162 protein-coding genes and 4 tRNA genes are annotated in these 230,686 nt (G+C 60.2%); 132 read left to right on the top strand and 34 right to left on the bottom strand.

Annotated elements, in window-relative coordinates; all coding sequences use genetic code 11:
- Positions 1-215: 215 nt before the first annotated feature.
- Entirely contained in the window at positions 216-1,361 is a 1,146-nt protein-coding gene (locus RQ593_RS01760) for a DUF6318 family protein (RefSeq protein ID WP_311449649.1), read from the bottom strand.
- A gap of 268 nt (positions 1,362-1,629) precedes the next feature.
- The gene (locus tag RQ593_RS01765; protein WP_311449650.1) at positions 1,630-2,457 is read right to left on the bottom strand and encodes a DUF6318 family protein; all 828 of its coding nucleotides are present in this window, start codon (positions 2,455-2,457) and stop codon (positions 1,630-1,632) included.
- A gap of 613 nt (positions 2,458-3,070) precedes the next feature.
- On the opposite strand from RQ593_RS01765, the gene RQ593_RS01770 reads away from it, so the two are divergent.
- Together RQ593_RS01770 and RQ593_RS01775 are read left to right on the top strand one after the other, a co-directional pair.
- Positions 3,071-4,954, top strand: coding sequence for a dynamin family protein (locus RQ593_RS01770; protein ID WP_311449651.1), 1,884 nt, complete (start codon positions 3,071-3,073; stop codon positions 4,952-4,954).
- A gap of 47 nt (positions 4,955-5,001) precedes the next feature.
- Positions 5,002-6,864, top strand: a complete 1,863-nt coding sequence (locus tag RQ593_RS01775; protein ID WP_311449652.1) for a GTPase — start codon at positions 5,002-5,004, stop codon at positions 6,862-6,864.
- Between the two features lie 111 nt (positions 6,865-6,975).
- Here RQ593_RS01775 and RQ593_RS01780 read toward each other — a convergent pair whose 3' ends face one another.
- The gene (locus RQ593_RS01780; RefSeq protein WP_397545890.1) at positions 6,976-7,872 is read right to left on the bottom strand and encodes an IclR family transcriptional regulator; all 897 of its coding nucleotides are present in this window, start codon (positions 7,870-7,872) and stop codon (positions 6,976-6,978) included.
- A gap of 410 nt (positions 7,873-8,282) precedes the next feature.
- Here RQ593_RS01780 and leuC point away from each other — a divergent pair, with 410 nt between their 5' ends.
- Positions 8,283-9,725, top strand: a complete 1,443-nt coding sequence (gene leuC / locus RQ593_RS01785) for a 3-isopropylmalate dehydratase large subunit (protein WP_070831218.1) — start codon at positions 8,283-8,285, stop codon at positions 9,723-9,725.
- Between the two features lie 26 nt (positions 9,726-9,751).
- Complete coding sequence (leuD, locus tag RQ593_RS01790) at positions 9,752-10,345, top strand: 3-isopropylmalate dehydratase small subunit (protein WP_005505627.1); 594 nt, start codon at positions 9,752-9,754, stop codon at positions 10,343-10,345.
- Between the two features lie 203 nt (positions 10,346-10,548).
- On the opposite strand, the gene RQ593_RS01795 is transcribed toward leuD, so the two are convergent.
- Positions 10,549-12,000 carry a transcriptional initiation protein Tat gene (locus RQ593_RS01795; RefSeq protein ID WP_297606311.1) on the bottom strand — a complete coding sequence of 484 codons (1,452 nt, stop codon included), beginning with the start codon at positions 11,998-12,000 and terminating at the stop codon, positions 10,549-10,551.
- A 688-nt stretch (positions 12,001-12,688) separates the two neighbouring features.
- Between RQ593_RS01795 and murA the strand changes: the two genes are divergently transcribed.
- The 14 genes from murA (at position 12,689) to mutM (ending at position 30,859) form a co-directional block, all read left to right on the top strand.
- A complete protein-coding gene (murA, locus tag RQ593_RS01800) occupies positions 12,689-14,122 on the top strand; it encodes a UDP-N-acetylglucosamine 1-carboxyvinyltransferase (RefSeq protein WP_296546306.1) in 1,434 nt (477 codons plus the stop codon).
- Positions 14,122-14,979: a 1-acyl-sn-glycerol-3-phosphate acyltransferase gene (locus RQ593_RS01805; RefSeq protein ID WP_297606308.1), complete on the top strand. Its 858-nt coding sequence runs from the start codon at positions 14,122-14,124 to the stop codon at positions 14,977-14,979. The genes murA and RQ593_RS01805 overlap by 1 nt, the downstream gene beginning before the upstream one ends.
- A 111-nt stretch (positions 14,980-15,090) precedes the next feature.
- Complete coding sequence (locus tag RQ593_RS01810) at positions 15,091-16,209, top strand: NAD(P)H-dependent glycerol-3-phosphate dehydrogenase (RefSeq protein ID WP_297606305.1); 1,119 nt, start codon at positions 15,091-15,093, stop codon at positions 16,207-16,209.
- A 227-nt stretch (positions 16,210-16,436) separates the two neighbouring features.
- Positions 16,437-17,555, top strand: coding sequence for a D-alanine--D-alanine ligase family protein (locus RQ593_RS01815; protein ID WP_311449653.1), 1,119 nt, complete (start codon positions 16,437-16,439; stop codon positions 17,553-17,555).
- Positions 17,556-18,043: 488 nt separating this feature from the next.
- Positions 18,044-19,702, top strand: coding sequence for a hypothetical protein (locus tag RQ593_RS01820; RefSeq protein ID WP_311449654.1), 1,659 nt, complete (start codon positions 18,044-18,046; stop codon positions 19,700-19,702).
- Positions 19,703-19,780: 78 nt separating this feature from the next.
- Complete coding sequence (locus RQ593_RS01825) at positions 19,781-21,136, top strand: AIR synthase related protein (protein WP_311449655.1); 1,356 nt, start codon at positions 19,781-19,783, stop codon at positions 21,134-21,136.
- Between the two features lie 285 nt (positions 21,137-21,421).
- The gene (locus RQ593_RS01830; RefSeq protein ID WP_294642037.1) at positions 21,422-22,732 is read left to right on the top strand and encodes a Dak phosphatase; all 1,311 of its coding nucleotides are present in this window, start codon (positions 21,422-21,424) and stop codon (positions 22,730-22,732) included.
- Positions 22,729-26,565, top strand: a complete 3,837-nt coding sequence (locus tag RQ593_RS01835; protein ID WP_294642035.1) for an ATP-dependent DNA helicase RecG — start codon at positions 22,729-22,731, stop codon at positions 26,563-26,565. The genes RQ593_RS01830 and RQ593_RS01835 overlap by 4 nt, the downstream gene beginning before the upstream one ends.
- Positions 26,566-26,674: 109 nt before the next feature.
- A complete protein-coding gene (gene rsmD, locus RQ593_RS01840) occupies positions 26,675-27,316 on the top strand; it encodes a 16S rRNA (guanine(966)-N(2))-methyltransferase RsmD (RefSeq protein ID WP_294642033.1) in 642 nt (213 codons plus the stop codon).
- Between the two features lie 132 nt (positions 27,317-27,448).
- A complete protein-coding gene (coaD, locus tag RQ593_RS01845; protein WP_049337936.1) occupies positions 27,449-27,925 on the top strand; it encodes a pantetheine-phosphate adenylyltransferase in 477 nt (158 codons plus the stop codon).
- Between the two features lie 227 nt (positions 27,926-28,152).
- Positions 28,153-28,761 carry a DUF177 domain-containing protein gene (locus RQ593_RS01850; RefSeq protein ID WP_012903341.1) on the top strand — a complete coding sequence of 203 codons (609 nt, stop codon included), beginning with the start codon at positions 28,153-28,155 and terminating at the stop codon, positions 28,759-28,761.
- 30 nt (positions 28,762-28,791) lie between these two features.
- The gene (gene rpmF, locus RQ593_RS01855) at positions 28,792-28,995 is read left to right on the top strand and encodes a 50S ribosomal protein L32 (RefSeq protein ID WP_005505656.1); all 204 of its coding nucleotides are present in this window, start codon (positions 28,792-28,794) and stop codon (positions 28,993-28,995) included.
- A gap of 16 nt (positions 28,996-29,011) precedes the next feature.
- On the top strand, positions 29,012-29,701 hold the full coding sequence (gene rnc, locus RQ593_RS01860; protein ID WP_311449656.1) for a ribonuclease III: 690 nt from the start codon (positions 29,012-29,014) through the stop codon (positions 29,699-29,701).
- 75 nt (positions 29,702-29,776) lie between these two features.
- Complete coding sequence (mutM, locus tag RQ593_RS01865; protein ID WP_311449657.1) at positions 29,777-30,859, top strand: bifunctional DNA-formamidopyrimidine glycosylase/DNA-(apurinic or apyrimidinic site) lyase; 1,083 nt, start codon at positions 29,777-29,779, stop codon at positions 30,857-30,859.
- A 170-nt stretch (positions 30,860-31,029) separates the two neighbouring features.
- Here mutM and RQ593_RS01870 read toward each other — a convergent pair whose 3' ends face one another.
- From RQ593_RS01870 to RQ593_RS01880, 3 genes are all read right to left on the bottom strand, one after another.
- Positions 31,030-32,286 carry an NAD-dependent epimerase/dehydratase family protein gene (locus RQ593_RS01870; RefSeq protein ID WP_311449768.1) on the bottom strand — a complete coding sequence of 419 codons (1,257 nt, stop codon included), beginning with the start codon at positions 32,284-32,286 and terminating at the stop codon, positions 31,030-31,032.
- A gap of 33 nt (positions 32,287-32,319) precedes the next feature.
- Positions 32,320-35,334, bottom strand: coding sequence for an alpha/beta fold hydrolase (locus RQ593_RS01875; protein WP_311449658.1), 3,015 nt, complete (start codon positions 35,332-35,334; stop codon positions 32,320-32,322).
- An 85-nt stretch (positions 35,335-35,419) separates the two neighbouring features.
- Entirely contained in the window at positions 35,420-36,472 is a 1,053-nt protein-coding gene (locus tag RQ593_RS01880) for a 3-oxoacyl-ACP synthase III (RefSeq protein WP_005505662.1), read from the bottom strand.
- 324 nt (positions 36,473-36,796) lie between these two features.
- Here RQ593_RS01880 and RQ593_RS01885 point away from each other — a divergent pair, with 324 nt between their 5' ends.
- From RQ593_RS01885 to adhP, 6 genes are all read left to right on the top strand, one after another.
- Positions 36,797-40,075: an AAA family ATPase gene (locus RQ593_RS01885; RefSeq protein ID WP_311449769.1), complete on the top strand. Its 3,279-nt coding sequence runs from the start codon at positions 36,797-36,799 to the stop codon at positions 40,073-40,075.
- Positions 40,076-40,379: 304 nt separating this feature from the next.
- Positions 40,380-41,714 carry a tryptophan synthase subunit beta gene (gene trpB / locus RQ593_RS01890; protein WP_311449659.1) on the top strand — a complete coding sequence of 445 codons (1,335 nt, stop codon included), beginning with the start codon at positions 40,380-40,382 and terminating at the stop codon, positions 41,712-41,714.
- Positions 41,714-42,568 carry a tryptophan synthase subunit alpha gene (trpA, locus tag RQ593_RS01895; protein ID WP_311449660.1) on the top strand — a complete coding sequence of 285 codons (855 nt, stop codon included), beginning with the start codon at positions 41,714-41,716 and terminating at the stop codon, positions 42,566-42,568. The genes trpB and trpA overlap by 1 nt, the downstream gene beginning before the upstream one ends.
- Complete coding sequence (gene lgt / locus RQ593_RS01900) at positions 42,568-43,578, top strand: prolipoprotein diacylglyceryl transferase (protein ID WP_311449661.1); 1,011 nt, start codon at positions 42,568-42,570, stop codon at positions 43,576-43,578. The genes trpA and lgt overlap by 1 nt, the downstream gene beginning before the upstream one ends.
- 305 nt (positions 43,579-43,883) lie before the next feature.
- Positions 43,884-45,281: a phosphoenolpyruvate synthase gene (locus tag RQ593_RS01905; protein ID WP_311449662.1), complete on the top strand. Its 1,398-nt coding sequence runs from the start codon at positions 43,884-43,886 to the stop codon at positions 45,279-45,281.
- Between the two features lie 402 nt (positions 45,282-45,683).
- Positions 45,684-46,724, top strand: a complete 1,041-nt coding sequence (gene adhP / locus RQ593_RS01910; RefSeq protein ID WP_012903352.1) for an alcohol dehydrogenase AdhP — start codon at positions 45,684-45,686, stop codon at positions 46,722-46,724.
- A gap of 933 nt (positions 46,725-47,657) precedes the next feature.
- Here the strand turns inward: adhP and RQ593_RS01915 are convergent.
- Both RQ593_RS01915 and RQ593_RS01920 read right to left on the bottom strand, forming a co-directional pair.
- Positions 47,658-49,604: a GH25 family lysozyme gene (locus tag RQ593_RS01915; protein ID WP_311449663.1), complete on the bottom strand. Its 1,947-nt coding sequence runs from the start codon at positions 49,602-49,604 to the stop codon at positions 47,658-47,660.
- Between the two features lie 720 nt (positions 49,605-50,324).
- Positions 50,325-50,897 (bottom strand): flavodoxin domain-containing protein, encoded by a 573-nt coding sequence (locus tag RQ593_RS01920; RefSeq protein ID WP_049354549.1) that lies wholly within the window; start codon positions 50,895-50,897, stop codon positions 50,325-50,327.
- 522 nt (positions 50,898-51,419) lie between these two features.
- Here RQ593_RS01920 and pyk point away from each other — a divergent pair.
- Positions 51,420-52,883 carry a pyruvate kinase gene (gene pyk, locus RQ593_RS01925; RefSeq protein ID WP_311449664.1) on the top strand — a complete coding sequence of 488 codons (1,464 nt, stop codon included), beginning with the start codon at positions 51,420-51,422 and terminating at the stop codon, positions 52,881-52,883.
- A gap of 217 nt (positions 52,884-53,100) precedes the next feature.
- Here pyk and RQ593_RS01930 read toward each other — a convergent pair.
- Positions 53,101-53,183, bottom strand: a tRNA-Leu gene (locus tag RQ593_RS01930).
- A 360-nt stretch (positions 53,184-53,543) separates the two neighbouring features.
- Between RQ593_RS01930 and ffh the strand changes: the two genes are divergently transcribed.
- The 8 genes from ffh to RQ593_RS01970 all read left to right on the top strand — a co-directional run bounded on the left by ffh (position 53,544) and on the right by RQ593_RS01970 (position 61,953).
- Positions 53,544-55,121, top strand: a complete 1,578-nt coding sequence (ffh, locus tag RQ593_RS01935) for a signal recognition particle protein (RefSeq protein WP_005505683.1) — start codon at positions 53,544-53,546, stop codon at positions 55,119-55,121.
- Positions 55,122-55,232: 111 nt separating this feature from the next.
- On the top strand, positions 55,233-58,106 hold the full coding sequence (locus tag RQ593_RS01940; RefSeq protein ID WP_311449665.1) for a hypothetical protein: 2,874 nt from the start codon (positions 55,233-55,235) through the stop codon (positions 58,104-58,106).
- 12 nt (positions 58,107-58,118) lie between these two features.
- Positions 58,119-58,607 (top strand): NUDIX hydrolase, encoded by a 489-nt coding sequence (locus tag RQ593_RS01945; RefSeq protein WP_311449666.1) that lies wholly within the window; start codon positions 58,119-58,121, stop codon positions 58,605-58,607.
- 284 nt (positions 58,608-58,891) lie between these two features.
- Positions 58,892-59,314: a 30S ribosomal protein S16 gene (gene rpsP / locus RQ593_RS01950; protein ID WP_060824656.1), complete on the top strand. Its 423-nt coding sequence runs from the start codon at positions 58,892-58,894 to the stop codon at positions 59,312-59,314.
- 2 nt (positions 59,315-59,316) lie between these two features.
- Complete coding sequence (locus RQ593_RS01955; RefSeq protein WP_005505691.1) at positions 59,317-59,562, top strand: RNA-binding protein; 246 nt, start codon at positions 59,317-59,319, stop codon at positions 59,560-59,562.
- Positions 59,563-59,836: 274 nt separating this feature from the next.
- Positions 59,837-60,499: a ribosome maturation factor RimM gene (gene rimM / locus RQ593_RS01960; RefSeq protein ID WP_005505693.1), complete on the top strand. Its 663-nt coding sequence runs from the start codon at positions 59,837-59,839 to the stop codon at positions 60,497-60,499.
- A 3-nt stretch (positions 60,500-60,502) separates the two neighbouring features.
- Complete coding sequence (trmD, locus tag RQ593_RS01965) at positions 60,503-61,456, top strand: tRNA (guanosine(37)-N1)-methyltransferase TrmD (RefSeq protein WP_311449667.1); 954 nt, start codon at positions 60,503-60,505, stop codon at positions 61,454-61,456.
- Positions 61,457-61,665: 209 nt separating this feature from the next.
- Complete coding sequence (locus tag RQ593_RS01970) at positions 61,666-61,953, top strand: antibiotic biosynthesis monooxygenase (protein WP_049327787.1); 288 nt, start codon at positions 61,666-61,668, stop codon at positions 61,951-61,953.
- Positions 61,954-62,681: 728 nt separating this feature from the next.
- Here RQ593_RS01970 and RQ593_RS01975 read toward each other — a convergent pair.
- Positions 62,682-63,098 (bottom strand): MmcQ/YjbR family DNA-binding protein, encoded by a 417-nt coding sequence (locus RQ593_RS01975; protein WP_311449668.1) that lies wholly within the window; start codon positions 63,096-63,098, stop codon positions 62,682-62,684.
- 93 nt (positions 63,099-63,191) lie between these two features.
- On the opposite strand from RQ593_RS01975, the gene ettA reads away from it, so the two are divergent.
- Positions 63,192-64,871, top strand: coding sequence for an energy-dependent translational throttle protein EttA (gene ettA / locus RQ593_RS01980; protein ID WP_296546140.1), 1,680 nt, complete (start codon positions 63,192-63,194; stop codon positions 64,869-64,871).
- A 283-nt stretch (positions 64,872-65,154) separates the two neighbouring features.
- Positions 65,155-65,730: an HdeD family acid-resistance protein gene (locus RQ593_RS01985; protein WP_135007788.1), complete on the top strand. Its 576-nt coding sequence runs from the start codon at positions 65,155-65,157 to the stop codon at positions 65,728-65,730.
- Between the two features lie 134 nt (positions 65,731-65,864).
- On the opposite strand, the gene RQ593_RS01990 is transcribed toward RQ593_RS01985, so the two are convergent.
- Positions 65,865-66,773, bottom strand: coding sequence for an acyl-CoA thioesterase II (locus RQ593_RS01990; RefSeq protein WP_070687623.1), 909 nt, complete (start codon positions 66,771-66,773; stop codon positions 65,865-65,867).
- Between the two features lie 204 nt (positions 66,774-66,977).
- On the opposite strand from RQ593_RS01990, the gene RQ593_RS01995 reads away from it, so the two are divergent.
- Positions 66,978-67,841: a transcriptional regulator gene (locus tag RQ593_RS01995; protein WP_070687625.1), complete on the top strand. Its 864-nt coding sequence runs from the start codon at positions 66,978-66,980 to the stop codon at positions 67,839-67,841.
- Positions 67,842-68,117: 276 nt separating this feature from the next.
- On the top strand, positions 68,118-68,723 hold the full coding sequence (locus RQ593_RS02000) for a peptidase (RefSeq protein ID WP_311449669.1): 606 nt from the start codon (positions 68,118-68,120) through the stop codon (positions 68,721-68,723).
- A 146-nt stretch (positions 68,724-68,869) separates the two neighbouring features.
- On the opposite strand, the gene RQ593_RS02005 is transcribed toward RQ593_RS02000, so the two are convergent.
- Complete coding sequence (locus RQ593_RS02005) at positions 68,870-70,027, bottom strand: SGNH/GDSL hydrolase family protein (RefSeq protein WP_311449670.1); 1,158 nt, start codon at positions 70,025-70,027, stop codon at positions 68,870-68,872.
- A gap of 298 nt (positions 70,028-70,325) precedes the next feature.
- Complete coding sequence (gene pepN / locus RQ593_RS02010) at positions 70,326-72,875, bottom strand: aminopeptidase N (RefSeq protein WP_311449671.1); 2,550 nt, start codon at positions 72,873-72,875, stop codon at positions 70,326-70,328.
- A 379-nt stretch (positions 72,876-73,254) separates the two neighbouring features.
- Between pepN and RQ593_RS02015 the strand changes: the two genes are divergently transcribed.
- The 9 genes from RQ593_RS02015 to RQ593_RS02055 all read left to right on the top strand — a co-directional run bounded on the left by RQ593_RS02015 (position 73,255) and on the right by RQ593_RS02055 (position 80,976).
- Positions 73,255-73,746: a ribose-5-phosphate isomerase gene (locus tag RQ593_RS02015; RefSeq protein ID WP_005505713.1), complete on the top strand. Its 492-nt coding sequence runs from the start codon at positions 73,255-73,257 to the stop codon at positions 73,744-73,746.
- Positions 73,747-73,849: 103 nt separating this feature from the next.
- Entirely contained in the window at positions 73,850-74,734 is an 885-nt protein-coding gene (locus RQ593_RS02020; RefSeq protein WP_049327798.1) for an Fpg/Nei family DNA glycosylase, read from the top strand.
- A gap of 61 nt (positions 74,735-74,795) precedes the next feature.
- Positions 74,796-74,866 (top strand) — tRNA-Gly (locus RQ593_RS02025).
- Between the two features lie 294 nt (positions 74,867-75,160).
- Positions 75,161-75,235, top strand: a tRNA-Pro gene (locus RQ593_RS02030).
- Between the two features lie 107 nt (positions 75,236-75,342).
- Positions 75,343-76,644 (top strand): trigger factor, encoded by a 1,302-nt coding sequence (gene tig, locus RQ593_RS02035; protein WP_294626653.1) that lies wholly within the window; start codon positions 75,343-75,345, stop codon positions 76,642-76,644.
- 319 nt (positions 76,645-76,963) lie between these two features.
- The gene (locus RQ593_RS02040) at positions 76,964-77,617 is read left to right on the top strand and encodes an ATP-dependent Clp protease proteolytic subunit (RefSeq protein ID WP_005505718.1); all 654 of its coding nucleotides are present in this window, start codon (positions 76,964-76,966) and stop codon (positions 77,615-77,617) included.
- Between the two features lie 5 nt (positions 77,618-77,622).
- Entirely contained in the window at positions 77,623-78,312 is a 690-nt protein-coding gene (locus tag RQ593_RS02045) for an ATP-dependent Clp protease proteolytic subunit (RefSeq protein ID WP_012903382.1), read from the top strand.
- Positions 78,313-78,788: 476 nt separating this feature from the next.
- The gene (clpX, locus tag RQ593_RS02050) at positions 78,789-80,162 is read left to right on the top strand and encodes an ATP-dependent Clp protease ATP-binding subunit ClpX (protein ID WP_311449672.1); all 1,374 of its coding nucleotides are present in this window, start codon (positions 78,789-78,791) and stop codon (positions 80,160-80,162) included.
- 172 nt (positions 80,163-80,334) lie between these two features.
- Entirely contained in the window at positions 80,335-80,976 is a 642-nt protein-coding gene (locus RQ593_RS02055; protein WP_311449673.1) for a DsbA family protein, read from the top strand.
- A gap of 139 nt (positions 80,977-81,115) precedes the next feature.
- On the opposite strand, the gene RQ593_RS02060 is transcribed toward RQ593_RS02055, so the two are convergent.
- The 4 genes from RQ593_RS02060 to RQ593_RS02075 form a co-directional block, all read right to left on the bottom strand.
- Complete coding sequence (locus RQ593_RS02060; RefSeq protein WP_311449674.1) at positions 81,116-82,708, bottom strand: LssY C-terminal domain-containing protein; 1,593 nt, start codon at positions 82,706-82,708, stop codon at positions 81,116-81,118.
- Positions 82,709-82,995: 287 nt separating this feature from the next.
- Positions 82,996-83,394, bottom strand: coding sequence for a hypothetical protein (locus tag RQ593_RS02065; RefSeq protein ID WP_311449675.1), 399 nt, complete (start codon positions 83,392-83,394; stop codon positions 82,996-82,998).
- A gap of 571 nt (positions 83,395-83,965) precedes the next feature.
- Positions 83,966-86,698, bottom strand: a complete 2,733-nt coding sequence (valS, locus tag RQ593_RS02070; protein WP_296548416.1) for a valine--tRNA ligase — start codon at positions 86,696-86,698, stop codon at positions 83,966-83,968.
- A 19-nt stretch (positions 86,699-86,717) separates the two neighbouring features.
- Positions 86,718-87,029 (bottom strand): hypothetical protein, encoded by a 312-nt coding sequence (locus tag RQ593_RS02075; protein WP_294645826.1) that lies wholly within the window; start codon positions 87,027-87,029, stop codon positions 86,718-86,720.
- A 259-nt stretch (positions 87,030-87,288) separates the two neighbouring features.
- Between RQ593_RS02075 and RQ593_RS02080 the strand changes: the two genes are divergently transcribed.
- The 9 genes from RQ593_RS02080 (at position 87,289) to RQ593_RS02120 (ending at position 103,920) form a co-directional block, all read left to right on the top strand.
- Positions 87,289-87,603, top strand: a complete 315-nt coding sequence (locus tag RQ593_RS02080; RefSeq protein ID WP_294645824.1) for a penicillin-binding protein — start codon at positions 87,289-87,291, stop codon at positions 87,601-87,603.
- Between the two features lie 127 nt (positions 87,604-87,730).
- Entirely contained in the window at positions 87,731-88,531 is an 801-nt protein-coding gene (locus tag RQ593_RS02085; RefSeq protein ID WP_294645822.1) for an SDR family oxidoreductase, read from the top strand.
- Between the two features lie 537 nt (positions 88,532-89,068).
- On the top strand, positions 89,069-90,910 hold the full coding sequence (locus RQ593_RS02090) for an LPXTG cell wall anchor domain-containing protein (RefSeq protein ID WP_311449676.1): 1,842 nt from the start codon (positions 89,069-89,071) through the stop codon (positions 90,908-90,910).
- 718 nt (positions 90,911-91,628) lie between these two features.
- Positions 91,629-93,629, top strand: a complete 2,001-nt coding sequence (locus RQ593_RS02095) for an adhesin (protein WP_311449677.1) — start codon at positions 91,629-91,631, stop codon at positions 93,627-93,629.
- A gap of 296 nt (positions 93,630-93,925) precedes the next feature.
- Entirely contained in the window at positions 93,926-95,722 is a 1,797-nt protein-coding gene (locus tag RQ593_RS02100) for a propanediol dehydratase (protein WP_311449678.1), read from the top strand.
- Between the two features lie 479 nt (positions 95,723-96,201).
- A complete protein-coding gene (locus tag RQ593_RS02105) occupies positions 96,202-98,055 on the top strand; it encodes a hypothetical protein (RefSeq protein ID WP_311449679.1) in 1,854 nt (617 codons plus the stop codon).
- 338 nt (positions 98,056-98,393) lie between these two features.
- Positions 98,394-100,034 (top strand): enoyl-CoA hydratase, encoded by a 1,641-nt coding sequence (locus tag RQ593_RS02110; RefSeq protein ID WP_311449680.1) that lies wholly within the window; start codon positions 98,394-98,396, stop codon positions 100,032-100,034.
- Positions 100,035-100,254: 220 nt separating this feature from the next.
- On the top strand, positions 100,255-103,098 hold the full coding sequence (locus tag RQ593_RS02115; RefSeq protein ID WP_311449681.1) for an HtaA domain-containing protein: 2,844 nt from the start codon (positions 100,255-100,257) through the stop codon (positions 103,096-103,098).
- Between the two features lie 81 nt (positions 103,099-103,179).
- Positions 103,180-103,920: a CbiX/SirB N-terminal domain-containing protein gene (locus RQ593_RS02120; protein ID WP_311449682.1), complete on the top strand. Its 741-nt coding sequence runs from the start codon at positions 103,180-103,182 to the stop codon at positions 103,918-103,920.
- Positions 103,921-104,064: 144 nt separating this feature from the next.
- Here RQ593_RS02120 and nirD read toward each other — a convergent pair whose 3' ends face one another.
- Positions 104,065-104,391: a nitrite reductase small subunit NirD gene (gene nirD / locus RQ593_RS02125; RefSeq protein WP_311449156.1), complete on the bottom strand. Its 327-nt coding sequence runs from the start codon at positions 104,389-104,391 to the stop codon at positions 104,065-104,067.
- Between the two features lie 545 nt (positions 104,392-104,936).
- On the opposite strand from nirD, the gene nirB reads away from it, so the two are divergent.
- Both nirB and cobA read left to right on the top strand, forming a co-directional pair.
- Positions 104,937-107,606, top strand: a complete 2,670-nt coding sequence (nirB, locus tag RQ593_RS02130) for a nitrite reductase large subunit NirB (RefSeq protein ID WP_311449683.1) — start codon at positions 104,937-104,939, stop codon at positions 107,604-107,606.
- Between the two features lies 1 nt (position 107,607).
- Positions 107,608-108,519 (top strand): uroporphyrinogen-III C-methyltransferase, encoded by a 912-nt coding sequence (cobA, locus tag RQ593_RS02135; RefSeq protein WP_049352392.1) that lies wholly within the window; start codon positions 107,608-107,610, stop codon positions 108,517-108,519.
- A 297-nt stretch (positions 108,520-108,816) separates the two neighbouring features.
- On the opposite strand, the gene RQ593_RS02140 is transcribed toward cobA, so the two are convergent.
- Positions 108,817-109,779, bottom strand: a complete 963-nt coding sequence (locus tag RQ593_RS02140; RefSeq protein WP_311449684.1) for a DUF6318 family protein — start codon at positions 109,777-109,779, stop codon at positions 108,817-108,819.
- Positions 109,780-110,112: 333 nt separating this feature from the next.
- A complete protein-coding gene (locus RQ593_RS02145; RefSeq protein WP_311449685.1) occupies positions 110,113-111,054 on the bottom strand; it encodes a DUF6318 family protein in 942 nt (313 codons plus the stop codon).
- Positions 111,055-112,513: 1,459 nt separating this feature from the next.
- Between RQ593_RS02145 and ileS the strand changes: the two genes are divergently transcribed.
- From ileS to RQ593_RS02230, 17 genes are all read left to right on the top strand, one after another.
- Positions 112,514-115,855, top strand: a complete 3,342-nt coding sequence (gene ileS, locus RQ593_RS02150; protein ID WP_311449686.1) for an isoleucine--tRNA ligase — start codon at positions 112,514-112,516, stop codon at positions 115,853-115,855.
- Positions 115,856-115,986: 131 nt separating this feature from the next.
- A complete protein-coding gene (locus tag RQ593_RS02155; protein ID WP_311449687.1) occupies positions 115,987-117,648 on the top strand; it encodes a folylpolyglutamate synthase/dihydrofolate synthase family protein in 1,662 nt (553 codons plus the stop codon).
- A 433-nt stretch (positions 117,649-118,081) separates the two neighbouring features.
- Positions 118,082-118,759 carry a TenA family protein gene (locus RQ593_RS02160; protein ID WP_311449688.1) on the top strand — a complete coding sequence of 226 codons (678 nt, stop codon included), beginning with the start codon at positions 118,082-118,084 and terminating at the stop codon, positions 118,757-118,759.
- A gap of 326 nt (positions 118,760-119,085) precedes the next feature.
- The gene (locus RQ593_RS02165; protein ID WP_296547111.1) at positions 119,086-119,748 is read left to right on the top strand and encodes a vitamin K epoxide reductase family protein; all 663 of its coding nucleotides are present in this window, start codon (positions 119,086-119,088) and stop codon (positions 119,746-119,748) included.
- Positions 119,749-120,029: 281 nt separating this feature from the next.
- Positions 120,030-120,269, top strand: a complete 240-nt coding sequence (locus tag RQ593_RS02170) for a hypothetical protein (RefSeq protein ID WP_005505761.1) — start codon at positions 120,030-120,032, stop codon at positions 120,267-120,269.
- 610 nt (positions 120,270-120,879) lie between these two features.
- The gene (locus RQ593_RS02175; protein ID WP_311449689.1) at positions 120,880-124,680 is read left to right on the top strand and encodes an Rne/Rng family ribonuclease; all 3,801 of its coding nucleotides are present in this window, start codon (positions 120,880-120,882) and stop codon (positions 124,678-124,680) included.
- Between the two features lie 528 nt (positions 124,681-125,208).
- Positions 125,209-125,520 carry a 50S ribosomal protein L21 gene (rplU, locus tag RQ593_RS02180; protein ID WP_005505764.1) on the top strand — a complete coding sequence of 104 codons (312 nt, stop codon included), beginning with the start codon at positions 125,209-125,211 and terminating at the stop codon, positions 125,518-125,520.
- A 40-nt stretch (positions 125,521-125,560) separates the two neighbouring features.
- The gene (rpmA, locus tag RQ593_RS02185; protein WP_005505766.1) at positions 125,561-125,818 is read left to right on the top strand and encodes a 50S ribosomal protein L27; all 258 of its coding nucleotides are present in this window, start codon (positions 125,561-125,563) and stop codon (positions 125,816-125,818) included.
- Positions 125,819-126,016: 198 nt separating this feature from the next.
- Positions 126,017-127,624: a GTPase ObgE gene (gene obgE / locus RQ593_RS02190; RefSeq protein WP_296702916.1), complete on the top strand. Its 1,608-nt coding sequence runs from the start codon at positions 126,017-126,019 to the stop codon at positions 127,622-127,624.
- 371 nt (positions 127,625-127,995) lie between these two features.
- Positions 127,996-128,745, top strand: a complete 750-nt coding sequence (gene nadD / locus RQ593_RS02195; RefSeq protein ID WP_294630889.1) for a nicotinate-nucleotide adenylyltransferase — start codon at positions 127,996-127,998, stop codon at positions 128,743-128,745.
- Positions 128,738-129,832 carry a sulfite reductase subunit alpha gene (locus RQ593_RS02200; protein WP_311449690.1) on the top strand — a complete coding sequence of 365 codons (1,095 nt, stop codon included), beginning with the start codon at positions 128,738-128,740 and terminating at the stop codon, positions 129,830-129,832. Before nadD ends, RQ593_RS02200 begins: the two co-directional genes overlap by 8 nt.
- Positions 129,833-129,898: 66 nt before the next feature.
- The gene (gene rsfS / locus RQ593_RS02205; protein ID WP_005505774.1) at positions 129,899-130,336 is read left to right on the top strand and encodes a ribosome silencing factor; all 438 of its coding nucleotides are present in this window, start codon (positions 129,899-129,901) and stop codon (positions 130,334-130,336) included.
- A 184-nt stretch (positions 130,337-130,520) separates the two neighbouring features.
- A tRNA-Ala gene (locus RQ593_RS02210) sits at positions 130,521-130,593 on the top strand.
- 112 nt (positions 130,594-130,705) lie between these two features.
- Positions 130,706-131,677: a cation diffusion facilitator family transporter gene (locus RQ593_RS02215; protein WP_311449691.1), complete on the top strand. Its 972-nt coding sequence runs from the start codon at positions 130,706-130,708 to the stop codon at positions 131,675-131,677.
- Positions 131,678-131,978: 301 nt separating this feature from the next.
- Positions 131,979-133,379, top strand: coding sequence for a glutaminase (locus RQ593_RS02220; protein ID WP_070593382.1), 1,401 nt, complete (start codon positions 131,979-131,981; stop codon positions 133,377-133,379).
- Between the two features lie 495 nt (positions 133,380-133,874).
- The gene (locus RQ593_RS02225; protein WP_311449692.1) at positions 133,875-134,696 is read left to right on the top strand and encodes a polysaccharide deacetylase family protein; all 822 of its coding nucleotides are present in this window, start codon (positions 133,875-133,877) and stop codon (positions 134,694-134,696) included.
- A gap of 45 nt (positions 134,697-134,741) precedes the next feature.
- Positions 134,742-135,014, top strand: coding sequence for a hypothetical protein (locus RQ593_RS02230; RefSeq protein WP_231917957.1), 273 nt, complete (start codon positions 134,742-134,744; stop codon positions 135,012-135,014).
- A 119-nt stretch (positions 135,015-135,133) separates the two neighbouring features.
- On the opposite strand, the gene RQ593_RS02235 is transcribed toward RQ593_RS02230, so the two are convergent.
- Both RQ593_RS02235 and RQ593_RS02240 read right to left on the bottom strand, forming a co-directional pair.
- Entirely contained in the window at positions 135,134-136,312 is a 1,179-nt protein-coding gene (locus tag RQ593_RS02235; protein ID WP_311449693.1) for a restriction endonuclease PLD domain-containing protein, read from the bottom strand.
- A 21-nt stretch (positions 136,313-136,333) separates the two neighbouring features.
- A complete protein-coding gene (locus RQ593_RS02240; protein WP_311449694.1) occupies positions 136,334-137,476 on the bottom strand; it encodes a DNA cytosine methyltransferase in 1,143 nt (380 codons plus the stop codon).
- Between the two features lie 296 nt (positions 137,477-137,772).
- On the opposite strand from RQ593_RS02240, the gene RQ593_RS02245 reads away from it, so the two are divergent.
- The 4 genes from RQ593_RS02245 (at position 137,773) to RQ593_RS02260 (ending at position 144,980) form a co-directional block, all read left to right on the top strand.
- Entirely contained in the window at positions 137,773-140,532 is a 2,760-nt protein-coding gene (locus tag RQ593_RS02245) for a Z1 domain-containing protein (protein ID WP_311449695.1), read from the top strand.
- A 154-nt stretch (positions 140,533-140,686) separates the two neighbouring features.
- Positions 140,687-142,630, top strand: coding sequence for a hypothetical protein (locus RQ593_RS02250; RefSeq protein WP_311449696.1), 1,944 nt, complete (start codon positions 140,687-140,689; stop codon positions 142,628-142,630).
- Between the two features lie 5 nt (positions 142,631-142,635).
- Positions 142,636-143,559 carry a hypothetical protein gene (locus tag RQ593_RS02255; protein WP_311449697.1) on the top strand — a complete coding sequence of 308 codons (924 nt, stop codon included), beginning with the start codon at positions 142,636-142,638 and terminating at the stop codon, positions 143,557-143,559.
- A gap of 2 nt (positions 143,560-143,561) precedes the next feature.
- Positions 143,562-144,980 carry a hypothetical protein gene (locus RQ593_RS02260; protein WP_311449698.1) on the top strand — a complete coding sequence of 473 codons (1,419 nt, stop codon included), beginning with the start codon at positions 143,562-143,564 and terminating at the stop codon, positions 144,978-144,980.
- Between the two features lie 66 nt (positions 144,981-145,046).
- On the opposite strand, the gene RQ593_RS02265 is transcribed toward RQ593_RS02260, so the two are convergent.
- The 3 genes from RQ593_RS02265 to RQ593_RS02275 form a co-directional block, all read right to left on the bottom strand.
- A complete protein-coding gene (locus RQ593_RS02265) occupies positions 145,047-145,526 on the bottom strand; it encodes an excalibur calcium-binding domain-containing protein (RefSeq protein ID WP_311449699.1) in 480 nt (159 codons plus the stop codon).
- 276 nt (positions 145,527-145,802) lie between these two features.
- Positions 145,803-146,516 carry a DsbA family oxidoreductase gene (locus RQ593_RS02270; RefSeq protein WP_311449700.1) on the bottom strand — a complete coding sequence of 238 codons (714 nt, stop codon included), beginning with the start codon at positions 146,514-146,516 and terminating at the stop codon, positions 145,803-145,805.
- Positions 146,517-146,772: 256 nt separating this feature from the next.
- A complete protein-coding gene (locus RQ593_RS02275) occupies positions 146,773-147,903 on the bottom strand; it encodes a polysaccharide deacetylase family protein (protein ID WP_311449701.1) in 1,131 nt (376 codons plus the stop codon).
- Between the two features lie 177 nt (positions 147,904-148,080).
- Here RQ593_RS02275 and RQ593_RS02280 point away from each other — a divergent pair, with 177 nt between their 5' ends.
- The 10 genes from RQ593_RS02280 (at position 148,081) to RQ593_RS02325 (ending at position 163,608) form a co-directional block, all read left to right on the top strand.
- The gene (locus RQ593_RS02280; protein WP_060824702.1) at positions 148,081-149,190 is read left to right on the top strand and encodes an App1 family protein; all 1,110 of its coding nucleotides are present in this window, start codon (positions 148,081-148,083) and stop codon (positions 149,188-149,190) included.
- Positions 149,191-149,965: 775 nt separating this feature from the next.
- Positions 149,966-150,190, top strand: coding sequence for a glutaredoxin-like protein NrdH (gene nrdH, locus RQ593_RS02285; RefSeq protein WP_005505794.1), 225 nt, complete (start codon positions 149,966-149,968; stop codon positions 150,188-150,190).
- A gap of 74 nt (positions 150,191-150,264) precedes the next feature.
- Positions 150,265-150,792, top strand: a complete 528-nt coding sequence (gene nrdI / locus RQ593_RS02290) for a class Ib ribonucleoside-diphosphate reductase assembly flavoprotein NrdI (protein WP_219101289.1) — start codon at positions 150,265-150,267, stop codon at positions 150,790-150,792.
- Positions 150,765-152,945 (top strand): class 1b ribonucleoside-diphosphate reductase subunit alpha, encoded by a 2,181-nt coding sequence (nrdE, locus tag RQ593_RS02295; protein ID WP_060824704.1) that lies wholly within the window; start codon positions 150,765-150,767, stop codon positions 152,943-152,945. Before nrdI ends, nrdE begins: the two co-directional genes overlap by 28 nt.
- Before the next feature lie 147 nt (positions 152,946-153,092).
- Entirely contained in the window at positions 153,093-154,070 is a 978-nt protein-coding gene (gene nrdF, locus RQ593_RS02300) for a class 1b ribonucleoside-diphosphate reductase subunit beta (RefSeq protein WP_311449702.1), read from the top strand.
- A 270-nt stretch (positions 154,071-154,340) separates the two neighbouring features.
- Positions 154,341-155,384 carry a zinc-dependent alcohol dehydrogenase family protein gene (locus tag RQ593_RS02305; protein ID WP_311449703.1) on the top strand — a complete coding sequence of 348 codons (1,044 nt, stop codon included), beginning with the start codon at positions 154,341-154,343 and terminating at the stop codon, positions 155,382-155,384.
- Between the two features lie 233 nt (positions 155,385-155,617).
- Complete coding sequence (locus RQ593_RS02310) at positions 155,618-157,330, top strand: formate--tetrahydrofolate ligase (protein WP_005508799.1); 1,713 nt, start codon at positions 155,618-155,620, stop codon at positions 157,328-157,330.
- Positions 157,331-158,663: 1,333 nt separating this feature from the next.
- The gene (locus RQ593_RS02315; RefSeq protein ID WP_049358352.1) at positions 158,664-159,437 is read left to right on the top strand and encodes an MBL fold metallo-hydrolase; all 774 of its coding nucleotides are present in this window, start codon (positions 158,664-158,666) and stop codon (positions 159,435-159,437) included.
- Between the two features lie 126 nt (positions 159,438-159,563).
- Positions 159,564-162,452 (top strand): excinuclease ABC subunit UvrA, encoded by a 2,889-nt coding sequence (gene uvrA / locus RQ593_RS02320; RefSeq protein ID WP_311449704.1) that lies wholly within the window; start codon positions 159,564-159,566, stop codon positions 162,450-162,452.
- Between the two features lie 28 nt (positions 162,453-162,480).
- A complete protein-coding gene (locus tag RQ593_RS02325; RefSeq protein WP_311449705.1) occupies positions 162,481-163,608 on the top strand; it encodes a histone acetyltransferase in 1,128 nt (375 codons plus the stop codon).
- A gap of 184 nt (positions 163,609-163,792) precedes the next feature.
- Here the strand turns inward: RQ593_RS02325 and RQ593_RS02330 are convergent, their stop codons facing one another.
- Both RQ593_RS02330 and RQ593_RS02335 read right to left on the bottom strand, forming a co-directional pair.
- The gene (locus RQ593_RS02330) at positions 163,793-165,292 is read right to left on the bottom strand and encodes a glycoside hydrolase family 1 protein (RefSeq protein ID WP_311449706.1); all 1,500 of its coding nucleotides are present in this window, start codon (positions 165,290-165,292) and stop codon (positions 163,793-163,795) included.
- 193 nt (positions 165,293-165,485) lie between these two features.
- Positions 165,486-166,964, bottom strand: coding sequence for an anion permease (locus RQ593_RS02335; RefSeq protein WP_311449707.1), 1,479 nt, complete (start codon positions 166,962-166,964; stop codon positions 165,486-165,488).
- Positions 166,965-167,333: 369 nt separating this feature from the next.
- On the opposite strand from RQ593_RS02335, the gene RQ593_RS02340 reads away from it, so the two are divergent.
- The 7 genes from RQ593_RS02340 (at position 167,334) to RQ593_RS02370 (ending at position 177,321) form a co-directional block, all read left to right on the top strand.
- Positions 167,334-168,032 (top strand): lipoyl protein ligase domain-containing protein, encoded by a 699-nt coding sequence (locus tag RQ593_RS02340; protein ID WP_311449708.1) that lies wholly within the window; start codon positions 167,334-167,336, stop codon positions 168,030-168,032.
- Positions 168,033-168,135: 103 nt separating this feature from the next.
- Positions 168,136-169,026 (top strand): fumarylacetoacetate hydrolase family protein, encoded by an 891-nt coding sequence (locus tag RQ593_RS02345; RefSeq protein ID WP_311449709.1) that lies wholly within the window; start codon positions 168,136-168,138, stop codon positions 169,024-169,026.
- Positions 169,027-169,966: 940 nt separating this feature from the next.
- Positions 169,967-172,531 (top strand): Rib/alpha-like domain-containing protein, encoded by a 2,565-nt coding sequence (locus RQ593_RS02350; RefSeq protein ID WP_311449710.1) that lies wholly within the window; start codon positions 169,967-169,969, stop codon positions 172,529-172,531.
- Between the two features lie 129 nt (positions 172,532-172,660).
- Positions 172,661-173,116, top strand: coding sequence for a metalloregulator ArsR/SmtB family transcription factor (locus RQ593_RS02355; protein WP_311449711.1), 456 nt, complete (start codon positions 172,661-172,663; stop codon positions 173,114-173,116).
- A gap of 131 nt (positions 173,117-173,247) precedes the next feature.
- Entirely contained in the window at positions 173,248-175,281 is a 2,034-nt protein-coding gene (gene thrS, locus RQ593_RS02360) for a threonine--tRNA ligase (protein WP_311449712.1), read from the top strand.
- Positions 175,282-176,309: 1,028 nt separating this feature from the next.
- On the top strand, positions 176,310-176,591 hold the full coding sequence (locus RQ593_RS02365; RefSeq protein ID WP_311449713.1) for an aminotransferase: 282 nt from the start codon (positions 176,310-176,312) through the stop codon (positions 176,589-176,591).
- Between the two features lie 55 nt (positions 176,592-176,646).
- A complete protein-coding gene (locus RQ593_RS02370; RefSeq protein ID WP_070593368.1) occupies positions 176,647-177,321 on the top strand; it encodes a hypothetical protein in 675 nt (224 codons plus the stop codon).
- Positions 177,322-177,399: 78 nt separating this feature from the next.
- Here RQ593_RS02370 and RQ593_RS02375 read toward each other — a convergent pair whose 3' ends face one another.
- From RQ593_RS02375 to RQ593_RS02385, 3 genes are all read right to left on the bottom strand, one after another.
- Complete coding sequence (locus tag RQ593_RS02375) at positions 177,400-180,309, bottom strand: FAD-binding and (Fe-S)-binding domain-containing protein (RefSeq protein ID WP_311449714.1); 2,910 nt, start codon at positions 180,307-180,309, stop codon at positions 177,400-177,402.
- Between the two features lie 340 nt (positions 180,310-180,649).
- Positions 180,650-181,642, bottom strand: a complete 993-nt coding sequence (locus RQ593_RS02380) for a restriction endonuclease (RefSeq protein ID WP_303936849.1) — start codon at positions 181,640-181,642, stop codon at positions 180,650-180,652.
- Positions 181,643-181,798: 156 nt separating this feature from the next.
- Positions 181,799-182,707 (bottom strand): hypothetical protein, encoded by a 909-nt coding sequence (locus RQ593_RS02385; protein ID WP_311449715.1) that lies wholly within the window; start codon positions 182,705-182,707, stop codon positions 181,799-181,801.
- A gap of 131 nt (positions 182,708-182,838) precedes the next feature.
- Between RQ593_RS02385 and RQ593_RS02390 the strand changes: the two genes are divergently transcribed.
- The 17 genes from RQ593_RS02390 to RQ593_RS02470 all read left to right on the top strand — a co-directional run bounded on the left by RQ593_RS02390 (position 182,839) and on the right by RQ593_RS02470 (position 203,179).
- On the top strand, positions 182,839-184,554 hold the full coding sequence (locus tag RQ593_RS02390) for an ion channel (RefSeq protein ID WP_311449716.1): 1,716 nt from the start codon (positions 182,839-182,841) through the stop codon (positions 184,552-184,554).
- A 494-nt stretch (positions 184,555-185,048) separates the two neighbouring features.
- On the top strand, positions 185,049-185,696 hold the full coding sequence (locus RQ593_RS02395) for an aspartate ammonia-lyase (RefSeq protein ID WP_070687707.1): 648 nt from the start codon (positions 185,049-185,051) through the stop codon (positions 185,694-185,696).
- A gap of 87 nt (positions 185,697-185,783) precedes the next feature.
- Positions 185,784-186,359 (top strand): HIT domain-containing protein, encoded by a 576-nt coding sequence (locus RQ593_RS02400; RefSeq protein WP_311449717.1) that lies wholly within the window; start codon positions 185,784-185,786, stop codon positions 186,357-186,359.
- A gap of 520 nt (positions 186,360-186,879) precedes the next feature.
- Positions 186,880-188,130 (top strand): hypothetical protein, encoded by a 1,251-nt coding sequence (locus tag RQ593_RS02405; protein WP_311449718.1) that lies wholly within the window; start codon positions 186,880-186,882, stop codon positions 188,128-188,130.
- A gap of 138 nt (positions 188,131-188,268) precedes the next feature.
- Positions 188,269-189,552, top strand: a complete 1,284-nt coding sequence (locus tag RQ593_RS02410) for a MurT ligase domain-containing protein (RefSeq protein WP_311449719.1) — start codon at positions 188,269-188,271, stop codon at positions 189,550-189,552.
- Positions 189,552-190,319, top strand: coding sequence for a glutamine amidotransferase (locus RQ593_RS02415; RefSeq protein ID WP_311449720.1), 768 nt, complete (start codon positions 189,552-189,554; stop codon positions 190,317-190,319). The genes RQ593_RS02410 and RQ593_RS02415 overlap by 1 nt, the downstream gene beginning before the upstream one ends.
- A 133-nt stretch (positions 190,320-190,452) precedes the next feature.
- Positions 190,453-191,211 carry a YebC/PmpR family DNA-binding transcriptional regulator gene (locus RQ593_RS02420; protein WP_049345517.1) on the top strand — a complete coding sequence of 253 codons (759 nt, stop codon included), beginning with the start codon at positions 190,453-190,455 and terminating at the stop codon, positions 191,209-191,211.
- A 303-nt stretch (positions 191,212-191,514) separates the two neighbouring features.
- A complete protein-coding gene (ruvC, locus tag RQ593_RS02425; RefSeq protein ID WP_311449770.1) occupies positions 191,515-192,171 on the top strand; it encodes a crossover junction endodeoxyribonuclease RuvC in 657 nt (218 codons plus the stop codon).
- A gap of 215 nt (positions 192,172-192,386) precedes the next feature.
- On the top strand, positions 192,387-193,007 hold the full coding sequence (gene ruvA / locus RQ593_RS02430; RefSeq protein WP_294641869.1) for a Holliday junction branch migration protein RuvA: 621 nt from the start codon (positions 192,387-192,389) through the stop codon (positions 193,005-193,007).
- A gap of 171 nt (positions 193,008-193,178) precedes the next feature.
- Positions 193,179-194,165 carry a Holliday junction branch migration DNA helicase RuvB gene (ruvB, locus tag RQ593_RS02435; protein ID WP_172855776.1) on the top strand — a complete coding sequence of 329 codons (987 nt, stop codon included), beginning with the start codon at positions 193,179-193,181 and terminating at the stop codon, positions 194,163-194,165.
- Between the two features lie 341 nt (positions 194,166-194,506).
- On the top strand, positions 194,507-194,866 hold the full coding sequence (yajC, locus tag RQ593_RS02440) for a preprotein translocase subunit YajC (RefSeq protein WP_294630923.1): 360 nt from the start codon (positions 194,507-194,509) through the stop codon (positions 194,864-194,866).
- Positions 194,867-194,964: 98 nt separating this feature from the next.
- Entirely contained in the window at positions 194,965-196,656 is a 1,692-nt protein-coding gene (secD, locus tag RQ593_RS02445; RefSeq protein ID WP_311449721.1) for a protein translocase subunit SecD, read from the top strand.
- A 2-nt stretch (positions 196,657-196,658) separates the two neighbouring features.
- A complete protein-coding gene (gene secF, locus RQ593_RS02450) occupies positions 196,659-197,852 on the top strand; it encodes a protein translocase subunit SecF (RefSeq protein WP_311449722.1) in 1,194 nt (397 codons plus the stop codon).
- 285 nt (positions 197,853-198,137) lie between these two features.
- Complete coding sequence (locus RQ593_RS02455; RefSeq protein WP_311449723.1) at positions 198,138-200,615, top strand: bifunctional (p)ppGpp synthetase/guanosine-3',5'-bis(diphosphate) 3'-pyrophosphohydrolase; 2,478 nt, start codon at positions 198,138-198,140, stop codon at positions 200,613-200,615.
- Between the two features lie 592 nt (positions 200,616-201,207).
- Positions 201,208-201,456: a hypothetical protein gene (locus tag RQ593_RS02460; RefSeq protein ID WP_005505891.1), complete on the top strand. Its 249-nt coding sequence runs from the start codon at positions 201,208-201,210 to the stop codon at positions 201,454-201,456.
- Positions 201,457-201,711: 255 nt separating this feature from the next.
- A complete protein-coding gene (locus RQ593_RS02465; protein WP_311449724.1) occupies positions 201,712-202,425 on the top strand; it encodes a DUF6318 family protein in 714 nt (237 codons plus the stop codon).
- 34 nt (positions 202,426-202,459) lie between these two features.
- Positions 202,460-203,179 (top strand): DUF6318 family protein, encoded by a 720-nt coding sequence (locus tag RQ593_RS02470; RefSeq protein WP_311449725.1) that lies wholly within the window; start codon positions 202,460-202,462, stop codon positions 203,177-203,179.
- Between the two features lie 213 nt (positions 203,180-203,392).
- Here RQ593_RS02470 and RQ593_RS02475 read toward each other — a convergent pair whose 3' ends face one another.
- The gene (locus RQ593_RS02475) at positions 203,393-204,661 is read right to left on the bottom strand and encodes a DUF349 domain-containing protein (RefSeq protein WP_311449726.1); all 1,269 of its coding nucleotides are present in this window, start codon (positions 204,659-204,661) and stop codon (positions 203,393-203,395) included.
- Between the two features lie 302 nt (positions 204,662-204,963).
- Here RQ593_RS02475 and hisS point away from each other — a divergent pair, with 302 nt between their 5' ends.
- Complete coding sequence (gene hisS, locus RQ593_RS02480; protein ID WP_049341928.1) at positions 204,964-206,325, top strand: histidine--tRNA ligase; 1,362 nt, start codon at positions 204,964-204,966, stop codon at positions 206,323-206,325.
- Positions 206,326-206,754: 429 nt separating this feature from the next.
- Here hisS and RQ593_RS02485 read toward each other — a convergent pair whose 3' ends face one another.
- On the bottom strand, positions 206,755-207,717 hold the full coding sequence (locus RQ593_RS02485; RefSeq protein ID WP_311449727.1) for a DUF559 domain-containing protein: 963 nt from the start codon (positions 207,715-207,717) through the stop codon (positions 206,755-206,757).
- Between the two features lie 385 nt (positions 207,718-208,102).
- Between RQ593_RS02485 and aspS the strand changes: the two genes are divergently transcribed.
- The 16 genes from aspS to nusB all read left to right on the top strand — a co-directional run bounded on the left by aspS (position 208,103) and on the right by nusB (position 226,264).
- A complete protein-coding gene (gene aspS, locus RQ593_RS02490; RefSeq protein WP_294630937.1) occupies positions 208,103-209,875 on the top strand; it encodes an aspartate--tRNA ligase in 1,773 nt (590 codons plus the stop codon).
- A gap of 194 nt (positions 209,876-210,069) precedes the next feature.
- Entirely contained in the window at positions 210,070-210,597 is a 528-nt protein-coding gene (locus RQ593_RS02495) for an adenylate kinase (RefSeq protein ID WP_311449728.1), read from the top strand.
- 108 nt (positions 210,598-210,705) lie between these two features.
- Positions 210,706-211,140: a D-aminoacyl-tRNA deacylase gene (gene dtd / locus RQ593_RS02500; RefSeq protein ID WP_303977403.1), complete on the top strand. Its 435-nt coding sequence runs from the start codon at positions 210,706-210,708 to the stop codon at positions 211,138-211,140.
- A 131-nt stretch (positions 211,141-211,271) separates the two neighbouring features.
- Positions 211,272-212,729, top strand: coding sequence for a replication-associated recombination protein A (locus tag RQ593_RS02505; RefSeq protein WP_311449729.1), 1,458 nt, complete (start codon positions 211,272-211,274; stop codon positions 212,727-212,729).
- A 732-nt stretch (positions 212,730-213,461) separates the two neighbouring features.
- Entirely contained in the window at positions 213,462-214,094 is a 633-nt protein-coding gene (gene rpsD, locus RQ593_RS02510; RefSeq protein ID WP_005508739.1) for a 30S ribosomal protein S4, read from the top strand.
- Between the two features lie 305 nt (positions 214,095-214,399).
- A complete protein-coding gene (locus tag RQ593_RS02515) occupies positions 214,400-214,840 on the top strand; it encodes a DUF948 domain-containing protein (RefSeq protein WP_311449730.1) in 441 nt (146 codons plus the stop codon).
- Positions 214,840-215,334, top strand: coding sequence for a hypothetical protein (locus RQ593_RS02520; protein WP_005508736.1), 495 nt, complete (start codon positions 214,840-214,842; stop codon positions 215,332-215,334). Before RQ593_RS02515 ends, RQ593_RS02520 begins: the two co-directional genes overlap by 1 nt.
- Positions 215,335-215,476: 142 nt before the next feature.
- The gene (gene alaS, locus RQ593_RS02525; protein WP_311449731.1) at positions 215,477-218,164 is read left to right on the top strand and encodes an alanine--tRNA ligase; all 2,688 of its coding nucleotides are present in this window, start codon (positions 215,477-215,479) and stop codon (positions 218,162-218,164) included.
- A 2-nt stretch (positions 218,165-218,166) separates the two neighbouring features.
- Positions 218,167-218,730 carry a Holliday junction resolvase RuvX gene (gene ruvX / locus RQ593_RS02530; RefSeq protein WP_012903482.1) on the top strand — a complete coding sequence of 188 codons (564 nt, stop codon included), beginning with the start codon at positions 218,167-218,169 and terminating at the stop codon, positions 218,728-218,730.
- Complete coding sequence (mltG, locus tag RQ593_RS02535) at positions 218,727-219,920, top strand: endolytic transglycosylase MltG (protein ID WP_070819592.1); 1,194 nt, start codon at positions 218,727-218,729, stop codon at positions 219,918-219,920. Before ruvX ends, mltG begins: the two co-directional genes overlap by 4 nt.
- Positions 219,921-220,109: 189 nt before the next feature.
- Positions 220,110-221,045, top strand: a complete 936-nt coding sequence (locus tag RQ593_RS02540) for a shikimate dehydrogenase (protein ID WP_070616383.1) — start codon at positions 220,110-220,112, stop codon at positions 221,043-221,045.
- Between the two features lie 119 nt (positions 221,046-221,164).
- On the top strand, positions 221,165-222,382 hold the full coding sequence (gene aroC, locus RQ593_RS02545) for a chorismate synthase (RefSeq protein ID WP_311449732.1): 1,218 nt from the start codon (positions 221,165-221,167) through the stop codon (positions 222,380-222,382).
- Positions 222,382-223,917, top strand: coding sequence for a shikimate kinase (locus RQ593_RS02550; protein ID WP_311449733.1), 1,536 nt, complete (start codon positions 222,382-222,384; stop codon positions 223,915-223,917). The genes aroC and RQ593_RS02550 overlap by 1 nt, the downstream gene beginning before the upstream one ends.
- Before the next feature lie 31 nt (positions 223,918-223,948).
- The gene (aroB, locus tag RQ593_RS02555) at positions 223,949-225,076 is read left to right on the top strand and encodes a 3-dehydroquinate synthase (protein ID WP_005505930.1); all 1,128 of its coding nucleotides are present in this window, start codon (positions 223,949-223,951) and stop codon (positions 225,074-225,076) included.
- Between the two features lie 214 nt (positions 225,077-225,290).
- The gene (efp, locus tag RQ593_RS02560; protein ID WP_219101370.1) at positions 225,291-225,854 is read left to right on the top strand and encodes an elongation factor P; all 564 of its coding nucleotides are present in this window, start codon (positions 225,291-225,293) and stop codon (positions 225,852-225,854) included.
- Positions 225,854-226,264, top strand: a complete 411-nt coding sequence (nusB, locus tag RQ593_RS02565) for a transcription antitermination factor NusB (protein ID WP_311449734.1) — start codon at positions 225,854-225,856, stop codon at positions 226,262-226,264. The genes efp and nusB overlap by 1 nt, the downstream gene beginning before the upstream one ends.
- 340 nt (positions 226,265-226,604) lie before the next feature.
- Here nusB and RQ593_RS02570 read toward each other — a convergent pair whose 3' ends face one another.
- Entirely contained in the window at positions 226,605-227,333 is a 729-nt protein-coding gene (locus RQ593_RS02570; protein ID WP_311449735.1) for a methyl coenzyme M reductase subunit gamma, read from the bottom strand.
- 323 nt (positions 227,334-227,656) lie between these two features.
- On the opposite strand from RQ593_RS02570, the gene pyrR reads away from it, so the two are divergent.
- From pyrR to RQ593_RS02585, 3 genes are read left to right on the top strand one after another with little or no spacing between them, the layout of a single operon-like run.
- The gene (gene pyrR / locus RQ593_RS02575; RefSeq protein WP_311449736.1) at positions 227,657-228,325 is read left to right on the top strand and encodes a bifunctional pyr operon transcriptional regulator/uracil phosphoribosyltransferase PyrR; all 669 of its coding nucleotides are present in this window, start codon (positions 227,657-227,659) and stop codon (positions 228,323-228,325) included.
- A complete protein-coding gene (locus tag RQ593_RS02580) occupies positions 228,322-229,323 on the top strand; it encodes an aspartate carbamoyltransferase catalytic subunit (protein WP_311449737.1) in 1,002 nt (333 codons plus the stop codon). Before pyrR ends, RQ593_RS02580 begins: the two co-directional genes overlap by 4 nt.
- Positions 229,324-229,353: 30 nt before the next feature.
- On the top strand, positions 229,354-230,655 hold the full coding sequence (locus RQ593_RS02585; protein WP_311449738.1) for a dihydroorotase: 1,302 nt from the start codon (positions 229,354-229,356) through the stop codon (positions 230,653-230,655).
- The last annotated feature ends 31 nt before the right edge of the window (positions 230,656-230,686 follow it).

The raw sequence follows: 230,686 nt of genomic DNA on the forward strand, positions 1-230,686 counted from the left end.
TCACACGCGGACATCCCTCTAGAGACAGTCCTAAGTATAACGCGCCCCCGCCTTCACACCCGTGCGTACCAGCGCCCAAACGAGCGTGATATGCCGCCCATCAGCGAACTTACCGCAGGTGGTGAACTTACTGGAGCTAGCGGGAGCATCACGCCGAATGGGGCATAGCGGGTATAGCGAAGGAGAGGACGCGTTCATCGTCTATAGGGGAGGGGCTACTGGGCGCCCCCGGCGGGAGCAACATCTCCACCAGCGGCACCGGGAGCTACGGTCGGCTGAGCCGTCGCAGCTGCAGGCTGAGTCGCCACGGGCTGCGCGGGAGCGGTAGCCGCAGGCGCCTGGGTAGCGGCAGGCTGAGGCGCCTGAGCCGCGCCACCCTGACCTGCAGAACCCTGACCGGCACCATTCTGGGAGCCAGTGTACTGACGGGAACCGCCCTGGCCGGCACCATTCTGTGCGCCACCGTTCTGGGCGGCACCGTTGTTAGCGGTACCCTGCGCGGCACCGTTACCCGAAGTGTTCGCGCCGGCGTTTGCGCCAGCATTAGCCGCCACGGTGCTGTCATCAGTCACCGTCGGGGTGTACGTCGAGGAAGGATGCGCGCGCGGAGTCTGAGTCGGCTTCGGAGTCAACGCGGGATCATACTGCTGAGGCGCAATCACCAGCCAGCGCTTCGCCTCCTCATCGTACTCAGCGTAGAGAGCCTTAATCTCCTGCGCCTCGGTGTCTTCCAGGGGCTTGGTCGTGTTGGTCGCCTTCTCAACCTGCAGACCGTGCGCCTGAGTCACGGTGCACGCCCACGAATACTTGGTGCCGCGGGTCGTCGGCTGCTTATCGGTCAGGCGGAAGGTCCACTCACCATCAACCAGCCAGTTCGTGCCGGGCGCATAGAAAGCGCGCAGCTTCTCCAAAGAAGCACGCTGAACAGAATTATCCTGATGAACCACCTGCAGGGCCGGACCGGGATCACCGGTCATACGGGCGTAGTTCACCGCCGCCGCAAAATACGCGAAGGTGGCGCGCAGGCTACGGGCGTTCTTCTCGTACATGGTCTCATCCTCAACCGGGATGGGCACGGCGCTCGCCTTAGAATCAACGCTCGCGGGGCCGGCGGTCGGCTCAATCGTGTAGACCTGACCGGTCTCCGGGTCGGTGCTGCTCATCGGTGCAGCACCCGTGCCGGCAACGTACTTGGTCCACTTCAGCTCGCCCGACAGGTTATCGTAGGCACCTGCAATCGAAGCGGAAGGAGTAGGGGAGGCGGTCGCCTCCGCAGTCTTTTTGGAACCGCAAGCGGCAAGCATCGCACCCAGGGCGGCAGTGCCCGTGAGCGCAATAAAGTGGCGGCGGCTGTGAATCATAGTGATCCCCTTGAATGTGCTGTGATGCGGAAGTATCGGTGATAGGTGAAGAGCTCACACCCTAATCCTCAGCCTAACATCACGCCCCCATTAGAGGGCGTGAAGCAGTCACCCGCGGGGCGGGTAGAGGCGTATTGAGGCGAAAATGGGCGGACCTCATCTAGCCCTAGCCTATAGATTTCACGCGTGGCACACAAATAAAAGCCCTCATCCGTGCCTCATATCACCCAATATGACGGGATCTTTGAGGCACGGATGCAAAGAAGCTTTAGGCTGAGCCTCGAATGTAACGAGCCGCCTTAGAAGAGGGGCTCTCATTCGGGGTCGGGTGCGCGCTCGGGGCGTTCGCGGACGGTTCAGCGGTAGCCGCCGGGGTTGCGGTAGCGCTCGGGGAAGACTTCGGATCCTCCAGCATCTGCCAGCCGTTTTCGCCAAAGTAGACGTATGCATCCGCCTTCTGATTACTGCCGTAGATACCGGTGAGCTGCTCACGCTGACGGGTCTCATGGTTGAACAGGAATGCGTTCTCGTCCACCTTCAGGGTTGCTTTCCAGCAGTAGACGTCCTGCTCAGTGGCGGGTACCGGCTGCGGGGAGCTCAGGTTAATGCACATGGGGTGGTTGCTCTTAGAGACCAGCCAGCCAATGTTGTAGCGGTAGATGTCGCGGTACATCTGCGCCATGTGGCTAAAGTGCTCCTGGCCGGGCAGGCTCATGAAGGGGGCGGTGTCGCCGGTGAGGAGCATGTAGTTCTGTGCCGCACCCCAGTACTGCAGGAAGGCGTGCAGGCCCTCAACGGTACGTTCCTTAGCCTCCGGGGGCATGATGGGGCGGGGGACATTGACGGCGCGGTGACTGAGAGTGCCGTTCGAGAAATTGCCGACGCGCTCAAAGAACTCATCGGGCAGAATCGCCGGGCCGCGACCGTCCAGGGCGGATGCAGGCAGGGGCTCAGCGTAGGTGATGCTGCGCGTGGTGGTCGCAGATTTAGTCTGGGTGCTCTGAGGCGCCGGTGCGGTATCAGTAGGAGAGGGTTCAGTGAGTGGTTGAGAGCGAGAAACTGCGCTGGGGCTGCAGGCGCTTGCGAGTGCACTCAATGCTGCTCCGGAAGAAAGAGCAAGAAGATGGCGACGTGACAGCGAACCGAACATACGCAACCTTTCGCAAGAGTAAAGACGGGCAGGCAGTAACGGGTAGCTCGAATGCAGTTGAGCGAGGGCTCTGTGAGCGTTCCCGAAGGGTGTGGCATACCGCGGTGAGTACGGATGCGATAGAAAGGGCAGGCCAGAAGCCTCCTGAGGGAATCGGTGTGGGTTATGACCTGCCTGGTTGTCGTGCTCAATGATTCTAAGCGTACTTTCAGGTTCGAAACGACCATATCTGCGCTTGAGCGTAAAAAGTTATCAAATCTTAATATTTGCCCGTTTTATGCGGGTTATAAAACGTACCAATGTGTTCGGGATAACCGCATTAAAATCTGTTGTTTCCCCTAGAAACTTAGGGATTTTTCGGCTTTTTCTTGATATGAGTAAATCGTAAATTGGAGTTGTTGCACCTTGTGTGTAAATAGTAATTCAACCTCTCCACGTTGTCCGAACACCCATCAAAAATGCCTCTGTGCGCGTACCCAAACTCCCCGCCACCCCAACGTGCCCACCGCAACGCCCACACATGGCATGAAGCGGGTTCACCCTATGGGACAATAGCGCTGTGACTACCACCGACTATGCGCAGCTCAAAGCAGCGCGCGAACTGCTCACTCGAATCCCCCTCCCGCTCGACGTAGAACCCGGCGAAACCCCCGGCACCCCCTACACCGTCACCCATGACGGCACCGCAGAGCACGGCACCGCCTCCGCGCGCACCCTACTCGCCGCCATGGCACGCCAACTCGACGACTACATCCTGCCGCGCAGCGCCAGCGTCGACAACCCCCTCACCATCGTGGTCGGCGGCTCCACCGGCGCCGGTAAATCCACCCTCGTCAACACCCTGCTCGGCGAGCCGCTCACCCAGTCCGGCGCGATTCGACCCACCACCCGCCACCCCGTCCTGCTGCACCGCGCAGAAGACGAGGCGGCGCTGTCACCCGAACGCTTCCTGCCCACCCTGCCGCGCACCCGCACCTCCGGCATGAACGCCGGATCGCAGGCGCTACCCGGCCTCGACCCGACCATTGCGCGCGCCCTCATTCCTATTACTACCTCGGCGCTACCGCAGGGCATCGCGCTCATTGATGCGCCCGACATCGACTCCGTCTCTGAAGAAAACCGCACCCTCGCCAAGGAACTGCTCTCCGCAGCCGACCTGTGGCTCTTCGTCACCACCGCCAACCGCTACGCCGACGCCGTGCCCTGGGAACTGCTCCACGAAGCAGCCGCACGCTCCATCGCAATCGCCGTGGTGCTCAACCGCGTGCCCGAAGGCGACGAAGAAGCCATCGAAAACGACCTGCGCCGCATGCTCGACGAGGCGGGAATCCACGCCGTGCTGATTCACACCGTCACCGAACAGCAGCGCGACGAGAAGGGCATGCTCGCCCCCGTCAGCCTCGCACCGCTGACCCTGTGGATCCGCGAACTCGGCGCCGACGCACCCGCCCGCGCCGCCATTGCCCGACAGACCCTCGCCGGTGCCGTCGAAACCCTCGCGGGCAACCTGCAGGTGCTCGCCGCCGAGCAGGCGCGCCAGCAGGCGGCGCACCAGTCGCTTGCCACCATCGCCGCCGAAGAATACGAGGACGCGCTAACCACCATCGACGGGGCGCTCTCCGACGGCTCCCTGCTACGCGGCGAAGTGCTCTCGCGCTGGCACGACTTCGTGGGAACCGGCGACTTCTTCCGCTCCCTCGACAGCACCATCGGCCGCCTGCGCGACCGCGTCGGCTCCGCCCTGCGCGGCCAGCCCGCCGCCGCCCAGAAGGTAGAGGACGCCCTCGAAAGCGGCATCCACGCCGTCGTGCTGGATGCAGCTGCCCGCGCCTCCGAAAACACCCGCACCCGCTGGCGTGCCAGCCGCGCCGGACGCTCCCTGCTGGCACGCCTGGATGCGCCGCAGGCTACCTCTGCTGTGCCCGAACAGAACGCAGAAGCTAAGGGCGAGGTGCAATCCGCCGAGGACATCTTCTCCGCAGCCGTTGCCGAGCAGATTCGCCTCTGGCAGGGCTCCGTGCTCGAAATGATTCGCGAAGAAGGCGCCGATAAGCGCAAGCGTGCCCGCTTCCTCTCCCTGGGCGTGAACGCCGCCGCCGTCATGCTCATGGTCGCCGCGTTCAGCCTCACCGGTGGTATTACCGGTATTGAGGCGGGCATTGCGGGCGGTAGCGGCGTGGTCGGCACCAAGCTGCTCGAGTCCATCTTTGGTGAAGATGCCGTGCGCCGCATGGCAACCCGCGCCCGCACCGACCTGCTTGAACGCATGGCTGATCTGCTCACTGAGCACGCCCAGCCTTTCACCGCCGTGCTCGAAGAAACCGATCCGCAGGCTGACGCCGAAGAGATTTACCGCGCCGCCGAACAGGTACAAGCGATCGCAGCGGAAATGAGCGCGCAGAGCCAAGCCGCGGCCCGCGCTAACGGCTCAACTGCCCGCTAAACCACTCCGGACAGGCACCCCGCACCACAGACAAAGAAAAACGCACTATGACTACCCCCGAGAACAAACTCGAGAACACTGAGCGCGATACCAAGCGAGGCACCGCCCCCGGCGTGGCGACCTCGCCCTTCGCGCGCTCCGTCGCATCCCTCAAGGAAGCCATCGGCTACGGCGAAGGACGAGTCCCCGAGACCGTCCTGCTCGACGCCGCCGAAACCCTCGAACGCCTCAGCCAGCGCCGCGAACTCTCCACCGAGCACACGGTCATCGGCTTCTTCGGTGCGACCGGCAGCGGCAAATCCACCCTCTTCAACGCCATCGCCGGGCAGAACATCGCCCTCTCCGCGCCCACGCGCCCGACCACCTCCACCGTGCAGGCGGCAATCTGGGAGGCAGAAGGCAGCGAAGAACTGCTCGACTGGCTCGGCATCGACAAGCGCGTCTACCCGCAAACTCAGGCGCTCACCGCCGAAGGTAACACTGCCGAGGGTAGCGAGGCTGCCGGGGGAGTAGCGGCACCCAACGCGGTAACCGAACCCGCACCTGGACTCTTCAACCGCATCCGCCGAGCCGTCGGCGGACGCGGCGAAATGCGCACCCGCACCGGCGGTCTGATCCTGCTGGACATGCCCGACTTCGACTCGGTCACCACCACCAACCGCGACCTCGCCGCCCGCATGATGCGCTACGTGGACGTGCTCGTCTGGGTCGTCGACCCCCAAAAATACGCCGACGCCGTCATCCACCGCGACTTCATGGTGCCGCTTGCCGCCTCCGGTGCGCAGGCGCTCTGCGTGCTCAACCAGGCGGACAAGCTCGCACCCGCCGAAGTACCCGCCGTGCTCGCCTCCCTCACCCGCCTGCTCCAGGCTGAGGGTACCGAGGCGCACCTGCTCGCCGCACCCATCGCCGTTTCCGCCCGAACCGGTGAGGGTATCGAGGTGCTCCGAGACCTGCTCGCCCAGGTAGCCGCCGCCAAGAGCCTGTCCTTGCAACGAACCGACGCGCAGTTGCACGCCACCGCCTCCCAGCTGCGCACCTACGCCGGGGGAGAGGACACAGTGCTCGCCGGAGCCTACGCCCTCGAGGCGGAACGGAAGCTCGTGCAGGCATGCTACACCTCCAGCCATGCCGAGCAGGTTCTGGAGGCGGCAACCGCCTCCTACCGCCGCACCGCGGGTCAGCACACCGGCTGGATCCTCACCCGCTGGATGAGCCGCCTGAAAGCCGACCCCCTGCGCCGCCTGCACCTGGGACAGCAGGACGAGAAGAAAAGCACCTCTAAGGCTGAGAAGTCCGCGGGCATGCTCGGCTCCGATAGCGAGAATGCACCCGAGCTGGTAGCGTCCTCGCTACCTCCGCTGAGCGCCGCACAGAAAGCGGGCATGGCAAACGCTGTGCGCCAGTACAGCAAGCAGATGGCGAACCGCATCGACGAACCGTGGAAGCGCAGCATGAAGGAAGCCGCCCTCTCCCGCGAGGCGGAGCTACCCGAACTGCTCGAACGCGACATGGTGCGCATCGACTACGGTCTGGGCCGCACCCGCGCCCCCTGGGTCATCTTCAACGCCCTGCAGTGGATCGCGCTAATGAGCGCCCTGGTAGGCGTCGGCTGGCTGACCCTGATTTCCGGCATGGCGTACCTGCAGATTCAACTGCCGCCCGCCCCGACCCCCGAAGGCTCCCCGGTGCCCCTGCCGACCCTGCTTCTGCTGCTGGGTGTGCTACTTGGCATCGCCTCGGCGGGTGTGGGTAGGCTGCTCACCGCGATGGGCTCACGCTACTACGCACGCAAACTGCGGGGCCGCCTGCAGACCGGCATGGAGAAGGCGGTGCAGTCCTGCGTGGTCGCACCGGTACAGCAGGAGGCAAAGCGCCTGGCCGCCTACCGCAAGGCGCTGGACATTTAGCGGACCAGCTTCCGAGAAGCCGTATCAATCTAGGAACACACAAAAGAATCCCTCCCCACCTCAATTGAGGCGGGGAGGGATTCTTCCGTTATATCTAATCGCTACTGAAGCTTAGTCTTCGTCAGAAGCCTCAGCGCAGGGAGCCTGCTGAGACGCCGCAAGCTCACGCAGACCGTCCGTAATTGCCTGAGCAGCCTTAACAACCAGCTCGGGGTAGTTGCGGTTCGGCTGGCGGGTCATGCGGTCAATCGGGCCAGAAATGGACACAGCCGCAATCACCTTGCCACCGGGGGCACGCACCGGAGCGGAGACCGAGGCGGTACCGCGCTCGCGCTCACCCACGGACTGCGCCCAGCCGATGCGGCGCACAGCCGCGAGCATGGCGGCGCTGAAGTGTGCATCGCGCAGGCCTTCAACAATGCGGTTCTGGTCTTCCCAAGCCAGCAGCACCTGGGCAGCGGAACCAGCCTGCATGGACAGCTGGGTACCGACCGGAATGGATTCGTGCATGCCGGAGGGGCGCGGGGCGGTTGCCGCGCATACGCGCCAGTCGCCCTGGCGGCGGTACAGCTGGGTGGACTCGTCAGCTTCGAGGCTGAGCTTCTGCAGAATCGGGTCGGCCACGGTGATGAGCTCATCAGAAATAGTGGCGGATGCCAGTTCGGTCAGGCGGGGACCGAGCATGAAGCGTCCCTGCACGTCGCGGGCTACAAGGCGGTGGTGAGCCAACGCCACGGCGAGGCGGTGCGCGGTGGGTCGTGCCAGACCGGTTGCCTTGACGAGGTCGCCCAGGGATACAGGGCCTGCCTCGAGGCAGTCAAGGATGAGGGTTGCCTTGTCGAGCACGCCAACGCCGGAGGAGCCGTGGGAGTGTACCTCTACCATCTGCTCGTCGGCGGCCATGTGTTCGGGCGGCTTGACGGGGTCAACAATCGGTGCGTTGTGTTGTGTGGATGCGTTGGGGTGACGCATTCCGTGTGCGTTAAAACGTGATGCGGAAGGAGTCATTCTTATATTCTATCTCAGAATATGAAAGATACCCCGGACTTCATGGACTCTTTGGAGTGCAGAGCTGAAGATGGAATCACCCCCTACGGGATAAATTATGAGTTTTTCATAATAAGTGTTCATGTGGGTTTATGGGTGAAAATATGCGAAAAACCGCGTAAAAATGCGGGTAATCCCGCAAAATCACCCTGGAGTCATAGAATAAACCCACACAAAAACACTTGCTGGTTCGGGGTGCTTCTAGGCCGTCTCACAGGCTAAGAATCCGCGAAAAAATATGCGACACGCCGCAGGAAAATACCGATTTGAGGGTCCCATCGGGTACATAATCCGCCCCTCAACCCCACAAACCAGCGGCACGCACCACACCGAACGCATCCACCGTAGGAACGCATCAAGCAGGAGAAAGCATGACTAGCGAACAGAACGCAACCACCGCGGGCACCCGTCCGCGCACCCTGGCAGAAAAAGTCTGGGACGCACACGTCGTCGTCCCCGGTGAAAACGGCAAGCCCGACCTGCTCTACATCGACCTGCAGCTACTGCACGAAGTGACCTCTCCCCAGGCATTCGAAGGGCTGCGCATCGAGAACCGCCCCCTGCGCCGCCTCGACCTGACCATCGCCACCGAGGATCACAACACCCCCACCGACAACATCTTCGGCACCATCGCCGACCTGACCAGCCGCACTCAGATTGAGACCCTGCGCCGCAACGCCAAGGAATTCGGCGTGCGCATCCACTCCCTCGGCGACGAGGAGCAGGGTATTGTGCACGTGGTTGGCCCTCAGCTCGGCCTGACCATGCCCGGCATGACCATCGTCTGCGGTGACTCCCACACCTCCACCCACGGTGCGTTCGGCGCTCTCGCGTTCGGTATCGGCACCTCCGAGGTGGAGCACGTCATGGCAACCCAGACCCTGCCCCTGGCACGCTTCAAGACCATGGCAATCAACGTTGAGGGCACCCTCAAGCCCGGCGTGACCGCAAAGGACATCATCCTCGCCGTCATCGCGCAGATTGGCACCGGTGGCGGTCAGGGCTACGTGCTCGAATACCGCGGCTCCGCGATCCGCTCCCTCTCCATGGAGGGCCGCATGACCATGTGCAACATGTCCATTGAGGCGGGCGCACGCGCCGGCATGGTCGCCCCCGACGAGACCACCTTCGAGTACATCAAGGGCCGCCAGCACGCACCCAAGGGTGAAGAGTGGGACAAGGCAGTCGAGTACTGGAAGAGCCTGCCCACCGACGAAGGCGCCGTCTTCGACAAGGAAATCTTCATCAACGCTGACGAGCTCGAGCCCTTCGTCACCTGGGGCACTAACCCCGGTCAGGGTATTCCGCTGAGCCACGCCGTTCCCTCCCCGGATGACTTCGAGGACGAGAACGACAAGGTTGCAGCAGAACGCGCCCTCGAATACATGGGCCTGGAGGCGGGCACCCCCATGAAGGACATCCCCGTGGACGTTGTCTTCCTGGGTTCCTGCACCAACTCCCGCATCGAGGACCTGCGCGCCGCAGCCGACATCGTGCGCGGCCGCACCATCGCCGAGAACGTACGCATGATGGTCGTGCCCGGCTCCCAGAAGGTCCGCGCGCAGGCAGAAGCAGAGGGCCTGGACAAGGTCTTCAAGGACTTCGGTGCCGACTGGCGCTTTGCCGGATGCTCCATGTGCCTGGGCATGAACCCCGACCAGCTGGCACCCGGTGAGCGTTGCGCCTCCACCTCGAACCGTAACTTTGAAGGTCGCCAGGGTAAGGGTGGCCGCACCCACCTGGTCTCCCCGGTGGTTGCTGCCGCAACCGCTGTGCGCGGTACCCTGTCCGCCCCGTCCGACGTCGTGGCCTAGCACGCCGCTATAGCTAAGGAGCCATTATGGAACCCATTATTAAGCACACCGGCATTGGCGTGCCGCTGCGTTCTTCGAATGTTGACACCGACCAGATCATTCCCGCCGTCTACCTCAAGCGAGTGACCAAGACCGGCTTTGATGATGCCCTCTTCGCGAACTGGCGTAAGGATCCCGAGTTCATCCTGAACCAGGAGCCTTACAAGCATGGTAGCGTGCTGGTTGCGGGCCCGGACTTCGGTACCGGTTCTTCCCGTGAGCACGCGGTGTGGGCGCTGCGCGACTACGGTTTCAAGGTCGTTATCTCCGCTCGTTTTGCTGATATTTTCCGCGGCAACTCGGGTAAGCAGGGCCTGGTCACCGCGCAGGTTGCACAGGACGATATCGAGCTGATCTGGAAGGCGCTGGAGCACGAGCCCGGCACCGAAATCACCGTTGACCTGGAGTCCAAGACCGTAACCGTGGGTGCGCTGGTTGTTCCCTTCGAGATTGACGACTACGTGCGCTGGCGCCTCATGGAGGGCCTGGACGACATCGGTCTGACCCTGCAGAACCTCGAGGCTATCGAGGCGTACGAGGCGAAGCGCCCCTCGTGGATGCCCCGCACCCAGGAACTCTAAATAGGGGGAGCTCTAAGCCGAGCGCTCTAAGCCCTAGACATCTCTAGATAAAGCTCGAAGGCGGCGACTGAATCAGTCGCCTCCTTCGAGCTTTTCTGTGCCTTGAGCTTTTCTAGGCTCTCAGGCTTTCCGCTAAAACCTTGGTACACATACAAATGTGCCTCCCCGGAGTATTCTTCCGGGGAGGCACATTTGTTGACTATCTAGAGCGCACCCTCGGTAATGGGGGTGTTCAGGGTTGCGTTCTCGGTGCAGCTGTACAGTGCCGCCGAACCGGGGGAGCGCACGCCCGCGGTCGGGTTTGCGTTCTGCGCGGTGGCAAGAGCGAAATCGGAAACCACCTCGTGGTTGATGTAGCTGCCGCCCGCGCCGCCGCCGCTGCTCAGGGCGCTGAGCGAGTAGATGTTGCCTTCGTTCTCAAACTGCACCTGGCGGCCGAAAACGCCCTCGTAGTATAAGCCAACGGTCCAGATGTTCAGTCCTGCGCCACCGCCGCCGTAGCCGGCGCCACCACCGGATGCTACGGAGGTGAGGGAGAGCTTGCCCTGGGTTCGGGAAAGCAGTGCGCCCGAGCCGCCCTTACCGCGGTAAGAGCCGGTTGCGTTCGCACCGCCGGTGCCCTTTTCTCCCTCATGCACGGAGTCGCCCCCGTAGAGGTAGTAGCGCGGGAAATCGTACGACTCAAACCAGGGGGTAGACATGGGCATGAGCTTCAGCTCGTTGTTCTCGTCGAGGATGCCGATCATTGCCTCGCCGAGGGTGCCCGCCACGCCGGAGCGGCCGGCGGTACCGCCGGTGACCATGAAGCGCATGTCGAGGGTCTTGTCGTCCTCGTCGAGGGGCTTGAATTCCTGGTAGGGGCTTGCCATGAGCATGCCGCCCTGGCCGGGGTTGTCGGTGCCCAGGTCGCCGCCTGCGCTACCGCCTGCGGTGCTATTGGCATCGCGGTGTTCCATGGCGATACGCAGTGCCGGGTTCAGCTGATCCTTGGGTTGCGCGTCGAAGATGCTCTGGTGGGTGGTGAGGGTGCCCAGCTGTGCACCGCCGCCGCCAGCGCCTGCAACGGCTACGACGGTGACTGAGCCGTCACGAACGAGCTCGACCGCGGAGGAACCGCCGCCAGACGCGCCGTACACGTAGCCGCTGTCGGTGCCCACTACCTGCGCACTGCCGGTTGCATTGCTGGAGCCGGTGGAGTCGCCGCCTGCAGCGTAGCCTTCGCCGCCGAGTGCGGGCTGCGCGCCGGATGCAGAGCCGACGCCGCCGTTACCCGCCCAGACGCGCAGGATATCGCCGGACTTGACCGCCAGGACGCCGCTGAGCTGTGCACCGGCACCGCCGCCAGCCAGGGAGGCGTTCGTGACCTCGGTCAGGTAGCGGGGGGTGAAGGAGGTTGCCGCACCGCCGGCACCGCCTACAAGGTCGAAGCGGACTCGTCCAACGCCTTCGGGGACGAGCCATTCGGTGTATGCGCCTGCCTTGTCGTCGTAGCCGGTTGCGGTGGGCTTGAGAGTCAGGGCGGGGGAGCAGGTGGGCTCGCCGCTTGCCGCCCATGCGGGGACGGTTGCGCTGGCGAGGATGACGGGGGCACTCCATGCAGCGCCCTGTACGAGGCGACGGCGCGAAATGCGTGATGCAGTGTTGTGATGTGTCATTTTTGGGGTCCTCCGGTAGTTCGCGGATGCAGCCGCGAAGTAACCTGTGGTTGGTTGCGATGCGCCGTGGTTTTCGGTTGACTTTCGAATATTTACGGTAATGTTGAAGTGAATTTTTGAAGTTGAAGTGAATCAGGAAGCCGAACCGTTTTAGTTGGGCGTCATCGCAAGGTTGTATGCAGTGAATGCACGCCCGTTCCCTGCCGTGTGGCCCCGTACTGCGAGGAGCAACGGCAATGCCGGCGCCGATGCCGCAGTTGAGAGCTGGTTGACTTCTCCTTGAGAGTGGAGGCGCCGCTCAGTGGGCACGAGTGTGCACGTTATTGTAGGGGTGAGGTTGCTCTCAAGTTCAAATTCGTGCGTCAAAAAGACGAAACTAGCGTCAAATTTCGGTGAAGAACCTAAAAATGTTTGCATTAGTGTGAATGTTTGTGTATCTTTTTGTTTTTCCGGCTCTGAATCTGAGGGTTCAGACCGGTTTTTCATATACACATCAGAGCAAAATCCTAGTCGCGAGTTCCAAAGGTTCTTCAGTGTTTGGAGCACCTTTACGCAGGGCTTAGAATAATGATGAATATATGCGCCCGTTTCGCCCTGCTACCGGCAGGGGCGCGGCACGACAGAACGCGGCGTATCGGCACACTGTTAAAGTTCGGCGTAAACCAGCCGACTCCACAAAGGATTTTTAATGACTGAGAACATCAGCAAGCTTCGCATTGAAGGTGGCACTCCGCTCGTTGGTGAGGTTCACGTTCGAGGCGCCAAGAACCTGGTGCCCAAGGCTATGGTCGCAGCACTGCACGGTTCGACTCCCTCGACCCTGCGTAACGTTCCCGACCTGAGCGATGTTGAAATCGTTACCACCCTCGTGGAGCTGCACGGTGCGAAGGTTGACTACGACCGTGAAGCCGGTGTTCTCACCCTCAACCCCGCACAGGACGCAACCACCGCTGCAAAGAACGCAGAGGAGATTCAGCTCTTCGGTGGTAACTCTCGCATCCCGATTCTGATGGTGGGCCCGCTGCTACACACTCTCGGTACCGCGCGCATCCCCAACCTGGGAGGCTGCAAGATCGGTGACCGACCCATCGACTACCACATGTCTGCACTGCGCAAGTTCGGTGCGGTCGTTGAGAAGGACGACGAAACCGGCACCACCCTGATTGTTCCCGAAGAGGGTCTGAAGGGTGCAGAGATTGTGCTGAACTACCCCTCCGTGGGTGCTACCGAGCAGGTTCTGCTCACCGGTGTCCGCGCTAAGGGTAAGACCATCCTGCGTAACGCTGCGATTGAGCCCGAAATTATTGACCTGATTGCTGTTCTGCAGAAGATGGGCGCAATCATCTTCATTAACGAGGACCGCACCATCGTCATTGAGGGCGTGGATGAGCTGACCGGCTACGATCACGCGTCCCTGCCCGACCGCAACGAGTCCGCTTCCTGGGCTTCTGCGGCGCTGGCTACCGGCGGCGACATTTTCGTTCGCGGTGCAGCTCAGAAGGACATGACTGCGTTCCTGAACCAGTTCCGCAAGATGGGCGGCCTGTACGAGGTGACCGCCGAGGGTATTCGCTTCACCCACCCGGCTCAGCGCACCCCCGGTGCTCAGCTGAAGCCCATCGTCTTTGAGACCAACGTTCACCCCGGCTTCATGACCGACTGGCAGCAGCCCCTCGTGGTGGCGCTGACCCAGGCTAAGGGTGCGTCCATCGTGCACGAGACCGTGTACGAGGAGCGTTTCGGCTTCACCAACGCCCTGAAGCAGATGGGCGCGGATATTGTCGTTATGCGTGACTGCGTGGGCGGCGCACCCTGCCGTTTCGAGGGCAAGGGCTACGGCCACTCCGCTATTATTTCTGGCCCCACCCCGCTGACCGGTGCCGACATTGAGGTTCCGGACCTGCGCGGCGGCTTCTCCCACATCATTGCGGCTCTGGCTGCTAAGGGCACCTCTCACGTGAGCGGTGTTGAGCTGATTGCACGCGGCTACGAGAACTTCGAGCAGAAGCTCAAGGGCCTGGGTGCCAACTTTGAGGTGCTGGCACGCAAGGCATCGAAGGCCCCCAAGCCCGATGCGGCAATCGTCGTTGTTGAGCCCGAGGAAGTTGAGGTTCAGGACTAGTGAGCGGACAGCAGGGAAAGCAGGCTCTGCCTGAGATTGAGCCCACCGCCTCCGGTGATGCTCTGTACAAGGTGCTCGGTAACGCGGCACGCGTGCTGTACAAGCTCATTGCGCGCGTTGAGATTACCGGCCGCGAGAACCTGCCCTCCAGTGGCGGGTACATTATCGTGGCTAACCACACCACCGAGCTTGACCCGGTGACCGTGGCTTTCCCTGCTTTCGTTGAGGGCGCCCTGCCGCGCTTCTTGGCGAAGGATTCGCTCTTCCGCGCCCCCGTGCTCGGCTACATTATGCGCAAGCTCGCGCATATTCCCGTGGTCCGCGGTTCGGTGGATGCGCGTAAGTCCCTGATTACTGCCCGCAAGATTGTTGAGGCTGGCGGTGCCGTCGTGATTTTCCCGGAGGGCACCACCACCCACGATCCGCAGCTGTGGCCCATGCAGGCGCGTACCGGTGCGGCTCGTCTGGCTCTTGCGACCGGCGCGCCCGTCTTCCCGGTGGCGCACTGGGGTGACGAGCAGATTCTCGGTTACGTGGACGAGCCCGGCGAGGACGGCCGCATCAAGGAGAAGCGTAAGATTTCGCTGTTCCCCCGCAAGACCGTTCGCGTGAAGGTCGGTAAGGCGCTGGATATCGCCTCCCTCGTTGAGGACTCCAGCCCCGAGGCTAAGCACACCCGCACCGAGCTGGGCGTGGTCACCGACGCAATGCTGGACGCTATCACCGCCGAGCTGGAGAAGATCCGCGGCGAGAAGGCTCCGGAGGGTCGTTGGAACCCGCGCACTAAGCGTCGTGAAGCCCCCGGTACCCCCTCGGGTCCGGTCGGTGGCGCGCTCGGCGAGCCGGACGAAAAGTAGCATCCCCGCTGGGAAATTCGTAGAGGCCCTGACAGGAGCCGCGGCTATTCGCTGAGGCGCCTGTCAGGGACTCGCACAATAACCTCGCAAGGAAGATAGGCAGGTGTTTTCGTGACCTTCTTTGGACGCACCCCCGCAGCAAGCCCTGAATTTACCCCTCCGGCAACCGTACAGTCTATTGCGGTGCTCGGCGCCGGTAGCTGGGGCACCGCTTTCGCTAAGATTGCGGCGGACGCGGCCCGTGAGCGCGGCGATGACACTCGCGTGACCCTCATCGGTCGTGATGAGCAGGTGATGGCTGAGTGCGAGCGCACCCGCGAGAACGCCCGCTATTTTCCGGGAATGAAGCTGCCGGATAACATGCACTTCACGGCGGATGCCCCCGCGGCGCTTGCCGGTGCAGATATTGTGGTTCTTGCCCTGCCCGCGCAGGTTCTGCGTTCGCAGCTGCAGAGTTTCGCCCGCTATATTGAGCCGAACGCCATGCTGGTGTCTTTGGCGAAGGGCCTGGAGACCGGTACGGGTCTGCGCATGTCGCAGGTCATTACCGAGGAGCTGGAAGAGGCTATGGCTCTGCGCGGTGCCGATGTGCGCGCGATTGGCCATATTCCGCACCGCGTGTGCGTGCTGTCGGGCCCGAACCTCGCGAAGGAAATCATGGGGGAGGAGCCTACCGCCTCCGTGGTTGCGGCTCGCACTCTGCCGGTGGCTGAGGCTGTGGCTCACGCGATTGCGTGCGGTTACTTCCGCCCGTACACCAACACGGATGTGGTTGGTACCGAAATTGGCGGCCTGGTCAAGAACGTGATTGCGCTCTGCGTGGGTATCTGCGAGGGCCGTAATTACGGCGATAACTCGAAGGCATCCATTATGACGCGCGGCCTGGCGGAGATTACCCGCCTGGCGGTGGCGTTGGGTGGCGAGGCTGCGACCATGAGCGGTCTTGCTGGCATGGGCGACTTGATTGCGACCTGCTCTTCGCCGTTGTCCCGTAACCACACGGCGGGTCGTCTGCTGGCTCAGGGTATTTCCCCTGACCGCCTGCACGAGCACATGAGCCAGACTGCCGAGTCGATTAAGTCGGCTCCCGTGGTGGCTGAGTTGGCTCGCCGTCACGGCGTGGAGATGCCCATCGTGGAGGCTGTGGTGGCGGTGCTTTCGGGTCGCATTGGCATTGAGGACTTGGCGCCTCAGCTGCTGGGGCGCCGCCTCAAGCACGAGAGCCACTAGGTTTTAAAGCTTTTCTGGTGTGCTGGCACCCCTTGATTCGGGTTGTGTGCCAGGACATACTAGAAGAAGATTGAATGTAGACATCCAAGGACGGATACCGTTGCGGAAAACCGGCGCGTGAGAAACGCATCAGTGACCGCGACGGTATTCGTACGTTAGGATTATTGACGCATTGCCGTTCCACCTTCCGGACCTGAGGGTAGGGGAACCTTGACTAGGAGAAACATATGACCGAGAAGAAGACCGTCGCCCTGCTGTGCGGTGGCCGCTCCTCCGAGCACCCGATTTCGCTCATTACCGCTGCCGGCGTTCTGGGCGCTATTGACCGCACCGCCTACGACGTCATCACTATCGGTATTACCCGTGACGGCCGCTGGTACCTGACCGATGAGCAGCAGCTCGCCGAGCTGACCGCCGGCACTCGCGGCACCGCGGAGTTCCCCGCGGGCACCCAGCAGGTGTTCCTGCCGATGGGCGCCGGCGATTCCCGCCTGACCCTGGTGGATGCTGAGGGCAACGTTACCCGCACCGCACCGGTGGACGTTGTGTTCCCGCTGCTGCACGGCCCCTTCGGTGAGGACGGCACCGTGCAGGGTCTGCTGGAAATGGCTGACCTGCACTACGTGGGTTGCGGCGTGACCGCATCCGCTGTGGGCATGGATAAGCACTTCATGAAGGTTGCTTTCGAGTCTGCTGGCCTGGAGGTCGGCCCCTACGAGGTCATCACAAACCGCCAGTGGGAGCACGAGGACCGCGAGCAGATTCTGGAGCGCGTGCTGAAGCTGGGCTTCCCCATGTTCGTGAAGCCGACCCGCGCAGGTTCTTCCTTCGGTATTACCAAGGTGGATTCGGTGGAGGAGCTCGTGCCCGCGATTGAAGAGGCACGCCGCCACGACCCGAAAATCATTATTGAGGCCGGTATCGTGGGTCGCGAAATCGAGTGCGCTGTGCTCGATGGCCACCACGGCGAGATGCCGCGCGCATCCTACCCCGGCGAGATTGAGGTTGTGGATCAGGATCACGGTTTCTACGACTTTGAGGCGAAGTACGTTTCTGAGTCTTCCGCTGTGACCGTGTGCCCGGCGAACCTGCCGCAGGATGTGCAGGATCGTCTGCGTGAGCTGGCTGTGAAGGCATTCCTGGCGCTGGATGGTGAGGGTCTGTCTCGTGCGGACTTCTTCTACACAGAGGATGGCCACCTGGTCATCAACGAGGTGAACACCATGCCCGGCTTCACCCCGATTTCGATGTACAAGACCATGTGGGAGAACACCGGTATTTCCTACACCGACCTGATTAGCGAGCTGCTGACCCTGGCGATGGAACGCCCCCTGGGTCTGCGCTAAGCTCAGTCATTGAATACGTAGTGGTAGGGGAGTGGTAGCCCCTGCTGCGAGGCGCCTCGGCGCGGATTCTTGAGGGGTTCGCGTCGGGGCGTTTTTTGCGCAACGAGCAAGTTTATGTCTGCATGCGGGGGATCAATTGGTACGTATTGACCCTCAGATGTATATGAGAATCGCTCGTTTTTCACCCATGAGAAAAATCACTTGCATCCACCTTGAGGTTGCTTAAATAGTGGAGTGCAAGTTCTAAAGCGGTATTGATAAGGCAAAACGTAATTCTGCTCATAAGTGCATGAAATGATGCTTCTAAATCATGAAATGATTCGTTAGATGGTCGTTGCACATCTTGAAGCTCAAAGATTGGTATGAAAGCGCTAAAATGAGTAATGAAGAAAAAGCCGATTCGGTAGAATAGATGAAGGTATATCCAATCTGCCCTAGCGATTGGGTATCTATTCACTCACAACGTATCAGAAAGTCAAGGACAACCTTTGGGAAAACGAAACCGTAAGGTGGTCTCTGCGAGTCTGGCGACAGCACTGGTTGCTTCCGGAAGCCCCTACGTAGCCTCATTTGCTCAAGATGTGCAGGAGGCTGCGTCTCAGGTTCCGCCCAACCCTGTCGGCACCGCAAGCCAAACCCTGGACCCCGCCGCGACCGCGGCATCTTCCTCTCAGGCGGCAGTACCCACGCTTGCTACCGTAAGCGCATGGCCCACCGCCCAGGGAGACAATAAGACTGACAACGCGCAGGCAGAGCCCACCGCTCAGCCTAGCGCTTCTTCGAGTGCTCAGCCCACCGCCAGTGCTGAACCTTCTGCGAGCGCTACTCCTACTCCGGACGCGACGCCCACTCCGGATGTTACTGCGCACCCCACTGCTGAGCCTTCCGCTTCTGCGAGTGCTACCGCTACGGCGAGTCCTAGCGTAGAGCCCTCTAAGGATGCGACGCCCACTCCGGATGTTACTGCGCAGCCCACTGCCGAGCCCAGCGCAGCTCCCACCGCGGAGCCTACCGCTGAGCCCACTAAGGATGTAACCCCTGAACCGACTCAGGATCCGACCCCGGCGCCTACGGCTGAGCCTACTCCGGAGCCTACTCAGGATCCGACTCCTGAGCCTACTCCGGAACCAACTCCTGAACCTACTCCTGAACCGACCCCGGAGCCCACTCCTGAGCCGAATCCTGAGCCCACCCCGGAACCTACCCCTGAACCGACCCCGGAACCTACTCCTGAACCGACTCAGGACCCTACCCCGGAACCGGAGCCTACTCCGGAACCCACACCCGAGCCGACTAAGGACGTAACCCCGGAACCGAATCCGGAGCCCACTCCCGAGCCGACCAAGGACGTAACTCCCGAGCCGACTCAGGAACCGACTGAGGCACCCACCCAGGAGCCCTCTCAGGTTCCGGTAGTCCCGGCCCCGGTTCAGGATCCGACTAACGAGCCGACCAAGGACGCGGTCATCCCCGTGATTCCGGTAGCTCCCGTAGCTCCGGTAGAGGATAACAAGGACAGCTCGGACTCCAAATCGGTTACCCCGATCGAGACCGAACCTGTTGCTCCGATTCCTCCGGCGAACAACCCGGTGACCGTCCCCGGCAATCGTCAGGAAGTCTCTGGGGAAGATGTCATCATCTCCATTGAGCTTCCGCGACCGGGCAACTCCTCTGAATCCTCAAGTTCCTCTTCGGGATCTTCGAGCTCTTCACCGAGCAAGGCACCGAGCGACAGGCTTGATGGCGAGGATGACGATCCGTTGCGTTCTGGTGGCACCACCCTCGGACGAATCGCAGCTAATAACGGCTCGAATGACTCCATTCCGGGTGCGGCTGACTGGGTTGCTGGATACCTCTCGCGCAATAAGACCGAGGAGGACCACTCCCACGAGGCAAGCCCCTCGAACTCCTCAAGCTCGGTATCGGCTTCGAAGTCGCCTAGCTCCTCCTCCACCTCGGCTAGCGCCAGCCGCTCCGCAAAGAGCGTGGCAAAGGCTGACGGCGCGAACGCCGCCCAGGAGCAGGCCGTGAAGAATGCGGACGCGGACGATTCTGGACTTTCCGGCATTGCACCGCTGATCCTCTTCTCACTCATCGGCCTGGTGCTGATTGCTCTGGCAATCCGCTACTTCAGCCGCGGAGCATAAGGCGAACATAACGCGTCAGAATACGCGATAATAGAGGATGTGAATCCTCAGACTTTTAGCGAAACGCGGGACAACCCCATGCGAGAGACACCTCTCTCAAAGCTGGGCGAGTCCCGCGTTCTGCGCGCTTTTATGCCGATTATCAACGCCCATAATGAGCAGGTTGCCGCTGCGGCACGCCAGGCGGGGCATATCGAACCCCTCGATGTGGGCCCCGGCGACGACTGTGCCGTCCTCGCCGCGCCCGCGCCCGGTCAGCGTACCGTGGTCACCACCGACACTCTCGTTGAGGATCAGGACTTCATGAACCTCTGGCCCGGCGGTATCGCACAGACTGGTGAAGCCGGTGAGTTCATACTGGAACCCGCCCGCAGCAGCGGCTACGATGTGGGGCGCAAGGCCGCGACCCAGAACCTCGCCGACGTTGCCGCCATGGGTGCACGCCCGGCGAGCCTCTTCATCTCCCTGAGCCTGCCCGGTAGCACCCCTTACTGCTGGATTGACGGCTTCGCCCACGGCATTGTGGACGGAATCAACGCCTGCGGAGCCACCGAATGCGTGATTGGCGGCGGCGATATTGGCGACTCCACCGAAATGTCGGTGACCGTCACAGCCCTCGGCTACACGGATCGTGCCGTGCTGCGCTCCGGTGCGCGCCCCGGCGACACTATCGCCCTGGCGGGGCGTACCGCCTGGTCCGATGCCGGTCTGCGCCTGCTGCTCAACCCTCTCTCCCTGCCCGCCACGGCACTGCTGCGTGCCATCGCCGCAGGTCAGGAGGTTGAGGCGGCGCTGGGTGCGGTGGCGCAGACCTGGGCTCAGCAGCAACCGGAAGGTGCTGGCACTCTTCCTACTGGCACTTTTCCCGAGGGGCTCATCGAGCTCGCCCGCGCCCTCACCCCCGAAGATGCCGCGCACATGATTGCGGTCTGCGAGCGCGCCGTCGCATCGCAGCACCACCCGGTCAGCCCCATCCCCGCCGGTGAGGTGGCGCGCCAGCATAAGGCAAGCTCCATGCTGGATCTTTCTGACGGACTCGTAAAGGACGCCGGGCGAGTTGCCGCCGCCTCCGGGGTGCAGATGCGCCTCGACCGTGCCGCCGTGGATGCGTTCGCCGAGCCGCTGCTACCGTTGGCGCGCCTGCTGCTGGCGATTGGTGAGCGCAACGAGGCGGGGGAGAGCCCCGCATCCCTGGCGCGCACCTTCGTGCTGGTTGGCGGAGAAGACCACGGCCTGCTGGCGACCTTCCCCGGTGAGGTGCCCGAAGAGTTCGTGCCCCTGGGCACCTGCGTGGCGGACGCCCCGGAGCGCGGTCTGAGTGCCGAACTCTACGGTGCCGAGCGCCGCCACAATGCGGTGACCGGCGCGGCGGTCGTGATGGACGGCCGCTCCCTGGACGGCATGGGCTGGGAACACTACGGGGCTTCTGCGTAGGAGCTCCGCTGAGTGTTGCCGAATGTTGCCGAGTGCCGCGAGGTGCGTGCGGTTTGTAAGTTTAGTCCGTGCTTTCAGCCCGCGGGATAGACGACGGACAATACCGTACATTTAACCGAAATTGCCTAGAATAGAAGTACGAAATAGGCTGGATCCCGCCCGTGCCGCGGGCGCTGAGAAATCAGCCGGGAACTAACCGGGAAATCAGCCGGGAACTAGCCGAGAACTAGTTGAGAACTCAGCCGAGAACCGCGCGAAACCGACGAAACTGACGAGGAGGGTAGCGTGAACGCAGAACAGAACCAGCGCACCGAAGAACGCGAGATTTACCGCCGCGCCTGCGTGCGCGCCTACCGCTTCGGCGTAGCGTGGTCCACCGCCGCCCGCACCACCATCGAACGCTACCGCGAGGCGCTCAACGAACTCAACGGGTTCCCCGTGCCCGATAAGGACACCGGCTCCAATATCGCCCACACCCTGCTGACCCTGACCGAAGAGTTTGAGCGGGGCATGGAGCAGGTTCTGCCCAGCGAGGTTCTTCCCGCTGGCGAAAATCCCGGCGGGGAGGGCACGTGCGTGCCCGAGGCGGCGGGCACCTCCGAAGAAGAAACCCTCGCCCACCTGTGGATTCAGCTGGGCGGCATCTACGAGCACGCGATTATGCGCGCATCCCGCGTGGCGCGCGGCAACTCTGGTACTCTGCTTTGCGCTTGGGCGCTTGAGGCGGTGCGCAGCTACTGGTTCCTGCCCGGAAACCTCGCCCAGGAGCTTGGCGATGCGGCTGCCGAGTTGCCGCTCGTGCGCGCCCTGGAGGCAGACTACGAGCGTGTGCTGGCTGGCGGTTCCCTGCCGAAGCACCGCGAAGTGAAGCTGGAGTACGCCCACGCGGAGGCGCGCGCGATGGCGTTCGCGGCTGAGCGCATTCGTGCCAGCGTGGGGGAGCAGATGGTGCCCTCCACGATGCTGTCGGTCATGGTGGAGCTCGCTCGCCTGGACGCACACTATGATGCATCACAGGACGCAGAAGCCGCTGACGAGGTGCTGAAAGAGCGTCGACGTGCGCTGATGCGTGCCGCTCTGGAACGTACCGCGCAGTTCCCGCCCTCGCCCGAGCTTGCCGGTTTCGTGGATGCCGGTGCGCTCGGCTTCTACCTTGCCGTGGTGCACTCCAACCCGCGTTGGGAGGGGGCGACCCTGAACGAGGCGCAGGTGGAGTCCATGCTGCGTGCACCCTCTGCCGGTGTGACTTCTGTAGCCGGTTCTGCGGCACGAGTGGGTTCTGAACAGGCGGGCGCTGAACCTGCCGAGCACGCAGAACACGCGGAGCAGAGCGGCTGGGAGCTTATGGGTACGCTGACCTGTGAGCCCCTCGCCCTGGCGCAGATGCGCCCCGAGCTTGAAGCCATGGGTGACAGCCTGCTTATTACGCCCCTGGACATGGCGGCTGGACTCTGGGCGCTGCACGTGCACGTTCCCGAAGTCGACCCCGCCCGCAAGCTGATTATGGGCTACGGTCAGTGGTCGGATGAGCGTATTTCCTCCCTGGCGGATGGTCATCACGCCGACCACGCATGCGCTGCGGAGGGCGGCGTATGAGCCCCTCCCGACGTTCCGTAAACCCGCAGCAGGAAGCCCTGGACTTGGGGCTTCCCGAGCCTGCACCCGCCAAGCCTGCGCCGGTAAAGACTAAGCCTGCGAAGACTGAGGATGCGCAGGGTGAGCCCATGGAGTCAACGGCTGTCGAGCCTACCCGCGCCGCCTCTGTGACCCGTACTAAGCCTGTGACCCGAGCTCAGCGAGCGACAAAGGGCGCGCCGCTGCTGAGCGATGAGCAGCTCCGCACCACCGCCGAGCTGACCGTGCGCGATCTTGCCGCCTACGCCCGCGGAGAGGTGAGCCGCGTCGAACTGAGCGAACGCGCGGAACAGCGCGCCAGCGCGCCCTACCGTAAGGCACTCAAGGCCCTCAAGCATTCGCTGGGTCCCGCCGCGCACACCATGACCGATGACGCTCTCTACGAGCTGGTCGATATTGCTTTGGCGGCGCGGCAGGCGGCGCAGCCGGGAGCGCCTCAGACTGAGGATCCCGCCCAGAGGAAGTCAACCCGCAGAGCGCCCGCTCAGAAAGCGCCCGCGCGGAAGAACCCTACCCAGATGAAGACGGTTCAGAAGGCACCTGCCCAGAAAGAACTAGTTCAGAACGAACCGAGCCCGCAGGAGAATGAGACTCCCGTGCGGGCTACTTCGGCGCGCCCGCAAGAGGCAACGAAGGCGAGCGAAGAGGGTGAGCAGAAGCCTGCGCAGAAGATGCCTGATGCACAGAAGAGCGTGCCCGAGGTAGAAGCTGAAAAGCCCGCGACCCAAAAGGTAACAGCGAAGAAGACCGCTCCCGTTAAGAAAGCAGCCGCCGCTCAATCTGCTACCGCTAAGAAGACCACCAAGAAGGTGCCGGCTGAGCCCGCCAAAGAATCGGACACTTCCAAAGCCCCGGCGAAGAAGGTAGCTGATTCCAAGACCACTGCGCAGAAAAACCCAGCGCAGAAAACTCCGGCAAAGCCGAAGACCGCTGCGCCGAAAAGCCCTGCGAAGAAAGCTTCCGCGAAGAAGACAGCTACTAAGAAAGCTGCGGCTGAGAAGCCCGATGCAGCCTCCGCATCAGCCGCTGCGGAGGCTAAGAGCCGCGCCCTGGCGCGCTACGCCTCCGAAGACCGCATCGAAAACGCGCCGCTCAAAAAGTACCTGCCCGCGCCCAGCGCCAAGGCAATCGCCACGCATCTGGATCTGCACACCGTCGGGGAGATGCTCGAATACTTCCCGCGCAAATACCTGCCGCGCGGTGAGCTCAGCTCCTTCGCCGAACTCGTCGAAGGTCAGGACGTCACCATCATTGCCCGCGTGGTGCACGTGAGCACCCGAACTATGGCGGCGCGCCGCGGCAAAATCACGGAAGTGACCATCACCGACCGGCTTTCCGACGCCACCGGGCAGGACGCACCCGCCGGTTTTGGGGCTGGCGGTTTTGGCGCCGCTAGTTTTGGGGCTGGCGGTCCTGTATCCGTGGTGCCCGGGCGCGCTAACCGCCCCGGCGCATCCAGCGTATCCGGCGCATCCGGTGCATCCGGCGTATCCGGTGCGCCCGCGCAGAACTGGCAGGCAACCGGGATGCACAACCCGCGCATTAATGCGCTCGCTAACTCCAGGCAGAACCCAGCTGCCCAGAACCCCACTGCCCAGAACCCGGCACAGGGCAGGGGAGCGCAGCCCGCCTCCTACAGCGGCTACGCAGACAGCTACGGCCAGGATGATTTCGCGCAGGGAGGCCTCTTTGGCGTGCCCGCGCCCAGCATGACGAACCCCGGCGCGGGCGTGCTCATTGGGTCGCAGATGAAGCTTTCCTTCTTCAACGCCTGGACCGCCGCCCGCGAAATCCGCGAGGGCGAAACCATGATGTTCTCCGGCAGGGTCGGCATCTACCGCGGCGAATACACCCTCACCAACCCGCACTACGCCCTGCTCTCGAAGGACGCCTCCGGCGCGGACGTCACCGACGCCGCCACCGCCCCCGTGCCCGTCTACCGCGCCCCCGTGAAGCTGCCCACCGACCGCATTAGCGGCTACATGGCGCAGCTGCTCGAAAAGGTTCCGCTCAAAGAGCTCGAAGACCCGGTACCCTACACGATTCGTCGCGCCCGCAAGGTACCGTCCCTGGAGTGGACGTACCGCGCCCTGCACACCCCCGACTCTGAGGACACTTGGCGTGCCGCGCAGGCACAGATGCGTTACCGTGAGGCGTTCGTACTGCAGAGCGCGCTCGCCCGCCTGCATTCGGTGCGTGCCGCGCACCTGACCCAGCCGCGCCCCGCCGTGGAGGGCGGCCTCGCCGATCGGTTGCTTCAGGTTCTGCCCTACGAGCTGACCGAGGGACAGCAGAAGGTGGGCGCTGAGATTGCCGCGGATTTGTCGAGTGAATCGCCCATGAACCGCCTGCTGCAGGGTGATGTGGGTTCCGGTAAGACCGTGGTGGCTCTGCGCGCCATGCTGCAGGTTGCCGATGCGGGCGGCCAGTCCGCGATGCTCGCCCCGACCGAGGTGCTTGCCGAGCAGCATTTGCGTTCGGTGCTGGACATTCTGGGGGATATAGCGGCGCCCGAAGACTCTGATGCTGACGATTCTGCCGCCGGTTCCGCCGAGGGGATCCCCGCGGGGAGCGGGGCGGAACCCGGCCGTGTGCGCGTGCGCCTGCTGACCGCCTCCATGGGTACCCGCGCCAAGCGCAAGGTACTGCAGGAACTCGCCGACGGCACCGCCCAGATTGTGATTGGCACCCACGCCCTGCTTTCCGATGAGGTGAGCTTCCACGATTTGGGTCTGGTCGTCGTGGACGAGCAGCACCGTTTCGGCGTGGAGCAGCGCGACAGCCTTCGCGGCACCGGCGGCGCCCTGCCGCACCGCCTGGTCATGACCGCAACGCCTATTCCTCGTACCGTCGCCATGACCGTGTTCGGTGACCTGGACGTATCCGTGCTCGACACCCTGCCCGCGGGCCGCCAGAAAATTTCAACGCACGTGGTGCCCCTCGCCGAGAAGCCCGCCTGGGCGTCCCGGCTGTGGAGGCGCGCCCGCGAAGAAATTGACGCGGGCCACCAGGTGTATGTTGTCGTGCCCAAAATCGGGGAGGACGGCGACGGCATGGAGGAGGGTGCCGCGTTCTTTGGCGCATCCAGCCTGAACGGTGCTGGAACTGGCGCGGGTGCGGGCAACTCTGCCCAGGGCTATTTCGGTCAGGGTGGTAGCGCGAGTAGCGACGGCAAGGTTCAGCTGACCTCGGTCGCCTCAATGTACTCCTACCTGAGAACTGAGGACGCCCTCGTCGGCGTGCGTATCGGCACCCTGCACGGCCGCATGGACCCGGCGGAGAAGACCGCCGTCATGACCGCTTTCGAGCGCGGAGAGATTGACCTGCTCATCAGCACCACCGTCATTGAGGTGGGCGTGAACGTCCCGAACGCCACGCTCATGATCATCATGGATGCCGACCGCTTCGGCATCTCGGGTCTGCACCAGTTGCGCGGTCGTGTGGGCCGCGGCGGCTACGCGGGCACCTGCCTGCTGGTGACCCGCCAGGAGGAGGGTGGCGTGTCCCGCGAGCGCCTGGATGCGGTCGCCTCCACCACGGACGGCTTTGAGCTTTCCCGCATCGACCTGGCGCAGCGCCGCGAGGGTGATATTCTGGGTGCTGCACAATCGGGCTCGAAGAGTACCCTGCGGTTCTTGCGGGCGCTCGCCGATGCCGACATTATTGAGCGTGCCCGCGAGGATGCCCGCTCGGTGGTGGAGAAGGACCCGACGCTGGCTAAGCACCCGTCGTTGGCGCGTACGATTGACCGCGCTCTGGACGCTGACCGTGAGGCGTTCCTCGGCAGGGGATAAGCGCCCAACGGGGCAGAACGCTCTGCCCGCTCCGCCCATCAACCAGCCTTGCCCACCACTCGCTGAAACCCTGACGTCAACACACCGCACTAGTTAAGAGGAGAGACCTATGAGCCGTATTATTTCCGGTGCTGCCGGAGGCGTTCGCCTTGCCTCGGTTCCGGGGGATAATACTCGCCCCACCACCGACCGGGTGAAGGAATCCCTCTTCTCCAAGCTGGAGAGCTACGACATTATTCGTGGCGCCCGCGTGCTGGACGCCTTTGGTGGCTCGGGTGCGCTGGGCTGCGAGGCACTCTCACGCGGTGCCGCCTCCGTGACTCTGCTGGATACGTACCCGAAGGCTGTTGCGGTGATTCGCAAGAACGTTGCCGCGGTGGAGAAGGCGATGGGGCGCACCGGCACCGGTTCTGCGGCGCGCGTGCAGCAGTCTCAGGCGCTGACCTACGTGAAGTCCGCCTCCGGTCCGTGGGATCTGGTGTTTGTTGACCCGCCCTACGCCATGCCGAACGAGCAGGTCAGTGAGCTGCTGCAGGCGCTGACCCCCAAGCTTGCCGAGGGTGCCGTGGTCGTGGTGGAGCGTTCTTCGCGCGACCCGGAGCCGGTGTGGGGCGAGGGCCTGTACTGTTTTTCGACTCGTCAGCACGGCGAGACGGTTCTCTACTATGTGGAGCCTGACGAGGTGGAGGAGCAGACGGGCGACGAGTTCGACAACGAATCTGGCGAGGATGCTGAAGAGCTCGCCGCCTAAAATTGCTACCTAAGATTGCCGCCGCAGCTTGCTGCCTCAGCCTGTGCTCGCCCGCATGCCACTAACCCGCATCCTAAATCCGCCCGCATCTACTCATTCCAACGTCTGATATTTATTCGTGAAGGGACCGCCATGATTGCCCTCTGCCCCGGATCTTTTGACCCCGTGCACCACGGCCACCTGGAAATCATTGCCCGCGCCGCTCAGCTCTTTGACGAGGTGATTGTGGGCGTGGCGCACAATAGCTCCAAGAAGTACCGTTTCTCCCTGGAGGAGCGCGTGCAGCTGGTGCGTGAGTCCCTGCAGGAGCTCGGCATTGAGGGTGTGAGCGTGGAGCCGATTCCGCCGGGCGTGCTGCTTGCCGAGTACGCGGCGGAGCGTGGTGCGAAGGTGCTGGTGAAGGGTCTGCGTTCGGCGACGGACTACAGTTATGAGGCTCCGATGGCGAGCATGAACCGCCACCTGGCGCAGGTTGAGACGGTGTTCTTGGCGGGTGAGGACCGCTACGGTGCGGTGTCGTCCACGATTATTCGTGAGGTGGCGTCGCTGGGTGGTGACGTGACTCCCTTCGTGCCGGAGGCGGTCGCCCGCGCCCTGAAGAGCGCCTAAAACACCTCATCAACCCGGGCAACCCCAGGCGCGCACCCGCCCGACACGCCCGACACGCCCACCGGCAGGGCCCCGGCAGAATAACTCGCACCGCCGGCCGGGCATTTAAGTCCCCCAGCAGTAGCTCCGACCGACCGATTAAATGCCGCGCGGCGCCTCCTTAAGGGGATATTTAAGAGGTGAGCGCCACTTAAAGAGATTTAAAAGGCGCTTAATCTTGATTAACGGTGCGAATGACCCCTAAAATGGGACTTTGGTTTATACATTTCGTAAGGAGAAACGCCATTTCACGTGCAGACGCATCGCCGCTGGTGGTATCGGTTACTAACCTGATTCACCGCCCCGGCACCATGGAAACTCTCACTGAGGTTCTGCCCGCACCGGCAGACCTGGGTAACACGCTCATCGGCGTGGAAGAGGGTTCGGATATTGACCTCGATATTCGTATGGAGTCTGTTGTTGATGGTATCCTAGTTACCGGCTCCGTCGTTGTGGATGTACACGGCGAGTGTAGCCTCTGCTTGGATCCGATTGATTACGAGATGTCGGCCAATATTCAAGAGCTTTTCGTCTTTGAGAAGGCCCCGGCTGGCGGCCCCGAAGACGAAGTAGATGAGCAGTACGCCGTTGAGGATGATTCCATCGACCTTGAACCGGCTCTGCGGGACGCAGTAATCCTTCAACTGCCGTTCCAGCCTGTTTGTAGGGACACCTGCCAGGGTCTGTGCGCCGATTGCGGTGCGCGCCTGGAGGATGACCCCGGGCATCATCACGAGGTGTTGGATCCGCGCTGGTCGGCCCTACAGGGCCTGCTCGGCGCAGATACCGAAAACTAAATTGTTGTTACTAGAGATTGTGAGATAGCTGTGGCTGTTCCCAAGCGCAAGATGTCCCGCGCTAACACCCGCGCACGCCGTTCCCAGTGGAAGGCATCCGTGCCCCAGCTGGTTAAGACCGTTGAGAACGGTCGCGTGACCTACAGCCTGCCCCACCAGGCAAAGGTTGTAACCGACGCTGCAGGCAACGCCCTGTTCCTGGAGTACAAGGGCCGTAAGGTTGCAGACGCCTAAGAAGCGGTGAATCCTTATGACTGAATTTCCTAGTGTTGATACTAGGGAGTTGCGTAAACGTCTCGGAGTCGATATCGACGCCGAGACGTTTTTGCTATCCCTAACCCACCGCTCCTACGCCTTCGAGAACCCCGGAGTGGAGCATAACGAGCGCCTGGAGTTCCTGGGCGATTCGGTGCTTTCCCTGGCGATCGCTGAAGAAGTGTACCGACGCTACCCCGAGCTGCCCGAGGGTGAGCTCGTGAAGCTGCACCACGTGGTGGTGTCTACGGTGGCGTTGGCGAAGGTGGCACGCGACCTGGATCTGGGCAGGTACATCCTGCTCGGTAAGGGCGAGATTCACACCGGCGGCGCCGATAAGGACTCAATCCTTGCTGACACCATGGAAGCGATTTTTGGCCTGACCTACTTGGAGTGCGGTCGCGAGGCGGCTCGTGACCTGGTGCTGCGCCTGATTGCCCCGCTGCTTGACGATGAGAAGGTCCTGAACTCTGGACGCGACTGGAAGACCGAGCTACTGAACCTCGCCACCGCCCGCGGCTGGGGAGATGTGCGCTACGAGGTCACCGGCGAGGGCCCCGATCACGCGCGCGTGTACACTGCGATCGCTATTGTGGCGAACCAGCAGGCCGGTACCGGTGTGGGCCCGAGCAAGAAGGAGGCGGAGCGTCTTGCCGCTGAGCAGGCGTACCGCGTTCTGGTTTAGGCTCATTCAAGCATCCTGCAGGTCTGTTAGCTCTGCGGGCTCTTGATTCTGCAACCCCGCTGATTGGAGGGAATCATGCCCGAACTGCCCGAGGTGGAAACCGTTCGTGCGGGCATCGCCGACCATTCGTTGGGTCGGCCCGTGCGGGCGGTGCGCGTGGTCGATGCCCGTTCGCTGCGCAGGCACCTGCCTGGTCCCGCCCACTTTGAGGCGGCACTCACCGGCAGGACGCTGCGCGGTGCCTACCGCCGCGGCAAGTACCTGTGGCTGACCCTGAGCGAGGCGGACGGCACGCTTGCCGACGAGGCGCTCGTGGTGCATCTGGGCATGAGCGGTCAGCTGCTCGTGCGCGATGAGCCGGGCGAAGATTCCGGCAGTGACTCGGGCGGCGACTCGGGTAATGAATCTGAGGCTCGCGCGGCCTTTGACGAGCAGCCGCGGCACCTGCGCGTGGCGCTCGAACTAGGACCGGTGGGAGCTACCAGCGCTGCGGGAGCCACCGGCGGTGCGGCGAGCACCAACCGGGCAAACACCGGGCAGCGGTTGCTCTTCGTGGACCAGCGCATCTTCGGCGGCATGTTCCTCAGCCCGCTGGTACCGGACGTACCCGCGGCGGTTGCAGCGAATGAAGTAGCGCCGGGTGAATTGGGGCAGAGCGAAGTACCTGAGCGTTTTCTTGTGCCGGAAGCGGTCAAGCACATTGCCCGCGACCCGCTGGACGAATTCTTCGACCCCGCGGCGGTGCGCCGAAAGTTCCTGCGCACCTCCAGCGGCATTAAGAAGGTGCTGCTGGACCAGTCGGTCATCTCCGGCGTGGGCAATATCTACGCCGACGAGGCGCTGTGGCGTGCGCGGCTGCACTACGCGAAGCCCGCACGCACCCTCAGCGCCGCCCAAACCCGCGAACTGCTGGAGGCGGTCACGCAGGTGCTGCGCGAGTCCCTGGCGGCGGGCGGCACAAGCTTCGACGCCCTGTACGTGAACGTGCTGGGCGAGTCGGGCTACTTTGAGCGCTCGCTGAACGCCTACGGCCGGGCCGGGGAGCCTTGCCACCGTTGCGCGGAGGCGGGCCGCACAACCCTGATGGTGCGCGAACCGTTCCAGAACCGTTCGTCCTACCGTTGCCCGCACTGCCAGCGGGCGCCGCGTTCTCGCTAGATAAAGGCTCATGCTAGGTGAAGGCTTACGATAGGTACAAGCTCACGCTAGATATGCGAATGACGGCGTAGCTACGTTCCTCCCACGATGGGGGATATAGCTACGCCGTCATTCGTTTAAAGTTCAATCCTTTAAATCAGGGGCGGGGGAGCCGCCCCGAAAAGAAGCGCTTAGCGGCTGTGCTTGGTCCCGCTGTACCTGTCGCCGTAGAACAAGCCCAGACGCTCGTAGCCTTCCTCAATTGACACGGAGGGCTCCCATTGTAGAAGCTCACGGGTGCGGCGCTGATCAAACCAGTGTGCGGTCGACAGCTGCTCGGCGAGGAACTCCGTCATCGGCGGCTCATCACCGGCGGTCACGTTCTTCGGCAGACGCTCCCAGACGCGCTCAATGACCTTACCCGCCAGGGCCGCAACCTTTGCCGGAACCGAGAAACGCGGGGCGGGAACGCCCACCGCCTCACAGAAACCACCCAGGAGCTCAGCGATAGTGCGCGGCTGACCGTTCGTCACCACCAGCGCCTTACCCGCAAAAGCGTCGAGGCGCTGATAGCCGCGCACCAGCGCATCCGCGGCGTTATCAATGTAGAGTGTGTCAATTAGGCCCGTACCGCCCGAAAGCAGCGGCAGGCGCCCGGCGGCGGAACGCTCCAGAATACGCTCGACCAGCTGGGTATCGCCCGGACCCCACATCAGGTGCGGGCGCAACGCGCCGGTGTGCATGACCCCGCCGCCGGGCAAAGGCGTGCCGTTCGCCTCCAGAACCAGCAGCTCGGCGGCAGCCTTCGAACGCGCATAGTTACCGCGCGCGTGCTCCGGGGATGCCACGCCGGCACCATCACCCACAATCGCCGCACCGGCATGAGCCACCGACGGCGAGGAAATGTACAGGAAAGAACCCACCGAATGGTTCAGCGCCGCCTGCAACAGGGTGCGGGTGCCCTTAATATTGATGCGCTCATAATCAGCCCACTCGCCGCTGACCGAAACCTTCGCCGCGGCATGCACCACGCCGTTCACGCCGGTCATCGCCAGAGCCACCGCCTGCGCGTTCGTAATATCGCCGCGCACCTGCTCAAAACGCGGGCGAATCGAATCGGGCAGAAGCGCCGCAATACCCGAATCGCCACGCTGAAAAACGCGCACATCGTAGCCGGCACGCAGCAACGCCAGCACGCTCTCACGACCCAGCAAGCCGCTCGCACCGGTAAAGAGGATGCGCTCGCCAATACGCGGCGCGAAATCGGGCTCCTCAACCGGGCGCAGGGAACGCGGCGCGGGATCGGTGTAGCGTGCCGCCAGCGGCTGCGCAGGCTTGCGGAACCGAGCCGTCGGCGAGCTCGCCGCATGCGCAGTCGACAGGCGGGCCGCAGGCAGACGGGATGCAGACTCGTGGGCAGAGGACTCACGCGAAGAATGAGGGGACATCATACTCCTTAGACTTAGAGGCCGGGCAGGCGCTTACGCCCCCGCAAGGACCTTCGACGCCCACTCACCCAGGGCGGGGCGGTCAATCTTCGAATTGTGGCGAATATCGGTCGGATGCTCGTGCACCACCAGCACCGCGGCAAGCTCCACGCCGGTATCCTCGGCAACCTTCTGACGCACCAGCTGCGACAGCTCGAAGGGAGCCACACCCTCGGCAATGGGGAAGCGGCCGGGCACGCGGTCGAGCAGGGCACGCTTGAACGCGGATGCTGACTGACGCGCCTCCAGAGCGGCGGTGTTCGCGGACGCCTCAATGACCAGCACCGGGGCGGCGGTACCGGCGGGGCCCACTGCGACCAGGGCGGCGCGGCGCACCTCGGGCAGGGACTCGGCGGACTGTTCGGCAGCCACCGGGGTCAGCACGCCCTGGGAGGTCAGCAGCACGTGCGCGAGGCGACCCTCAACCCACAGGCGACCCGAAGCGTCCAGGTGTCCGACGTCACCGGTATGATGCCAACCCGGAGTGCTAATGGACTGCTCCTCGGTCACCCACAGAGTGTCGTAGCGGTCCTTCACGTGGGGTGCCGACACCAGAATCTCGCCGGTCACGCCGGGCTCGTGGGTCAGCTCAGAAGCCACCGAACCGTCCTGCAGTAGCGGCGCAATGGCAACCGCCGCGCCGTACACCGCGAAGCCCACGCACACGCCGTCGCGGGCGAACGGGTCAAGCACCTCACCGGCGGCGTTCGGGGTGCCCTCGGCAATCGCCTGGCGAATCATCTCGAAGGACACGTCAGTCACCGGCAGGCCCTCGGTCATGCCGTAGGGGGTGTGCAGGGAGGCGTTCGGCACCAGCGCGGAGAGCGCCTCCAACAGGGGCACGGGAATCGGCGCGCCAGCGCTCAGAACCGTCTGAACCTTAGCCAACGCCGCACGCTGCTCAGCGTTCAGCTCGTCGGCGGTCGCCACTACGTTCACCAGGGCGGCGGGGGACGCAAACACGACCGAGGCATCAATAGCAGCCGCAGCCGACGCCAGGGCAGAAGCCGTCAGGGTCTTCGGGCGGGTCACGTCCATCGTCGGGGTCACGCTGGTAGCACCCAACGCCGGGCCCAACAGCGCAAACGGCGCAAAACCGGCCACCAGGCCGCTACCGGGCGCAAAACCGTACGTATTCGCAATGGCATCGCGCATACCCGCCAGCTGGCGCTGCGTGTACACCACGCCCTTAGCCGGGCCGGTCGAACCGGAAGTGTACAGCACCGCCGCATCGGCATCCGGCACGGGGGAGGGGAACTCCACCACAGTCGGGGTGGGCACCGGCGCACCCGGAGTACCGTCAGCGGCGGGCGCGGTAAACACCGAACCGGCAACGCCCAACAGCTTCTCCTGCACCGAACCCAGCGGCTCCACAGAAATACGCACACCCGGCCACAGCAGGGTACGGGCGGCAGTGAGCGCGGCGGGAATACCCACCAGGAAGCTCGGGTTAGCGCCCTTCAACGCGCGAGTCAGACCCGGAATACCCAGACCGGTATCAGCCACCACAATGACAGCGCCCAGCTTCATGCAGGCGTAAATCAGGGTGGTCAGGCGGGCACCCGGAGGCACCATCAGGTTCACGCGGTCACCCGGACGCACACCCAGGGCGTGCAGTCGGGTCGCGGCGGCGTTGACCTGCTGGTTCAGCTCAGCCCAGGTCAGAGTCACAGACACGGAGGTGCCGTCACCCTTGGGGTCCATATCCACCACGGCGGTGGAGTCGTCATTGGCGCGTTCGGTGAGGGCTGCGAGCATGGGGCGGAACGCCGCGGGAACAGCGCCCTCAGCCCCCTCAGCGGCGGCACCCTCAGCGGTAGCGCCCTCGCCGGTAGTTAGACCGTGGCGGCGTGCGCGGGCGGCACGATGCTCCGCCTCAACGTTGTGCGGGGGCACCAGAGCGCCATCCTCCAGCGTGCCAAAGGTCTGCGCAAGCCACGAAATCATCGGGGTTGCAATATCGTAATCCTCAATGACCAGGTGCGAGGCCTTCTCGTAGCGGTGCACCTTCGCCTGCGGCATGCGCTCCATCAGGTCGAACAGGTAGCGGCGCTGGAACACCGGGTCCTTCGTACCCCACTGGAAGAACGCGGGCACGTCCAGGTCACGGATCTGCTCGGCAATACGCTGCATCGGCGTATAGGAAGGAATATCGGTGCCGGTCGGAATATCGCCCACAAAATTACGCACACCCTCACGCCACGCCGAATGGGCGTACGGCGCACGGTACGTACGGTAAATCGCCTCGTTCAGAGGGCTCGGGTACAGGCGCTTAGGCTGCTGACCCACCGGCTGCGGCAGGGCACCATCAAGCGCCCCGGCACCGGCAGAACCCGGCGCGGGCATGCGGCCCTCATTCTGAGCCAAACCCAAGGTCACATCAATAAACGCGGTCGAATCGTGAGTACCCCACTCGTGCACCCCCAACGCCAGGCGCAGGGCGGCAGGGATATTCTCAATGCCGTCATGGTAGACCGCGGTGTTCGTCAGCATCACGCCCGACAGAATCTCGCGATGCTCCAGCGCCCAACCAAAGGACACCAGCCCACCCCAGTCATGGGCGAGGGTCACGAGCGGCTTATCGGTCTCATCCAGACCGAGCGCCTTCGTGAAATCACCCAGGTCAGCGATACGGTCGGTCAGGGTGCGGCGCTCACCCTCCAAATCCAGGTGGGTGCGCTCCGAATAACCCATATCAATCTGATCAACCGCAACCACACGCCACGGGGCGCGCTCATTCACGCCCGCATCCAGCACGGTGCGCCACAGGTACGACCAGGTCGGGTTACCGTGCACGCACAGGATCGTGCCAATCGGCTCCAAACCCTGCTCGACCAGCACCGGAAGGTTATCCAGGTAGTGCCAGCGGCGCGCGCCAGCCTGCTGCGCCCGCTGCTCAATGGGGGCGGTGGTGGGCACCTCCAGAAGGTGGGAGTAGCGCGGGTTCACGCCCGCCCATTCCTCCGGGTTATACGGGGGCTGAGCCTTAGGGAAGTTCAAATGGCGCATGCTGGGGGAATCCTTCCGGATCGAATCGGTGAATGTCTACCGCAAAAGCTAACGGGGTGCCGGCTAACGGCTGCTGGCTAACGGGTTACCACTGAATCTCAAGCAGGGCAGTGTTCAGTCCAGAACCCACACCCATGCACAGAATACGGTCGCCTTCCGTGTAGGTCGGCGCGCATTCGGCGAGAGTCATCGGCAGAGCCGCCGCAGCCACATTGCCCCACTTCGGGAAGGTCAAGGGGATTCGCTCGCGCTCAATACCGACCGCCTCAATGATGGCGTTCGTGTGGGCGTTCGAAATCTGGTGGGTCACGTAGGAGGTCATGTCGTTCCACTCCCAGCCGTCCTGATGCGCCTGCTCCCACGCCTGCGCCACGAGCTCCAGGCCGTGCTTGAGCAGACCCTCAGCGTCAGTGTTCATACCCTGGTCAGCCTCGCCACCGATGCACAGGTTACGGTGCTCAGTGCCCGCGCGGGACACCGAACCGACGATGCGGTGACCCTCCGGGTGGCGGTCAGCGCGACCAATCACAGCCGCCGCCGCACCCGAACCGAGGGTCAGGGTCGCGAACTGAGCCAGCACGTCCTCGCGGGTCGAATCGGGGTTATTGAGGATGCGCACCGCGGTACGGTGCCAGGGGGAGGGGTCCTCACCGGCGACAATCAGGGCGTAGTCGATAGCGCCCGCATCAATCATGGTGGAGGCGACGGTCATCGCGTTCACGAAGCCCAGGCAGGCGTTCGTAATATCGAAGTTCAGGGCGTGACGCGGTAGTTCCAGGCGGTCGTGCACACCCACCGAAACGGCGGGCTCAAAGTTATCGCGAGTCACCGAAGCGTTAATCAGCAGGCCAATCTGGGAACGGTCAATACCCGCCTGCTCGATAGCCTTCTCGGCTGCGGCAACAACGCCGTCCTCGAAGGTCTGGCCCTCAGCCCAGCCGCGGCGAGTGCTAATACCGGCTAGACGCTCCAGCAGGCCCTTCGGCATGCGCAGACGCTTATAGGTTTGGGCCAGCTGCTCATCGAAGTAGTCGCTCGTGACGACCTCCGGAGGCAGCTCATGGGTAATAGACAGCAGAGCTGCATTAGCGTGGCGAATGTCAGAGTTCGTGCCGACCTTATCGGCGGATGCATTCATCAATGGTGTGGCCCTTGAAAATAGAAGTCAGTGGGATACATAGAAAAACGCGGGGATGCGAACAGCGGCCCCGCAGAATTCGTGATGCTCATTCCAATCTACCGCACCGACCGGGCGAACCCGTATCCGTAGACCCAATATGAACGCGCCCGTTCACCCCGCGCGTAAGATGATGCACAATGAGGAACTTTGAACCCCCTTCACCCCGTGCACGTTCACGCCGCCCGCCCGCCGCACCGCGTACACTAGAGGGATGCCGCCACGCACCACAGAACGTGCCCGGCACACACCAGTTCTTCTGCAGAAAGGCCCCTTGTGCACCTGATGTCGCTGACCCTGCGCGGGTTCAAGTCTTTCGCCTCCGCAACCACTTTTGAGTTCACCCCCGGCATTAACGCGGTGGTCGGACCCAACGGCTCCGGCAAGTCCAATGTGCTGGACGCGCTCGCCTGGGTCATGGGTGAGCAGGGCGCTAAGAGTCTGCGCGGCGGCAGCATGAAGGACGTCATCTTCGCGGGCTCCGGCGAGGCAGGTTCGGGCGACGGCGCCCAGCGTGCACCCCTGGGCCGCGCCAAAGTCACCCTGACTTTCGATAATTCTGACGGCACCCTCAGCATTCCCACTGATCGGGTGCAGATTTCGCGCACCATGTTCCGCTCCGGCGGCAGCGAGTACGAGATTAACGGCTCCCCGGCGCGCCTCGCCGACATTCAGGACCTGCTCTCGGAGGCGGGTCTGGGTCAGCAGATGCACGTGCTCGTCGGCCAGGGTCAGCTGGACGCGGTCCTGCACGCCACCGCGCAGCAGCGCCGCGACATGATCGAGCAGGCGGCGGGCGTGGTCAAGTACCGCCGCCGCCAGGAGAAGACCAGCCGCAAGCTGGAGTCTGTGGCATCGAACGTTACCCGCCTGAGCGACCTGGTTGCCGAGCTGGATTCGCAGCTGCAGCCGCTGAGTGAGCAGGCAGAATCCGCCGCGACCGCGCGCCAGCTGCAGGCGCGCATCCGCCAGCTGGAGGCGGTACTTTTGACTCGTCAGCTGGGCGTTCTGCAGGCTGAGCAGGCGCAGGCTCTCGCCTCCGAGGCAGAAGGTACCCGCCGCGCTGAAACCCTGAAAGAACAGCTGGAGGCGGTGCGCGCCGCATCCGCGAAGCATCAGCAGGAACAGAACCGCCTGAACGCCGAGGTCACCGCCTGCCAGAAGGCCGTGTCGACCCTGCGCGAGTCCGCCGCGCGCGTGCGCACCGTGCAGTCCATCGCCGCCGAGCGCGTGCGCACCTACCGCGTGGAACTGACCGAGGCGACCGCCGCCGCCCGCGCCGGATACGAACGCGCCCTGGAACTGCTGGAGGAACGCCGCGAAGAGGCAGAGCGCGCGGTGGAAAGCTACGCCAGCTTTGAGGAGCGCTACGATGCGGCGCTGAAGAACGTTGAGAAGGCGGCGTCCGAGGTGGCGCAGACTGAGCGCGCCTCGGGTGAGGCGGCGCAGTCTCGTGCCCGCTCGCAGGCTCAGCTGGATACCGCCCGCGCCGCTGCGGTGGAGGCGACCCGCGCCTACGCGGCGGCGGCTGAGCGTGCCGCAACCCTGCGTGAGGCGCTGGGCCAGAGCCTGGGCGAGGAACCCGCCGAGCTGGACACTGAATCTGCCGAGGCGGTGTTCGATCCCGAGACCGGCGAGCTCCTGGATTCATCGAGCGAGGGCGCGAGCCTGTTGCGCGTGCTGGATGCCGTGCAGATTGACCCCGAGTATGCGCGTGCGGCGTCTGCGGCGCTGACCTCGCTGGCGACCGCGGCGTTGAGCGTGCCGGTTGAGGGCGCCGAGGTATCGCAGCTGCGCGGTGACAAGGATGATGAAAGCAACGAATCTGCCGCGAAGGAACCTTCAACAGACCTGCCCGAATCCACCCTGCCCGAATCCTGCGCCGCCGAGCTGCATGAGCTGGGTATCCGCCCCGCCACCGAGATGATTGAACCGCTCAGCGAGGACGCCGCCGCACTCGCCGGTATCGACGAGCACGCCCTGGCACGCGTCACCGCGGCGCTGGGTGAGCGCCTGGCGGGCGTGCTGTTCGCGCCGGATGCCGCCTCCGCGGAGCACGCCCTGCACCTGCTCGCAGAGAATGAAGGCGCAGGTCAGTGCACTATGTGGCGTATTTTTGACCCCGCAGGCACCGAGCACACCCGCTACAGCCTGCTCTACCCGGCTGAGGGTGCCAGCCCCCTGGAACTTGCCGCCGCATACCGCGCCGCCTCCCAGGTCGTGACCCGCACCCGCGCCGAACTGGACGAAGCCGAACAGACCGTTCAGCAGGCTCAGACCGCGGCAGAATCGGCGGTCGAAGCAGAACGCGAGGCAGCGAAGGCGGCGGGCGTGGCGAGCGCCGAGCACGCCCGCGCCCGCGCCCAGGCGGAGTCCCTGGAAGCCTCCGCGCAGAACATTCAGAATGAGCGCGCCCGCCTGAACGAGCGCCTCACCGTCGCGGAGGAATCCGTAGCCGAAGCGCGCACCGCCTACGAGTCGGCACGCACCCGCGAGGACTCCTACCTGGCAGGCACGGGGGAGCAGGCTCCCGCGGCAAAGATTGAGCGCCGCGCCCAGCGTCTGGGTGAGGTGCTTGCCGAGCAGGTGAGCGAGCGTGAGCAGCAGCTGCACGAGCTGAGCGGCGCCCTGAAGAACGCCCAGGAGGGCCTGACCAGCACCAATGACGAGGTGCAGGACCTGCAGGCGGCGCACGCGGCGGCGCTGACCCTGCTGGCGCGCACCCAGACGGAGGCGGCGCGCGTGCAGGAGCGTGTGCAGGCGCTGGCTGAGCGTGCCCGCCTGGTGACCGGTTTGACCCTGGAGCAGTTGGAGGAGGAGTACTCCGAGCAGCTGCCGGTTGACGTGCCCGCAGACGAGACTTCCGAAAACGCCGCCGCTGAAAATACTGCAACCGAAGCCTCCACCGAGAGCGTGCGCGCTCGCCTCAAGGCAACCCGCGCCGAACTGGAGGCGCTCGGCGCCATTAACCCGCTGGCGCTGGAGGAGTACGAGGCGCTTTCCGAACGCCACGCCTACCTGAACCAGCAGATTGAGGATTTGAAGGCGACCCGCCGCGACCTGAACACGGTCATGGACGAGGTCAGTAGCCACATCGCGGAGGTTTTCACCGCCGCAATGGAGGACATTAACACCCACTATCGCCGCATCTTTGAGACCCTCTTCCCGGGAGGCGAGGGTCACCTGGAGCTGGACGACCCGTCCGATCCGCTGAATTCGGGTGTGGAGATTCACGCGCGCCCGGCGGGTAAGAAGGTTAAGCGCCTGTCGTTGCTGTCTGGCGGTGAGCGTTCGCTCGCTTCGCTGGCGCTGTTGATTGCGATTTATATGTCTCGCCCGTCGCCGTTCTACGCCCTCGATGAGGTTGAGGCGGCGCTGGATGACCGTAACCTCTCGCGCCTGCTGCAGGTGATTGGTGAGCTGGGGGAGCGTTCGCAGCTGATTGTGGTGACGCATCAGAAGCGCACGATGCAGATTGCGGAGACCCTGTACGGGGTGTCGATGCGCGGTGGCGTGTCGACGGTGCTTTCTCAACAGATGGAGGAGCTACGCGAGCTGCTGTAGCTCGCCGCGCGCCCCTCAACCCGCGCGCCCCTGCCTAGCCTCGCTTGCCCATCCTCTAAACCTTGCCAGACGAGCCACCCCATACCCGTGCGCGCACCCACCCCGGCGAACGTCACATGTCCTAGGAATGGTCATGTGCACCCCAGGGTACAGTTCACGGTCTGCACCCGGGTACTATAGGGGGATATGTGCGAATGCCGCCCCGTCCTCTTCGCGGTTGGTGTGGTGTTTCGCTGTGATCAGGCCTGATGCCCCTCTACCTGCGGCGTGCATCCGGCGGCAACCATCCAGGGAAGGAATAGTGATGAGCGAGAACCTGGCAGATGCTTTCCTCAACGGCGAGTCGTTGAAGAATGCCCCCGGCCCCTATTTTGGTGAGTACGGCGGGCGGTGGATGCCCGAGTCGCTGATTGCCGCCATGGATGAGCTGGAGGCAACCTTTAACGAGGCGAAGAACGACCCCGAGTTCATTGCTGAGTTCCAGCGTCTTTCTGCTGAGTATTCGAACCGTCCGTCGCTGCTGACCGAGGTTCCGAAGTTCTCTGAGCACGCTGGTGCGCGTGTGTTCCTTAAGCGTGAGGACCTGAACCACACGGGTAGCCACAAGATTAATAACGTGATTGGTCAGGCTCTGCTGGCTAAGCGTATGGGTAAGACCCGTCTGATTGCTGAGACCGGCGCGGGTCAGCACGGTGTTGCGACTGCGACTGCGGCTGCGCTCTTCGGTATGGAGTGCGTGGTCTACATGGGTGAGGAAGACACCGAGCGTCAGTCGCTGAACGTGGCTCGTATGCAGCTGCTGGGCGCGAAGGTGATTGCGGTTCAGAACGGTTCCCGCACCCTCAAGGACGCCATTAATGAGGCGCTGCGCGACTGGGTTGCGAACGTTGAGAACACCCACTACCTGCTGGGTACCGCTGCGGGTGCGCACCCGTTCCCGGCGATGGTGCGTTTCTTCCACGACGCTATCGGTGAGGAGGCGCGCGAGCAGATTCTGGCTGAGACTGGCCGCCTGCCCGATGGTATTGCTGCTTGCGTGGGTGGCGGTTCGAACGCAATTGGCCTGTTCCACGCGTTCTTGGACGATTCTTCGGTTGAGATTTACGGTTTTGAGGCTGGCGGCGACGGCGTGGAGACCGGCCGTCACGCGGCGACCATTACTCTGGGCCGGCCGGGCATGCTGCACGGCGCGATGACCTACCTGATGCAGGACGAGGACGGCCAGACCATTGAGTCCCACTCGATTTCTGCCGGTCTGGATTACCCGGGTGTGGGTCCGGAGCACTCGTACCTGTCCGATATTGGTCGCGTGACCTACGAGCCGGTGACCGACACTGAGGCGATGGACGCTCTGCGCCTGCTCTGCCGTACCGAGGGTATTATTCCGGCGATTGAGTCCTCGCACGCTCTGGCGGGTGCGCTGCGCGTGTGCCAGCGTTGGGCTGCTGAGGATCCGGAGGCGGCACGCGAGAAGACGATGATTGTCTGCCTGTCCGGTCGTGGCGATAAGGACATGGAGACCGCGCTGAAGTGGTTCGGTCTGGGTAAGGCGATTCCGTCCTCGACCCTGATGACCGGTAATAAGGAAGCTGCCGCATCCGCTGTACAGAACGCACAGGCTGAAAGTGAGGCTAAGTAATGAGCTACCAGGACGCTATTTCTCAGGCGGCACCCTTTGAGGTGCTGGACGGTACGTTCCCGACTGCTAACCCCGATTCGCCTCTGGCGGCTCGCCTGGCTGAGTGCGAGAAGCAGGGCCGTGCGGCGCTGATTGGCTACCTGCCGGTAGGCTTCCCGACTCTGGACGAGTCGATTGACGCGGCGATTGCTTTGGGCAATAACGGCGCGGACATTATTGAGCTGGGCGTGCCTTATTCTGATCCGGTCATGGATGGCCCGGTGATTCAGAAGGCGACCGGCGTGGCGCTGGAGAACGGTTTCAAGCTTCCTCAGCTGTTTGAGGCGGTCCGCCGCATTACTGAGGCGACCGACGCGGTGGTTGTCGTGATGACGTACTGGAACCCGGTTCTGGCGTACGGTGTGAAGAACTTTGCGCGTGATTTGGCGGCTGCCGGTGGCGCGGGCATGATCACTCCGGACCTGGTGCCTGATGAGGCGTCGGCGTGGTTTGAGGCTTCTGACGAGTACGGTCTGGATCGTATTTTCTTGGCTGCTCTGTCTTCTTCGCCGGAGCGTCTGGCGACCATTGCGAAGGCGTCGAGCGGCTTCGTGTACGCCGTGTCGGTGATGGGCGTGACCGGTGCCCGCACCTCCGTGTCGGAGGCGGCTCGCACCCTGGTTGCGGACATTAAGGCTGCCGGTGCGCCTCGTGCGTGCGTGGGTCTGGGTGTTTCGACTCGTGCCCACGTTGAGGAGATTGGCGAGTATGCGGACGGCGTGATTGTCGGTACCGCGCTGGTGAAGGCTTTGGCTTCTGGCGGTGTTGAGGCGGTGGCTAAGCTGACCCGTGAGCTGGCGGGGCGTGAAAGCTAATGTCTGATGTGCTGTCGCTGGCGAGCGTGCCGGTAGCTAACGTGCTGGCGTCGATTCCCTCCCCGAGCGTTTCGTACCTGCAGCTGGGCCCGTTCCGTGTGCATTTCTATGCCCTGTGCATTCTTGCGGGTATGGCGGTGTGCTTGTGGCTGGGTTCTCGCCGTTGGAAGGCGGCGGGTGGTACCCCTGAACGCGTTTTTGACGTGGCGATGTGGGCTATTCCGGCGGGTATTATTGGTGCCCGCGCCTACCACGTGCTGATTACTGACCCGGGTAGCTATTTCGGTCCGAATGTTGCTGATCCGTGGGCTTTCCTGAAGATTTGGGAGGGCGGCATCGGCATTATGGGTGCCGTGTCGGTTGGCGCGTTGGGTGCCTGGTATGGTTGCCGCCGTTACGGGATTAATTTCCCGGCTTTTGCGGATGCGGTGGCGCCGGGTATTCTGCTGGCTCAGGCGTTTGGCCGCTGGGGTAACTGGTTCAACCAGGAGCTGTTCGGTAAGCCGACGACTTTGCCGTGGGGCCTGGAGATTAGCGCTTCGAGCGGTAATTTCCCGACCCAGTATCCGGCGGGTACGCTGTTCCATCCGACGTTCCTGTACGAGTCGCTGTGGAACCTGCTGGGTGTGGCGTTGCTGCTGTGGCTGGGCCGTAAGGGCGTGCTGAAGCTGGGTCAGACCCTGTGGCTGTACGTGTTCTACTACGGTGTGGGTCGCCTCTTCATTGAGATGTTCTTGCGTATTGATACCTCGGAGATGCTTTGGGGCGTTCGTATTCACGTGTGGACTGCTCTGCTGTTGGTTCTGCTGGGTGCTGCTGGTTTTGTGGTGGCTGGTCGTCGTGCGGCGGCGAAGGCTGCTGCGGGTATTGAGCCGGCTCCTGCGGAGTTCGCTCCGAAGCCTGCCGCAGATGAGAAGGCAGAGGACGCTGAGGATAAGGCATCTGAGAAGGCTGATTCTTCTGAAGACTCTGATTCTTCCGAAGCTGAGTCTTCAACTAAGAGCTCCTAGCTCAACCTCAATTTCATAGAAAAACCGCCGGATGGGGAATGCCCCGTCCGGCGGTTTTTTGTGCCCGCTATTTGTGCTCGCTGTCTGCTTCTTGCCGGTGGATGTTCTTATGCTGGCGTGTGCTGGCGCCCTGTACGGATTTGGGCCGCTGAGAAGGCATAATAGAGATACTGCGTGTGGCGGGTGCCCATGAGGAATACGAAGCTCTGTGGAGTATGAGGCTCTTTGAAGTATGAAACTCTTCGAGCGATGGGGCCTGCCGCGTCTGCGTTTAGAAACACCCACTCAACTACAGGATTTTTATCGTGAGCTCTTCTTCTGGCGATTCTTCGCGCCTCGTTTCTCCTTCTTCCAGCCCGGCTTTGTCCCGTCCGGATCTGTCCCGTCGCCGCCTGGTGGCTGGCGCGGCGTGGGCTGCCCCGGTTGTGGTGGCGTCGTCGGTGATTCCGGCGTATGCGGCGTCTGATGAGGAAGGCGAGTGCACCGGCCCCTTTGAGGATTCGACGACGATTACCGCCGGTGACGGTGTGAAGAAGGTTGCCGTGCTGACGGTTCCTCCGGGTGCTAAGCGTATGCGTTTTGTGGCTGTGGGCGGTGCTGGCGGCACGAACTACACTGTGGCTGATGCCGGTTCCGGCGCCATGGTTGAGGGCTCTATGGCTGTGCGCGGCGGCCAGACTATTACTCTGACTGCCGGTTCGGGCGGTATCGGTAATGGTGAGTTGAAGCCCGCTGAGGGTGGCGACGGCTACGGTGTGGGTGGCTCGTCGAAGGCTTCTTCGCCGGTTCCCGCGAACGTGGTTTCTGCAATCAATAACCTGACCCGCATTTCTGGCGGTGTGACCGGTCGCGGCGGCATGAGCGCTGTGCTGTATTCGGCGTCCGGCGGTGGCTCGTCCGCTATTGAGGTGGACGGCGTGCCGATGATTGTTGCCGGTGGCGGCGGCGGTGCCGGTGTGCTGGCGTCGTATGCGACGGTTCTGCCGAACCCCGCGAATGCGGGTGCTGTGCGCCCGACCGCGCACTATTCGCTGGATAGCTCCGGTGGTGAGCACCAGTTCAGCACCGGTGGCGGTGCCGGTTCGGGTGACGGCGACGGTTCGCCCGGTTTTGTTGGTTTCACTTCGTACGAGGTGCAGTCTGAGCCGATTCTGACGGTGAACCCGGGTTCGGGTGCTGCCGGTGGTGTGGGCGGTGCTGGCGGCGAGAAGCTGGACCCGCCGACCACCGATGGTTCGGTGATTGGTTTTTCGAGCACCTCCACCCAGAAGCTGGTGAGCACTGCGACTGCCGGTGCGGCGGGTGCGAGCGGTTTCCGTGCGAAGGGCGCCGATGGTGTGGCGAGCTATTCGTACCAGTGGGATCAGACTCCGGAGGGTGTCGATAACCGTCCGTCGAACGCTGGCGAGCTGTTTAACGGCTACCAGTCGGTGGTTTCTGGAGGCGGTGGCGCCGGTTATGGCGGCGGCGGCTCGGGCGCTGCGTTGAGCGTTTCGGCTCGTGTGGTGTCGCAGAAGTGGAATAATGATGCGGCTCGTGCCCGCTATGCGGTGGGTTCCGTGCAGTTGGCTGGCGGTGGCGCTGGCGGCGGTACGTTCATGGATACTACGGTGCGTGTGACGGATCTGGGTTGGGCGTTGAACGCTCCGAATGGTCCGGGTGAGCGCGGTGCCGGTTATATTGAGGTTGCTTTCTGCTTCTAAGTAGCCGGTAGAATCCGTGAGGAATCGTATAGGTGCAGATTGAACCCTTTCTTTAGGGTGGTATGCGCCTCAAACTTAATATTTAAATTTTTTCTGAATGCCTCCCAAGCCGCTGGTTTGGGAGGCATTCTCATCTTCTGTGCTGCTTCGTCATAGCGTCATATCAACCTTTGGCGGTTTAGCGCATTGGTCGGAATAGACCTTATCGAAAGCTCATCCTCGTTCGCGTTCCAACCCCTATGTAACCCCTCCGTCATATTTGGGGATAGTCCTTTAGATTGGCGGCTCATCATTTTACGGTGGAAATGTAAAGAATACGCGCGCCCACCCCGCTAGGTTGCAAAGCGCAAATTGCAGATTGCGGCTTGAGCGCGGCAACCAATGACTAAGGAGTTATAGGTCATGTGCAAGGAAACCATGAAGGCTGTTGTTGTTCCTGAGAAGGTTGACGGTTCGGTTGTTGTCCGTGAGGTTCCCGTTCCGGCGGTCGGTCACGGCCAGGCGCTCGTGAAGATTGAGTACTCGGGTGTGTGCCACACTGACCTGCACGTGGCGTCCGGTGACTTCGGTGAGGTTCCGGGTCGTATTCTGGGCCACGAGGGCATCGGCCGTGTCGTCAAGGTCGGCGAGGGCGTTGAGTCCCTGAAGGAAGGCGACCGCGTGTCGGTGGCGTGGTTCTTCGAGGGCTGCGGCCACTGTGAGTACTGCACCTCGGGCCGTGAGACCCTGTGCCGTTCTGTGAAGAACGCAGGCTACTCGGTTGACGGCGGCATGAGCGAGTACACCCTGGTGACCGCTGACTACGCTGTGAAGGTTCCGGAGGGTCTGGACCCGGCACAGGCTAGCTCCATTACCTGCGCTGGTGTGACCACTTACAAGGCAATCAAGGAGTCGCTGGTTCGCCCGGGTCAGTGGCTGGTTGCTTACGGTGCTGGCGGTCTGGGTAACCTGGCTGTTCAGTACGCTAAGAAGGTCTTCGGCGCTAAGGTTATCGCCGTTGACATCAACGATGACAAGCTGGCTCTGGCTCGTGAGACCGGCGCTGACCACGTCATCAACGGCCGTGAGGTTGAGGATGTTCCGGCTCGTATTCGCGAGCTGACCGGCGGTGGCGCTCACGCTGCCGTGGTGACCGCAGTGTCGAAGGTTGCGTTCAACCAGGCTGTTGAGTCGGTTCGCGCGGGCGGTTCCGTGGTCGCTGTTGGTCTGCCCTCGGAGATGATGGAGCTGTCCATTGTGAAGATTATTCTGGACGGCATCCGCGTGGTGGGCTCCCTGGTGGGTACCCGTCAGGATTTGGCGGAGGCATTCCAGTTCGGTGCTGATGGCATCGTGGTTCCGGTGGTTCAGTTGCGTGAGGTTGACGAGGCACCGGCTGTCTTCGAGGAAATGGCGGCGGGTAAGATTACCGGCCGTATGGTTCTGGACTTCGCTAGCCTCTAAGCTAGCGGATGGTTCGAGGCGCCCGGCGGGACTTCAAGGTCTCACTCGTGAGGTCCTGCCGGTAGTTTCGATGGTTATAGCGCCTAAGGCGCATCCCGTGTGGCGGGGGAGTAGGGGTACTCTTTCTGCTGTGCATACGACGCGGGGTGCGCCTTAGTGTTTTTAATGCGGTGTTGCAGAGTAGCCGAGTTTTTGAGAGCCGTTATCGCAAGGAACTGAAAACCTCTGTGAGTGCAATGCACCTAAACGTAATATACGCGGGAATTTATTTTGAAATATCCGGTGGATTATCTCAAAAACTACACTAAACTAATTCAATAATGCACTATATTTGACATCTATATATCTCAAAATGCATTTTTTTGACAAAAACATTCAACCACTGATTGAATTGTAATATTTCCGGAAAAGATGAGTTTCGCGGCCTCCTGCACCTACCCTATATGTAACGGGATATGACGCGTGAAGGTTTCGGCCCTCCTAGATATCGATTCCTTCTTACGGAACGCCATACCCGGGTGAATTTCAGCATCTTCGTACCGTGCCGTTATTCACCGTTGAGTCCTTACTTCCGGTCAGGCGCCCCTCTAGACACCTTCGGGGTAAGGTCTCACCAACGATTAGTGTGGGCCCCACGGACATAGTCAATGGGGATTATGTCCGCCACACTGATCCGGAGCTTTTAGGACATTGCATGACTTCGTGGCGACTCTTACCGCCACGGCTAAATTTACCTGCCGGCACGGGTAACATAGCCGGGTTCTCTACTCACTCGGTAACCCACCCGCTGCAGAACGCATCTTGATTTTTGTGTTGTTCAGAAGATGCGCCCTGTGGCAAAGAACGAGGGGCACCTCTGCCAGGTGCCCCTCGTTTTTGTATGCGCGTTTTATGGTTGAGCAGTTGCCGCGCTATTAGTAGATACCGCGCTCTTTAGTAGATTCCACGCTGTGCGGTCCAGCGGATAGTGCCGCGCTCAAAGTCCATATAGTACACGCCGTTCACGTAGGATTCGTCGCCGCGTGCCGCACCGTAACGGGCGGTGTTCTGCACCCAGTGCTTGAAAATCGCGCCGTTACCGTTGGTTTCGTACGCGCCGTACGCATCCGACCAGAGCAGTACCTTGCCGGAGGCGAATCGCACCTGAGCACCCGTGGAGGTGGCGGTTTCATCGGTCACCGGTGCACCCCAGGTGCCGCGGTGCTGCAGGAAACGGTGGTAGAACGCGCCGCCGGTGTGCAGGCGGTGGGTGCCGGTCTGTGCGGACCACACGTAGGTGGTGCTGCCGGTGAATTCCTGCTTGATGATGCCGTTGCCCAGATTCTGCTCGTCAGTGGTGGGCGCGCCCTTCATGCCTGCCTTGCGCCAGGTTGCATAGATGGCGCCGCGCTCATTGATGATGTGGGTGCCGTACGCGTTGGACCAGTAGGCGCCTTCACCGTTAGCGAAGGAGACTGCGATGGTGTCGGAGCGGGTTTCCTCGTCGGTGGTCAGGCCGCGGAATCGTGCCACGTCCGAGCGGAACTTATAATCCAGGCCGCCGTTGGTGACCAGCCAGTGCGAACCGTGAGAGTTCGTCCAGTAGATGGTCTTGCCGTTGGTGAACTTCTGCGCATACACGCCGTGACCCAGAGAGTACTCGGTGCCAATCGGGTTGCCGTAGAAGGAACGATTCTTATTCCAGAAGTTACCGATGCCGGTGCGAATATCAATCGAGCCGGTCGCGGTGGTCACCACGTTCGAATCCTGTACCGCGCGGTCTTCTGCCGAACGGTCTTCCGCTGCGCGATCCTGGCCGTTCGACCAGTTGCGGTGCACCGCGTTGGGGTTCTTTGCCAGAACCTTCAGATCGTTCACGGTGCCGGGGAAGAAGTTCGAGTCACCCACGAACGGGCCCGAGTCAGTGAACTGCCAAATGTCGTAGCCGCTCCAACCCGCCGGAATCGCACCGACCACGGTCGAGTAGCTTGCCAGGTGTAGCGGCAGAGCGCCGAACTGCGGCGAACCCACGCAGTGCGACCACCAGGAGGTTGCGGTGTACACCATCGGGGCGCGACCGGTCAGTGAACGGTAGGTGTCCACAAAGTCGCGGGTCCAGGCAGTCAGCTGCGCCGGGGTCATGTTGTAGCAGGTGTTGCCGTAGGCGGGGTAGGGATTGAACTCGATGTCCAGCAGACCGGGCAGGGTCTTGCCGTCGGCAGTCCACGCGCCACCATTCTGCACGAAGTAGCGTGCCTGATCGGCACCCGAGGAGGTGCGGGGGTTTGCGAAGTGGTAGGCGCCGCGCACCATGCCGACCTGCGCCGAGCCGTTGTACTGCTGACCGAAGTAGGGGTTGGTGTAGTAGGTGCCCTCGGTTGCCTTCACGTAGGCGAAGCGGGAACCTGCGGCGTAGGCGCTCGCCCAGTCCACGTTCTGCTGGTGCGAGGAGACGTCCATACCGAGGGTGCCGCCGGAGGGGGTCCATGCGGAGCGGCCCTGTGCCAGCGCTTGACCGGGTGCCAGTGCCTGACCGGCTGCCGGAGCTCGACCAGCTCCCAGACCCTGCGCGGAGCTCTGGGTCGCGGAAATACCGCTCAGAGTTGCGGTAGAAGCGGGGGAGATGGCACCGGTGCGTGCATTGGCGGTGCCCAGGCGTTCGCGCTCGCCCGCACCCATGGCGGGGTTGGAGCGTTCGACCAGGGATGCATCCGGGGCGGGGGCGTAGGTGAGCTCCTCGTAGGATGCGTTGGGGTTGACCTCTGCGGCTGCGCTCGCGCTGGGAGCGGCGAAGGCGGCGGGAACGGAGGTGAGGGATGCGGCGACCAGGGAGAGTGCACCTGCGGACGCCATGATGGAGCGGGCTGCCGCGGAGCGCGCGGCAGTCTGGAGTTTCTTCATAGATTTTGCCTGTGTTTGAGAGGTGGATGTGCCGATGTGGCCCTGTGCGGGGGCTTCTGGCACGAGTGAATATGTGGGGTAGTTGAAGTGATGTGTGTCGGTTGCCGGGTATGTCAAGCGGCTGACACAGCTAACAGCGTACGGTACCTGCACCGATGTGCGCAATGATTTGGGGTGTCATTCTGGCGGCATATCTTTCGCAGAGTGCACAGTAACCTGGAATCTTTGGGGTGTCTGTTTTACTTTGTGGCTTGTCGGTGCATTTATTGGCTCAAGTTTTTGGGACAAAATTTTAGGCACGCGACACGCCGAGGCGTTGCGAATTTCACTCTGTGGACCGCTGTATTGGGGTGTTGCTGCGTCGGTTCGTTGTCCAGGGTAGGCTGCAGCATCTAGAGCTACGTTGCCGGGATGCAGTCGGGTGCTGATGCGCCGGGCGGTGCCTCTTGCGACTTTTGAGTCGGCTTTTGGGCATAAGGAAAGGGGTGGGCCGCACACACAAAGACCCACCCCTCATATTCCGGGTACTGTATTTGGCGCGGCCTCGCACCGGTACCCGGAGTTGCATGGTCGATGCAGGAGAGATGAAAAGTCATCGACCACGTATATGGTGCCTGTTGGCACGTTTATTTCGGCTCTTCCCGCCCGCTCTTTCAGGTTCTGATGTCCGGCTGAAAGAGACGGGTGGGAAGAGGCGAAAGCTTGTGTTTCCCGAAAGGCTTAGAGGAACTTCGCGATGTCCTCAATCAGCGGCTTGAGGGTCTCGCGATCGATGTACTCAGCCTTGCCGGTCTTGTAGCATTCGAGCATCTGCTGAATACCTTCGTTCGGGTGCGGGTTCGCCATGAGCCATGCGCGCACCGGGCCCTTCAGGGCGGTCTTGTGAGCCAGCGAAATCTTATCGAAGTCGATGCCTCCACGCAGGTGGTAGACGGGGCGACCTTCGGTCAGTTCGGGGGTGTAGCTCTTGGCGACGGCCTTGTCCAGCAGCTTCTTGGAGTATTCACCGGTGAAGGAGACGGTGAAGAACGCGGTGCGGTTCTTCTTGGGCGCAATGATCGGCAGAATCTTCTTGCGAAGTGCCGGTGCACCGTTGAGGAATCCACCGTAGTCGCTGCCGGCAATGACGAAAGCGTCGAATGCCTCAGCCTGCTCGGGGGTGACCTTGGAGGCGGGGACAGTCTCAACCTCGGGGGCCTGCGGGAGTGCACGCAGATCTTCTGCCAGCCAGGTGGCGTACTGTTCGGTGTAGCCGTAGGTGGAGCCGAAGATAATCAGCACGCGAGTAGTCATCTGTGAACCTTCCAGATATATTTCGCATTTCAAATACTAATTATGGGTTCCAATATAGGCTAGGCGCGCGAAAATGTGAAATCGCCTAGCTTTTGGGTGCCCCATCTATCTTCTCACAGCCCACTCTGAGTGTCTCTATGTTTTTGAAATATGCTCGAACGTTCTCGAATGCGACTAAATATTGTGCAGCACTGGTTATCTATGGGTAAAAAGTACCCTAATTTACTTTCCGGGCGAGGCGGGGGTGGTAGGGGTGAAGGCCGACTTTCTGTGGTGGGTTTGATGGGGAAGGGGTGATGTTCAAAATGCGACGTGAAACACAATTTCTTCGGTGGAAAGAGTTGGGAGAAGCATACCCAAGAGGGCGCAAAACCCCTATAATTGAGAAAGAGTCCCACGCATCCGGCATGTGGTTACTTGTTAGAACACGTGGGAATAATTGGGAATTTGACGTTAGTCTTCCCCGGAAAATCAGTGTGAACCCTCAGAGGTCACACAAAACAACACACAAAGGTTAGGTATATGAGGCGCGCAAAAATCGTTGCAACCATCGGTCCGGCAATCGAGTCCCCCGAGAAGATCTCCGAGGCAATCAAGGCTGGCCTGAACGTCGCCCGTCTGAACATGAGCCACGGTGACCACGCCGAGCATCAGGCACGCTACAACACCATCCGTGAAGAGTCTGCAAAGCTCGGTAAGGACGTTGCTATCCTCGCCGACCTGCAGGGCCCCAAGATTCGCCTCGAGCGTTTCGCAAACGGCAAGGAATACCTTGAGCCCGGCGCAGACTTCACCATCACCTCCGAAGACGTTGAAGGTACCGCAGAAATCTGTGGCACCACCTACAAGGGCCTGCCCGGCGACGTAAAGCTAGGCGACAAGCTCCTGCTCGACGATGGCAAGATCCGCCTCGAAGCTATTGAGGTAACTCCCACCCGTGTTCGCACCCGCGTGGTCGTCGGTGGTCCCATCTCCAACAACAAGGGCATCAACCTGCCCGGCGCAGCGGTCTCCCTGCCCGCGCTGACCGAGAAGGACGCAAACGACCTGCGCTTCGCACTGAAGATGGGTGCAGACATCATTGCCCTCTCCTTCGTCCGTACCGGTGCAGACGTTGACCCCGTCCACAAGATCATGGAAGAAGAGGGTATCCGCGTACCCGTTATCGCCAAGATCGAGAAGCCCCAGGCAGTTGAGAACCTGCAGGACATCATTGACAAGTTCGACGGCATCATGGTCGCTCGTGGTGACCTCGGTGTTGAGCTGCCCTTCTCCGAGGTTCCCCTCGTCCAGAAGAAGGCAATCGACATGGCACGCCGCTGGGCAAAGCCCGTCATCGTGGCAACCCAGGTGCTCGAGTCCATGACCGATAACCCCGTCCCCACCCGTGCAGAGGTTTCTGACTGCGCTAACGCAATCCTCGACGGCGCAGACGCTGTGATGCTCTCCGGTGAGACCTCGGTCGGTAAGTACCCGATCCTGACCCTGCAGGCTATGGCTGCAATCGTTCAGGATACCGAAAAGGGCGGCCTGTACCGCGTGCCCGAGCTGGATCGCAAGCCCCGCACCCGCGGTGGCGCAATTACCCGCGCAGCAGTGAACATCGCTGACCAGTTGGACGCAAAGCTCATCGTAACCTTCACCCAGTCCGGTGACTCCGCACGTCGTCTGGCACGTCTGCGCCCCGAGACCCCGATTGTCGCTTTCACCACCAGCTCGAAGGTTCGCTCCTTCCTGTCCATGCTGTGGGGCGTTGAAGCTGAGCAGGTTGAGATGATTACCGATCAGGAAGGTCTGTTCCACTTCGTGGACGAGTACCTGCTGAAGAACGGTCTGGCAGAAGCTGGCGACCTGGTCGTCGTTGCTGCCGGTGCTCCCGCAGGCCGCGCAGGTACCACCAACATGGTTCAGGTACACCGCGTCTACGGTGCTGAGGGCGAGCGCGAGACTCTGCGTCCTTACGAGGAGAACGAGGTCAAGCGCTAAGCCGCTCACCAATCTTTTTCGATGCGTAGCTGAGGGTAATCCTCAGTCTGTACGCTCGGTATATAGAACCGCCGCCCGGTCGTGAATTCACGGCCGGGCGGCGGTTTCTTGTGTCTTTATTGTTGCCGCATCTGATGTGCGGGTGGGCCGGGTGGGCGTAGGGTAGGTACGCAAAAAGCGGCGGGAAAGTTTCAAGCTTTCCCGCCGCTTTTTGCGTTGGTGCCCGAGGTGGGACTCGAACCCACACTCCGAAGAACCTGATTTTGAGTCAGGCGCGTCTGCCAATTCCGCCACTCGGGCGTATCACGCATTTGTGCGTAACACCTTTAGAATTCTAACCCAGGCTGTCTAGAAAATCTAATCTATCTGACGTGTTGAGCATGCTGAGGCGGGGTGCGGAACATCTGCTGAGGGTTTCTGTTGCGCCTCTACACGGGGGTAAGTCTGATACCTGCCGCGCATTTGCTGAGGGGTGCGGGAGGGGACGTTGAGTGTAAATCCTGGGCATAAATCCTGAGCTCAGGGTGAACCGGCGCCACTTATCCACAGGCGGAGGCGGGGGAGAAAGCGCGTATCCTGTATCCTTAAAGACTGACTAACCATCCCCGTTCGCCTTCGCGGCTGGGGGCCACCTCAACGTTAAGAAAGTGATCACGGCTCGTGTTCAATTCTCTCTCCGACCGCTTGACGGCAACTTTTAAGAACCTGCGCGGCAAGGGCCGCCTCTCCGAGGCAGACATTGATGCAACCGTCCGCGAAATCCGCCGCGCCCTGCTCGACGCTGACGTCGCCGTCCCCGTGGTCCGCGAATTTACCGCCCACGTGAAGGAACGCGCTCTTGGTGCGGAAGTTTCCGAGGCGCTGAACCCCTCCCAGCAGATCGTCAAGATCGTGAACGAGGAGCTGGTGAGCATCCTCGGCGGTTCGACCCGCCGCATCAACATGGCGAAGAGCGGCCCGACCATCATCATGCTGGCGGGTCTGCAGGGTGCCGGTAAGACCACCCTGGCTGGCAAGCTGGCTCACTGGCTGAAGGGCCAGGGCCACACCCCGATGCTGATTGCATCCGACCTGCAGCGCCCCAATGCGGTGACCCAGCTGAAGGTTGTTGGTGAGCGTGCGGGCGTGCCCGTGTACGCGCCGCACCCCGGTGTGACCAGCGAGTTTGACGTACCCACCGGCGATCCCGTACAGGTGGCACGTGACGGTGTGGCTGAGGCTCGCGCTAAGCTGCACGACGTGGTGATTGTCGATACCGCGGGTCGTCTGGGTGTTGACGCTGAGCTCATGCAGCAGGCACGTAACATTCGTGACGCTATTGAGCCGCACGAAGTTCTGTTCGTCATCGATGCGATGATCGGTCAGGACGCCGTGAACACCGCTAACGCCTTCAACGAGGGCGTGGACTTCACCGGTGTGGTCCTGTCTAAGCTTGATGGTGACGCCCGCGGTGGTGCGGCGCTGTCGGTGGCTTCGGTGACCGGCAAGCCGATTATGTTCGCGTCCACCGGTGAGAACGTCACTGACTTTGAGCAGTTCCACCCGGACCGTATGGCAAGCCGCATCCTGGATATGGGTGACATCCTGACTCTGATTGAGCAGGCTGAAGCTCAGTGGGATAAGGCTGAAGCCGACCGCATGGCGAAGAAGTTCATCGATCAGGAAGACTTCACTTTTGAGGACTTCCTGGCTCAGATGCAGCAGATTCGTAAGCTCGGCTCCATGAAGAAGCTGCTCATGATGATGCCCGGCGCGGCTCAGATGCGCCAGCAGCTTGAGGCTTTTGACGAGCGCGAGATTGACCGCGTGGAGGCGATTGTTCGCTCCATGACCCCGCATGAGCGTGTGGCTCCGCGCATCATTAACGGTTCTCGCCGTGCCCGTATCGCTAAGGGTGCAGGTGTGACCGTGTCTGAGGTGAACCAGCTGATGGAGCGTTTCGCCCAGGCTCAGAAGATGATGAAGAAGCTCGCTTCGGGCAAGATGCCCGGCATGCCCGGCGGTATGCAGATGCCCGGTATGGCGGCTGCGGCGGGTGGTGCTCGCAAGAACGCGAAGAACAACAAGAAGAAGAAGGCTCGCTCCGGCAACCCGCAGAAGCGTGCGGCGCAGGAGGCGGCAGCAGCTAAGGCGCAGCAGGCACGCGCCGGTGCTGCGTTCGGTCAGCAGGCTCAGAACCAGGAGATGGATCTGTCCAGCATGAACCTGCCGAAGGGCTTCGAGAAGTTCCTGCAGTAAGAGCAAATATGAGCCCCGTGAGGGGTGGTACGGGTGCGCACGTGGTTACGGGGCGCACCCGTACCGGTATGGTGCCCGGTTTGGGCGTGGGTGTGTGAAGGGAAGGTATCAATGGCTCAGAACGAGCAGAATTGGGATCGAGAGAACGCGGATGATCAGCTGAATGAGCAGGTCACGCCGTGGTCTCAGCGTGCCTTCGCTGATGATTCTGTCGAGGAACCTGCTACTGAATCTGCCGCCGAGTCTGTAGAGGAGTCTGCAGGTGAGCCTGTAGCTGAGGAGGGCTCGCTGGGCTTCTCCGAAGCTGCCGCCGAGGATTTTGACGACGACCTCGCGGACGACTTTTCAAACGACTTCGTGGGCGACTTCGACGATGAGTCGGACGCCCTTCCCGGGTACACCCCCGTCTGGGCGCGCATCGCCCTCGAATACGGTGAGCATTCCGCCGAGCTGGCGGGTGACCTGGTCTACTCGAGTGAGAGCGATGACCCCGCCGTTGACGACGTTGCCGCAACTATCCTGAACCTCATTCGTGAAGCCCGCAGCATGCACGATGAGGTGAAGGCGGAAGACCCCGATAAGCAGCGCGCCTGGAACGACCGCACGAAGGTTGACCGCCTCGCCGCCGCACTGGAGAGCGAAGAGTGGACCGTCGATAAGCTCACCGGCATGTGGGAGGATGCCCCCGCACCCGCCGGTAGTGGCGAGTCGGATAGCCCCGAGTACCTGCGCGTCCAGGATGAGGAACGCACCGCCGAGAAGCAGCGCAATGAGCGCATCGAGCAGACCATGGAGCTGGAGGAGAAGATTCAGCGCCGCCGCATCATGGCTCGTTCCACCACCGATGAGGAGCTGATTGCCGCCCTCATTGAGGCGACCGCCGCCTCCCCGGAGCTGATTGCTTACGAGATGGGTGAGCACCAGGTGCAGCTCTACGTGCTCTGCGCGGTGGACGATGAGGGCTACATGAACGTGCTGGAGGTCGCTGACGGCCACCTGCACGTGGGTACCCCCGTTGAGGATTATGTGGCTCAGCTGGTGGAGCATCTGCCGGTCACCGGTGCCGCCCTGGAGGGTGAGGCGACCGTGTGGGAGGAGCTGCCCGGTGGACAGGGCGAGCTGGAGTTCCTGGTGGACGGTGACGCCGCCATGCTCGTTGACCTGCCCATTGACATGATTACGGGGCTTCTTTTGGCCTACCTTCCTGCCGGTACTCGGCAGGTTGTTGCTGCGCCGGCGGGGGAGTGGACCCTCATTTCTGCCGATCCGGTGGACCTCATGGCTCTGCTGGGTCTGCTGAACTGCAACGCCCTGATTGCTGAGGGCAACGCGAACCAGCAGCACCTGGTGGTCTACGAGGAGCCCGCCCGCGAACCCTACTCGGAGGAGGAGTGGTACCTGGAGGCGTTCGGTGAACCCTACGAGAACATCGTGGAGGAGTTCACCTGGCAGCGCGTGCCTAAGCGCCTGAACCGTGCCCTCAGCCGCGAGGAAGTCGCCCGCTTTGGCGGCGTGCTGGAGGATCTGCTCTCAGAGCTTCCCGGTAGCGCCCCGGAGCTTTCGGGCTCAAAGATTTTCGGTTCCGATGAGGACGAAATCGAGCAGGGCATCGCTAATGTCATGGCGATGTTTGGCGTGGAGGCTGATTCCATTACCGGCCGCCGCCTGAACGCGTACCTGCGCGATACGAGCAACACCCTGGCGCTCGAGTCGGTGCTGCAGCTGCTGGATGTTCCTACCGAGCTGGCACTGGTTCCGACCACCGGTTTTGATGTGGCGTCGATTAGCACGGCTCGCGTCTTTGGCAACGAGGATGAGGAGCTCGCACAGCCCGCCGGTTCTGCTGAGACTGACTCTGCCGACGCAGCTGAAGCTGCTGATGAGGCGCAGACTTCTGAAGCTCTGGACGTTACCTTCCCGCTGGATAACTCCGTTGCCGAGGCGACCTTCGCTGAGAACAACTTCTCTGAGAACCCTGTCTTTGAGAACACTGCCGCAGAGGATGATTCCTTCGATGGCGACGAGGACATCGAGCCCTACCCGGGCGGCTACACCTCGCCCATGGAGCGTAGCTACCGCCTCGTTGCGACCGGCCGCCGCGTGACCCTCGCCGAGTGGATGGACGCCATCAGTAACGCGCGCATCCCTTACGAGTACACCCATATGGGTTCGCCCGAGGGTTCTGCCCCGGATTCTTTCGTGGAGACTGAAGAGGGCTACCTGTCTCTTGACAGTGCCCTGCACGAGGCTGACTCGGCGCTGAACGAGGAGCAGGCATCGCACGAAGCAACGGTGAGCCAGCAGGCTCCCGAGGGCTCTGCCGCGCTCGCGCATCAGGACCTCACACATCAGGGCTTCTCCCATCAGAACGATGCCGCGGCAGGCGACGAGCCTGCGCCGAACGCATCGCAGGATACCGAGCCTCAGGCACCTGCATCCCAGAGCCCCGCACCGCAGAGTTCATCCACTCAGAGTTCATCCACTCAGGGCCCCGCGCCTCGTTCGCGCCGCAAGCGCCTGACCCCGGAACAGATTCGTGCGAAGACCCGCCGCGTGGGTCTTGTCCTGGGCGCGGATGTGACGGCTCAAAGCGCTATTGCCCTGACCCTGGCGAATGTGGCGCGCCGCCGCCGCGCGCGGGGTAAGGCGAGCCGTAAGTTCTCGGTGGCTGCCGCGCTCTTTGCGCTGAACGCTACGGTCGAGTCGGCTCTGATTCCGACGGTTCTGCGTTCTTTCGAGCAGACCCAGTTGAAGAAGCATGCCCGCCCGGTGGCGGATGCTGAGCTGGTGCATCCGGGAGACACCGCAGGGGAGCAGCCCTCGACCAAGAAGCGCACTCTGATTGATGACCTACGTGAGGGCCACTACCGCACGGTGGAGGATGCTGCCCCGTCCACGGAGCAGGCATCCTCTGGACTGCGTGAGCGTGCCCTGGGTATAGTGCGTAGCATCAGGCAGCGCGCTGCGAAGAAAACCGACCGCTAAAGGAAAGAAGCCATGAAGGATTCCTATCTGAGCGATGAAGAGCTGAAGGCTTTTATCGCCACCTTGCCCACGCGCCGTTTGGCGGCGGGCGCGCTGATTCGTAATGAGCGCGGCGAGATGCTGCTGGTGAAGCCGAACTACAAGGACGGCTGGATTCTTCCCGGCGGTACTGTGGAGGCGGGCGAAGCGCCCAAGCCCGGTTGTGAGCGTGAGATTGCGGAGGAGCTGGGCCTGGACCTGAAACTGGGCCGCGTGCTGCTGATTTTCCACGGTCTGGCGTTGGGCGTGTGGGGCGATTCGACCTACTACATGTATGACGGCGGCGTGATTGCAGCGGATACGAAGATTACCCTGCAGGATGCTGAGCTGGTGACCTATGAGTGGGTTGCTCCGGAGAACCTGGAAGGCTACGTGCGCTCGTCGATGGTGGAGCGTCTGCGTGAGTGCTACCGCGCCCTGGAGACGGGGGAGACTCTGGAGCTGAGCAACCTCGACTCCTAATAACCTCGACTGGCGGCGGCTACGCTGCGGCTCGCCGGGAAGCTACCGGGTGCATCCCGGGGTACAGAACGCTGTTTAAAAGTGATATTCGGTGCCTTGGGCAATTATTTTTCCGTGTCGCTAGCTTAAAATCTTGAGCTCTGATACCCTAGCTGAGTACCCGGCGACGCGCGACCCCTCTCTTCGCGCGCCGTTGTGTCCATAGAGGCGCCGTGAATGGCCCGCCCCACGGGTGCTGAACCGTGTGCCTCGCACCAAATTATGAAACAGGAGTAACCACTAAAGTGGCTGTTAAGATTCGTCTCAAGCGTATGGGTAAGATCCGCGATCCTCGTTACCGCATCGTGATCGCTGATTCGCGCGTCAAGCGCGACGGTAAGTCCATCGAAGAGATTGGTATTTACCACCCGACCGAGCACCCCTCGCGTATCGAGATCAACTCTGAGCGTGCTCAGTACTGGCTCTCCGTCGGCGCACAGCCGACCGAGCAGGTTCTGGCTCTGCTGAAGCTCTCGGGCGACTGGGCTGCATTCAAGGGCGAGAAGGCAGAGTCCAAGGTTCTGCCCGTCGAGGCTAAGGCTGAGTTCGTTGTTCCCGAAAAGGGTTCCGTGATTCTGCCCGAGGCTATCACCCCCAAGGCTGAGAAGGCTGAAGAGGCTGCTGAGGAAGCAGCACCCGAGGCTGAGGCTGAGGAAGCAGCTGAGTAATTATGTTGGCTGACGCACTCGAACACTTGGTTCGAGGGATTGTCGATCGTCCGGAGGACGTGAAGGTGCGCCTGCGCACCCAGCGTCACCGTGAAACCCTTGAGGTTCGCGTGCATCCGGATGACCTGGGCCGAGTTATCGGCAGGTCCGGTCGTACCGCCAAGAGCATCCGTCTGGTGATGGACGCTATTTCTGATGGCGAGCCGATGCGTATCGACATTATCGACACCGACAAAAAGCGACGCTAGCTCGTAAACGCTTGAAGCCCCCGCTCCCGGAATTTTTCCGGAAGGCGGGGGCTTTCGCGTACCCGATTTCTCGGTCTGAGTTATCTGCGTGAGTTATCAGTGCGAGTTATCAGCATGAGTTATCCGTGCGAGCGCTCGCTCCGGCCGCCGTGGAGGCGGGGGAGAGGCAGCAGAGAGACGGCAGAATGCGCCCGTCCTAAGTGCCCGGTAGAATAGTGGGAGCCGTGCACGTGCACGGCGTAGGTTTTTAGCTTGTATCCAGCGGAGGAAAATTATGCAGGTTGTGGTGGCTCGTATCGGTAAGCCTCACGGTATTCGTGGTGAGGTGACGGTTCAGCTCTTTACTGATGCCCCGCAGGAGCGTTTTGCCCGCGGCGAGGTGCTCGGTATCGAGAATTTTAAGCCCGGCTCTGCTGCCGCTTCGGTGGCGCCTACCGGTGAGCTGACGGTTGCCGGTGCCCGCTGGAACAAGAAGATTCTGGTGGTCCGTTTTGATGAGGTGACTACCCGCAATCAGGCTGAGGAGCTGCGCGGTAGCCGCCTGGTTTACGAGGTTCCCGAGGATGAGGGCGATGAAGAGGGCTTCTACGAGCAGGAGCTGGTGAACCTGCCCGTGTACCTGCTGGCGGACGTTCCCGAGGGTGAGAGCCCCGTGGATAACCCGGCTGTGGGTAAGCCGCTGGGTAAGGTGACCGGTCTGCAGACCATGCCGGTTCAGGATTTGTTGCTGATTAAGCTGGCTCGTTCGCCGCGTCTTGCCTCCGGCGCGGGTGAAGAGATCATGATTCCTTTTGTTGAGGAGATTGTGCCCGAGGTGGTTCCCTCGACCGAGGATGAGCCCGGCTTTGTGCTGCTGACCCCTCCGGCGGGTTTGATTGACCTGGTCGAGGACGCTGAGCAGGATTCTGCGCAGGCGACCGAGCAGGCGGGGGAGTAGTCCGTGCGCTACGATGTGGTCACGATTTTCCCCGAGTATCTGGAGCCGCTGAAGCTGTCCCTGCTGGGTAAGGCACGCGAGAAGGGTCTGGTGGATCTGCACCTGCATGATTTGCGTGAGTATACGTTTGACCGTCACCGCACGGTGGATGACACTCCGTACGGCGGTGGCGCGGGCATGGTGATGAAGGCGGAGCCGTGGGGTTTGGCGCTGGATGAGGTGCTTGCCGCCTCCCCGCTAAACGCCGCTACCGAAGATGCGTCTGAGGGTGCCGAGTCTGAGGGCACTGGGCCCGCCGAACCCGCCGCTGATACCCGCCCGCTGCTGATTGTCCCGTCCCCGGCGGGTGCCGTTTTCGATCAGGCGATGGCGTACAAGCTGGCGGAGGAGAAGCATATTGTCTTCGCTCCGGCGCGCTACGAGGGCATTGATGAGCGTGTGCTGGACTGGGCGCAGGAGAGCTTCCGCGTGATGCCCGTATCCCTGGGCGATTACGTGCTCTACGGCGGTGAGGTTGCGGTCATGGCGATGATTGAGGCTATCACCCGCCTGATTCCGGGCGCGATGGGTAACCCCGCCTCCCTGGAGGAGGAGTCGCATACGGGCGGTCTGCTGGAGTATCCGGTGTACACGAAGCCCGCGGTGTGGCGTGAGCGTGAGGTGCCGGAGGTGCTGCTGTCGGGTAATCACGGTGCGATTGCGCGTTGGCGTCGTGACCGTCAGATTGAGCGCACCCTGGAGCGCCGCCCGGACCTGTTGGAGGCGTACCCGGTGGAGCAGTGGGATAAGAAGGATCGCCGCTTCTTGGCTGAGCGCGGGGTGCATTTTGCGAACCCGGCGAAGGCGGCTCAGAAGAAGGCGAAGAAGAGCCCCGCACCACAGGCTGATAGTGCGGCTCAGGCGGCACAGCCTGATACTGCACAGTCTAATACCGTGCAGACCCAGCCGGAATCCTAAGCTTCGAACGGGTGCCTGTGGGTGCCTCGTGATTCTCTGAATGGGGGTTAGCGTCATATAACTGTTAGTTGGCGCTAACCCCTATTTTTTGTGCCCGTGAACCGTTATTCTAAGGTTAACCTCGCTAAGAACATAGCTCACCTATAGCTGGTGCGAGGTAGTAACCCGCTTTCATCGTTGAAAGCATGTACTCAACAGAAGGAGGACACATGTCCGTTGTTAAGGTTCACCGTTTGGCTGTCGTTGGCGACAACCGTGCTGAGCTGGAGAAGCGCTTTGCCGCTGCCCGCCACATCGCTGATTCTTTCCCCGGCTTTGAGGGTTTTGAGCTGTGGCGCCCCCTGGATGAGGGCGGCGACTATTTCGTGGTGACCCGCTGGGTTGATGAGGCAAGCCATGATGCGTACGCGGCGGCTCGTCGTGAACGTGACCCGAATACTGTTGTTTCTCACGCTGATGGCACCATGAGCTTCGAGAAGGTGGAGTTCAGCGACTAATGGGTCGCGGCGAGTAACCGGTCACTCTGGGGAATTAATAGATAAACCCTGCCGGTAATTGCTCTGAGTAGGGGTTTATCTCATTTTTATCTCAAATAGTGAGGGGTCGCGCTAACTTTTCTGAATATTGCTTTAAGTGGGTATTAGCCCATGTGGAAGCAATATAAGGAGGGTTTAGGGCGGCCCCTCCTTGATTTTTCGGGGTTTAAAATTCGCAGGTATTTTGCTGTGATTGGGTATGTGGGTTCGGCACTATAAAACACCTGAAATACGCTCAATGGGAACCGGTGGAATAACTCAACCCGAAAGTGACACCTTGGTGCAAAAAGGTTATTATTGTTCCCGAGAGCACGCTTCGCCCGAGTCGGTAGTTCGGGCGGGGACAGCGATCCCCTCTCAGCTGCATCGCATGACGTAGCTGAGTCACTCAAGGGAATATTCAGTGCACCCGTGTGAGCCATCCTCTGCATAGGAAGGTCTGGCAGGGGAGCCGACTCAACTATCACGTATTCACACAAGTGGTGCATGGTACTGGACCCCACAATATATGGGATGGGAGCTTGGTGGTTCGAGCGTTCATTGTGGTTGATGACCCTCCTAACCGTGGATAGGAAAGTGCTTTGTAAAGCGGGTGAGCAAGCCGGTGGTCCGGACCGGTGCTCACCCGCTCCGCTGTTAAACGTTGCCTTTGGTAAGTCGTTCCTTCTATGCTCGTCATGTTTCTCTGTCTAGTGCTTTTCGGGTACCGGGCGCTCGCGGAACTCGATGGGTCGCTTCGCCTTGGGTAGCGAGTACATGACGCGCAGGTACGCATCCTCCACCAGCTCTTCTAGTACCTGCTCGGTTATGCCTTCGCCGGCGCCCACCGAAATCCAGTGCCGCTTATTCATGTGCCATGCCGGGATGATGCTCGGGTAGATGCGCTGCAGCACCTCGGATTCTTCCGGGTCGGTCTTCAGGTTCACAATGGGGTAGCCGATACCCTCCGTGTACATGGCGAACATCTTGCCGCCGATGCGGTACACCGTGGTTTCCGGACCGAACGGCTGGTCGCTCGTTGCTAGCGGCATGGCGAGTGCGAGGCGGTGCAGGGTCTGCTCCAGGTCTTCGGGCTGCAGAAGTTTGGGGGAGGGGTTTGTGCTCATAGCTTCGAGTCTAGTGCCCCGCACGGTACCCCGCCTAGCACGCAACCCAAAACTCTCGTACTGCCCGGCAAATCCACGCTAAAATAGGTAACTATGGCTGAATTTATTTATCAGATGATCAAGGCCCGCAAGACTGTGGGCGACAAGGTCATCCTTAACGACGTGACGATGTCGTTCTTCCCCGGCGCCAAGATCGGTATGGTTGGTCCGAATGGTGCGGGTAAGTCGACCATCCTGAAGATTATGGCTGGCCTCGACCAGCCGTCCAACGGTGAGGCACGCCTGACCCCCGGTTACACCGTGGGTATCCTCATGCAGGAGCCGCCGCTGAACGAAGAGAAGACCGTTCTGGGCAACGTTGAAGAGGGCGTGGGCGAGATCAAGTCCAAGCTGGATCGCTTCAACGAAATCTCCGCCCTGATGGCTGAGCCTGACGCTGACTTCGACGCCCTCATGGAGGAAATGGGTCAGCTGCAGGAGGCTATCGACGCCGCTAACGCATGGGACCTGGACTCCCAGCTGGAGCAGGCTATGGAGGCGCTGCGCTGCCCGCCCGCTGACATGCCCGTTACCCACCTCTCCGGTGGTGAGCGCCGCCGCGTGGCACTGTGCAAGCTGCTGTTGCAGAAGCCTGACCTGCTGCTGCTTGACGAGCCCACCAACCACCTGGACGCAGAGTCGGTGCTCTGGCTGGAGCAGCACCTGCAGTCCTACGAGGGTGCCGTCATCGCGATTACCCACGACCGTTACTTCCTCGACCACGTGGCAGAATGGATCGCCGAGGTTGACCGCGGTAACCTGTACCCCTACGAGGGTAACTACTCCACCTACCTGGAGAAGAAGCGCTCCCGCCTCGAGGTTCAGGGCAAGAAGGACGCTAAGCTCGCTAAGCGCCTGAGCGAGGAACTGGACTGGGTCCGCTCCAACGCTAAGGGCCGCCAGGCTAAGTCGAAGGCTCGTCTGGCACGCTACGAGGAGATGGCTGCGGAGGCTGAGAAGACCCGCAAGCTTGACTTCGAAGAGATTCAGATTCCTCCGGGACCGCGTCTGGGTAACGTGGTTATTGAGGCTGAGAACCTGCAGAAGGGTTTCGATGGCCGCTCCCTGATTAACGGCCTGTCCTTCTCCCTGCCCCGTAACGGCATTGTGGGTGTGATTGGTCCTAACGGTGTGGGTAAGTCCACCCTGTTCAAGACCATCGTTGGCCTGGAGCCCCTCGACGGCGGCTCCCTGAAGGTCGGCGAGACCGTGAAGATTTCGTACGTTGACCAGAACCGCGCGAACATCGACCCGGAGAAGAGCCTCTGGGAGGTCGTCTCTGACGGTCTGGACTACATCCAGGTCGGCAACGTTGAAATGCCTTCGCGTGCGTACGTTTCCGCGTTCGGCTTCAAGGGCCCGGACCAGCAGAAGAAGGCCGGCGTGCTCTCCGGTGGTGAGCGTAACCGCCTGAACCTGGCACTGACCCTCAAGCAGGGCGGTAACCTGCTGCTGCTCGATGAGCCCACTAACGACCTGGACGTTGAGACCCTCGCATCCCTGGAAAATGCGCTGCTGGAATTCCCCGGCTGTGCAGTGGTCGTCTCCCACGACCGTTGGTTCCTGGACCGCGTGGCAACCCACATCCTGGCGTGGGAGGGCACCGATGAGAACCCGGATCAGTGGTACTGGTTCGAGGGTAACTTCGAGTCCTACGAGAAGAACAAGATTGAGCGCCTCGGCCCTGAGGCTGCTAAGCCGCACCGCGTGGTGCACCGCAAGCTGACCCGATAGGGTTTGGTTCGGTAGCGAGCCCCGCCTCCTGCGCTGTTGAAGCGTGGGGAGGCGGGGCTTTGCTGTGCCCGCTAGATGCCGTATGCGCTGAATGGTGTACGCGCGGACGAGGGGAATGTGCTGACAAGGGGAGGGCGCTGGCAAGGGGAGGGGCGTGTGTTCGCCGGTAGAAATAGTTCGCCCCGTGGTGACCGATATATCGTGGCGGACTTCATATTTACGGTTTATAATGGGTATGTGCGTAAGTACAACTGACACATGTGATTACGAAGAGAAGAGCATTATGCTTTCAAAATATAACTGGATGTCCTTGGTTACCGGTCTGTTGCTGATTGCAGCGGCAATCTACATGTTCGCCAATCCCGCTATTCCGCTGGTAGTTCTGGGTTATGTGTTCTCCATTTCGGTGTGGCTTGGTGGCGTGTTTGAACTGGTACGTTACTTCGGCACGCCAAAGCAGGCACGTACCGGCTGGGACCTGGTTGACGGCATCTTGACCGTGGTGGCTGGCCTGATTCTGCTGACTGCCTCGGTGGGTGCACAGGCAACCTTCATCCCGACCATTGTGGGTACGTGGATGATTATGTGGGCGCTGATTCGTCTGATGACTGCCCAGGGCGTGAAATACCTGAGCTACGCCGCCGGACGCCACCTGCAGCTCTCTGCTATTGGTACCCTTATTCTGGGCTTGCTCGTGGTGCTGTTCCCGATAATCTACGGCGTGGCGGCAGTATGGATGGCAGCACTGGGTCTTCTGGTGACCGGTCTGGTATTCGTGGGTGACTTCTTTGTTTCCCGCCGCACCAAGAGCACCGTGCACATTTCCCCGGACGGTGTGATTGACGGCGAAGCTAAATAAGAGCTTCCAAACGGCTTCTAGACCGTACACTAGAACATAAGAAAGACCGTGTGAGACAACCACCTCACACGGTCTTTCTGTATGCTCTGCCAGGTTCGCCTGACGCCTTCCGGTAGTCCTAGCGGTGCTCTGCTTTATCGATATTCCGGCAGGCGGAACATCATTTCCTGCGCCACGGTCGCCACCAGCTCACCGGAACGATTGAAAATCGAACCCTGCGCGAGCATCCTGCCGCCCTGCGCGCTCGGGGAATCCAGCACGTACAGCAGCCACTCGTCGGCGCGCGCCGGGCGGTGGAACCACATCGCGTGATCCAGCGAGGCGCTCTTGAGGCCCGGTTCCAGCCAGAACTTGCCGTGACGACGCAGAGCAGGCTCCAGCGGCAGGTAATCCGAAGCGTAGGCGATAGCGGCGCGGTGCTCCGCCTCCGACGCCTCAGAACCATCAGCATGCACCAGGCGGTCAAAGGTCTTGAACCACACGCAGGCACGCGGCTGTGTCGAGGAGGCATCCGCCTGAGTGTACAGAGGTGCGTCCACGTGTCGCATATCAATGGGGCGTTCCCACGCGACCGCCTGTGCAATTGGGTGGGGGAGCTGGCCCAGGTAGTCGCTGACCATCGGCAGCGATTCGGGGTCCGGCACCTCCGGCATGGTCACTGCGGTGTGCTCCGGGCCGCGGCTATCAGACTGGAAAGACATAATCGCCGAGAACATGGGCGCCTCATCATGGAACACCTGCACTCGGCGGGTCGAGAAGGAACGGCTATCGTTCAGGCGCTGAGTGGCGAAGAACAGTTCACGCTCAATATCGCCGGGGCGCAGAAAATAGGCGTGAATCGAGTGGATGTCCTTGCCCTCCACCGTGCGGTCGGCGGCAATAATCGACTGGGCAAGAACCTGACCACCGAAAGTACGCGGCTGCTCGCGGGTGAGCGTCACGCCGGTAGACACTTCATCACTACCGAAGGAGGCGGGCGCCGCCTCCACGGGGGAGAGGTCCAGCATCCGCATGAGGTTTTGGGTCACAGTGGGCTTGGTCATGGTTTTATTCTCGCACGTTTTCAATGAACCGGTTTCTGGCGTAGAGTGGGAGAGCATACTCTGAGACAACCACGACAGGTTGATTCGGAACATTGACTAGGAACGATGACCCGGATTGTCGATCCGGAACGTCTGCCTAACACACCATCGCAGATATCACCCACCCCTTGCCACCGAGCAGGCCTACGCCGAAAAGGAGCAGAAATGACTACGCCGTCTGAAACCACCCCTGACAATACCCCCGTGCAGGAGAACGCTCCCGACCAGAACAGCGCATCGAACGCGGCAGCACCCATTGAGCTCAAGTACAACCCCCACGAAGGCGTGGAGGAGCCCTACCTGATCCTGCCCGGCGGCGCGCAGGGTGCCGCAGTCGTCAAGGATCTTGCCACCTACATCTCCCGCGCTCTGGCCGTAAACCCGGATGCGGCTATCCGCCTGACCGCGCGCGGTCGCGTGGTGGCGGTGTTCGCCTGCTCCCTGGAGCCGGAGGACGCCTCCTCGGACGCCCCGGTTATTATGGGTCTGCGAGCCCTGCACCTGCTGGCTGACTCGACCCTGGACATGACCGTTCAGGCGCAGTCGCTGCTGGACCGTCTGGCGCGTCTGCAGAAGCAGGCAGAAGAACAGATCAACGAAGAGAACCCGCAGCTGGTGCTGTTCATGCCGCCGGTGACCGTCAACGCCAGCTGGGCTGGCAAGTCAGCCCCGCTCAGCGGCTGGTACGAGGTTGGTACCGTCCCGGTTGAAGAATTCCACCGCGCCACCGCAGAGGGCCTGGAGGCGGTAGAACGCGCCCTGCCCGAGAACCCCGGTGCCGCGGTGCTTTCCACGGTGCGCTCGCGTATTTGGTCCTCCGATATGGTGCTGGAGTACCTACCTGAGTTCGATACTGTGCTTGTACCGACCGGCGCGGCATTCGCCCTGCGCGTGTTCGGTTTCATCCCGGAAGGCTTCACGGGCGATCTGCCGCTCTTCGCTGCGCATGTAGGTTCGGAGGAGTGGCTGCGCATTGTGGCGCCCGCCGGTATGGTGCTGGTGCGCCGCGGTTCCGGTTCGCTACTCTAACTTTCCTCGAGACATTTCTAGATTTTTTACGCTGGTGGTGTGGGCTCTTTGCCTGCGCCACCAGCGGTTTTTCTATGCCGTATGACATCAACGGGGTAGTTGTAATAATGACATTCGATAGGGCATTACTTTACGAAAATAGGGTATTCTAGAGAGACTACGCCCTTTCACCGGGGCGTCTTTGACACACCGATTACCAGCCACACCGCACGGGAACTCTTCCGCCGCGCCCTCACCAGGCGCATTCTTCCCGTACGGTTCGAAAGTGAGACCTATATGGATCTGATTGCAGTCGACATTGACGGTACCCTTGCCAGCAACCGAGATCAGATGGACAAGTACCTGACCGGTTTCTTCGCAAGCAACCGCCGATTCTTCAAGGCCATCCGCAACGCCACGGTCAATGTTGAAATTGCCGACCGTGTTCGCGAAATCGCGGCAGACACCGGCGCAGAGGTCGTAGTAATTACCGGCCGCGATGGCACCTACATGAAGGAATTGAACCAGTTCATCGCCCGCGCAGGTCTGGAACCCAAGCACGTGTTCGCTAAGCCCGGCAACGACGGCTCCAACAGCCCCGCATGGAAGGACTCCATCATCGAGTCCTTGGTTGCTGACGGCAACCGCATTATCCACGCTTTTGAAGACAGGGAACACGAAGTGTACCTGCGCCGCGGCATTCCCGTGACCTGGGTTGCTCCGATTCGCGACTACACCGGCGAATGGCACTACGAGTCGATCGACATTGACCCGGTCGCCTGGGCTGCCGAGCAGCGTGAGAAGGAAGCCGCTCGTGAGCGTCAGAAGCGTCGCCTTGCGGAGGGCGTGCTTGCACACCAGAAGGCTGAGGCGAAGGAACGCAAGGCAAGCGTCGCGGCATAAAACCTGCACACTAACTTAAGAGCTGCGGTGGGTAACCCACTCAAACGAATGAGGCGCCGGAAGGATGTATTTCCTTCCGGCGCCTTATTTTTTGATGCCATATGCGTTGATCGAAGCTGATGTACTCGGCTGATTACACAGTTAGTTTACGCGGTGCCGAGCAGTTCACGTAGACGAGTCGCAAAGGGGCCCGCCAGCTTATGGTGCGCCTTCTCCTTCAGATGCACGCCATCAGCCATGTCACCCTCAGCCAGGTAGAGGCTCTGCCAGCCCGAGGTGTCCATGAACAGCACGCCGGTCTCGCGGGCACCCTGCCTTGCCACCTCGTTTGCCACGTGACGCTTATGCGCCACCTGCTTATCCGGTGCAGACGCCTCATCCATAGACACCACACCACCGAACACAATCTTCGACGACGGGTACATACGTCGCAGCTGCTCAATGACCTGAGTCTGGTGAGCGTTCACGTGCTCGCGCGCCTTCGTCTCATCCTCGTGAATGTAAATGTCATTGCCGGAGGCGTCCAGGTAAATCACGCCGGGGTTACCACTCGGCAGAGCCCAACGGCCGCCCATCACACCCTGATAGTAGGAAGGGCACACACCCTCGCGAGCGGTCACAAAACCCACGCCGCCGCAACGGAACAGGTACGGTACAAAACCCGCCTGCTTCAGGCCCAAACCAACCCAGGAGGTTGAGGTCACCTGCGAGTCACCAATCACCAGGGCATCCTTAGCGCCCAGAACGTTGGTGTTACGCGGCAGGCTGTTCGCCTTATCCCAGTAGAGTTCAGCCTTCTCAAACTTGGTGTACAGAACGCCGTTCTCGGAACGCCAGCTCACCGGCAGGCCCTCCCAGCCGGCAAAGTCGCTGTACCCGCGCTGCTTCCACCAGTGCGTGTAGACGCCGGATTCCACCGCGACCGGGCCGTACTTGGGGGTGTACATGACCACGCCACCCTTGAACTGCTGAACCAGCATGTCGGCGGCATCAGCGGAGGTGGGGAACGGCGCCTGAATCTCACCGGTTGCCTGCGCGCCCTCCTTGCCGAAGGCGTTCTGCGCGGTGCGTTCCATCTTCTGCGCCGGGGTGGTCGGTTCCGGAGTCGGCTCGGGGGAGGGGGACTCGCTGGGGCTTTCCTGCGCCGACTGGGTAGGCTCGGCGCCCGCAGCAGCGGTAGCGGCGGTGCCACCGGGCGCGATGAAGCCTCCTGCGGAGTACACGCCAAAGGAACCGGCGGCAACCACAGCAAGGATTGTGCCGGTCAGAGAAACTTTCGCGATAGGAGACTTGATAGAAGGCATGCACAACAGTATACGATAGGCGCAACCCCAAGTAGAGAGCTTTTGAGGGATATTCAAATGAAAATAACAAAAAATATGCACCGCAGTGACAAGAATTAGACTCGGTGCGCAAACCGGTATGCAAACCGGTGCGCAAACCGGTGCGCAACTTGGGGCACAACTCAAAATAGAACCGGCATAAACCCCATATAGAAACGTCCCCTCCCACCCCGAATCGGGGTAGAAGGGGACGAATAAAAACCCATGAGCAAAAACCTATGAGAGCAGGCAATGAACCCGCCTCAGCTCACAAGCATTGTTAGATGTCAGCCGCCTGAACCTTCAGCGCACGAGCCACGCCGTCGCGTGCCTCCGCAATCTGACGGTACAGAGCCGCAGCATCCTCAGGCAGAGAAGCCAGGTACGCCTCGGTACGCTCCAGCAGCTCAGCGGTCGGCTCGCTCGGGTACATGCCACCAATAATCTGCATGGAAATCTCGTGCGAACGCGAACGCCAAATACCCTCAATCTGCTCGAAGTACGGCTCATTGTACTGGGCAATCAGCTCGGGCTTGCCGGACTTGAAACCGGAAATAGCGTAACGCTGAATCATGTTCGACAGCTCGCCGGTCACCATGATCTTGTTCCAGTACTCAGCCTTTGCCTCCGCGGTCGGAATCGACGCGTATGCCTGAGCGGCGTACTGCTGACCGTTCGCGGTGTTGTCGTTCTCCAGCTCCGCAGCGATCTGCTCGGCGGAGAAACGGCCACCGGTAGCCAGGCGGCACACCAGGTTCCAACGCAGGTCGGCGTCAATGTCCAGGCCCTCAAGGGTCAGCTCACCCTCGAAGAGGCGCTGCACATTGTTGTACTGGTCCTCGGTGCGGGTCTGGTTGATGAACGCCTGCAGCAGCTGCAGCTGAGCATCCGAGTCGGGCTCTGCAACGCATGCCAGCTCCCAGAGACGGTCAGCGGCACGGTGGCGGGTCTCCTCGCGAGCCTCAGGAGCCACGAAGGAGTGCAGGGTAGCGGACAGGTTGTTGATCTGGGTGCGCAGAGCGGTGGAGTTGGTCTCCTTACCGATGTTGTTCAGCACCAGGTCAACGTACTTACGCGCCGGCATCTGAGCGTCACGCACGGTATCCCAGAGCGAACCCCAGACCACGCCGCGAGCCACGGACGAATCAATGTCGCCCAGGTGCTTGATAGCGGTCTCGATGGAACGCTCGTCCAGGCGAATCTTTGCGTACGCCAGGTCCTCATCGTTCAGCAGCAGCAGGTCGGGGCGCTTCTTGCCGAGAGCCTCCTCAACCACGGTCAGCTCGCCGTCAATGTCCAGCTCGATGCGGTCGGTGCGGGTCAGCTTGCCGTCCACCAGGTTGTAGAAACCAATTACCGCACGGTGCGGGCGCAGGGTCTCGAAGCCCTCAGCGTAGGACTGGCGAATACCCAGCGAAGAGATGTTGCCAGCCTCGTCGTTCTCAATCTCAACGGCGAGAGTGTTCACGCCAGCGGTCTCAAGCCACTTAGCGCTCCACGCACGCACGTCACGGCCGGAGGTGCGCTCCAGCTCAACCAGCAGGTCGTCCAGAACGGTGTTGCCCCAGCTGTGCTTATCGAAGTACACCTTCAGAGCAGCCATGAAGTTCTCCTGGCCAACCCACGCCACCATCTGACGCAGCACCGAAGCGCCCTTCGCGTACGTAATGCCGTCGAAGTTCACCTGAACATCGGCAAGGTCACGGATCTCAGCCACAATCGGGTGAGTCGAAGACAGCTGATCCTGACGGTACGCCCAGGTCTTCTCCGACGCGGCGAAGGTAGCCCACGCCTCCTTCGCGTAGCGGGTGTTCTCCGCTGCGGCCAGAGTCGACATGAACTCAGCGAAAGATTCGTTCAGCCACAGGTCGTTCCACCACTTCATGGTGACCAGGTCGCCGAACCACATGTGAGCCAGCTCGTGCAGAACGGTGATAGCGCGGCGCTCACGCAGAGCCTCCGCAACCTTGGAACGGAAGACGTAAGTCTCCAGATAGGTCACGCAGCCAGCGTTCTCCATCGCACCGGCGTTGAACTCGGGCACGAACAGCTGATCGTACTTCTCGAAGGGGTACGGGGTCTTGAACTGCTCCTCGTAGAACTCGAAGCCCTGACGGGTCAGCTCAAACATGTCCTCAGCATCCACAAACGGCATGAGGGACTTACGAGCGTACACGCCCAGCGGAATCACGCGACCCTCAGAGTTAGTCAGCTCGCTGGTGACCTTTTCGTAGGGGCCAGCCACAATCGCGGTAATGTACGAAGACATGCGCGGGGTCGGCTTGAAGAACCAAGTCTTCGCACGGCCGCAACCGCACTCCTTCTCCTCAACCTTCACCTCGGGCTGGTTAGACACAACCACCCAGTGCGAGGGAACGCGCACAATAAACTCGAACTCAGCCTTCAGGTCGGGCTGCTCAAAGACGGGGAACACGCGGCGGGAGTCCGGCACCTCAAACTGGGAGTACAGGTACACTTCGCCGTCGGCGGGGTCCACGAAACGGTGCAGACCCTCACCGGTGTTGGTGTAGAACATCTCTGCGTCAATGACCAGGGTGTTCTCAGCAGCAAGGTTCGGCAGCTGGATGCGCTCGCCGTCCGCCAGGTCGGTGCTCAGCTCTTCGCCGTTGAGGTTAATGGACTTGACCGAGGAGGTGATGGCGTCAATGAAGGTGGAGGCACCTTCCTGAGCGTCGAAGCGAATCTCAACCTTCGAGGAGAAGACGTCTTTGTCCTTCGGAAGGTCAAGTTCAATACGGTACGAGTGCACGCGCTTAATAATGGATGCGCGTTCGGTTGCCTCATTGCGGGTTAGGTTCAGGCCGGGCATACAGCTCCCTCTCCTTAGATGTGAATAGCGTGCCGTGTTGACACGCCCTGTCATGGTGCGCTGGTTCCCGAGGTGCGCGGCTCCTGCGACGCTGCATACGTAGCGCTGGAGGCGTTCAAGTTTGGGCGCGGCGAATCGGGACACCAAAAAGTGCCATATCCCACAGTCTACCGTATAGGTGGGGGTCTAGAAGGCTCCGCATTACCCGAACCCGCGCGAATTCGATACAGTTAAGACAGAAAAAACCCAAACGGGGAAGCGTATCCCACCTGATGGATGCGTGGCGCACTCTAGCAACGGCGCTCAGAACTGAGAACCGGCGCCTCCCACGAACGCACAAACGCACGTCACACCAAGACAAAATCACCAGGAGAGTACCTTGCGCGTACACATCGCAACCGACCACGCTGGCCTCGAGCTGAGCCACTACCTGATTGAGTCCCTCACCGCTGCGGGCTACGAAATGATTGACCACGGCCCCGCCGACTACGACCCGCTGGACGACTACCCCTCGTTCTGTATTAACGCAGCCCTTGGCGTGAAGCGTGACCGCGAGGCTGGCCTGGACTCCCTGGGTATTGTGCTGGGCGGTAGCGGTAACGGCGAGCAGATGGCTGCGAACAAGGTTGATGGTATCCGCGCGGCTCTGGCATGGAACCACGACACCGCGGCACTGGCTCGCGAGCACAACAACGCACAGGTTGTAGCTGTGGGCGGCCGCCAGCACAGCAAGGAAGAAGCGCTGGAAATCATCAAGGTCTTCCTGGCTACCCCCTGGACCAACGAGGAGCGTCACGCACGCCGTATCGGTCAGCTGGCTGAGTACGAGCAGACCGGCGACATTGCCGGCAAGCAGATTGACGCTGCCTAAGCTCTAAAATCTGAGGCGCATAGTGCAGGCTATGCGCCTCAGTCGTCTCTGCACCCCATATAATCCACGCTATTTCTAGCCGACAAGTTTTCGAGGAGAACCCGTGCCCGAAGGCCACTCCATCCACCGTATAGCCCGCCAAATCAGTGACGTCTTCACCGGCGAGCGCGTGCAGGTTTCCTCCCCGCAGGGCCGCTACGCTGAGGGTGCCGCCCTGCTGGACGGGCACACCATCACCGGGGCGTACGCGCACGGTAAGCACCTGTTCGTGACCTTCGAGAACGACCTGACCCTGAACGTGCACCTGGGTATTTACGGTAACTGGAGCTTCGGCGGGGACGAGACGTTCACGGGTGCTTCGAGCATTGGCGCGCCCCGCAAGATCGGCGAAAAAGAATACGCGGCGGGGGAGGGGGAACCCTACGCCGGTCCTCCCGAACCGAAGAGTACGGTGCGTTGCCGTATTGTTTCGGAGCACGGCTGGGCGGACCTGGTGGGCCCTACTATCTGCCGTACCCTCACCCCGGAGGAGGTGCGCACCGTCCGCTCCAAGCTCGGCCCCGACCCGCTCAACCCGGATGCCGACCCCGAACAGTTCTACCGCGCGGCACGTAAGAGCTCCCGCCCGATTGGTGTGATTCTGATGGACCAGGCGGCAATCTCCGGCGTGGGCAATATCTTCCGCGCCGAGTCGCTGTACCGCCAGGAAATTGACCCGCTACGCCCCGGCAAGAGCCTCAGCGACGAGGAGCTGAAGCGACTCTGGGAAGACAATAAGCACCTGCTGGTCATCGGCGTGCGCGTGGGGCGCATCATCACCACCGAACCCGAAGACCGCCCCGGCGTACCCGAAACCGAAGCGTGGCCCGACCACGCCAACTACGTGTACATGCACCACGGCGAGCCCTGCCGCCGCTGCGGAACCACCATCCGCATGGAAGAAATCGCAGGCCGCAAACTCTACTGGTGCCCCGGCTGCCAGGTCTAAAAACTGCTCAAATATTTGACAGTCCAGATGGAACCTCGATACTATAGTCAAGTTCCATTCCGGGGATGTAGCTTAATGGTAAAGCCTCAGTCTTCCAAACTGATTACGCGGGTTCGATTCCCGTCATCCCCTCGCACAATCCCCCCCGACGTTGTCGGGGGGATTTTTTGTGCTCGGGGATGAAGGGAATCGCTTACGCATGCGGATTTATTTCCTCGCGCGCTCGGAATCCGCACGCTCCAGCTCGTCATCCCCTCCACCTCGCATCCACACAAAACACCCTACAAAACCAAGGGAGATAGGGGAGTACGCGCTCAGTGGAAATAAACCGCGCACGAGCTGCTGTGTTGGGCATTTAGCGGGAAAACAGGTAAACTAGGGCACTGACTGTGTTAAACACGCAAGTGTGCAACACGGTCGGTTTCACGGGGCGTGGCGTAGCTTGGCTAACGCGCCTGCTTTGGGAGCAGGAGATCGCAGGTTCGAATCCTGTCGCCCCGACGTGAAACGGTTGCCGCGACGCTACAAGGTCGTGGCGCTCTTTCCACTAAGCAACCGCGGCACACACGATTCGTGCCGCACCGAAACTATATGAGGAGATCACGGACGTGAAGACCGCCGTCGAGAAGCTCAACCCGACCCTCGCAAAGATTGAGGTCGAGGTTCCCTTCGCAGAATTCAAGCCCTACCTGGACCGCACCTACAAGAACCTCTCGGGTCAGATCAGCGTTCCCGGCTTCCGCAAGGGTAAGCTGCCCAAGCAGCTCATCGAGCAGCGTGCGGGCTTCGACTACATCGTCGAGGCATCCCTGAACGACGCTCTGAACGACTACTACGCACAGGCACTGGGCGAGAACGAACTCTCCCCCCTGGCACAGCCCGAGCTGGACGTTCAGTCCCAGCCCTCCACCGAGAACCGTGAGGCAGACGTCAAGCTGACCATCACCGTCACCGTCCGCCCCGAAATCGAGCTGCCCAACTACGAGGGCCTCGAGGTTGAGGTTGACGAGGTAGAGGTCACCGCTGAGGACGAGGTTCAGGCACTGGACGCTCTGCGTGAGCGCTTCGGCACCCTGAAGACCGTTGAGCGCCCCGCAGCTGACAAGGACTTCGTGACCATCGACATCGCAGCTGAGATCGACGGCGAGCAGGTTGACGCAGCAAACGACCTGTCCTACCAGATTGGTTCCGGCACCATGCTCGACGGCATCGACGAGGCTCTGACCGGCCTGTCCGCTGGCGAGGACGCAACCTTCGAGACCAAGCTCTCCGGCGGCGAGCACGCAGGCGAGCAGGCAACCATCAAGGTCAAGCTCACCGCAGTCAAGGAGCGCGAGCTGCCCGAAGCTGACGACGAGTTCGCACAGCTGGCTTCCGAGTTCGACACCATCGAAGAGCTGAAGGAAGACATCAAGAAGCAGGTTGCAGAAGCTAAGGTTGCCGAGCAGGGCACCCAGGCACGCGACAAGGTCCTCGCAAAGCTCGTTGAGCTCGTCGAGATCCCCGTCCCCGAGAAGGTTATCGAGGACCAGCTCGAGCAGCACTTCAACAACCCCAACGCTGAAGCAGACCACGACACCGAGGAGCACCGCGCCGAGGTTCGCGAGAACACCGAGACCGCATTCAAGAACGAGATGGTTCTCGACGCTGTTGCGGACAAGGAAGAAGTGACCGTTGACCAGGCTGAGATGATCAACTACATCATCACCATGAGCTCCCAGTACGGCATGGACCCCAACCAGTTCGCACAGATGCTGGACGGCTCCGGCCAGGCTGGCGCACTGGTCGGCGAGGTTCGCCGCTCCAAGGCTCTGGCAGCAGTGCTGAAGACCGCAGTGGTCAAGGACACTAAGGGCAACGTTGTTGACCTGTCCAAGTACCTGGGCGAGGGCGAAGAGGCAGCTGCTTAAATCCCCGCCACGGTCTGCAAGAAGCCACCCCGCTAGAGGGCGTGAGCTGATTGCTTGAAACGTGTAGCCTCAGCGGGCATCCACCGAATTACCGGTTGGGTGCCCGCTGAGGCTCTTTTCACCCCAAACTATTCCGCACTCAAGTTATTCCGTACCGAGGTTTTCGCCTCTGCTTCACCCCCTGGCGAACGAACAACCCGAAGGGAAGCGGGGGAGAGCAACTATCGGTAAGGTAGTAGCAACGAAACTTTTCGCGTGCGCTCCGGCGCGTAAATCGCGCAAAGATGCAGCGAAGACCCATTAGAGAAGAAGAGGAAGAATGTCCAGCTACATGCCTCTGCCCATCGGCGCCTCCCAGGCAGCCGGCGTGGCGCCCGCGCCGTCTATGGCAACCCCCATCGTTGGTGCCCAGGAAGATTACGTCTACAACAGCCTCCTGAAGGAGCGCATTATCTGGCTCGGCTCCGAGGTGCGCGACTCCAACGCCAACCTCATCTGCTCCCAGATGCTGTTGCTCTCGGCTGAAGACCCCGAGGCAGACATCTACCTGTACATCAACTCTCCCGGCGGCTCCGTCACCGCCGGCATGGCTATCTACGACACCATGCAGCTCATCCCGAACGACGTGGTGACCGTGGTGACCGGTATGGCAGCATCCATGGGTCAGTTCCTGCTCACCGCAGGCACCATCGGCAAGCGCTACGCAACCCCGAACGCCCGCATCCTCATGCACCAGCCCCTCGGCGGTATTGGCGGTACCGCATCGGATATCCGCACCCAGGCTGAGCTGATTCTGGACATGAAGAAGCGCCTGGCAGAGATCACCGCTGAGCGCACCGGCAAGAGCCTGGAAACCATCCTGAAGGATAACGACCGCGACAACTGGTTCAACGCGGAAGAAGGCCTGGAATACGGCTTCTTCGACCACATTGCCACCACCGCCGGTAAGCTGCCCGAATCGAAGAACGCATAAGGGAGATGCACATGAACTACCTGCCGAACGATATCACCACCTCGGCGCCGGCTATGCCGAGCAACCGCTACGTGCTCCCCAGCTTCGAGGAGCGCACCCCCTACGGTTACAAGCGTCAGGACCCGTACGCAAAGCTGTTTGAGGACCGCATCATCTTCCTGGGCACCCAGGTGGACGACGCATCCGCTGACGACATCATGGCTCAGCTGTTGGTTCTGGAGGCGCAGGACCCCGAGCGTGACATCACCCTGTACATCAACTCGCCCGGCGGTTCCTTCACCGCAATGACCGCCATCTACGACACCATGCAGTTCATCCGCCCCGAGATCCAGACCGTGTGCCTGGGCCAGGCGGCATCCGCTGCGGCGGTTCTGCTGGCTGCCGGTACCCCCGGCAAGCGTCTGGCGTTGCCGAACGCTCGCGTGCTGATTCACCAGCCCGCGCTGAGCGGCCAGCAGGGCGGTCAGGCATCTGACATTGAGATTCACGCGAACGAGGTTATGCGTATGCGTGAGTGGACTGCACAGACCCTGGCACTGCACTCGGGCAAGACCTACGAGGAAGTTGACCGCTCCATTGAGCGTGACAACATTCTGACTGCGGCTGCTGCTCTGGAGTACGGCCTGGTCGACAAGGTGCTGGAGTCGCGTAAGCTGCGTAAGCCTGCGACCAACACCGCTATTTCCCACACCTAAACTTTAGTTTTGAGGAATACCCCGATTTTTCGGGGAGGGGCGGCATCGCTCCGTGTGCGAGCCTTCGGGCTGGTGCGCGGTGCGGTGCCGCCCCTTTTTGCGCTTTGCCGCTTCTTTTTGCGCTTGTCGGGTGGGGCGGCGAACCAAGCTGATATGTGGCGTTGACTTGCGCTTTCTTTGTGGTTTCTTGCGGCGCGTTGCCGTCATATGCCGATGTGAAAGCGTCCGCCGCCGTCATAAAAGACGCGCTTCGTCATATGCCCGGTAAGTCCGTCCATTTGGGGCGCGTAATTCTTGGTTCCGGGGTGAACTCCGGTAGCCTTAGAGAAGGAGAAAATTCGAGTATTTCATACCGTTTTCTCACTCAAGCTAGGGTGCCCACCACCCGCCGGTGCCCCTCCTGAGAAATCACCGCAGACATCAGGTCGTTGCCCCTTCTGCGCCGATTTCACCACGCCGATCGAAAGGGAATCTTCGTGGCCACAGACGTCATTGTGCCTCCCGAACAGCCCAACGCCAGCATGCGATGCTCTTTCTGCAAGAAGACTCGCGCGCAGGTCTTTAAGATTGTGCTCGGCCCGAACGTTTCGATCTGCGACGAGTGCGTGGAGCTATGCGAAGAGATCCTCGCTGAAGAGCGTCTGAAGGTGAAAGCCCCCGCCGCTGCGCCCGCGCCTCAGCTGGCTACTCCGCGCGAAATTTACAGCTACCTCAACGACTACGTCATCGGTCAGGACGCGGCGAAGCGCACCCTGGCGGTGGCGGTGTACAACCACTACAAGCGCATCCACGATATTGATAACCCGGTGTTGACCTCCCGCATTCTTTCGGCGACCGCGGGGGAGCAGGTGGAGCTGGGTAAGTCGAATATTCTGATGCTCGGCCCGACCGGCTGCGGTAAAACCTACCTGGCGGCAACCCTGGCGAAGAAGCTGGATGTGCCCTTCGCCCTGGTCGACGCAACCACCCTCACCGAGGCGGGTTACGTGGGTGACGACGTGGAGAACATTCTGTTGCGCCTCATCAACGCTGCTGACGGCGATATCGCCAAGGCTCAGCGCGGCATCATCTACATTGACGAGATCGACAAGATTGCCCGCAAGGGTGGCGAGAACCTCTCCATCACCCGCGATGTGTCCGGTGAGGGCGTGCAGCAGGCGCTACTGAAGATTATTGAGGGCACCGTGGCGACCGTACCCCCGGAGGGCGGCCGCAAGCACCCAGCGCACGCGAACATTGAGATTGATACCTCGAACATTCTCTTTATCGTGGCTGGTGCCTTCGACAATATTGACGACCGCATCGCGGCCCGCGTGGGTGCCGGCGGTATCGGTTTCGGTGCCGAACTGGGCAGTTCCGTGAAGAACCCGCTCGACCAGATCATGCCCGAGGACCTGGCGCACTACGGCATCATCCCCGAGCTGATTGGCCGCCTGCCGGTCATCTCGACCCTGAGCGAGCTCAACGAAGAAGAGCTGGCTCGCGTGCTGACCGAACCGAAGAACGCGCTGCTCAAGCAGTACCGTCATCTCTTCGCCCTGGACGGTGTGGAACTGATTATCGACGACGCGGCAATCGCGGCTATTGCGCGCCTCGCCGCCGAGCGCGGTACCGGCGCCCGCGGCCTGCGCTCCATGATGGAGCAGATTCTGCAGCCGATTATGTTCGACATCCCGGACCGCACCGACGTGGTGTCTATCGTCATCGGTGAGGACACCGTGCTCAACGGCACGGAGCCCCGCTACGTGCTGCAGGCGCCCGACCCTGAAGCCGAGACCACCCGCACCGCCAAGGGGGAGGCGAAGACCGCCTCCCTGAAGGCCGCGAAAGCTGACCGTCAGGCGGCATAACCGCATACTTCCAGCCGACAGGCTAGGGAATAAAGAAGCCGTCGCCCCGGTTATACGGGGTGACGGCTCACTAGCAGGTACCGCTCGCTGGCGTGTGCTGAAGAGCGTGTACCGAAGAATAAGCGCCGGCTCATAGAAGCGGCTGGCGCAACCGTATGAGAGAGGAACACTCATGACTGAGAACGCACCCGCACAGATTGATTTCTGGTTCGACCCGATCTGCCCCTGGTGCTGGATTACCTCCCGCTGGATTGGCGAGGTGCAGAAGGTCCGCAACGTTGAGGTGACCTGGCGTCCCTTCTCCCTGTCCATGCACAACCAGGGCCGCGACCTGCCCGCCGACTACCAGGCAGTGATGGACCGGTCCTGGGCGCCGACCCGCCTCATTACCGCTGTGCGCGAGTTGCACGGTAACGAGGTCATCAAGCCCCTCTACGACGCTCTGGGTGAGCAGATTCACCACAACAAGAACAAGGCTGATTCCTACCGCGACGCAATCGTCAAGGCGCTGGAGGAGGTAAACCTGCCCGCTGAGCTGGTGGACGTCGCCTTCACCGACCAGTACGATGAGCAGATGCGCGCCTCCCTGGACCTGGCGCTGGAGACCGTGGGCGGCACCGACGTGGGTGTTCCGCTGATTTCCATTAACGGCACCGCTTTCTTCGGCCCGGTCATCTCCCCGAGCCCCGCCGGTGAAGAGGCTGGTAAGCTCTTCGACGGCGCCCTGGCGCTGGCTTCCTACCCCGGCTTCTTTGAGCTCAAGCGTCCCCGTAACGTGGGCCCGATTTTCCACGGCGAAAACGGCGAAGCCTAAGAACCCTGCAATGTGCTGAGATTCCTGCAATGCGCGCAGGCTTGGTAGAGTCTGCGGTCGTAGAGCAAAAAGTACCGCCCGGTCATGTACTGACTGGGCGGTACTTTTTTATTCACTATGTTGCGCTGAAACGTGCAATCTACGCGCGGTGAGGGTTGCTTGCAGAGGTAGCCTTGCGTGCCTTCTGCGCATTGTGCGTCTTCTGTGCCTTCAGCGCTTTCTGTGCTTTCTGAGCCTTGCGCTGTGCCCTGTGCTCCAGAACCTTCGGGTGCGTTGCACGCTGCACGATCTTCGTATCGCGCATGTGGAAGGTGCGGGTTGCCGTGTACTGGACCGCCGCATCCGAGGTGAACGCCAGCATCGCAAACACCGCAACGCCCAGCTGGAAGAAAATCGTGGACAGCGGCAGGGACTGGTGGCCCCACAGCACACCACCGGTAATCGCCGCGAAGTTCAGCGCCGTCAACAGCAGAGCCAGGCGACGAGCCTTCGACGAGCCGCGCAACGTGCTCCACAGCAGGAACAGGTGCACCGCCGAATAAATTGCTACAAAACCCACCAGCACGGTGCCGGTAATGGTGAGTAGCACGTTGCTATCCACCTGATCGAAGAGGTCCAGCAGCTCAATGTCGTTGCCGGAGCCTTCCTCCAGCAGCTTGGCGCGAAGTGCCGGGCGGCTGAGCGCCAAAATGACGCTGTTGACAATGTCGGCGAGGGTCACAGCGATGAGCATACCCGAACCAACCAGCAGGCTCAGCGGCATGCGGTACGCCAGGTCGTGCGCACTGGAGAGGTGAATTTCTTCCTGCTCCTGCGGCTCCAGGCCCTCATTGTTCAGGACGATGACCGGGAGTGCGCCGTCCGTGCGGATCGCGTCGCCGCCACCGTTACGGGCGTGGTAGCCGGAGGAGAAATCGTGCAGAATCTCAACGTGAGTTTCCGGGTGGGCGTACTGAATGGACTCCACAATGTAGTCGCGTTCAAAGTCGGTTTCAGCGTCAATGCGGTGCGTGACCTGCAGAGTGAAGAAACTGAAACCCACACCGGAGTCGTACGTGCCCGCCGCCAACCAATCCACCTGGTGACCGCCCGGCAGAAGCCATCCGTCCGGGGTTTTCCAGAAGCGCACGTGGTGGCGCTTCTCGGGGTTGCCGTCCACTTCCTTCTGGTAGGCGAAAGCCTGCGTCTTACCAAAAATTTTCAGCGGGGAGACGGGCGCCTCCGCGTAGGAGCGGCGGGTGATGGTGGAGAGAATAATCTTCCAGGAAGAGACGAGGGTGACGTTGTCAGCGCGGGTCCAGCCTGCGTCCTGCATGACCTGGTGAATCTGCTCCTCGGTACCAATCAGACCGATATTGACCGGGTCGCCGAGCAGGCCGTCCGGGGTGCGGGTGCGCCCAATAAAGTAGTCGGGCACGTAGATGCGGGTCATGATCGCGTGAAAACGCGGTAGCGTCAGGTACGCGGTGACCGCCCAGAAAATGAAGGCAATGGGGAAACCCCAGAAAGAATGGCCAACCGTATTCGCCAGAATCATGAAGGTCAGCACGAGGGCCGCGATGCCGGCGAAGATAAAGAAGAGAGTGTCCCAGAAATCAACCCAGAAGCTACGCGGCACGAGGTCCTGCGCCGCGCCGCGCGTATCAATATCGCCACGGTAGACCGGTGGCGAGGTGACTGGGGGAGCAACATCGCTACGTATAGGCCGTAGGACGCGTTTTTGGTGGGACATTCCCGCCCTTTCTGAAACATAGTTAGGCTCTTTGAATATCACATAACTATAGCAAGGGGCGGGTTGCCAGATGCGTCCGTTCCGGCAGGGCTTAATCGCTTGGCTCGATAGCCCCGCCGCGGAATCACGGGTCGCTTCAATGCGCGGAGCGTGAGCTGAAAATGCGTTGAAATGATGCGACGAAAAAGAGAGAAACAGGGGGAGTGCTAACCCTATTCGTACCTTCCCAGAGCAGGGAAGGGGAGCACAGGGATGTACTGTGCGGGGATTCCCAGCAGCGGGAATTCCTATTCGGGGAGGGGCTTAGCCTCAACCGCGGCGCGTGCCGCAGCAATAGAGCTTTCGTGGTGCAGCATATCGCGGCTTTCACGCATGAGGCGCACCCACTTGCGGGTCAGGTCCTCAAGCTGCTGGGCGGTCAAAGAACCGGAGGCGATGCTCGCCTCATCGGCGGCGGCACTGGTGGAGATGTGGTGATGCCAGAGTTCGTACACTTCGTTGGTGTAGCTGGCACGTAGCGCCTGGGCATGTTCGCGTGCCTGGCTGATGTATTCGTTCAGGCTTGCGCGGTAGTGCTGAAGCTGATCGGGGGAAATGTTTGCTTGCGCTCCTGGCGGTGAGCTGACTGAGCTCTGCCTCGCATGAGGCTCTTGCGGTAATCCGGAAGATGAAGAGTGTGAATTCATAGTAATTATGGGTGCGCCTACTTTGGCGCGGGTCAGTGTCAGGGCGCATCGCTGCACCTGACGGGTGGTTTCTGTCGTGCGGTTGGTCGGGGTATGTCTTGCTCGTACCGGTGATTTGTCTGTTGCTGAAGTTGAATAGAGGGTTGTTCCTGCTGGTAAAACCCTCGCATCAACAATCATACATAAGTGACAGTCAATCTCATAAGGTTGATTATGCTCTTTGCACATTGATGAACAGAAAAAGGGATTGGAAATCCCACATAATCCCTACAGGACAGCAGACTAAAACCCACATTATTGAGGGAGGTGGTTGTGAAGGTTCTCCCGGATGGGCGCAGGCACCCACGGGTGCCGAATATGTAAAGCCTCTAGTCAGAGTCGTAAAAGCGCCCTGCAAAGCACCGCGCGCAGTCGAGCATCATGCTTTCCGAATATCTTGCCTGCAGAAACCAACGAACCGCAGGCACAGAAAACGGGGCGGTACCGTTAACCAGTACCGCCCCGTTATCAACACCAAAGTGGCGTCATAAAATCAAGCGATAAACGCTCAAGTGCGATTACTCAGACGCGATTACTCAGCTGCTTCTTCCACAACGAGCACAACATCGCGAACCTCCAGCTCGCCCTCAGCTGCCACCAGGGACAGCTCACGAGCGTTACCGGCAGCCTTCAGGTCAGCCAAGCCAGCGGCAATGCGATCCAGCTGAGCCTGAGGAGCCGCAATAGTAGCGGACTCAACCTCGGTGCGCTGCTTAACCTTCGCGTCGCTCTTAGCCTTACGCAGGCCGCCCAGAGCCTCAGCAACATCCGGCAGGATCTGCTTCAGCGACTCAATCTGAGCCGGGTCAGCGTCCGCCAGGACCCACTGAGCAGAGATGCCAGCAGTCGGGTTCTGTGCGGAGTACTCAGCCAGCAGGGTACCCTCCAGGATGGGCAGTGCCTGCGGCCACTCGGCGCGGTGTACGCTACCTGCACGCCACCAGGACCAAATCTCTTCGGTCACGAACGGCAGGAAGGGCGCGAACAGACGCAGCAGGGCATCCAGGGTGGTTGCCAGCGCGGCAAGAACGGAAGCCTGCTCCTCCTCACCGCGAGCACCGTACGCACGGTCCTTAATCAGCTCGACGAAGTCGTCGGTGAAGGACCAGAAGAAGCTCTCGCAAATCTGCAGGGCACGAGCGTACTCGTACTTCTCGAACGCAGCGGTTGCCTCTTCAATCAGGTACGCCAGGCGAGCCAGCAGGGAGCGGTCCAGGGCATTGATGAGCACGCGGCCCTGAGCCTGAGAAGTAATCACGGACTTCTCGGTAGCGCCCAGGTTCAGCACGAACTTGGATGCGTTCAGCAGCTTAATCGCAAGGCGGCGGCCAATCTTCATCTGACCCTCGTCGTAGGCGGTGTCAGCACCCAGGCGAGCGGAAGCCGCCCAGTAGCGCACAGCGTCCGAACCGTACTTCTCCAGAACCTCGTTGGGGACCACAACATTGCCCTTGGACTTGGACATCTTCTTGCGGTCCGGGTCCAGAATCCAGCCGGAGAGCGCGGTGTTGTACCACGGCACGGAGGACGCCAGGGTCTCCGCGCGAACAGCGGTGGAGAACAGCCAGGTACGGATAATGTCGTGACCCTGCGGACGCAGATCCATGGGGAAGGTCTTCGCGTGCAGCTCCGGGTCCACGCCCCAACCGGTCGCAATCTGCGGGGTCAGGGAGGAGGTAGCCCAGGTGTCCAGAACGTCCGGGTCGGCGATGAAGCCGCCCGCTACGCCGCGCTGATCCTCGGTGTAACCGGGAGCAGCCTGCGATGCGGGATCAACCGGCAACATGTCCTCAGAAGGCAGAATCGGGTTCTCGTAGTCCGGCTCGCCCTCAGCGTCCAGCGGGTACCAGACGGGGAAGGGAACGCCGAAGAAGCGCTGGCGAGAAATCAGCCAGTCGCCATTCAGACCCTCAACCCAGTTCTCGTAGCGGCTACGCATGAAGGAGGGGTACCAGTTCATCTCACGGCCGCGCTCGATGAGCTTCTCGCGGCGTGCAGCGTCACGGCCACCGTTGCGGATGTACCACTGACGGGAAGCAACGATTTCGAGGGGCTTGTCACCCTTCTCGTAGAACTTCACGGGGTGGGTAATCGGCTTGGGGTCGCCGTCCATTTCGCCAGCCTCAACCAGCATTTCCACGACGGTCTTCTGTGCGGTGAAGACGGTGGTGCCCGCCATGCGTTCGTAGCGCTCACGGCCCTCGGCGGAGGTGATCCACTCGGGGGTTTCGCGGGAGAAGCGGCCGTCGCGGCCGATGAGGGCGCGGGTGTCCAGCTGCAGTTCACGCCACCAGGTGACGTCGGTGGTGTCACCGAAGGTACAAATCATGGCGATACCGGCACCCTTGTCGGGCTGTGCCAGCGGGTGCGCCTTAATTTCGACCTCAACGCCGAACAGCGGGGAGGTGACGGTGGTGCCGAACAGCGGCTTGTAACGCTCGTCGTCGGGGTGCGCCACGAGAGCCACACAGGAGGGAAGCAGCTCGGGGCGGGTGGTCTCAATCCAGACCTTCTCGCCGTTGGGGCGGTGGAAGCTGATGCGGTGGTACGCGCCGGGGCGTTCCTTATCTTCCAGCTCAGCCTGTGCCACTGCGGTGCGGAAGGTGACGTCCCACATGGTCGGTGCTTCTGCCATGTAGGCGTTGCCTGCTTCCAGGTCCTTCAGGAAGGCGAGCTGGGAGACCTTACGGGAGTGCGCGTCGATGGTGCGGTAGGTGCGCGACCAGTCAACGGACAGACCCAGGGTGGTGAAGAGGTTTTCGAAGACCTTCTCGTCTTCAACCGCGAGCTCTTCACAGAGTTCAATGAAGTTGTTGCGGGAGATACGCGGCCACTTTGCCTGGCTGCGGTCGGGCTTGGGGGTGCCGTCTGCCTTCCAGGTGATCAGGTCACGGAAGGAGTCGTTGTCTGCCACGGAGGGGTCGCAGAGAACGCCGTAGTAGTTCTGAACGCGGCGTTCGGTGGGCAGGCCGTTGTCGTCCCAGCCGAGGGGGTAGAACACGTTCTTGCCGGTCATGCGCTGGTAGCGTGCAATGACGTCGGTCTGGGTGTAGGAGAACATGTGACCCACGTGCAGGGAGCCGGATGCGGTCGGCGGCGGGGTGTCAATGGAGTAGACCTGTTCGCGAGTGGTGTTCTCGTCGAATGCGTAGGTCTTCTCGTCGGCCCAGCGCTGCGAGAGCTTCTCTTCGAGGCCTTCGAGGGCGGGGCGGTCGGGAACGTTAATCTGTACGGGCGAGTCTGAGCCCAAAATGTTTTCAGCCATAACGGCTATTTTCTCATATTCACGGCATTCTCTCAGCTCCAGGGGAATTCTGCGCTGTACCGCGCTGTTCGTACTGGTCGATGGCGGCTTCTAGACGTGCCAGGAGGGGCCGGTACCTGCGCGTGAACTGTGCCCGACGTGCCGCTGCGCGGACCCCGGTGGCGTGGGCGAGTTCCTGCCAGCTGGCGGGGTCGAGGTAGCTCTGCCCGAGCAGCAGGTGAACTTCGGAACTATAGGGGGTTCCGGTAGTGGCGCGGATGCTGCGCGCACGCTGCTGGAGGGAGCGCCTCTGCTCCTGGAGGGTAATGATGCGGTAGTTTTTGGTGTTCATGGGGTGACTTGGATGGGCTGCAACTGGGGTGTTGCGTGCTCGTTCTGGAAGGGGAGAGGTGTATTTCTGCCGGGCTGGTCGTCAGCTTCGGTGCCGCCTGAGCGGCAAGGATAACCAGGCAACCTGCGCCGGGTGAGTATTTGAAGTGTAGGCGCGAAGAACACTCCACCTCAACACACCGCCTCAACAGCCCGCGAATCCTTCTCAGGGACGCTGGGGCGGCGTAGACTGAAAGTACACGACCTTTGAGGAGCAGCCAATGAGTTCTCTTAGTATCTTCGGTTTGGGCACGACGGAAACCGTGATTCTGATTCTTCACGTGATGCTGGTTGCGTTGTGCATCTGGCATTTGACGGTGCGTAGCGGTTACGGCGAGGCGCGTATGCGTTTCGTGCTACCGGTGATTGCGTTCATGCCCGGTGCGGCGATTCTGTACATGATGTCGGCTCGTGAGGGCACGGTCCCCCCGGACACGACGAAGACCGGCAGTAGCTCGCCGGTGTATTTTGAGCACCGCCTCGGCTACCGCGATGGTGGTAGGAGCCGTTGGGGTCTGCCGCGCCGCCGCAGGTAGTAGCCTGACGGGGGTGCCGGGTGGTTGTGGCGCCGGCGCCTATCTCACTATCGAAAATTTCAAAATATATGCCCGCGAGTCTGCTCGAACAGAGCACCCGCGGGCATCACTCTACTAGGATTAAAGTATGACTGAGAACACCCACATTCCTGCATCTCCTTTCCTGCCTCATACCGGCGTCGGCAAGGTTGCCGTGGTGACCGGCGCATCCAGCGGTATTGGTCGCGCTACCGTGCAGCAGCTCGTGGCGAGCGGCTGGACCGTCTACGCCCTGGCGCGCCGTACCGACCGCCTCTACACCCTCTACGCGGAGACCGGTGCTCACCCGGTGACCTGCGACGTGACCGACGAGCACTCCGTCCGCTTTGTTGCCGAGCAGATTCTGGAAGAGCAAGGCACCATTGACGCCCTGGTCAATATTGCCGGCGGCGCTATCGGCGTGGATAAGGTCGCAGACGGTAAGACCGTCGACTACCTGAAGATGTACCAGATGAACGTGCTCGGTATTCTGCACATGGTGCGCGCCTTCGCGGAGGCTCTGCGCCTGAACGGTCACGGCACAATCCTGAACCTGACCTCCACCGCTGCCGAGCACGGCTACGAAGGCGGCGCCGGATACAATGCGGCGAAGTTCGGCGCTCGCGGCCTGACCGAGGCGCTCCGTCTGGAAGAGGCAGAGAATAATATTCGCGTGATTGAGGTTTGCCCGGGCATGGTGCACACCGAGGAGTTCTCTCTGAACCGCCTGGGTTCCAAGGAAGCCGCCGAGCGCGTCTACGCGGGCGTTGAAAAGCCGCTGACTGCTGAGGATGTGGCGCAGACGGTGACTTTTGCGCTGAATGTTCCGCACCACGTGAACCTGGACCGCATCACGATTCGCCCGGTGGCTCAGCCGAGCCAGTTCAAGGTGATCCGCAAGGAGAGCTAAACTCGCGGCACGCCGTGACGCTTGATCCTCAGTGAGGCTTTGGTAGCCCCGCCTGCATCCGCGTGAGTTGGATACGGGCGGGGCTTTTCTCTGTGTTCCCAGAATGTATATAGAGGGCATATATGAAGGTGCTTGAGGGGTGTTGAGAGGTGGGGGAGAGGCATAAAGGGGAACTTGAGGGAAATATAAAGTGGTACGTGAGACTTTAAGGTTCACTAAGATGAAAATGGTGGGTTAAAAATACCCATGGAACACCCTATATTTTCTTCAAATGTAATCAAAAGATAGGGTTATATGTCCTCGTGTGTCAGTAGATGGGCGCAAAATCCCCGAATTGGTCTGCATTAAACCTCAACTTAAGGGGTGGTTTTATAACGATTTCATTACAGTTATGCAAAGGTGACGGTAAGCGGGTTAAACATCCAGGGGCAAATGCTAGCCTTTTAGCAGTCACACCCATGTATGGGCCTACTGCACCTTCAAAGACGGGGGCGCACCACGGTAGGTTCAACACCGATAATCAGAGATCGAGGAAAAATGTCGAAGACTACCCGTCGCGTTTACAAGATCGCAGCAGCGGCAGCCTTTACTGCTGGTTCTGTGGCAGCAATCCCGGCAACTTTCGCGGCAGAAGCACCCGCTGATCAGCAGCAGCAGGTTGTCGACCAGAAGGCAACCGCTCAGACTTCTTCCCTGCCTGGCGGCAACGCAACCGAGACCCCCAAGGCTGAAGCTCCTAAGACCGAGGCTCCTAAGGCTGAGGCTCCTAAGGCAGAGACCCCCAAGGCTGAAGCACCTAAGACCGAGGCTCCGAAGGCTGAGGCTACCGAGGCTCCTAAGGCGGAAGCACCTAAGACTGAGGCTACCGAGGCACCTAAGACCGAGGCTCCCAAGGCTGAAACCCCCAAGGCTGAAGCTCCTAAGGCTGAGGCAACTGAAGCACCTAAGGCTGAAGCTCCTAAGGCTGAAGCTCCTAAGGCTGAAACCCCCAAGGCTGAGACTCCTAAGGCTGAGGCCCCTGCTCCTGCAACCCCCGAGCCCACTACCCCCTCCACCCCGGCTCCCGAGGCGAAGCAGGCTAACCCCTTCGTCTCCATCGAGAACGCACGCTTCTCCGGTGATGCGCAGTTTAACACCGTGAGCGTTGTTGGTACCGGCTTCTACGGCGAGAAGGTCGGCCCCGGCGTTCAGGTCAGCATCTACGCGCTGGATGAGAACCAGCAGATTACCGGCGACGTCATTACCACCGTGTCCGTGTCTGCGGACCAGATTCAGGATGGCTCCTTCAAGACTTCCTTCACTGTCGAGGCAAGCAAGCTGCCCGCCGGCGCTTCTTACGCCCTGGTTGCTGTAAGCAACCCGCAGGCTGCTCAGGCTGACCAGAAGCTCGTGGCTCTCTCCTCCTTCAAGGTCACCGAGACCACCTCTACTGAGGCTCCGAAGACCGAGGAGACCCCCGCTCCTGAGGCTCCCAAGACCGAGACCCCGGCACCCGTAACCCCGGCGCCGGAAACCCCGAAGGCTGATGAGACCCCGGCACCCGAGGCTCCCAAGACTGAGGCTCCCAAGGAAGAAACTCCTGCTCCGGAAGCCCCCAAGGCTGAGACTCCGGCCCCCGAGGCACCTAAGGCTGACGAGACTCCCGCTCCCGCAGCACCCGAGAACGCAACCCTCACCACCGAGGACGCTTCCCTGGATCCGAACGACCAGTACAACGTTCTGACCTTCAACGGCTCCGGCTTCACCCACGAGTCTGTTGCTAACGGCGTGCAGATTGCAATCTTCCGCCTGGATGCAAACGGCAACATCACCGGTGACGCTCTGGCAACCCACGATATTCCTGCTTCTGAAATCGTGAACGGCACCTTCCGCGTCAAGGTCAGCGTTCTTGCAGAACTGCTGCAGCCCGGTTACGCCTACGCAATGGTGGCAACCAGCGACCCGAACGGCCTGGTACACCAGGTTGCAGTCACCACCGCTACCGTGAGCGATGCGAACAACCCCGCACCGACCCTGCCGGCAGCTACCGAGGACGATAACACCACCGTTCGCGATAACGGCGACGGCACCACCAGCGTCTTCACCGCTGAAATGCGCGAAGATGGTTCGGTTGTTGTAACCGAGACCCGCATGCCCACTTCTCAGGCACCCAAGGCTAAGGTTGGCAACGCATCCGCTGCTACCTCTTCGAAGGGCCACGGTCTGAGCACCTCCGGTACCAAGGGTTCGACCTCGACCTCTTCGTCGGCTTCTTCTTCCTCTTCGAAGCAGCAGCTGGCGCACACTGGCGCTGAGGGTGTTGCGGGTATCGCAGGCGTTGGCGCCGCAGCTCTGATTGCTGGTGCCGCACTGATGCTCCTGCGCCGCCGCAGCCTCTAATAGCTCAGGCTCTATAGCCAGGCTCTGAAAATCTGATGCTCACCGCACGGTGAGTGCGGCAAGTGCCGTCAATACTCTGAAAAGGGTATTGGCGGCACTTTTGCGTGTTAGCAGTTTTGAAATGGAGGCGGGTGGCAAAGCGTGTGCGGCAAGCAGGGGGGCGCGGGTGTTCTCTTTCGTGGTGGAGGCGCGGGGCGGTGTGACGGAATGATTCTGCTGGCTTATTTGGCGCGCAATTATTGGTACGCATGCTTGTAATCAATGCGCATGTAAAAGGGGTGTGACCTGCGATTTTTTCACTTAAAAGAAATAAATTAAATGCATGAATGTGCAGAATATTTTTATCTCAAATCCATTAAAACTGCATATGCATGCAATAAAACCTTGAGCTTCAAGGGAGAGTTGAAAAATTTTACCTAGTCCATGCAGTTTGAGTGCTCTTGATGCTGTTCTGGAGGGTAAAAAATATGCCGTGTGGGTTATTGCACAGGAAAATAGTTAGGACGTAAAGCGTCTTTACAGCAATAACAAGAAAAGTATTGTTAGTGTGGAATTACCGATAAATAGAGCGATTCCCTTCGCGGTAACTTCCACCAATACATGAACGTTATGACTAGTCCGTACGTTATAGCGGTCAATCCCGAAGAGACACCCGTCCAACTTCGATCCGTGGCCCCTCCGGAGGGTATCGTTCACACTCACAGAAAAGGTGTGTTCCATGCCCGAACCCGCTCACTCAAAAACCCGAGCAACAGCCGCTATTGCTGCTTCCGTCCTGTCCGTCACCGGTGTTGGTGCTGCGCACGCAGATGTGCAGGTGCAGAATACCGGTGGAATGACTTCACCGACTGCGGTGGAATCCGACAATCCTCCCTCCGTGGCAAACGCAACCCCCGTTGAAAACGTTGCTACCCAGAACTCCCCGCAGGTGTATGTCGAGCAGGGCGTCGTCATTAACCCGGCACGTTCCCAGAGCATCACCGTCACCGGTGAAGGCTTCACCGGCGGTGCCGTTGAGCGTTACGGTGTGGCGGTGTACGTGAGCGAATACCGCCAGTATCCCCTCTACGCACTGGGTCGCGGCTCCGCAGTGACGATGACCCTCGTGCCCGAACTCGATGTGGACGGTGGCCGCTTCAGCACCCAGTTGACCCTGCCTGCAGGTATCCTCGACCCCAACCAGCAGTACGTCGTCGCAACTGCCGTGGTCGACCCCGGTAAGGGCTATGCGACCGAGGACCCCTCCTATAACTCCTCCGCACCGCTGGAAGTGCTGCCCGCCGACACCCAGGATGAGCCGCTCAATGCTCAGATTCTTTCGGGGCAGCTGGAAATCCCGCAGGATAAGAACCTTGTCGTCTACAAGGTCACCGGTCTGGGTGAGGCGCAGGCTTTCGAAGTCATGACCTACGCCTACGCCCTGGATAGCCAGGGTAACCGCATTCTGCTCGCTGCCTCTCCCGCGCGCGCCGACGTTATGAACGGCACCCTCCTGGATGGCATTGAAGTGCCCGGATCCAGGCTGGAAGAAGTGCAGGCTGTTCACGAAGACCTGCGCTATGTGCTGAGCGTTGAGGTTGCACCCTCGGCCGCTAATGGTTACACCGCCCAGGAAGTTGAGGTTCCTTTCATGAATGGTTGGAATGTACAGCACGGCTCCGCTCCGGTTGCCACCGCCGAGCGCGCAATGGCGGAGCAGGCGCAGTTTGAGAAGAAGCAGTTCCAAGAGGACGCGCAGCCCGAGCAGGTTGCCCAGGCTACCCCGAGTGCGCAGTCTGAGCAGGCTGCCTCGAGCACGCAGTCTGCTCAGGCAGTTGCCGCGAGCCCCGTCGAGCAGTTCGACCACGTACTGCCCGAGGACGACCCGCGCCGCCACTACAGCCTGCCGCGCAACACCGTCTTTGACCGCGTCCACGACACCACCGAAGAACAGACCAACAACACCGCTAACCCCGTGATGACCGCCCGCCTGCATGTAGAAGAAACCGTAGTTCCCGAAAACGACTCCGAGAAGACTCTGACCGTGCGTGGTGAGGGCTTCGCCGGCGTCGGCTCGGTGCACCTGATGGTTAGTGCTGTCGACGAATACGGCGTGGCAACCGGCGGCATGATCGCCTCGGCTGATGTCTCTGAGATTGACGCATCCGGCGCATTTAGTGCTCAGGTGCAGATTCCCGGCTCGGCGCTCAAGCCCGGCACCACCTACCGCGTGAGCGCTGTGGCGGAGGATGAGCAGGGCACCGTGCGCATGGTCAACGGTGGCTTCACTGTTGAGCGCGATAGCGTGGACAATGCGCCCGCAACCCCTGAGCAGGATGCACCTGCGACTGAGGCTCCCGCAGCTGATACCTCGGCACCTTCTGAGTCTGCTGCTTCGGAGCCTGCTCCCGTGGCTGATCAGGCTTCCACTGCCGAGCAGAAGGCGGGGGAGGGCAGCGCCGAGCAGAAGAATGAGGCTCCGGTTGCCACCCAGAACGCCTCCCAGAACGCCCCTGTTCAGAACGCTTCCGCACAGAAGGGCGATGCTCAGAAGGTTGAGGCGCAGGCGTCTGGCTCCCAGAAGGTTGGCGCTGCTACCCAGCCGAAGCGCGAGCAGCTGGCGGCTACCGGCGCCTCCAATATGCTGGTCATTAGTGCCGCTGGATCGCTGTCACTGCTTGCCGGTATGCGTTTGAGCCGTCGTCGCCGTAGTGAGATGCAGCTCAGTTCTCGCCGCTAAAACAGGTCAATTATTGCCCCACTAGGCAAAACATACACATAGATGTAGGGATGTCCGAAATGCAAGATTCGGGCATCCCTACATCTTTAACTTTTTCTAAGGTTATACCTATAATTTAGAGTGCTGTCATAGACGGTACTATCACTCTTTAGCTCCTCGTTCACCCGAGGTAGGAGTCGCTGTGAAGCGCCTCCGGTCACCGATATCAGAGAACCGTTATTCTGCGCCTACTTCCGACCTTTGGGCGCAGGAGTCACATGACGATTCATCACACTCACTCACGAAAATAGGTGACCATGTTTTCCACGCAGCGTTCCTGCCGCGGCGCGGCGCTAGTAGCGTCTGCCGCCCTCGGTTTGGGCGGCTCCGTCGCGCCTGCAACTCTGGCCCCCGCCACCTTCGCATCTGCCGCTCACGCGCAGACTCAGCAGTCTCCGAAGCCTGAACTTCCCATCGCTGTTGCCACCGATGTGGTCAGCCACAACATTACCCTGGACTTGGTTGCTCAGAGCAAGGACTACACCCTGCTCTCGTTGACCGGCGTAACCTCTTTGGAGAACCTGAAGGTTCGCCTGGTCGCTATTTCCGTTGACGACGGTCCCGTGGCCGCGATGACTGTTCCCGCCTCCCAGATGACTGCCTCCCTGAACGATGAGGGTGCGCTGGAGGTCAGTATTCACCAGCGCCTGAACGTTGAGCAGCCGTACATGATCGAAATTGAGAATCTAAGCAACGGCGAGACTGTCTCCGTTGAGTTTATGCCTGAGCATGGTGTAACAGCCGATGAGATTATGGCTAGCCGCCAGAACATTTTCTTCCCCGATACCCCCGGTGTTCCCCGCGTTAACCGTGTGGAGGCGAACCCCGCCCCCGAGGTGTCCCTGAGCCCCAGCGCATCCCCGAGTGTCGCGAAGGATAGCCCGCGTCCGACGGTTGCCCCGGCACCTTCTGAGGCCCCGTCTGCATCGCAGAGCGTTTCGGCGCGTCCTTCTGCGAGTGCATCCGCTAGCGCCTCGGTGAATGCGTCCGCGAGCCCTTCCGAATCGGCGTCCAATGACACGGCACCTGCCGAGGTGACCGAGGACCGCCTGCTGGTGCACTCCCGCTCTGATCGGGCTCCCGCGGAGACCCGCGAGGCGACCTTGGAAATCTCTACCGCAGAGTTGCGCGGTTCGGATGAACTGCAGCCGATTAGCGTGCGCGCCAGGAATGTGGCGGAGAGCAGCCTCGGCTATGACGTGATGGTCTTTGAAATGCCCGTCGATGGTGGTGCCGTGGGTTCGCCGTTGGCGACCACGCATGTGAGCCCTCAGCAGGTGACTGATGCTTCTTTCTCTGCTGATTTGAAGGTTCCCGGCACCTCGTTGAATGCGGGTAAGCGCTACCGTGTGGTTGTGGTGGGTGGTGACTCCACTGAAGAGTTGCAGCTCATGGCGACCAGTGCTTTTGGTGTGAGCGTGATTCAGCGTGCTGTTCCTGTGGACCCGGCTCCGAAGCCTACGAATACTGTTGTTCGCCCGCTGGTCCCGGTGATTTCTGAGGCGAATCAGCGTGTGAGCCCTTCGGTTCCTTCGGGTCGTGTGGACTCTTCAGATACCTCTGCAGACGCTCAGGGTCTGGCGACTGATTCTGTTGCTAAGATTCCGTCGGTGGATGGCGCTCTGGGCTACATTGTGCAGGCGCAGCAGTCTGCGCGTGCGATTACCGCGCAGGCTCGTAGTGCTGTGGCTGAGACTGCGGTGGTTCCTTCGACGATGGTGATGTCTGGTTATGCGGTGATGCTACCGGGTCGTACCGTGGTGAACCTGCTGGGTTACCAGTCCCCTGAGGGAGAGACGGTGACTGTTGCTTCTCCGCAGGAGAATGTGGGTGCCGCCGGTTCGGGTAGTTTCTATACGCGTAGCTCGAAGTCGCGCGGTGATTCTTCCGGTTCGAAGCTGGAGGCGAGCGCTCAGGATAACGGCCCGCTGCCGGAGGGTACCTTGCCGCTGAGTATTGCTCTGCTGGGATCGGTTGCCTTTGTGGGTACTGCTGTGGCGGTTAACGTGTATCGTCGCCGCCTTGAGGGTGCTGAGGAGCTGGGTACTGAGTAGGTCAGCTATTTGCTGCTCCGCGCTGTGAAGCGTGGCTCTCTGTAGGGGAGCGGCTGATGGGAGGCGTTCTATCGGACGCGTGCCGTGTGGGTGCGTGTTTGGTGGGGCGCCTTCTGTGTGCCCGAGTGTTGGCTCTGTTATACAGCGGCTCAGTTCTATAGTGGCACTGTTATACAGTGGCACTGTTGCGCCTTGGGGCGGTGTAAAAATTTCTTTTTAGTGCACTGCTGGGAATATTTTATGGCATTCGAATTTTGCGTTATTTATATCTCAGTAAAGTATTTAATTCCCTTTTATTTCGGCAATTATTGCAACATAAAGTTTTAGCACATGAATGCAATGCAACATTAAGTGCAATATCCGTGTTAGGCTAGGGTGTAACCGACGTACTGGTGCGCAAATACTTGGATAGAAACACCGGCTTGTGGTGAGCCTTCCCTAGTCCACGCTTTGCGCCTACATCGATCGAAATGGCGCACATGACTATCACTCGACTTCCGAAACGCATTCATGCTCTTTCGCTTGCAGCCGCTTTAGGTGCAAGCGCTTTTGTGCTTCCTGGCGCCTCCGCAGTAGAGGCTGAAGCAATTAACGTGAATGATTGCCTGACGGCTCTGGTTAATAGCGAATTTAATTCGAGCTGCCCCTACGAAGACCTCGAAATTGAGGTCGACACCATTGAGATTCAGATTCAGTCCATCAAGGACGGTCAGGCAACCATTAAGCTCGTGCCCCTCTATGAGGGCGGCTACGTGGGCGATGCCTCTAGGGTGTACCTGGTAATGCAGTACTACGACGCCACTGGCACGTTCCTTGGGTCTGACACTTACGAGCCGTCTGCCCTGCAGGTTGAGCGTGCTGATGACGGCTCGATGCTCGTCACCTTTGAGCTGCCGCAGATGCCCCAGGAAGGCTACTACTCCATTAGTGCCATGGATTTGGTGACCTCCGACGCGGGTTACGGCGAATTCATGATTTCTGGAGGCTCCCTCGCACCGCACACTATTCCCGTTGAAGATGACTCTGACGAGGTTATGGTGGATAAGGTGGATAAGAAGGAGAGTGCCCACCATGTGCCGACCATTGATGAGCTGAAGGCGCTGGAAAAGCTCCGTGAAGAGGAGCAGAAGAACCAGCAGGCTGCAGATCAGAAGGGTAGCAAGGATAGGGTCAAGGTGGAGATTCCCTCTGATTCTTCTGAGCAGCCGAACCTTGAAACCCACACTCAGAAGCTGGACCAGGTCCCCGGCGGATCGACCTCTTCTCGTGATACTCAGACCCTGAGCGTTTCGGAACTGAAGGTTGCGTACGCTGAGGTGCGCTCTGATAAGGAAACCAAGCCGGTGACCATCAGCGCAGAGCGCCTGCCCGCAAACGCGGCTGGCTACGACCTGATCGTGGTTGAAACCGATATGAGCGGCAACCACAAGGGCGATGCGCTGTCCATTACGCACATCAGCTCTAATCGCATCGTCAATGGCGCGTTCAAGGAAGAGATTGGTATGCCCGGTTCTCTATTGAAGACCGGCTCGGTGTACACCGCTTACCTAGTCCATGCGGACGATACTGAGTACGCGGAAGAAGTTGTCTCGGTGCGATTCAAAGTCAGCGGCGAGGCGACCGGTAGCGCAACCTCCTCGACGAAGGATGAGATGCCCAGCCAGGATGCCAACGCATCGCTCACGCCCAGCACTAATGCGGCAGAGTCGACCGGCGCTACTCAGGGTAGCTCCTCCTCGGCTGCTAGCTCCGTCTCGACCCGCTCTGATGCAACCCAGTCGGGCTCAGGCCAGTCTGCCACGAGTGCGCCCCGCTCCACCCTGGATGCGGTGAGCGCCATGTCCAAGGCAAAGGAAGCGAAGGCGGAGCGTCAGCGTCAGGCCCTGCTGGCTTTGGCTCAGGCACGTACGATAAGTCCGCGTTCGGCTTTTGAGCCGACCCATACTAACCAGATTTCGGCGTATAGCTCGGGTTCTGACCCGGCGTCGATTGCTGTTGCTGCGAACATGGATGCTCTGACGGATAAAGAAAAAGCGGCGTCGGCAGCTTCTGGTAGTGGCAATTCTGGTACTGGCAATAAGGGTTTCACTCCCGTGGTTCACTCCGAGTCTAATACTCGTTCCGCGACGGTGAACTCGAACGTCACCCAGGTGCACTCCAATGCGAATGCTGATCGTCAGGATGGTGTGAAGGCTGTAGCTTCCGCGGCATCTCCTGCTGGTGAAGAGGTCGCGCAGCACGGTGTAGCTTTCTGGGTTCTTGGAGGTGCTGGCTTGATGCTGGTGGTTGGTGCCGCATGGATGGCTCACCGCAGGGGAGTCCTCGGCGGCTAATATTCCTCATCAGTGCTTTTTGACGGCTCTGTATATGATGTTCTTTGTTTCATGAGGAATGTTCGCCCCCGCTATCTGTAGACGCAGATAGCGGGGGTAATTCGTATGTTCAGGGTGTTCAAAAAAACTCTACCCTCGCATGAATAAACCTTAAGGTTCGTGATAGGGTTGACATAACCGATAAATAGATGCGAGCTATTGTCAGGTCTTCGCCACCTGAAATACGAAGCGGAGCGTGGTACGACGAGTCCGGGCGCATGACGCTCCCGAAGGGCTCCCCGCGGCACGTGAAGAACGAGCAGTAGTGCGCACAATTCCACCACGAAAAGACGCATTGCATGAGTATTTATTCAGCGAAGCACCGTATTGTCACCGCAACCATTTTGGTTGCGGGGCTTCAGTGTGGGCTTGTTGTACCCTCCGTCGCAGCGGAAGCCCCCGTCACGACGCACTCTGCCATGCTAAAACCCTCCGCATTGAACGCGGACCAGGCTGAAGACAACCAGAAGGCGCAGAGCGCAGCCTCCACAATCACCATGAAAGCGCAGCTTAGGGATGGCGGCTACCTTTTACGTTGGACGGGCTTCCCCGAAGACCTGGAGGCCTCCAGTGTTCTGGCTGACGTGAACTTCTACACCCCTTCCGGTGAGTATGGTGGCTCCGTGCTGGAAAGCCCGACCCTAACTGAGGGGACCAAGGAGGGGGAGTTTCGCCTCCTGATGAGCCCGGCAACGGACTCTAACGTCGTGTACGTCATTGTTCTGGAAGATACCGTGCACGGCGTCTCTTACGAATTCTTTGTGACCGAGCGGGACAACCGCCTGGTTGAGGCCGCTGACCCGCGCAACGGTAAGGCAAAGCCCACCGAACCGCCGGTCGACATTGAGCGCGAAGAAGCCGAAACTGCCGAGGCGACTCCTCAACCGACCCCTGAAACCGTAAACCTGCCTTCGCCCACCGTGACATCATCCACCGATGCGTCGCCCACCGATACGAACGGTGACACGGTTCGCCGTACCGTAGACAACCGGAAGAACAAAGATTCTGGTCAGTATGTTATCTCCGAAGACACCAGTATGCATGACCCGATGAATCAGCGCGAGGGTAAGGCGCACATGTCCATTCAGGACTCGCAGGGTAACTCTCAGGATGACACAAAGCCCGTCACGGTCCGTGCCACGAACTTCCCTCAGAACGAGAAGGGTTACGACCTGATCGTCATGGAAATCGACTCCAATGGCAACACTGTGGGTGATGCGCTCGCCATCGTGCATGTGGGTCCGGAATCCATTTCTGCCGGTGCTTTCGAGGCTGTGATTGGCGTGCCCGGTGCGTCCTTGCAGATTGGCAAGACGTACCTGGTGGCAGCATTTGACGCCGCCAATGATGGCAACCTTCAGCTGAATACGGTTCGTTTTACGGTGACTCAGGCTTCTGTCGAGAATGGTGGCTCGTCGTCTGATTCTTCCTCTAAGAACGAGAGTGAATCGGCTGCGGAACCTTCTGCGAATCCTACGATTACCACTGATTCTGCAGGTGCATCTGGCGCGAGCACACCCGCCGCAGGATCTAGGTCTAAGACCCGCGGTATTCAGGCTGATACCGCCATGGCTCCGGGCACTAAGGACGCCACGATTTCTGTTCCGCGCCCCTCGGGTGGTTCTGTTACCGAGTCTTCCTCGGCTCTGGGGTACCGCACTGAGGAGGCGCAGCCTGTTCAGGTGCCGACCCCCGACTCTAATCTGCCTTCGGGTGTTGACTCGGCGGCGCAGTCTCGCCGTGCCGCGATTCTGAATGGTTCTTCCTCTCAGGTTCGTACTGAGCACGGGTCGCCGGATGGTGTGAAGGCAACGGAGGCGCAGATTACCCGCAATACGAGTAAGAGCTCGCCTCTTCTACCGATTTTGGTAACTTTGGGTGGCGGCCTGATTCTTGGTGCCCTGGGTGTGTCGCGTGTGCACGCTCCGAAGAAGGATTAGTTGCGTAGATTAGTTGCGTAGGGGCTGGGGGAGTGGTGGCCCCCGGTGCTTGTTCCCTGGTGCTTGGGCGGCGTGCTGGCGTGGGTTAGTTGTATCCCCGTCAGTGTGCGGTGAGGTGTTTTGTCATAAAACGGTTCACTTGGTGTGTATCTTGAGAAATTCTCACACTGTCGATATAGTAAGCCTGTCCTAACAATGTCGATAGTATGGATGCACACCAATGAAGATTTTCACATCTAGCACCCGCCTCTCCAAGGGAGCCTGCGCCCTCGCCGTTGCTGGCGCTGTCGCCCTGCCCCTGGCACCCGTTCTCGCCGAGAACATTAATATCGCTGCCCAGAACGTTGCCGCACAGAACGTCGCTGCAGGCGACCAGGCAACTGCTGGCGCGTCCTTCGGTTGGGGCGTGCGCGCCTCCTTCCTGTCCTATAACGGTATGCCCCGCGAAATGACCGACGGTGCAGCCTGGGACGCAACCGCAAAGCAGTTCACCTTCACCCCGACCTCCACCACCGTCTCTGAAGACGGCAAGCAGGTCACCCTGCAGGCTACCGGCCGCCTCTGGTTCACCGGCCACTGCGCCGAAGGTCAGGACCCCGAAACCGGCTGCGCCCTGAACCTCACCTTCTCCAACCCCCGCGTGGAACTGAACCTCGCTGACGGCACCGGCTCTCTCTACATGACCGTGCGCACCAAGAACTACGCCAGCGGCAAGTTCGAGGGCCCCATGGAAGTCAAGATGGCTACCCTGAGCACCGGCACCGCCAAGCAGAGCGAGAAGGACGGCGTGGTCAGCATCAGCGGCATCTCCGCGAACCTGACCGCCGACGGTAACCACGCCTTCTCTGACTTCTATAACGAAGGCGCCAGCCTCGACCCGCTGAGCATCTCCTACACTGGTAGCGCAGCCAACGCCCCCAAGAGCGCCTACAGCGCCGCCGAGTCCTACAACACCGGCGCGGGCGTGAACCAGCCCCAGAACACCGCACGTCTGGGCCAGAACCACATCGTGCACGTGGCACCCCCGAGCTTCAGCGGCGACACCACCTACACCGTGCTGAACAGCTCCAACCTGAAGATGACCGACACCGGCGTCCTGAAGGCAATCAAGGGCGTTTTCGCTGTGGATGCTGACGGCAACCGCATGCTCGTCATCGGCAGCGAGACCAACAAGCCCGAGCTGTACACCGTGACCGCTGAGGGTAAGCTCGTCTCCTCCGGTATCTACTCTGACGCAGAGCTCGGCGCCACCACCGTCAAGGCAATCGGCTACAACCCCGCCAACAACACCTGGGGCATCCTCAGCATTGACGGCCAGGGCGGCGGCAAGCTGACCATTATTGACGCATCCGGCAAGGCAACCTCGCAGGCTCTGCCGAAGCCCGATTCCATCGACCCGCAGGTTGTGAACGCCTACTCGCTCGATGAGTACTACGGCGACTCGTTCTCCAACAACACCGTGACCCTCGCGCCGCTGCCCGACGGTAGCTTCGTGTACGCGCCGTCGACCTCCATCTACGATGCGTCTGGCGAAAAAGTGGTCCAGAAGGGCCACCTGCTGCACCTGAGCAGCAACGGCGTGTCCCTGGTGCCGAACTCCTCGCCCGAGGGCTACACCACCGCCCTGCCCTCGACCCTGGTCAGCCCCAAGGGCTACATTTACCGTTGGAACAACTGGTACGGCGGTAAGGTGCAGATCCTCAAGTACGAGAACGGCACTTTCAGCGTGGTCCGCGAGTCCTCAACCCTTGAGGGCTTCGAGAAGACCGAGGTTGCCACCATGTTCTTGACCCGTGCGGGTAACGTGGTCGTGGTGGATGCGTCCGGCTCCCGCCTGGTGTTCATGGATGACACCCTGAACAAGGTGAACGAGGTGGTGCTCTCCTCGATGCGCAAGACCGACAAGAGCGGCGGCTACAACGCCCTCGAGCTGCCCAACGGCGATATTATCTACCCGACCAGCTTCGAGAACCCGAACACCTACGAGGATCAGCTGTGGCTGAACCGTCTGGCAGCGAACTCGGCACCGGCACCGGCACCTGAGCCGACCAAGGCACCGGAACCGACCCCGGCACCTGAGCCGACCAAGTCTGCTGAGCCGACCGTGGCACCGACCGTCGCGCCTTCTGCTGAGCCTACTGTTGCTCCCACCGAGGCACCCACCACTGAGCCGACTAAGTCTGCTGAGCCGACCGTTGCTCCCACCGCTGAGCCTACCGTGGCACCCTCTGCAACTGCAGAACCCACCGTGATGCCTTCTGCAAGCACTGAGCCTACCGCGGAGCCTTCGGTAACGGCTGAGCCCACTGCGACCGCAGAACCGACTGCTGAGCCTACCGTGACCGCTGAGCCGACTGTTGCTCCGACCGTGGCACCCTCTGCAACCGCTGAGCCCAGCGTGACCGCAGAACCCACCGCAGTGCCTTCGGAGGAGCCCACCTCGCCGTCTCTGCCGACCGCGTCCGTGGCGCCTTCTGCAACCCCGAGCGCGTCTGTAACCCCGAGCGCATCGGTGAGCGCATCCCCGACCGCGGTTCCGAGCGTTCCCGCCGTGACCCCCTCGGCGACCGTGTCCGCATCGGCGTCCGCTAGCGCGTCTGCTTCTTCGAGTGTTTCTGGGAGCGCGTCGAGCTCCGCAAGCAGCTCCAGCAGCGCTTCGATGAGCGCTTCGGCGAGCGAGTCGGCATCTTCGAGTGCCTCCGCTTCCGCGAGTGCTTCCGCTTCCGCGAGTGCTTCCGCTTCCGCGAGTGCTTCCGCTTCTGAGAGCAACACCGCCGACCAGAACACTGCCGGCCACAAGGGCGGCTCCAACGGCGGTTCTGACGCTGGTTCCGGCGCCTCCGACAACTTGGGTGTGAGTGGCTCGAATGGCGGCTCCTCTAACGGTGGTTCCTCCCTCGGTGGCGGTTCTTCTGCAGGTGGCTCTTCAAGCTCCACCTCCGGTAGCTCCTCCTCGAAGCTGGCTCAGACCGGCGCATCCGGCGCTATGTTCGCCGCAGCAGCTGGTGCTATCACCCTGGCTGCAGGTACCGCACTGGTTGTGGCACGCCGCCGCAAGAGCTAAGATTTAGCCTTCGCGCAACACCCCGCTTCGTCACTCGTTCATGAGTGGGGAAGCGGGGTGTTCCTTTCATACAATGGAAATATGACTATTCTGAATGTAATCGCAACCTCGCACGGCACCGACTCGGTCGCCGGTCGCGAGGCTATCACGCTGATTCGTGAGCAGATTAAGTTCCTGCTTGCTCAGCGTAATGACGGTGTGGAGTACCGTGTCCACGCCGCATATGTGGATGTGGAATCTCCCAGCGTTGATGATGCCGCAGCCTCCCTGCCCAAGGATGAGCCCTGCGTGATTGTGCCGATTCTGCTCTCGACAGGCTTCCACACTCAGGTGGACTTGCGCCGTGCCGCACGCAATAGCGGCATTGAGCGCATCAGCATTGGTGAGTCTCTGGGTCCGGATTCTCGCCTTGCCGCGCTGACCCGCGCCCGTTTGGAGGAAGCTGGCTGGACTCCCGGTGACGGCCCCGTGGTTCAGGGTGCTGCCGGTTCTTCCCGCCCTGATGGTCGCGCGGACATGAGCCGCGCGGCTGAGCTACTGGCAGAGGAGTTGCACGTTCCGGTGCATCACGGCTTCATTGCCGCGATTGATCCGAAGTTCCACGAGGTCGTTGCCGAACATCAGCCTAAGTTTGCTGCAACCTACCTGCTGGCGGAGGGTTTCTTTGCCGGTAAGATGCGCCGTGATGCTGAGTCGACCGGTGTGCCGGTGAAGGTTGCCGCGCCGCTGGTGAACGCGCAGGGTGGCGCTTCTGCTGCCGTGGTGGCGGAGTGCTTTATTGACCGCATGGATGCGGCTATCGCCCAGCTGGATGCCGCCTAGCGCGTTCGCTGTTTGCCCCGCCTAGTTCGGCTCCTTCGGGGCTTCTGAAAGAGCAACACAAAAACCTCGGGACGTTATGTTCCCGAGGTTTTTGTGTTGCTTCGTTTGTTAGCCTTCGCCTGTTAGCCGTAGGCGGCTGAGCGTTTAGGCGGTCTTGAGGTAGACGTCGCCGTCGCGGACCTCTACGGGGTAGACCTTGATGGAGTAGGAAGGGTCAGAGAGGCACTCGCCGGTGGTCAGGTCGTAGACCTCCTTGTAGAGGGGGGAGGTGATGGTGGGGTTGCCGTTCTTCTCGCCGACGATGCCGCGTGCGAGGACCAGTGCCTGGCTGTGCGGGTCGAGGTGGTCGCTGGCGAAGATGCCGTGCTTGGTCTTGTAGACGGCGTACTGGTAGCCATCGACCAGGGCGACTTCACCCCAGTTTTCTTCGAGGTCAGATTCGGCGCAGATGCGTACCCAGTTCTCAGCCATGGGGGTTTCCTTTCGAAGTGGTGGTCTGCGCCGCGCGGGGTGCAGGACACAATAGCGGTTCGTGTGTTCTTTGTTTGGAGTTTACCTTATGAAACCCACATTTGGAAATGGGGCACGCGGACGGTGCTAAAGGTTATTTTTACCCTAAAAGATGACCTTGAATTTTATAGATTAGCCTTACCTAAATTAAGTCTAGATAAGGTAAGAATACCCTATTCTAGCCCGGTATTCCGCGGATTTTTTTGGAAAATTTTCCCAAAAAATGCGGATTTTCGATACGTCAACCCCGCGCTAGCGTGTACGATAAAAGTCGTAGTTTAAAACGCCTTTTGACTGCCTGAAAAAACAACATAATCCCACACAAAAATGTTTCGTAATTTTCAGATGCATTCTAAAGAAGCGGGCGCTTCAACTACTCGGTACGCATCAGGTACGAGCCCAACGGCACGGAAACTAGGAGTTCCAACGCCGGGTACGCTCCTGCCGCACACTGAGGGTAGATAAGTGCCATGAACTACCTGCATTACAACTAGGAAGGAAAATCCATGTCGCACACCCCCCGCAACATTCTCGTTGTCGGCGCAGGCCCCGCTGCGTGGCGTTTTGTACGCGCGTACCACGAAGGCGCTGAAGCTGCCGGTCGCGCAGCGGACACCATCACCGTCCTGAACGATGAGCCCTACATCCCCTACGACCGCGTTGCTATCGAGCAGATTTTCAAGGACACCGAGAAGGACCTGACCCTCGGCGATCCCGAACTGTGGAATGCAGAGAACATCAACCTGGTCAACAACTGCCACGCAGAGAAGCTTGACCGCACCCGCCGCGTCGTCACCGACACCGAGGGTAACGAGTACCCCTACGATGTGCTGGTCTTCGCGACCGGTTCTCGCGCGGTTCGCATCCCCATTCTTAACTCGGACGCCGCACACGTCTTCCGCACCATCGACGACGTGAAGAACATGGTCTCCGAGGTCAAGCGCCTGCAGTCCACCCTCGGCCGCGCACCCCGCGGTGTCGTCGTCGGTGGCGGTCTGCTCGGCCTCGAAGCAGCTGAGGGTCTGAAGGACCTGGGTGCAGAGCCCACCATCCTGGACGTGGCACCCTGGCTGCTCTCCGTTGAGGTTGACCAGGGCGGCGGTTACGCCGTGAACGCCCAGATTAAGGCAACCGGCATTGACATTGAGACCGGCGTGTACATCTCCGGTATCAACAAGGACGCTGACGGCAACGTCGTCTCTGTCTCCATCGCAGATTCTCCCTCCGAGGATGCAGAAATCCGCACCCTGCCCGCCGATATGGTGGTCTTCGGTGCTGGTATCCGCCCCAACGACGAGCTGGCACGTGACGCTGACCTGGCACTGGGTGAGCGCGGCGGTATTCTCGTCAACGACGCATGCCACTCCTCCGACGAGCACATTTGGGCTATTGGTGAGGTCGCCTGCGTGCTGGGCCGCACCTGGGGTCTGGTTGCACCGGCTAACGCTATGGCTGACGCTGTGGCAGCTAACCTGCTCAACGACAACGAAGAAGCTCAGGTTGAAGAGTTCGACATCGCAACCAAGCTGAAGTTCTCCGGCGTTCAGGTTGCCGGCTTCGGTGACCGCCGAGGTACCACCGAGGGTTGCCTCGAGGTTCTGTTCGCAGACCCCGCACGCGGCATGTACCAGAAGATTGTGACCAGCGGCGACGCAAAGACCCTGCTCGGTGGCGTGTTCGTTGGTGACACCGCTCCCTTCGACTCCCTGAAGCCCCTGCTCGGTCGCGAACTGCCCGCTGAGCCGAACGTCTACCTGACCGCAGCTGGCGGCGGCGACGGCATCCCCGATACCGAACTGCCCGACGACGCAATCCTGTGTTCCTGCAACAACATCAGCTTCGGTGCTGTCCGCGAGGCTATCGTTGACGGCAACCACGATGTTGCATCGCTGAAGTCCTGCACCACCGCGGGTACCCAGTGTGGTTCCTGTGTTCCGATGCTGCAGAAGACCCTCGAGCAGCAGATGAAGAAGATGGGTCTGACCGTCTCCAAGGCACTGTGTGAGCACTTCGACTTCTCCCGTGCAGAGCTGGCTGAGGCTGTGCGTCTGACCAACCTGGACGACTTCGACTCCGTTCTGGCACGCTTCGGTCACGGTGGCGACGGCTGTGCTATCTGTAAGCCGACCGTTGCATCGATTCTCTCCTCCTTCCGCAACTCCTACGTTCTGGATGCTGGTCGTGGTGGCCTGCAGGAGACCAACGACCGTGCACTGGCGAACATGCAGAAGAACGGTACCTACTCCGTCGTTCCGCGTATTCCCGCAGGTGAGATTCCCGCTAAGAAGCTGGGCGTCATCGCAGAGGTCGCTGAAGAGTTCGGCCTGTACGTGAAGATCACTGGTGCGCAGCGTATCGGTATGTTCGGTGCTCGCCTGGAGCAGTTGCCCTACATTTGGGAGCGCCTGGTCGATGCCGGCTTCGAGTCCGGTCAGGCATACGGTAAGTCCCTGCGTAACGTGAAGTCCTGCATGGGCTCGACCTGGTGCCGCTTCGGTGTTCAGGACTCCACCGGCATGGCAATCCAGCTGGAGAACCGTTACCGCGGCCTGCGTTCCCCGCACAAGTTCAAGTTCGGTGTTTCCGGTTGTAACCGTGAATGTGCTGAGGCACAGGGCAAGGACGTTGGTCTGATTGCAACCACCAACGGCTGGAACCTGTACCTGGGCGGTAACGGTGGTGCAAACCCCGCTCACGGTCGTCTCTTCGTCAAGGACGCTTCCAGCGAGGACATCATCCGCTACATCGACCGCTACCTGATGTACTACATCCGTACCGCAGACAAGCTGCAGCGTACCGCTCGCTGGCTCGAGGATCTGGATGAGGAGCACGGCGACGGTCTGGCACACCTGCAGTCCGTCCTCATTGAGGACTCCCTGGGCGTGTGCGAGGACCTGGAGCGCGACATGCAGCGTCACGTTGACTCCTACGAGGACGAGTGGGCAGCAACCCTGAAGGACGAGCGTCGCCTGCGCCGCTTCCGTGCCTTCATTAACGAGCCCAACGGTAGCGACGAGGCATCGCACCTGTACGTGCTGGAGCGCGAGCAGATCCGCCCCGCAACCCCCGAGGAAATTGCGGCGGCAGAAGCTGGCGAGTCCGACACCGTTCTGCTGACCGGTGCCAAGATTCCCGTGGGTAAGCCCAGTGACCTCAACCCGGTCCCGGCAGCGTAGTATGTGCCCGAAGATTCCTCCGTTCCCGCCCCGCGAGTTCGCCACTATTGACGAGGTGCTCGCGGGCGGGGCGCCCGGGCACAGCCTGGACGATAGCGTGACGGAACGCGGCATTCTTCTGCCCGGCGAGCCTGCTGAGAACCCCGGCAAGGTCTACATTGTGGGTGGCGGCCCCGGTGCCGCTGACCTGCTGACCCTGCGTGCGGCGCGTGCCCTGAGCGAGGCGGACGTGGTTCTTCTGGACCACCTCGCCCCGCAGGAGTACGGCGAGTACGCACCGAACGCCCTCATCGTTGATGTGGGCAAGGTTCCCGGTAAGCACGCTGTTCCGCAGTCCCGCATCCAGCAACTCATGATTGATTACGCGCTCTCAGGTAAGACCGTGGTGCGTTTGAAGGGCGGCGACCCGTACGTGTACGGTCGCGGCGCTGAAGAGCTGGATGCGTGCATCGCCGCCGGCCTGGAGGCCGAGGTTATCCCCGGCATTACCAGTGCCATTGCGGTCCCTGCGCGTGCGGCTATTCCGGTGACCCTGCGTAAGGTGTCCTCGATTTTCACCGTCATTTCTGGTCACTCCGGCCTGTCGGAGACCGAAGTTTCGGCGGTTGAGGCGACCCTGCGCGCCCAGGGCACCGTGGTGCTGCTGATGGGCGTTCGTACCCTGCCCGATACGGTGGCGTCTCTGCTCTCTCGTGGGATTGAGGCTGACACGCCGCTGGCAACCATCGAGAACGGTTTCTCGGAGAAGGAGCGTGTGACTGTCACGACCCTTGAGAACGCTCAGGTGGATTGCGCATCGGTTAAGGCACCGGCTATTACCGTCATCGGTGAGGTCGTGCATTATGCTCGCGATAATCAGAACCGCTTTGTGAGCGAGGTTCACGAGCGTCTGCGTGAGCGTTCCACCTCCTAGAAGGCGGCGCGCCAGGTAGCTATGCGCTAGATAGTCCAGCTACGCGCCAGATAGTATTGCACAGCCCCGCATCCTTGGTTTTCCTAGTTGCCAAGGAGCGGGGCTGTTGCTGTGCCTGCTGGTATTGCTGTGCTGTAGTTGCCACCTGCCGGGCGCTGAGGCGCTCGCTGGCGCAGTAGCGGGGGAGCGCTGCGGTACAGAAGCACAGGAACATACGAAAGCGGGGCGGGTATCAGTTGATACCCGCCCCGCCTCATGCTCAGGGTCGTTTATTCTTATGACCTCTAGGTTAAGCGACTAGATCTTGAAGTCGCTGCTGCTACCGGAGCTAGAGCCACCGGAGCTGCCACCGCTGGACTTGCTTGCCGAAGCCGACGAGGAGGGGCCCTCAAAGACCTGGCGGAATTCGTCGCTGTACTTCGATACGAAGTACTCGCGGCTGGTCACGCGCCACTTGCCCTCGGCGTACACCACGTAAATCACGACATCCAGGGTGCTTGCCTTCTGAACCTCACCGGTACCCTTCTGGTAGATGGTGTATTCCTTGACAACATCCCGGCAGGGGAACGCCACAACAGCCAAATCGGAAGAGGCAAGAGCCTTCGCATCCTTGTCGTCACGGATGCTCAGCTTGCTCTCGTAGTCCTTAGTCCAACCGCCCGCAGCGTAGAGCTTGGCAATAGCCTTCAGGTTGTTGACCAGACCGCTGTCAGCGCCGTGGACCAGACCCTTGAGGTACTGCAAATCGCCGCTGTACATCGCGGCAATGTACGCGCTCTGGTAAGCAGCCAGGGTCTTGTAGGCGCCCTCGAGGCTGACGGTACGCTGAGCCACCGTATCAATGACCGGAATCGGGACGTTCTTCGCGGGGGAGGTGTCGGTCGGCTCAACATAGTGTGCAATGGCGGGCTTGTACTCGTACTTGACGTCGCCAATGTACTTCTTATAGTCCTTCAAGAACTCGTCGGACGGAATAATCTTCGAGCTGTTACGGCTTGACGAGGACGAAGACGAAGCAGAAGCGGAAGCCGAGGCAGACTCAGAAGGCGAAGCGGACGCAGACGCCGAGGGGGAGGCGGAGGCGCTCGGGGAACCGGAGAAAGTATCACCGGTACCGGTGGGGCGAATATCCTTGTTGAAAGCGCATCCTGCTAGAGCCAAAGCACCGGCGGTCAGGCCGCCCAAGAGCGCGGCGCGGCGGGTCAACATGTTTCGGTCGTTAGCAGAGGGGCTGGTGTGTGCACTCGGCCGGAAGGACATGGTATCTCCTGAAAGTGGTTGATCGAGGTAACTCGCGACGCTGCGATGCGTACGAGAGACTCTTCCTCATCGTTTTGTATGGTGCGCGGTACAGGGGGGTACCGGGATACGAGTGTGCCGAAGCGTGAACTGCGGCGGTATGAAGTATCCGCTTTTAACTATAGAAGACTGGTTTTAAAACTTCGTCAAAAAACCCTGGACATTGTCTTTAAAACACAATAACCCAAAGTCGGTGAGGTGCTGAGGGGGCGCCTTCACGACTTTGGGCTAGTGCGTATGAAATTAATGAAACGGGGCTAGTTTAGACTGTGCCGGAATTATGCCCCTGCGGATTTAGACCTTAGTGGAATCGCGGCCCGAAGAACCACTAGAACCAGCGGAACTGGAACCTCCGGAACTAGAAGAATCGGAAGAGCCCTTGCCGCCGTTCAGACGCTCGTTCAGATAGTCGTTGCCGATTCGCCACCACTTACCCTCGGTGTAGAGCATCACGTGCGGAATGGCTACCTGAGTAATCGCCGGTATCTTGCGTTCGGAGCCGTCCGGCTGATGGATGGCGGTGGCAGAATACTTGGCGTCTATCATGATTTCTACGTAGCCGTCACCGTTCTTCAGGGCGGTTCGAGGCTCCGTATTCCGCATGGAAATGCTGCACGTGAAGTCCATGTACCAGCCGTTCTGCTCATACAGTTCCTTGACCGCCTTGACCTCGTCGATGGCGCTCTTGTCTGCCGGGTAGGTCAGCTCAATCGCCTGATCTGCATAGCGGCCATCCTTGAGTGCGGTGATCTGGGCGCTGTAGTAGGCACGCAAAGTCTCGTAGGCGCCCTGGAAGGTCGGTTCCTCACGGTGCGGAACGGTTTTGAGGGGCTTGGGTACGTTCTTCGCCGGGGAAGAATCCGTTGCGGGCTGGTACTCACCCATGTATTCGCCGGTCAGCTTCAGGGGGCCGGGGTACTTTTCCCAACCCTCGACGAGCGCGTCCTTAGATACGGGTACGCGTGCCGCGCTGGAGGGGCTGCTCTTAGCGCTTGCCGAAGCGGTCGCCGAAGCAGACGGTGAAGCAGATGCCGAACCAGACGCAGAAGACGAAGCGGTCGCGCTCGCAGAAGGGGAGGGTGAGCCGATTTTAGCCTTCGCCTCTTCGCTGAGCGGGCGAATATCGGAGGCGCAACCAGCCATGAGGGTTGCCACACCACCGAGCAGTAGGGCGCGGCGGCTGACAAGGCGGGAAGCGGCGGAACGGGTGCTCGAAGAGCGGGTAGGCGAGAGCATCGGTGAACTCCTTGAATTATGCCGAGGCGGGCTCGGGGCGCCCGGCGGCGGGCGCGTGGTTGTATGGCGTGTTGGGCGAGGTCGTGAAAGGGGTGAAAACTTTGGGCAAATGCCGCGGTTTCAGACCCTGTCCGGAAGTGACCTCGGGTGTACCTCACGCCGTGGGCGAGGGGTACTGGTGAACTCATCGTTGAGACTGCTACGGTCACGCCCGGGTGAGGGGGTAGATGCTATCGAATCATCATTGATGTGTTGCACGATTCATTTTAGACTATTTTGAGGTCAAAATGCACGAAAATATACCTTAGTAATCTCTGAGAGCTTATGGGGCACTCAGGATATCAATCACTGTAAAGTATTACGGTCATGCCCCGTTGGTGGAGGGCTATGTGATGGGGGTTACCACTCAGCAAGAGGGTTACACACATGTCAGATTAAGTGATTTCAGTCATATTTGTGACTTGAAAATAAAAGAGCTGCGTCTCAGTGTTCCCAAAAGATGGGGGAGAGGAGGGTGGTTGGATCAACCTTCTGCCCGCGAGGAAGCCTTCAATACTCCAGAAGAAACACCCGATTCCCAAGGGGAAACCCGCTCGAAAGTCCCCAAATATGCACTCTATTCACCCACTATGCACTGCCCTTCAATCTGGAAAAATCAGTTCCCACACGGAGCGCCGAGGGGGTGAAAACTTTCAGGGGTGAACATCTAGTGGAATTACATCGGTGTTCACCCCATATCTTGTGGTTGCACTGACTGCAATCCCGTGGGTTCCCCCGAAAAAATCAAAACCCACTTAAAGCAACACCGAGGGAATGTAAAAACATACATCCTTAAACACGCCCGAGCGCGGGGTCATGCGGGACCCCTTAAGGCCCCTACTCGCTCTAAATATCGCCGAACGAAGAACCATTCTGTTTTGTACCTCCAGTATCGGCGCATCAGAAAAGTACCGTTCAAACCCACACCCCGCGGGGTTGCATACAGACACAAAAGCCACATAAACTATTAGTGTTTGCAACGACCCGGCCATCACCGGCGAGCAATTCGGAAGAACGGACCGCACCTGCGGGCACCCGCCAATCGCTGCGGCGAGGGTGTCTTAGCGGAAGAGATGTAGTCCCAGTAGAACCGGACGGTTAAGCCCGATATAGCTGTAATAAGCGACTGATACCCGCCCAACGCGCCGCTCTTCCGGTGGCTAGGTATCGCGGAAACACACCGCGACACCCCGCTAGCCCCGGGAGGGTTCGGTGCGTTGAGCTGGTTAACTCAGTAAGCAAGGTGGTACCGCGCCGCATCCTGCCCCCGGCACAGCCCGGACCGGTCAGCGATGCCCAGGCGTCCTTGCACCCGTCATGTCAACCCTCACCCGCTGAAACGGTGCGGACGACGAGTGCTACGTACCCTGTCGCCCCAACCTCTCAGCGTTGAGAACAACAGATAAGGGCGCACAAACACATGTCCCATGTATACCCCAAGGCGAGTGCCTTCGAAGCCGCAGGAAGCGGCGTCACCGCATCGCCGAAGTTCCCCGCGCTGGAAGAAGCAGTCCTCGACTACTGGAAGAAGGACGGCACCTTCGCCGCATCCGTCGAGAACCGCCCCGCAGGCGAAAACGGCGAAAACGAATTCGTCTTCTACGACGGCCCTCCCTTCGCTAACGGCCTGCCCCACTACGGCCACCTGCTCACCGGCTACGCCAAGGACCTCGTCGCACGCTACCAGACCCAGCGCGGCCACAAGGTAGAGCGCCGCTTCGGCTGGGACACCCACGGCCTGCCCGCAGAACTCGAGGCAATGAAGCAGCTCGGCATGACCGACAAGCGCGAAATCCTCGAAATGGGCATCGACAACTTCAACGACGCCGCCCGCGCATCCGTGCTCAAGTACACCAACGAGTGGGAAAAGTACGTCACTCGCCAGGCACGCTGGGTCGACTTTGAGAACGACTACAAGACCCTGAACGTCGAGTACATGGAGTCCGTCATCTGGGCGTTCAAGCGCCTCTACGACAAGGGCCTGACCTACCAGGGCTTTCGCGTGCTGCCCTACTGCTGGAAGGACGAGACCCCCCTCTCCAACCACGAGCTGCGCATGGACGACGACGTGTACAAGGACCGCCAGGACCAGACCGTCACCGTCGCATTCCGCCTCACCGCAGACACCGCCCTCGGCGCTGACGAGAAGGTCGCCGCAGAACTCGACGGCGTCGAAGCACTCGCATGGACCACCACCCCCTGGACCCTGCCCACCAACCAGGCGCTCGCCGTCGGACCCGAGATTGAATATTCCGTCGTACCCGGCGCCGGCAAGTTCGAGGGTCGCTCCTTCCTGCTCGCCTCCGACCTGCTCGGCTCCTACGCCAAGGACCTCGGCTACGAAGGTGACAACCCCGCCGAGGATGCCGCCGCAGCCGTCACCGCACGCTACACCGGCTCCCAGCTCGAGCACGTGCGCTACACCCCGCTCTGGGACTACTTCGCGGACACCGAAAAGTGGGGCACCGAAACCTCCTGGCAGATTCTCGTCGCCGACTACGTCACCACCGGTGACGGTACCGGTATCGTCCACCAGGCACCCGCCTACGGTGAAGACGACCAGAAGGTCTGTGAAGGCTACGGCATCCCCGTGATCCTCTCCCTCGACGAAGGCGCAAAGTTCCTGAACCTCTTCGCCGAGCCCACCGCCTCCGGCTCCACCGCCCTGGCTGAAATCGCAGGCGTGCAGGCATTCGACGCGAACCGCACTATCATCAACGCCCTCAAGGCAGACGATGTGCTGATCCGCGAGAAGTCCTACGTGCACTCCTACCCGCACTGCTGGCGTTGCCGCACCCCGCTCATCTACCGTGCAATCACCTCCTGGTACGTGAAGGTCACCGACTTCAAGGACCGCATGTACGAGCTGAACAAGCAGATCAACTGGATCCCGGAGAACGTGAAGTACGGCCAGTTCGGCAAGTGGGTTGAGAACGCACGCGACTGGTCCATCTCCCGTAACCGCTTCTGGGGTTCCCCGATCCCCGTGTGGGTTTCGGACGACCCGAATTACCCGCGCATGGACGTGTACGGCTCCCTTGAAGAGCTCAAGGCAGACTTCGGCCGCCTGCCCCTGAACAAGGACGGCGAACCCGACCTGCACCGCCCGTACATCGACGAGCTGACCCGCCCGAACCCGGACGACCCGACCGGCAAGTCCACCATGCGCCGCGTGGAAGACGTGCTTGACGTCTGGTTCGACTCCGGCTCCATGCCCTACGCACAGGTGCACTACCCCTTCGAGAACCAGGAATGGTTTGAGAACCACTACCCGGCGGACTTCATCGTCGAGTACATCGGTCAGACCCGCGGCTGGTTCTACGTGCTGCACGTGCTGGCGACTGCGCTCTTCGACCGCCCCGCGTTCAAGAACGTCATCAGCCACGGTATTGTGCTCGGCTCGGACGGTCAGAAGATGTCCAAGTCCCTGCGCAACTACCCGGACGTCTCCGAGGTTCTCGACCGCGACGGCTCCGACGCAATGCGCTGGTTCCTGATGTCCTCGCCGATTCTGCGCGGCGGCAACCTGATCGTGACCGAGCAGGGCATCCGCGAGGGTGTACGCCAGGTCATGCTGCCGCTGTGGAACGTCTACCACTTCTTCGCCCTGTACGCTAACGCCGCCAACAACGGCGAAGGCTACAGCGCAAAGCTCAAGTACGACTCGCAGCACGTGATGGACCGCTTCATCCTCGGTAAGACCCGCGAACTCATCGAGCAGGTCACCGCAGCGATGGACTCCTACGACATCTGGAACGCCTGCGAATACCTGCGCCAGTACGCCGACGCACTGACCAACTGGTACGTGCGCCGCTCCCGCGAGCGTTTCTTCAACGAAGACACCGACGCATTCGACACCCTCTACACCGCACTGGTGACCGTGTCGAAGGTTGCCGCATCCCTGCTGCCGCTCAGTAGCGAGGAAATCTACCGCGGTCTGACCGGTGAACGCTCCGTGCACCTGGCTGACTGGCCCGAGGCATCCGCTTTCGCTGACGAGTCCGACCTGCTGGCTCTCATGCAGACCGTGCGTGAGGTCTGCTCCGCCGGTTCGGCACTGCGCAAGGAAAAGAAGATCCGCGTGCGCCAGCCGCTGCAGAAGATGACCGTTGCGATTGCTCCCGAGCAGTTCGCGGCGCTGGGTACCGCCTTCGGCGAGAAGGGCGCGGAGTACTTCGCGAACATCGTCGAGGACGAGCTGAACCTGCGCCAGGTGGAGCTGGTCAGCGCCGACACCGTTGACCCCGCCGACTACGGCATCTCCCAGCAGCTGAAGGTGAACGCACGTGCGGCAGGCCCGCGCCTGGGCAAGCAGGTGCAGGTCGCCATTAAGGCTTCCAAGTCCGGTGACTGGACCGTGACCGAGGACGGTACCGTCCTGGTCGGCGTGGCAGCTCTGGACGGCGGCCTGGCTCTGGAAGAGGGCGAATACGAGCTGGCAACCGTGGTTGCCGCTGACGCTGAGGGTGCTGAGCACACTGCGGCTGCGGTTCTGCCCGGTGGCTTCCTGGTCCTCAACATTGAGCTGACCGACGAGCTGGTTGCCGAGGGTATCGCCCGCGACACCATCCGCGCTATTCAGCAGGCTCGTAAGGACGCCGACCTGAACGTGGCGGACCGCATCAACCTGAGCATTGCGGCACCGGAGGAAACTCTGGCAGCTCTGCGCGCCAACGAAGCACTGGTGACCGGCGAAACCCTCGCCGTGTCCCTGCAGCTGAGCGAAGCAGCCGAGCTGAGCATTAGCGTAGCCAAGGCATAAAACGCCTGAACCGTACGGCCGTCCCGCCCCATCACCGGGCGGGGCGGCCCGTCGTCTATCCCGCCGCACGGTTATCCTGCCGCACGGTGGGCCCCTGCCGGCACCGACCGGCTATCCCAGTGAGGAGAACAATGAGCGAGAAGAACTACCCCGCAATTCCCGACCCCGAGGGCGTGGAGCGGGTCTACGGTGAACTGCTGGCACGAGCACCCGAAAACAAGATGGCACCGCGCCTGGACGCGGTAGCCCGCGCCGTCGAAATCCTCGGCGACGTGCACCGTGCCGCACCGGTCATCCACATCACCGGCACGAACGGCAAGACTAGCACCGCCCGCATGATTGAGGCGCTGCTGCTCGGCCACGACCTGCGCGTGGGCCGCTTTACCAGCCCGCACCTTGAGAGCGTCACCGAACGTATCTGCATTAACGGTGCACCCGTACCGGACGCCACCTTCGTGCGCATTTGGGACGAAATCGCCCCCTACCTGCAGATTGTGGACGCGGAAATGACCTCCCGCGGCGAGCCCGCCCTGACCTTCTTCGAGTCCGTTACCGTACTCGCCTTCGCAATTTTTGCGGATGAGCCGGTGGACGTGGTGGTGCTCGAGGTCGGTATCGGCGGCACCTGGGACTCCACGAACGTTGCCGACGGCGTGGTTTCCGTGGTCACTCCGATCGGTTTGGACCACACCGACATGCTCGGCGAAACCCTCGCCGAGATTGCGACCGAGAAGTCCGGCATTATCAAGCCCGGCGGCTTCCTGATTTCTGCCGCACAGGACCCCGAAGCGGCGGACGTGCTGCTCGCCTCCGCCCGCGAGAAAGAAGCATCCTTCGCCTTTGAGGGAGTGGAATTCGGCGTTGTCTCCCGTGAGCTTGCGGTCGGCGGTCAGCTGCTGACCCTGCGCGGCCTGGCGGGCGAGTACCCGGATGTGCCGCTGTCCCTGCACGGTGCGCATCAGGCGCAGAACGCCGTGATGGCTCTTGCCGCTGTGGAGGCGTTCTTCGGCGGTCAGCGTCAGCTACCCGAGGACGTGGTGCGTACCGCGTTTGAGACGGTGCGTTCGCCGGGTCGCCTGGAGGTTGTGCGTACCGAGCCGCTGACCATCCTGGACGCGGGCCACAACCCGCACGGTGTGCGTGCTTCCGCGACCGCGCTGACCGAGGCGTTCAAGCTTTCGCACCTGCACGCGGTGGTTGGCATCCTGGGTGAGAAGGATGCGCTGGGCATGTTTGAGACCATGCGCGAAGAGTATGTTGACGCTTCGGACGGTACGTTCCGCCTGTATCTGGCGGCGTCGGATTCGCCGCGTGCGATTGCCCCGGAGCGCCTGCACGAGCTCGCCCTGGACGCTGGTCTGGACGAAGACTCGATTGAGGTGTTCGAGCACCTGGACGAGGCGATTGCCACCGCCATGGAGAACGCCCTCTTCGAGCAGGAGTCGGCGGGCGTGCTGATTACCGGTTCGATTACGGTCATCGGTGAGGCGCGTACCCTGCTGGCTGCGCATGAGCAGGCGAAGACCCCCGGCGCTGAGGCTGAGGAGCTGCCGGATGAGCTGCCCGCCGAGGGTGCATATGCGGGTTCTGCGGGTGCGGCGTCGGCTTCGACTCTGGCTGCCGCGGCCGCTGCGGCTGCGTCAGCTGAGCCGGATGAGCTGCTGGACGGCATCATGGCTGAGCTGGGCGGCGAGTCTGCGGCGGGTTCTTCGCTTGAGGATTCGCTGGGCCTGCCGCTGGGTGATTCGTACACCGATGATTTCTTCGGTGATGATGACTCCGAAGACGAATAAAGCCCACTGAGGTTATTGACGAGAAGGCGGGGTGCCGCTCTCCGGTTGGTTTTACTGGGCTAGTATTACCGGCTGGGGGAGCGGTGCCCCGCTTTTTCGCACCCAGCCTTTTTGTGCCTCCGCCTTTCTGTCTTTTGCCTCTGCCCTCGCGCTCCCACTCGAACCCCACTCGAACCCACGTTCCCTCACGCGTTCCCAGGGGCTCTCACCTAACCCCAATCGCCCGATTTTCTTCGGCATGTTCCGCCCCCACCCTCCCAAAAATCGAAAATAACGAAAATTTGTGGGCACCGGGGGCGCAAAACCGGGCGCGCCTGCCCGGCACGGTGCTATATTCACTGAGGCGCCGGCCCCAACGTTCGAGGCCGCACCAACACACCCGCACACATACGCATACCAGCGACGGTATGCCACATAGCGAAAGGCACCCATCATGCCCGCACCCTTCACCGATTTGATCGGCACCGATTCGTTCACCGAGTCCCTACGCCAGGAGAACATTGCCACCTGGCTTTCCGCCACGAATCACCGCTTTGTTGCTGAGCTTTTTGACGGCTCGATCGCCCCGCAGGTCATGGCGGGCTACCTGGTGCAGGACTACCGCTTCCTTGATACGTTCCTCGCCCTCATTGGTGGCGCTATTGCCAACGCTGACACTCTCGCGGGCCGCCTGCGCCTGGCGCAGTTCGCCGGTGAAATCGCCGGTGACGAGAACACCTATTTCCTGCGTTGCTTTGAGACTCTCGGCGTGACCGAGCATCAGCGTGAATCCATGCCCGATACGGAGGCGACCACCGGCTTCAAGCGCCTCTTCCTCGACGCTGCGGCGAGCGGCAGCTACGCGGCGATCCTGTCGGTGCTGGTGGTTTGCGAGGGCCTGTACCTGGACTGGGCGTCGAAGGGTCCGGCCAAGCGCCCGGATTCGTTTGTGCACCACGAGTGGATTAGCCTGCACGACTACCCGGAGTTCCGTGAGCTGGTTGATTTCCTGCGCCGTGAGCTGGACCGTGTGGGCCCGGCGGATGCGCAGGCTGCCCGCGAGTTCTTTAGCCGCGCGGTGGAGCTGGAGCAGCAGTTCTTTGACGATTCGTACACCCACCCGCTGCCCTAAGTAATGCATTTGAGGAGACCCCCGGAAAGGTTCCGCCCGCCGCTGAATTGCGGGCGCCTCCCGGGGGTTTTCGCGCGTTAAAGACTTCCTGAAGACACCTCGAAAGCGCCCCGAACGAGCCCTGAAAGTGCCCCGAAAAAGCTCAGAAAACGCACCCATCTGCGTAAAATAGCACGTCATAAAACGGAACATATAGGTTGATGGCGTGCCATTTGGTGTTGTGAGAGGCTAGGATAAATGGGGTACCGCTTCCGGGGTGCTGGCTATGCCGCGCCGGTACGTACCCGCTACTGCACGAGGTGAAACACACTATCTAAAGGAGTCGTATGAGTACCGCCGCATCGAGTACTACCGAGCCCAACCACGCTGAGAAGAAAGAGCAGCAGGGGCGCAGGGGAACCCGGGCTGGCTACTCGGATCGACAGCTCGGATTCTGGCTGGTTGGCGCGGGTCTGATTGCGCTGATTTCTTCGGCGATTCTGGTGTATGAGCGCCTGCAGATTTACATTGATGCCGGCCACTCCACGGTCTGCGATATCAACGCCCTGCTCAGCTGCGGTACGGTGATGCGCACCCCGCAGGCGGAGGCTTTCGGCTTCCCGAACCCGTTCATTGGCCTGGTGGGCTTCTCGATTGTGGTGACTATCGGCGCCGCGATGATGGCGGGTGCACAGTTCAAGAAGTGGTTCTGGGTCTGCATGGACATTGGTTTGGCGGCTGCGACCGCGTTCATCATGTGGCTGTGGTACCAGACGACGTTCCAGATTAACGCCCTGTGCCTGTTCTGCATGATCGTGTGGATTATGACCATCACGCTTTTTGTGAAGACCACGGTCCGCAATATTTCGGTGGGTGTTATCCCGGCGTCGCAGTCGATGCGTGAGAGCGCTCGCGGCTGGTCGTGGTTTGCGATTAGCCTGTGGTTGATCCTGATTTTCGGCATTATTGTGATCCGCTTCTTTGAGGTCATTGTGAATATGATGCGCTAAGCATTGAACTGTACCGCCCCGGTGCCTGTTGGTGCCGGGGCGTTGCTGTACCCGCAAGCGGAATGTGATGAGCGGATTGTGCCGGTAGAATGCAGCGGGTAGCGGGGGAGGCGCCGGTGACCCGGGTAGCGAAGTCAGCGGGGAGGCGGCGCGGGTGCGTATAATGGTCAGGTATATTCTTGAGCGGCGTCAGCCGGATCCGTCCGCGGGGTTTGCCTGCGGCGTTGACTGCCTGCCGTTCTGCTGGACACTAGATTCTTGATACCCCTTCGAGGAGAACCGTGAAGACTGCCGGAATTGCCGCAATGGGCGCTGCTGCCGTTATTTTTCTGACTGCCCTGCTGTTGCTGACTGCCGGTCACTTCTCGCTGCTGTGGGTGATTCTGCTGGTTGTTTCTCCGTTTGTTTTCATTCTGGGTGTTCCGTTTGCGACCGGTTCCGGTCCGGAGTACCTGCCGACCGACCCGAAGCTTGCTCAGCAGGCTCGTGAGGCGCGCGATGCGGAGCTGGGTCTGGACTAGCCCCTCCTCTGTGAAAGTTTTTGAAGCCGGGTGGTGCGTAGTGGCACGCCCGGCTTTGCTGTACCCGCCATGCGCCCGCCGCAGTGTGCCCGCGGCAATGTGCCTACCGCAAGGTGCCCGCAGTAATGTGCCCGCGCATCCTGTCGGGAAGTGATGCCCGGAATGGGCGCAGGGGTGGCTTAGAGGTACCCTCTACCGGGTATAATGGAACACGGTGTCTTGTGCGCCCCGCACGCGCATAAAGATCCCCACCAACGCATCGAGGGAGAGTACCCGAAGAGCGCCGGCTATAAGCCGCGGAGCATAACTGTCGCACCGCGCGGGCCGCCCGCCTCGGCGAAGAAACCCGAAGACCGGCAGGGCACCCAGGAAGGGTGTGAGCGTGCCGTGCTCGAGAGCGAGGTGGCTGTGACCGTCGCGGCGCGCTCTGCGTTCCGCCCGCTCGCCCCCTACGGCAGAAGCACTGAACGAGATAGTGCTCGACTGAAGCGCCGATGAACGCGCACCGTAGGGTGAGGCTTGAGCCGCGGTGGCAGCAACTAGGCTTTGCGCTGTATGCGCGCTGTTAAAATCCTTGCGGTGCGGAGCAGGGTGTAACGAAAGAAGATTAATGTCTGACGAGAAGAACGTCGAACTTGGGGTTTTTGAGGCGCTGAACGCCCTCGCGGAGGAGAAGAACGCCTCTGCAGAGACCCGTGAAACTCTGCGTAAGAATGTTCGTGAGAGCTCTGACGCCCAGCAGGGTACTGAGCGCCGCCGTCCGGGTCGCCCGAAGAAGGAGAAGGCTCCTGAGGTTCCCCTGGATGAGGCGATTGCTGCTGGCCTGACCAACCTGCGTAACGCGAAGGCTAAGCACGCGCCGGCACCGAAGGTTGCCGCTCCCGTTGCGTCTGAGACCGAGGTTGCTTCTACTCTGGATAGCCTGTTTGCGGCTGCCGAGAAGAAGGCGGCTGAGCCTGCTGTTGAGGAGAAGACCGCTAAGGTCGAGACCGTCGAGAAGACCGCGAAGGTGGAGGAAGTTGTTGCCCCCGCCGCTGAGTCTGCTGAGCCCGCTGCTGCTGAGCCCGCTGCCGAGCCTGCCGTTGAGGTGAAGGAAGAGACCGCCAAGGTTGAGGTCGTAACCCCCGCAAAGGCTGAGAAGGCTGAGACTGAGAAGGCTGAGAAGACCGAGGCTACCGCTGAAGCTGCTGAGCAGAAGGCTGAAGAGCCTGCCGCTGAGCAGCCCGCCGAGGCTGCTGCAGCTGCTGAGGAGCCCGCCGCAGAAGAGTCTGCAGAGGAGCCCGCAGCTGAGGAGCCCGAAGTAGCTCCCGAACCCGTCAAGACCATTAGCGACCTGCAGCGCGAAAAGCTGCAGGAGCTGCGCTCGCGTACCCCCATGGGTGCGATGCCGCTGTTCATGGCTCCCGAGCCGGAGGAGCTGAGCGAGCTCGCTGTCGCCGCCAAGCTGGAGCGTGAGGCACGCCGCGCCGCTGCCGAGGAGCAGAAGCGTAAGGAGCGCATGGAGCGCCGCCGCGAGGAGGCCGCTGCTGAGGCTGAGGTGACGAGCCACCGTCGCCGTCGCCGTCGCCGCGGTACCGAAGATATTGAGATTGAGGGCGGCGTTGATGATGACGTTGAGACCGTCACCAAGGTGCGTGCACCGCGCCTGGCTGACTCTCACGCATCCAACACTGTGACCGGTGTGCGCGGTTCTACCCGCCTGGAGGCGAAGCGCGTGCGCCGCCGCGAGTCCCGCTCCCTGGGTCGCCGCCGCCACATCGTGACTGAGGCTGAGTTCCTGGCTCGCCGCGAGTCCGTGGACCGTCAGATGCTGGTTCGTCAGAAGGACGGCCGCATCCAGATTGGTGTGCTTGAGGACGGCGTGCTGGCTGAGCACTTCGTGTCCAAGACCCAGCAGGATTCCCTGATTGGCAACGTGTACCTGGGTAAGGTTCAGAACGTTCTGCCCTCCATGGAAGCTGCGTTCGTTGACATTGGACGCGGCCGCAACGCTGTGCTGTACGCGGGCGAGGTCAACTGGGATGTCACTGGTCTGGACGGTGCGCCCCGCAAGATTGAGAACGCCCTGAAGCCCGGCGATTCGGTTCTGGTTCAGGTCACCAAGGACCCGATTGGTCACAAGGGTGCCCGCCTGACCAGCCAGGTTTCCCTGCCCGGTCGCTTCCTGGTGTACGTGCCGGGTGGTTCGATGACCGGTATTTCCCGCAAGCTGCCCGATACTGAGCGTGCTCGCCTGAAGAAGATTCTGAAGGACAAGCTACCTGAGGGCGCTGGCGTGATTGTTCGTACCGCGGCGGAGGGTGCTTCTGAGGAGGAGCTGACCCACGACATTAACCGTCTGCGTGCGCAGTGGGAAGAGATTCAGGAGAAGGCTAACTCCCGCAAGGTGCTGGCCCCGGAGATGCTCTACCAGGAGCCCGACCTGATGATTAAGACCGTGCGTGACGTCTTCAACGAGGACTTCACCGCGATGATCGTTCAGGGCGAGAACGCATGGGATTCCATCGAGGCGTACGTGACCTATGTGGCGCCGGACCTGGTCTCCCGCCTGCAGCAGTGGGACGGTGACGACGACCTCTTCGACCACTACCGCATCAACGAGCAGCTGGCGAAGGCACTGGACCGTAAGGTGTACCTGCCGTCGGGTGGTTCGCTGGTGATTGACCGTACCGAAGCCATGACCGTGGTGGACGTGAACACCGGTAAGTTCACCGGTAGCGGCGGCAACCTGGAAGAGACTGTCACCAAGAACAACCTGGAAGCTGCTGAGGAGATTGTCCGTCAGCTGCGTCTGCGCGATATCGGCGGCATTATCGTCATTGACTTCATTGACATGGTGCTTGAGTCGAACCGTGACCTGGTTCTGCGTCGCCTGATTGAGTGCCTGGGCCGTGACCGCACCAAGCATCAGGTGGCTGAGGTGACTTCGCTGGGTCTGGTTCAGATGACCCGCAAGCGCCTGGGTACCGGTCTGCTTGAGGTCTTCTCGGAGCCCTGTGAGCACTGCGCCGGTCGTGGCCTGGTGGTTCACGATCAGCCGCTGAGCGGTCGTAGCGGTGGCGCGTCGGATTACATCCACCGCCATGAGCGTAATGACCGTAAGCGTAGCCGTGCCGCTGCCCGCGAGGATTCTCGTGACCAGCAGAAGCAGGATGCTCTGGAGTCTAAGAAGGCTGAGCGCCGTAACGCTATGGCTGCGGTGGCTGCCGCATCCGCTCATAGCGAGGAAGTTTCGGAGGAGACCGCTTCGACCCGCAAGAAGCGTAAGCGCCGCAAGCGTTCGCGCCGCGCGGAGACCGCTGAGCTTTCGCTTGAGCAGGAGATTCAGGGTATTGCCGAGGCTGCCAGCGAGCAGGCTCACGCGGAGGTTGCTCAGCGTGAGGACAAGGTCGCTGAGGTCACCGAGGGCAACTGGATTGGTGAGCAGGGCGGTTTCTCCCTGGAGCAGCTGGCGAGTGCGTTCGACCGCGTGGAGGAGGAGTCCGCTGAGGATTCCTCGAAGGACTCTGCTGAGGGCCGTTCGGAGGAGCGTCGTTCGTCCAAGCGTGGCGAGAAGAAGTCTTCTCGTAACCGCCAGCGCCGCGAGCTGACCGATGCGGATATTGCCGCTGTGGAGGGTTCCGGCGCGGGTTCGCTGGAGGACGAGCACCACGTTGACCCGGAGCTCGACCCGCGCTTTACCCGCTCTTCGGATCGTTTTGAGGCGATTCGCGCTGGTGAGGCGAAGGCTCGTGCTTCTCAGAAGGCTGGCCGTCTTGCCCGTACTGAGGGTGAGTCGTTCCGTTCGGGCCGTGAGGATCGTTCGGAGGAGCGTCGTTCGTCCAAGCGCCAGAACCGCGAGCAGCAGAACGCTGAGGCAACCTCCGCTGAGGTAAACTCGGGTGTGCAGAAGGCTCAGGATTCCAAGCGTGTTGAGCGTGAGGACCTGCGCATTGAGGATGTTCGTGAGACTCCGCGTGCGTCCCGCCGCCGTGCTCGTCGTGCCGCTGATGAGAAGCGCGCTGAGAAGGCAGCCGAGCAGGCGGCTGAGCAGGCATCCGCAAATGCTGGTAAGATTGAGAAGTCTGAGTCTCGCCCGGTTGTGACCGGCGTGATTGGTGCTCCGGCTGTGACCGGTGTGGTGGGCGCAGCTCCCGCAGCGGTTGAGGCTCCGGTTGAGGAGGCTCAGAAGCCTGCGGCTCAGGTGCCCGGTTCGACCCCGCGTAAGCGTCGCACTCGCCGTGCGGCTTCCAGCGCCGGTGCCGGTGCTCAGGTCGTGACCGTAGACGCTTCCGAGCGTGCTGAGGGTTCCGTGGTTGCTTCCGCTTCTGTTGCGGATGTGGCTCCGGTGTCTGATGACGCTTCGGCCCCTGTTTTGTTCGGCATTGGCGTTGCTGCTGCCGACATTAAGCGTGAAGGTAAGGACGATTAGTCTTTAGCTTCCGATCATCGGAATTCCGATGGTGTGTTGTATATGAGATAGCCTCGGTAGGGTGAGCCGGAACTTCCCTACCGAGGCTATTTTTTTCTGTGCGTGTGCTGCGTCATTTTAAAGGCGCTATTAAGAGTGCGGTGCAGTATTAGAGGAGCATCACGTGCCGACTTCGAGCGTTCCGCAAAATTATCTATTGCGCGGCGCGTAGATCATGCCGTATCCTTAAGGACTGGTGTTTATCTCAGTGAAGCCCTATCGACGCAGGGCCAGCGGGAGACACCGCTCCCACCCGTATCGTCTTCGGCGCGGTCGAGTGATTGGCTGAGTTTGGAACGTGCGGGAGAGAGACACCACCGGTGAGCCTCGCGTGTTGGCTTCGGCGGGCAATCCCGTCGGAACGCACGGGCCGTTCCTCCTTGTTCGCGGTTATTTGACTGGCGGGGGAGGGCGCACAGCAATGAAAGCGCAGGCTGCTCATTCGTGTGAGATTCAAGAAGCAAGTTGTCGAGAAAAGTGAGTCCCATAGTGGCATACGCGATTGTACGCGCTGGCGGCCGCCAGGAGAAGGTTTCCGTAGGCGACCTCGTTACCCTTGACCGTGTTGCAGGCGAGCCCGGCAGCACCATCGAGCTGCCCGTGCTGCTGCTCGTCGACGGTGACAAGGTCACCGCTGACGCAAAGTCCCTGGCTTCCGCCAAGGTTGTTGCTGAGAAGGTTGAGGACCTGCGCGGTCCGAAGATCGTTATTCAGAAGTACAAGAACAAGACCGGTTACAAGAAGCGTCAGGGCTTCCGCGCCGAGCTGACCACCGTCAAGATTACCGCTATCAACGCGTAATCGAAACGACCGGAATTCAACCCTAAGGTAGGAATACAGAATGGCACACAAGAAGGGCGCAAGCTCCACCCGTAACGGCCGTGACTCGAACCCCCAGTACCTCGGTGTTAAGCGCTACGGCGGCCAGTCCGTCAACGCAGGCGAGATTCTCGTTCGCCAGCGCGGCACCCACTTCCACCCCGGCCTGAACGTTGGCCGCGGTGGCGACGACACCCTGTTCGCTCTGGCAGCAGGCACCGTCGAATTCGGTACCCGCAAGGGCCGCAAGGTCGTTAACATCCTGGCAGCAGCTGAGTAATACTCACCGCTAGGGCAGAGGGGGTAGGCGTTAGTCTACCCCCTCTCGCTATGACCTCGAATGCCGTGGACGCCCGCCTGTGCTGGGCTCCACGATGAGGCGCACCCCAACCCGGTCGCGCCTGCCGCCGCATCCGCAGCATGATTGGTGTGTGCCGTGCGGTGGCGAAGTGAAGATTTTCCAAGATAAGGAGAACCCGTGGCAGAGTTCGTGGACCGCGTGGTCTTGCATGTATCTGGCGGTCGCGGAGGTAACGGCTGCGTCTCCGTGCGACGTGAAAAGTTTAAGCCCCTGGGCGGCCCTAACGGCGGTAACGGTGGTAATGGTGGCGCGGTGATTCTGCGCGTGGATAACCAGACCACGACCCTGCTGGAGTACCACCACAGCCCGCATCAGCACGCCCCGAATGGCGATATTGGTCGTGGTGATATGCACCACGGCTTTAACGGTGAGGACCTGATTCTGACCGTGCCGCAGGGTACCGTGGTGAAGGACCGCGAGGGTAATGTTTTGGCTGACCTGCTGCGTGTGGGCGACGAGTATGTTGCTGCCCGTGGCGGTATGGGTGGTCTGGGTAATGCTGCGTTGGCTTCGGCTAAGCGTAAGGCTCCAGGTTTTGCTCTGTTGGGTACCCCCGGTGAAGAGGCTGATATTGTTCTGGAGCTCAAGTCCATTGCGGATGTGGCTCTGGTGGGTTACCCCTCGGCGGGTAAGTCTTCGTTGATTGCTGCGATTTCTGCGGCGCGTCCGAAGATTGCTGATTACCCGTTCACCACTTTGATCCCGAACCTGGGTGTGGTGCAGGCGGGCGATGTTCGCTACACTGTGGCGGATGTTCCGGGCCTGATTGAGGGCGCTTCGGAGGGCCGCGGTCTTGGTCACCGCTTCCTGCGCCATGTGGAGCGTTCCTCGGCTCTGGTGCATGTGATTGACTGCGCTACTTTGGAGCCGGGCCGCGACCCGATCAGTGACTTTGAGGTGATTCGCGGCGAGCTGCAGAACTATGAGGTTGACCCGACTGCGGGTGTGACCGTGCCGCTGCATGAGCGTCCGCAGATTGTGGTGCTCAATAAGATTGATGTTCCTGAGGCTCGTGAGCTGGCTGAGTTTGTTCGCCCCGAGTTTGAGGAGATGGGCTTCAAGGTCTTCGAGATTTCGACGGCTTCCCATGAGGGTCTGAAGCCCCTCATCTTTGCGATGGCAAAGCTCGTTGAGGAAGACCGCGAGGCTCGTGCCGCTGCCGAGAAGGAAGCGGAGCGCGTGGTTGTTGAGGCTCCTGTGGTTCGCCCGAAGGGCTTCCGCGGTAAGAAGAAGCAGGAGTTCATTATTCGCCGCGAGGAGCGTAACCTTGAGCCGCTGTTCCGCGTGATTGGTGAGAAGCCTGAGCGTTGGATTCAGCAGACTGACTTCAATAATGATGAGGCTGTCGGCTACCTGGCGGACCGCCTGGCACGCCTGGGCGTTGAGGATGAGCTGTTCAAGGCTGGTGCTCGTGCCGGTGACGCCGTGGTGATTGGTGAGAACGACAACTCGGTGATCTTCGATTGGGAGCCGACCATGGTCGGTGGCGCTGAGCTACTGTCCTCCCCGCGTGGTACGGACGCTCGTCTGGAAGAGATCATTCGCCCGACTCGTGCGCAGAAGCGTGTGGAGTACAAGGAGCGTATGGACGCGAAGGCGGAGGCTCGTGCCGAGCTGGAGTCCGAGCGTGTTGCAGGCGTGTGGACCGAGTCGGTTGAATACCGCAAGAAGTTGAAGGAAGGCAAGGTCGACGAGAATATCGACATGCCGAACGTCGACGACTAGTAGCTAGGCGTTGGCTGTTGCCTCGATGATGATTGGTGCCGCGCACCGGGGTTTGCTCCGGTGCGCGGCGCTTTCTTATGTACTCTGCGGTTACCTCTCGCGCCGGATGTGCGCGTCGGAATATGCGGGCGATTATGCGGGTGAGCCTGCGGGGAGCCTGTGGTCGGGCGTGCTGGCTGGGTATTCCACTGGCGGCTTAGCTCACCCCCGTCATTTCGGTTTTTTTGACCGTAAGCAGGTAGCATAGAGGGGAATGTACGCGGGCCGTTTTCGGTGTTGCGTACCTTCTGTGTAACCTGCCCGCATCCGCACCTGTGGTGGCTCCTTAAGCTGCTGTGGTGCGGTCTCTGTCCCCAGCAAGGACGGCATTTGTGACTGACCAGCCTGTTCACCTTGATTTTGGTGCTCCGAGCACCGAGTCGATTCCCCCACGTACCCCCGGTCGGGTGCGTCTGGGCGTGATGGGTGGAACTTTCGACCCGATTCACCACGGACACCTGGTGGCAGCTAGTGAGGTTGCCGCCGTGTTCGACCTGGACGAGGTTGTGTTCGTTCCGACCGGTCAGCCCTGGCAGAAGGTGGGGGAGCGGCACGTGAGTGACGCTGAGCATCGCTACCTGATGACGGTGATTGCGACCGCGTCGAACCCGCGTTTTACGGTGAGCCGTATTGATATTGACCGTGGCGGCGCCACCTACACCTTTGATACGCTTAACGAGCTGCGTGCCCTGCGCCCGGATGCTGACCTGTTCTTCATTACCGGTGCGGACGCGATCAGTCAGATTATGACCTGGCGCAATGCCCATAAGCTGTGGGATTTGGCGACTTTTGTGGGCGTGACCCGCCCCGATCATGAGCTGGATCCGCCGATGGCTGAGGGTCGTCATATTACGACCCTGAAGATTCCTGCGATGGCGATTTCTTCGACCGATATTCGTCGCCGCGCAGCTGAAGACGCCCCCATCTGGTACCTGGTGCCGGATGGTGTGGTGCAGTACATCGCTAAGTACGGCCTGTACAAGAAGGACGCCTTGACGGCGTACCGTGACGGCTTGCCCCGCGTGAAGGATGAGTCTGGGCAGGCACCCCAATCGACGAATAATGAGGGAACACATGAGTGAAGCTACGGGTTCGAAGCCCTATAGCGAGGACGAAGCGTACCTCTACGAGACGTACGTGACCGAGGACGGCATTGAGGTGCCGCCGCCTACCAAGGTGATGGGTCCGCGCCGTCTTGCCCGTTACCGTGAAGAAGTTGCCGAGTACCTGCGTGCGGCCCGCCGCGGTGAGCCCGCGAAGCCTGTTGCCAACATGGGCTCCGTGATTTATACGAACGCTATTGACCCGCAGGTTCTGGCTGTTCAGCGTCGTTTTGCGGCGCTGGCGGCTCAGGGCAAGATTGACACTGAGGCTAACGATGAGGAGAAGCTGCACGAGCCTGCTCCTCTGACCAGTAGCCTGCGTGTTCTGCGTCCCGAAGAGATCGCGCAGAACCGTGTGGATGCGACCAGCCCCTCCGCGGTGAATAACCCGATGACTTCTTCGATCCCGGTCATTGCCGTGGTCAAGGAGGAGAAGCCGGAACCCGAGCTGCACCAGTACCTGGTGCGCGATGAGCCGAAGGTTGAGGAGCTGGACAGCTCTGACGTTGAGGCTGAGCAGACCGAGGTTGCTTCCGTTGAGGAAGATGCCGTTGAGGTTGCTGAGGTTGAAGAGCTGGCTGACGAGCTGCCCACCCGCGTGAGTGCGGTGAACGCGCAGGGTCTTGACCTGAGCGTGCTGGATAGCGCCTCCGCAGGGGATACCGTAGATTCGGTGGACGGCGACCCGACTGTTGCTCTGAGCCCGGATGAGGTTGAGGAGCTGCTGCAGCGCATGGTGGATCGTCAGGATCCCGAAGAGGCACTGGTCGAGGAGACTGCCGAGGAGTCCGACAAGGGCTCCGAGGATGAAGAGTCTGAGCCGGCTGAGTCGAAGTCTGCTTCGGTTGCTTCTGCTGAGGCTTCGAAGGAAGCCGAGTCAAAGGAAGCGGCGTCGAAGGAAACTGAGTCGAAGAAAACTGGGGAAGACTCTGCTTCTGAGAGCGCTGTTGAGAAGACTGAAGAGGTTCTGCAGCCTGCACAGAAGCCCTCCCTGGCGTGGCTGTGGATTGTGCTACTGCTCGCCCTGGTCGTTGTTGGTCTGATTATGATTTTTGGCCCTAAGTAGGCCGTGAACAATGCACCCCTGTTGCGGGTGCTGCCGGCGGGTGTTCTGCCGGCAAGGAAGGAAAATATGACTGCTGCACAGTCCTCGATTGAGGCTCTGCGCATTGCCGCCCGCGCTGCGGAGGAGAAGCAGGGAACTAACCTGTTCGCTGTGGATGCTTCCGACGCGATGGGTCTGATTGATGGCTTCCTGGTGGTTTCTGCCCACAATGAGCGCCTTGTGAACGCTGTTGCGGATGAGGTTGAGGACGCTCTGCGTGAGCAGGCTGACCTGAAGCCGGTTCGCCGTGAGGGTCGTTCCTCGGGTCGTTGGATTCTGCTGGACTTCGGCGATATTGTCGTGCACGTTCAGCATGAGGAGGACCGCGAGTTCTACGCTCTGGATCGTCTGTGGGCTGAGGCTCCGCGTATTGAGCTGGGCGTTGAGAACGAGGCTCCCTTCGATATCGAGGGTGAGACTGAGGAAGATGCTGCACGCATCATTCCCGCTCAGGATGAGGCGTAGGCTTCCGCTTGATTTTTAGCTGATGAGGGGTGGGCTCTGGTGGCGCTGTATGGTGCCGCGGGGTCCGCCCTTCCTGCTTACCCGCCGGGAACTTTTTTGGAGTTTTGGGTGCGCTGGTTTGCATCGTTGTCCGTGGTGTGTGTAATATATTCATGTTGCCTCGTTGAGGTCACTAACAGAATATGGGGATATGGCGCAGCTGGTAGCGCACCTGCATGGCATGCAGGGGGTCAGGGGTTCGAGTCCCCTTATCTCCACGTTTTCCTCGGTTGAGGAGCTTTTCGCCCGGTTCTTGTGAATCGGGCGATTTTGCTATCTGCCGATAACTCTCGATAGTCAACAACGCAGTTCATAGTTGAGGAGAAGCGCATGGGAGCGCACACACATCACGGCCACCACGGGCATCACCATGGGCACGACCATTCGCATGCCCCGAGTCCGGAGGATGCCGCCTCGATGCGCCCGCGCCTGCTGATTGCGTTCAGCTTGGCGGTTGTTATTGTGTTGGCGCAGGCGATTGGTTCGTTGGTCACGGGAAGTCTTGCGCTGCTGACCGATACGGCGCACGCGCTGGCGGATGCCTCGGGTCTGCTGGTGGCGCTCGCTGCGGCTTCGCTGATGACGCGCCCGGCGACCTCCCGCCGCACGTGGGGTTTCCGCCGTATTGAGGTGCTTGCCGCTCTGGGGCAGTCGGTGCTGCTGCTGGCGGTGGGTATCTACACGGCGGTGGAGGGCGTGCATCGCCTGTTCGCCCCGCCGGAGGTGCCCGGCACCGAACTGCTGATCTTTGGTGTGGTGGGCCTGGTGGCGAACGCTATTGGTATTGCGGTACTGGCTACGGCGAGGAACGCGAACTTCAATATGCGTGCCGCATTCCTGGAGGTGCTCAATGACGCCCTGGGTTCGCTGGGCGTGATTGTGGCGGCTATCGTGATTTGGCTGACCGGCTTCTACCAGGCGGATGCCCTTGCCGGTCTGCTGATTGCGGCGCTGATTGTGCCGCGTGCGGCGCGTCTGATGAAGCAGACTACGGCGGTGCTTATGGAGTTCACCCCGGACGGCCTGGACCTGGACGCGATGCGTGAGCATATCTTGAGTGTTGACGGTGTGGTGGAGGTGCACGATGTGCATGCTTCGACGGTGGCGACCGGTCTGCCGGTGGTGACCGCGCACGTGGTGGTTGCCGATTCGTGCTTCCGTGACGGTTCTGCGGTGGCGATTCTGGACCGTATCCGTTCGTGTGTGGCGAGCCATTTTGAGGTGTCGGTGGAGCACTCGACCTTCCAGCTGGAGACCGCCGAGCTGGGCGGTCGCGAGCCGGATTCGGTTCGCCACCCGTAAGCCACCTGAACCCCTAGGCCACCTGAAAACCTTGCGTGTACGATGTCTGCGTGCCGAAATAGCGGGGGAGTACCGACCGTTATATTTGGTGGCTTCAACACGCAAAAGATACACTCTTTAGGGAGCAAAAGGTGCTCCTCACCCACACACTTTGACAGGCTCGCGGGCAGACTCTCTAGTTTGGTAGCCGCGGTAGCCTGCAACGATGAGCGCCTCAGCCTAGCTGAAACGGAACAGTGGGCGGGCGCATCCTGAAATTTTTGACGAGAACAACCACGATTAGCAGCAGATACGGAACACTATGCATTCACCTATTGCCACTTACCTGACCGAGACCCTCGAGTCGGTCGCTTCTGATACCTCCGGTGAGTTGGCAAACTACATTCCGGAACTTGCCGCCGTGGATCCGGACAAGCTTGCCGCGTCCATCGCCATGGTTGATGGTGAGCAGTACGCCGCCGGTGACTCCGATGTGGAGTTCACGATCCAGTCGATTTCTAAGCCGTTCGTGTACGCCCTCGCGCTTGCGGATCGCGGCTATGATGACGTGCTGGCGAAGGTGGGCGTGGAGCCTTCCGGTGAGCCGTTCAACGAGCTGTCCCTGGAGGACGGCTCCGGTAAGCCGCTGAATCCGATGATTAACGCGGGTGCGATTACCACCCATTCGCTGGTGGGTCCTCCCGGTGCGACGCAGGGCGAGCGCATGGAGCGCGTCATTTCTGGTCTGTCTGCGTTTGCTGGCCGCCGCCTGTCGGTGAACGAGCGCGTGTACGAGTCTGAGCTGGAGCACGCGCACCGCAACTACGCGATTGCGCACATGCTGCGCGGCCACGGCATCCTGACCGGTGACCCGACCGTGGCGGTGCAGGGTTATACCCGCCAGTGCTCGCTGATGGTGACGGTCAAGGATTTGGCGTTGATGGCGGCGACTTTGGCGAACTATGGTGTGCATCCGGTGACGGGTGAGCAGGTGGTTCCTAAGACTGTGGTGCGTCAGGTGCTGAGCGTCATGTTCACGTGCGGTATGTATAACGCGGCGGGCGACTGGGCGACCCAGGTGGGTGTTCCGGCGAAGAGCGGCGTGGGCGGCGGCATTATTGGTGCGGTGCCCGGTCAGCTGGGTGTGGCGACGTTCTCGCCGCGCCTGGACGGTCACGGTAACAGTGTGCGCGGCGTGGAGCTGTTTGAGCAGTTCTCTGATGACATGGGCATGCACGTGATGAACGTTCCGACGGTGGCTCGTTCGGCGTTGCGCGCGAACTACCAGATCGGTTCGGGGGACGAGTCGATGCGCCTGATTCAGTTGCAGGGCCGTATCCGTTTTGCGGGTGTGGAGCGCGTGATTCGTGAGATTGTGGAATCCCCGATGGAGGGTTCGAAGGTCGCCCTGGATGTGACGCGCGTGTATGCGGTGGATGAGGTCGCTCAGAGCATGCTCCTGGAGCTGATGCGTCGCCTGCGTAATGACGGGTACAAGGTGTACCTGATTGATAATGACGAGACGATCACGAACACGGATGCGCTGCGCAGCATGGGTGTGAAGGTTCTGACGAACCCGGCGGCGGTGACTTCTGCCGAGTCGGACGCTGAGCGTGTGGCTGAGGCGGACGCCGAAGAAGCTGCGGAGGCTGCGGCTCTGGAGGCGCTGAATGCGCTGGAATCCGCTAAGGCGGAGCAGCCGGAAGCTTCGGAGTCCGAGTAGGTTTCTCTCCGCGTACTTGGATGTACGATTGTGTGAACTTATATATTGAGGCCCCTTTCCCGGGCGCGTTGTGAACGCGTTCTGGGGGAGGGGCCTTGCTGTACTTAGAATTGCGCCCTGCGCTGTGGTTGGAGCTGTAGCTGGATTACCTGGGTTACTTGGATTGCCTGGCGTGCGGGGATTACCTTGCGTGCGGATAGCTTAGGGTGCTGAGCGTGGTATTCGGCGAGCGAGTGGAACGAATGCGCGTAAAGGTTCTTTTATCGCGGCGTTATTACTCATTACGTAATATTTTGAATTTTTCGATATCTAACGGTGGTCTCATCATACACTCGTAATATGAACACTGTTCCACACTCAGAAACACCTATCACTACTCGTCAATCCGCTATTACTGACCTCACTGCTGACCGGGCGGTGGCGGGCGCCTCTGCCCGCGCCTCCATGGGGCGACGGGAACTCTTACAACACGTTGGTACCTTTGGTCTAGGCGCGGTGAGCTTCGGCGTGCTGGGTCTTGGCATCACCGGCTGCACCCCGTCTGCTGCGGAAGGCGCCCACGGAGCGGCGGCTGGCGGGTCTGCCTCGGGTAGCGCATCCGGTAGTGCCTCAGGTAGCGCCTCGGCGACTCCTTCGGCAAGCTCGGCGGCTACCTCCTCCGCATCTGCGACTGCGACCTCGTCGAACCCGGTTCCCGAAGCTCGTGCCTGGACTGGCCCACAGACCGGCCTGCCCGGTGAGGGCAAGTACATTGCGTGGACGGTCGATGACGGCGCCGACCCGGAGGTGGTACGCGCCTACGCGGAGTTTTCTCGCCGTACCGGCACGCGCCTCACCTTCTTTATCAACGGTCAGTACCCGGCGTTTAGGCAGCATCGTGACCTGTTGTTGCCGCTGGTGAAGAGTGGTCAGTTGCAGATTGCGAACCATACGTATAGTCATGCGGCGTTGACGAGCCTGACGGATGAGCAGATTGTTCAGGAGTTGACCCGTAATGATGAGGAGATTATGCGGCTTTTTGGGGTGTCTTCGAAGCCGTATTTCCGCCCGCCGTACGGGTATTATGATGAGCGCGTGTTGGCGGCTGCGGCGTCGTGTGGTTTTACGCGCCCGGTTCTGTGGTACGGGTCGTTGGCGGATTCGTCTAATATTTCTTCGGCTGAGGTGTATGCCTATGCGGAGAAGTACGCTTTGGCTCAGCATATTGTGATTGGGCATTTGAATTATCGGGGTGTGGTGTCTGAGCTGGACCGTATTCGGGCGTTGTTGGATCGGCGCGGTTTGACGACGGTCACGATTCGTGACTATTACGGGTAGTGCGGGGGAGTCCTGGTGGGGGTTCCGGTGGGTATACTGGGAGGCATGATGAAGCTTCCTCAGAACCCTATTCTTCGGCAGGTGCACCGTTTCCGTGAGTCGCTGCTGCTTCTGCTGTATTATTCGCTGTCTTTTTTGGGCGTGCGGTGGGTGCGCTCGGGGCATCCGCGTGTGGCGGCGGTGTGGTCTGTGGGTTTGTGGCTGAATTTGGTGGTGCGCGGTATGGGTCAGCTGGTGCGTATGCTGGTGCCGGTCCTGCAGGATGCGGAGGCGCGCCGTGCTCGTGCTGAGCGTGCCCGCGCCTACCAGCCGCGCTAACCCTGCTTCCGCAGGTTCTTACCCCGCGCGGATTCTAGGCTGATATGACGAAGCCCCCTTGTACTAGAAATAGTACGAGGGGACTTCGCTATATCGGGGGGGGGCACCAGCCGGAGGCGTTAGTCGTCTTCGTGGGAAAACTCGTTGACAATCTCGGGGCTCTGCATCGCAAACTCATCAGGTTCTGCAGTCTCGGGCGAGAAATCCAGGTAGTAGTTACCCTCGGAGGTGCGGGTGATGGTGACGTAGGTTCGACCGTAATCGAGCAGTTCGCGAATGCCGACCTTGGTGCCTTCGTCGAGGCCCATGCGCTTACGAATATAAGAGCCAAGCTCGGAGTTAGGGATGGTCGACATATCCTTACCGCAGCGGTCGGAACCGCTGGCAACACGCATAATGAGGTCTTCACCGTCATCGCAGTGCACCACAATGGGAGTGTTCTTCACAGGGAAGAAGTTGGACTGCCCAATGTTCGCGGGAACCGCAAAGTAGGCTTCATCCTTATTGGCTCTGATATCTCGCAGACCCCAGTTAATGCCGGAACCGCAGTTGTACGAAGAGCCCTTACCTGCGTGGCTATACAGGTACAGCTTGATGGAGGAGAAATCCTTCAACCGTTCTTCACGTTCCGTCTCAGGTTCGGGGAGCGGAGGAATCGGAGGCAGAGACTTATTCGCCAGGACGTCGGAGGGCGCTTCAGGGAAGGTGAAGAAAGCATCAACCACAGGGTCGGTGCAGCTCAGCGAAGCACCGAAAAGTGTATCGATATAGTTCTCCGCGTACTCCACCGACACCGGCACAAGAATGTTCTCCTGCTGGCATTCCGAAGCGTCTCGACCAATATTCAGGCCGTCCGTCGAAAGGTTAGCTGAGCCAGCGTAGGCAATATCGAAGGAACCGTTCTGCGCCCAAGCGTAGAGCTTAGTGTGCACCAGGGGAGAGACGCGAGGGTCCGGGTAGCGAATATCCAGGTACCCGTGACTAGCCTTGACCCATCCCTTGAGGATTTCATGAGTTGTAATGCTTACCGCACCATCTCGTGCCATACCCACCAAAAGATGAACCTTAGGCGTGGAGGAGGTCGGGGTAAACTTGCTCATCTCTCCCCAGTGACCGGATTCCTTGGAACGTCGTCCGGGGGTGAAGTCAGCCTGGTACAGCGCACTGAGAATGGTAGTTCGCGAGATATACCCGGTAACCGCCCACAGCTCATGCCCGGCGCAATCATCCTGAGGATACGGCGAATGGAGAACAAGCTCGGCGAGGTTGTCGCCCATGAGTGACGAATAAAATTCCATGGGAATACGTCCTTCTTTTACCTAGAAAAGAATGCCTTCTTTCTCCTCAAGTTCACGAATGCGCTTATCTACATCAATATTCGGTTCAATGCTTTCGTAATGCATACCTTTAAGACTCTTGAAGAGAGCTTCGAATATGACCTGCGCACCGTCCGGGGGAACCGCCATACCAATCTGGCGACGGACGTTCTCCTTGTTGCCGATGAACTTGTACCAGTCAGGGAACGTCTGCAGGCGCGCGCGCTCGCGGTTGGTCAGGGCGCGGGGCTCTTCCCAATGGTAGATGTGCGTTCCGCCACCGCCGGATCCGGTGACGGTGTATGCGGGCTTATTGGAATCTAGGCGCTTATAAATCTGGCTGAGCTTAGCACCACGCACATTGAGGCGCAGTTCCTCAGGCATATCGGTAGCGTTGAAGGCGTTCTTGCCGGGCTTGATGTAGGCGAGGCGTTGCTTCACCACCTCAGACTGGCGAGTGAGCTCATTGTTGGTTGCCCACTCGGGGATGGGAGGCTCGGTAAGCGCCTGCTTAGCGGTGCGCATCATCGAAGGTTCGGGAGTGGTGGGTTTCGGAACCTTGAATTCTTTGCCGCTGGCAATAAGGTCATTATGTAGGCCTACGATAATGATTCGGTGTCGAGCCTGGGGGAGACCGTACTCCTCAAAACGGTATTTATGAGCGATAACGGTGTACCCCGCACGCTGCATTTCTCGTAGGATGTAGGGAAATGCGGTACCTGCATTAGCACCAGAAAGACCACCCACGTTTTCCGCCACAAACCATTCAGGTTTATGACTCTTGAGCACGTGGATTCCATAGGTATAGAGAGGACCGTATTTACCCTCTAGGCCTTTCTGCTTTCCTACGAGGCTGAAGTCATTGCAGGGAAAACCGAACGCAAAACCATCAATCGGGGGTAGAGCGTCGGTATCGAGCTCACGGACATCACCGACGTACACGGTCTCTTCGGACGCACCGGGGGTGTTTTCACGGTAGGTATCTGCAGTTGTGGGGTCGTAGTCATTAGCCCAGGCGTGCTCAACCTTGATTCCGGGCACCTTATCGGCAGCGTTGTGCGCGCCCAGGGCAATGCCGCCGGGTCCACAGAAGAGCTCACCCATCTTGTAGGTTGTGGGTGAGGGTGATGTGTGCTTCTCAGCCATAAGGTTCTCCGCAAGTCATAGTGCTGTGTCAGGTGCCGGTTAAATATATAGATTTACCGTCTCTATATATTCAGAGTTAAACCCTCTAAGAATAGCAGCCCGGAGGCCTCGCTCGCACCCTTACTCCAAGTAGATTTTGTTGCCTGGAGTAAAACAACTTGGCTTTAGTAGTTTTATAGTGCATCGTGATGACGAAAACCTGTGCTGACGTGTGAGAACGAGTGATAAACTCACAGAGGAAGCTAACCGATGGCTCCCGTAAACACTCACATCTCTATTTTTCAACGAGGAGAAAAATGGCCGAGGAAATTTCCCAGCCGGAACAGCAGATTTATGACGCTGCCGCGCGGGAACTCATCTCGTACGAAGACGCATGTCGTCAGATCATTGACGGCATGATTATTGGAGGTATCCCGACTTCTGAAGAAGCGATTACCTCTTTTTACGAGGATGCTCTCAAGAAGATTCAGGACCGCGAAGCCGCAAACGCCAAGGGCGAGTTCGATGAGGTTGCTACGTCCAAGGAAGACTACCACCACTGGTACGATGCTTCGAAGCCCGATACTGCCGCATGGAGCCATCTGCGCAGGAAGCTTACCGAGAAGATTGGTGAGGTCGGCACGTCGACTATTCATGAGGAATCCGGCAAGGTTGTCGGTCTTCTTGCTGATCCCGCGATGAAGAATTTGACCCACAAGGGTCTTGTCGTTGGCTACGTGCAGTCCGGTAAGACCGCGAACTTCTCGGCAGTTATTACCAAGGCGGTTGATGAGGGCTACCGTTTTATCATTGTTTTGGCGGGTATGTACAACAACCTGCGTCGCCAAACTCAGGAACGTTTGAACAGTGACGTCGTTGCAACTATCCGAGATGCAAAGAAATCTGTTTATACTCTGACCAGCATCGAGGGTGATATCTCTTCGGACGCCGACAATCTTCTCAATGCTCTGCGCACTAATGGTAGCGTTGTTTTTGCCGTGGTAAAGAAACACTCTGGTCGTTTGAAGAACTTGCTGAAGCAGATGGAAGCCGCAAACCGTGAGGGTCTGCTGGATGATGCTCCCGTACTTATCGTAGATGATGAGTCGGATCAGGCAACGCCTAATACCGAGAAGGAAGACCAGAAGTGCTCCGGTATCAACCTGTGTATTCGTAAGATTTGGGATCAGGTGCAGCAGGGCTCCTACGTGGCGTACACCGCTACCCCCTTCGCGAATGTTCTGATGGACCCCAACGATGACGAACGCTATACCGAGTATGTAGGCTCTGATGGCCCCGAAGATTCTGAAGAGGAAATTATCGAGCATTATCCGGGTCTATATCCCTCCGACTTTATCTACGCTTTGGAACGGCCGGAGGGGTACATCGGTGCATCCCGTATCTTTGGTACCCCTCTGTGGGCCACCGAAGATGAGGACGGCGTACTTGATGACGGCGCAAATGTTGATGCCTTGCGTGATATCGAAGATTGGGAAGCCGATATTCTGCGTCCTCCAACTCCGAAGGAGGAACGTGCTGGTAAGAAGTACGAGCCGGAAATGGTCCCCAGCCTGCAGGACGCAGTACATTGGTTTATGATTGCTACGGCTCTTCGCCGTCTTCGTACGGGAAAGAAGCAGCACAGCTCGATGCTGATTCACTTCTCGTACAGGGTACAGACTCACTTCGAGGCTGCGGATGTCGTTAAGGAGTACATCGACGAGCTGAAGAAGGCCTACGATACGCCCGAAATTAACGAGGCGATGCAGGACCTGTATGAACGCGAAGTTGGTCGTATGCAGGCTATCCATCCCAACAAGTCATACCTCTCATGGGATGAGCTGAAGCTTGCTGTAGGCCAGACTATCCGCGAGACTAAGTGCATTGTGGATAATGGTCCCTCGGAGGAGCGCCTGGAATACGACGACGCAGCGCCGGCTACCTATGTAGTCATTGGTGGCAATACCCTTGCCCGTGGTTTGACCCTTGAGGGCTTGATTAGCTCGTACTACCTCAGGACGAGCAAGACTTACGATGCTCTTCTGCAGATGGGCCGCTGGTTTGGTTTCCGTCCCGGCTATGATGACCTGATTCGTCTGTGGACCACCAGGGATCTTCAGGATGACTATCGCCACCTTGCCGGTGTCGAGGACGAGATTCGCGAAGAAATCCGGGCTGTGGGTAGCACTCCCAAGAGTATCGGTGTGAAAATTCGTACTCACCCCGGCTCGTTGCAGGTGACTGCCCGGAACAAGATGTATCACGCTACGACCGTCAGGGTTGATTACAGTAGAAAGCTCCATCAGCTGACTCGTTTCGAGGAGAAGAACGCCGAAATCCTGAACCACAATATTCGGGTGTTTGAATCGCTCATCAATTCTGTCTCTGGTACCCGTGAGGTACTGCGCGATAAGAACAACGGTAGCTATCTCTTCACCGGTGTGCCTGTGGATGTCGTGCTGTCCTACTTCAAGGACTTTAAGGCACACTCCTCGCACTATGAAGCTGGCTCAGACAAGCTGGTTGAGTGGATTGAAAAGTACGCTGACCAGGACTGGAACGTTGTCGTCTACTCCGGCACCCAGAAGGATATGCCGCAACAGAACTTTGCTGGTCTGGATATTCGTATGGCAACCCGTAGCGCGTACGTTAACTCCGAATCTGGCATCGCTAATCTGGGCGCTCTTGCTGTCGGCGATACCCCCATCGCTGATTTCAAGATTCTTGCTGAGTCTGGAAAATTTGCGGATACCGAGTCATTGCAGGCTGCCAAGAGCCGCACAGCACAGCTGGACTTGCGTTACCTCGAGGGTAATATTCCGCTCCTGGTAATTTACGTCGTCAACCCCCATTCCCAGGCTAAGAAGGGCATCCGCCGTCGTGATCTTGACGCTGCAGCACCGGTCGTCTTGCACGCAGTGGTTCTTCCTCAGGTGGGGGGCTCCAACTACGGTAACTTCATTTCAGTTGTTCCTAAAACGATTGAGATTACGGAGTTTGATGAGGAAGAGCTGGATGAGAACAGCCCCATCCTGGCTGCTGCTGAAAGCGACGACGAGGGCGATTACAAGGAGTAACCTCAGGTAGCTTCTTGAAGACCCAAAAGTGGGTATAGGTTTCGGGGTGGCATTTCACCAGATAATGCCACCCCGGAGCTTTATACCCCTCTCATAACACACACCGTACGACTCAATAGCGCCCGCAACTTCTACAGGGCAAGGAGATAATATCGTGAGCCTTAACTGGTTCCCTCTTCCTAAAAACACTGGTTCGATATCTGCTCGAGGTGCCTCACGTACCCTGGGTCGACCCAATCTGAGCCTGCTTGCTCTGGTCACCCGAGAGATGGCTCAGAACTCGTGGGATGCACGCCTCGAAGGGCACATGCCGGAGTTCGGTTGCCTGGTTCGGCACGCCAATCAGGGTGTACTGAATACTCTGCGGAACGAGGTATTTGCAGCTGGTTTTGAGATTCACAGCAAGTACACCGGTCTAGACCAGACTTTTAACCGCGGCGACGTCTACTTCTTGGAATTCTGGGACCGCGGCACTGTCGGTCTTGATGGCCCGGACCGCCCCGACGAAGCTGTTGAGGAAGGGGAGAGCCAGAACTTTGTTAACCTCACGATGAACCTTGGTAGCGATAACAAGGGTCAAGGTAACGGTGGCTCATACGGTTTCGGTAAAACGGCTGCTTTCAATATGAGCGAGTCTCAGTCCGTTATTTACTGGTCTGCCTTTAAGACCAAAACTGGCGAGATTGATTACCGACTTATTGCTGTTGCCCTCGGCAAAGAATATACGGATGGCGGTCGAAACTACACCGGTCGCCATTGGTGGGGATATGAGGGGCCGACAGTTAAGGGAACGGGTAACATTCTCCCGTTGACGGGAGAACCTGCTCGTCGACTGGGCGAGGCTATTTTCTCTCGTCACTTTAAGGACGGAGAAACTGGCACTTCAATTCTTATCGTTGATGCAAAGCCCGCAGAGCTTATGGAAGTATCAGACGATGAAGATAAGACTCCGGATGACCCGGGTCGAATTATTGACCGTTCCCACGAAAAAATTCAAAATATCGTGATGTACCATCTTTGGCCCAAATTGGATGTTGAAGATGGAAATAGGTCTATGGATATCAGGATTAATAATAACCCTGTCTTAATTCAGGAACTTAAGAATAACCCTGAATATAAGGGAATTGAGCAGCTGTGCATGGCTCTTATCGATGTCCGGAAAATGGCTGAGCTTCAAATAGTTAATTCTGACGCTGAGTCATTTGAAGGGGGTTTCCAGTATAAGAGCTTTGTTTTTAGACGACTGAAGGATTCCTATAATATTGGATACTTAAGGATTGCTCGAGGTGCCTACGAAATCAATACTATAAAGCCCATCTATCCACAAAACACTGTATGCTTGATGCGTAATGAGGCTGAATTAGTCGTCCAGTACCGAAAAGTGAATGATCTGGATGACTCGAAGGCCACCTGGTACGGCGTTTTTAAGCCTGACGTTGAAACCGATGTTGCATTCCGAGAGGCTGAGCCTCCGGCCCATGACGAATGGAATCCGAGCTCTCTCGAAAATGCTGAACATAAGAAAATTGTTGTTTATGCTGCTTCGAATATCACGAAGAGTTTGAAAAGTATTTTTGAGACGAAAGATATTAAGCGTGATAGTGGATCGCTGGGTTCTTTGTCGAAGATTTCTCAGAAGCTTGCTCGGTTTAACCCCATCATGTCTGTGGGAGGAGGTGCTAATATTGCGCCGGTGGACGAGGAAGAATGTGTAAAAGATAAGAAGCGGCCTGGCGGCGTTGTTCGGCGCGCCTCTGTATCGATTGAGTCTGCGGTGATGGCTGGCGTGCACCCGCAGAACCCTGATTACGTGCGGTATCTCATTAGCTTCTCCTGCAGCAGTGCTTGGAAGGCCGGTCAGCGTGTAGGTATCAACGTCTCTATTGCAACCAGCGAGGAGAAGACTTTGAAGTACACGGACTCTCACGACCTTGAGCCTTCTTGGAGCGAAGGCTGGGGCCCTGACCCCAACGACACCCAAAAGGCGGGCCATGTTTATGTGCAGTGGGACGGCCCTGAAGATTCCGAGGAAAACCAGGGGTCTGTGGTCATTACACTGCGTAAAGGTAAGACCTATATTTTTGAGGTGGAGGGCTAAGAGCTATGGCAGGTAAGCGTGTAAAGGCATATCCTCATCTCACCCTTTTTCCACACGAAGTGGAATGGGGCGAATGGGATATTCGTACTCAGAACGGCGAAATTGTTGACCCGGAGAAGTTGCCCTCCAACTGGGATTACGATACTAATCTGGAGATCTCCATCACCGTCAAAGTACGTCTTGAAGGAATCCGTCGAGTACTAGGCAATGAGGAGTCTCTGCCTCGACTGATTTGTGAGGTTCAGTGTCGACCGACCCACTGGAGCGTCATTGAAGAGAGTCGAGATGTTCATCTCGATTCGGAATCATTTGTCGCGGTTGTTAGCGCCAAGGTTCCTGGACGTAAGGTTGCGGGAGAGCTGAAACTTCGAGTAGCTCTAGTGGCGGGTGCCCTAAATATCGATGGATATAACACCGATGAAACCGCCTATATTGCTGTGCAAGAGGACAGCCTGTCTTTGAGCGCTAAGGGCGCTGGTATGCCGTTCTCACAGCTTGATTTCTCTCGAGTTCCTGGGTGGGATAAAAATGCTCCCTGGGTTATTCGATGCAAGGCAGATAACGCAGAAGCTCCGTATTCAAGGTGTATTAGAATATTTGTCAACACTAAACACCCGGCTTGTAATGCTTTGGTGCGAGGGGATGAAAAGGACTATGAAATTCTCGAGCCGGTACTTGCTCGGGATTTCCTCTCAAATTTAGTGAGAGAAATATATTTCTCCCACCTGGAAAATTCCTCAATGTATACATTTCCTAAGGAAGAAACAGAGGATAATTGTAAAGAATTTGAGGTTGTGGCACAAAGAGTTATTCAAGAGAGTCTTTCAATGACCATTCCAGAACTTATTGACGCGTTAAAAAGGGATTGGAATTCCGTGCAGAGCAAGATTGACGGTGCTACCGGATACATGCAGAAGGGATGGAAGTAGATATGGTTCAGCAGAATGTGGAGCCTGCTCAGCAGGATACTAGCCCTGAGAATACTCAGGTGCCTGCAGAGCGGGAAGAACTGTATTTTTACTACCGATTGGAAGAGCCAGTTAGCGAAGTACTTCTGGAGAAGTGGCAAAATTCTGGAGTTCCTATTCGCAATGTTGATTGCGGAAAAATCGATACCAATCTAGAAACTTTGAATATCGGTGGTAATGAGGTTCCGACTATTATCCTTGATAAATTACGTAGAATCATGGATTCTGAGCTCGAGAATCTGAAAGAAATCCCTCAAGATAGCGATGAATGGAAGTATGCCTACTCTCATCATATTGGTAAAGCGCTCTATGAAAATCTACATATGATTCGAGGGGAAGTCGAGTCTATTGAGGTATGGCAGTTTATCGGTCTATGCGTTCTTCCTACTGCGGCTTTTGCACGTTTTGCCCCGTCAAATAAGGACCGACATATCGGTAACCTTCGCCGCCACGTGCTACGTCGAACCTGGCTGACTTATGACCTCCTGGGTGAGGTTATGGATGAGGGAGGCTACCTCACGGAAGATGACCTCAACCAGATTCTTGACCGAACCTCTATCTCGACGAACCGTGATTTGGCGTTGGCTCTCGCTCGAACCCTAAACTCTGTGGGTGCTCCCACCGATTATGGTTTGGAGAGGGGAGTCTCTGCCCGTAAGATCAAACGTAAAATTGCGGAAGAGCTCACGGTTCGTATGGGCGTTGAGATGGTGCAGTACAAATCATATGAGGATATGTGTGCACTCCTTGAGACCATCAAGAACGAGGTTATCGAGGCCTTCAAGCTGCAGGAGGGTATCGAAGAAGAACAGTATGAAGATACCTGGGATTCTGATTCCGCAGCTGTAGAAGACTACGAGCCAGAAGATGTAGAAATCGAAGAATCGGAAGACGTAGAGGTTGAAGAGCTGGAAGACTCAGAAGACTTGGATACCGAGGCTGACGAGTACGACGAAAGCTACTACGAGGATTTCTCGGACGAGGAATCTGAAGAGGAAGAAGAGTCTGCAGATTTCGGGGTTGATGAGGCTATCGAAGCTGAGGAACCTGAAGCTGAGGAGTCTGAGGCCGAGGAGTCTGAGCACCAGGAACCTGCGGAACCTCAACCGTTCTTTGTGCCGGTTAACGAATTCCGCGAATCAAACCTCTTCAGCTCAACGCAGTACGGGTACTACGTTGACGAGGAACCTGAGGAACGCCCTTCACGTCTTCGAACTCCGCAGAGCAAGCTCAAGGCCAAGCTGGAACAAGCAAGCCCTGAGATAACTGCGGATGAAGAAGCTAATGAGCAGGCTTCTGAAGCTAGGGCTCACAGGAGTAAGCTCACGCCTCCCAAATCTAAGATGGGACAGTTCTGGGATAACATGCCCTGGAATCGCTAAAAACTAAGAAGCCCCCTCGTACTAGAAATAGTACGAGGGGGCTTCGTCATATCTGGGGGTAGAAGCTTAGTGCTTCTTCTTCGGCTCACACGCCACGCCGTCACCGTCTTTATCTAGACCCGGGCGGTAACCCGGCTCGCCACGATGCAGGGGCGCCGCACCAGCCGCACGAGCATCAGCGCATGTTTCGTAGTAAACACTCGACCGCGCAGGAGCCTGCTGAACCGGCTGCGCGGGAGCCTCAGAAACCGGAGCCGCCGGCGCCTGCGTGGAAGGTACCTCAGCAGCCGGAGCCTGAACGGGAGCCTCAGTCGTCGGAACCGGAGATGGGGTTACCGTCGGAGAAGGAGACTCCGAAGGAGTCGCAGACGCACTCGGCGTCGGAGAAGAACTAGGAGTAGCCGAAACAGAAGCGGATGCAGAAGCAGACGTCGACGATGACGAAGCGGAGGGCGTGACCTTCGGAGCACGAATAGACGAAGAGCAGCCGGTCAGCAGCAGAGCACCCGCAAGAACACCAGCGGTCGCGGCGTGAATTTTCAACACAATATTCCTTTATAAAGTGAGTGGACAAGGGTGTTCACCGTAGAACACACACTCAAGTGTAAAGGAAAACTATCCCACCCGCAGGCACTATTGAGCCTTTCAAACATTCTGACAAGGGAAGAAACACCAACCCGGCACGGCAAAGCCCCCTTGTACCGGTTCATACAAGAACCGGCACGGGGGGCTTCGCTATATATTCGCTATATCTAGGGGGCGCCAGCCGGAGGCGCTAGGGGAGTAGCACCTTCTTCGGGATAGCTCTACCCAGACCCGCCGCTAGGAGCAGTTGCCGTTCATATCGCAGGACGGGCCCGCCTCCGAGGCGCCCGCCAGCGGGTTCAACAACTCAACCTGATGGGTCTGCTCCCACACCTGACGCAGCGCCTGCACCAGCGCCTCCGCAGGCTGCGCACCACTGACCGCCCACTTCGACTCAATCAAGAAGAACGGCACACCGTTAATGCCCAGCTGGCGCGCCAACTGCTCATCAGCACGCACGTGCTCCGCGTAACGGTCGCTCTTCAACACAGCCTCAACCTCGGCGGTATCCAAACCAATCTCAGAGGCGATATTCAGAATCGACTCGTGATCCTGCACCGAACGGCCCTGCGTAAAGTACGCCAGCTTAAACGCCTCCTGCGCCGCCGACGCCAAACCCTGCTCGGACGCATACTGAATCACGCGGTGCGCATCAAACGTATTACCGTAGCGTGCCTGCCGCCAATTGAAATCCAAACCCACCTCGCGGGCACGCTCCGCCAACGACTCCTGGCTCGCAATCGCCTGCTCCAAGGGCATGGAGTACTTCTTAGCAATCAGCTCAGGCAGCGAACCAGCCGGATGCTCCGTAGCCGACGGGTCCAGCTCAAAACTATGCCACACCACCTCAACCTCATCACGGTGCTCAAACTCGGCGAGCGCCTGCTCCAGGTTACGCTTGCCCACGTAGCAGAAGGGGCACACAATATCGGACCAAATATCAATACGCATGGTATCTATTCCTCTCATACTCGGATGCGGCACATTGCCGCCTGTATGCTCACCTAACGCCCCGGCTGCCGTGTTTATTCCCGCCTATTTCCCAGCGTTATTCCCCAGCGGGTGTTCCCCATAGTTTATTCCCACCGGGTACGGCAAAGCCCCCTCGCACCGGTTCGTACAGAATCTCTGTATAGGAATATCTGTACAGGAATATCCGTACAGGAACCGGGTCAAGGGGGGCTTAGCACACGCGAAATACGCTACCCTATCGGCGGGCAGCCGCCGGTGCGGTCGTGGCAGTAGCCGCGGGAGCAGTCGTCGCCGCAGGCGCGGCGGTCGCACGAGCCGGGGGGGCCGTAGTGGTTGCCGCCGCAGGCGCAGTCGTAGCCCGCTGAGTAGCCGCTGCCTCATCCTCATAGCGGGTAGTCGGCGCCTGAGTCGGAGCCTCAGTAGTCGGCTCCTGGGTAGGGGCCGGCGCCTCCGTAGTAGCCTCGGGGGAGGGGGTGTTCTCCTCCGGGGTGGGGGTCGGCGAAGGAGCCGCCGCCTTAATCTCTTCCTCGGATGCGTCACCGTAGTAGTCACGAACCGTCACCGCAGTCAGGCCGCGGTCATCAATCAGGCCCTTCACCTTATCCAGGATCGGGATGATCGTCTCGTAGTTCAGGTGGCCCAGCACAATCTGCTGCGGCAGCATGTAGCGGATGCAGCGCATGTAAATCACGCGGGAGCTGGTCTTCGCCTCGTCACCGGTAGTGCCGTTCCACATGACCGGGCGGGTAAAACCAATCTCACCGGCAGCCTTCAGCACCGCATCGTTGTAGCGGCCATACGGCGGGCGGAAGTAAGGCTTCGACGAGACACCGAACATGCTCATAATCTCGTCTTCGTTACGCTGCAGCTCTTCCTTCACACCCTCAGCATCCAGGGTGGTCAGGTCGGCGTGGCTGTAGGTGTGGTTCGCAACCTGAATCTGGCCACTCTGAACCAGCGGACGCAGCAACGACACATGCTCCTTAAAACCGGTGTAAGAAGCGTTAATGAAGAAGGTCAGGCGAGTATTCGTACGCTTCGAGAACTCAGCGTAGCCGCGAATCGCCTCCGGGCTTGCGCCGTCATCAACAGTCCACGCAACATACTTGCCGTCACCAACGAGGGAGTTGCCGATGCCGGGCCATTCGCGCGGCTTATCAACCGGGTTGCCAGCAGCGGCAACCGTCGGCGAATTCGTGGGTGCGGGGCGAGTAGCAGCAGCGGAGGTCTCGCCGCCAGCCTGATACGGAGTGAAATTACCGCTGGTGCCGTCGTAGTCATTCGACTTCTTCGAGCAGGCAGCAATCAGCGGAAGCATAGCAGTGCCGAGCACAAAAAGTCGGCGGTTAGGCTGTGAGTGGGTCATACTCTCCAGGATAACGCCCCCACCTGCAAGGAACGAATCTGAACAGCGAATACACCCTAAATAATGTGCACATCACACCCCGCGCTCAGCACCACAGTATTAATAGGTATAAAAACTAGGTATAAGAACACAAAATCCTAAAGCCGCAAGCCGGTAACGCTCCGCTACACTAGTGGGATGGAGAATTTGGGCACTCACGAACTGCGCAACCTTGTGAACGATGCTGCCGACGAGGCAGTCAACATCGGCTACCGCGTTGCAGACCGGCTGCACAGGTGGCGCGAAAAACGCGCCATCGCCGCCGGTCGCGAGCCTATCCTCGTGCCCACCGAAGGCTACGGACGCGCCGCCTCCGAAGGAAACCCCGGCTGGGTCCGCATCATCGCCCGCGCACTCTACAAGACGGTCAACCTCGAACGCCTGCTGCAGGTCGTAGAAGGCACCCAAGACACCGCCAACCCCATGCGCGGCTGGCGCTCCTTCACCGCAACCGCAATGTCCGATGCGCCCGTCACCATCGTCATCGACGGCACCAAGTATGAGGCGTACACCGACCGCGGCGGCGTGCTCGACGTCAAACTCAGCATCGACCTGGACCCCGGCATGCACGAAGTCATCATGTACGTGCCCGGCTCCCGCGCCGTAGCAACCAGCGTCTACATCGTTCCCGAAAGCCAGAAGCTCGGCGTCATCATGGACGTCGACGACACCGTCATGGTCACCATGTTGCCGCGCCCCCTCGTCGCCGCCTGGAACTCCTTCATTCTCGACGAGCACGCACGCATCCCCACCCCCGGTATGGCGGTCATGACCGACCGTATCCGCCGTAGCCACCCGGATGCGCCGTTCATGTACCTGTCCACCGGCGCCTGGAACATCACCCCGACCCTGCGCCGCTTCCTCAGCCGCAACGGCTACCCGCGCGGCACGTTCCTGCTCACCGACTGGGGCCCCACCCCCGACCGCTGGTTCCGCTCCGGAACCAACCATAAGGTCGAGTCCCTGCGCCGCCTCGCCGAGGAATTCCCGCAGATGAAGTGGATCCTCGTCGGCGACGACGGGCAGCGCGACCCGTACATCTACAACGGCTTCGCGGTACGCTACCCGGACAACGTGGCGGCAATCGTCATCCGAAACCTGACCGTGGGGGAGACCATGCTCGCCTCCGGCCGCGTATGGAGCGACTACCGTGCCGAACAGATGATGCGCTCGCCGCTGTGGATTGAAGCCACCGACGGCGTAACACTGAGTAAGAAACTGCGTGAGCTGGGCCTGATCGATTTCTAGCCGGTTACCGCTCGCCGGTTGCTAAAACCTGTGCCTATGGCCTGTAAACCCACCGCAAATACCGCGAAATGCCGGTATATGCGGTGGGTTTTGGTGTTTCAGCGGAATTAACCAACTTAAACCCACGACACACCGGCTGCCGAAAAAGAGTTAAAAATCTTTTCTACAGCCTTAATCACATAGCTTAAACCCGCTCGAAGGGGGTTAACCCCCGCCTTTAAGAAAGTCCGTTCTGCTTTAAAACCGCGCCGTTCCGCGCAAGAATGGGCGAGAGTTAAGATCTCTTTAAAATCAAGCCCGAATCTGCCGGGTTTTATGCCCCCAAACGCATACATGAGGTTAACTGAACCTCAACTCAGCGGGCGAATGAACCCTTAAAAATCCTGACCAACTTAAACCCCACCTGTGGATAACCCGGCACACCCCGCGAAAATCCAACGAACTAGCCCCGCGGCAGGGTGTGGATAAGCTGTAGACACCCTCTCTTAAGTGGGTTCAACTGTGGGTTTATCGAACGAAACACGACCCTCGCACCACATCATCTTGTGGTGCAGAAAAATATCGACACTAGATGTAGTATTAATACTCGGTTCCACCACTACGGCACGTTTAGGCGCCCTGCCCCAGCGCAGGAAACCGCCACACCCCCACTAGGAGGGGGCAGCGGACGGCACCGCGCTCACCGTCAACACCACGTGGTGAACCACAGACGAAACACGCCAGATTCATTCACGAGATAACCCCGCCTGAGCGGGAGAAAGTAAGAGGCATTCCCATGGTAGTGACCGTGTACACCAAGCCGCAGTGCGTCCAGTGCAACATGACCTACCGCGCCCTCGACGCGAAGGGTATCAGCTACACCAAGGTTGATATCACCGAAGACGCTCAGGCCCTCGAAATGGTCAAGTCCCTCGGCTACATGCAGGCACCCGTCGTCATTGCAGGCGACGAGCACTGGTCCGGCTTCCAGCCCGACAAGATCAACGCTCTGGCAGCGTAACAACCCAGCCGAAACCCGCACCAACGGGAATCGGCACGGAACTCACACCGGCACACGAGAATAAGGAGTACACATTGAGTACCACCCTCACGCCCAACCCCGTCGACGAGCACGCAGAAATCCGCAAGATTCTTATGGATGCACGCAACGCCTCCGAGGGTCGAGCGACCGAGGTCCTGGACGACACCGCGCCGCTCATCGTGTACTTCTCCTCCATCTCCGGTAACACCCACAAGTTCGTGGAGAAGATCCGTGCCCGCCGCCTCCGCCTGCCGCTGCGCACCGGCGAAGACACCCTCATTCTTGATGAGCCGTTCGTGCTCGTCGTCCCCACCTACGGCAAGCCTGAAGGCGCCGGTAACGTTCCCCCGCAGGTGGTTAAATTCCTGAACGTGGAGCAAAATCGCAACCACATGATCGGTGTGATTGGCTCCGGCAACACCAACTTTGGTCCGCTCTTCGGTATCGCGGCAGACATTGTCGCCAAGAAGTGCGATGTGCCCGTGCTCTTCAAGTTTGAGCTCATGGGCACCGATTCAGATGTAGAAAAAGTCAACGAAGGATTGGAAGCATTTTGGACGCAAAACTGCCCTCAGCACTAGAAACTCTCGGTGCGAGCCACAGCGGCAAGAGCGTGCCCGAGAAGTTCAAGGGTATGAGCTACCACGAGCTGAACGCACTGCTGAACCTCTACGATGAGAACGGCCAGATTCAGTTCGATGCAGACCGTCAGGCTGCACGTCAGTACTTCCTGCAGCACGTCAACAACAACACCGTCTTCTTCCACGACCTGGAAGAGAAGATCGAGTACCTGATCGAGAACCAGTACTACGAGCCGGAACTCTTCGACAAGTACAACTTCCAGTTCATTAAGAACCTGTTCAAGCGTGCCTACGCCGTGAAGTTCCGCTTCCCGACCTTCCTGGGTGCCTTCAAGTTCTACACCTCCTACGCGCTCAAGACCTTCGACGGTCAGCGCTACCTGGAGCGTTTTGAAGACCGCGTCTGCATGGTTGCACTGCTGCTGGCAGAAGGCAACGAGAAGCTCGCCGAAGACATCGTCGACGAGATCATCTCCGGCCGTTTTCAGCCGGCAACCCCGACCTTCCTCAACGCAGGTAAGAAGCAGCGCGGCGAGCTCGTCTCCTGCTTCCTGCTGCGCATGGAAGACAACATGGAGTCCATCGGCCGCTCCATCAACTCTGCACTGCAGCTCTCCAAGCGCGGCGGCGGCGTGGCATTCGCCCTGACCAACCTGCGCGAATCCGGTGCGCCCATTAAGAAGATTGAGAACCAGTCCTCGGGCGTTATCCCTGTCATGAAGCTGCTGGAAGACGCCTTCTCCTACGCAAACCAGCTCGGCGCACGTCAGGGTGCCGGTGCCGTGTACCTGCATGCACACCACCCCGACATCTACGCCTTCCTGGACACCAAGCGTGAGAACGCTGACGAGAAGATCCGCATCAAGACCCTCTCCCTGGGCGTTGTCATCCCCGACATCACCTTCGAGCTGGCGAAGAAGAACGAGGACATGTACCTCTTCTCCCCGTACGATGTGGAACGCATCTACGGCGTGCCCTTCTCCGACATCAACGTCTCCGAGAAGTACTACGAGATGGTCGACGATGCACGCATCACCAAGACCAAGATCAACGCACGCGAGTTCTTCCAGACCATCGCAGAGATCCAGTTCGAGTCCGGCTACCCGTACGTGATGTTCGAAGACACCGTCAACCGCGCGAACCCCATCGCCGGTAAGGTCATCATGTCCAACCTGTGCTCCGAGATCCTGCAGGTTTCTGAGCCGTCCACCTACCACGCTGACCTCGGCTACGAGACCGTCGGTAAGGACATCTCCTGCAACCTCGGTTCGCTGAACATTGCACTGACCATGGACGGCGACGACTTCGGCAAGACCGTGGAAACCGCGATTCGTTCGCTGACCTCCGTCTCCGACCAGTCCGACATCCGCTCCGTACCCTCCATCGAGCGCGGCAACAACATGAGCCACGCCGTGGGCCTGGGCCAGATGAACCTGCACGGCTACCTGGCACGCGAGCATGTCTACTACGGTTCCGAAGAAGCACTGGACTTCACCAACATGTACTTCTACACCGTCGCCTATCACGCAATCCGCGCCTCCATGCAGATTGCTAAGGAACGCGGCCAGCGTTTCGAGGGCTTCGAGAACTCGAAGTACGCATCCGGTGAGTTCTTCGCCAAGTACATTGAGAAGGAATGGGCACCGCAGACCGAACGTACCCGCGAACTGTTCGCTAAGCACCACATCCCCACCCGTGAAGAGTGGATTCAGCTGGCTGCTGACGTGGCACAGTACGGCATGTACAACCAGAACCTGCAGGCTGTTCCGCCGACCGGCTCCATCTCCTACATCAACGGTTCGACCTCTTCGATTCACCCGATCGCTTCGAAGATTGAGATTCGCAAGGAAGGCAAGCTCGGCCGCGTCTACTACCCGGCGCCGTACATGACCAACGACAACCTGGAGTACTACCAGGACTCCTACGAAATTGGTTACGAGAAGATCATCGACACCTACGCTGTGGCAACCCAGCACGTGGACCAGGGCCTGTCGCTGACCCTCTTCTTCCGCGATACCGCAACCACCCGCGATATCAACCGCGCCCAGATTTACGCATGGCGTAAGGGCATCAAGACCATCTACTACATCCGTCTGCGTCAGATGGCTCTTGAGGGTACCGAGGTTGAAGGCTGCGTATCCTGCATGCTCTAGCCCGAATGCTGTGACGCATTCAGCCTGAGCTGGCACACTATAACTAAAGACTGGAAGGGGCGGTTACGGTGAACACGCAAACCGCCTGCGCGACCGGTTGGGCGCGCGTGGGACCGTAACCGCCCCTTAAGAATCGGAGAATTACTAATGAGCGAAAAGGTGAAGCTCGTCGACCACGTGATCGAGGCTATCAACTGGAACCGTATTGAGGACGAGAAGGACCTTGAGGTTTGGGATCGTCTGACCGGTAACTTCTGGCTGCCGGAAAAGGTGCCGCTGAGCAACGACGTGCCCTCCTGGAAGACCCTGACCGAGGAAGAGAAGCAGCTGACCATGCGCGTCTTCACCGGTCTGACCTTGCTGGACACCATCCAGGGTACTGTCGGTGCTGTGTCCCTGCTGCCGGACGCTGTGACCGCGCACGAAGAGGCTGTGTACACCAATATTGCGTTCATGGAGTCCGTGCACGCAAAGTCGTACTCCTCGATCTTCTCGACCCTCGCCTCCACCAAGGAGATTGACGAGGCGTTCCGCTGGGCTTCTGAGAATGAGCACCTGCAGAAGAAGGCGAAGATTGTTCTGTCCTACTACATCGGTGACGACCCGCTGAAGAAGAAGGTTGCCTCCACTCTGCTGGAGTCCTTCCTGTTCTACTCGGGCTTCTACCTGCCCATGTACTGGTCTTCGCACGCGAAGCTGACCAACACCGCTGACCTGATTCGTCTGATTATTCGTGACGAGGCAGTGCACGGCTACTACATTGGCTACAAGTTCCAGCGCGGCCTGGCGAAGGAGTCCGCGGAGCGTCAGGCAGAGCTGAAGGAGTACACCTTCAACCTGCTGTACGAACTGTACGAGAACGAGGTGGCGTACACCCATTCCCTGTATGACGGTGTGGGTTGGAGTGAGGACGTGAAGAAGTTCCTGCACTACAACGCTAACAAGGCTCTGATGAACCTGGGCTACGAGCCGATGTTCCCGGCGACCGTGACTAACGTGTCCCCGGCGATCCTGTCGGCACTGTCCCCGAACGCTGATGAGAACCACGACTTCTTCTCCGGTTCCGGCTCTTCCTACGTGATTGGTAAGGCTGTGAATACCGAGGACGAGGACTGGGACTTCTAAGCCCCCTCTCGCCCTGCGATATAAGGCTGAGATAAACCGAGCGGAACCCCCGCGTGTCCACTATGGATGCGCGGGGGTTCCGCCGTTTAACCGGCTGCGGAAGCAGGGGAGCGGCGGCGGAGAAGCGGGGGAGCGGGAGCGGTTTGCCGGTTCCGACGGTTCCAACTGCCGGAGTTTTTGCCTTCACCCCGTAGCATAAAAAATTATTGATATATCGGGGTGCGGGGCGTACTGTTGGACTACTATCCCACAGCCCCGAAAGGAACACCCATGCGTTCAGTAATCATGGAAGCCCCCGGCAAGGTCGTCGTCAACGAAGTCGACAAGCCGACCCTCCTCGAACCCACCGACGCCATCATCAAGCTCGCAGCATCCTGCATCTGCGGCTCCGACCTGTGGCCCTACCGCGGCGCACAGCCCGTTGAGCACCGAGCAATGGGCCACGAATACATCGGCGAAGTCGTCGAAGTCGGCTCCGAGGTCACCACCGTAGCCCCCGGCGACTTCGTCGTAGGCTCCTTCTGCATCTCCTGTGGCGAGTGCGAAACCTGCACCGCAGGCTACCCCTCCCGCTGCCTCAAAGCAATCGCGGCAGGCGACGCCTTCATTGGCGCACGCTCCAACGGCACCCAGGCCGAGTACGCCCGCGTACCCTTCGCAGACGGCACCCTCGTCAAGACCCCCGCAACCCCCACCGAAGAGCAGATCCCGCACCTGATGGCGGCATCCGACGTGCTCGGCACCGGCTGGTACGCAGCAGACGCAGCGCAGGCAGGCCCCGGCAAGACCATCGTCGTTGTTGGCGACGGCGCAGTCGGCCTGAGCGCAGTTATCGGCGCTAAGCAGCTCGGTGCGGAGAAGATTATCATCATGTCCCGCAACCCCGAACGTCAGGCGCTCGCTAAGGAATTCGGCGCAACCCACATCGTGGAAGAGCGCGGCGAAGAGGGCATCGCCAAGGTTCTGGAACTCACCGACGGCGTGGGCGCACACGGCGTTGCGGAGGCTGTTGGCACCCAGCAGTCCTTCGACCAGGCACTCGGCTGCGTACGCCACGGCGGCTACATCGGCTTTGTGGGCGTGCCGCACGATAGCTCCATCGGCACCGATAAGCTCTTCGGCAAGCAGGTTCACCTGGAGGGTGGCCCCGCCCCCGTCCGCAAGTACCTGCCGACCCTCATCGACCTGATTTACAAGGGCGAAATTGAGCCCGGTAAGGTCTTCGACCTGGTTCTGCCCATCGATGAGGCGGCTAAGGGTTACGAGGCAATGGACCAGCGTACCGCCACCAAGGTTCTGCTGACCATGCCGTAATAGCCGGTCGTATCGCCGGTTCCTATACCAGCTCCTGTACCGGTAGCCCGGCATGTATGCGCTACTAATCCCCGCACCGACCCTGTCGCTCCACGTGAGCGGAGGTCACCGGTTGCGGGGATTAGTGCATTAAAAATTGGGTTTATTTGCCACCTTCCGGCGAGGTGAGGGACAAATGAGTGAGCCAAGGCATAGAATAAAAGAGCATGATTCGTACAACTCGAAGGATGACAATGACGAAGAAGCCTTTCCCTTCCGACCTCGAAATCGCACTTGCCGCCGATCTTTGGCCTATTAACAAGATCGCAGCAGACAACGGCATCAGCGAAGATCGCCTTGAACCCTACGGCAAGTATGTCGCTAAGGTCCTCCTCGACGAAACCACCAACGCAGAGACCGCCCGCAAGCGCGGCTCTAAGTACATCGTGGTTACCGCAGTCACCCCCACCCCGCTCGGTGAAGGTAAGACCGCAACCTCCGTCTCCCTCGCACAGGGCTTCGCCCAGACCGGCCGCAAGGCAATCCTGGCTCTGCGTCAGCCCGCAATGGGCCCGACCTTCGGCATCAAGGGCGGCGCAGCAGGCGGCGGCTACTCCCAGATCGTTCCCATGGAGAAGCTGAACCTGCACCTGACCGGCGACTTCCACGCCGTCACCGCAGCGCACAACCTGCTTGCCGCCATGATCGACAACCACCTGCACCACGGCAACGAGCTGCGCATCGACCCGCGCGCAATCGAGTGGCGCCGCGTTATCGACATGAACGACCGCTCCCTGCGCAACATCGTCGTGGGTCTGGGCGAACGCATGGACGGCGTGGTCCGCGAGACCGGTTTTGACATCACCAGCGCCTCCGAAATCATGGTGATTCTCTCGCTGGCAACCTCCTTCAAGGACCTGCGCGAGCGCCTGGCAAAGATCGTGATCGGCCTGAACTACGACGGCGAGCCCGTCACCGCAGCCGACCTGAAGGCTGACGGCGCAATGTCCGTCATCCTGGCAGACGCTATCAACCCGAACCTGCTGCAGACCCTGGAGCACACCCCCGCACTGATTCACGCGGGCCCCTTCGGCAACATCGCAACCGGTAACTCCTCCGTGGTCGCCGACTACGTTGGTCTGGAGTACTCCGACTACGTGATTACCGAGGCTGGCTTCGGCGCCGACATGGGTGCGGAGCGTTTCTTCAACGTCAAGTGCCGCGTCTCCGGCCTGAAGCCGGACGCAGCAGTGCTCGTCGTGACCGTGCGCTCCCTGAAGTCCCACTCCGGCCTGTACAAGATCGTTCCGGGCAAGCCCCTGCCCGAAGGCATGCTGCAGGAAAGCCCCTCCGACGTGGAGAAGGGCGCAGAGAACCTGAAGAAGCACATCGAGATTGTGCGCAACTTCGGTGTTCAGCCGGTCGTGGCAATCAACGCCTTCCCGACCGACTTCGAGTCCGAGCACGAGACCATCCGCCGTATCGCTGAGGAAGCTGGCGCTCGCGTCGCTATCCACCGCGGTGTGGCTGAGGGCGGTAAGGGCACCACCGACCTGGCGGACGTGGTTGCTGAGGCATGTGACGACGTTTCGGATCTGAAGTACACCTACGATCTTGAGGACTCCATCGAGACCAAGATTGAGAAGGTTGCGACCAAGGTCTACGGCGCGGACGGCATCTCCATCGCTCCCGCCGCCGCTAAGCAGCTGAAGCGTTTCGCTGAGCTGGGCTACTCGCACCTGCCCGTGGTTATCGCGAAGACCCACCTGTCCATCTCTTCGGATGCAACCCTGAAGGGCGCACCGACCGGCTGGACCCTGCCCGTGCGCGAGGTTCGCCTGGCTGCCGGCGCTGGCTACGTCTACGCTATCTGCGGCACCATGCGCACCATGCCGGGTCTGAGCAAGAGCCCCGCAGCTGAGCGCATCGGCTTCGACGAGAACGGCGTGATGGTCGGCCTGTCCTAAGGGCTTGTCCTAAGGTGACTGTGCCAGCTGATCTATAGCTAGTGGAGGCGGCGCTCCTTCCCCACAGCGGGGGAGGGGCGCCGCCTTTGCTGTGCCCTATGGTGCTTTTGTGGGGTGCTCTGCCCCAGATACATGGAAGCATGAGGGGCGAATACGAGGTGTGCAACGCTTGAGGGCGGGGAGTGGAGCTCTTGAAAACAGAATGAAACTAGGCTGCAACCGGGCTGCAACCGGGCTGAAACTAGGCTGAAACCAGACTGCAATCAGGGAGAGTGAAGGATTCTGAAACCCCTGGTGGAGGGGTCTTTCAACCTTTCATTGAGGCTTCTAGAGCGCCTGTTTTGAGGGTGAAATTGGTACTTGCTGGTTAATAATTGGGCTCTATGTATGCTTGAAGGTCAGGTTTTATTAAACAATCTATAGAGGTTGATTTTTAACCCACTTATTACCTTGCATTTTGTGAAAATATAGTACTGACTAGGTATTTTACTTTTTTGAAGTGGGTTCATTGAGTGCACTTAGTGAACCTAGCGAGGGGTGTGATGTTATTGTTTTGTAATAAAACCTCCACTTTAGGGGGTACCTACAGGGGTAAAACAGACCAATTGATTTTGCCCTCGCGCGAATAATCGTGCAGATTTTGAACGGTGAGCGGTACATTTTTTCCGGTTAATGAAGTTGCAACTACTTGAAGGTACTTTCACCTTAACCCTCTACTTCCGCAGAATACCGGGCTAAAACTGGGTATTGAACCTTTGGAATTGCCGAGTGTGGAGCTTAAGTTAAAGGTGCACCGAAGTGCCAAAAGAGGGAAATTCTAAAATTATTTTGGGTGAAATAAGTCACGCTAAAACTCGAAAAAAATGAAATTGGTACGTATGGATACCCTAAAAAACACCTGTTTTTATTACAGAATGATTACAATGAGGCGCGGGTCACTAAATCCGGCTCTCCGTACCAAATTGGGTGGTAAAACAGCCCCCAAAAAGTTCGCTACTATTGAGTCATCAAGTAATCGTGAGATTTCCAAAGTCCTCGGGTTGCTTGTGTTTGAGTGAGTGATAGATACCCCTGGGTGTCATGAGAAGCGACTGTGTATCGATGCGCAGTCGCTTCTCTGTTTAACTTTTGAATTTCGCTGGACCCTCAGCCGGGTGGGAGCCAGCCGGGACCTAATCCGCGCTGAACCCAATCCGTACCGAGCGTGCTCCAGAATCTGTTCCCCGTACATACAACCCGTAGATGTATCCCGCGCGTTCAACGCCGAATGCGCTGATAGGGGAGCGAACCGCATAGGTGCCTGCTGTGCGGTCACAACCCCTACACTGGAACTATGACTACTTACCCCGAACCCACCCTCATCTTTGAGAACCCTGAACTGACCGTCCGTGCGTTCAGCGTCTCCGAGATGGACAATAGCGTCTACCTCATCACCATGCGGGCCACCGGCGAGCAGGTGCTCATCGACCCTGCAGACGATGCAGAAGAACTCTACGCATTCACTCTTGACGCGCTCCTGAACGACTGCCCGCAGCTCGAACTGGCAGATGGTGAAGAACGCCGCGTGCGCGTCATGGAGAAGGAAGAGGACTTCAACTCCATCAGGCCCCGCGCTATTGGTCTGACCGGCATTCTGGTTACTCACGGCCACTGGGACCACATCCGCGCTATTAAGGAGCTCGACCACCTCACCGGTGCCGTGACCTCCGCGGGTGCAGCTGACGCTGCTGAGATTAAGGAACTGGAAGACTACACCGTCGAAGAGGAGCTGACTGGCGGCGAAAGCTTCGACTTCTACCTCTCTGATACCGTCATCCGCGCCCTGCACGTGCCCGGCCACACCCCCGGATCCATCGTCTACACCCTCGAAACCACCTGGGAAGACGGCACTCCCGCAACCCTGCTGTTCACCGGCGACGCCCTCTTCCCCGGCGGCGTGGGCAAGACCGACTCCCCGCAGCAGTTCGGCGAGCTCTTCTCCAACGTGCTCGAAAAGCTCTTCGGCGGCTTCGAAGATGACGCCATCGTGCTACCCGGCCACGGCCGCTCCACCACCCTTGGCGACGAGCGCCCCCACCTGGAAGAGTGGGGAACCCGCGGCTGGTAAACCGCGCCTGACAGTCCACCTCATATAAGTACTGCACCCTCATGCCTTCACCCGCCGCATAATCGCGCCGGTGAAAGGCGTGAGGGTGTAGAATTTAAGTTCGAAGATAAGACGAAAGGATTTTCGATGACACCCCGCCCGGCACACGGTAGCACCGCACTCAAAGCGAACGATCTGACCAGCATCCGGGTTCAGGGTGCCCGCGAAAACAACCTCAAGAACGTAGACCTCACCATTCCGCGTGATGCGATGGTCGTCTTCACCGGCCTCTCCGGCTCCGGTAAGTCCTCCCTCGCCTTCGACACCATCTTTGCGGAAGGTCAGCGCCGCTACGTTGAGTCGCTGTCCTCCTACGCGCGCATGTTCCTCGGGCAGGTCGACAAGCCCGACGTAGACTTCATTGAGGGCCTCTCCCCGGCGGTGTCTATCGACCAGAAATCCACCTCCAAGAACCCGCGCTCAACCGTCGGTACCATCACCGAAATCTACGACTACATGCGTCTGCTCTGGGCGCGCATCGGCCACCCGCACTGCCCCGAATGTGGCGAAGAAATCACCCAGCAGACCCCGCAGCAGATTGTGGACATTCTGCAGGAGTACCCTGAACGCACCCGCCTGCAGATTCTCGCGCCCGTCGTCAGCGCACGTAAGGGCGAGTTCGTGGACCTCTTCAAGGACCTGCTCACCCAGGGCTACTCGCGTGCCCGCGTGGATGGCGAAACCGTGCAGCTCTCCGACCCGCCCAAGCTTGCCAAGCAGTACAAGCACACCATCGAGGTGGTCGTCGACCGCATCGTCATTAAGGACGGTATTCACCAGCGCCTGACCGACTCTATCGAAACAGCGCTCAAGCTCGCTGACGGCCGCGTACTCATCGACTTCGTGGACCGCGAGCAGGACGACCCCGAACGCACCCGCTCCTTCAGCGAAAACCTCGCCTGCCCCAACAACCACCCGCTGCAGATCGACACCATTGAGCCGCGCGCCTTCTCCTTCAACTCGCCTTTCGGCGCGTGTAGCGCCTGCGACGGCATCGGCTCGCGCCTGGAAGTAGACACCGAACTGCTCGTACCCAACCCCGACCTGACCCTCGGCGAGGGCGCTATCGCACCCTGGTCGCAGGGCAAAGCAACCACCGAATACTGGCTGCGCCTGCTCGCAGGCCTGGGGGAGGAGCTCGGCTTCGACCTAAACACCCCCTTCAAAGACCTGCCCGCCAAGACCCGCGCCGCGATTCTGGACGGCAAGGACTACAAAGTTGAGGTGTCCTACCGCAACCGATTCGGCCGCGAACGCCGCTACACCTCCGGATTCGAAGGCGTGAAGGCGTACATTAAGCGCAAGCACGAAGAAACCGAATCGGACTTCGCCCGCGACCGCTACGAACAGTACATGCGCCAGGTCGCCTGCCCCTCCTGCGGCGGCGCGCGCCTGAACCCGACCATCCTCGGTGTGAAGGTTGGCGGCAAGTCCATCGCAGACATCACCGACCTGTCCCTGGCTGACGCGCTCGCCTTCGTGCGCGGACTGCAGCTCAGCGCCCGCGAAGCCAAGATTGGCGAGCAGGTCCTCAAGGAAATTGACGCGCGCCTGCAGTTCCTGCTGGACGTGGGCCTGGACTACCTGACCCTCTCACGCTCCGCCGGTACGCTCTCCGGCGGTGAGGCGCAGCGCATCCGCCTCGCAACCCAGATTGGTTCGGGCCTGGTCGGCGTGCTCTACGTGCTCGACGAGCCCTCCATCGGCCTGCACCAGCGCGACAACCGCCGCCTCATTGAAACCCTGACCAAGCTGCGCGACATGGGCAACACGCTTATTGTGGTTGAGCACGACGAAGACACCATGCGCGAGGCCGACTGGATTGTGGACGTCGGACCCGGCGCGGGCGAGCACGGCGGCGAAATCGTGCACTCCGGCAGTTTCGAGGAGCTGCTGAAGAACACCCGGTCCATCACCGGCGACTACATGGCTGGCCGCCGCAGCATTGAGGTGCCCGCCTCCCGCCGCCCCGTGGACAAGAAACGCCAGCTGACCGTGCGCGGTGCCCGCGAAAACAACCTCAAGAACGTGACCGTGTCCTTCCCGCTGGGCGTGTTCACAGCGGTGACCGGCGTGTCCGGCTCGGGTAAGTCCACCCTCGTCAACGACATTCTGTACACTTCCCTGGCGAACAAGCTCAACGGCGCCAAGCAGGTACCCGGCCGCCACAAGAGCATCGACGGTCTGGAGCACCTGGACAAGGTCATTCACGTGGACCAGTCGCCCATCGGTCGTACCCCGCGCTCGAACCCCGCCACCTACACCGGCGTGTTCGACCACATCCGCAAGCTGTTTGCAGAGACCAGCGAGGCGAAGATGCGCGGCTACACCCCGGGCCGCTTCTCCTTCAACGTCAAGGGCGGCCGCTGCGAGGACTGCTCCGGCGACGGCACCCTGAAGATTGAAATGAACTTCCTGCCGGACGTGTACGTGCCCTGTGAAACCTGCCACGGCAAGCGCTACAACCGCGAAACCCTCGAGGTGCACTACAAAGGCAAGACCATTGCAGACGTGCTCGAAATGCCCGTGGAGGAGGCCGCCGAGTTCTTCGCCGCGTTCACCCCGATTGCGCGCCACCTGAACACCCTCGTGGACGTGGGCCTGGGCTACATTCGCCTGGGCCAGCCCGCGACCACCCTCTCCGGCGGTGAGGCGCAGCGCGTGAAGCTCGCCACCGAACTGCAGAAGCGCTCCAACGGCCGCTCCATCTACGTGCTGGACGAGCCGACCACCGGCCTGCACTTTGAAGACATCCGCAAGCTGCTCGCCGTGCTGCAGTCGCTGGTCGACAAGGGCAATAGTGTCATCACCATCGAGCACAACCTGGATGTGGTCAAGTGCGCCGACTGGATTATCGACATGGGCCCCGAAGGCGGTAGCGGCGGCGGCACCGTGATTGCTGAAGGCACCCCGGAACAGGTGGCTCAGGTGAAAGGCTCGCACACCGGCGCGTTCCTTGCCGAAATCCTGAGCTAGCCAAGAACTTGACCTAGAGGAAACCTACGTGACTGATACTCAAGGAACCGAACCCACGCGGGGAGCTAAGGCAACCCGTGGCGCTGTGAACCGGGGAGCCGTGACCACCGTGGACCGTGCGCGGCACATCCTGCACACCCAGCTGGAGGCGGACTTCTGCCAGGCGCCCGGGTCGATTAGCCGCGCCCTCGAAGAGCTACGCGACTACCCGGACGCCGAAAGCCTGCCGCTACTCGCCACCGTGCAGCCTCCCTCCGAGAAGATGGGTGCCGCACGCCGCCGCAACGACGACATCTGGGAGTTGCGCGTCGCCAACTACGCGAGCGTCGGCATTCTCTGCGCTAAGCATCCGCGTGTGCTGGAGAAGGCGATTGACTACATGCTCGGTGACCAGTCGAACTGGCTGGGTGATTACGCGCAGCTGCGCCAGCTCAACGAACTGCTCACCCCCTACACCCAGCAGGTCAGCGGCACGAGCATCTACTACACGCCCGGCCGCGCCCTGCTGAACTCGGTCGTACCCGAAGGCGTGCAGGCGCAGGAGGTCAAGTGCGCCGTGCCCGGTGTGGGTATGATGCGCCGCGTTGACCCCGCCGAGCTGAAGGCGGCGCTGCTCGCCGAAATCACCGGCGAGCGCACCATCCGCAGGGAGGCGAACGCCTCCGTGGGGGCGCTTGAGGTCGACCCGCAGGACACGCAGGCGCGCGTAACCCGTCTGCGCGTGGAGCTGCTGGACGCTGAACAGTTTGAGCGTTTCCGCGGGGATAAACGCTACTCGAACGCGCTGGGCTTTAGCGTGACCCGCCCGGATGTGCTGGTGCTTGCCGCATACCCGGTGGATGAGCAGGCACCTGATACACCCGCATCGGGGGAGATCCCCGCACTCGCAGACCCTATCGCTATGGTTGGCCTGAGTGACGATTCGCCGATTATGCGCCAGATTGGCATTGATGTGCTGCCCGCCTGGCGTGGTGCCGGCATCGCCAGCGTGCTGGTGCGTGATGCGGCACGCCTGACCCTGGCGGAAGGGTACCTGCCGTTCTACGGTACGAGCCCGTCGCACATGCTGTCGCAGAGGGTTGCGATGAATGCCGGGTTGGTGCCGACCTGGTGGGAGTACGTGTCCACCAGCCTGAACGACCTACCCATGGACTAGATTTGCCTACAGACTAGAGCCGCCCGCACTAGGCATAACAGGCACTAGACAAACAGCATATGGCGCGAAAGCCCCCGAGATCAGAGTCTCGGGGGCTTTTTGTTGCTGAGTTTCGCGTGTTAGCCGCGCGGGGGTTTAGCGTCTAGAATCGCCGCATAAGGAACAACTTCTAGAGCCTTAGCTTCTAAAGCTCCGCGCCGTTGCTGGCAATCACCACGCGGTACCAGTGGAAGGACTTCTTGCGGTAGCGCGCCAGGGTGCCGGTGCCGTCGTCGTTGCGGTCCACGTAGATGAACCCGTAGCGCTTGGACATCTGCGCGGTGGAGGCGCTAATCATGTCGATGCAACCCCAGGTGGTGTAGCCGAGCACGTTCACGCCGTCCTCAATCGCTTCGCGTACCGCGTGCAGGTGCTGGCGCAGGTAGTCGATGCGGTAGTCATCCTCCACGGTGAGCTCACCGTTCACCTCGACCAGTTCGTCGCGTGCACCCAGGCCGTTCTCCACGATGAATAGCGGCTTCTGCCAGCGGTCCCAGTACTGGTTGAGGACCACGCGCAGGCCGGTCGGGTCAATCTGCCAGCCCCATTCGCTGGCGGGTAGGGTCGGGTTCGCCACGCCGCCGAGGATATTGCCTTCGCCGCGCTCGCCGCGTGCCGGGTCGCCGGTCGCGCAGGTGGACATGTAGTAGCTGAAGGACACGAAGTCCACGGTGTTCTTCAGGTCTTCGCGGTCCTGCTCGGTGATGTTCAGCTCCACACCCTTCTCACGCAGGGCACGCAGGAAGTAGCCGGGGTAGGCGCCGCGCACGTGCACGTCACCGAACGCGAAGTTTGCCTGTTCCGTCTGCATGGCGGCGAGTACGTCGGCGGGGTCGGGGGTGAGCGGGTAGGTGGGCATGGCAAGAATCATGCAGCCGACCTGGGCGCCGGGCGCCAGTTCGCGTGCCGCAGCGGTGGCGCGTGCGGAGGCGACCAGCTCGTGGTGCATTGCCTGGTAGAGGTCTGCGTCGCTGAGCTGATCCGCCGGGGTGTTAATACCGCCGGACATGAACGGCAGGTGCAGCATCGAGTTGATCTCGTTGAAGGTCAGCCAGTACTTCACACGCTTGCCGTAGCGGGCGAATACGGTGCGGGCGTAGCGTTCGTAGAAGCCGATGAGCTCGCGGCTGGTCCAGCCGTTGTATTGTTCGACCAGGTGCAGCGGGGTTTCGTAGTGGCTGAGGGTGATGAGCGGTTCCATGCCGTGCTTTTCGAGCTCGTCGAGCACGCGGTCGTAGAAGGCGAGGCCCGCCTCGTTCGGCTCGGATTCGTCGCCGCGGGGGAAGATACGCGACCAGGCGATGGAGAAGCGGAAGACCTTGAAACCCATCTCTGCGAGCAGGGCGATGTCTTCGCGGTAGCGGTGGTAGAAGTCGATGCCCTCCAGCTTGAGGTTGTCCTCGGTGGGTTCCGCGGTGCGCGGGTACAGGCCTCCGGCGGACAGCACATCCTGCAGGCTGGGGCCCTTGCCGTCTTCATTCCAGGCGCCCTCGAACTGGTTGGCGGCGGTGGCGCCTCCGAAGAGGAACCCGTCAGGGAATGCGCCGAGCGGCTGCGGCTCGGTCAGCGCCGGGTTGGTGCGCTGTTCAGTGCTGACGCGGGGTAGCGCGGTGGTTTGGGCGGTGATGTGCTGGTCCTGATGCACGGCATTCTCCAAGGTGTTTTGGGTCTTTCTTCTACCCTAGCGGAGGGGGTGGGGGATTGCTAGGTTTTGCGCGGTTTTCGGGCATTATGCGGGTACGCGAAAGCCCGGCATCCTCACACGAAAATTCACGAGAGAATACCGGGCTTTTATAGAGCGCCTGACGCTGAGCTAAGCCGCCGCGGGGCCTGCGCTACTAGTTAGCGAAGCCGAGTGCGAACAGCCACGCGGTACCGACCGAACCCCAGACGACGAGGTTCACGATAGCCGCCATGAAGCCGATCTTGAACCATTCGCTCACGCTGAAGTAGCCGGAACCGTAGTACACGCCTGCCGGGCCGGAGGCGTAGTGGGTGATGCCGCCAATCAGGTTGCCCATGAAGCCGAGGAACAGCGCCGCGAACATCGGCGGAACACCGGCGGTAACCGCCGCACCGAGGAACACGGCGTACAGCGCCACGACCTGCGCGGTGTTCGAAGCGAACATGTAGTGGATGAAGAAGTACGCCAGAACCAGGATCGCGAACGCCATGGGCCACGCCATGCCGCTGACGCTGTGCGCCGCCTGCTGACCAATCCAGTCGACGACCTTGAGCTTCTTCAGGTGGTCCGCCATGCCGACGAGTACGGCGAAGAAGATGAGGGTGGACCATGCGCTGGAGTTCTTCGCCATGTCCTTCCAGGTCAGGACCTTGGTGACCAGCAGAATTGCGATGCCGAAGAAGGCGGCGCTAGTCGCGTCAATACCGATAGAAGTACCGGTAACCCACAGGATGAGCAGCATCACGAAGGTGCCGAGCATGATCCATTCCTTGGAGCTCATGGGGCCCATTTCGTGCAGTTCCTGGCGGGCGTGCTCGGGTGCGTCCGGGGTCTTCTTGATGGTCGGCGGGTAAATCTTCGACATAATCCACGGCATCACAATCAGTGCCGCAAGGCCGGGAACGATAGCGGCGAGCGCCCAGGTACCCCAGTCAAGATTGATGCCGCGGTCGTGCGCGAACTTCTGCGCCAGCGGGTTACCCGCCATTGCGGTCAGGAACATTGCCGAGGTGATGGTGTTGACCTGCGCCTCGGTCATGAGCAGGTAGGAACCGAGCTTACGGCGCGATTCGGGGGTCTCGTTCGTGGAGCCGTTGACCTCGGAGAGGGAACGGATAATCGGGTAAATCACGCCACCAGCACGCGCGGTGTTGGAGGGGGTGGCGGGGGCGAGAACCAGGTCGGTGATTGCCATACCGTAGGACAGACCGAGCGAGGACTTGCCGAGCGCACGCACGAACAGCAGCGCGATGCGCTTGCCCAGGCCGGTAATGAGGAAGCCGTCGGCGATGAAGAACGCGGCAACAATAATCCAGATGGAGGAGTTACCGAAGCCGGTCAGCGCCTCGTTCTTTGCCGCCATGGTGCCGGTAATCATTGCGGCACCCAGACCGACGAGCGCCACGGACGGGGTCGGCAGCGGCTGCAGAATCAGGCCGAGGATGGTGCCGACGAAGATGGCGAGCATGTGCATGCCGCGCGGGTCGACGCCTTCGGGGGCGGGAACGAACCAGATGGCGAGGGTCGCTACGAGGATGATGGCAACGTGCAGAATCAGCTTGTTTCGCTGTTTGCGGGCTGCGCTCACCTCCTGGCTGGGGGCGGCGGCCGCTGTGTTGGTGGACTGTGACATGTCCGTACTCCTTATGTGAAACGTACAGTTTGGTCCGTGGCGGGTGGCTCCGTCACGGTGTGCGCGTTTCTTCTGCGTTGTCATGCTGTGTTGTGTACTTGTGGCAACGTGTGGGATGCCACGTAGTCCTTTAATCGTAATGGTTTGGATTCACGGAGTGAAGAAATTCGGCATAAAAAATGTGAATATGGCCGGGTGTATCGGCGGATGGGATTCTGCGGGAAATAACCGGGGGAGAACGCCGGGGGAGCGCTAAAGAACGCCGAGGAACGCGCCACCCTTGAGCTACTCCTGAGCTGTTCCTGGGTCGCCCTTGAGACGCCTCGCCACCCACACGCCAGCGTGACGGGCGCAACGTAAAATAGGAACGTGCAGATTATTCGAGAGACCGGACCCGAGTCCGGCGAGATCCTCATTCACCACGACCAGACGGTGCAGATGCTCCGCGAGGTGGCAACCGGCAAGCGTGAAGCCACCCTACGCATGTATCAGCCGAACCCGACGGTCGCGTTCGGCCGCCGTGACGAGCTGAACCCCGGCTTCGCGGAAGCCTCTGCGGCGTGCGCTGAGCACGGCTTCGAGGTGCTGGTGCGCAAGGTCGGCGGGCATGCCGCCGCCTACCATCAGGGGTGCCTGGTCGTGGACCATTTTCAGCCCGCCTCCGACGCCCGCAGCGGCAACACCCTACGCTACGAACTGTTTGGATCCATGTACGCACAGGCGTTGCGCGAGGTCGGCGTGGATGCGCGCATGGGCGAGATTCCGGGGGAGTACTGCCCCGGCGAGTATTCGGTGCACGCGCAGCTGCCCGCCTCCGTAGGTGGTGGCCGCATCAAGCTGGTCGGCACCGCCCAGCGTGTGGTGACCGGCGGTTGGTGGTTCAGCACCGGCATCGTGGTCTCCGATTCTGCGCCCCTGCGGGCGGTCACCGCGGATGTGTATCGCGCCCTCGGCATGGACCTCGACCCCGCTACGGTCGGCGCCGCACAGGATGCGAACCCCAACCTGCTCATGGAAGACCTGGAAGACGCCATCGTTGAGGTGTACGCCCAAAACGGTTTTCACTAGGCTACCCATCTGACGGAGTAGCTACCGGGCCTGCTCCTAGCGGCCTGAACCCCACCCCTAAACTCTTATCCCTCTTACTCCCACCTGAAGCGAAGGAGCATCCATGCGTTGGGCACAGATTAAAGACTCGAAGGGCAGCCGTGCGGTCTGCTTTTTCGAGGAGACCGTGTACGAGCTTCCGGCGAAGCTCAGCCCGCTACTGAATTTCTACAGCCGGTTCCGCCTGAACTTTGGCGACCCGAAGAACGCCGTGGCGATTCTGAAGGAGAACGGCGCGACCGTCATGGGTCACGGCGAGGAACTCTGGAACTCCCTGCCGTTTATTCGCCCGCTGGATAAGCCCGGCAAGATTGTGTGCGCCGGCTTGAACTACCGCGATCACGCCGCAGAAATGAACCTTGAGGTGCCCGAGTATCCGGCGTTGTTCGCGAAGTTCCCGAACGCGCTGATTGGCCCCGGCGAGCAGATTCGCATGCCCGCCGATGACGGCACCGGCAGCACGAAGGTCGACTGGGAGGTTGAGCTCTGCCTGGTCGTGGGCGCTCGTCTGCGTAACGCCACGGAAGATCAGGCGCTAGATGCTCTGATGGGTTACACGGTCCTGAATGATGTGTCGGTGCGTGACTGGCAGGGCCGCTCCTCGGAGTGGTTCCAGGGCAAGAACTGGGACGCGATGACTCCGTTCGGTCCGGTGATTGTGAGTGCCGATGAGGTTGACCCGGTTGCCGGTCTGGAGCTGGTCTGTGAGGTGGACGGCGTGGTGCGTCAGCGCGGCACGACGGCGGATATGGTGTTCACCCCGGCGCAGCTGCTGTCCTATATTTCGCGGTTTATGACCCTGGAGCCGGGCGACCTGGTGGCGACGGGTACGCCCGCCGGGGTTGGGCTGTCGCTGCATCCGCGTCAGTGGTTGAAGCCGGGTCAGACGGTGAGCACCCGCATTGAGGGTATTGGCGAGCTGGTGAATGTCTGCTCGGAGGCGGGCGCGCTGTAAGTATCCCGCGCTGTAGCTATCCTGCGCTGTAACTAACCCGCGGCGCTGTACATCTGCCGTAGTTCCCGTGGTTTCCCGTGGCTCTGTGCGCAATCGCGAATGAACCCACGTGAACCCACGGAGGCGCCTGCAGCACCTGCTATTGGGTGCACTGGAAGGCACCCATAAATGAATACTTATGCACCCCGCATGTGTTTTTGAGGCGCATGCGGGGTGTTTCTATGCCTTCTAAAGCTCCCGGTGAGCGGCTTGGGATTCCTCTAGCGCGCAGCGGAGAGTGCCTCGAGTGGGGGAGTGTGGCGCATGCATGGTTACACACTGTCAAACACACGAAAAGTTTAAACTTTGACCTAAATATTAGGGTTTTGGGTGGGTTTTGTGGGTCCGTGAGGGTGAAACATGAGGGTGTTCCTCGGGTGTTACTCCTGTTTGAAAGTTGCCGATTGAGCACACGAAACCCCCTGTTTCAGTGACTGAGACCATATCTACCCAGAGTGCAGAATTCCAAATTGTGGGCACGTGTGAGAAATTCAACAGAAGGTTTTGGCGCGTCATTCCGGGAACTTTGAGGTTGAAGGTTTAGTTTCCCGTGCGCGTTTTTCGTTTTTCTCAAGTTGCCCTCGCCTGACTAGGAATAAAGCCCAAACACTGCGGTGCAAATTTCGAAAGCCTGAATATCTATCAGTGCACGCGGGTGTAAAGAAATATGACTCTAAACCTGAACCTTTAGCAAAAAATCGGTGCCCCAAATCACAAACTCGTTTTGCGTTCACCCAAAAGACTATGTAGGGTATGGGGATTATCTGAGAGTTTCCTGAGAATTCCTGCCAGAAGATCAGGACCCACCCGGGCACACCCTCAGATGCATATTTCACTCACGTCCGTGTTTGTTCATACAAACGCACTCACTCAAACAAGCCGACACGAACGGAAGAAGAACATGACCACAACTGCATCCAAAAACCCGACACAGCGCCCGGCAAACCGCCGCCGTGCCACCATCGCTGCCTCCGCAGCACTGGCAACCGTCATCACCGGCGCGAACCTCCCCGCGACCTTCGGTGCAACCGCCCCCACCCGCAACGTAGCCGGTACCACCTGCGTCGACGCAGGGTACCGCACCGTGCCGACCCTGGCGAACCTCACCAACGTGGCGCCCGGTCCGACCTGCTACTGGAACCCCGACCAGAAGGCACAGAGCATCGCGACCCTCGCACCGGTTAACTCCTCCCTCACTAAGGCGCAGCTGACCACCACCGAGAACACCTCGCCCCTGAGCGGCAAGCTCGCCCGCGATTCATTCGCCGCCAAGAAGCTCACCGGTACCGAAGCCGTCGCAGCCAACAGTAGCGAAATCAGCCGCACCTTCCTCGAATACTCCGCCGATGCGGGCAACCACCCCATCACCACCGCCATTAACGCGGGCACCGTGAAGAAGGACCGCGCCCAGACCGTTGGCGGCCACGAGAACATCCCGACCCTCGCCGTGAACTCCGCGAATCCGCACCAGGAGTACGTCGAGGTCGTCTCCCGCGACAACCGCGTTAACGCTAACGCGGAGAACAAGCGCATCCTCACCGGCGGCATCCCGATTCCGAAGTGGCTTGCCGAGGACCACGGCCTCTCCGGCGACCAGTCCGTCGCCCTCTATGACGAGGCGACCGGCATCTGGCGCTCCTACTTCAAGTTCGTCAAGGATGCAGACGCACAGACCTACACCAGCACCGCCCGCGTGCAGGTTGGCGGTGGCAACGTATCCACCCCCAAGAGCGCAAAGATTCAGTACGACAACGTCGGCCGCGGCAACGCAGGTCAGACCGTCACCATCAACGCACCCGTGAGCATCGACGCGAAGTCCGGCAATGCCCGCACCTCCTACCCGATTGCTCGCGGCGCGAAGTTCCGCCTGGCAAAGAACGTACCCGGCGCGTCCATCGACGCGAACACCGGCGTTATCACCTACAAGATTCCCGCAGGCACCCGCGGTACCGTGGACATCCCCGTTGCGGTTGACTACCCGGCAACCTACCACGTGTCCTCTGGCGGCTACATGCTCGCTAAGCCGAACTTCGGCGGCGTGGGCGAAGACAACTACTGGCTGACCCTCAAGAACGGCACCTCCTCCGTGGTGGGCCTGGCGAATGAGCTCACCCAGATTGGTGTAGATGAGCTCAAGGCCGGCAAGATCAACCATATGGTCTCCATTACTGCCGCTGACTATTCCTCGCTGACGTCCTCCTTCCCGGCGAAGGGCACCGACGGCAAGATTGACGTGAGCAAGTACCCGAACGCACCCCGTGCGGGTCAGCGCGGCTTCCTGCCCGCAAATTTTGACGTGGAAGAGCACCTGCGCAACACCGGTCACGCCGACGACCAGCTCTCCCGCATGATTCTGACCGCCATGAAGGAGTACGGCTTCATCATCGCGGATCGTAATCTCTTCACCAACGCATTCAACCTGGAGGCGGCAAGCTCCTACGCGCCCTACGCCCGCCAGGGTAAGAACGTGTACAAGGAAGACCCGAAGCTTGCGGCAATGTTCGCGAACTTTGTGCCCAGCGGTTTTACCGGCAACCAGTTCCCCTGGCAGCAGGTGCAGTGGATGCCCGTGAACTACACCGAGTCTGCTGAAAACAGTGCGGGCCGCAACACCGCCAGCGCAGACACCAGCGTGAAGTTCAAGTACCCCTCGGATTCCTATGGCAAGACCGGCACCGGCTCCGGCGTGATTTATCAGCCCGCCGAGCACCACGCCACCGTCTACTCCGGTGAGACCGCAGTCGCGCAGAGCGCGCACCAGTCGCACAAGGTGTCCCCGAACTACCGTTACGCCCGTGACTACAACTTCCAGGAAATCGAGCAGACCCCGAACTTCCGCCCCAGCCGCTGGGTCAACAAGGAGAAGGTCAACACTGCTGGCGGCCAGTTCTCCAGCGCGGAGACCGGCATCCGTTTTGCCTCCAACGGCAAGACCGGCACCTACTCGATCGATCTGAACACCCACGAGGTCACCGGCACCACCTGGGACCTGCGCCGCGACAACGGTACGAACATCACCGTGAACCGCACCGGCAAGGCACCCGCACGCATGTCCGATGTGAAGGCGAAGAAGGGATCCGCCGCGCAGCTGTACTCGATTCCGCTGAAGGTGCACGTGGTGGATAAGAACAGCCCCATCGCACGTGAGGACTCCGTCTCCCTGTACTCGGGCACCACCCAGAACGTGGCGGTCCTGAACAATGACGAGGCGTCCTTCGGCGCGTTCAGCCGCGGCGAGACCGTGAAGAAGCTGGAGCTGCTCAACGAGCGCGGTCAGGTCGTCAGCTCCTACAGCGACGAATACGGTACCTACCGCGTGGTGACCCTGCCGAATGGCACCCAGGGTATTGCGGTTTCTGCTAAGAATAAGCAGGGCTTCGCACCGCTGGTCCGCTACCGCGCAGTGACCGACAGGGGCGTAAAGTCCGCTGAAGGTTACCTGCAGGTGGCAGTCGCTAACCGATAGCGGCCGCGCATGTAGTATTAGCGCACTTCAAGAGCGCACATAGGGGAGAGGGGCACGCTCAAGAAAGCACGCCGCACAGGCATCACTTTCTTGACGTGCCCCCTTTCCTATACATAAGGTGAAAATACTATGACTCAGAGCCAGCACACAGACCAGACCGAAACCACCCACGCTAACTACGCTACCGAACAGGTAGCAAAGCACGTAGCCGAGCACTCTGCAGAGCATGCCTCAGCGCACGCCCACGAGGCGCCCACCAACGCACCCCGCATCGAAGGCAACAGCCCCAAAGACTGGGAGGAACAGTTCGGCGGATCCGTCGCGATTTTCTCGGCGCTCGCTAACCCGTTGCGCCTGGCGCTTGCGCACCACCTGATGCACCGCCCGCACAGTGTGAGCGAACTGCACACCTGCCTGGGTATTTCGCAGCCGCTCGCATCGCACCACCTGCGCATCCTGCGTGAGGCGCACGTGATTGATCGTGAGCAGCAGGGCCGCACCACCATTTACCGTCTGAAGGACGACCATATTAGCCACATTGTGCTTGACGTGTATGAGCATACGCGTGAGCATCATGCGGACTAGTCTGCCCTCAAGCTGAGCGTTGGCTGGGAGCCGTTGTAAGATGGTGTGTGTCCGTGCACCAGTACAGTGCGGAATAGTATGCGCACCCGCGGCGCCCCAGTGGCACGCGCGCGCCTGAGTTAAGGAGACTTATGTCTGCCGCTGATTCTTCAGCAATTGTTATTAGCGTTTCTGGTGAGGAGCGCGAGGTCACCGCGAAGACTGCCGCTGAGCTGTTCGCTGACGACCCGAAGATCGTTGTGGCACGCGTGAACGGCGTGCTCGTTGATCTCTCCCACGAGCTGTCTGCTGGCGACTCCGTTGAGCCGGTTTTCATTCACGAACCGGACGGCCTGAACGTTCTGCGCCACTCCGCTGCGCACGTGATGGCGCAGGCGGTGCAGGAGTACCGTAAGGACGCCAAGCTGGGCATTGGCCCGTACATTACTGACGGCTTCTACTTTGACTTTGATGTGGCTGAGCCGTTCACTCCGGAAGATCTGAAGAAGATCGAGAAGTCGATGATTAAGATCATCAAGTCCGGTCAGCTGTTCCGCCGCCGCGTGGTCACCCACGACCAGGCTGTCGCCGAGATGGCGAATGAGCCGTACAAGCTGGAGCTGCTCTCCCTGAGCCAGGGCCCCGGTTCTGGTGCGGATGCTGCCGAGGGCGCATCCGTGGAGGTCGGCGAGGGTGAAATCACCATCTACGACAATGTGAACCCGAAGACCGGCGAGACCGTCTGGAAGGACCTCTGCCGCGGCCCGCACCTGCCGAACACCAAGCTGATTGCTAACGGTTACGCCCTGATGCGTGCCGGTGGCGCGTACTGGCGCGGTTCTGAGAAGAACCCCATGCTGCAGCGTATTTACGGTACCGCGTGGCCGACTAAGGACGAGCTGATTGCGTACAAGGAGCGCATCGCTGAGGCGGAGCGCCGTGACCACCGCCGCCTGGGCCGTGAACTGGACCTGTTCTCCTTCCCGAAGAACATTGGCCCCGGCCTGCCGGTGATTCACCCTAAGGGTGGCGTGATTAAGCGCGAGATGGAAGACTACGTGCGTACCCGCCACATTCAGGAGGGATTCCAGTACGTCAGCACCCCGCACATTTCGAAGGAAGACCTGTTCTACACTTCCGGTCACCTTCCGTACTATGCGGACGGCATGTTCCCCTCCATGGAGCTGGATAACGGTAACTACCGTCTGAAGGCTATGAACTGCCCGATGCACAACGAGATTTACCGTTCTCGTGGCCGTTCGTACCGTGAGCTGCCGCTGCGTTTCTTCGAGTTCGGCACCGTGTACCGTGACGAGAAGTCCGGCGTGCTGCAGGGTCTGACCCGTGTGCGCATGATTAGCCAGGACGACTCCCACTCGTATGTGACGAAGGAGCAGGCACCGGACGAGGTGCGTCACCTGCTGAAGTTCATGCTGAGCCTGCTTGAGGACTTCGGCATGACTGACTTCTACCTTGAGCTGTCCACCCGCGACACCGAGGGCGATAAGAAGGACAAGTTCATCGGTACTGATGAGCAGTGGGAAGAGGCTACTGCGGTTCTGGAGCAGGTTGCGAAGGAGACCGGCCTGGAGCTCGTCCCGGATCCCGGTGGTGCTGCGTTCTACGGCCCGAAGATTTCGGTTCAGGCGAAGGACGCGATTGGCCGTACCTGGCAGATGTCGACCGTTCAGTACGATTTCAACCAGCCGAGCCGTTTCGGTCTGGAGTACCAGGCTGCGGACGGTACCGTGCAGGAGCCGGTCATGATTCACTCGGCGAAGTTCGGCTCGATTGAGCGCTTCTTGGGTGTGCTGACTGAGCACTATGCGGGCGCGTTCCCGGCGTGGCTGTCGCCGGTCCAGGTCATTGGTGTGCCGGTGGCTGAGGCGTTCAACGACTACATGACCGAGATCGCGGATAAGCTGCGTGCGCACGGCGTGCGTGTTGAGGTGGATTACGGTTCGGATCGCTTCACGAAGAAGATTCGTACTGCGTCTACTGAGAAGGTTCCGTTCATTCTGATTGCTGGCGGTGAGGATGCGGAGCACGGCGCTGTTTCGTTCCGTTTCCGCGGCAACAAGCAGGAGAATGGTGTGCCCGTGGATGAGGCTGTGGCACGTATTGTGGAGCACATCCGCAACCGCGTGAACGAAGACCCCAAGCCCAGCACGGAGGCTGCTGAGTAATAAGGGTTTAGGCTTCTAACCTAGCTATATAGAAAACCACCCCCTTTGCGGCGACAAGCTGCGGAGGGGGCGGTTTTTGTATGCCTTGAGGAGGCGAAGGCGGGGGAGGGTCGGTTGGGCGCAGAATGCTGTGTCGCGGGCTAGTTTTTAGCTCCAGAGTGCTAGCGTGGTAATGAGGCGAACGTCCATAGTCATTCAGAAAATGGGTTGCTGGATGGTCCTGAAAATGATGTATCGCTGTTGATTATTGAGGGGGCACGAGCGTATGAAGTCGAATAAGTATGTTCCTGTTGGGATGCTGTTCTTGATTCTGGCAATTATCTTGAATGTAGTGTCAAATGTCAGCGACCTAGTGATTGGAATTCTCTACGGCATCTCAATAGCGGTATTGATTATTGGACTATTTAATAATCGAAAATAGGTACTGCAACTGAGAAAAGGGGGCTGGGGGTCTTCCCAGTTTGGCCGCTCAGCTGGGAGTAGCTGCATGGAGCTGCCGAGGTGAATTATAAGCAACCAAGGAGGTATATTATGAAAAGTATTATTTTTCAGAGCATAGGTGCTTTTATCCTCGTATTTTCTCTTTCCTGTCTGTTCTTGACAGTGATTCAGGGAATGGGAAATCTTTGTTCACCAAACGTTCTTATGATTTCCTTAGGTATGGGTTTGGCATCGGCTACCATGTACTTCTTTGCATTCAGGAATCATGACTAGTCAACCGTGCTATCTTAAAACATCTTAGAGGTAGGGCTATTGTCAGCCCTACCTCTCTTTTGTGTGTCTGTGCCATATGGTGTGTCTACGGTAGCGCACTAGGGTTCGTTTGAAATCCTGTACTCGCACCTAGTTGTTCCCAATCTTTTTGCGCGACGGTGGCGGTCAAGCACGGTGCTTGCGCGGGTATACCTGTGCCTTCGCTATTACATAGTCAAAGAGAACCGACCCCTGAATAGTATTATGGAAAGCAACGCCGCATACGAAGAAGCAACAGCCTTTATCGTAGAAGGCGCATTTGAAAGGATTGAAGAATGGCAAGCATCGAAGTGATGAAAGAACGAGCTCGCATCGCGGGACGCTTCAAACTGTCTGCCCGCCGCAATCCAGAACACCGCGCACTCGTAACCCTAGCGGCTCAACGCGCCGGAGGAGAATGCCACGTCATCCCCGTTGCTCCCGGCGAAGATGAGGCTGACGTACTCGACCGTGCACGCAAGGTTGCGGACGGTAAGCCGGTCATTATTGTGACTGAGGCTGACGGGAAGCTTTCCGCCCGCCTTATGGGTAGTGACGACATGATATCAATATATTAAATTAATGTTTTATTTAAGAATCTAATTGTATTTACTAGATGAGGTGCAGTAGGTAGTGTTTGTTATAAATGAGACTTTGGGGAAGCTTAAGGATTATTCTCTAGCTAAGACGTTGTTGAAAGGGCTTCCAAAGATTCTTGTCTCGGTTTATGCAATTGCAATAATTATTAGCTTTTTCCCTGATGGTTGGGTGAAGGGCGTTGAAGATGGTCTTGCTCTGAGGATTATCCTTGAAGGTTTTAATTATGCTGGATTAGGGCAAATGGTTGACCCTATTAATAGTTTTATCTCTCGCATTAAAAACGGTGAAGAAGCATGGGTATTTTTCCTGCTGTCTATCCTCGCAGCTTCTTCAAGTAGCTACTACCTAAATGGCCTGAGGCGTCGAATTGAGGATTATGATATTTGGAGAATCGTTAGTGACCCTCCCGAGTCTATATTTGTGCTTGTATTTTCCATATCCTCACTTATAGATTACGGTAGGATTGGTGATTTTCATTCGTCGTTCTTTATTTTTTATAATGCCCCAATTTGTCTTGCAATTATTGGTATTTTTGATCTTTTTGTATTAAAAAATAGACATGATGGCATCATTTCTAGTAATAATAAATTTATGTTGTTTGTGATTATTATTGGAGATGTTCTTCTTTCTTTCTTGCTTGCAATTATTTTTGCTCCTGTCGTTTTGATTCTTATTTTATTTGGATTTGTAGGAACACAAAGTAATTGACAAGTAAAACGGACCCGGCAGGCTATCCATCAGATAGCCCGCCGGGTCCCTTCTTTATACCGCTATGCGCTCAACCTTTTAGCGGGTGGTGCGTTCCAGCAGCTGCAGCACGTTCTGGTAGCTGTGGCCGGTCGCCTCCGTCATGCCCTGCTCACAGGTGCGGTTAGCCGAAATGTATGCGGCGAACTGCTTCTGCTCGCTCAGCTCCGCAGCCTCCGCCTCCGTAGCGCTCGCAGTCAGCTCCGGGTGCAGCATACCGCGGTCACCCGCGTAACCACAGCAACCCCAGTGCTTCGGCACGTACACATCGTCACTCATCGCGTTCGCAATCTTCTCAAACGCAGGCTGAGTGCCCAGGTGAGTCATGGAGCAGGTCGGGTGCAGTGCAACCGACGGCAGGGGAGCAGACACGGTCAGCTTGTCCAGCATGTTATCGGCGGCGAACTGCACCGCGTCGTACATGCGCAGACGCGAGTAGTCCGGCTCGCCCGGCTTCAGGCCGTTCACGATCTTGTGCTCAAGCGCCTTAATGACCTTTTCGCGCATCACCTCAAGGCCCTCAGTACAGGACGAAGCGTCACACACGACCGGCAGGCGGCCACCGTCAGTAGCCTCCCACAGGGACTTCAACACACGGTCGCTCATGATCGAGTAGCCGTCGGTGAAGCCCTTCGACTTCCACGGGGTGGAGCAGCACATCTCACCAATATTGTCGGGGATGCGGTACTTCACGCCGGTACGCTCGCACAGGCGGATGAACGCCTGGGTTGCGTTGACCGGGTCGTGCTTACCGTCGCCGTCCACGCCGCCGAACATGGAGTTCACGCAGGCGGGGAAGAACACAATCTCAGCGGTTGCGTCCTTGTGCGGCTTACGCGCCGGGCCACCAACCGGCAGGTCCTTCTTGTAGGAAGGAACCATGTCGTCGCCCATGACCTTGCGGGCAATGTTGGTGGTACCGTGCACCACGGGGAACGGCAGCTTCTTAGCCACAGTCAGGGCCTTACCGGCAACCTTATCCATGATGCCCCACTGCTGTGCGGCGACCTTCCAGCCGGTAGCGGCCAGCTTGTCCTGGTTCTCAGAACGCAGGCGGCGAATCAGGTCACCGGTGTTGATGTTCACGGGGCAGCGGGTCTGGCACATGCCGTCCACTGCACAGGTCTCAATGCCGTAGTACTCGTACTCCTTGCGCAGACGCTCAGCGAGCTCGTGGTCGCCGTTCGCCTCAGCGGCAGCAATCTCACGGCGCAGCACAATACGCTTACGGGGGGTCAAAGTCAGGTTACGGGAGGGGCAGACCGGCTCACAGTAGCCGCACTCCACACAACGGTCGACTTCTTCCTCAACGGTTTCGGCGACCTTCAGATCGGTCACGTAGTCGGTGCCCGGCTCGGCGAGCAGCACGCCCGGGTTCATGAAGCCCTTCGGGTCAATGAGGCGCTTAATCTGGCGCATCACGTCGAAGAGTTCCTCACCGAACTGGCGGCTCACGAACGGCGCCATGATACGGCCGGTACCGTGCTCAGCCTTCAGCGAGCCGTCAGCGGAAAGGATCAGCTGAACCATTTCTTCGGTGAAGTCGCGGTAGCGGTCCAGCTGCTTCGGGTCGCGGAACTGCTCGTTCAGCATGAAGTGGATGTTACCGTCCTTCGCGTGACCGAAAATCACGGAGTCCTGGTAGCCGTGTGCGTCGAACAGCTTGGTCAGGTCGCTACAGGTGTTGCCCAGAACCTCGACAGGAACGACCACGTCTTCCAGCAGTGCGTTAGTGCCGGAGCGGCGGTTACCCGCAACGGTGGTGTACAGGCCGCGGCGTGCCGCCCACAGAGCGTTACGCTCAGACAGCTTGCTGGTCATCGACACCGGCGAAGCCACCGGCAGGCTCTTAAACATGGGTGCCGCAGCGGCAGCCAGGTCGCTCAGCTCCTGCTCGGAGTTGCCCTGGAACTCAACCAGCAGAGCGGCGTGGTCCTTCACGTCGATGGCGGCGAGCGCCTCCGAAGCCTGGCCGGTACGCTGAGCCACACGAATACTGGTGGCGTCCATCAGCTCGACGGTTGCCAGCTTGTTAGCGACCAGTTCGGGCACGGAACGTGCCGCATCAATGAGGTTGTCGAACACGAGCAGACCGGTCGAGGTGTTCTTCAGAATCGGCAGAGTGCGGTAGGTTGCCGAAGCGACGAAGCCGAGGGTACCTTCCGAACCAATCAGCAGGTGCTGCAGAATGTCCACGGGGGTCTCGAAGTCGACCAGGGAGTTCAGGCCGTAACCCATGGTGTTCTTCATGGAGTACTGCTGGCGAATCTTCGCCATGGACTCGGGGTTCTCGAGTACGCGCTTGCGCAGGCGCAACAGGCCCTCGTGGATTTCGGGTTCGAGGGAGCGCAGCTTCTGGTCAGCGTCGGGCTCGGCGGTGTCAATGATGGTGCCGCTGGGCAGCACGAACACCATGGAGTCCAGGGTGTTGTAGGTGTTGTACTTGGTGCCCGACGACATGCCGGAGGAGTTGTTCGCAACCACGCCACCGATGGTGCAGGCGGACCAAGATGCCGGGTCGGGGCCGAGCTTGTAGCCGTAGGGTGCCAGGTAGTTGTTGACCATCATGATGGTCGCGCCGGGCTGCACGCGCACCTTCTTGCCGTCTTCAAGGACCTCAATTTTCTTGAAGTGGCGGCGGGTGTCGACCATGAGGCCGTCGCCGCTGGACTGGCCGGAGAGGGAGGTGCCGCCGGAGCGGAAGGTCAGCGGCAGACCGAGGTCGCCGGCTGCGCGGAAGATGTTGGCGACGTCTTCGGCGGAGTCGGGGCGGACCAGGCCGGCGGGCACGAGCAGGTAGTGGGATGCGTCGTGGGAGATTGCCAGGCGCTCGAGTTCGGAGACGCTGGATTCGACGGCTTCTGCGCGCGCATCGGAGAGTAGACGCTTGAGGGTGTCCTCGTAGGGGGACTTGAGTGCTTTGGAAGTGTTTGACACAACGGTGGTCATGATGAATCTCCTTAGTGAGACTGTCTTACCTTTCAGTATGTGCTCTTGAACACCGTCTTTTCCGCTTAGCTATGGCTAAGCTTGGCGACTACTTGTCACCATAAAGGGGGTGGGTTATACACCGTGCTGATGCGGTGGTTTGCCGCGTATTTGCTGGCTTTCCGGGGGAATACGCCCGGGCCTGCGGAGGCGCACCCACCACACTCTGAACGCCGCGGTTGCTCTTAGGCGCGGCTGCCGAGGGTTGTAACATTCCAGCGGCTAACCCAAAAGGCGGCTAACCCAAAAGAAAGCGTGGGGCAGAAAGCTACATGCTTTCCACCCCACGCTTGTGTAACGTTTAGGCTTCGTCGAAGAAGTCCTCATCAAGCTTCATGATGGTGTACGTGCGTGCCACCTGCACACCAACACCGTACTTAATCATGAGGCGCGCCAGGTGCCCGCCATCAATAAGGACTAGGGAAACTCCGCTACCAAGATTCTCCGCATAGGTGCGTGCACCAGATGTAAAGGAACTCGACGTGATAAACACGCCCTGAGTCGCCTTGCCGTGCATCGCACCCACAAAGTTCTGAAGGTCGGGGCGACCCACCACATTGTCCTTGGCGTAACGCTTAGCCTGGACATAAATCTTCGAAAGACCCAAAGCGTCCTGGTCAATGATTCCGTCCACGCCGCCGTCATTGGACGCCTGAGTGACGGTACCGCGTCCTGCCGGACCACCGTAGCCCATCGCCAATAGAACGTCCACCACCAGATGCTCAAAAGCGGTGGGGGACATGGCGCGCACACGCTCCAAGATGTCGTGCGTCAGTGCGGACTCAATCTGCGTGATGCTTTCGTCAATGAGTTCCTGCGGGGTGCTATCGGACACCTCAGAGGGTGCAGTCGTGACGGTAACGGTCTTGGTAGTGGTCTTCGGGGTTTCCTGCGGGTCCTGCTCGGAACTATCAGACTGGGAACGCTCACGCGTGCGGGCGGTACGAACGATATATGCGACGACATCATCAGGGATGCCCTCAGGATGAGCTTCGATCAGCTTCAATCCTTCGTCAGAAATGACCTGCTGACCGCGGCGCGGAGAATCAACCGCACCGAACATCTTGAGGTAGGTCAAGCCCCAACTAATGCGGTCCACATAGACGGGACGCTTACCGTTCGGCAGGTTGGGTCGCAGCTGCTCGTCAGAAAGCGGGTAGCGCTCTGCTACAGCGCTATAAATCTCTTTGTTGGTGCGGGGGTTGCCGTCAGATAGATAGTTCAGAATGCAGGGAATGAACTCGTAAAACTTGGGAAGTTCAACCTGAGTCGTGTCAGGTGACTGGGCGGTCATTGATGTATCTCCATTGATTAATAACGGCGGGTAGTCCGTTCCTAATATACCTCTAATACAAAAGATAATCGTTGCCAGATGTGCCCGTTTTCCCTTGTATAGGCTTTATTAGCGCTGCGTCGAGTGATGCTACGTCGAGCGGCGCCGCGGCTGCTCTTAGGCACGCCCGCCGAGGGCCGTAACATTCCAGCTCGCAGTACTATCAGAAGTCACCACACCACAAAACAGGGGAGAACCCGCCGAAGCACGCACCCCCAAATCCTCCACAAACACACGCCCACCCGCAGGCACACTGCGCTCCTTACGATCCACACCCGCACAATACACCGTCATCTTCGCACCCGAACGGTTCTCCACCGCAACCGAACCGCCACCAGATACCGTATCGTGCACAAAACCGCGGCTGCCCTGCATCTGAATCTCACCAACCTCAGCGCCCTGACTCGTCAACGGCACACCATCAGGCGCCTCAAACCCGCCCGAAGAATCAACACCCGCCGCACGAACCGACACCATCCACTCAGCATCATCAGCCAACTGCGACGTCGACGCCGTCACACGCGCCGAACTATACGGCGCACCCACCGCACCAGCAGACTTAGCGGAACCAGAAGAGCCGGAACTAGAAGGACTCGGCGCAGACGCGCTCGCCGTATTACGAACCCACACGCCCGCACCCTCACCCGAACCGCCAGCAACCACCTCAACCTGAGTGCCCGAACCGTCAGAGACGGAAACCTTCATTGTGCCCTCCGGCTCGCCGCGACGCTCAAACTCCACATACGAATAGGAGGCGGGCGCCGCCGGGCCCTCAAAAACCGCCTCCTCAACGGTGCCGCGACCCATAAACAGGCGGAAACCCTCAGAATCCTGAAGCACCGGTGCCGTCGCGTGGCTCGCCGCAGTCGGCGCAGACGAAGCCACCGCAGAAGCAGAAGGGGAGGAATTCAGAGTGGCGCACCCACCCAGGGCGGCGGCAAGCGCACCGGACAGGCAGAGGTTCGCGCCCAGCTGGCGGAAGAAGACGGGGCGAGAAGCAGAGGAGGTGGTGTGCTGGTGAGTCATGGGCACTCCGATGTGCGGGGTAGCAACATAAGGTTGCTTTGATAGGTACAACACGCATTTTGCCAGGTTGGGTGCGCTCAGTGCAATGAAATAGAAACGCAAACGCAACGGCGTGGAGTATCATTCACACTATGGATAAGGCAGAACAGAACCAGACAGACAACACGGTAAAGAACGGCACAGCACCCAATACCTCGGGGAATACCTCGGGCAATATTCCGGGGAACAGCCCGGTGGGTGCGTCTGCGCGCCCTGAAACTGTTGCATCTGAAACTACCGCATCTGAAGCCGCCGCTGAGAATACCACGAAGGCTGGTTATACCCAGTCGGCACCGGCAGAATCCAGTGCCGCCAAAACTAGTGCTGCAGCAAGTAGCCCCGCAGAGGCTACCGCCCCCGGCATGGAGGCAGTACAGGTTGATGCCGTGCAGATTGATAGCGCCCGCCTGGACAGCGCCCACGCCGTCTACTCCACTGACCTGGACCCCGACGATGACTACGAAGAAGTTGTCGAAGAATACGCCACCACTGACGCGCCGGACGGCACGCATCGCGAGGAACGCCGCATCACCCGCACCACGCATCACCCGCGCGGCAAGGGCGACCAGAAAGCTGGCACTCCGAATACGGGCTCCCCGAAAGCAGGCACTCAGGGCAACCCCGATGATGCCGCCGAGATAATCGATGCGGGCGAACCCGAAACGCACACCACGACCATTCGCACGGTCACCCGCACCGTCACGGACCCGCCGCGTCGCACTCCGCGAACCCGCCTCTTCCGCACGCTCAGCAAGTACCGCGGCGAGAAGAACCTGGCCGCGTGGGAAGACCGCACTTCCACGCCCATGTTCGTGGCGTCCGTGCTGTACCTGCTTGCGTTCGCCGCGCCCATCATGAGCACGCGTATTCAGGAGCCGTACGACGGGTACCTCAACATCATTCAGATGATTCTGTGGGGCCTCTTCGCCGCCGACTACTGCGTGCGCCTGTACCTGGCGCCGCGGCGACTCTACTTCATCACGCATAACCTGATGAACCTGGCGATTGTGCTGCTGCCCGCGTGGCGTATTGTCAGCTTCCTCTCCATGATTTATATGACCGCCAACCGCCAATACAAGAGGCTCTCCGAACTGGGGATGAAGCTCTTCGGCTACACCGCGATCTTCATCTTCATGTTTGCCCTGTCGATCTATTCGGTGGAGTCCTCCGAGCCGGGCGCGATGATTCGTGACCTGCCCACCGCCTACTGGTGGATGTTCACGACCCTCGCCACGGTCGGCTACGGAGACGTTTACCCGGTCACCGGTATCGGCAGGGTCATCGCCGTGATCGTCATGCTGTACGGCGGGGGCTTGGTCGCGGTTGCTACCGGTGCGCTCGCGAGCTGGATTATCGAAAAGTTTGGTGGCAGGGAGGAGCAGGAGTACCCCGCAACCAAGGCTGACGTGGACGATCTTCGCCAGGAGATTTCTGAGTTGCGTGCCCTGCTGGCTCGTGAGTATGCGCGCCGTGAAGCCCGCGACTACACGTTGCGTGAGGTCGTGGATGAAGACGGTGTGCACCCGGTTCCTTCGGATGCGGAGGCGGCACGCCGCGCCGGTTTCAGCGCCGCCGCGGGCTTTACTGCCCCTGGTACTCCTGGCGCTCCGGGTGCTGCTGCGGCAGCTTCTGCGGAGGCTACCCCGAACACCGCGCCCGGCGCCGCGCGGGCTGGTGAACCTGCCGACTCCTCGGCATCTCATGAGGTTGCGGTGCGCGAGCAGGAGCCGGTCGCCCTGCTGGAGGAGACCCGCCAGACGTTCACGATTATTCGTGAGAAGTTCTCGCTACGTTCCCGCAAGCAGTAGTCCGCTCGCAAATACCCTGCGGACAGTAACCGGGCTGTAGCGGCTCGGTTGCGGTAGCGCAGATAGCAGCGCAGATATAACAGTTCAGTTGAGGCTTGGCGCTCAAACCCACACCGCATACTTATTGAAGCGGTGGGTTTGGGTGCCGAGCCCACGCGAAGGCAAGACGAAGGCAAGAAAATTGCCACCCACGCCACCGTGCGGGATATTTCGCCTTGTCGAGGCAAAATTAGCCCGTGGAGAGTGCAAATTGGGGCTCGTGTGCGCGAAAAACCCCTCAACTTAAGATCTAATGTGACCAAACTATCTTTTAAAAATGGCCGCCACTGGTGAAACTCCTAGCCAGAGCCTATAAACTATCTACCGTGCCGGTTATCGAACGCCCTGTAGCCTCAATGCGCTACGGGGTGTCGTCGTATCCCCACCTCACTCACGGGGAGGCACCACTCAACTCACAAACTCACTCAAACACATAACTCTGTTAGGACACGTTCGTGGTACCTAAGTCCACTCTGGGCGCGCTCGCTCTACTCGGCGCGCTCTCCCTCACCGCGTGCGCACCCGCACCGAATAACGCCTCCGCAAGTGCGGTTGTTGACCCCGCAGCTTTTGAAACCGTCGAGCCTAGTGCCGTTCCCGCCCCCGGCGACGACAGCACCGGAATTAAGGCGGCGGTTAATGTCTCGCATGACCCGTCGATTCACCCGACTGCGACCCAGCCTACTGAGACCCCCGCGCCGGACAACACGAGCAACCAGGAGCCTGCCGCATACACCGCGGCGCCCATGCCTTCCTCGGCAGCCGTTGCGCGCTCGCAGAAAATCATGGACGGCACCTGGGTTCAGCAGGACTCTACCAACCTTGAGAACTACATGGACGCAGTCATTCACGACGGCATTATCGAGGTCACCTACCACCTGAACCACGAAGAGCTGGCAACCCCCTTCTGGGCTGGCACTTTCGAGGCGAAGACCGGCAACTTCAGCTACATTTCGCACGTGGACCACGCGAAGCTGAGCCACGCACCGTACGCCTCCGATAAGGAAACCAAGGAATTCGTCATGGAGGACGGCGTGCTGAGCTTCCCCATGACCTTTGAGGGTGCCACCCGCATCATTCACCTGGAAAAGCAGCACAGCTAAGCGCGCTGCCGGGGGAGTTATCTCATATCTGGCACGCATGACGGACGGGGCGTTCCTGTTGCCGCGTGTGGGTTATAGAATGGGACTATGAGCGAGAACATGACCCCCGAACATGGCACCGCAGCCTCGGTGCAGGATTCCTTCGAGCTGCCCGGCGCACCGGACCAGTTCCAGCGCCTGTGGACCCCTCACCGCACCGCCTACGTGAGCGGCGGCCAGAAGGACTACACCGAGAAGACCTGCCCCTTCTGCACCGCGCCCAGCCGCAGTGACGAAGAGTCGCTGATTGTGCACCGCGGCGAGCATGCCTTCGTGATTCTCAACCTCTACCCGTACAACCCCGGGCACCTGCTGGTCTGCCCGTATCGCCACATCCCGTTTTACGATGATGCGACCGAGGCAGAAACCATGGAGATTGCGCAGCTGACTCAGCTTGCCATGAAGGTTCTGCGTGAGGTGTCGCATAATGACGGCTTCAACATTGGCATTAATCAGGGCAAGGTGGGCGGAGCGGGCATTGCTGATCACCTGCATCAGCACATTCTGCCGCGCTGGAGTGGGGATACAAATTTCCTGCCGATTATCGCTCACACCAAGACAATGTCCCGCACGCTGGATGATATGCGCGTGGCTATTGCGGAGGGGTTTGCTCGCCTCGGCTAGATGGCCCGGTGTACCGGTTGAGAGGCTTGGTGAGTTTGCGAATCTGCACTAATTGCTTCAATTTGCAAATCAGTGCAGAAAAAATTTGCTTCATAAATGCGTAGATTAGGCAGTCGATGCGTATTTGAATGATGTTATGTCCATTGGATATGGCAAAGTTTTAAATGCAGCGACGCTGCGGGGAAGCTTCCAGCTTCCATGAACACCGCACAGCTCACCGAAAAATAGCGGTCACCGATCGCTTTCGGGCTTGGCAGGGGAAGCACCCTGCATCAACCACAGAGGTCAGCGCCTCAACTGAGAACCCACCCCGCCGTGCGTGAACGCGCGGCAACACTGCGAGGGGTGCGGATCAGAGTGAAGGCTGCTGGCCTCTTTTGCGCCCCGAGGATGCGCCCCGAAGATGTGCGCTGGGAATGAGCGGAGCGTCTGGGGCAGTCCCGCCTGCCGCGCCGTGAACCCGCCAGAGCCGTTAGATGTGCCAGCACTAGATGCGCCAGACCCGCTAGAGTGGAATGCTATGGACTACCCCAACCTGCTTGAGACTGCTTTCGACGAGTTCACTGCCGCGCCTGCTGCAGCTACTGCGCCTGCTGCGGCTACTGTGCCCGCCGCCGGTAATGATGCCGGTGCCGTCACCGCCGGTGATTCTGCAGGCACGCCGCGGCTGCTCATCTGGAGGCAGATCCGCTGGTCCAATCGCCGCCCGCTCATTGAGGTGGAACCGGTCGTGCCCGGTGGAGCCATTGGCGGGGCCGCTGAAGGAGCTCATCACCGGGCATCTCAAGCGGCGGGGGAGGGCGCACCCGAGCCCGCGCAGCTTGGCGTTCCGAGCGGGGTGCGCATCCAGATTCCGTTGACTCCCGGCGCCTACCTGGGGTTGCGTATTCCGCGCGATAGCGAGGGTGAACTCTACCGCTACTGCGCCGGCTACACCACCGGCGTAAGCGGTGATGCCGCCTCCGAATCCGCACCCAAATCCGGAGTTACCTCCGCCGGAATCCGCCGCGTACCCTGCCCCGAGGGCACCCGCATCACCCGTGGCCAACAGTGCCCGCGTTGCGCCGCCCGCGACGAATTCACCGCCCTGCACAGCGCGCACCTGTACCCCGGAACGCTCACCGAATCCATGCGCGCCTACGCCATGCTGGAGCACCGCCTCTACATCGCGACGTTCCCGGACGGCACGCACAAGGTCGGTACGAGCTCCCTACATTCGACCCCGCGCCGCCTGGATGAGCAGGCGGTCGCCACCGCCACCTACATTGCGCTCGCACCCGACGGCCTGGCCATTCGCCGCGCCGAAGATGCCGTGACCGCCCTCGCGAAGATTCCGCAGGTCAAGCAGGTGGCGAGCAAGTACCGCGCCTGGACGAACCCGCTGCCCGGCGCGCAGCTTCGCTCTGCCCATCGGGAGGCGGTTGCCCGCGCCCGCGAAGCGCTCGCCGAACTGGCACGCACCGAGCCGGAGGTGCCGCTCACCGCCCTGGATGAGCCGTGGATTCCGTCGCTTGCCATGAACCGCCCGTATGCGGCTCTGCGGGCGCAATCGCCCGAGCCTCTGGCACCCTGCGATTCTGGTCTGGGTGATTCTGGCACCGAGAGCGGGGCGGCTGGCTTCTTCTGCACGGGTGCGGCGGGTCAGTTTTTGAGCGCCCACACCGGCGATGCTGACGCGGCGTTCCTGGTGAATACTGCCGCGTGGCGGAATGTGCTGGTGGAGCCGGCGCAGGAGTTCACGCGGATGAGGGTGCAGGGTTCTCTGTTCTAAGTGGGCTCGCTGCTCTAATACCCCCGGCACGCCGCTTTAGCCGGAGCCACCATTCCAAAACCTCAGTAACCCCGCCCCGTCCGGCTGTAGCGAACGAGTCCCGGCGGACCATTCAGCCGTTGGCGTGCGTGTACTAAAATGGTAAGCATGTCCAAACCCCTCATTCGTCTTCTCGGCCAGGGTGTACGCGCCGCGACTAAGCTTCGCGGCGGCGGCTCCGCCTTCCCCGGCCTTGTCATGGAAAAATTGCACCCCGACTTCGTCGCTGAAGAGCTCGCGAAGCTGCCCTACGGCGTGGTTGTTGTCTCCGGTACGAACGGTAAGACCACCACCACGAAGATGGCTGTGCAGCTGCTTGAAGCTCAGGGTCTGAAGGTTTTCACTAACCGCACCGGTTCGAACTTTGTGCGCGGTGTTGCCGCGGCACTGCTGGGCGAGATGACTCTCGGCGGCAAGCTTGACGCTGATATTGCCGTGCTTGAGCTGGACGAGGCGCACGCCGTGCACTTCGTCAAGGCCGTCAAGCCCGATTACGCTCTGCTGCTGAACGTTCTGCGTGACCAGCTGGACCGCTTCGGTGAGATTGACACGACCCGCCGCATGCTGGCGACCGTCGCCTCCGCAACGACCGGCACCGTGGTGCTTAACCGTGAGGATCCGCGCATCCGCTCCCTCGCTGAGAACGTGCAGCCGGGCGTGACCGTCAAGTACTACGGCCTGGATGAGTCCCTGCGCTCGTACTTCCCCTCGGATGATGAGATGCGCGGCGGCACCGTCGCGAAGGCAACCCTGCCCGATGCAGACGTCACCCTGACCGCGTTCTCCGGCACCTCCGCAACCTTCGATCTGGCGGGTGTGGAGCGAGTCGGCGAGATTAACCTTTACGGCATTTACAACATCTTCAACGCGGCTGGCGCTATGGCGCTGACCCGCGCCGTCATGGGCGAGAAGCTCAACGAAGATAAGCTCATTGCGGAGCTGGCGAAGATTACCCCCGCCTTCGGTCGCGGTGAGACCCTGAACGTGAACGGCCGCCCGCTGCAGCTGCTGCTGGTGAAGAACCCGAGCGGTTTCCGTCTGTCCCTGGCGAGTGCGAACGCTGACGACTACGCCACCATGATTACGATTAACGACCAGTACGCTGACGGTCGTGACGTGTCCTGGCTGTGGGATGTTGACTTCGACAGCTTGAAGAAGACCGGCGTGCAGATGGTCTCGGGTGTGCGCGCCTGGGATATGGCGCTGCGCCTGGAGCATGACGGCGTGAAGGTTGACGAGGTCAACGAGAACCTCGCCAACGCGCTCAAGGGCTTCATTGCCTCCAGCGGTAACGCGCCCATGCGTATTTTCTGCACCTACACCGCAATGCTGGCTCTGCGTGAAGAGCTCGCAAAGATTACTGACGTTGAGAGGGTTTCCTAATGACGGCAACTCACACTTTTGAGGGCACCCCCGCCTCCGGCCCCAATAACGGTAAGACTCTGCGTATTCTGCAGCTGTACCCGCTCGACATGAACATTTACGGCGACTGGGGTAACACTCTGGCGTTGGCTCGTCGCGCGCAGGCGCACGGCTTTGACGTGCAGATTCTGGACCACAACCCCGGTCAGCCTTTCCCGGAAGATGTTGACATTATTCTGGGTGGCGGCGGTCAGGATTCCGGTCAGTCCGTGATTCAGGATGACCTGCACGCGAACGGTGACACGCTGCGCTCGCTGGCTGAGGCTGGCGTGCCGATGCTCGTTATTTGTGGTCTGTACCAGCTGTTCGGTAAGGAATTCCGCACCCGTGAGGGTGAGGTGCTGAAGGGTATCGGCATTTTTGATGCGCACACGGTTGGCGGCGATGACCGCCTGATTGGCAACATTGTTGAGGAGTCTGAGGAGTTCGGCACTGTGATTGGTTTTGAGAACCACTCGGGTCTGACTTACCTGGGCGCCGGATGCACCCCGCTGGCTACCGTCACCAAGGGCGAGGGCAACAACGTGACCGACTCGTATGAGGGTGCGCGCGTGCACAACGTGATTGGCACCTACCTGCACGGTTCGCTGCTGCCGAAGAACCCGAAGATTTCGGATTACCTGATTGAGCAGGCGGCTAAGCGTAAGTTTGGCGAGTTCACGCCGAACACTATTGACGACTCGCTGGTGGAGAAGGCACGCGCTTCGGCTGCGTCTCGCCCCCGCTAGCATCCTTCCGGGTGGTGGCGTGCACTTTCTGAGGTGGTGTGCGCCTCCGCTACGGTATAGTTATGTGAGTACAGTACGGTGCGTGGGACGTTTCGCCGTGTCCGCACAGAGGTTTTGACTAAGGGAGATACGAATGTCCGGTCACTCTAAATGGGCGACTACTAAGCACAAGAAGGCTGCTATCGACGCTAAGCGCGCGAAGGCTTTCGCGAAGTTCATTAAGGCAATTGAAGTTGCAGCACGTATGGGCGGCGCTGATATTGCTGGTAACCCCGCTCTTGACCTGGCTGTGTCGAAGGCGAAGAAGAACTCCGTTCCTAACGACAACATTGACCGAGCAATCAAGCGTGGCGCTGGCCTGACCGGTGAGACCATTGACTACACCGAAATCATGTATGAAGCACGCGGCCCGCAGGGTACCGCTCTGTACATTGAGTGTCTGACCGATAACCGTAACCGCGCAGCGTCTGAGGTTCGCCTGGCTGTGACCCGTAACGGCGGTACCATGGCTGACCAGGGTTCGGTTGCGTTCCTGTTCGAGCGTAAGGGCGTTGCTGAGGTCACCAAGACTGACGGTCTGACCGAGGATGACGTTCTGATGGCTGTTCTGGATGCAGGTGCCGAAGAGGTTCTGGACGAGGGCGACGTGTTCACCGTTGTTTCCGCAGCGACCGACCTGCCCGAGATCCGTAAGGCACTGGACGAGGCTGGCCTGGAGTACAACAACGACGACCCGGTCTTCCGCCCGACCATGCAGGTTGACCTGGACGCCGAGGGTGCTAAGAAGTTCATGAAGCTGGCAGACGCTATTGAAGAGCTCGACGACGTTCAGAACGTCTACTCGAACGCTAACGTTTCTGCCGAGGTTATGGCAGAGCTGGAAGCTGAGTAATCACTCGGATTCTGATATCTGATGCTTGAAGAAGCCGCTCCTTTAACCGAGCCGCCGTAGGGTGGCTGGTTGGGGGAGTGGCTTCTTAGCGTTTTGGGGATGCGCTGGGTACTTTTCGCGGGGCGCACGGTGACTGTTTACGCGGTGACCGCGCTTATGATGGCCGTTCTCGCGGTGACTAATCTCGTGGCGTGCCCCGGTGCCGGGTGCTAGGATTCTGAAGGGCTAGAATCTAGAGATTCTCTAGGGAGTTTGTCGAAAGGGGAGATGATGGCCGCTGCTCAACCTGCCGCACGCGATAGCATGCGTGAGAACCGCGCCGCCACCGCTGTGGAGCGTGTGCCGGGGGCAACCCGCATCATGGGTGTTGACCCCGGTCTGACCCGCTGTGGCTTCTCCATGCTCGATATGACCGCCGACCGTAAGGCGCACTTCGTGAACGTGGGTGTTGCCGGCACGATCCCGGCGGAGTCCCTGGACCAGCGTATTCTCTGGATTTTCAACGCCGCCTCCCACTGGCTCGACACCTACAAGCCGGATGCCCTGGCGATTGAGCGTATCTTCGCACAGGAGCAGGTGAACACGGTGATTGGTACGGCGCACGCTTCGGGTGCAGTGATTTCTGCGGCGGCAATGCGCGGCGTGCCGGTGTTCTTCCATACCCCCTCGGAGGTGAAGGCGGCGGTGACCGGTAGCGGCCGCGCCGATAAAGCGTCGGTGGGTCGCATGGTGACCCGCATTCTGGGGCTGGATTCCATGCCAAAACCCGCCGATGCTGCCGATGCCCTGGCGATTGCGATCTGTCACGGCTGGCGTGGTGGCGGTATTGGTTCTGGTATTAACATGGCGGCGCAGACGCAGACTCACCAGGGTTCACGCCCGGCACAGGCTCGCCGCGGTGGGTCGTTGACTCCGGCGCAGCGTGCCTGGATGGAGGCGGAGGCGCGCGCTCGCCGCTAGAGGCGCCTTTGTGGGCCTTTGCGCCCTCCTGCTGGTTCGCATGTATTCGCTAAGAAGTTCGAATATATGCTTGATTTCAGAAGAAATATTCTAATATACTTGTAGTGTCTCCCCGTCGAACTGGGGGAGTGCGTTCTGTGGGTGCCGGAGTGCCCGGTGCCCTCACACTGCCGCGAGCCTCAAACCGGGGGCGCGGTGTTGAAAGGTGGAGAGAAATGATTGCATCCCTGACCGGTCGTGTGGCTCAGGTGGGCCTTGATCATGCGGTGATTAACGTGAACGGTTTCGGCATGCTCGTGTACGCTACTGCGCGTACTCTCTCCAAGCTGCGCACTGGTGAGGAAGCTACCGTGCTGACCACCATGATTGTGCGTGAAGAGTCGATGACTCTCTACGGTTTTTCGGAGCCTGCCGAGCGTGAAGTGTTCGATATGATGCTTTCGGTTTCCGGTATTGGTCCGCGTATTGCTCTGGCGGTGCTGAGTGTTCACACCGCTTCTGAGGTGGAGCGTGCCGTGGCGACCGGTGACGATAAGGCGTTCACGAAGGTTCCCGGTATTGGTCCGAAGGGTGCCCGCCGTATTGTGCTGGAGCTTGCCGGCAAGCTGATTCTCAGCGATGGCCAGACCGATGAGCTGCCGCTGAGCCAGGGCATCGTCTGGAAGCCGCAGGTGCTTGATGCTCTCACCTCCCTGGGCTGGAGTGAGAAGGACGCTTCCGCCGCTATTGACGCTTACGTGCAGCACAACCCTGCCGCAGAGACTGAGCCGGTGGGTGTGGCTCTGCGCGGTGTGCTCGCATCCTTGGGTACTCAGAACACGGTGGGTCGCCACTAATCGGCGCGCCCTGTTCGACGTATCCCACTCAAACTTTTGTGAAAGAAGAATTCTATGAGCCAGAATCCCTATGAGCCGCAGCCCGCGGCGTCCCTGGTTTCCGGCGGGTATTTTCCCGGTCAGGTGCCCGGCACTCAGGCGTCTTCAGCTCCCGCCCAGCGCCTCGTGGCGATGGAAGAAGAGCCTGAAGAGAAGATGATTGAGGCGGCACTGCGCCCTAAGTCCCTGGATGACTTTGTGGGTCAGCGCCGTGTGCGTCAGCAGCTGTCCCTGGTGCTGGAGGCTTCGAAGATGCGTGGCCGTAGCGCCGATCATGTGCTACTGTCGGGCCCTCCCGGTCTGGGTAAGACCACTCTCGCAATGATTATTGCGGCAGAGATGGAGGCGCCGTTGCGCATCACCTCCGGTCCGGCGATTCAGCATTCGGGTGATTTGGCGGCGATTCTGTCTTCGCTGACCCCCGGTGAGGTGTTGTTCCTGGATGAGATTCACCGTATGAGCCGCCCGGCTGAGGAAATGCTCTACATGGCGATGGAAGATTTCCGTGTGGACATTGTGGTCGGTAAGGGCGCGGGTGCGACCTCCATTCCGTTGGAGCTGCCGCAGTTCACCCTGGTGGGTGCGACGACCCGTGCGGGTCTGCTGCCCGGGCCTCTGCGTGACCGCTTCGGTTTTACCGGTCACCTGGAGTTCTACTCGGTGGAGGAGCTTGAGCTGGTGCTTCGCCGTAGCGCGGGTCTGATGGACATGCAGATTACCTCCGAGGGCTTTACCGAGATTGCCGGTCGTTCCCGCGGCACGCCGCGTATTGCAAACCGTCTGCTGCGCCGTGTGCGTGACTGGGCGCTGGTCAACGGCGTGGATCGCATTAATGCGACCGACGCCGCAACCGCGCTGGACATGTACGAGGTGGATTCGCGCGGCCTGGACCGCCTGGACCGTGCCGTGCTGGAGGCGCTGATTCACAAGTTCGGCGGCGGCCCGGTGGGTCTGTCTACCCTCGCCATTGCGGTGGGTGAAGAGACGGAGACCGTGGAGACGGTTGCCGAGCCGTACCTGGTGCGTGAGGGTCTGATTGGTCGCACCCCGCGCGGTCGTGTGGCTCTGCCCGCGGCGTGGGAGCACCTCGGCTTAGAAGCGCCCGAGATTCAACTCTAGGCCCGATTCAGCTCTAGACCTGCACCAGCTGATAACACAGCAGTTGATGACACAGTAGTAGCCCGTGGGAGGTAGCAACCTCCCGCGGGCTTCTCTGTACCTCCGGTAGCTTCTCTACAGACTCCATCGGGTTCTGCCGGGCTCTGCCAGGCTTTATCGGCGACATAAAATTACGCCGAGAGAGTCCAAAACTCAGGTTAACCTCACAAAAATGCTGGTTCGGGGCACTAAAGCTCACGCTCTCGCGTAGGATGGATACGTACTGTATCTACGATTCCACACCTTCTGGTACGCTCAACCCTCGCGGTGAGCGGCACGGGTGCGGATGTGAAAGTGAGACCATGGATTTTAACCTCCTGATTATGATCGCCATGATGGCGCTGCTGGCATGGATGATGTTCTCTGCGCAGAAGCGTCAGCGTAAGCAGATGGAGGAGCTGCAGGCAATGCGACGTGCGCTCGTCCCTGGTGATCAGGTGATGACTGCTTCCGGCGTTTACGGCACCGTTGTCAGCACTGACCTTGAGAACAACAAGCTGCAGCTTCAGATTGCAGAGGGCGTTGTGATTACTGCGTCCATGAATGCGATCCTGAACCTTGTTGAGGAGGAGGCCCCCGCAGCGCCCCTGACCGAGGACGTGTACGAGGCTACCGCATCCGAAGCTCCCGCTTCCGATACCTCTTCTGATACTGCTAAGTAATTCAGAGCGTATGAGCCCGGCGCCCATGAGCGGCGTCGGGTTTTCGCGTTACGGAATCTGTAGAACACTCAATACTATTCACACGAAGAAGGAACATTATGGCTAAGCGTTCACCGCTTGCAGCCGCGCGAGGGGCGCTCCTCTCGATGGTCCTGCTCATGGTTGTTATGGCTGCCGGTATTTTCGGCAGCACCTATTCGGGAGGTTCGTGGGCGCCGAAGCTCGCCCTGGACCTTTCGGGTGGTACTCAGATGATTCTTTCTCCGAAGGTTAACGGCTCTTCGGATGAGAACGTCTCCCAGGAGCAGTTGAACCAGGCGGTTGAGATTATTCGTCAGCGCGTTGATGGTGCTGGCGTTTCGGAGGCGGAGGTTACGACCTCTTTCGGTTCGGGTAATAATGTGGTTGTTTCGGTTCCCGGAACGATTAGCGCTGAGACTCGTCAGCTGATTCAGGCGTCTGCAAATATGACGTTCCGCCCGGTTCTTGTAGCCGGTGCCGGTACTGCGGTGGCTGAGGATGCCCGCACTGCGGACGATAAGCTGCCCAAGCCGTCCGCGGAGCCGACTGACGGTTCGGACCGTAACTGGATTACTGCGGACCTGTACAAGCAGTATGAGGCGAAGGACTGCACCGCGGCACGCAATGAGGATGCCGATAGTGCGGACCCGACTAAGCCGATGGTGGCGTGTTCCACTGACGGTCAGGAGAAGTACATTCTGGGTCCTGTGGAGCTGAGCGGTAGCGATATTTCTACCGCAAGCCACACCCAGGAGACCAGCGGCCAGGGCGTGACTACGGGCCGTTGGGCTGTGAACATTCAGTTCAACGATGAGGCTCGTGAGAAGTTCCAGAACATTACTTCTCGCCTGAACGCGATTCGTGCGCAGAACGCACATGATCCGCGCGCTCGCTTCGCGATTCTGCTGGACGGCAAGGTGCTGTCCTCCCCGGTGTCGCAGGCTGTGATTTCTGATGGTAAGCCGCAGATTACCGGTAACTTCACCGAGCAGGAAGCGAAGGCTCTCGCCGATCAGCTCAAGTACGGTGCCCTGCCGATTAGCTTCACGATCCAGTCGGAGCAGCAGATTTCTGCGACCCTGGGTTCGGAGCAGCTGCGTGTGGGTCTGCTGACCGGCCTGATTGGTCTGCTGCTGGTGTTCGTGTACTCGCTGTTCCAGTACCGTCTGCTGGGCTTTGTGACGATTGCGTCGCTGATTGTGGCTGGCATTATTTCGTATGAGGCGATTGCGCTGCTGGGTTGGGCGTTGAACTACCGCCTGTCCCTGGCTGGTGTGGCGGGTCTGATTGTGGCGATTGGTGCTACGGCTGACTCGTTCATCGTCTACTTTGAGCGTATCCGTGACGAGATCCGTGCGGGCCGCACGATCCCGTCGGCGGTGAACCACGGTTGGCAGCGTGCATCCCGCACTATCTTGGCGTCGAAGGCTGTGAACCTGCTGGCTGCTGTGGTGCTGTACGTTGTGTCGGTCGGTTCGGTGAAGGGCTTCGCGTTCACCCTTGGTTTGACTGCGATTGCTGACCTTGTGGTCGTGTACCTGTTCACCCACCCGATGCTGACCCTGCTGGCGAATACCCGCTACTTCGGTGAGGGTCACCGCCACTCGGGCCTGTCGCCTGAGTCGCTGGGGGCTACGCCGCTGTACCGTGGTGCCGGTCGCCTCCGCACCCCGGAGGAGAAGCAGCTGAGCATTGCTGAGCGTCGCCGTGCAGAGCGTGCCGCCGCTGAGGCTGACGAGTCTGCTTCTGATGAGAAGAAGGAGAGCTAAGCATGGCTACCGATGTGAAACCTAATGCTTTTGCCCGCTTCGGTAATGACCTGCATTCGGGTGCCCGCTCGTACCCCTTCGTGGGTAAGCGCCGCCTGTGGCTGCTGCTGGCTACTGTGCTGATGGCGGTTTCGGTTCTGATTCCGGCTGTTGGTGGCGGCTTCAACCTGGGTATTGATTTCCGTGGCGGTTCGGAGTTCGTGGTCTCGAAGACCGCGCACGTTGATACTGCTACGGGTGAGCGCATTATTCACGAGAAGGCGAAGGACGCTTCGGATGTTCGCGTGACCAATATTGCGCCGGGTACGATTCGTGCCCAGATGAGCAAGCTCAGCGATGATGAGACTCTGCAGGTGAAGGCGGCTCTGCAGGAGGGTTACGGCGTCTCTGAGAATGACGTGACCTCCTCGTTTGTGGGCCCGACCTGGGGTGCGGATGTGACCCGTCAGGCGTTCTGGGGTCTGGTTGCGTTTGTGGTGCTTGCGCTGATTGGTATGGCGTTCTACTTCCGCACCTGGAAGATGTCGCTGGCGTCTATTGCGGGTCTGTTCTTCACCGTGGTGGTGACGGTTGGCCTGTACGCTGCGTTCGGTTTTGAGATTACTCCGAGTGCAATTATTGGTTTCTTGACGATTCTGAGCTACTCGCTGTACGACTCGGTGGTGGTGTTCGATAAGATCCGCGAGAACACCGAAGGCGTGCTGGAACGCCGCGACACGACCTTTGCCGAGCAGATTAACCTGGCGGTGAACCAGACCCTGGTCCGTTCGATTAACACCGCTATTGTGGGTGTTCTGCCGGTGGGTGCGATCCTGTTCATTGGTGCGTTTATTCTGGGTGCGGGTACTCTGCAGGACCTGTCCCTGTCGCTGTTTGTGGGTATTCTGGTGGGCATGTTTGGCACGCTGTTCGTGTCTGCTCCGCTGTATGCTTCGCTGCGTTTGGGTGAGCCTCAGATTCGTGAGCACACCGCGAAGGTGGAGAGCGGCAACTTCAAGGACGCTGAGGATGCTGACGAGGCTGAGGGTGACTCTTCGGAGGAGCCCGCCGAGGCTGAGAAGGCTGCTAAGCCCGCGAAGGCTGAGGAGTCCGAGAAGTCCGAGGATTCCGCAGAGGACGAGAAGGCGGCCGAGAAGCCCGCTAAGAAGCCGGCACGTGCAACCATTGAGATTCACCGCGTGAACCTGAACGGTTAGCCAGCGTTCCGCCAGCACTACTGGCTGGCGTTGCTAACGATAGGGGAGTCGATACCGAGAGGTGTCGGCTCCCCTTTAGCGTGCCCGATTATTTCCTAAACAACGCGCTCTGGCGTGTTAAAACGTCGCATAGTTTGGCGCGTTCCAGGCCGCTGGGTAGGATAAGAAGTGAAGATACTGTGCGCTCGCGTTTGAGCCTGCTGATGGCTGGTTTGGCCGGTATAGCCCTCAATGATGAGGAACCTGAGTGTGCGGCTGATTATCGTGAGCCCGAAGGAGCCTGGAATGAGTGCAGAACCTGCCGTGAACACCAACGCTGAGAACCCTGCAGGGACCGCCGAGAAGCCCGCGGTTCGGCCCGCTGGCCCGATTCCTCTGCCTGAAACTGATTCGTCTGACGCAAAGAAGAAACGCGGCTCGCACCGCGTCATGGCTGCTGGCGGACGTGTGCCAAACCGCCTGGTCTTCGGTAGCCGCAGCAGCAAGATGGAAGCCTCCGACTCGCACGGCGGCACCATCCGTTTCTCCCCGATGATCGCGCCGGTCGTACGTGCCGTGCGCCGCTACCACCCGGATGAGGACATTGAGGTGCTGCAGCGCGCCTACGAGGTGGCGAACCGCTGCCACGAGGGTCAGAAGCGTAAGAGTGGCGACCCGTACATCACCCACCCGGTCGCTGTGACCGCGATTCTTGCGGAGATGGGCGCGACCGGTCCCGTGCTCGCCGCCGGCCTGCTGCACGACACCGTGGAAGACACCGACTACACGATGGAGCAGCTCACCGAAGAGTTCGGCGAGGAGGTCGCCTACCTGGTCGATGGCGTGACCAAGCTGGACAAGATGACCTACGGCGAGAACGCCTCCATTGAGACGATCCGCAAGCTCGTGCTGTCCATGAGCAAGGACATCCGCGTGCTGCTCATCAAGCTTGCCGACCGCCTGCACAACGCGCGTACTTGGCGTTTTGTGCCGCAGGCCTCTGCCGCGAAGAAGGCAGAAGAGACCCTGAAGATTTACGCGCCGCTCGCGCACCGCCTGGGCTTGAACACGATCAAGTGGGAGCTGGAGGACCTGTCCTTCGCCGCCATGAGCCCGGAAATTTACGCCGAAATGGTGCGCATGGTCGGCGAACGCACCCCCGCGCTCGAAAAGTTCCTGAACGAGGCGCGCACCAAGATTAAGGAGCGCCTGGCACAGGTCGGTATCGAGGCGACCGTGACCGGCCGCCCCAAGCACTACTACTCGATTCATCAGAAGATGAAGACGAAGGGCCGCAGCTTCGACGAGATTAACGACATCCTCGCGGTGCGCATCATGGTTGAGGAAGAGGCGGAATGCTACACCGTGCTCGGCCACGTGCTGTCCCTGTGGCCGTCGATGACGGGCCGTTTCAAGGATTACATTAAGAACCCGAAGAACAACAACTACCAGTCGCTGCACCTGACCGTGTACGGTCCGGGCAACCTGCCGCTTGAGATTCAGATTCGCACCTACAAGATGCACGAAGAGGCTGAGTATGGCGTGGCGGCGCACTGGCGCTACAAGGCGGCATCGCGCGGCGAGAAGGTCGCGGCTCGTGGCGGCGCGCCCGCGAAGGACCCGAAGGAGCCGGGCACCCAGACCTCGGCGATGATGAACGTCGGCATCCTGCAGTCCATTGCGGAGATTTCGAACTCCAACCCGGAGTCGGAGAAGTTCTACGAGTCGCTCGCTGACACCCTCGACACCGACGAAATCGTCGTACTCACCCCCAACGGCGAGGCAATCGCCCTGCCCAACGGCTCCACCCCCGTGGACTTCGCCTACGCCATCCACAGTGAGGTCGGCGACCGCACCGTCGGCGCGAAGGTCAACGGCCGCCTCGTGCCGCTGCACACGGTCCTGCCCACCGGCGCCACCGTGGAGATTATGACCACGAAGAACGAAGACGCCGGACCCAGCGAGGACTGGCTGAAGTTCGTTCGCTCCTCACGCGCTCGCACGAAGATTCGCCAGTACTTCGCGAAGGAACGCCGCATGGAGGCGCTGCTCGCCGGCCGCGAGATGCTCACCAAGAGTATGCGCAACAGTGAGCTGCCGCTGCAGAAGATGATGAGCCCGGAGATTATGACTCAGGTGGCTCAGCTGCTGCACAAGAACGATGTGGCGTCGCTGTACCGTGCGATTGGTGAGCACGAAATCACGCCGAAGCAGGTCATTGACACCCTGGTTGAGGTGCACCGCGGCGACGAGCCGGCACCCGAGGTTGAGGTCAGCGACTTTGACGAGACGCTGCTGAAGTCCACCCGCAAGGCGATTGGCGATAACGGCGTGATTGTGCCGGGTGCTGAGGGTGTGCTGACGAAGATTGCGCGCTGCTGCACCCCGGTCCCGCCGGATGACATTATCGGCATTGTGACCCGTTACAACGGCATTTCGGTGCACCGCCGCGACTGCCCGAACATGCGTAACGCTGACGAGGAGCCGCGCGTGACCACGGTCGAGTGGGCGTCTTCGCCGACCGCTACGTACCGTGTGCAGATTCAGGTGGAGGCGCTGGACCGTAAGGGCCTGCTGAGCGACCTGATTCGTGCTATCTCTGAGTCGGGCGTGAACATTCTGGATGCGCGCGTGCACACTTCGGAGGATCGTACCGTGGTGGACCGCTTCGCCCTGGAGCTGGGTGACCGCTTCATGCTGGAGCACGTGCTGAACGTGGTCCGTAACGTGACGGGCGTGTACAAGGCGTACCGACTGACCGGCGCGAAACCCTCGGAGGCGTAGGCTCTTTAAAATTATCCTTCTGTGTTGATTCGAGGTGCTGGTTTTTGTACTCTTGAGTTAACCGTTCGGCCTGCTACTCTTGATGGAGTAGACGGGCCGGATTTCTATTTTCTGGTCTTTACATTGAGAAGCCACATGTGTTCCGAACACATGTGGCTTCTCGCCGTTTAGGGGAGGGGCGGGGAACTTTCGATAGGTTAGTGTCTTCACTACGGGTTAAAGACTCACGGCGAAGACACTAACCTATCGAAACGGCCAGTTACCTGCCGCCGGTGAAGATTCAGTCATGACTTAGCGTCTTTGGCGATGGTTAAAACCCCAGTCCAGAGTCACTAACTCATTACCGAAAACACTAAGTCATTACCGGATCCCGCCTATCCGGTGCAGAACCCAAATTCGGTCATGGTTACAGATTTGTGCCATGGGTTAGTGTCTTTGGTCGTAGTTAAAAACCATGATCGAAGACACTAAACCATGGCACAAAATTCTGCAGGCGCAGCCCCTTATCTTGTCAGGGGTACCCCGTACTTTTGGTGGTAGAGAACGACGACGTGTTCTCGCCCCTCCGCCGAGCGACCAAAGGAGCCCCCTCATGTACACGGTTGGTTACTACAATGACGAAGACTTCCGCGCCTTCTACTCCGGTCAGGACGCCGCCAACATTGACGATTTCTTCACTGACAACGGCGAATACCTCATGGTGTACCTGCCGGAGGTGACCGACCGTGAGTTCCTTGCCGGCCTCCGCTACGGTAATGGCTGTGACGCTCTCTGCCAGAGCGGATACGCCCTTGACGAGGCGGAAGAGGCCCTCCGCGACATGTATGCGCTCGCCGTGTAGCCCGCCCACGCCAGGTATCCCAGTGATGGGGGATCATGGCGTCTTTTTGTGCCCAAACGCCACTACATGTGGTCATGTGGGTCAACGGGATGCAAACGACTGTAAACGTCCTGTAGGGTGGTGACTGTAGTGTTCCATGGCGCACCGATGCGTTTGTTGGACGCGCTACAGGGCTGTTTTTCTTCCAGCGGTCGTTTTGACTGTGAAAACTAGCCCGACACACGAACTTTCACCGAACAAATAGGAGTGTCCTTCATGGCATCTCGTATCATCAACCGCCGCGCAATGCTGAGCGGCGGTGCACTTGTAGGCCTTGGCGCCTTGCTTGCGGCCTGTGGCCAGCAGGCAAATAACGAGGCGGCATCATCGACCGCTGCGCCGAGCGAGACGACCTCGGCTTCTGCGGCGGTGTCTGAGTCGCCCTCTGCGAGCGCAACTCCGTCTACTGTCCGAGGCTACTCCGGCGGATCCAAGGCACCCGACGGTGAGTACCGCAAAGCAGATTCGAAAGGTCCTGCGCAGAACGTGCCCAAGCCTCCGGCTCCCGAAGAGGGTTACCGCGAGAAGTCTATCTCTGGTTTGGAGAAGACGATTCGCGCCTGGGCCAATTGGCGCAATTATGCGGTAGAAACTGGAGATTTCACTGAGGTCCGACAATACATAGTACCGTCGCTAAAGTCAGAAGTAAGTTTCTACGATGAGATGAGCAGCCTCTACCGAAAGGGAGGCTGGATTATAGACGGCCATAACGAGTTCGTATCAGAGGAAAACCCTCAGAAGGTAGACGATCAAACTTACCGTTGGAGGGTTTACCGCAAGTGGAATTTCGTTATGTACGTTCAGCCTGACGGTAGCTGGGAAACCCGTGAGAACCGAGAAATAGACAATAATTCCTGGGAACTTTCCTGCGTATATGCAGATAGCCGCTGGCTCATAACTGGTTTGAAGAAAATCAACAAAGCCAGCTAAAAATCACCTTCACCGATACGAGGAATGTATTTCTATGACTTCCCTTTTTCTTACTCGCCGAGCGTTGTTGAGCGGCGGCACGCTGCTGGGCATGAGCGCGCTGCTTGCGGCGTGCGGTCAGCAGGCGGCTAACGAAGCGGATGCCCCGGCGTCCTCAACCACAGCAACGCCGAGCGAGACTGCCTCGGCTTCTGCGGCAGCTTCTGAGTCGCCTTCGGCGAGTGCCACCCCGTCTACTGTCCGAGGCTACTCCGGTGGCTCCAAGGCACCCGACGGCGAATACCGCCCGGCTGATAAGTACGGTCCGGCGCAAAATGTACCGAAACCTAACGCTCCCGAAGACGGCTACAACGAAAAGTCTCTAGAGGGCATGCGCAAGACGATGGATGCCTGGATCTTGTGGGCAAATTACGGCACCGAAACCGGTGATTTCACCAAAGCACGCCAGTTTATGTCGCCTTCATATGAAAACGAATTGAAAGCGTATGAAGATATTGAGGATCTCTACGCTAGCGGTGGTTGGGTCATTGGAGGAGTAGACCATTTTATTGCTGACGGTAACCCCTGGTCAGAAGACGGTGAAACCTACTTTTGGAAGGCTTACCGCGAGTGGGATTACGAGACCTATGTTGAATCTGATGGAAGTTGGCGCCGCTGGGAAAATAAGGACAAGACTAAGAACACTTTCAAATTTGAGCTGAAGCACAACGGCCAGAAATGGGAAATTATGAATTATGAGCCCGTCGATGACTAGCCCCTCCATGCGAGCCTAAAAGTCCGCATCCCGCAGACACCCCACAGACCGCAGATACTCAGAAGCCACATGTGTTTCGAGAAGCCACCAAAGAAGTGGCTTTTCGAAACACATGTGACTTCTCGGCGTTAAATAGGCAAGTAGCCCGGGGCGCCAGCCTCTATCAGCCGGCACCCCGGGCACTACCCGTCCGGCTAAAACTCCGGCTAGAACTTAGTTGCCGAAGCCCTGCAGGGTTGTTGCCCAGGCGCGGCGCGCCTCCAGAGCTTCCTTAGCCTTGGCGATCTTCTTGGAGTCGCCGCCCTTCTCAGCTGCGGCGAGTTCTGCTTCCAGCTCGGCGAGGGAGTCCTCAATCTGTGCGAGCAGGGAGTTCGCGCGGGCTGCCTTGGCGGGGTCGTTGCGCTTCCACTTTGCCTCTTCGGCGCCGTTGATTTCGTCCTGAATACGGCGCAGCTCGCCGTCGATACGGCGCAGGTCGTTGCGGGGCACGCGGCCTGCCGCATCCCAGCGGTCCAGGATCTTCTCGAAGGCTGCCTTCGCTGCCTCAATGTCCTCGACGGGCAGGAGTGCGCGTGCTTCTTCGAGCAGTGCTTCCTTGACCTTGAGGTTTTCGGCGTAGACTGCGTCCTGCGCTGCTTCGGCTTCGTTGCGGGCGTTGAAGAACACGTCCTGTGCCGCGCGGAAGCGTGCCCACAGCTTGTCGTCTTCACGGCGGTGGCCGCGGGGTACCTGCTTCCAGGCGCGCATCAGGTCGCCGTATGCGCGGGAAGTTTCAGACCAGTCAGTGGAAGTGGACAGCTCTTCCGCACGTGCGATCAGCTCTTCCTTGGCGCGCTTGATGCGTGCGTTGCGGTCGTCCAGCTGCGAGAAGTGTGCGCGGCGGTTGCGGTCGAAGGTGGTGCGGGCTGCACGGAAACGCTTCCACAGCTCGTCCTCTACACTCTTCGCCAGGTGAATTTCGCGCTGTGCCTTCTTCCACGCTTCGAACAGTTCGTTCATGCGGGAGTGGGAGTTCTTCCAGTGAATCTGGTCAGGGTCCTGGCCGGCAATCTGTTCGGCTTCCGCGACGATTTCTTCACGGACGGCGAGGGCGCGTTCACGGTTTTCGGTGCGTGCCTGCTGCTGCTTTTCGCCGAGTTCAGCGATCTGCTCTGCGAGGGTGATGAGGCGCTTCTGTAGGCCGGAGTAGTCGCCGACCATGTTGCGCACACCGATCTGTGCACCGATGGAGGTGATGCCCTTCTGCAGGTCTGCGGCGGGGGCGTTGTTGGCGAGGCGGGATTCGAGCAGGGCAACCTGCGCCTCGACGTTTTCAAACTTGCGGGCGAAGTAGCTGAGCGCTTCTTCTTCGGAGGCGCCGGGCAGCTGGCCTACGGCGTATTCTTCGCCGTCGACAATGACGAAGACGTGGCCGTCCTCGGAGACGCGGCCGTACTGGCGTGCCTTTTCGAGGTTTACAGTGTCGTCGGGTTTGGTAGTCACCGCTATAACTCTTTCACTCGGGGGTGCTGGGGGTGGGGCGCCTTTGCGCTGTTCCCCGTGGTGGGCACCCGTTTGGGTGTGCGTGTGCACCTCCTAAGCATAGCCTCTGCGGGGTGTGTGTGAGTAGTGTCTGGTCGTGTTGTGTTGTGGGCGAACCTGCCGGCTGCGGGTTTGTGGGGGTTTGTGCGGGGTGTGCTGGGGGAGTGGGTGCTGTGCCGGGGTGGGTGTTGGTATGATGGGTAGATATGCCCGGAGGTGTTCCGGGGTTTTGTTGTCGAGTTCTTTGTCAAGGAGTATCGCGTATGGCTCGCAAGGCTTCGCTGTCTGGTTTTCCCGAGTATCTTCCGGCTGAGCGGTTGGTTGAGAATCATGTTCTGGACACCCTGCGTGAGACTTTTGAGTTGCACGGTTTCTCCCCGATTGAGACTCGTTCGGTAGAGACTATTGAGCAGCTGCTGCGCAAGGGTGAGATTGACAAGGAAGTTTACGCAATTTCTCGCCTGCAGGAGGATGAGGCTGCTAAGGCTAAGGAAAAGCTGGCTCTGCACTTTGACCTGACCGTGCCGTTTGCCCGTTACGTGGTGGAGAACGCCGGTTACCTGAATTTCCCGTTCTCGCGTTACCAGATTCAGAAGGTGTGGCGTGGTGAGCGTCCGCAGGAGGGTCGTGCCCGCGAGTTCACTCAGGCTGACATTGACGTGGTTGGCGACGGCGAGCTGCCGTTCCGTTACGACGTGACCCTGGCGCTGGTTGTTGTTGATGCGCTGTCGAAGCTGCCGATTCCTGAGTTCAAGCTGCGTGTGAATAACCGCAAGCTGGCTGAGGGTTTCTACCTGGGCCTGGGTTTGACTGATACTGCGGCTGTTCTGCGTTCTATTGACAAGCTGGAGAAGATTGGCGCTGAGCGTGTGGCTGAGGAGCTGCAGGCTGAGGCTGGTGCGAGCGCGGATGCTGCCGCTGCCGCCTTGGAGTTGGCGCAGATCCGCACTGAGGATGCTTCTTTTGTGGAGCAGGTGCGTGCGCTGGCCGCTAAGTATTCGGTGGAGCACGAGCTGCTGGATCAGGGTCTTGCTGAGCTGGCTGAGGTCATTGAGGAGGCGTCCCGCCGTGCGCCGGGTAAGGTGCTGGCTGACCTGTCGATTGCTCGCGGCCTGGACTACTACACCGGCACCGTGTATGAGACTGTTCTGGTTGGTCACGAGTCGCTGGGTTCGATTTGTTCGGGTGGCCGTTATGAGTCGCTGGCGTCGAATGGTAAGAAGACGTACCCGGGTGTTGGCCTGTCGATTGGTGTGACCCGTGTGGTGGCTCGTATTTTGTCGCAGGGTTTTGCGCAGGCGAGCCGTAAGGTGCCTTCGGCTGTGTTTGTTGCCCTGACGAATGATGAGGGCTGGTCTGCTGCGAATGATGTTGCGGATGCGCTGCGTGCCCGCGGTATCGCGTGTGAGGTGTCTGCGAATGCGGCGAAGTTCGGTAAGCAGATTAAGTACGCTGAGAAGCGCGGCATTCCGTTCGTGTGGTTCATTTCCTCGGATGAATCGGGTGCCCCGGTTCACGAGGTGAAGGACATCCGTTCGGGTGAGCAGGTTGCTGCTGATCCGGCTTCGTGGATGCCGCCGGCTGAGGACCTGCACGTTCAGATTGTGCGTGCTGAGGGCCTGTAAATAGATCGGTAAATAGTAGGGGCCTGTAGCACCTGTGGTGTTTGGTCGCTGTAGTATCTGGCTACTCTGAGCCTGTATATGGGCTTGCATATGGACCCGCATATGGATGTGTACCCGCCTGGTGGGGAGGATGTTGACCTCCCTGCCGGGCGGGTTTTTTGCGCTGTTGTGCTCTTTGGTCGCGCGGATTTGTGCTGTGTTGATTTATGCTGCGCGGATTTGTGCCATGGGTTAGCAACTTCTGCCATGGGTTCTTGTTTTCGGTAATGACTTAGTGACTTTGGAGGGGGTATTTAACCCGTACCAGAGTCACGAAGTCATTACTGAAATCCATAACTCATCCCTAAAAAACTGCAACCTCGCACGGAACACCCCCGCCACCATCCTCACCTCCGCCCGCCTCCTTGGTCCTCGGCTACCAACCCCGGCTTATTTCAGAAGTAGGTTCCGTAAATGGGTCACGACCTCTAGCTCCTTGTTGAAGATGTCAGCCCATGTGAGGTGCACGACCGTCCATCCGGCACGGGTTAAGGCACGGTCGCGGGCCGCCTCGGAGCGGTCCCTGCCGGGGTGGTCCACGTATTTCTGTTCGCCGTCGAACTCGAGAATGACCCGCGCCTCGGGCCAGGCGAAGTCCACCCGATAGTTACGCCCCTCGCATGAAATCGGGTACTGCGTTACGGGCAGGGGCAGCCTGTGTTCCATGAGTAGGCACCGGGTGAGGCTCTCGCCCGCCGACTCACTGGATGCGTTCACTGCCTGCGCCAGGAGGGGCCCTGCGGAACCGCCGTACCCCGTGAGGTTTAGTAGAATCTCGGTTACCTCGCAGGGCTCCAACAGCCCTCGCCGCATGATGGAGTCAGCGAGGACCACCGCCTCCCGAAAGGGCATGCTGCGCGCGCAATCCTGCAGCGTGCGAGCCACCGTCGTAACCATGATGGATGTGCCCGGCAACCTGGTGACCTCATCAGGGCTAATAGCGGTTTTATGCCGGTGAATCCGTTCCCGATCCGTGGCGCAGTGGCTACGGCTGTACGCGTCCAGCATCTGCGGAACGGTCAGCAGGTCAAGGCCCCACAGCACCGCAGCTGACTTGTGTGAAAATACTCCCTGAAACCCCACGAGGTCGGCGGCGATGCATCGTACGCGGAGTCGGTCGTCGGAGTTGAGTTGATCTGCGTTGTGGTTGTAAATGTAGGCTCCTCGTCGAATACGTTGCAGGGTTCCTCCGGCTATGAGATTACGGAGGCGGCGCGGGCCTATTCCTTTCATGCGAAGTGTGGCTGGGGTGTGCACGAGAGGGTACAGCTCCGCGATACGTGGAATTCCAGGCATCTTGGTGGGAGCGTTCGGGACTGATGCATGTGATGTCAGAGGGGTTATAGCGTTCATGGCATAAGCCTGACACTTTTGAGCAGGAGTTACAGGGCTAACCCAAAATCTGTGGATAACTTGGTCGGTTTTGAAGAATGAGCGTTTGTCCACAGGCTGCAGATGTGGGTTCTTGATTTGGGTAATGACTTAGTGACTTTGGAGGGGGTCTTTAACCCGTACCAGAGTCACTAAGTCATTACTGAAATCCATAACTCATCACCAAAACCGCTGCCCGCCTCATCACCTCCGCATCCTCACCCCTGCCTCCGCACCCTTTTTTCTGCCCTCGACCTGCCCGGAGGGGATACAATATATGAGGCGCACGCAGTGTGCGCATATCATCAACCGCGTGTACCCGGCTACTGTCTATAGTCGTGAGGTGCCCGCTATGAAAGGAATGTCTGTGCTTCGCACTCACACCAACGGCGAGCTGACCGCCGCAAATATTGGAGAGACTGTTACCCTGACCGGTTGGGTGGCTCGCCGCCGCGACCACGGTGGTGTCGCCTTCGTTGACCTGCGTGACCGTGAGGGTGTCACCCAGTGTGTTTTCCACAATGAGGCTGATTTTGAGCACCTGCGTAACGAGTACGTGCTGCGCGTGACCGGTCTGGTGACTAAGCGCCCGGAGGGTAACGAGAACCCGAACCTGGCGACCGGCGAGATTGAGGTTGAGGTGTCCGCCGTTGAGGTGCTGAACACTGCCGCTCCGCTGCCTTTCCAGATTGATGAGCACGTTGAGGTGGGTGAGGAGGCGCGCCTGCGCTACCGCTACCTGGATCTTCGCCGCCCGGAGCCGGCTCGCATCATGCGTCTGCGTTCGGACGCGAACCGTGCGGCACGCAACCTGCTGGCTGAGGACGGCTACATTGAGGTTGAGACCCCGACCCTGACCCGTTCCACCCCTGAGGGTGCGCGTGACTTCCTGGTGCCGGCTCGTCTGGCTCCGGGTTCGTGGTACGCTCTGCCGCAGTCCCCGCAGCTGTTCAAGCAGCTACTGCAGGTGGGCGGTATTGAGAAGTACTACCAGATTGCTCGCTGCTACCGTGACGAGGATTTCCGTGCGGACCGTCAGCCTGAGTTCACTCAGCTGGACATTGAGGCTTCGTTCGTTGACCAGGAAGACATCATTGAGCTGGGCGAGCGCATCGTTGAGGCTGTGTGGAACCTGATTGATGTGAAGGTTCCCCGCCCGATTCAGCGCATGACCTACAAGGATGCGATGGAGAAGTACGGTACGGACAAGCCTGACCTGCGTTTTGGTCTGGAGCTGACCGAGCTGACCGAGTACTTCAAGGACACCACTTTCCGCGTGTTCAAGGCTCCTTACGTGGGTGCTGTTGTGATGCCCGGTGGTGCTTCTCAGCCTCGCCGTACCCTGGATGCTTGGCAGGAGTGGGCTAAGCAGCGCGGTGCTAAGGGCCTGGCTTATGTCCTCATTCAGGAAGATGGCGAGCTGACCGGTCCGGTGGCTAAGAACATTACTGATGCTGAGCGTGCTGGCCTGGCTGAGGCTACCGGCGCGAAGCCCGGCGACTGCATCTTCTTCGCTGCTGGTGAGGCTAAGGCTTCCCGCGCGCTGCTGGGTGCTGCTCGTGTTGAGATTGGTCACCGTACCGGCCTGATTAAGGACGGCGAGTGGTCCTTCGTGTGGGTTGTTGACGCTCCCATGTTTGAGTCTTCTGCTGAGGCTACTGAGTCCGGTGACGTGGCTCTGGGTCACTCTGCTTGGACTGCTGTGCACCACGCCTTCACTTCCCCGAAGCCCGAGTTCATGGATACTTTCGACACCGACCCGGGTTCGGCTCTGGCGTACGCTTACGACATTGTCTGCAACGGTAACGAGATTGGTGGCGGTTCGATCCGTATTCACCGCCGTGACGTGCAGGAACGCGTGTTCGCTGTGATGGGCATTGGTGAGGAAGAGGCTCAGGAGAAGTTCGGCTTCCTGCTGGATGCGTTCAAGTACGGCGCACCGCCCATGGGTGGTATTGCGTTTGGTTGGGACCGTATTGTGTCTCTGCTGGCTGGCGTTGATTCGATTCGCGAGGTTATTGCGTTCCCGAAGACCGGTAATGGTTACGATCCGCTGACTGCGGCTCCTGCACCGATTACTCCGGAGCAGCGTAAGGAAGCTGGCGTTGATTTCAAGCCGAAGAAGAAGGACGAGGAGTAATCTTCTCTAGTCTTTGGTCGTGCGACCCGTAGAGGGGTGTGGGCCTGTGCGGCGTGGGCCCGGCAGGGCGTTGAGCTGTGCGGGGTCGCCGTTGAGGGTGGGCTGTGTATTCTGCTGGTGCAGGGTCGCAGCCCACCTTTTGTATCGACTGGCGTGCGTGCCGATTTGTGTACTCATCAAAGGGGGAGGGGAGCATGCGTATTGTGGTTGCCGGTCCGAGTGGTAGCGGTAAGACGACGTTCGCGGCGCGGTTGGGGCGCCTCCTGGACATTCCGCATACGGAGATGGACTCGTTGCATTGGGGCCCGAACTGGACTCCGCGCCCTAGTTTTGAGGCTGATGTTCAGACGCTCATTGAGCAGCCTGCGTGGATTACGGAGTGGCAGTATCCGCAGGTGCGTGGTCGTCTGCTGGAGCGTGCGGATGTGGTGATTTATCTGCGCTATAGCCGTGCGGTGGTCATGTGGCGTGTGGTTCGCCGGACGGTGCGTCGTGCGGTGACGGGTCAGAGGCTGTGGGCGGATAATGTGGAGCCGCCGCTGAGGAATATTCTGCGCGACCCGGACAACATGATTCGGTACACGTGGAGGAGCTACCCGCATGTTGGGGAGTTGCTGGCGGAGGCTCGCGGGCAGCATCTGCAGAAGCGTTTTATTGAGTTTCGTACCCCGCGGGCGGCGAACCAGTTTTTGCGTGCCGTGCAGTTGCGCGGTGTGCTCTGATGGCGGCTGCCTCTAAAACGGCTGCCGAGTGTGGTGTTGAGAGAGATGTAATGAGCCCGGTGAGAGCCGGCTCCAAGTTGAAAGATGAACCCAGTTGAAAGGTGAACGATGCGAGTAGTTATTCAGCGCGTGACCCGCGCGGCGGTGCGCGTGAACGGTGAGACGGTCGGCGCGATTGAGCAGCCCGGCTACCTGGTGCTGGTCGGTATCACGCACGGTGACGGTGCGGCGCAGATTGCGAAGCTTGCCGATAAGACCGCGAACCTGCGCCTGCTGGAGGGGGAGAAGTCCCTCCTTGATGAGGGCGCACCCGTGCTGGCGGTCAGCCAGTTCACCCTGTACGGGGATGCGAAGAAGGGTCGCCGCCCCTCCTGGTCTGCCGCTGCGCCCGGTGCGGTGAGTGAGCCGCTGTTCAACGATTACGTTCAGGCGCTGCGTGAGCGTGGCCTGCACGTGGAGACCGGCGTGTTCGGCGCGGACATGCAGGTGGAGCTCGTCAATGACGGCCCGGTGACCCTGATTCTCGATAGTGAGACCCTCTAAGAGCAGCTCACAATTTAGATGATAGGTTCTGAATTCTGGTCATGAGTTAGTGACTTTAGCAGGGGTCTTTAACCTGTGCCAGAGGCAAGAAGTCATGACCGAAATTTCCTGTGAAACGATAGAGTAAGACTATGGCTGATTCCCTCTTTGATCTTGAGTTGCCCGATGACGGGGACCGCGTGAGCTTGATTGGCGCCTCCAGTGAGGAGCCCTCCTCGCGTGCCTCTGCGCCGTACGCGCACTCTTCCCGTTCGGCGTCTCGTGCGCCGTTGGCGGTGCGTATGCGTCCGCGCACTATTGATGAGGTTCTCGGCCAGGAGCATCTGCTGACTCCGGGTGCGCCTTTGCGCGTGTTGGCGGGGGAGAACGCCGGACCGGCTGGCCCGTCTTCGGTGATTTTGTACGGCCCTCCGGGTACGGGTAAGACCACCCTGGCGCATGTGATTGCGCGCGCGCCGGGTCGTAAGTTCGTGGAGCTTTCGGCAATTACTGCGGGCGTGAAGGATGTTCGCGCGGTCATGGATCAGGCGCTGCTCGACCGCGACATGTACGGCACGACCACCGTGCTCTTCCTCGATGAGATTCACCGTTTCACGAAGGCTCAGCAGGATGCGCTCCTGCCCGGCGTGGAGAACCGCTGGGTGATTCTGGTGGCGGCTACGACGGAGAACCCGTCGTTCAGCATTATTTCGCCGCTGCTCTCGCGCTCGCTGCTGTTGCGGGTTCATTCGCTGGAGCAGTCCGATATTGAGCGTCTGATTGATCGTGCGTTGGCTGATCCGCGCGGTTTTGACGGTGCGGCGGTCATTGATGAGGATGCACGCGCCCACCTCGCGGCGGTTTCTGGAGGCGACGCTCGCCGCTCCCTGACCTCGCTGGAGGCGGCGGCTGCGATTGCGTTTAGCGAGGCTGAACAGGCGGGGGAGAAGGACCCTGAACCTTCCGAGCCGGTGCGCATCACCCTGGCGCACGCTACGGAGGCGGTGGACCGCGCCGCGATTCGCTACGACCGTTCGGGCGATCAGCATTATGACGTGGTGAGCGCGTTCATTAAGTCCATGCGCGGCTCTGATGCGGACGCCGCGGTGCACTACCTGGCGCGCATGCTGGAGGGCGGTGAGGATCCGCGTTTTGTGGCTCGTCGCATCATGATTTTGGCGAGTGAGGATATTGGTCTGGCTGATCCGCAGGCGTTGCAGGTGGCGACGGCTGCGGCGCAGTCGGTGGCGCTGGTGGGCATGCCGGAGGCGCGCATTATCCTCTCGCAGGCGGTGATTTATTGTGCGCTCGCGCCGAAGTCGAACGCCGCGTATAACGCGATTAACCGTGCGATTGCGGATGTGCGTGCGGGTGCTGCCGGTCAGGTTCCGGTGCATTTGCGTGATGGTCATTATGCGGGGGCTAAGCAGTTTGGTCACGGTGAGGGGTACATTTACGCCCATGATGCGCCGGGTCATGTGGCGGCGCAGCAGTACCTGCCGGATACTCTGCGCGGCACGGTCTACTACGAGCCCACGCAGCATGGTTTTGAGCGTACATTGACGGAGCGGCGTGAGCGTATCCGTAGGATTCTTGACGGCGGCAACTAGTTGCCCCGGTTCGCCCGCGCTAACTAATTAGCCGCGCGCATCAATCACGCGAAACCACCCGCGCCGGTCGGTTATTCGCGTGAACAACCAGCACAAACCACCCGCGCACATCAATCACGCGACCCCCCCCGCACCAAACAGTAGGCAAACAGAAAGCGGTGCGTAGTACCTCGGTAGTACTGCGCACCGCGTCAGAGTTTTGAGTTTGTGATAGACGTCTTGACTGTCTGCCTTCCCGGAAGGGCGGACGCCAAGCTTGTTATGGTCTCTAGTCTAGGCGATATGGGAGCGTGATTCAAGCTATTTCCCATAAAGACACAGGTTAAAAATAACGAAATGATTACAATCCAACATCTCGGCGCCGCAATTTTCCGGGAAAGTTGCACCTAAAGAGTCCTGACGGGCATAAATAATTCCTGTGGGGGTCGTGTGGGTATGCATCAAAAACCCACATGCATAGTGATTTGAACCAAAGATTTCCCAAAAGGCTGGTAAAGCCCGGGTGCATCCGGTAAGCTTGACGGGTCTGGCAATTACTATGCCCGCTTCCGTGCGGGTGTCAGTAATGTAGCTGCGGGGTACTCTGCCCCGAGCTCTCCGCCCCACCGCCGTACAGCAACGACCGAATCGGTCGCGTACGGATCCCGGCGGGGTCAACCGAGGAGGCCAGTATTCAACAGACCGAGGCCCCACCCGTGAGGGTGCAGGAGCCTCACATATGAAAGGTAGATTGTGGCTAAGCACAACCGCACCCGCCGTACCGTGCGTCAGTCCCGTGCCCTGGGCATTGCACTGACCCCGAAGGCAGAAAAGTACCTCGAGCGTCGTCCTTACGGCCCCGGCCAGCACGGCCGTGCCCGCAAGAAGGCTGACTCCAACTACGCTACCCAGCTGAAGGAAAAGCAGCGTCTGCGCGCTCAGTACAACATCCGCGAGGCACAGATGCGCCGCGCATACCTCGAGGCAAAGCGTACCGAGGGCCAGACCGGTAAGAACATGGTCGAGCTGCTCGAGACCCGCCTCGACGCTCTGGTTCTGCGTGCAGGTTTCGCCCGCACCATTGCACAGGCACGTCAGATGGTTGTTCACCGTCACATCATGGTTGACGGCGTTCGCGTGGACCGCCCCTCGTTCCACGTCAAGCCCGGCCAGCTGATCCACGTTCACCCCAAGGCTGAGAAGACCACCCCCTTCCAGGCTGCGGCTGCAGGTGAGAACCAGGCAGTTCTGCCCGAGGTTCCCGCATACCTGAACGTTGAGATCGAGAAGCTGCACGCAAAGCTTGAGCGCAAGCCCAAGCGCGAAGAGATCCCCGTGATCTGCGACGAGCAGCTGGTCGTTGAGTACTACTCGCGTCTGGCATAATCTCGATTTTTCGAGAAGCAACCCGTCCTGCACCGTTCGGTGGGGGCGGGTTGTTCCCGTTTAACGCGCGGGTTTTTGGGGTATATACACCAGAGGGCGGTGGTGCCGCTGAACCTGTGAATCTTCCTTCGCTGGGAGTTTCATGAGAGTTTAGGGGGCGCTTGAAGGATTTTTCGACTAAAATAGGGGATTGAGCTGTGTATACAGTCCTGAACTGTACGCACAATCCGGCTGCGTGCCACGGTGGCACGCGGTCCTGTACGACTATTGATAAGCATCATGCATTGAGCGGAATGGGGTTATAGATGACTGGCGGAGATATTGCGGGCCTGATTTCAGCAGGAGTTTTTGCGATTCTGGTGGCCCTTCTTGCGCTACCCATTATTCGCCTGACCAAGGTGTTTGATGAGCTTATCGTGACGATTCGTTCGCTGAACCAGAGCACCGGCCCCCTCATTGAAGAGGTGACCCGCACTGTGGTGACCACCAATGAGCAGCTGGAGAAGGTTGACGACATCACCTCGAACGTTTCGGATGCGTCCGCGAACGTTTCTGCGCTGTCCTCGCTGGTGACCTCGACTGTGGGTCAGCCGCTGATTAAGGTTGCGTCCTTCTCGTACGGTGTGCGTCAGGCGTTCCGAGGCGGCAAGTCCGGCGACGCACACGGCACCGGCAACACTGGCAACACCGCTGGTGGTCAGTACGGTTCGGCACAGTCCTCTTACTCTGCAGGCGGTGAGAACTAATGGGTCTGCTTCGTTCAGCTCTTCTGCTCGGTGCCGGTGCGGCGGTTGGTTATTTCGCGTCCAGGCGTGCCGCCTCCGAACCTGCTCAGCGTACCCCCGGCAGCGCCCTGCTCATGCGTGAGCACGGTGAGCTTGCCCTCAACCCGGAGTCTCAGATGGGAAAGTTCTTCGATTCGCCGATTGGCAAGCCCCTGCAGCCGTATGCGTTGCGTGCTGTTGAGTTCGCCGCCCGCGTGCGTGAGGGCATGCAGGAGAAGGAGATGGAGCTCAACGCTAAGGTGGAGCGCCAGAAGCAGGATCTGCGTCCTGGCTCCCTGGATACGTGGGACCGCCAGATGAGCTCGGCTGAGATTGAGTCCACGAACCGCCGCCTGGCTGAGCGTGAACTCATTGAGGTGGAGGCTGAGATTGCCTCCTTGGAAGAGGCTCAGAAGCGAGCGCGTGAGCAGCGTATTGCGCGTGACCGTCAGCTCGGTGACGGCTTCTTCAACTAGGTTTTAAGGTGGTGTCTTCGCCCGTAAACCACGGTACGAGCCACGGTACGAGACTGGCTCGATTAGCCATTTTGCTCTCGGGCAGGCACCATAGGTCAGTAGACTAATTTAGAATTTCGCACAGATTACTCTAAGGAACGAGATGCTCTCACAGGAGATTTCTAAGCGCTGGATCGATTTCTTCGCTTCCCGCGGCCATACTGTGGTGCCTTCGGCATCGCTGATTTCGAACGAGCCCGGCGCCATGTTCACCATCGCCGGTATGGTTCCGTTCATTCCCTACTTCCTGGGCCGTGAGACCCCTCCGTTCTCCCGCGCGACCAGCGTGCAGAAGTGCATCCGCACCCTGGACATTGAAGAGGTCGGTAAGACCGCACGTCACGGTACCTTCTTCCAGATGGCTGGTAACTTCTCCTTCGGTGATTACTTCAAGGAGAAGGCTATTCCCTTCGCTTACGAGCTGCTGACTACCCCTCAGGATCAGGGTGGCTTTGGCCTGGATCCGGAGCGCCTGTGGGTCACCATTTATGAGGGTGACGATGAGGCGTTCGAGATTTGGACTAAGACTGTTGGTTTCCCTGCCGAGCGTATTCAGCGCATGGGCATGAAGGAGAACTACTGGTCGACCGGTCAGCCCGGCCCTGCAGGCCCCGACTCGGAGATCTTCTACGACCGTGGCCCCGCTTACGGTAAGGAAGGCGGCCCGGCGGCTGACGACGACCGTTACATTGAGATTTGGAACCTCGTGTTCATGCAGTACCAGCGTGGCGAGGGCATCGGCAAGGATGACTTCGAGATTCTGGGCGAGCTGCCGAAGAAGAACATCGATACCGGTCTGGGCGTTGAGCGTCTGGCGATGCTGCTGCAGGGTGTTGAGAACTTCTACGAGACCGACCAGGTTCGCCCCGTTCTGGACGCTGCTTCTAAGCTGTCCGGTAAGAAGTACCACGGCTCTGAGTCCGCTGAGGACGAGGGCTATGAGGACGACGTGCGTATGCGCGTGGTGGCTGACCACATCCGTTCCTCGCTGATGCTGATTGCTGACGGCGTGACCCCCTCCAACGAGGGTCGCGGCTACATTCTGCGCCGTCTGATGCGCCGTGCTATCCGTGCGATGCGTCTGCTGGGCGTTACTGAGCCCTGCCTGCCCGTGCTGTTCCCGGCTTCGCGTGATGCGATGAAGGGTGCGTTCCCGTACGTTGCTGACGACTTCGAGCGTATTTCCCGCATTGCGTACGCTGAGGAGAAGGCGTTCCTGCACACCATTGAGACCGGTACTGAGCGTCTGGAAGAGGCTGTTGCTGCCGCTAAGAAGGACGGCTCTAACGCTGTTTCTGGTGCTGAGGCGTTTGCTCTGCACGACACCTACGGCTTCCCGATTGACCTGACCCTGGAGATGGCTGCTGAGGCTGGCGTGAAGGTTGATGAGAAGTCCTTCCGCGAGCTGATGGCTGAGCAGCGTCACCGTGCACAGGCTGACGCTAAGGCGAAGAAGGGCGCGTTTGCTGACCTGTCCGAGCTGCGTAAGCTTGTGGATGAGCGTGGCTCCATCTTTACCGGTTACACCGAGCTGCGTACTGAGACTAAGTTGCGTGCAATCCTGGTGGACGGCGTGTCGGTTCCCGCCGCTAAGGCTGGCGACAAGATTGAGGTTGTCCTGGACGAGACTCCGTTCTATGCGGAGGCTGGTGGCCAGGCAGCTGATACCGGTGTTATTACCGGCAACGGCTTCGTCATTGACGTTCAGGACGTTCAGCAGCCCGTGAAGGGTCTGAGCGTTCACCGCGCCGTTGTGCGTGAGGGCGAGGTTCACACCGGTGCCGATGTTGTGGCACAGGTTGATGTTCAGCGCCGCCGCGACGGTGAGAAGGCACACTCCGGTACCCACATCATTCACGCTGCCCTGCACCAGGTGCTCGGCAACGAGGCTACTCAGCGTGGCTCTTTCAACAAGGAAGGCTACCTGCGCTTCGACTTCGCGTGGAGCGAGGGCCTGTCTGAGTCCGCTAAGCGTGAGGTTGAAGAGGTTGCTAACCTCGCGATCCGCGATAACCACGAGGTGATTACCCGTGAGATGCCGCTGGCTGAGGCTAAGGCTCTGGGCGCTATGAGCCTCTTCGGTGAGAAGTACGGCGACGTGGTGCGTGTTGTTGAAATCGGCGGCGAGTTCTCCCGCGAGCTGTGCGGTGGTACCCACGTTGGTTCGTCCGCTGAGATTGGTTCTCTGACCCTGCTGACTGAGAGCTCTGTTGGTTCCGGTAACCGCCGTGTTGAGGCTCTGGTGGGTCTGGATTCCTTCAACCACCTGGCTGCTGAGCGTACCCTGGTGAACCAGCTGACCGGCCTGATGAAGGTTCAGTCCTCCGCTGACCTGCCGGAGAAGATTAACCAGACCCTGGCTAAGCTGAAGGCTGCTGAGAAGGAACTGGCTCAGCTGCGCCGCGAGAAGCTGCAGGCTGAGGCTGGCAAGCTGCTGGAGAACGCACAGACCATCGGTTCTGTTCGCGTTCTGGCGCATGACGCTGGCGAGCTGGACGCTAACGGCGTTCGTGAGCTGGCTCTGGATCTGCGTTCGCGCTTCGGTTCCGAGGCCGCTGTTGTCGCTGTGGTGGGTGTGGCTAATGGCCGCCCCGTCGTCCTGGTGGCAACCAACGAGGGTGCTCGTGAGGCTGGCGTGAAGGCTGGCGCTCTGGTCCGCGTTGCTGCCGGTGTTCTCGGCGGCGGTGGCGGCGGTAAGGACGACGTCGCTCAGGGTGGTGGCCAGGACGCATCCAAGATTGGTGCTGCACTGGACGCTGTCCGCGACGCTATCGCACAGGCTCAGGCCTAAACATGGCAGAATTCCAGCGCGGAGTGCGGATGGGTGTCGATGTGGGTAACGCCCGCGTCGGCACCGCCCTCAGCGACCCCGACGGTATTCTCGCCACCCCGCTCAAGACGCTGCGTCGCGACGCGAAGAAGAACTCTGACCGCCGTGTTTTGCGCAAGCTGATTGAGGTGAACGAGGTGGTGGAGGTTTTCGTCGGGCTTCCGAAGACCATGCGTGGCGGGGATTCTCCCTCCACGGAAATGGCTCGGGAGTACGCTCAGGCTCTGCGCTCCGAGCTGGATGCCGAAGAGAAAACACACATTAACATTTGGCTGGTGGATGAGCGACTCACCACCGTGAGCGCTCACCGTGCACTGCACGAGGCTGGGGTTTCCAGCCGAGATTTCAAGACTATGGTTGACCAGGTGGCGGCTGTGAACATTTTGCAGTACAGCCTGGATGCCCTCAAGGCGGGGCAGTCCGTAGCCGGGTACAAGGTGAGCGATCCGGCCCACGAAGAAAACCGACCGTCCGAGTCAGAAGGGACCACGGTCGGTGCCGTCAACGAAACGGAGAACCTTCAGTGACCGAACAGAATAAACAGCCCGAAGAGAGCGGGCTCGACCTCTTTAGGCCGACAGCCGAGGATGAACGTAAGGGCATCACCGGCATCACGATGGAACAGGAAATCGTGTCGGTGGCTACGTTGCGTGCGCGTAAGCGCCGCCGCCGCGCCATCATGCTGAGCGCAATTTCCCTGTTTGTCGTGGCTCTGGTCATCATTTCGGGTGCCCTGATTACTCGCTACGACCCGTTCAAGACTCGTGACTACTCGGGTGGCGGCAATGGTACGACCGTGACCTTCACGATTCGTTCCGGCCAGTCCACCGCGCAGGTGGCGCAGGAGCTTGAGGCGGCGGGCGTTATTGCTGATGCTGATAAGTTCATTGAGGTGTACACCAAGGAGAGCAAGGGTAAGTACTTGCAGCCTGGCACCTATGAACTGCAGCAGCACATGAGCAGCTCGAGCGCGATTACGACCATTATTGATGCGAACAGCAACGTACTGTACCTGGCGATTCCGCAGGGTAAGCGCGTGAGCGAGACCATCGATCTGATTGTTTCTGGCTCCGATGGTGCGTTCACCCGTAAGCAGGTTGAGGACGCGGTCAGCAACTACACCCAGTACGGTGTGCCGAGCAACTTCCCCTCGATTGAGGGTTGGCTGCACCCGGGTGAGTACCGCTTCCCGAAGGGCACCGACATCAAGAAGGTCATTCAGACCATGGTTGATAAGACCAAGGCTGACTTGAAGGAAGCCGGCGTGAGCGGCGACCAGAAGATCTTTGAGGTTCTGACTATTGCCTCTATCGTGGAGCTTGAGGCTCAGCCGAAGGACTACGTGGCGGTTGCAGGCATCATTGAGAATCGTCTGAACAACCCCGATGGTGAGACCTCGGGTCTGATCCAGTCGGATGCGACCGTGACTTACGGTCTGGGTGTCCGTTCGTACCACCTGACTGAAGAGCAGAAGGCCGATAAGAGCAATAAGTACAACACTTATGCGAATAAGGGTCTTCCGAAGGGTCCGATTGGTTCCCCGCAGCTGGCTTCGATTAAGGCTGCTGCGGCTCCTGAGAAGAACCCGTACTACTACTGGGTGACTGTGGACCTGGATTCCGGTGAGACTAAGTACTCCCGCACGTATGCTGAGCACCAGCGTTATGTTGAAGAGTACAACCAGTGGTGTTCTAAGCACCCGAACCGCTGTAGCTAATCGGTTTAGCCGGTAGCTATGATTCGGTAGCTTTGGACTAAAGGTTCCTTGCTGAGGCGGGTACCGCCTCCACGAGAGTGGGGGAGGTGCCCGCCTTTGCTGTACCCGCTAAAATGGGAGGTGGCCCCCGCGGCCGTCCCTGTACCCAGCGTTGAGAACGACCCCCAGCGTGAGAGCGAAAGAGAGCCGATGAAGACTGAACCGTACCGCGAGGCCCCGTATCTTCGCCGTGCCTACGTGCTGGGGCACCCTATTGCGCATTCGCTGTCGCCTGCGCTGCATCGTGCGGCGTATGACTTTTTGGGTGAGGCGAACCTCGAGTACGATCGCCGTGACACTCTGCCCGATGATTTGCCGGAGATTATGCATGGCGTGCGCCACCCGAAGGGTACGGAGGACGCCCCGTATATTGCGGGCCTGTCGGTGACGATGCCGCTGAAGACCGCCGTCATCCAGTATTGCGATGAGTTGAGTGAGACTGCCTGCGTGACCGGTGCGGTGAATACGGTGTATCCGCGCGGTGAGAAGGTTCTGGGCGATAACACTGATGTGGTCGGCATCGTGAATGCGCTGCGCCATGCCGGTTTGGAGCCGGAACCGTTTAAGGATTCTGCCGCGATTGTGGGTGGAGGAGCGACCGCTATTTCCGCCCTGACCGCCTTACATGCGCTGGGTTACCGCCGCGTGAGCGTGTACGCCCGTTCCTTGCATAAGCTCGGTAGCGTGCAGGAGGCGGCGGACCGCCTGGGTGTTCAGCTGGAGCAGATTTCCTTGTCTGAGCTGCCGCAGAACCTTGCTGAGCGCGGCCATCACCCGGTGGTGTCTACGCTTCCGGCGCATGCGGCGGACGAGTGGGCGAGCCAGCTGACCGGTCTGAAGGGCGCCTCCGCGACGCACCGGCCGGTACTGCTGGATGTTGCGTATAACCCGTGGCCTTCGGTGCTGGCGAGCGTCTGGGAGGCGAACGGCGGCACGGTGGTCTCCGGCCTGGAGATGTTGCTGTACCAGGCGGTGGAGCAGGTTCTGCTCTTCACCGGCCGTGAACTGCAGCCCGCCGAACTGCTGGGTCTAATCAATGCGATGTGCGCGGCGGTTGATCTTGCGCCTCGTGCTTCCGTTTCGTGAAAAAAGCGTGCTTTCACTCGCTCAGTAAACAGGCATTTTATACACTATTTATACACGTGAAGAATTATTATTCCTTCCTCCTGCGCTGCGGTGCGGGTGCGATGAAAAGAGGTTAACCTATGGCCCTGCGTTGGCTCACTGCCGGAGAATCCCACGGCGAGGCGCTCGTCGGCATTATTGAGGGCGTACCCGCCGGTGTGGAACTCACCAGCGACATGGTGCGTGACGCCCTGGCTCGCCGCCGACTCGGTTACGGCCGCGGTGCCCGCATGAAGTTCGAGGAGGACCGCGTGCGCATCCTGGGCGGTGTGCGCCACGGCCTGACTCAGGGCGGCCCGGTCGCGATTGAGATTGCGAACACCGAGTGGCCCAAGTGGACTGACGTGATGAGCTCTGACCCGGTGGATCCGAAGCTGATTGAGGGTCGTGCGCGTAACGCGGCGCTGACTCGTCCGCGCCCCGGTCACGCTGACTTTACCGGCATGCAGAAGTACAACTTCTCTGAGGCTCGCCCGGTGCTGGAGCGCGCTTCTGCTCGTGAGACTGCGACCCGCGTGGCTCTTGGCGTGGTTGCCGCCCAGGTTTTGAAGGCTCTGGGTGTTGAGCTGGTTTCTCACACTGTTGCTGTGGGTGGCGTGCACGCTCCCGAGGGTGCCCCGGTGCCTTCGCCCCGCAACGTTGAGCAGCTGGACGCTGACCCGCTGCGCTGCTTCGATAAGGCAACCTCCGACGCGATGGTTCAGCGCGTGGACGAGGCACACAAGGACGGCGAGACTCTCGGCGGTGTGGTTGAGGTGCTCGCGTACGGTATGCCTCCCGGACTGGGTTCGTACGTGCACTGGGACCGCCGCCTGGACGCGCGCCTTGCCGCAGCGCTGATGGGTATTCAGGCGATTAAGGGCGTTGAGGTTGGTGACGGTTTCGCGACCGCTGACCGCCCGGGCACTGCCGCTCACGACGAGATTTCCATTGGCGAAAACGGCGTAACCCGCGATACCAACCGTGCAGGTGGTATTGAGGGCGGCATGAGCATTGGCGACCTGCTGCGTGTGCGCGCGGCAATGAAGCCCATTGCGACCGTGCCGAAGGCCCTGAAGACCATTGACACTTCCACCGGTGAAGAGGCTCGCGCACACCACCAGCGTTCGGACGTGTGTGCTGTTCCCGCCGCCGGCGTGGTGGCGGAGGCGATGGTCGCCCTGGTGCTCGCTGAAGCGGCACTGGAGAAGTTTGGCGGTGACTCCATTGGTGAGACTCGCCGCAACATGGATTCCTACCTGGACGCTATCCCGGCGTCTCTGGCGTGGGAGTCTAACGTGGCTGGTTGGGACGCGTAGTGCCCCTTCCGGCGGAGTCTGAGGGCCGTGGCGCGAAGGGTCGCGGTTCCGTGGAGGTTTCTGTGAAGCAGGGCGTTCGCCCGGTCGCTTCGAGCCCCCTTGCGCGTATTGCTGCGGCAACGCAGCGTGCGCGAGGGGGCGCTTCGCCGCGCCCGGAATCTGGAGCGTCGGAGCCCGGTGTGTCGGAATCCGTATCTGCCGCGGCTGAGCAGGCTGTTGAGGCTGCGCGCGCTGAGGCTACGGGCGCTGAGGCGCGTGAAGCTGTTGCTCGTGAGGCTGCCCCGTCGGTTTCTTCTGCCCGCCCGGCCTCTCGCGTGCCCACCCCGGCTGACCTGATGCGTTCTGGCACCCGCCCCCTGCCCGCCGCCGCTACGGCGAGCACGCAGGGTGTGCGCCTGTACGCCTCCTCGGTGTCTGAGGACGCCGACCCGGCGCTCGGTCTGGACGAGGACCTGCGCCTGAAGCTGCTCAGCGCCCTGCAGGGCATGGGTACCGCCCAGGAGGAACCCCGCAAAGAGCCCGCGGAACCCGGCAAAGAGCCCGCGAAGGCGGAAGCACCCAAGCCGACCGCGCCCAAGCCGGCGCCTCCGAAGCCTGTAGCACCGCAGCAGGATCAGCCCGCGGCGGGGGAGAGCGCAACCTCTGCCCCCGCTTCTGCTCCCGTGAAGAAGGCCGAACCCCAGCCCGCGCCGGCACAGACCGAAACTTCCGCGGCCCCCGCGCCCAAGCCCGCTGCGGCTAAGCCACTGCGTCCGACCCCGGCGCTATTCGGCAAGGTGCAGGTTTCTGCGGCCGAGTCTGTGACTGAGTCTGTGGCTGAGGAAATCGCGGCGGTGGACTCCGCCGAGGCCGCGGTCGAGATTGAGGCGCGCGCCGCATCCGAGGCGGAGCTGAACGCCGAGCTCGAGGCCGGTGAGCTTGAGCCCGGCGAGATCGAGGAGTCCTTCCGCATCCACCCGCAGCAGGTGCGTGAAATGCACGAGAACTTCGCGGAACGCTCCCGCCCCATCGTGCTTATCGGCCCCATGGCGGCAGGTAAAACCTACATTGGTACGCACCTGGCGCGTTTTTACGGCTACGAGTTCCTCGACGCCGACCAGCTCATCGTGGAACGCTACGGCGAAGTCTCCGAGATTTTTGAGATTTTCGGTGAGGCGCACTTCCGCGAGCTCGAACGCAAAACCATCGAGGAAGTACTGACCTCCCCGGCCTACCGTAACACGGTGTTCTCCCTGGGCGGTGGTGCACCCATGACCGACTCGGTGGCGGAGCTGCTCAAGGACGAATGCGTGGTGTACATCCTCGTTGATGCTGACACCGTCACCCCGCGCATTACCGGCAACAAGACCCGCCCGCTGCTGCAGCCGAACCCGGTCGAGCGGTGGACCGAAATTTTTGAGCGCCGCCGCAGCCGATACGAAGAGCTGGCGCACTTCACCCTGGACGCTCGCGGCGGCCGCCCCATCACCGAGATGACCGCCGAAATCCAGGCGTACGTGACCGCAACCCGTGCCTCCCGCGCGCAGCGCCCCTAAGCATAACCCCTCACCTGTGAAAGGACACATGATGAGCACTCAGCCCACCCCCACTTTCGGTGCCTCCGGCGCGGAAGATATCACCCGCATCCCGGTGACCGGCAGCTCCCCGCGTGAGAACTACGAGGTTCTCATCGGCCACAACCTGCTCGGTAAAATCCCCGAAATTCTGGGCAACCGCACCAAGAAGGTGCTCGTGATTCACCCGCGTGCCCTGCGTTCCACCGGTGAGCTGGTCATGGAAGACCTGCGTGCCATGGGCTACGAATCGTTCAGCGCCGAAATCCCGGACGCTGAGGAGGCGAAGCACTACCAGGTGGCGGCGTTCTGCTGGCAGGTGCTCGGTCAGAACGACTTCACCCGCACCGACGCGATCATCTCCGTGGGTGGCGGCGCTATTACCGACGTTGCCGGTTTCGTGGCGGCAACCTGGCTGCGCGGCGTGCGCGTCATTCACATTCCGACCACCCTGCTGGGCATGGTGGACGCTGCCGTGGGCGGTAAGACCGGTATCAACACCGCCGAGGGTAAGAACCTGGTCGGCGCGTTCTGGCCGCCCGCCGCCGTGCTCTGCGAAATCGGCACCCTGCGCACCCTGCCCGAGCATGAGCTGCTGACCGGCATGGGTGAGGTCGTCAAGTGCGGCTTCATCGCAGACCCCGAAATTCTCGACCTGATCGAGGCGAACCCGAACGCCGTACGCGACTCGCAGTCCGCCGTGATGCGTGAACTCATCGAGCGTAGCGTGCGCGTGAAGGCTGAGGTCGTCTCCGAGGACCTGCGCGAGTCTGGCCGCCGCGAAATCCTGAACTACGGCCACACCCTCGCCCACGCCATCGAACGCAACGAACGCTACCAGTGGCGTCACGGTGCGGCAGTGTCCGTCGGCATGGTCTACGCCGCCGAACTGGCGCTGGCAACCGGCCACGCCGACGAAGAGCTCGTGGCACGCACCCGCCGCATCCTCGAATCCCTGGGCCTGCCCACCTCCTACAAGGCAGACGCATGGCCCCAGCTGCTCGAAGCAATGCGCCGCGACAAGAAGGCACGCGGCAACCTGCTGCGCTTCATCATTCTTGACGGTCTGGCTCGCCCGCGCGTCTACGAGGTGCCGGACGACTCGATCCTGTACATGACCTACCAGGAGATTACCGAGTAGGTGATGAGTCCCGTACATTCACCGGATGCACCCGGCGCGTGTTTGCTAATACGCGCCAGCCGGGCGGGGTGCCATAGAAAAACTGTGGCGCCCCTGCTAGGCAAATTCGTGCGCATCCTGTAGAATGTACGGGACATAATTTTGCTCATTGAAAACTTAGCGCCGCGCCGGGTACCACTACGGCGTGAGCGTCGATGACACGAAGGAGAGCCCCATGGCATCCACTACCGATATTAAGAACGGCGCCGTCCTGAAGATTGACGGCAACCTCTGGTCCGTCGTAGAGTTCCAGCACGTTAAGCCCGGTAAGGGCGGCGCATTCGTCCGCACCAAGCTGCGCAACGTTACCTCCGGCAAGGTCGTCGACCGCACCTTCAACGCTGGCGCTAAGATCGAAACCGCAACCGTTGACCGCTCCGACTACCAGTACCTGTACCAGGACGGCGACGACTACGTCTTCATGGACATGAAGACCTACGACCAGATCAACGTTCCCGCAACTGTTGTCGGCGACGCAGCAAACTACATGCTCGAGTCCCAGACCGCAACCATCGCAATGCACGAGGGCAACCCCCTGTACATCGAGCTGCCCGCATCCGTGGTCCTGGAAATCACCTACACCGAGCCCGGCCTGCAGGGTGACCGCTCCACCGGCGGCACCAAGCCCGCAACCGTTGAGACCGGCTACGAGATCCAGGTTCCCCTGTTCCTGGAAACCGGCACCAAGGTCAAGGTTGACACCCGCACCGGTGAGTACCTCGGTCGCGTGAACGACTAATGAATTCGCGTACGAAAGCCCGATTGCGCGCCCTCGAAGTGCTCTTCGAGGCGGATCAGCGCAACGAAGATTATATTGAGGTACTCCGCCGCCGCCGACTGTACACGGTAGCGCAGATCTCTGCTTACTCTGAGGAAATCGTTCGTGGCGTCCGCGACCACGACGAAGAAATCCGCGAGTTTGTGGAGACTTACGCCCGTGACTGGTCCTTCGAGCGTATGCCCGCCGTGGACCGTGCCGTGCTGCGTATTGGCACTTGGGAGCTTCTGTACAATGACGAAGTTCCGGATGCTGTCGCAATTTCTGAGGCTGTCGGTCTGGCGCGTGTGCTGTCCACGAATGAATCTCCGAAGTTCGTGAACGGTCTGCTGGATAAGCTCCGTCAGGTGAAGCCGACTCTGCTCGCGTAAGACGTCCCGCCGCGACATGCCCGCCAACCTATGGCTGGTTGGTTTGCCGCCGTTGAGGATGCACCCGCAGGGGAGCGTACGTGAAACCCCCGCCGTACTGTAGTTCGCTACAGGACGGCGGGGGTTTTCTGTGTCTACGCTTCTTCGGTTGGTGCGGATGCGCTCGCAGGGTTTGTTAGCAATAGTTGAGGCTTCACCGGAGCCCGTGGGCGGGGGTAGTGGCAACAGTTGAGGCTTCACCGGACAACGCGGGCGGGGGAGTGCCCCCTCTGCGGCGCTGAGCGCCTTGAGGACGGAGCCCCCGCCCTGCGTGCCCGGTATGCGCCTCGTGCAGTATCAGCTACTCGCTTTGAGTGGATGCGGTCGCCTTGTCTGCCGGAATTGCTTCGCTACCACAACCAATATGTGTGGTCCTTATGTCAGCAACAACGAATGCGTCGTCTTCGGCACGGCGAATAAAAATAATTTCTTGCGTTAGCTGAGGGTCCTTAAATTTCTCGCCCTTGGGCCCATGAAGATTGCTCCAGTCTTCACAGTAGCGCAGGATCACACCGGTATTGGGCTCGACAGTGCCGTCCTCATTGGCGCTTCCGTAAATTAGCTTTGTCTTGACGTCACGGAAGATAATGTCGCCTTCCGGGGAAATCTTCTGTGAAAGCTCTTGAAACTCCTTCACGGTCTCCCTCAGATGTTCAAGAGTGTTTGCGTGCGCATATCGCGTCAGTTCTTCATCGCTGGTGTGTTCCACATTTCCGTGCCTCCAGGCGTTCCAGAGGCGCTGATGCTGCTCAAATGCGATGAGTGCAGTCTTTTCAGTTACCTCAGCGGCTTCCGGAGAGTCGCTGTTTACGTCCATGCTCGCGTGAATCAGTACAATCTCGGAACCAGACGGGCCAGTCGGAGTAGGTGAATGAGTAGGCGTTGCGGAAGCCTCGGCGCTTGCCGATTCAGTGCTCGCGGAAGTGGAGGCGCTCGATTCTGCGCTGACCTGCGCGCCACCGGAACAAGCGGACAGGGTGAGCATTACTGCCGCAGAGAGCGCGGCAATAGAACTGCGGTTAAACATCATTGTTGGTTCTTTTCTGGTGTGTGGTTGTGTAAACCGCAGAATTATCCCTACAGCAACGTGTGGAATTCAGCGGAATGTTATCGGTTGATGCCATTACCCTAACATACATCTGCAGAGCACACACCCCGGCTAATAGTTTGTCCATTTTGATGAGAGCCTGCTCGTTGTGGTGCAGGCTAGGGGCTCGGTACGCGCCTCATCTTGGCAGTCGCCTCACCGTGAGCGGTCTCTCGCCGAACCTGAACGTAGCCTGTGAACTGTGGTACCCTACTAGAAGCACAAAACCTTTAAATCCGTCCCGTGAGGCGGGGAAGGAGACGGCTATGCCTGGGTCAACTGTACCCACATCCGGCGCGAATCAGGGGCGAAATGTAACCGTAGCCCCCCATTCGGCAACCCCTCAAAACGCCTCCGAGGACGCGACCACCGTCGGCCGCACCATCCTCAGCGAGGACGAAATCCGCCGCGCCCTCACCCGCATCGCCTACGAAATCATCGAAACCAACAAAGGCGTAGAAAACCTCGTACTCATCGGCATCCGCTCCCGCGGCGTGCCCCTCGCCGTACGACTCGCCGCCCGCATCCAAGCCATCGAGCCGAACTTCAACGCAGAAACACGACTCGGCGCCCTGGACATCACCGCCTACCGCGACGACCAGCCCACCGGCGGCACCACCTCCCCAGAAAACGCAGGGGAAAGCATCATGCCCACCATCGGTATTGAAGGTAAAACCGTAGTTCTCGTTGACGACGTCCTCTACTCCGGCCGCACCGTACGCGCCGCCCTCGACGCACTCAACGCCCACGGACGACCCGCCCTCGTACGCCTGGCAGTCCTCGTAGACCGCGGACACCGGCAACTACCCATCCGCGCCGACCACGTGGGCAAAAACCTGCCCACCAGCGCCAGCGAAACCGTGCGCGTCGTACTGACTGAAACCGACAACGCAACAGACCGAGTTGACATTATCCAGCTGGGAGGGCTCTCATGAAGCATCTGCTCGACACCCGCGAACTAACCCGCGAAGAAGCCATCGAAATCCTCGACGTCGCCGACTACATGGCGCAGGTCAAAGCCGAAAACCGCACCCTGAACGTGCTCAACGGCAAGACCGTCGTCAACCTCTTCTTCGAGGACTCCACCCGAACCCGCCTCTCCTTCGAAGCCGCAGAGAAGCGCCTGGGCGCCGCCGTCACCAACTTCTCCGCTTCCGGCTCCTCCGTGTCTAAGGGCGAGTCGCTCAAGGACACCGCGCAGACCCTCAAGGCAATCGCCGCGGACGCGTTCGTGATTCGTCACTCCGCATCCGGCGCGCCGCAGCGCCTCGCTGAGGCAGGCTGGACTGACATCCCCGTGCTCAACGCGGGCGACGGCACCCACGCGCACCCCACCCAGGCGTTGCTCGACGCGGTGTCCCTGCGCCAGTACAAGGCAGAACGCGACGGCCTGGACAGCCCCCGCGGCACCGACCTCTCCGGCATGCGCGTGCTCATCGTCGGCGACATCTTGCACTCGCGTGTGGCACGCTCCAACCTCTGGCTGCTGACCACCCTCGGCGCGCAGGTCGTCTTCGTCGCACCGCCGACCCTGCTGCCGCTGAACACCGCCTCCTGGATTGAAGAAGCTGGCGTAGAAATCTTCCACGACTTCGACGAAGCCATCGCCACCAACCCCGACGCCGTCATGCTGCTGCGCATCCAGAAGGAGCGCATGAACGCCGCGTACTTCCCCTCCGCTGAGGAATACACCGACCTGTGGGGCCTGACCGCCGAACGCTTCGCAACCCTGCAGGCACAGCCGCAGCCGGTCGCAATCCTGCACCCGGGCCCCATGAACCGCGGCCTGGAAATCTGCACCGAAGCCGCCGACGCCACCAACTCCTGGGTCCTGCGCCAGGTCAGCAACGGCGTGGCGCTGCGCATGGCGGTGCTCTACCTGCTTCTGACCGACGGCTCCAGCGCCAAGCTCTACGCCGGCGACGAATCCTAAACGACCTTCCTAACGAGAGGAACCAACACCATGAGCAAGTACCTGATCAAGGGCGCAAGCCTCTACGGCGAAAAGGTCGCCGACATCCTCATCGAGGACGGCGTGATTAGCCGCATCGCAGAGAACATTGACACCGCAGACGCACAGGTCGTCGAGGCGGCAGGCCAGGTGGCGCTGCCCGGCCTGGTCGACATCCACACCCACCTGCGTCAGCCCGGCTACGAGGCATCCGAAACCGTCGAAACCGGCACCCGTGCAGCAGCCCTGGGCGGCTACACCGCAGTGTTCGCCATGGCAAACTCCATGCCCGTGGCAGACACCGCCGCAGTGGTTGAGCAGGTTGACCGCCTCGGCAAGGAATCCGCATGGTGCCGCGTGCAGCCCATCGGCGCAGTGACCGTGGGTCTGAAGGGCGAGCGCCTCTCCGACATTGGGGGCATGGCGAACTCCACCGCGAATGTGCGAGTGTTCTCTGACGACGGCATGTGCGTGTACGACCCCGCCGTGATGCGCCGCGCCCTCGAATACGTCAAGACCTTCGACGGCGTTATTGCGCAGCACGCACAGGAGCCGCGCCTGACCGAAGGCGCCCAGATGAACGAAGGTAAGGTGTCCGCTGACCTGGGTCTGACCGGCTGGCCCGCCGTCGCTGAAGAGGCAATTATCGCCCGCGACGTGCTGCTGGCTGAGCACCTGGACTCCAAGCTGCACATCTGCCACCTGTCCACCAAGGGCTCCATTGAGGTTGTGCGCTGGGCTAAGTCCCGCGGCGTGAAGGTGACCGCGGAGGCAACCCCGCACCACCTGCTGCTCACCGACGAGACCGCACGCACCTACGACCCGATTTTCAAGGTGAACCCGCCGCTGCGCACCGAAGAGGACGTCATGGCGCTGCGTCAGGCTGTTGCTGACGGCATCATCGACGTGATTGGTACCGACCACGCACCGCACCCGGCAGAGACCAAGGAATGCGAGTGGGCGTGCGCCGCGAACGGTATGACCGGCCTGGAGCAGGCACTGTCCATCATCCAGATGACCCTGGTTGACACCGGCATGATTACCTGGCGCGATGTGGCACGCATCCTCTCCGAGGAGCCCGCGAAGATTGGTCGCCTGGACCACGAGCAGGGCCGCCCGCTTGCCGAAGGCGAACCGGCAAACATTGTGCTGGTCGACCCGAAGGCAACCCGCGTCATCAAGCCGGAGGAGCAGGCAACCAAGGGTAAGAACAACCCCTACCGCGACATGGAGGTGCCCGGCTCGATCCGTGCAACCTTCTACGCTGGCCACCCGACCGTGCTGAACGGCGAGCTGGCAACCCCGCGCCGCTAAACCCGCGAGGCGAACGTACGTGGTGACCGTG

It is taken from the genome of uncultured Rothia sp., from assembly GCF_963507905.1.
Classification (GTDB): domain Bacteria; phylum Actinomycetota; class Actinomycetes; order Actinomycetales; family Micrococcaceae; genus Rothia.

Excerpts from the sequence above, each read along its gene's own strand:
- rsfS (WP_005505774.1), top strand. The coding sequence starts at position 129,899 with ATGACTGCTGCACAGTCCTCGATTGAGGCTCTGCGCATTGCCGCCCGC.
- rsmD (WP_294642033.1), top strand. The coding sequence starts at position 26,675 with ATGAGCCGTATTATTTCCGGTGCTGCCGGAGGCGTTCGCCTTGCCTCG.
- efp (WP_219101370.1), top strand. The coding sequence starts at position 225,291 with ATGGCATCCACTACCGATATTAAGAACGGCGCCGTCCTGAAGATTGAC.
- RQ593_RS02060 (WP_311449674.1), bottom strand. The coding sequence starts at position 82,708 with ATGTCCCACCAAAAACGCGTCCTACGGCCTATACGTAGCGATGTTGCT.
- RQ593_RS01835 (WP_294642035.1), top strand. The coding sequence starts at position 22,729 with ATGAGCCCCTCCCGACGTTCCGTAAACCCGCAGCAGGAAGCCCTGGAC.
- nrdF (WP_311449702.1), top strand. The coding sequence starts at position 153,093 with ATGAGCGAAAAGGTGAAGCTCGTCGACCACGTGATCGAGGCTATCAAC.
- RQ593_RS01870 (WP_311449768.1), bottom strand. The coding sequence starts at position 32,286 with ATGTCCCCTCATTCTTCGCGTGAGTCCTCTGCCCACGAGTCTGCATCC.
- RQ593_RS01920 (WP_049354549.1), bottom strand. The coding sequence starts at position 50,897 with ATGACTACTCGCGTGCTGATTATCTTCGGCTCCACCTACGGCTACACC.
- RQ593_RS01975 (WP_311449668.1), bottom strand. The coding sequence starts at position 63,098 with ATGAGCACAAACCCCTCCCCCAAACTTCTGCAGCCCGAAGACCTGGAG.
- RQ593_RS02540 (WP_070616383.1), top strand. The coding sequence starts at position 220,110 with ATGAAGACTGAACCGTACCGCGAGGCCCCGTATCTTCGCCGTGCCTAC.
- RQ593_RS02470 (WP_311449725.1), top strand. The coding sequence starts at position 202,460 with ATGACTTCCCTTTTTCTTACTCGCCGAGCGTTGTTGAGCGGCGGCACG.
- RQ593_RS01875 (WP_311449658.1), bottom strand. The coding sequence starts at position 35,334 with ATGCGCCATTTGAACTTCCCTAAGGCTCAGCCCCCGTATAACCCGGAG.
- RQ593_RS02165 (WP_296547111.1), top strand. The coding sequence starts at position 119,086 with ATGAGTACCGCCGCATCGAGTACTACCGAGCCCAACCACGCTGAGAAG.
- RQ593_RS01995 (WP_070687625.1), top strand. The coding sequence starts at position 66,978 with ATGACTACGCCGTCTGAAACCACCCCTGACAATACCCCCGTGCAGGAG.
- RQ593_RS02455 (WP_311449723.1), top strand. The coding sequence starts at position 198,138 with ATGAGTGCAGAACCTGCCGTGAACACCAACGCTGAGAACCCTGCAGGG.
- RQ593_RS02055 (WP_311449673.1), top strand. The coding sequence starts at position 80,335 with ATGACTGAGAACGCACCCGCACAGATTGATTTCTGGTTCGACCCGATC.
- RQ593_RS02090 (WP_311449676.1), top strand. The coding sequence starts at position 89,069 with ATGTCGAAGACTACCCGTCGCGTTTACAAGATCGCAGCAGCGGCAGCC.
- RQ593_RS02105 (WP_311449679.1), top strand. The coding sequence starts at position 96,202 with ATGACTATCACTCGACTTCCGAAACGCATTCATGCTCTTTCGCTTGCA.
- RQ593_RS02355 (WP_311449711.1), top strand. The coding sequence starts at position 172,661 with ATGACTCAGAGCCAGCACACAGACCAGACCGAAACCACCCACGCTAAC.
- RQ593_RS02275 (WP_311449701.1), bottom strand. The coding sequence starts at position 147,903 with ATGACCCACTCACAGCCTAACCGCCGACTTTTTGTGCTCGGCACTGCT.
- RQ593_RS01815 (WP_311449653.1), top strand. The coding sequence starts at position 16,437 with ATGACCGAGAAGAAGACCGTCGCCCTGCTGTGCGGTGGCCGCTCCTCC.
- RQ593_RS02460 (WP_005505891.1), top strand. The coding sequence starts at position 201,208 with ATGTACACGGTTGGTTACTACAATGACGAAGACTTCCGCGCCTTCTAC.
- RQ593_RS02570 (WP_311449735.1), bottom strand. The coding sequence starts at position 227,333 with ATGATGTTTAACCGCAGTTCTATTGCCGCGCTCTCTGCGGCAGTAATG.
- RQ593_RS02040 (WP_005505718.1), top strand. The coding sequence starts at position 76,964 with ATGTCCAGCTACATGCCTCTGCCCATCGGCGCCTCCCAGGCAGCCGGC.
- RQ593_RS01970 (WP_049327787.1), top strand. The coding sequence starts at position 61,666 with ATGTCCGTTGTTAAGGTTCACCGTTTGGCTGTCGTTGGCGACAACCGT.
- RQ593_RS02245 (WP_311449695.1), top strand. The coding sequence starts at position 137,773 with ATGGCCGAGGAAATTTCCCAGCCGGAACAGCAGATTTATGACGCTGCC.
- RQ593_RS01775 (WP_311449652.1), top strand. The coding sequence starts at position 5,002 with ATGACTACCCCCGAGAACAAACTCGAGAACACTGAGCGCGATACCAAG.
- RQ593_RS02380 (WP_303936849.1), bottom strand. The coding sequence starts at position 181,642 with ATGACCGCCCAGTCACCTGACACGACTCAGGTTGAACTTCCCAAGTTT.
- RQ593_RS02405 (WP_311449718.1), top strand. The coding sequence starts at position 186,880 with ATGGACTACCCCAACCTGCTTGAGACTGCTTTCGACGAGTTCACTGCC.
- RQ593_RS02415 (WP_311449720.1), top strand. The coding sequence starts at position 189,552 with ATGACGGCAACTCACACTTTTGAGGGCACCCCCGCCTCCGGCCCCAAT.
- aroB (WP_005505930.1), top strand. The coding sequence starts at position 223,949 with ATGAGCACTCAGCCCACCCCCACTTTCGGTGCCTCCGGCGCGGAAGAT.
- valS (WP_296548416.1), bottom strand. The coding sequence starts at position 86,698 with ATGGCTGAAAACATTTTGGGCTCAGACTCGCCCGTACAGATTAACGTT.
- RQ593_RS02220 (WP_070593382.1), top strand. The coding sequence starts at position 131,979 with ATGCATTCACCTATTGCCACTTACCTGACCGAGACCCTCGAGTCGGTC.
- ruvB (WP_172855776.1), top strand. The coding sequence starts at position 193,179 with ATGGAAGAAGAGCCTGAAGAGAAGATGATTGAGGCGGCACTGCGCCCT.
- RQ593_RS02375 (WP_311449714.1), bottom strand. The coding sequence starts at position 180,309 with ATGACCACCGTTGTGTCAAACACTTCCAAAGCACTCAAGTCCCCCTAC.
- yajC (WP_294630923.1), top strand. The coding sequence starts at position 194,507 with ATGGATTTTAACCTCCTGATTATGATCGCCATGATGGCGCTGCTGGCA.
- RQ593_RS01825 (WP_311449655.1), top strand. The coding sequence starts at position 19,781 with ATGCGAGAGACACCTCTCTCAAAGCTGGGCGAGTCCCGCGTTCTGCGC.
- rnc (WP_311449656.1), top strand. The coding sequence starts at position 29,012 with ATGACTGAATTTCCTAGTGTTGATACTAGGGAGTTGCGTAAACGTCTC.
- RQ593_RS02255 (WP_311449697.1), top strand. The coding sequence starts at position 142,636 with ATGGCAGGTAAGCGTGTAAAGGCATATCCTCATCTCACCCTTTTTCCA.
- RQ593_RS02585 (WP_311449738.1), top strand. The coding sequence starts at position 229,354 with ATGAGCAAGTACCTGATCAAGGGCGCAAGCCTCTACGGCGAAAAGGTC.
- RQ593_RS02410 (WP_311449719.1), top strand. The coding sequence starts at position 188,269 with ATGGTAAGCATGTCCAAACCCCTCATTCGTCTTCTCGGCCAGGGTGTA.
- RQ593_RS02420 (WP_049345517.1), top strand. The coding sequence starts at position 190,453 with ATGTCCGGTCACTCTAAATGGGCGACTACTAAGCACAAGAAGGCTGCT.
- pyk (WP_311449664.1), top strand. The coding sequence starts at position 51,420 with ATGAGGCGCGCAAAAATCGTTGCAACCATCGGTCCGGCAATCGAGTCC.
- ileS (WP_311449686.1), top strand. The coding sequence starts at position 112,514 with ATGTCCCATGTATACCCCAAGGCGAGTGCCTTCGAAGCCGCAGGAAGC.
- RQ593_RS02465 (WP_311449724.1), top strand. The coding sequence starts at position 201,712 with ATGGCATCTCGTATCATCAACCGCCGCGCAATGCTGAGCGGCGGTGCA.
- rimM (WP_005505693.1), top strand. The coding sequence starts at position 59,837 with ATGCAGGTTGTGGTGGCTCGTATCGGTAAGCCTCACGGTATTCGTGGT.
- secD (WP_311449721.1), top strand. The coding sequence starts at position 194,965 with ATGGCTAAGCGTTCACCGCTTGCAGCCGCGCGAGGGGCGCTCCTCTCG.
- RQ593_RS02200 (WP_311449690.1), top strand. The coding sequence starts at position 128,738 with ATGAGTGAAGCTACGGGTTCGAAGCCCTATAGCGAGGACGAAGCGTAC.
- RQ593_RS01940 (WP_311449665.1), top strand. The coding sequence starts at position 55,233 with ATGGCTCAGAACGAGCAGAATTGGGATCGAGAGAACGCGGATGATCAG.
- RQ593_RS02140 (WP_311449684.1), bottom strand. The coding sequence starts at position 109,779 with ATGTCCTTCCGGCCGAGTGCACACACCAGCCCCTCTGCTAACGACCGA.
- RQ593_RS02390 (WP_311449716.1), top strand. The coding sequence starts at position 182,839 with ATGGATAAGGCAGAACAGAACCAGACAGACAACACGGTAAAGAACGGC.
- RQ593_RS01795 (WP_297606311.1), bottom strand. The coding sequence starts at position 12,000 with ATGACACATCACAACACTGCATCACGCATTTCGCGCCGTCGCCTCGTA.
- RQ593_RS02365 (WP_311449713.1), top strand. The coding sequence starts at position 176,310 with ATGGCAAGCATCGAAGTGATGAAAGAACGAGCTCGCATCGCGGGACGC.
- RQ593_RS01955 (WP_005505691.1), top strand. The coding sequence starts at position 59,317 with ATGTTGGCTGACGCACTCGAACACTTGGTTCGAGGGATTGTCGATCGT.
- uvrA (WP_311449704.1), top strand. The coding sequence starts at position 159,564 with ATGACACCCCGCCCGGCACACGGTAGCACCGCACTCAAAGCGAACGAT.
- RQ593_RS02385 (WP_311449715.1), bottom strand. The coding sequence starts at position 182,707 with ATGACTCACCAGCACACCACCTCCTCTGCTTCTCGCCCCGTCTTCTTC.
- RQ593_RS02515 (WP_311449730.1), top strand. The coding sequence starts at position 214,400 with ATGACTGGCGGAGATATTGCGGGCCTGATTTCAGCAGGAGTTTTTGCG.
- RQ593_RS02045 (WP_012903382.1), top strand. The coding sequence starts at position 77,623 with ATGCACATGAACTACCTGCCGAACGATATCACCACCTCGGCGCCGGCT.
- RQ593_RS02335 (WP_311449707.1), bottom strand. The coding sequence starts at position 166,964 with ATGTCACAGTCCACCAACACAGCGGCCGCCGCCCCCAGCCAGGAGGTG.
- rpmA (WP_005505766.1), top strand. The coding sequence starts at position 125,561 with ATGGCACACAAGAAGGGCGCAAGCTCCACCCGTAACGGCCGTGACTCG.
- lgt (WP_311449661.1), top strand. The coding sequence starts at position 42,568 with ATGTCTGATGTGCTGTCGCTGGCGAGCGTGCCGGTAGCTAACGTGCTG.
- dtd (WP_303977403.1), top strand. The coding sequence starts at position 210,706 with ATGCGAGTAGTTATTCAGCGCGTGACCCGCGCGGCGGTGCGCGTGAAC.
- pepN (WP_311449671.1), bottom strand. The coding sequence starts at position 72,875 with ATGCCCGGCCTGAACCTAACCCGCAATGAGGCAACCGAACGCGCATCC.
- RQ593_RS02520 (WP_005508736.1), top strand. The coding sequence starts at position 214,840 with ATGGGTCTGCTTCGTTCAGCTCTTCTGCTCGGTGCCGGTGCGGCGGTT.
- nrdH (WP_005505794.1), top strand. The coding sequence starts at position 149,966 with ATGGTAGTGACCGTGTACACCAAGCCGCAGTGCGTCCAGTGCAACATG.
- leuD (WP_005505627.1), top strand. The coding sequence starts at position 9,752 with ATGGAACCCATTATTAAGCACACCGGCATTGGCGTGCCGCTGCGTTCT.
- RQ593_RS02115 (WP_311449681.1), top strand. The coding sequence starts at position 100,255 with ATGAAGATTTTCACATCTAGCACCCGCCTCTCCAAGGGAGCCTGCGCC.
- RQ593_RS02160 (WP_311449688.1), top strand. The coding sequence starts at position 118,082 with ATGCCCGCACCCTTCACCGATTTGATCGGCACCGATTCGTTCACCGAG.
- RQ593_RS02495 (WP_311449728.1), top strand. The coding sequence starts at position 210,070 with ATGCGTATTGTGGTTGCCGGTCCGAGTGGTAGCGGTAAGACGACGTTC.
- RQ593_RS01990 (WP_070687623.1), bottom strand. The coding sequence starts at position 66,773 with ATGACCAAGCCCACTGTGACCCAAAACCTCATGCGGATGCTGGACCTC.
- RQ593_RS02145 (WP_311449685.1), bottom strand. The coding sequence starts at position 111,054 with ATGCTCTCGCCTACCCGCTCTTCGAGCACCCGTTCCGCCGCTTCCCGC.
- RQ593_RS02280 (WP_060824702.1), top strand. The coding sequence starts at position 148,081 with ATGGAGAATTTGGGCACTCACGAACTGCGCAACCTTGTGAACGATGCT.
- RQ593_RS02315 (WP_049358352.1), top strand. The coding sequence starts at position 158,664 with ATGACTACTTACCCCGAACCCACCCTCATCTTTGAGAACCCTGAACTG.
- cobA (WP_049352392.1), top strand. The coding sequence starts at position 107,608 with ATGTGCCCGAAGATTCCTCCGTTCCCGCCCCGCGAGTTCGCCACTATT.
- RQ593_RS02080 (WP_294645824.1), top strand. The coding sequence starts at position 87,289 with ATGAGTTCTCTTAGTATCTTCGGTTTGGGCACGACGGAAACCGTGATT.
- nusB (WP_311449734.1), top strand. The coding sequence starts at position 225,854 with ATGAATTCGCGTACGAAAGCCCGATTGCGCGCCCTCGAAGTGCTCTTC.
- coaD (WP_049337936.1), top strand. The coding sequence starts at position 27,449 with ATGATTGCCCTCTGCCCCGGATCTTTTGACCCCGTGCACCACGGCCAC.
- ruvX (WP_012903482.1), top strand. The coding sequence starts at position 218,167 with ATGGCAGAATTCCAGCGCGGAGTGCGGATGGGTGTCGATGTGGGTAAC.
- RQ593_RS02260 (WP_311449698.1), top strand. The coding sequence starts at position 143,562 with ATGGTTCAGCAGAATGTGGAGCCTGCTCAGCAGGATACTAGCCCTGAG.
- RQ593_RS02100 (WP_311449678.1), top strand. The coding sequence starts at position 93,926 with ATGTTTTCCACGCAGCGTTCCTGCCGCGGCGCGGCGCTAGTAGCGTCT.
- RQ593_RS02085 (WP_294645822.1), top strand. The coding sequence starts at position 87,731 with ATGACTGAGAACACCCACATTCCTGCATCTCCTTTCCTGCCTCATACC.
- RQ593_RS01780 (WP_397545890.1), bottom strand. The coding sequence starts at position 7,872 with ATGACTCCTTCCGCATCACGTTTTAACGCACACGGAATGCGTCACCCC.
- RQ593_RS02485 (WP_311449727.1), bottom strand. The coding sequence starts at position 207,717 with ATGAACGCTATAACCCCTCTGACATCACATGCATCAGTCCCGAACGCT.
- RQ593_RS02230 (WP_231917957.1), top strand. The coding sequence starts at position 134,742 with ATGATGAAGCTTCCTCAGAACCCTATTCTTCGGCAGGTGCACCGTTTC.
- hisS (WP_049341928.1), top strand. The coding sequence starts at position 204,964 with ATGGCTCGCAAGGCTTCGCTGTCTGGTTTTCCCGAGTATCTTCCGGCT.
- RQ593_RS02215 (WP_311449691.1), top strand. The coding sequence starts at position 130,706 with ATGGGAGCGCACACACATCACGGCCACCACGGGCATCACCATGGGCAC.
- ruvA (WP_294641869.1), top strand. The coding sequence starts at position 192,387 with ATGATTGCATCCCTGACCGGTCGTGTGGCTCAGGTGGGCCTTGATCAT.
- RQ593_RS02505 (WP_311449729.1), top strand. The coding sequence starts at position 211,272 with ATGGCTGATTCCCTCTTTGATCTTGAGTTGCCCGATGACGGGGACCGC.
- leuC (WP_070831218.1), top strand. The coding sequence starts at position 8,283 with ATGACTAGCGAACAGAACGCAACCACCGCGGGCACCCGTCCGCGCACC.
- mutM (WP_311449657.1), top strand. The coding sequence starts at position 29,777 with ATGCCCGAACTGCCCGAGGTGGAAACCGTTCGTGCGGGCATCGCCGAC.
- RQ593_RS02110 (WP_311449680.1), top strand. The coding sequence starts at position 98,394 with ATGAGTATTTATTCAGCGAAGCACCGTATTGTCACCGCAACCATTTTG.
- nirD (WP_311449156.1), bottom strand. The coding sequence starts at position 104,391 with ATGGCTGAGAACTGGGTACGCATCTGCGCCGAATCTGACCTCGAAGAA.
- RQ593_RS02000 (WP_311449669.1), top strand. The coding sequence starts at position 68,118 with ATGGATCTGATTGCAGTCGACATTGACGGTACCCTTGCCAGCAACCGA.
- RQ593_RS02240 (WP_311449694.1), bottom strand. The coding sequence starts at position 137,476 with ATGGCTGAGAAGCACACATCACCCTCACCCACAACCTACAAGATGGGT.
- RQ593_RS02095 (WP_311449677.1), top strand. The coding sequence starts at position 91,629 with ATGCCCGAACCCGCTCACTCAAAAACCCGAGCAACAGCCGCTATTGCT.
- aroC (WP_311449732.1), top strand. The coding sequence starts at position 221,165 with ATGGCCCTGCGTTGGCTCACTGCCGGAGAATCCCACGGCGAGGCGCTC.
- thrS (WP_311449712.1), top strand. The coding sequence starts at position 173,248 with ATGTCTGCCGCTGATTCTTCAGCAATTGTTATTAGCGTTTCTGGTGAG.
- RQ593_RS02235 (WP_311449693.1), bottom strand. The coding sequence starts at position 136,312 with ATGGAATTTTATTCGTCACTCATGGGCGACAACCTCGCCGAGCTTGTT.
- secF (WP_311449722.1), top strand. The coding sequence starts at position 196,659 with ATGGCTACCGATGTGAAACCTAATGCTTTTGCCCGCTTCGGTAATGAC.
- RQ593_RS01945 (WP_311449666.1), top strand. The coding sequence starts at position 58,119 with ATGAAGGATTCCTATCTGAGCGATGAAGAGCTGAAGGCTTTTATCGCC.
- trpA (WP_311449660.1), top strand. The coding sequence starts at position 41,714 with ATGAGCTACCAGGACGCTATTTCTCAGGCGGCACCCTTTGAGGTGCTG.
- murA (WP_296546306.1), top strand. The coding sequence starts at position 12,689 with ATGACTGAGAACATCAGCAAGCTTCGCATTGAAGGTGGCACTCCGCTC.
- RQ593_RS02075 (WP_294645826.1), bottom strand. The coding sequence starts at position 87,029 with ATGAACACCAAAAACTACCGCATCATTACCCTCCAGGAGCAGAGGCGC.
- RQ593_RS01885 (WP_311449769.1), top strand. The coding sequence starts at position 36,797 with ATGTCGCTGACCCTGCGCGGGTTCAAGTCTTTCGCCTCCGCAACCACT.
- RQ593_RS02580 (WP_311449737.1), top strand. The coding sequence starts at position 228,322 with ATGAAGCATCTGCTCGACACCCGCGAACTAACCCGCGAAGAAGCCATC.
- adhP (WP_012903352.1), top strand. The coding sequence starts at position 45,684 with ATGTGCAAGGAAACCATGAAGGCTGTTGTTGTTCCTGAGAAGGTTGAC.
- pyrR (WP_311449736.1), top strand. The coding sequence starts at position 227,657 with ATGCCTGGGTCAACTGTACCCACATCCGGCGCGAATCAGGGGCGAAAT.
- nirB (WP_311449683.1), top strand. The coding sequence starts at position 104,937 with ATGTCGCACACCCCCCGCAACATTCTCGTTGTCGGCGCAGGCCCCGCT.
- ruvC (WP_311449770.1), top strand. The coding sequence starts at position 191,515 with ATGCGTGAGAACCGCGCCGCCACCGCTGTGGAGCGTGTGCCGGGGGCA.
- RQ593_RS02155 (WP_311449687.1), top strand. The coding sequence starts at position 115,987 with ATGAGCGAGAAGAACTACCCCGCAATTCCCGACCCCGAGGGCGTGGAG.
- trpB (WP_311449659.1), top strand. The coding sequence starts at position 40,380 with ATGAGCGAGAACCTGGCAGATGCTTTCCTCAACGGCGAGTCGTTGAAG.
- RQ593_RS02120 (WP_311449682.1), top strand. The coding sequence starts at position 103,180 with ATGACTATTCTGAATGTAATCGCAACCTCGCACGGCACCGACTCGGTC.
- RQ593_RS02005 (WP_311449670.1), bottom strand. The coding sequence starts at position 70,027 with ATGCCTTCTATCAAGTCTCCTATCGCGAAAGTTTCTCTGACCGGCACA.
- RQ593_RS02305 (WP_311449703.1), top strand. The coding sequence starts at position 154,341 with ATGCGTTCAGTAATCATGGAAGCCCCCGGCAAGGTCGTCGTCAACGAA.
- RQ593_RS01985 (WP_135007788.1), top strand. The coding sequence starts at position 65,155 with ATGCTTTCAAAATATAACTGGATGTCCTTGGTTACCGGTCTGTTGCTG.
- RQ593_RS01915 (WP_311449663.1), bottom strand. The coding sequence starts at position 49,604 with ATGAAGAAACTCCAGACTGCCGCGCGCTCCGCGGCAGCCCGCTCCATC.
- RQ593_RS02400 (WP_311449717.1), top strand. The coding sequence starts at position 185,784 with ATGAGCGAGAACATGACCCCCGAACATGGCACCGCAGCCTCGGTGCAG.
- RQ593_RS02345 (WP_311449709.1), top strand. The coding sequence starts at position 168,136 with ATGCGTTGGGCACAGATTAAAGACTCGAAGGGCAGCCGTGCGGTCTGC.
- alaS (WP_311449731.1), top strand. The coding sequence starts at position 215,477 with ATGCTCTCACAGGAGATTTCTAAGCGCTGGATCGATTTCTTCGCTTCC.
- RQ593_RS02310 (WP_005508799.1), top strand. The coding sequence starts at position 155,618 with ATGACGAAGAAGCCTTTCCCTTCCGACCTCGAAATCGCACTTGCCGCC.
- RQ593_RS02175 (WP_311449689.1), top strand. The coding sequence starts at position 120,880 with ATGTCTGACGAGAAGAACGTCGAACTTGGGGTTTTTGAGGCGCTGAAC.
- RQ593_RS02350 (WP_311449710.1), top strand. The coding sequence starts at position 169,967 with ATGACCACAACTGCATCCAAAAACCCGACACAGCGCCCGGCAAACCGC.
- RQ593_RS01880 (WP_005505662.1), bottom strand. The coding sequence starts at position 36,472 with ATGAATGCATCCGCCGATAAGGTCGGCACGAACTCTGACATTCGCCAC.
- RQ593_RS02270 (WP_311449700.1), bottom strand. The coding sequence starts at position 146,516 with ATGCGTATTGATATTTGGTCCGATATTGTGTGCCCCTTCTGCTACGTG.
- RQ593_RS02065 (WP_311449675.1), bottom strand. The coding sequence starts at position 83,394 with ATGAATTCACACTCTTCATCTTCCGGATTACCGCAAGAGCCTCATGCG.
- RQ593_RS01760 (WP_311449649.1), bottom strand. The coding sequence starts at position 1,361 with ATGATTCACAGCCGCCGCCACTTTATTGCGCTCACGGGCACTGCCGCC.
- ettA (WP_296546140.1), top strand. The coding sequence starts at position 63,192 with ATGGCTGAATTTATTTATCAGATGATCAAGGCCCGCAAGACTGTGGGC.